Genomic DNA, 230,686 nt, shown 5'->3' on the forward strand with positions numbered 1-230,686 from the left:
CCCCGGGTACTGGTTCCGCAACCTGCGCGAGCCCGTCCGCTTCCACGCGGCCGTGCGCCGCCTGCTCGACGCCGGCCACCGCACCTTCGTCGAGGTGAGCCCGCACCCCACGCTCACCTACGGCATCGCGGACACGGCGGCGGACGCGGACACCGCCGACGTCGAGGTCATCGGCACGCTGCGCCGCGACGACGGCGGCCCGCGCCGCCTGCTGCTCGCCCTGGGCGAGGCGTACGCGGCCGGGCTCCCCGTCGACTGGCGGCCCGCCTACGAGGGCACCGGCGCGCGCCGCGTCGGCCTGCCCACGTACGCCTTCCAGCGGCAGCGCTACTGGCTGGACGCGCCCGCCCCCTCCGGCGACCCGGCCTCGACGGGCCAGAGCGCCGCCGGGCACCCCCTGCTCGGCGCGGCCGTGGACCTGCCGGACGGCGGCACCCTCTACACCGGCCGCCTCTCGGTGGCCGCCCACCCCTGGCTCGCCGACCACGCCGTCGCCGGTGCCGTCCTGCTGCCCGGCGTGGCCTTCCTGGAGATGGCCGCGCACGCCGGCGCGCTGCTCGGCTGCGCCCAGGTCGAGGAGCTGACCCTGGCCGCGCCGCTGCTCCTGCCCGACGGGGACGAGGCGGTCCGCGGCGTCCACCTCCGGCTCGCCGTGGGCCCGGCCGACACCGAGGGCAGGCGCACGCTCGCCTTCCACTCCCGGGCCGAGGACGCGGCGGCGGACGAGCCCTGGTCCCAGCACGCGGGCGGCGCCCTCGCCCCCGCCCCGGCGCAGCGGGCGGCCCCCGGCCGGACGGCCTGGCCCCCGGCGGGCGCGGCACCCCTGAACGTCGACGACCTGTACGAGGCCATGGCCTCCCGAGGTGTCGCGTACGGGCCCGCCTTCCGCGGGCTGCGCGCCGCCTGGGGACACGGGGACGACCTCTACGCGGAGGTGACCCTGCCCGACGGAACGCCCGACACGTTCGCCGTGGCCCACCCGGCGCTCCTCGACGCCGCCCTCCAGACGACCGGCCTGCGCACCACGGGGGCCACCGGCGACGCCGTACCGCTGCCGTTCTCGTGGAGCCGGGTCACCCTCGGCCCGGGCACCGGACGGACCCTGCGCGTGGCCCTGCGGCCCGACGGCGACGACGCCGTGACGGTGCGCGTCACCACCGAGGACGGCCGGACCGTCGCCGACATCGGCGCGTTGACGCTGCGCGCGGCGTCGTACGACGGGCTGCGCGTCGCCGACCGCTCGCTGTACCGCGTCGACTGGTCGCCGGTCGAGCGGCCCGCCGCGCCCGCGCCCGGGGCGCGTTGGGCGCTCTTCGGCGAGCGCGACGCGCGGCTCCTGCCGGACGACTTCGCGCAGGCGCACGCTGGCGAGGCCGACGCGGTCCTGCTGCCCTGCCCGCCCCGCGCCGGGGCCGAGGGGCCCGAGGCCGTGCACACCGCAACGGCGGGCGTCCTGGAGCGGCTGCGCGCCCGCCTTGCGGACCCCGCGGCCGCGTCGGCTCCGCTCGTGGTCCTGACCCGGGGCGCGGCCGGACCCGGGACCGAGCCCGTGGACGTGCCGGGCGCGGCCGTCTGGGGACTGCTGCGCGCGGCCCAGCTGGAACACCCCGGGCGCTTCGTCCTCCTGGACACCGACGACCCGGCCGCCACGGCCGCCGCCCTGCACGCGGCACTGGCCACTGACGAGCCCCAACTCGCGCTCCGTAAGGGCATGTTGTACGCGCCGAGACTCGCGCGGGCGGCAGTAGCCCCCGCCGCCGGGAGCCCCGCCTTCGACCCGGACGGCACCGTCCTGCTGACCGGCGGGGGCGGCGTCCTCGCGGGCATCGTCGCCCGCCACCTGGTCACCCGGCACGGCGTACGCCACCTGTTGCTGCTCGGCCGCCGGGGCGCCGAGGCACCGGGCACGGCCGAACTGGCCGGGGAACTGGGGGAGTCCGGCGCCCACGTCACCGTCACGGCCTGCGACGTGGCCGACCGCGCGGCCCTCGCCCAGGCCCTGGACGCCATCCCCGCGGAGCACCCGCTGCGGGCCGTCGTCCACACCGCGGGCGTCCTCGACGACGGGCTGCTCGACGCGCAGACGCCCCGACGGCTGAGCGCCGTGCTGCGGCCCAAGGCGGACGGGGCCCGGCACCTGCACGACCTGACCCGGGCCGCCGACCTGACGGCCTTCGTCGTCTACTCGTCCGCCGCGGGCGTCTTCGGCAGCCCCGGCCAGTCCACCTACGCCGCGGCCAACGCCGCGCTCGACGCCCTCATGACGGAGCGCCACCGCCTCGGCCTGCCCGCCACCTCGCTGGCCTGGGGCCTGTGGGAGCAGCGCAGCGGCCTGACCGCCGAGCTGTCCGACACCGACCTGCGGCGCATGCGCCGCAGCGGCGTGCGCGGCCTGTCCGCCGAGGAGGGCGCCGCCCTGTTCGACCGCGCGCTCGCCCTGGACGAGCCCGTCCTCGTCCCCGTCCACCTCGACCTCGCCGCCTACCGCGGCCAGGCCGTGCCGCCGCTGCTGCGCGCCCTCGTCAAGGCGGCTCCCACCGGGCCCCGCCCCGCGGCCGACAGCGCGCCGCTGCGGCAGCGCCTCGCCGCCGCGGCGCCGGACGAGCACGGGCGGATCCTCCTCGACCTCGTCCTGGCCCAGGCCGCCGACGTGCTCGGCCACGCGACGCCCGAGGCCCTGGGCGCCGAGGACGCGTTCCTCTCCGTCGGCTTCGACTCGCTCACCGCCGTCGAGCTGCGCAACCGGCTCGCCGCCCGCACCGGCCTGCGGCTGCGCCCCACCACGGTCCTCGACAGTGGCACCCCCGCCCGTCTCGCCGAGCGGCTCCGCGGCGACCTGGCGCAGGAAGCGGAACCGGCCGCCGCCGACGGACCCGCGCCGGGTCCGGCCACGGACCCCGTCGGCACCCTCTTCCGCCAGGCCTGCGAACTCGGCCGCGTCGACGAGGGCATCGCCCTCCTGAAGAACGCCGCCGCGCTGCGCCCCGACTTCCGCACCGGCGCCGAACTCCTCGCGGCGCCGGCCAAGCCCGAACTGCTCCGCCTGTGCCCGCGCGACGGCGCCCCGGAACTGGTCTGCTTCGGCTCCGTCGTCGCGCTCGGCGGCGCCCACCAGTACGCCCGCTTCGCCGCGCGGTTCCGCGGCCGGTACGGCGTCAGCGCCCTCGCGGCCCCCGGCTTCCTGCCCGGCGAACCGGTCCCCGCCGACCTGGCCGCGCTGCTCGACTTCCAGGCCAGGACCCTGCGCGCGGAGCTCGGCGGGCGGCCCCTCGTCCTGCTGGGCTCCTCCTCCGGCGGCACGCTCGCGCACGGCGTCGCGGCCCGTCTGGAGGAGCTGGGCGCGGGCCCGGCCGCCGTGGTCCTCCTCGACACGTATCTGTCGGACAACGCCGGGATGACGCAGTTCAACGACGTCCTGGTCGGCGGGATGTTCGCCCGCGAGGAGCGCGCCACCCCCATGGACGGCACCCGGCTCACCGCCATGGGCCGCTACTTCCGCCTCCTCGACACCTGGACACCCCCGGCCGTGCAGGCGCCCACCCTGCTCGTCCGCGCCTCGCAGCCGCTCGGCGAACCGGACCCCGACGCGGGTGACTGGCGCGCCACCTGGCCCACCGCGCGGGCCGTCGTGGACGTGCCCGGCGACCACTTCTCCCTGATGGAGGAGCACGTCACCACCACCGCGGACGCCGTCTCCGACTGGCTCGCCGAGGCCGTCGACTTCCCACCCCGCACCACGCCCTGACCACCCATCAGCGACCTAGGAGAGGCGCATGACGCAAGCGCCACCCACCGCCCCCGAGACGCACGCCCCCGACCCGCACACCGGCCACGGCCCGCACCGGATCGCCGTCCTCGGCGCCGGGGTGATGGGCGTGGGCATCACCGCCCTCGCCCTCGGGCACGGCGTCCCGGTCCTGCTCGTCGACGTCGACGCCGAGCGGCTCGACCGGGCCCAGGACGACATCGACCGCGAGCTGCGCATGGCCCAGCTCATGGGACGGCTCCCGGCGGGCGCCGCCACCGGAGCCCTGGCCCGGGCCGTCGGCACGGACGGCGTCGGCGACGCCACCGCCGTCATCGAGGCCATCACGGAGGTCACGGAACTCAAGGCCAAGGCGCTCGCCGAGGTCTCGGCACGGGTGCGCCCCGGCACCCCGCTGATCTCCAACACCTCGTCCATTCCCATCGACGAACTCGCCGGGTACGCCGAGCGCCCCCAGGACGTCATCGGCACCCACTTCATGAACCCGCCGTACCTCATCCCGACCGTGGAGGTCATCCGGGGCGCGCGGACCGGTGGCACGACCATGGCCGCCGCCGGCGCGCTGCTCACCGCGCTGGGGCGGCAGCAGGTCGTCGTGCGCGACGCCCCCGGCTTCGTCACCAGCCGCGTCCTGCACCCGATGATCAACGACGCGGCCCGGGTGGTGCAGGAGGGCACCGCGACCGCCGAGGACGTCGACGCCCTCATGGAGGGCTGCCTCGGCCATCCCACCGGGCCGCTGCGCACCGCCGACCTCATCGGCATCGACAACTTGGTGGACTCCCTGAAAGTCCTGCACCAGCGCACCGGAGACGACGGCTGCCGCCCCTGCGACCTGCTGCTCGACAAGGTCCGCCGGGGCGAACTCGGCCGCAAGAGCGGCCGTGGATTCTACGCGTATCAGGAGGAGAACTGATGAACAGCTTCGACACCGGGGCCACCGAGAAGGAGATCATGCGCTTCCTGGAGGCGCGCACCAAGCGCTCCTGGGAGGCCGACGTCGATCTGTTCGCCTCCGGCGGCCTCTCGTCGCTGTTCGCGATGGAGCTGGTCGTCCACCTGGAGAAGTCGTTCGGCGTCTCCGTGCGCGGCGCCGATCTGCGCCTGGACAACTTCCGTACGGTCGCGTCGATGACGGCGCTCGTCGGCCGGCTCCGGGCGGCGGACGGGGGAGCCGGTGAGTGACCGCCCGATGACCGCCCCCTCGGGCCCGGGCGCCCCGGCCGCTCTGCACGAGGCCAGCGCCGCCGTCACCGGCCTGATAGCCGCCGAGGCCGACGCCTGGGACCGCGCGGGCCTGCTGCCCGTCGACCTGCTGCGCGGCCTCGGCGCCGAGGGACGGCTGTGCGCCCAGGTCCCGGCGGCGTACGGCGGTTGGGGCCTGGACAGCGCGGCGGCGGGCGCGTTCACCGCGCACGTCGGCAGCCTGTGCAGTTCGGTGCGGAGCGTCATGACCTCCCAGGGCATGGCCGCCTGGACGATCGAGCGCTTCGGCACCCCCGAGCAGCAGGCGGCGTTCCTGCCCCGGCTCACCGGCGGCGAGCTCGCCGCGGCGGGCTTCAGCGAGCGCGGAGCGGGCAGCGACCTCTCCGCGATGACCACCCGGGTCCGCCGGGAGGGCGACACGGTCGTCCTCGACGGCCACAAGGTCTGGGTCACCGCCGCGCACTACGCCGACCTCCTCGTCCTGTTCGGCAAGTACACAGAGCACCCAGAGCACCCGGAGCATGCAGAGCACACTGAGCACCCGGAGAACGCAGGGCACGCGGACACGGGCCCGGGGGCGGCCGGTGGGGACGACGCCGTGGCGGTGGTCGTGCCCGCGGACACCCCCGGCGTCCGTGTCACCCGCGTCGCCGACCCGCTCGGCTGCCGCGCGGCCGGGCACGCCGACATCTCCCTGGACGGGGTGCGGGTGCCCGCGACGCATGTGCTCGGCGGCGCGGCGCTGCCCCTGCCGCTCCTGGTGACCACCGCCCTCGCGTACGGGCGCATGTCCGTGGCGTGGGGGTGCGTGGGCATCCTGCGGGGCTGTCTCACGGCGGCGGCCCGGCACGCGGCCACCCGGGAGCAGTTCGGCGCCCCGCTGGGCGAGCACCAGCTCGTGGCCCGCCATCTCGCCGAGCTGTACGCCGCCGAGCAGACGGCGACGCGGGCCTGCGAGCACGCCTCGCGGTGCTGGGACGAGGGCTCGCCCGACCAGGTCGTCGCCACCGTCCTGGCCAAGCACGTCAGCGCGGGCAACGCGGCCCGCGGCGCGGCCACCGCCGTCCAGGTCCTGGCCTCGGCCGGGGCCCAGGACGGCCACCCCGTGGCCCGCGCCCACCGCGACGCCAAGCTGATGGAAATCATCGAAGGAAGCAACGAGATGTGCCAGCTCATGCTGGCGCGGCACGTCCTCAGCAGCGCGTGAAGGGAACCGGAGTGACGACCACCAGAGCGAACACGACCGCGGTGACGACGGGGACGCGCGACGCGTCCGCCGCGCCCCCCGCTCCCGTACTGAAGTGCCTGGTCTGGGACCTCGACAACACCCTGTGGCGGGGCACCCTCCTGGAGGACGGCGAGGTGACCCTGCCCGACGCCGTCCGGGACGTGATAGTGGAGCTGGACTCCCGCGGCGTCCTGCAGTCGGTGGCGAGCAAGAACGACCACGAGGCGGCGTGGGCCCGCCTGGAGAAGCTCGGCCTCGCCGAGTACTTCGTGCTGCCGCAGATCGGCTGGGGCCCCAAGTCGCAGTCCGTGCGCCGGATAGCCGACACCCTCAACTTCGCCCTCAGCGCCATCGCCTTCATCGACGACCAGCCCACCGAGCGGGCCGAGGTCACCTACCACCTGCCCGAGGTCCGCTGCTACCCGGCCGACGCGGCCCTGGACCTGCCGGGCCTGCCGGAGTTCACCCCGACCCTGCGGACGGTGGACTCCCGGCGGCGGCGCGAGATGTACCAGGCGGGGTTCCGCCGCGAGGCCGCCCGCGCCGAGGCCACCGGGCCCGACGAGGACTTCCTGCGCTCCCTCGACCTGGACATGCGCATCAGCCGCGCCACCGGCGAGGAGCTGTCGCGGGTCGAGGAACTCACCCTGCGCACCAGCCAGATGAACGCCACCGGTGTGCACTACTCCGACGCCGATCTGCGGCGGCTGCTCACCGACCCCGATCACGAGGTCCTGGTGGTCACGCTCACCGACCGGTTCGGCCCGCACGGCGCGGTCGGCGTGCTGCTCCTGGAGCGCCGACCGCAGGCCTGGCACCTCAAGCTCCTCGCCACCTCCTGCCGGGTGGTGTCCTTCGGCGCGGGCGCCACCCTCCTCAACTGGCTGGTCGACGAGGCGGCCCGGGCGGGCACCCATCTGGTGGCCGACTTCCGGCCCACCGACCGCAACCGCATGATGGAGATCGCCTACCGCTTCGCGGGCTTCGCGGACGACGACCCCTGCTCCTGCGTGGCGACGCTCCCGCAGGCGCCGGACGAGCACCTCCAGCGCCTGCATCTGCGCCCCGAGCGGCGCCCGGCATCGACGACGATCACGGTGAACGCGGTGGACCTGAGCTAGAAGGAAGGATCCGTCCCGGAAACCCGGTCTGGAAACCCGTCCCGGAAACCCGGTCTGGAAACCCATCCCGGAGGGCCGGTCTGGATATCCGGGCTGGAACGTGACTTGGAAACGGGAAAGCCCGGTACGAGCGCCACTCGTACCGGGCCATTCCGTCGACCGTGTCCTCAGCGTTTACGGGCGAGGGTGATGCCGTCCGCCATCACGAGCAGCGACATATCCACACGCGTGTCGTCGGCGAGCGCCGCGTTCAATTCACGAATGGCCACCGTGTCGGCGTCGTCGAATTCCGGGTCGGCGACCCGGCCGAAGAACAGCGTATTGTCGATGACGATGAGACCGCCGCTCCGGGTGAGGGCGAGCGACTTCTCGTAATAGGTGCGGTAGTTGACCTTGTCGGCGTCGATGAAGACGAGGTCGAAGGCGCCGGGACCGCGCTCGGCGAGTAGCCCGTCCAGGGTGTCCACCGCGTCCCCGACCCGCAGGTCGATCCGGTCGTCGACGCCGGCCCGCTTCCAGTACGGGATGCCGACGTCCGGCCATCGGTCGCTGATGTCGCAGGTCACGACCTTGCCGTCGGCGGGGAGTGCCCGGGCCGCGCACAGGGTGCTGTATCCGGTGAAGGTGCCGATCTCCAGCACGGCCCGGGCGCCGACGAGCCCGACGAGCAGGCCCAGTAACTGGCCTTCCTCCGCCATGACTTGCAGGGCCGCACCACCGGGCAGCAGTGCCGTCTCCTCCCGCAGCTCTCTGAGGATGTCGTCGTCCCGTAGAGATACGTCACGGACGTAGGAGAGGAGTGTGTCGGTGGAATCGACCTGGTGAGCCATGGGGCGGTGCCCTTCTCTGCGCGGCGCACAAAATGGGGATTCTGCCGATTCAGCGTAACACCGAGTGCCGGTCCTTGTGGGTCAATTCAGCAGCGCCTGGGGGCATTTCGGCCGCTGCGCGAGAGGGGCGGGAGCGGGCTCACTTGCTCTGTACTTTCCCCAGCGGTTCGGGGTCTTTCTCCAGTGCCGTGACCGCATCCCGCCAAACGGTGTCCTCGGGGTGGAGGGCGCCGCGCAAGAAGGCGGTGGTGAGCCGCTGGAGGAGGGCGACCCGTGCAGGGCTCTCGTCGGTCGTCTCGGCGGCCTCGTAACCCGGAATGCCGCCGAGGGAGTGCTCCGCCCCGAACAGAGTGAGCAGGCTCTTGTCGCCCGGGCTGTACGTGTAGGCGTCGGTGAACCAGTCCGGTCCGCGCGTGGACAGGGCGGAGTCGTCGCTGTCCCCGGCGACGACGAGCGCGGGCGCGGTCATGTCGGTGAAGGACGGCCTCATGAAGGGGAGGTGCTCGACGGCGAACGGGGTCAGGCTGTCGCCGAGCCCGGTGAGCGCGAGCAGCACCCCCGCCGTGACGCGGGGGTCGGACAGGTCCTCGCCGGGTGTGCCGTCGGCGTCGAGGACGCGCGCGCCCAGCAGTGTGCTCGCTGTCTGCGCTCCCCAGGAGTGGCCCGCCACGGCGACGCGGTCGTGGTCGACGCGTCCGCTCAGGCCGGGTGCGGCGGCTTCGAGCGTGTCGAGTCCGTCCAGGGCGCGCGTGAGGTCCTCGACGCGGATGCGCCAGATCCGTGGCGTACGGGGGTCGTCGGCGGGGATGCCGAGCGTCCTGGAGTCGAGATGGGTGGGCTGGACGACCACGAAGCCGTGCGCGGCCCAGTGGTCGGCGAGCGGTGCGTAGCCGTTCATCGACCAGCCGAAGCCGTGCGAGAAGACGACGACGGGCAGGTCACCGCCCGTCGCGGGGGCTGACACGCGGACTTGGAGGTCCTCGCCGCGGCCCGGGGCGGGCAGGACGACGGGCTTCGCGGACACCACCGTGGCGGGTGTGCGCGCGATCTTCTGTACGGGTGTGGTGGGTGCGTGGGGCATGTCGGTGAGCGCTTCCGTTCGGTGTACGTGTCGGTGTACGCGGCGCTGTACGCCCGGCACGCGGGGGTGCCGGGGCGGCGCGGGAGCAGGAGCCGGAGGGCACGGGGGGCGCGCGGCGGCCCTCGGGGCCGCACCCCCCCGCTCTGGCATCATGAACAAAGCGGAACGTTGCTCCACTAACGATACGGAGCGCTGTTCCGCTTCGCAAGGTTCGGTTCGAGTTCGGTTCGGTTCGAGAGGAGTCCGCGGTGAACGACAGCGGCCGGGACGAGGGCGGCGCGGCGGGGCCCAAGCGCAAGGACGCCCGGCGCAACCAGCAGGCACTGCTGGACGCGGCGGCCGCCGTCTTCGTCGCCTCGGGGGTGGAGGCCCCGGTGCGCGACATCGCAGCCGAGGCCGGGGTCGGGATGGGCACGATCTACCGGCACTTCCCGACCAGGGCGGACCTGATCATCGCCGTCTACCGCCATCAGGTCGACGCCTGCGCCGAGGCGGGCCCGGCCCTGCTGGCGGCGGGCCCCACCCCGCACGCCGCCCTCGGGAAATGGGTCGACCTGTTCGTCGACTTCCTGGTCACCAAGCACGGCCTGGCCGCCGCGATGCGGAACGACAGCGCCGGCTTCGAGGCGCTGCACGCCTACTTCCTCGACCGCCTCCTGCCGGTGTGCGCCCAACTCCTCGACGCTGCCGCCGCCGCGGGCGAGATCCGGCCCGGCCTCGACGCCTACCCGTTGATGCGCGGCATCGGGAACCTCTGCATCGGCGCCGAGAACGACCCCCGCTACGACCCCCGCCAGTTGGTCGCACTCCTCGTCGCGGGCCTGCGCCAGGCGCACTGATCGCGCGGGTCCCGTCCTTCGCGGCAGGGCGCGGGTCGGTGTGCGTTCATCGTCAGGTCATTGCCTAACCCGGCCGGTCCGATTGCGTTCACCGGCACATCAGTTGCAACGGTTAATGGCGTTCTACCTGGGGAAATGCCGTAGAGGGGCGTTCAATTGTTTGACTCGCCTGTGAACGCAACATAGCTTTCCGTCCCGGGCCGCGAACTGGCCCGGGGGCGGGGGCCTTCACCCCGCGTCATCGCACTGCCTCGTGTCCGAGCCGGTCGGCCACGGTGCCAAGCAGACCTGTCGCGCGGCGAGTTGACGGCCCGCCGCTGCCTCGACGACCTCCGGGTCACCTCCTCGCCACGCCGGTGAACCGGCCGTCAACGAACGCCCACCAACGACCAGGGAGAGGGCTCTCGCGTGCCTGTCCAGCCCGTACTCGACTCCACCATGTTCCACCGGGAACTCGGCGAACCCGGCGCCGGTGCGCCCATGGTCTTCCTGCACGGCAACCCCACCTCCTCCCACCTGTGGCGGGACGTGCTGCCCGCCGTCGGCGGACCGGGCCGGCTCCTGGCCCCGGACCTGATCGGCATGGGGGAGTCCGGCAAGCCCGACATCGCCTACACCTTCGCCGACCAGGCCCGTTACCTGGACGCCTGGTGCGACGCGCTCGGCCTCGACCAGGTGGTCCTGGTCGGCCACGACTGGGGCGGCGCCCTCGCCTTCGACTGGGCCGCCCGCCACCCCGGGCGCGTGCGGGGCATCGCGTTCACCGAGACCATCGTCAAACCCATGACGTGGGAGGAGTTCCCCGAGGGCGGCCGCCCGCTGTTCCAGGCGATCAAGACGCCCCAGGTCGGCGAGGCCATGATCCTCGACGACAACGCCTTCATCGAGCAGGCGCTGCCCGGCACCGTCGCCACCCCGCTCGCCCCGGCGGACCTGGACGTCTACCGCCGCCCCTACCCCACGCGGGAGAGCCGCCGGCCGCTGCTCCAGTGGCCGCGCTCGATGCCGCTCGGCGGTGAACCCGCCGACGTCGTGGCCAGGATCGAGGCCTACGACAGCTGGCTGGCGACCAGTCAGGACGTCCCCAAGCTCCTCATCACCTTCGCGCCGGGGCCCGGCACCATGATGGGCCCGGCGCTCGTGGACTGGTGCGCGGAGAACGTCGCCGCCCTGGAGATCGAGCACAGCGACGCCGTCGCCGGTCACCACACCCCGGAGGACCAGCCTCAGGCGATCGCCGCCGCCGTCACCGCCTGGGCACACCACCACAAGCTTCGCTGAGCCACCCGCCGGACCGGGGCACTCCGGCCGGGCGCGGCCGGCGCGCCGGACCGGGGCCCCGCGCCCGACGAGGCTCGGCGGGACCCGAAGGACGACTCACCACCAGGAGGAACCGCATGACCGCACAACGCACCATCGTGACCGGGCTGTTCATCTCCCTCGACGGCGTCGTGGAGGCGCCGGAGACCTGGCACTTCCCGTACATGAGCGACGAGATGGACGCCGCCGTCGGCGAGATGTACGCCGGGGCCGACACCCTGCTCCTGGGCCGCAAGACCTATGAGTCGTTCGCCGCCGTCTGGCCGCAGCAGACCGGTGAGCTGGCCGACGCCATCAACGGCATCCGCAAGCTGGTCGCCTCCACCACGATGACCGGCGCCGACTGGAACAACTCGGCAGTCATCGAAGGCGACGTCGTCACCGCGGTCAAGGAGCTCAAGCAGCAGCCGGGCGGGAACATCACCCTGACCGGCAGCATAGGCCTGACCCGCACCCTGATCGCGGCCGGGCTCGTCGACGAACTGCGCCTGCTGGTCCACCCGATCGTGCTGGGGACCGGGACGCGGCTCTTCCCCGAGGGCTCCGAGAGGGTGCCGCTCCGGCTCACCCGCTCGACGGCCTTCTCCACCGGCGTCCTGGACCTGAGCTACCAGCCGGTCTGACGGCGACGGGTCCGTCCGCCGACCACGGCGGCGGGCGGACCCGTCGCCGCGGCACACCCCACCGGGCCGAGGCGGCCCGTCCGAAGGCGAGGAATCATGCGAGACGCGCAAGCCGGACCGAGCGGCGCCCGTATCCGTTGGGTGGAGATCGCCGGGGACGGACCGGCCCGGGTCTGCCTCCACGGTGCGGGCGGACAGGCGGCGGCCTACTTCACCCACGCGATGACGCTGCCGCCGCTGACCGGCCGGCGCACCCTGATGCTGGACCTGCTGGGCTTCGGCCTCAGCGACCGGCCCGCGGACTTCGGCTACGGCCTTGAGGACCACGCCGACGCCGTGGCCCGGGCCCTGGACGGCGCGGGCATCCAAGGCGCCGAGGTCGTCGCCCACAGCATGGGCGGCGCCGTCGCGATCGCGCTGGCGGCCCGGCGGCCGGACCTGGTCTCCCGCCTCGTCCTGGCCGAACCCGCCCTGGACCCGGTGCCTCCGCCCGCACCCGGCGCCTTCGGCATCACCGCCTTCACCGAGCGGGAGTTCGCCGACAGCGGGATGGCCCGGTTCCTGGAGCGGGTCGAACCGCTGTGGGCCGCGACCCTGCGCCTGGCCGACCCCGTCGCCCTGCACCGCAGCGCCTTCGGCCTGCGCGCGGGGACCACCCCCGGCGCCCGCGACCTGCTGGCCGAGCTGACGATCGCGCGCACGGTCCTGCTCGGCGCGCGCTCCCAGCCGCTCACCGGCAGAGCCGAACTGGAAGCCGCAGGGGTCCGCGTCGTCACCGTCCCGGACGCCGGGCACAACATCATGCTCGACAACCCGCGGGTCTTCGCCGAACACGTCGTCTGACGAGTCCGTACGGGGCGGGCGCGCGCCGTCCGCGCGGGCACCCCGTCCTCCGCGAGCCCGGCGGCGAGCCGGACCGCGGAGGCGACCTCGGCGGTTGTTTCCCCACCTGTTTCCTCATCTGGAAACGCTACGTTGTGTTCAAGGCTCGCCCCGCCGCATTCGTTGCATCGAGCTTCCATCTGCCCAGCTAGAGACCAACTCGCGTTGCAATGCCCGTACTTCCCATGCAACGACAGTGCCCTGATCGTTGCACTGGAACGAACGCGGACTCTACGGTGGAGGCACCACGGAGCACGAAGGAGACCGCGATGCCGGGAGGCAGACTCACCCAGCGGGAGCGCCAGCACATCGCGCTGGGACTGGCCGACGGCCTCGCCTACGCGGAGATCGCCCGCCGTCTCGACCGCCCGACCTCGACCGTCACGCGCGAGGTCATGCGCAACGGCGGCCCCACCACCTACCGCGCCGACCTGGCCCACCGCGCCACCGAGCGCCGCGCCCGGCGGCGCAGACAGACCGCGTCCCGCGGGGCGGAGGTGTCCCCGCAGCCCTACGGACGCGACGCCGAGGCGGTGCACGCGTACGAGGAGATGTTCACCACCGTCCTCATGGCGGCGGGCATGCCCACGATGACGGCCCGGGTGATGGCCTGCCTCACCCTCGCCGACACGGGCAGCCTCACCGCGTCCGAACTCGTCCGGCGCCTCCAGGTCAGCCCGGCGTCCGTGTCCAAGGCGGTCGCGTTCCTCGACAGCCAGGGCCTCGTCCGCCGGGAGCGCGACGAACGCCGCCGCGAGCGCTACGTCGTCGACGACGACGTCTGGTACCAGTCGACGATGGCCGGAGCGCGCAGCGCCGCCCAGCTCGGGACGACCGCACGCCAGGGCATCGGCGTCCTCGGCACCGGCACCCCGGCCGCCGCGCGCCTGGAGAGCATCGCCCGCTTCGCCGACTTCGTCAGCGAGGGCATCGCCCGCGCCGCGGTCCAGGCCCGGGAGTTCCTCCACCCGCAGCCCGAAGCGCCCTCGGCCGGTGCGTCACACCAGGGCCGGATCGCGCCGGGGCAGGTGGCGCGCGAGGTCCCGGGCCCGGCGGACCGCGTCGGGGGAGGCGGGCAGCAGCGGCAGCCGGACGGCCGCGCTGGGGATGCGCCCCTGGGCGTGCAGCACGCCCTTGATCACGGTCGGGTTCGGCTCGGCGAAGAGGGCGGCGGAGAACCGGGCCAGATCCGCCCCGAGCGCGCGAGCGGGCCCGGCGGCGCCGCGGCGCCACAGCGCGATCAGTTCGGCGTACTCGGCGGTGCGGAGGTTGGCCGACGCGAGGATCCCGCCGTGCGCGCCCGCCGCGACGAGCGGTGAGATGACGGCGTCGTCCCCGCCGAGCACGGCGAAGCCGGGCGGGGGAGAGCCCAGCAGCTCCACCGTCGCCGCGTCGATCGCGCCGGTCGCGTGCTTGGTCCCGACGACTCCCGGCAGCCTGCCGAGTGCGGCGATCGTGCCCGCGCTCAAGGGCTGCCCCGTGCGGTACGGGATGTCGTACACGACCAGCGGCACGCCGCCCTCCGCGGCCAGCGCGGTGAAGTGCGCCACCGTCCCCGCCTCGCCGGGCCGGACGTAGGGCGGCGCGGGGACCAGCGCAGCGGCCGCGTCGCCGGTGGCCGCGAGCGCGCGCAGCGATCCGATGGCGGCCGCGGTGTCGCCCGTGCCGACCCCGACGATCAGCGGGACGCCGTGCGCCCGGCAGGCGGCCGCGCAGACGCGCACCACCGTCTGCCGCTCCGCCTCGGACAGCGTGGCCGCCTCCGCGGTGGTGCCGAGGGCGACGAGCCCGGAGGCACCGGCCGAGAGCGCCTCGTCGGCGAGGCGGGCGAGCGCGTCGGGAGCCAGGCGCAGGTCGTCGGTGAAGGGAGTCACCAAGGGGACGTACAGGCCGTGGAAGTTCGGTTCGGGCTTCATGGCTCAACCCTGGCGCACCCGGACCCGGTAGATCCATTTCTGATTTCTCTCCCCATGCCTAAGCTGAACTTATGCTTGATGTGCGTCGTCTCTCCCTGCTGCGCGAACTGGACCGGCGGGGCACCATCGCCGCCGTGGCCGAGGCGCTGACCTTCACCGCGTCCGCCGTCTCCCAGCAACTGGGCGTCCTGGAGCGCGAGGCGGGCGTGCCCCTGCTGGAACGCAGCGGCAGGCGGGTGGTGCTCACCCCCGCGGGCCGGACCCTCGTCACCCACGCCGACGCCGTGCTCCAACGCCTTGAGGTGGCGGTCTCCGAGCTGGCCAGCGCGCGGGAGGGCGTCGGCGGGCCGCTGCGCATCGGGACCTTCCCCTCCGGCGGCCACACCCTCGTGCCCCCGGCCCTGGCCGAGCTCGCCCGACGGCATCCCGCGCTGGAGCCGATGGTGCGGGAGATCGACTCCGCGCGCGTCTCCGACGGCCTGCGGGCCGGTGAGCTCGACGTGGCCCTCGTCCACGACTACGACTTCGTGCCCGCGGCACCGGACACCACGGTCGACGCGATCCCCCTGGTCGACGAGCCGATGTACCTCGTCACCAGCGCCGCGACCCGGGCCGCCGGCCGCGGCGAGACCCTGGCGGAGCTGCTCGGGCCCTACGCCGACGCCCCGTGGATCACCGCGCGGGACGGCACCACCGGCCACGCCATGGCCGTGCGCGCCTGCCAGGCTGCCGGGTTCCAGCCGCGCATCCGCCACCAGGTCAACGACTTCCGCACGGTCCTGGCCCTGGCCGCCACCGGCCAGGGCGCCGGCCTCGTACCCGAAACGGCCACCGCGCAGGGGCCCGAGGGCCTGGTCCTGACCGAACTGCCCCTGTTCCGCCGCTCGAAGGTCGCCTTCCGCGCGGGCAGCGCCGGCCATCCGGCGATCGCCGCCTTCGTGGCCGCGGCGAAGGCGGCGGTGACGGCGGGGAGCGCTGCCGCCTGACGCACGCGGACCAACTCGCCCTCCCCGCACGGCAGGAGCGCACGGCGGCGACGGCCCGGCGCGCGTGTCCTCGCTTTCCGCACGGTCGTTGAAGTACGCATGCCTGCGAAAGATGTGATCAACGGACCGCACGCGGACCCCGCGCCCCGCCGCCCCCTCGGCGCCGTGCCCCCTCCCCGGCCGCGGAGCGCCGGCGGTGATCCGACGTCCTCGACCGCCGCGCAGGCGAGGCGCGGGACGGAGGGCGACGGCGAGGCGTGCGCCTTCAACCGCTGGTGCACCGTCGTCTACTGACCGTGCCGTGACGCGGCGTCGTACGACGGGTGAACACGGCGGACGGGCATCGTGGTGACCATCCCAAGATTCACTCGTTGGGAGGGGGGTGACAGCAACCCGCCTACAGCCGTTGGAAGGCTTTGTGATCAATGTCCTCAGCTCGGCGACGTACGGCACCCCCACCCCCCACAGGCAGGCTGGAGCGGACCGAGGCCACGCTGGTCGACCGGTACGCGCACCTGGTGCGCCTGGCCTACCTCACGCTCCCTCCCGAACTGGGCAGACACCGCAAGGTACTCGTCGCGCAGGCGCTGGTGCAGCGCGCGCTGCCGCGCCTGCCCGCGGCCGCGCTCCTGCCCCGGCAGCGCGCTGACGGCGCGGCCGCCGAAGCCGACTGGCTGTACGCCCGCGTCCTGCGCTCGGCGCTCGCGTACGACCGGCGCCCGCGCGGCTGGCCCGCGCGCGTACCGCCGCCGCGCGCACTGCGGCCCCGCCTCCCGGTGGTATGGGGGCTGCGCCTCACCCCGCACGCGGGCGGTGCCGAGGAGATCGCGCTCAGCCGGATGCTCGCCGAAGCCCCGCCCGCCGCGCGCGCCGTCCTCGCCCTGCGCTGCGGCGGCGACATGCCGGACGAGCGCGTGCGCGAACTGCTCCTGGCCGTCGGGGAGAAGGACCCGGACGCGGCCCTGGCCGCCGCCGACGACCTGCGCGCACAGGCGGGCACCGACGCGCGGACGCTACTGGGCTCCGCGGAGTTCGACGCCTGCTCCGTCCGCACCCGCCCGACCGACCTGCTGCGCCGCAGGCACCGCGTCCGACTCGGCTGCCTCGTCGCGGCGGTGACGGCGTGCGGCACCGTGCTCACCGTCTCCTCCTCCCCGTCGGGCCCGCCCGAGGACGCGCGGACGCGCCCGGTGAGGGCGCCGCGGGTCACCCCCGCCCAACTCCTGCACGCCTCCTCCGCCACCTGGGCCGACACCGCGCGCGTCGACTTCACCGCCTGGCCCGCCAGAGGCGGGCGCACCGACGACGACGCGCTCCTCGCCCGGGCCCTGGACACCTGGGCCGCGCCGTCTCCCGGCACCGCCGTGGCCGCGACGAGGGACACCGCCCCGGCGCCGCCCACGCGCGGCGCCCGCCTCCTGTACGCGGGCGACGTCGACGGCCGCGCCGTGGTCCTGCTCCACGACGGCGACCGGGTCGTGCGGTACAGCGAACCCCTCGACTCCCCGGGCCGCCCGTCGCTCGTCGTCGCGCGCACCGACGAGGCCGGAGTCACCACCGCGGCCGCCCTCGTCGTCGCGCGCCACGACGGCGCCGTGCGCTACCTCACCGCACCCTGGATCGCCGAGGCGCAGACCCGGGACCTGCTGCGCCCCGACACCCCCGGACGCCCGCTGCACACCACGAAGGACGGCGTCACCGACCCCGTGGACACCCCCGGAACAGCGGGCACGTGCTCGGGCCTGCCGGTCCTCCAACTCCGCTCGTCCGTACGGATCGTGGAGAAGCACGCCTTCCTCGTCACCGACCTCGGCGGCCTCACCCCCACCCACCTCAGCTACACCCCGTCCCCGCACTCCGGTGCCCCCGCGCGGCAGCCGCGCGAGGCCACCGGACCCGCCGCGCTCACGGCCTGGGCCCGCACGGCGTGCGAGCTGCGCGCCCTGCGCGACGACGGCGTCCGCGCGGTGAACCTGTGGGACTTCGCCGAGCAGGACCTGCCCGAGCGCGGCGGCCGCGCCGTCTGGTCCTGCACCCGCGTCTCCACGTGGGCCGGGCCCGGCGACATCCAGGTGCACCTGCGCCCGCCCGCGCGCACGGCCACCGCGCCCGCCCGCCTCGTCGCCCGCGACCGGTCCACCGCCGCCTGCAGCCGCTTCGGCCAGCACGTCGTGGCGAGCACCGCCTGGACGACGGACTCCGGGCGCCGCTACGTCCTCGCGGCGGGCAGCAGGGACATCCGCAGGCTCACCGTCACCGGGGACGCCCGCGCCACCGAGGACGGCAACACCCTCGCCGTCCGCGCCCCCGAGGGGGCGCGCGTCGCCGTGCGGGGCCGCACCGAGGAGGGCGCGAGCGTGGCGGCGGTGGGCGGGCCCCGGGCGCCCTAGGGTGACCGGTTGACGTCTGCGGCCCGGCCCGCAGCCGGACCGCGCCGGGCGCGTCGGCGTAGCCTGGCCCCGCCGACGCGTGGGCGCGGTGATTCCGTGGGGGAGGGTGGCATGAAGTCCCTTGCTTTCAGGGCCCGTTGGCTGACGTCGCTGGTGGCCGTCGGGGTGCTGACGGTCACCGGAGCGGGCGTCGCCGCCGCGGACCCGGAGCCGGTCCCGGGCGTGGAGAACCTCATCCCCTTCCCGGCGGCCCGGCACGCGCGCGCCCCGCTGGTCAGCGCGGACGGCACCCGGGCGTACGTCGGAGCGGCCGAGGCCACCGGCACCAAGCTGTACGTCGTCGACACCCAGGCCGGGGAGGTCACCGCGGAGGTGTCCACGGGCACCGGAGGGTGGGCCGGGCCCATGGTGTTCGGCGCCCGCGGCCGACTGATCTACCTGGTCACCGAAGGCACCCTCAACGTGATCGACACGGCCACCCACACCCTGCGGGCCGCCCTTCCCGTCCCCGACCAGCCACGGCCCCCCGGCTCCCGGCCCGGATCGCTGTCCCGCATGGCCATCAGCCCGGACGGGGCGACGATCTACCTGGACCAGAGCGGCCCGCACGACGGAGGGCCGAGCGTCGGCCCGTCCCGCCTCCTGGTGTTCTCCACGGCCCGGCGCGCGTTCACCGCGACCGTGCCGCTGCCCGGCGACAGCCCGCGCGACATCGTCGTACGGCCGAACGGCAAGGACGTCTACGTCAGCGGCGACGCCGGCCTGACCCACCTGGACGCCTCGGCGGGCGTGCCGAAGGTGGTGCGCACCGTCGCGGCCACCGGCTTCGTCGACGAGCTGGCGCTCACCCCCGACGGCCGCCGTCTGTACGCGCTGTCCAAGCCGGACGGACACGCCGCCGTCGTCGACCTCACGCGCGACAGCGTCCTGACCGCCATCGACTTCCGGTCGGATTTCTCCCCGGTCTCCAGCCCGGCCGTGACCCAGGACGGCAGCCGCTTCTACGTGCTCGTGGACGACCACCGCAGCGCGCCGAAGGTGCTGTCCTACGCGACGGACACCAACACCCAGGTCACCGACGAGACGGTCACCGACTTCGACGTGGAGCGCGCGTACGGCCTGACCGTGGGGCCCGACGAGGAGACGCTCTACGTCTCCGGAGCCAACTACGCCGACGACACCGGATTCGCCCTCCAGATCGTCAACTTCTGAGGCCGGGTGCCGCCGCGAGGGCTCAGTCCAGGAGCTTCGCCACGACGCGGTCGAGTGCCTCGATGTCCTCCCGGGGCAGGGCGAGGAGCGCGTCGGGCGGGGTGGTGAGCATGGCGACGGCGAGGTCGGCCTTCTCCTGGCCGTCCTCGGTGAGGTGGACCAGCTTGGAGCGGCGGTCGGTGGGGTTGGTGATGCGTTCGGCCAGGCCGCGGCGCACGAGGTCGTCGACGATGACCGTGGTGTAGGGCGGGTCCGCGCCGAGCCGCTCGGCCAGCTCCCGCAGGCTGATCGGCCCTGCGGCGAGGCGACGCAGCGCCCGCACCCGGCTGAAGCTCATGCCGAGGGCCTCGGAGACGGCCTTGCGAAGGTCGTGGCGCTCCAGCAGGAGCGTGTGCAGCCCCTGCCAGGCGCGGGCTGCCGCCCTGGCGGTCTCGTCGTCCTTCTCGGGGCCCTTGTCGGCGTGCAGGCGCTCCATCAGGCGTTCAGTTTCTCCTTGGTCTCCCCGGCAGCGAACTGCCGCGCGGTGCGCTGCGCCGTTGCCCGGCCCCAGCGGCCGGTAGTGAGGGTACCCAGGATCAGCACGGCGGCGCCGCACCCGGCGACGATCCACCACGCGGTCCGGCCCGCCTCGACGAAGGCCCCCGTGTCCGTGCGGGCCGTGCCCGCCATGAGGGCGCCGATGACGGCCACGCCGAGGGTCTGGCCGATCTGGCGGCTGGTGGACGCCACGGCCGCCGCGACACCCGCCTGCGCGCGGGGCATCCCCGACACCGCGGTATGGGTGATGGGCGCGTTGACCAGGCCGAAGCCGGTGCCGAAGAGCAGATACGCGACGACGAGCACGGACGTGGGCAGGCGCTCGGCGTAGGTGAGCGCCTGGAGCACGGCGCTCGCGCACAGCGCCGCCCCGGCGAGTTGCAGCGGACGGCGCGGCCCCCGCGTGCCCACGAGGCGGCCGGACACCGGCGCGGCCAGCACCGCCATGACCGCCATCGGCAGCATGAAGAGCCCGGCGTGCAGGGCGTCGTAGCCCCGCACGTTCTGGAGGTACAGGGAGCTGACGAACAGGAAGCCGCCCAGCGCGGCGAACGTGACGACCGCGATCGCGGTGGCTCCGGAGAACGGCGCGGAACGGAAGAAGCGCAGGTCGATGAGGGGATCGCTGCGCCGGGGCTCGAACCACAGCAGACCGAGCAGCGCGCACAGCGCCGCCACCGCGCAGCCGAGGACGAGGGGCGAGGTCCAGCCGCGCGCGGGCGACTCGATGATCGCGTACGTGAGCGAGGTGAGGAGCACGGCGATGAGGACCTGGCCGACCGGATCCATCCGCCGGGCCCGCGGGGCCCGTGACTCCGGTACGTACCGACGCGTCAGGAACAGCGCGGCCAGGCCGATCGGCACGTTGAGCCAGAAGATGGACCGCCAGCCGACGGACTCCACCAGGGCTCCGCCGACGATCGGTCCCGCGGCCATGCTGATGCCCACGACACCGCTCCACACCCCGATGGCGCGGGCGCGCTGCCGGGCGTCGGTGAAGGTGTTGGTGATGATCGACATGGCGACCGGGTTCAGCATCGAGCCACCGACCGCCTGGAGCATCCGCGCGACGACGAGCCAGCCGAGGCCGGGGGCGAGGCTGCACAGGAGCGAGGCCGCGGTGAACACGACGAGCCCCACCTGGAAGACCCGGCGGCGGCCCACCCGGTCGCCGGTCGACCCGGAGAACATCAACAGGCTTGCCAGGACCAGCGTGTAGGCGTCGACGGTCCACTGGAGCCCGGACACCGATGTGTGCAGATCGCGTTGGATGGAGGGGAGGGCGACGTTCAGGATCGTGTTGTCGAGGCTGACGATCAGCAGGCTCATGCAGCAGATGGCGAGCACGAGCCAGGGCCGCCGAGAGGGGGCGTCGGGCATGACGGAGCTCCGATTTACTTGTATGAGTGAAATCATTGTTAGCGTACAAGTAAATGGGTGGCGCCGTCGTGCTCCCTGGGCGACGGCCGTCGCCCAGCGGCGCGCCGGACCGGATACGCCGCCTCGTGCGCACCGGCCCGGACGGGCGGCGGACCCGGCCCGACAGTCACGGGGCGGACCTGTCGCGGCGCCTACTGGAGAGCTATCGCGATGACCTTCGCCGCGGTGATCCGCACGACAAGGCGGACCACGTCATCCGGCTCTGCCGGGGGGTCCTCGCCGAGGTACCGCTGCGACAGCTCGCGCGGCAGCGCCTTGTCCGGGTCCGGCAGCAACTCGGCCGTTCCCCGTATCTCCACGGACCGGTACGGGTTCGCGAGGTCGTACACCGTCAGGCTGATCCGCGGGTCCCGCGCGAGGTTGCGCGCCTTCTTCCGGCCCGCGGTCGTGGAGAAGACCACGGCGTCCTGCTGCCTCCCGACCCAGACGACGGACGTCTGGGGGCCGCCGTCGGGGTTGAGCGTCGCCACCACGGCGAAGTTCCGCCCGTCGAGCAGTTCCCTCACCGCCGCGTCGAGGGCCACCGGCGCGGGAAGCTCTTCCGTCTTCCGGGCGTTGTTCACTGGTCGTTCCTCGTCTCTCGTCGAGCATGTGGATCACCGCGAGGGGCCGAGGCCGTCTCTCGCGGGTGCGTCTCATCCTCGGAGAGCACGGCGCCCAACGGAAGAAGGCACATTTATGTCACGTAAGAACGCGTGCACCGCAGCGGAGGCCGCGGGCCGTGAGGTCTGCACCGTCCTCGACGTGCTCGGCAGGGTGAGCGGCAAGTGGAGCCTCGGGGTCCTGAGCGAGACCACGCGGGGGCCCGTCCGCTTCGCCGAACTCGAACGTTCGCTGAACGGCATCAGCCGCCGGATCCTCACCCTGACGCTGCGCGACCTCGAAGGCAACGGACTGCTGACCCGCACGGTGTATCCCACGGTGCCGCCCAAGGTCGAGTACACCGCGACCGAGGAGGCGCGTGAGCTGTACGCCCAGCTCACCGGCCTCACCGCCTGGGCCGCCCGGCACCCGTCCGCGGCCACCCGTGCCACCGCCCCGGCGGACGCCGCCCAGGAGCGGCCGGAGACGCCGTAGCTCCGCCGCGGTCAAGGGGAGCCGGGCAACGGGTGCGTCCCAGCGGGCGGTTGTCGCGAACGGGTGCGCGAAAGCAGCGGGAACCGCCGCCCCGGCCCGTCGTGCGGGGTGTGTCCGGGGTGGCGGTCCGGGTGAGACCTGGCTGGGTGTGTAACAGCGGTGCATTAGCCGGTGGTTGGGCGGAACGGTGCGCCGGTCCTGCCCGGTCCTGTTGCTCAGAACTGCCCGCTCGTACCGATGCGTGCCGGGCGGCAGGCACACTCCCCACCGATCCTGAGGAAGAAACGATGCGTGTTCACAAGCTCACCTTCGCCGCCCTGGCCGTTGCCGCGGGTCTCTCGCTCACGGCCTGCGACGACGGTGACGACTCGGGGGAGAGCGACGCGTCGTCCGGGTCCTCCGCGTCGTCCTCGTCCGGCGGTGCGGGATCGAGCGGGTCGGACCAGGGCGGCGGGAAGGACTCCGGGGGGCAGGCGTCCGCGGGAAAGGACTCCGCGGGCAAGGGCTCGCGCGGCCAGGGCGCGACGTCCGGGGCCGGATCCGGCGCGAGCGGCACGAGGGGCAAGTGCCGTACGGACGCCCTGAACATCACCGCGTCGGACAGCACCGTCGACGGGGACTCCGAAGCCTCCGTCGCGGTGACGATGGAGAACGGCGGCCGGGACTGCACGATGGCGGGGTTCGCGGGCGTCGACCTGAAGACCAGCGAGGGGAATCTGTCCGCCGAGCGCACGGGGCAGCCCGCCGACCGGATGGTCCTCAAGGCCGGGAAGTCGCTGTCCTTCGGCATCAACTACCCGGTGAACGACTCGGGCGGCTCGGGTGTCCGCGTCACCGGTCTTGTGGTGACCCCGCCCGGCGAGACGAAGTCGTTCAGCATCGAGTGGCCGGGCAAGGGCACCCTGCCCGTCACCGACGGCTCCGGTTCGCCGGTGACGGTCGGCCCGATCGGCAGCGCGGGCCAGGGCGGCTGACCCGCCCCCCTCCTCGGCTCGGCGCACGAGGGGCCCCTCGCGGGTGCGAGGGGCCCCTCGTGCGTCCGGTTCAGCGGCCGGAGAGAGCCGTCGCGGTGGCGAGGGCGAGGCCGCCCGGTGCGGGCGCCGCCACGTCCTGGTCCGCCGAGGGCCGGTGCGCGCGCCGGGTCACCAGCTCCTCCATGGGGCCGACCGCCCACCTACCGGAGACCGCGGCCGCGGCCGCCAGGGTCACCACGAGGACGACGGTGCCGAGGCCCACCATCGTGTCCACCGGCACGGTGTACGCGCCGATGACGCGCAGCACGCACTCCGTGACGAGGGCCGTGCCCCAGACCAGGGAGAACCGCGTCTCGTAGCGCCGGAAGCGGGGGTCGTCGGCCATCAGCCGGTCCCACGCCGCGGTCCTGTCCGGCCCGTTCTTGGTGACCCACGGCTTGAGCACCGTCGTCATCAGGGGGCGGCCGCAAGCGACCGACAGCAGGATGCCGACGCCGATCACGCTGCTGACCGCGCTGTCCTTCGCCAGCATCAGCCGCGGGTCGCCGCTGACCGCCGACAGGGCGAGGCCCACCGCGTTCACCGCGAGGACGAGCGCGGCGAAGGCGTTCAGACGCCGGTCCCGCACCAGGCCCCACACCGTCCGCGCCGCGGGGAACACACCGCTGACCGCCAGCGCCGTGAACGTGCCGACGCCCGCGCCCTTGAGCGCGTAGTACGCGGCCATCGGGGCGCCCGCGTCCACGATCAGCGGAGTCAGGCTCTCCCACAACGGGCTACGGCGGCTGTTCACAACGGGCTCCTTCGAAGTCGGACGGCGCGCTTTCGGCGACAGGAACAGCCTGGCCGAGCCACACGTCCGGGCGGCAGAGACCGCTGTCGTGCGTCCGGCATGACATGTGTCATGCGTACGGGGCGTCCCCGTGCCCGCAGGGCCGCCCCACGAGGGCGAGCCGTCGTCTCCGCGAGGGGCTCACTCCGGCTCCGGCAGGTCCATGAGCGCGAGTCGGGCCGGGTCGACGACGGCGGTGATCGCGGTGATGAGGCCGCCGGTGACGGTGAAGACGAGGAGGGACGCCGGGGTGCCGTCCTGGTTCCAGGAGATGACGCCGGGGCGGCCGTTGACGGTCGCCGTACGTCCCCGAGCCGCGCTGCCCGCCACCCGGGCGCGGGCGGCGACCTCGGTAGCTCCGATCGTGACGGACCGGCCGCCCGGGGTGTGCACGGTGAACTCCACCTCGGGGTGCAGGACCTGCAACAGCCGCTCGAACTGCCCCTCACGGGCCGCGGCCAGGAAGGCTCCGACCACCTCCCGCCGCCGCGGGGCGGTGCCTTCCGGCTGCCGGGCCGCGCGGACCTTCCTGCGGGCGCGGCTGGTGAGCATCTTGGTCGCGTCCGCGGACTTGCCGAGGATGGCGCCGATCTCCCCGTGGGGCACGGCGAACACGTCGTGCAGGACGAACGCGAGCCGTTCGTCCGGGCGCAGCGAGTCGAGGACCGTGAGGAGCGCGAGGCCGACGGAGTCCCCGAGCGCCACGAGTTCTTCCGGAGCGGGAGCGTCGTCGAGCGTCACGGTGTACTCGGGCAGCCGGTCGTCGAGGGGGACGTCGGGGCGGGTCCGGCCCGAGCGCAGCACGTCGAGGCTGATGCGGCCGACCACGGTGGTCAGCCAGCCGCCGAGGTTGTCGATGGTGCCGGCGTCCTGGCGCCGCAGCCGCAGCCACGCCTCCTGGACCACGTCCTCCGCGTCGGCGTGCGAGCCGAGCACGCGGTGGGCGACGGCCCGGAGGCGCTCGCGGTGGGCCTCGAAGGCATCGGCGATGGGATCCGCGGGGTGGGTGCCGGACATGGTGTTACCTCTCTCGAAGCTGCTCCGTCATAGGGGTGACGGGCACGAGCCCGGCAACGTAACCCGATGGAGGAGTGCACTCTCGCATGGAGAACCGGCTCAAGAACAAGAAGGCGAACAACCCGGACGTGTGGACCGCGATCCAGCACCTCCACAAGGCGATCGCGGCCGGGGGAGTCGACCCGAAGCTGCTCGCGCTGGTCCATGTGCGGGCCAGCCAGATCAATGGCTGCTCGGCGTGCGTCCACGCCGGAGTCACCGCGGGGAAGAGGGCCGGGGAGACCGACGAGCGGCTGCACGGCGTGGCGGCGTGGCGCGAGGCGCCGTTCTACACCGACGCCGAGCGCGCGGCACTGGCCCTCGCCGAGGGCGCGACCCGGTTGCAGGACGGTGCGGAGGGCGTCACCGACGCGATCTGGGACGAGGCCACCGTCCACTTCACGGAGGAGCAGATCGGCGCGCTCAACCTGGAGATCGCGCTGACCAACTTCTTCAACCGGATCAACCGCACCATCAAGGAACCGGCCGGTCGGACCTGGGGCTGAGCCCGGCCGCGCACAGCGGCGACGAAGGGGGCGGCGCACGGTCGACGCGCGAGATGGTCAGGTCGCTCGGCTTGCTCTGACGGGCTGTCATTGGTATGGACATGCCCAAATCCTGGGGCTAGTCTCGGACTTGGTCTAGACCGCGTCGGACGTGTGCCCTCCGGTTGTTCCGTGCTGCCGCCTTGCCCTCACCGTTCGACCAGGCAGTGCGTCCGAGGGTGCGCGTCCGCCCCCACCCGCACCCTCGGACCACGGGAGCGCAGCATGCGCAGAAAGCTCACCTCGTTACTCCTGGGCCTCGGTCTCGCAGGCACGGCCGTGCTCGCCACCAGCGGCAGTGCCCAGGGCCACGGCTACACCGACTCGCCCGTCAGCCGCCAGCAGCTGTGCGGCAACGGCACCGTCCGCAACTGCGGGCAGATCCAGTGGGAGCCGCCGAGCGTGGAAGGGCCCAAGGGCTTCCCCGCGCGCGGGCCCGCCGACGGGCACATCTGCTCGGGCGGCATCGGGCGCTTCCACGAACTGGACGACCCGCGAGGCGGGAACTGGCCGACGACCAGCCTGACCGCGGGCCAGAGCCACACCTTCGTCTGGCGGATCACCGCCCGCCACGCCACCACCGACTTCCGCTACTACATCACCAAGGACGGCTGGGACGCCACCAAGCCTCTGACCAGGGCCGACCTTGACCCGCAGCCGTTCCTCACGGTCGCCTTCGGCGGCCGTCTGCCCGGCTCCACGGTCACCCACGCCGGGACCCTGCCCCAGAAGACCGGCCGCCACCTCATCCTCGGCGTCTGGACCATCGCCGACACGGGCAACGCCTTCTACGCCTGCTCCGACGTGCGCTTCTGACGGATCCCCGCGGACCTCGCCACCGCCTCCCCGGCTCGTGGGCGAACGCCGGGACCCGGCCCCGGGTCGGTCACCGACCCGGGGCTCCTGCTGTGCTGCCGCTCGCGTTCACCCGCGTCGCACGGCGCCGGGCGCGCCCTTCGCTCGGAGCCGGGCCTCGAAGCCGTCGAGGATGGCCTCCAGTCCGAACGCGAAGCTGCCGTCGGGCGCGGCGGTGTACTGCTCGGCGGAGGCGGTGCCGAGGCGTGCGCGCAGCCGCGGGTAGGGCTCGGCGGCCTCGGCGGCCCGGGTCATGGCGTCGGCCATCAACTGCTCGGCGTCCGCGCCGTTCTTGCCGAGGCGGCGCTTCAGCGAGACCTCCGCAGCGGGCCCGAGCGCACTGCCGAGGACGAAGATGAACACCGTGGCGGCGGCCCGGTCCGCGTCGTCGGCGGCGAAGCCCGCCTTCTCGTAGACCGCGAGGCTGAGGTCGTCGAAGCGCGCCTGGCCCGGACCGTGCATGAGGTGGCTGCCGAACGCCTGGCCGAGCCAGGGGTGCCGGGTGAGCATCGCGTGCATGGCGGTGGCCTGGGCGGTGGCGGCCGTGCGCCAGTCGGTGGTGTCGGGGTCCGGCAGCTCGACCTCCTGCCAGACCGCGTCACTGGCGAGCCGGACCAGCTCGTCCTTGGTCTTGATGTGCCAGTAGACGGCCGTGGCGGCCGAACCGAGCCGCCGGGCCAGGCTGCGCATGTTCAGACCGTCGAGGCCCTCGTCGTCCAGGAGCTCGATGGCCGCACGGACGATCCGGTCTGCGGTGAGCGTGTCTCGCACCATGGCGGCCACCCTACTTGCACTTAGTTCATGCCCCCTCTTGCACTTAGTTCAAGAAGGCGTCTACGCTCCACTCGTACTTAGTTCAAGTGCCTGGAGGGGGAGCGATGTCGCAGGAGGAGCTGGCCGAGACGGTCGAGGCGCGGGCCGTGGAGTTCGGGGTTCCCGGGATGTCCGTGGGGATCCTGGTGGACGGTCGGGAGATCTTCGCGTCGCACGGCGTGACGAGCCTCGTCGACCCGACGCCGGTCGACGAGAAGACGCTGTTCCACCTGGCGTCGGTGTCCAAGACGTTCACCGCGACCGCCTTGATGCGCCTGGTCGCCGAGGGGAAGGTCGACCTGGACGCCCCGGTGCGGCGCTACGTCCCCGAACTGCGGCTCGCCGACGAGGGCGCGGCGGAGCGGATCACCGTCCTGAACCTGCTCAACCACACCGCGGGCCTGGACTGGAACCTGATCGACGACGGCCGGGGCGACCGCTCCCTGGCCGGGCTCGTGGCGAAGCTGCACGAGCTGCCGCTGATCGCGCCGCCCGGCACCCGCGCCTCGTACAGCCAGGCCGGGTACAACGTGCTCGGGCGGATCGTCGAGAAGGTCACGAACCTCCCCTTCGAGCAGGCGGTGGCCGCGCTCGTCCTGGAGCCGGTGGGCCTCCCGGACACCGTCTACGGCCTGGCCGAGGTGATGGTCCGCAAGTTCGCCGTGGGCCACAACCGGGGCGAGGACGGCGTGTTGCGGCCCGCCCGGCCGTGGGGGGCCTTCAGGGAGGGCGCGCGCGGCGACAACCCCGGCGGCGGCCTCGCCTCCTCGGCGAGCGACCTGCTGCGCTGGGCCCGGTTCCAACTCGGCGACGGCGAGGGCGTGGTGCCCGCCGATGCGCTGCACCGCATGCGTGAGCGCACGGTCGACCTGCGCTCCAGCTCGCTCGGCGACGGCTTCGGCCTCTGCTGGTTCCTGCACGACCTGGACGGCGTCCGGGCGATCGGGCACGGCGGCTCGGGCAACGGGCAGTTCGCCGAACTGCTCATCGTGCCCGAGCGGAACGTCGCGGTGGTCGCCCTGTCGAACGCCGGCCCGGACGGCTATACCTGCAACCAGTCCGTGGTGAAGTGGGCCCTTGAGCACTACCTCGGCGTCGTCGAGAAGGAGCCGGAGCCGCTCCCGTACGACGACGCACCGGCCCGGGAGGTCGCCGGGCGCTACGACATCGACGCCATGTACGTGGACGTCGCCGCCGACGGCACGCGTCTCACCCTGGCCGTCGAGATCAAGCCGGAGATCCGTGCGGCCTCGGACGAGGAGATGCCTCCCGGCTATCCGCCCGCGGCCATCGCCTTCCTCCCCGGCGGTCGCGACGAGTACCTCGTCCTGGAAGGCGGCCTCAAGGGGGAGCGCGGCTGCTTCTCCCGCGCCGCCGACGGCACGGTCACCGGCATCGACCTCGGCGGCCGCCTCTTCGTCAGGGTGTGAGACGCCCTGACTCCCGCGGCCTCCCGCAATCGAACGCCCTGGCGAGCTAGCTTGCTAGGATGCTAGCATCGCCGACGTGGGTGATGAGGACGTCAAGCAGTTCAACGTGTATCTGCCGCTCGAGCTGATCAAGCAGGTCAAGTTCCGCGCCATCGAATCGGGCATGTCGCTGTCGGCGTTGACCGCCGAGGCGCTGCGCGCCTACCTCGACGACGCCCACGCGCGGGAGCAGCGATCGGGCGGGGCGGACTGAGAGGAAGGCCTGACATGGCGACCGAAGGCATCGAAGCCGTCTTCCTGGAGACGCACAACTGGGGCAGGGCGGCGAAGTTCTTCCAAGAACTGGGCTACGAACTGGAGTTCTCGACCGACCACGACTCCGGCCAGCTGCGCAACGGCGACGGGCCGTACGTGTTCATCACCGAGGTCCCCCAGAGCCAGGAGCCGCGGACGCGGCTCGTGCTGAAGGTGCCGGACGCGGACGCGTTCCCCGCCGACTCCGCCGTCGAGGTGGTCACGCCCTTCGAGGACACCCACTACGGGACCAGGGAGATGACCGTCCGCGACCCCGACGGGCGGCTGTGGAGCCTCCAGGCCCCCGGCAAGAGCTGACCGTTGACCACGACGAGAGGGTGCACCATGTCAGTCGAGCAGACCGCCGAGCAGACCGGGGCCCCGGACAACACGGCGGTGCGCACCGCCCTGTGGCGGGCCCTGCACCTGGAGGTCGACGCACCGCCGCACGTGCTGGAGGACGAGGTCGGCCTGCGTCTCGCGGCCCCTGCCGACGGCTGGCGCGAGCGGCCGGACATGGACCCGCGGACCACCAGCGGGTTCCGCGCGGCCATCGTCGCCCGCGCCCGCTTCATCGAGGACCTCATCGCCGAGCGGGCCGCCCACGGCGTCGCCCAGTACGTCATCCTGGGCGCGGGCCTGGACACCTTCGCCCAGCGGCGGCCCGAACTGGCCGCGCGCCTGCGCGTCTTCGAGGTCGACGAGCCGCGCACCCAGGCCTGGAAGCGCCGCCGCCTGGCCGACCTCGGCCACGACGTCCCCGAGTGGCTGCACCTGGTGCCGGTCGACTTCGAGTCCGGCGAGCCCTGGCCCGAGCGGCTGGCCGCCGCGGGCTTCGACCCCGGCCGACCGGCGGTCGTGGTCTCCACCGGCGTCAGCATGTACCTCACCAAGGAGACCACCACGGCGACGCTGCGCGAGGTCGCCGGGTTCGCCCCCGGCACCACGCTCGCCATGACCTTCATGCTGCCGGCCGAGCTCGTCGACCCCGCAGACCGCCCCGGCCTGCGGGCGAGCACGGAGGGCGCCCGCGCGTCCGGCACGCCGTTCATCAGCTTCTACGCCCCGCAGGACATGCTCGAACTCGCCCGTGAGGCGGGCTTCGACGACGCCCAGCACGTCTCGGCCGACACGCTCGCCGCCCGCTACTTCGCCGACCGCGCCGACGGCCTGCGCCCGTCGACCGGGGAAGACCTCCTGCTGGCCACCGTCTGACCCCCCGGGCGGGCGCCCCGCGGCGCCCGCCCGCCGGGTCAGGGCTGCGTCAGATAGCCCGCGAGCGCGCCCCGGCTGCGCCGGAGGTCGTCGATGCGCTCGTCCATGGCCGCCAGCTCCCGGTCGAGGAGCTCCCGCAGGTCCGCGCACCAGTCGAACCCGGGCTGCTCACCCCGGGTGCAGGGCAGCACCTCACGGATCACCTCGGTGGTCAGGCCCGCGTTCAGCAGGGCCCGCACCTTGCGGACGGTGAGCACCGCGTCCTCGCCGTACTCGCGGTAGCCGTTCGGGCCGCGCTCCACCTGGAGCAGGCCCTGGGCCTCGTAGTACCGCAACAGCCGTGCACTGACGCCGGTACGCCCGGACAACTCCCCGATCAGCATCCGCTCCCGCCTCGTCCGCTCTTGACCTTGTCACCGATGTGAAGCCTTAACGTCCCCCCGTGATCCGGCATTCCACGCCCGGTACCGACACCACGGGAGCGCAGCCATGACCTCTTTCGTCACTCACATCGACGGCCGCCCGGCCACCGCCGACGAGCTGGCACCGCTCGCCTTCGCGGGCTTCGCCCACTTCACCGCCGCGCAGGTGCGCGACGGCCGGATGCGGGGACTCGACCTCCATCTCCGACGGTTGCGGCACGCCTCGCAGGTCCTGTTCGGCCGGGCGCTGCCCGACGAGCGGATGCGCGCCCTGCTGCGGGCGGCGATCGCGGAAGGGCCGGGGGACCACTCCCTGACGGCGACGGTGTACTCACGCGTGGGTGAGTTCACCGCCGCCGGGCCCGACGCCGAGCCCGCCGTGCTCGTCCGCACCGGCCCGCCCGCCACCGGCCCCGAGGGCCCGCTGTCCCTCGCCGCCGTCGCGCACGAGCGGGACCTGCCCGGCGTGAAGCACGTGGGCGAGGTGGCCAAGACGCACCTCCTGCGCCAGGCCGTCGCGGAGGGCTTCGACGACGCGGCCTTCCTCGACCGCCGGGGCCGCCTCAGCGAGGCCACGATCTGGAACCTGGCCTTCTGGGACGGCTCCACCGTGCTCTGGCCCGTCGCCGACGTCCTCACCGGCACCACGATGAGCATCGTCCGCCGCAGGCTGGAGCGCCTCGGCGTCCCGCAGCGCGAGCGGGAGATCACCTTCGCCGACCTGCCGGCGCTGGCCGGGGCCGTCGTCATGAACTCCTGGACACCGGGTGTCCCCGTCCACCGCATCGGCTCCGCACCGCTGCCCGAGGCCCCGGCCTTCCTGGACCTGCTGCACAAGGCCTACGAGGCGGAGCCGCTCGTGGCGCCCTGACGGACGCCCCGCTCAGGGGTGGGCGTGCGGGCGGCGGTGGGGCGGCTGGTCGGGGGCGGGCCGGGGCTTGAGGTCCGGGAGCTCCCGGCTGCGCGGCTCCTCGGGGCTGAGGGTGAGCGGCTCGCCGTAGTGGTGGATCGTCAGCTCCGGGCCGCTGAGGACGGTGTAGGTGACCGCCGTCGCGCGCACCTCCACGCGCAGGCACCGGCCGAGCAGCCTGAGCTTGAACGCGACCCGGCTCAGCCGCTCGGGCAGCCGGGGGGTGAACTCCAGCGTGTCACCGTGGCGCCGCATCCCGCCGAAGCCCGCGACGAGCGCCGTCCACGTCCCGGCCAGGGAGGCGATGTGCAGCCCGTCGCGCGTGTTGTTCTCCAGGTCCTCCAGGTCCATCAGCGCCGCCTCCACCAGATAGTCGTAGGCGAGGGACAGATGGCCGGTGCGGGCCGCGATGACCGCCTGGCTGCACGCGGACAAGGAGGAGTCCCGGACGGTGAGCGGCTCGTAGTAGGCGAAGTTGCGGTCCAGGTGCTCCTCGTCGAAGAAGGCGGAGCAGGTGTACATGGCGAGCACGAGGTCGGCCTGTTTGACGACCTGCTTGCGGTAGAGGTCGAAGTAGGGGAAGTGCAGCATCAGCGGGTACTGGTCGGGCCGGGTGGCCGCGAAGTCCCAGCGCTGGTAGCGGGTGAACCCCGCGTGCTGCTCGTGCACCCCGAGGTCGGCGTTGTACGGGATGTGCACGGCCTCCGCCGCGTCCCGCCAGGCCGCGCTCTCCTCGTCGTCGACGCCGAGCGCGGCGGCCGGTTCGGGATGGGCCTCGGCGAAGTCGGCCGCCGCGAGGAGATTGGTGCGCGCCATCAGGTTCGTGTACGTGTTGTCGTCGGCGATCGCGCTGTACTCGTCCGGGCCCGTCACGCCGTCGATGTGGAACGCCCCGTGCGCGTCGTGGTGGCCCAGCGACCGCCACAGCCGGGCCGTCTCCACCAGGAGTTCGACCGCGGTGTCACGGACGAACTGCCCGTCGCCGGTGGCGTGCACATAACGCACCACGGCGTCCGCGATGTCGGCGTTGACGTGGAAGGCCGCGGTCCCGGCCGGCCAGTACGCGGACCCCTCCGACCCCTCGATCGTGCGCCAGGGGTAGGCCGCTCCCCGCAGCCCCAGCTGCGCGGCCCGCTCGCGCGCGGCGGGCAGCGTGGAGTGCCGCCAGCGCAGCGCCTCGGCGACCGCGTCCGGCGCGGTGTACGTCAACAGCGGCAGGACGAACGTCTCGGTGTCCCAGAAGGCGTGGCCGTCGTAGCCGGAACCGGTCAGGCCCTTCGCCGGGATCGCGCGCTGCTCGGCCCGCGCCCCCGCCTGGAGGACGTGGAAGAGCGCGAAGCGGACGGCCTGCTGGATCTCCTCCGCGCCGTCGACCTCGACGTCCGCGTGCGCCCAGAAGGCGTCCAGATAGGCCCGCTGCTCGTCCGCGAGGCCCGTCCAGCCGGTGTCGGTGGCCGCCGCGAGCGCCGCGTCGACCTGGTCGCTCACGGCGGGCAGGGACCGCGTGCTCGACCAGCCGTAGGCCACGACCTTCTCCAGGCGCAGCCGCTGGCCCGGTTCGAGGACGGAGGTGACGGTGAGCCGGGCGACGTCGTCGCCGGACTCGCTGCCGGTCCGGGTCCTGTCGGGCCCGTCGACGGTGTGGTCGGCGGCCGCGGCGACCCGCAGCCCGCTGCGCCGGGTGCGGTGCACCAGGCGCAGGCGCCCGTCCCGCGCGAAGTGCTCCTCCGGTGCGAGCGGCGACTCCAGGACGGCCGACGCGCGGGGGTCCTTCGCGGGCCGCGGCAGCTGTTCGTTGGCCACCAGCTCCGACTGGACCACCACGCGGACCTGGCTGTCCACGGCCTGGACCTCGTAGGCGACGGCGGCCACCGAACGCTGCGCGAACGACACCAGACGGGTGGAGCGCACCCGCACGGTGCGACCGGCCGGGGAGGTCCACTCGCAGGTGCGCCGCAGTACCCCCGCGCGCAGGTCGAGGACCCGCTCGTGGGCGACCAGGCGGCCGTAGCGCAGGTCGAAGGGCTCGTCGTCCACCAGGAGACGGATGACCTTGCCGTTGGTCACGTTGATGACCGTCTGCCCGGACTCCGGATAGCCGTAGCCCGCCTCCGCGTAGGGGAGCGGGTGGGTCTCGTGGACGCCGTTGAGGTAGGAGCCGGGCAGGCCGTGCGGCTCGCCCTCGTCCAGGTTGCCGCGCCAGCCCACGTGGCCGTTGGACAGGGCGAACACCGACTCGCTCTGCGGCAGGACGTCGAGGTTCAGGACGTTCTCGCGCAGGCACCAGGGCTCGACGCCGTAGGAAGCGTGAGTGATCATGCCGCGCCCCCGAGTTCCGCGAGGTCGCTCACGACCCGGTCGGCGCCGTGGGCCCGCAGGGCGTCCGCCTGGCCGACGCGGTCCACTCCGACGACGTAGCCGAAGTGGCCGGAGCGGCCCGCGTCCATGCCGGCGAGCGCGTCCTCGAACACCGCGGCCTGCGCGGGCTCGACGCCGAGGTCGCCCGCCGCCGCGAGGAAGGTGTCGGGCCGCGGCTTGCCCGGAAGCTTCCGCTCGGCGGCGACCACGCCGTCGATGCGCACCTCGAACAGCGACTCCGCCCCGACCGAGCGCAGGACGTCGCGGCAGTTGGCGCTGGAGGAGACCACCGCCGTGCGCAGCCCCGCGGCGCGCGCGGCCTCGACGTAGCGCAGGGTGCCGTCGTAGGCCTCGACGCCGCCGGTGCGGATCTTCTCCAGGAGCAGGGCGTTCTTGTGGTTGCCCACGCCGTGGACCGTGGGCCGGTCCGGTGGGTCGTCGGGACTGCCCTCGGGCAGGTCGATGCCCCGGGAGGCGAGGAAGCAGCGCACCCCGTCGGCGCGCGGCCTGCCGTCCACGTACTCGTCGTACTCGGCGACCGGGTCGAACGGCCGGAAGCCGTCGCCCTCCCGCGCGCGCAGGAAGGCGTCGAAGGCCTCCTTCCAGGCGGCGGCGTGGACGACGGCCGTCTTGGTGATCACACCGTCGAGATCGAAGAGGCAGGCCCGGACGGTGTCCGGAAGGCCGAGCCGGGTCAGATGAGGACCTTGTTTCGTCATGAAGAGCGTGTTCCCGGTCGGAGGCTTCCGAATAGGGAGCACGCACGTGCTGTGGGCCGACCGGGTGTCTCGGGTCCCGCCGACCGGCGGGGTGTGCTCCACTTCACCCGCCGAGCGCCGGAAGAGCTGGAACAACGGGCGGCCGTTCGCCGTTCTTCACTACGTGACCGCGGAGGGGACAGTGTCCCCGGGCCTCACCCATGGCCCACAGGGACGATCGTTCGGCTGAAGCCCTGTGGAGCCCTCCGCCGAGAGGCGACCGCCCTCCGCAGTCACCACCCACGGCCCCGGCTGGTCTCCCCCGTCCAGCCGGGGCTCCCGCGCTTCGCAGGTCGGTCGGTCCGGCTCGAACGGGGTTCCCGCGTCGCGCTGTTGGAGCGCGCCCGGCGCGAGGCCGTGTGCACCGCGGCCGGGCCCGCGAGCGAAGCGGGGCGGCTCCCGGGACCGGCGGGCGCGGTCCGCGATGCGCCTGGTATGACTGGTGCATGCAGGAAGAGACCGCGCGGTCCGCGATCGACACGTTCATCTCCGCCTTCAACGCCTCGAACGACGGCTACGTGACCTCGCTGCTCGCCCAGGCACTGACCTCCGACGTGGTGTTCTGGGGGCCGCTGGGCCGCAGCGAGGGCATCGAGGCGGTCGAGCGGTTCGTGCTCGACATCCGCCGCCACCCCGCGGGCACCGGCACCATGGTGCGCTGCTCGGGGGTGGACATGCCGGACGAGTGGGCCCGCTACCAGTGGGTGTTCACCACACCGGACGGAGGCCCCCGTCTCGCGGGAACGGACGTCGTCCATCTGCGGCGCAGCCTCATCGACCAGATCATCGTCTTCGCGGGGGAGATCAAGCCGCCCTCGTCGTGAGCCGCCCTCGTCGTGAACCTGCCTCGTCGTGAGTCCGCCCCAGCGGACCGCGGCGATCTCAGCGGAACGCGGCGATGTTGCGGTCGACCCAGTCGCCGAAGGAGTTCGGCGTGCGGCCGAGGACGCGTTCCACGTCCGGGCTGATGCGCAGTTCGGCGGCGTTGGGCGCGCCGATGATGTCCAGGGTGTCGTCGGCGAGTTCCGCCGGTACGGCCCGGGTCATTGCGGCCTTGGCCTCGGCGCGGGTCAGTTCGTGGAACCGTACGGGCGAGCCGAGTGCGGTGGCGATGGCCTCCGCCTGCTGGCGCGGTGTGATCACCTCAGGGCCGGTCAGCTCGTAGATGCCACCGGTGTGGCGGTCCTCCAGCAGGCAGGCCGCCGCGACCGCGGCGATGTCGGCGGGGTCGACGACCGGAACTCCGGTGTCGCCGAAGGGCGCGGCGACCGTCCTTTGCGTACGGACGGACTCCGCCCAGGCCAGGGCGTTGGAGGCGAAGCCGCCCGGTCGCACGACGGCCCAGTCCAGGCCGGAGCCGCGCAAGGTGTCCTCCAGCGCGCGCATCGCGACCCGCGAGGGGCCATGCGGACGGGTCGCCACGCCCTGCGAGGAGAGCAGGACGACCTTGCGGACCCCGCCGGCCGCTGCCTGGTCGATGAGGTCGGCCGGCCTGGCGTCGAGGGCGTGCAGATCGCCGGACAGCAGCAGGAACAGTGCCTTCGCCCCGTCAAGGACGGGGGCGAGGGCCTGGGCCTCGGACAGGTCGGCCTGGACGTGCCGGACCCCGTCGGGTACGTCCGCCGCGCGCCGTGACACCGCTGTCACCTGCTCGCCCGCCTCGGCCAGGGCCTGCGTCAGGGGTCGTCCCACATTGCCGGTAGCGCCGGTCACCACGATCATGTCGAGCTCCTCGTTCGTTGTGCGGTAAGGCACGTGACGTTAGGAGCCGGGCTTACCTTTCGTAAGAACATACCCGGAGGTAAGCTCCGGATATGAATGAAGGCGCGCAGGTGACACAGGCCGAGGCGGCGCCTCGGTATGAGGTGTTTCACACCGACTGCCCCGCGCGTGACGTGGTCGACCACGTGACCAGCAGGTGGGGCATCTGGGTGCTGATCTCCTTGCGGAGCGGCAGCCTTCGCTTCTACGAGCTGCGCGACAGCATCCGGGGCATCAGTGAGAAGATGCTCGCCCAGACCCTGCGCGTGCTGGTCCAGGACGGCCTGGTCTGGCGGGAGGTCGAGCCGACGACCCCGCCCCAAGTCACCTACGGCCTGACCGAGTTCGGCAAGAACATCAGCGAGCCGCTGACGGACCTGTTCGACCGGATCACCCAGCAGCTGCCGCCGCGCACCACGGAGTAGCGCGGCAGCGGTCGTCCGCGAGGCCGCGGCCGGCCTGACGAGGTCCTGCCGGGGGTCCCGGCCGGTCGTCTCACGTGCAGCCCGACGGGCTGCCGGCGCAGCCCAGCGGCGTCACCGTGCTCGCGGCCTCCACCGCGCCGCGAGGGGCCGAGTCCGCGTAGGCCGACGCGCCCATGGCGCCGAGCACCAGGGCCGCCGCCAAGCCGACCGCTGATCGAACTGCCTGCCTGAGCATGGATGACCTCCAAGGCCGCGAAGGGGGAACTGGCCCTCCCAGTAGTCCAGCTGCCGATGGAGGACCGCTCAACGGCCGCTCAACATCCCTGCTCCAGAAGGGGGTTCGGGGGCTTCACGGCGTCGGCCGAGCGGTGCTCTGCCTCGGCGGCGCCTCCTGCGGCGCGAGGCCGGTCAACGTGATGTCGACGAACCGCCGCCAGTCGCCCAGGTCCGCACGGGCCACCGCTGCGAGCCCGCCCACGATCATGTAGAGGTCGCCGAACGTGGCGTCGGCGCGGAGGGTGCCGTCGTCCCGGCCCCGGTCGAGGATCTCGGTGGCGACGTCCTTGAGTTCGGCGCCGACCTGGCCGCGCGGCGACGTGGCGCCCAGGGCCGACTCGATCACGAGCGAGAGCGTACGGCCCTGCTCGTGGACCCGGCCGATGTGGAGCATGAGGCTCTCCAGGGCCGCACGCGCCGTCGGAGCCGACGGGCAGGCGGTCCGCGCGAACGCGAGGATCTCCACGAAGCGTTGCTCGGCGACCGCCTCGACGAGGGCCAGCCGGGTGGGGAAGTGCCGGTAGACGGTGCCGACGCCGACACCGGCGGCCTTGGCCACCTCGGCCATCTGCACCTCCGTGCCGCGCTCGGCGAAGAGCGCAACGGCAGCTTCCAGTACGCGGGTTCGGTTGCGTCCGGCGTCGGCGCGCGGGCGCCGGGGCGGGGTTGACATGAGGGCGGGGTCCTCTACATAGTCGAACCGAATCGGAAGCGGAATCCGATTCCGTTTGGAAGGGTATCGCATGTCCAAGGATCGCTTCATTCTGCTCGATGCCGACGCGTCCCGCCCCAGCCGCACCCCACCGCCGCCGTCACTCCTGGTCAAGGCCGAAGCGGCCGACACCGAAGGCCGGTTCACCCTGCTGGAGGGCAGGAGCGGACACCCCGTACCGTCGTACGACCGTGAGCGGTGCGATGTGTTCGTCCACGTCCTCGAAGGGGAGCTGGTCGTCGACCGGGACGGGGTCGCGCACCGGCTCACCCCCGGCATGTGCGCCCTGCTGCCGCGCGGGGTGAGTCACCGCGTGCACGACCCGTCCGCCACACCGGTGCGTGCTCTGTATCTCGTAGCGCCGGGAGCGCGGGAGGAGTTCCTGCGCGCGCCGGTGCCGGGGGAGGCCCCGACGCGCCGCGGCGGTGCGGCCGAGGGGTCCGGCGACCCGGATCGGTTCCTCGTCCTGGAGCGGGGACAGGCGCGCCCCGGGCGCGTCGCGATGCCGCCCGCGTTCTGCGTGAAGGCCCGTACGGAGGACACCGAGGGCCGCTTCTCGCTCCTGGAGGTCGTCGTCGCCCAGGACATACCCCGGCACGTCCACCACGAGGCCGACGAGGCCATCTACGTCCTCGAAGGCGAGCTGGCCGTCGAATTCGACGGCCGCGTGCACACCGCCGCCGAGGGGCAGTTCGTCCTGCTGCCGCACGGCGTCCCGCACGCCTTGCGGCCGGGCTCGACGCCGCCGCCCAGGGTGCTCCAGATCTCGGCGCCCGGCGGTTGGGAGCGCTTCGTCGAGGCGACGGTCGAGGCCAGTGCGGAGGTCGGCGTCGGCGGCAGGCTCGACGCGGCCGCGCTCAACCGCGTCGCGGCCCCGCACGGGATCACCTACGAGGAATGACCCCCTGCCGACGGTCGGCCCTCACGGGCGGGGCGCGGCGCCCCTCCCCGCCCGGTCCGTGCCCTGACGGCACGTCACGACACGGTGCAGGGCTGCCCGGTGCGCAGCGCGGTGGTCGCCGTCGAGATGATGTCGTCGAGGCGGTCCCGGGTGTCCTTGAGGCCGTCGATCTGCTGGTCGATCCGGTCGCGCTCACCCGCGAGCCAGGCGATCAGCTCCGGTGTCGCCTCGCCCGTGGCTGCGCACGGCAGGACCTCGCGGATCGACTTGCTCGGCAGCCCCGCGCCGTACAACTGCTGGATCAGCTGGACGCGGTCCACGGCGCGGGCGCCGTAGTGCCGTTGGCCGCTCGGGCTGCGCCGGGCGCTGAGCAGGCCCTGTTCCTCGTAGTACCGCAGTGAGCGCACGCTCACGCCGGTGCGGGTCGCGAGCTCGCCGATGCGCATGTGGCCCCCCTGTGGCCTCTCTCACCTTGCCCCTGACGTCAATGTCAGGTTTTAGCGTAGCCGACGAACGGGCCGGAAGCCCCCGGCCCGCGCTCCCGCGGCCTGAGAGGCACCACCATGACCAGCCTTTTCGAAGGATTCCGCCTCGGTGAACTCGCCCTGCCGAACCGCATCGTGATGGCTCCCATGACCCGGGCGAGGTCGGGCGCGGCCGGGCTGCCGACCGCGTCGACCGCCGCCTACTACGCCCGGCGCGCCACCGCGGGGCTCCTCGTCAGCGAAGGCGTCCAGCCCAGCCTGCTCGGCCAGTCGAACCCGAACACGCCCGGCCTGTACGACGAGGCCCAGGTGGCCGCCTGGCGGCCCGTCACCTCCGCCGTGCACACCAACGGCGGGCGCATCTTCGCCCAGATCATGCACGGCGGACGCGTGGGACACCCGGACGTCGCCGGGCAGCACCCCGTGGGGCCTTCGGCGGTGGCGATGCGCGGCGAGGTGTTCGTCGGATTCGGCGGACAGGACGGCCGCAAGCCCGCGCCCGTGCCGCGCGCCCTGACGCTGAAGGAGGTCGGGGGAGAGGCGGCGGCGTACGCGGACGCGGCCCGGCGCGCCGTGGCCGCGGGCTTCGACGGCGTCGAACTGCACGGCGCGAACGGCTACTTGATCCAGCAGTTCCTGTCGTCCAACGCCAACCGCCGCACCGACGCGTACGGCGGGTCCGTCGCGGGCCGCATCCGCTTCGCCGTCGAGGCCGTCGAGGCGACCGCCGACGCCATCGGTGCCGAGCGCGTCGGCATCCGCCTGTCCCCCGGAGGCCAGGTCTGGGACATCGTCGAGGACGACGTGCCGGGCCTGTACGCCGCGCTGTTCGACGCCCTCGCCCCGCTGGGGCTCGCCTACGTCCACGTCCTCGCGACCGCGCCCGACGACGTCCTCCTCGGTCTGCGCAAGAGCTGGCCGACCGCCTTCATCATCAACCCCGGCGGCCAGATCGGCCCGGACGAGAGCACCCGGGCGCAGGGTGAGGACTGGCTGGCCCGGGGTGCGGACCTGGTCAGCTACGGGCGTGCCTACCTGGGCAACCCCGACCTCGTCGAGCGCTTCCGCACCGGCGCGCCGCTGCGCACCCTCGACCGGGAACTGTGGTTCCAGGGAGGGGACTCCGGCTACCTCGACTGACGGCCGCCTGACCGCTGCGTCATGATTCCTCCGCGTTTGGCGGGCGGTCAGAAGGCCCTGCGGCCCGAAACACAAGGTCGGCACGGCCTACCGGTTCCGTTCACGGGCGGGATATTCCTGGAAGGGTCCCCGGGCGGAGCCCTCCGCCCGGGCCCTCTTCCCGCGAAGGAGCCCGTCATGGACGGATGGTACGTGGACGACCGCTGCACCAACTGCGACGTCGCGCGGCAGTTCGCGCCCGATCTGATCGGCGAGGTCGACGGGAAGTCGCGGATCCTGCGGCCGCCGCGCGACGCGGCGGAGAACCGGCGCTTGCACGCCGCCGTCTTCGCCTGCCCCACCCGGTCGATCCGCCCGGCGTCCGGGCAGCCGGACCGGGCGCTCGACCCCTTCCCGATGGCGCTCGACGACGGCGTCCTGATCTGCGGTCACAACGCGACCCGGACCGCCGGGGCCAACTCCTATCTGCTCCGGCGGCCGTCGGGCACCACCATGCTGATCGACACGCCCCGCTGGAGCCGCGACCTCGCCGAACGCTGCACGGCCTGGGGCCCCGTCACCGACGTGCTGCTCACCCACCGCGACCACGCCGCGCACGGCCGCCGCTACGCCGACCACTTCGGGGCCCGGCTGTGGATCCACGAGGGCGACCTCGACGCGGCCCCGGACGCGGACCAGGTCATCCGCGGCCTCGACCCCGTGGAGATCGGCGCGGGCGTCACCGTCCACCCGCTGCCCGGGCACACCCGGGGCAGCGTGCTCTACCTCGCCGACGACCGGTACTGCTTCAGCGGCGACAGCTTCTACTGGTCCCGCGGCACCGGGGACCTGGAGGTCGCGGAGAGCGTGACCTGGTACTCCATCGAGGAGCTTGCCGCCTCCCTGGCGCGGACCGCCGGGCGCCTGCGGTTCGAGTGGGTACTGCCGGGGCACGGGGACCGCCGCCGCCTCCCCGCCGACGAGATGTCCCGACGCCTCGGCCTCCTGACCGAACGCGTACGCCAGTTGCGCCCGCAGCCCGTCGACTTCACGGCCGTCCGCTGGTGAGCGGGCCCCTACGGTCCTCCTCAGGAGCCCTTACGGGTACTGCTCAGGAGTCCGTAGGGCTCCCCGCCCACACCGCCGGGGTTCGGCCCGCCCACGGACTGGCCTGTTCGAGCTGTCCGGCCAGGCGGAAGAGGAGACCCTCGCGCCCGTAACCGGCGGCGAACTGCATGCCGATGGGCAGCCCCGTCCCGGGATCGGCCGTCACCGGTACGGACATGGCGGGCGTGCCCGCCACGTTGAACGGCATGGTGAACGGAGAGTGCTCGTTCAGGCGGCCGATCCAGCCGAGGCCGTCGAGCTCCTGAGCGCCCTCGGCGAAGGTCCCCAGCGGCATCGGAAGCTCCGGCAGGGTCGGCGTGAGCAGCACGTCGTACGCGTCGAAGGACCGTGCCAGGCCGCGGGCGACCCGGTTGCGCACCTCGAAGGCGGTGGCGAACTGGGGGCCGCTGACCCGCTGCCCGTAGTGGTAACCGGCAAGGGTCACCGGTTCGAGGGTCGAGGAGTCGACGGGCCTGCCGAGGGCGGCGGCGAGCCCGTCGACCAGAGCCGCGAGATTCGCCGTGATCAGCCGGGCGTTGGCCAGGAGGAACTCCTCCTGGCCGACCCCGAGACCGGCCTCGGCCTCCGTCACCTCGTGCCCGAGCGACTCCAGCAGCAGGACGGTGCGGGAGAGGGCGGCGGCCACCGGCGCCGTGGTGCGGCGGCCGCCCCACGCGTGCGTGCGGACACCGATCCGCAAGGTGCCCGGGGGCCGGGTGACCTCCTGCGCGTACGGCCGGGGCGGTTCCTGCGCGAAGTAGGGGTCGCCCGGCTCCGGGCCGCGGATCAGGTCGAGCAGGGCCGCGCTGTCGCGCACCGTGCGGCTGACGCTGCCGTGCACCACCAGGCCGTTGAACATCTCGTCGATGTCCGGTCCCATGGAGACCCGGCCGCGGGTGGGCTTGAGCCCGAACAGGCCGTTGTGCGCGGCCGGTACGCGCAGCGACCCCGCGGCGTCGGTGGCGTGCGCCATCGGCACCACCCCGGCGGCGACGGCCGCGCCCGCGCCCCCGCTGGACCCGCCCGCGCTGCGCTGGGGATCCCACGGGTTGCGGGTCGCGCCGTACAACACCGGCTCCGTCACCATGCTGTAGGCGAGCTCCGGCGTCGTAGTGCGCCCGAACGTCACGAGTCCGGCACGGCGGAAGCGCCGCATCAGCGTCGAGTCGGCCCCGGACACGTGGCCCGCGGCGAGGCGGCTGCCCAGCTCCATCCGCCTCCCGGCCATGGCGACGCCGATGTCCTTGATCAGGAAGGGCACCCCGGCCAGCGGCGCGCTGCCGGGGAGGGGCCGGTCGTCGGTCGGCCACGTCTCCACGATGGCGTTGATCCGCGGCTCGACCGCCGCCGCGGCCTCGCGTGCGACCGCCTCCAGTTCGGCGGGGGTCACCTCGCCCGCGGCCACCAGCTCCGCGAGCCCGACGGCGTCGTAGTGCACGTACTCGCTGACTCTCACTGTCACTCCCAGCGGAAAGAACGGTACCGTTGAGTCCCGAATGATACCGAGCGGTATCGCCTGGAACTGGGAGGTACCGTAGCAGGAGGGGGGAACCCCTCAACCGTTCGGACGTCACGGAGAAGTCATGGCATCGACCGCCAGCAGGCCGGGCAGAGTGGCGAAACTGCCGCCGCGCGAGCGCATCCTCGACGCGGCGGAGGAGCTCTTCCAGAGCGAGGGGATCCAGCGGGTGGGCGTCCAGGCGATCGCCGAGCGGGCCGGGACCACCAAGATGGCGATCTACCGGCACTTCGACACCAAGGACGCGCTGGTCGCGGAGTGGCTGCGGATCCTCGCCGCCGACTACCAGGCGGCCTTCGACCGCGTCGAGGCCGAGCACCCGGACCGGCCGGTGGAGCAGATCCTGGGCCTGGCCCGCTTCATCGCCGACGGCCTGCCCGCCATCTCGCACCGGGGCTGCCCGTTCGTCAACTCCCTCGCCGAGCTGCCCGACCGCTCCCATCCCGCACGGCAGGTGATCGAGCAGCACAAGGCGCACCAGCTGCGCAGGCTCGTCGGCATGTGCGCGCGGGCCGGTCTTTCCGACCCCGAACAGGCCGCGGCCGAGATCACCTTCGTCCTCGAAGGCGCACAGGTCAGCACGCAGAACGGAAGCGTCGACCAGGCGGGGGACCGGCTGATGAGGATCGTCGAAGCGATCGTCGACAGCCTGGGCGTGCCGCGCGGCTAGCCCCGGCGGGACCGCTTCAGCGGGGCGGCGGCACGGCCGCCCCGTCGCCGGTGTCCAGCAGGGCGAGGAACGCGGACGCGGCGGGCGTCGGGGTGGAGCGGCTCCAGATGAGGCGCTCCACCCGCACCGGGCCGTCGGTGACCCGCACGCTCCGCAGGCCGTGGAGTGCGGCCGCGAACGCCCCGGGCAGCAGGGCGACGCCGAGGCCCTGGCGGACCATGGGGGCCATCAGCTCGACGCCGGACACCTCGAAGGCCACCTCGCGCCGCAGCCCCGCCGCCGCGAAGGCCCGGTCCGACTGGGCGCGGGCGGCGCTGCCCTCGGCGAAGTCGACGAAGGCCTCGTCGGCGAGCCGGCGCAGATCCACCTCGCGGTGCGCGGCGAGCGGATGGTCGGGGGCGACCACGGCGACGTGCCGCCCGTGGGCGAGCTCCCGGTCGTGGACGCCCCGCGGCCGGAACTCGGGCCGCACGCCGAGGAACGCCGCGTCCAACTGGCCGTCGCGCACCCGCTCGACGAGCTGCTCGCTGGAGCCGGCGCGCAGGCTGATGCGCACCTGGGGATAGCGCCGGCGGTAGTCCCGCAGCGTCGCCGGGAGGTCCACCGCCGTCACCGTGGGGATCGCCCCGACGGTCAGCTTGCCCCGCACCTCGCCGCTGGCCGCCGCCACCTCCGCGCGGGCCCGCTCGGCCGCTTCGAGGGCCTGGCGCGCGGCGGGCAGGAACGCCTCTCCGGCGGCGGTGAGCCGCACCCGGCGGCTGGTCCGCTCGAAGAGCCGGGCGCCCAGTTCCTTCTCCAGCCGGGCCACCTGGTGGCTGAGCGCGGACTGGACGACGTGGCACCGCTCGGCGGCGCGCGTGAAGCTGGCGGTCTCCGCCACCGCGAGGACGTAGCGCATCTGCTGGAGGTCCATGGATCCAGCGTGAATCACGATGGATATCAATGACAAGTATGTGTTGGACTAATGAATGTCCACCGGGTGATCATGAAGTCAGCGGCGGGGCACGGCGGTCGGTGACGGATCACCGGTCGGCCACCGCCCGGTTCCCGGCGAGATCCCGCGGGGACCGGGCGCACCGGTCCCGTCGTACAACCACCACCGGCGCCCCGGCGCCCCGATCCAGCGGAGACCACCATGCGCGTGATCGCCCTCGACCACATCGTCCTGAACGTCACCGACATCGAGCGTTCGCTGGCCTTCTACACGGGCCCGCTGGGGCTCGAACCGGTGCGCGTGGAGGAGTGGCGCGCCGGCAAGGTCTCCTTCCCCTCCGTGCGGGTGAGCCCCACGACCATCATCGACCTCTTCAAGGGGCCCGAAGGGGAGTCGCGCGGGGCCAACGTCGACCACATCTGCCTGGCGGTCGAGCCGCTCGACTGGCAGGAGGTCATCGACTCCGGCGTCTTCACCGTCGTGGACGGCCCCGGCAAGCGCTTCGGCGCCCGCGGCACCGGCCTCTCCCTGTACGTGAAGGACCCCGACGGCAACACCGTGGAGCTGCGCTACTACGAGCAGGACGCCTGAGCACCCTGCGGACCCGCCCTCCGGCGCGCCCGAACTCCTGTTTCCGTCCGGTGACATACGCGACGAGGCTGTGACGATCAGCCGTGCAACGTCTCGCGGTCCTGGCGGGTCGAACGGGGTGGAAGTGCCGATCGGCACGGAAACAGCCGGAGTTGGGGGAGACAGATGACCATGCGTACCCGAGGTGCCCTGGCCGCGATGACGGTCGGCGTGTGCGTGGCCGCCACGGCCGCGGCCGTGGCGGCACCCGCCGCGGCGGCCCCGTCCGGCGGTGGGGAGCCGCGCTTCCTCAGCGCCGGTGAACTGCCGCCGCACCCCTCGTCGGCGTGGCACGCCGGGCGGGTGACCGCGGGGCAGCCCGACGCCCTGCCCGTGTGCGCGGGCGAGGCGCTGCCGTCGACGTCGGTGCACCGCACCTTCTGGACCGACCTCGACACCAACGCCGTTCAGGTGACCGTGGTGGAGCGGAGCACCCAGCGGGCCAAGGACTTCGCCGGGCTCCTGCGCAAGAAGCTCGACGACTGCGCCGCGCGCCTGGAGCGGGAGCACCCGGACGTCAAGGCGAAGCAGAAGTACTACGGCAAGCTGGACGTCGAGGAGGGCGTCCACGTCTACGGCCTGCACACCGCCTGGAACTCGGGGGCCTCGGACGCCAACCTCTTCGCGGTGGGCCGTGACGGGCGCACGGTGACGCTCGTCCGCTGGGGCCAGCTCGGCGACCTGTCGCACGCGCCGGTCAGCGGCTTCAAGACCACCGCCAAGAAGGCCGTGAACAAGCTCTACTGACCCCGGCCCGCGCGGCCCCCCTCGGCGACCGCCGAGGGGGGCCGCCGTGCGTGGCGCCCTCAGGTGTGCAGGGTGCGGGAGGGACTGGTGCCGTACACCGAGCGGTACAGCGCGGCGAAGCGTCCCGGGTGCGGGAACCCCCAGCGGGCGGCGATGCCTCCGACGGTGGCGCCGCCCTGCGGCGAGGCGTTCAGCAGGTCGCGGTGCGCGTGCGCGAGGCGGACCCGGCGGAGATAGGCGAGCGGGGTGGTGTCCAGGTGACGGCGGAAGGCGTACTGGAGGGTGCGGATCGTCACGTGGGCGGCGGCAGCGACGTCGGCGACCGTGAGGGGCTGGTCCGCGTGGTCGTCGATGTAGGCGACGGCACGCCGCAGAGTGGTGGAGTGCGCGTCCGTGCGGTCCTGGGCGCTGGGGTCGGCGCTCGCGGTGTTGGGAAAGGCCGCCAGGACGCTCGCGGCCAGGAGTTGCTGGCCCGCCGCGACGACCAGGGGCTGCGCCGCGACGGCCGGGTCGGCCAGGACGTCGTCGCGCAGATGCACGATGGTCTTCTTGAGGTAGTCGGCCGCGGCGGCCGACGAGGGTCTGTGTCCGGTCAGCCGCACGGGCTCGCCCAGCGGCCTTCCCGCGGTCGCCGCGACCTGGTCGAGCAGGCCCGGGTCGAGCATCGTGATGTTGTAGCGCGCGCCGCAGATGCGGCCCGCGTACGGCAGGTCCGGGGGCGCGAACAGCACGACGTCCCCGGGGCCGAAGTCGTCCCGGACGCCGTGGAAGGCGTGGTCGCGGACGGTGCCCTCGTGGACGACGCACAGACAGATCCTGCCCAGCGGGGTCACGGAGTAGGACATGTCGAAGTCCAGGTCCAGCTCGTCCACGCTGATCGACGCGGTGCTGTCGCGGTGGATGCGCGCGCGGCTCGCCTCGGGCGTTCCGCTGCCGATGCGCATCCTGGCGTAGGCGCGGCAGAGGAAGTCCTCCGTCACCGCCAGGTCGTCGCTCTCGAACGTCTCCGAACTCACGGCGTCACCTCCGGGTGAGGGGAGCGGGCGGGGTCAGGTCACCATGCTCCCAGTCGGTTGCCGCCCCCGTCGCCTGTCGCCTGCCGCCCGTCGGCCGTGCTCGGGCGTGAAGGGCACGCCGTGGAGAACCGGGCTGCTCGAAGGACGTTACGTGCCGCGCGGGAGTGCCTGGGGCGGTCCCCGGCCCGGCATTGCGCTTTCTGGACAGACGCGGCCTCAAGTGTTCGCTCTGCGCGCCCTCACCGGCACCGATCGCGGGCAGACGTCACAGTGACCGTCATGGCCGTCTCACCAGGGAGTTCCGCTCACGATGCCAGAAGACGAAGAACGCGCGAGCCGAGTCGCCGCTCTCCGTGAGGAGATCGCGCAGCTCCAGCGTGCGGTCGACTCGCACGCGGTCGTCGACCAGGCCATTGGCGTCGTGATGGCCTGGAGCGGAGTACGACCCGAAACCGCCTGGGAAGTACTGCGGGACGTCTCCCAGCACACCAACACCAAGCTGCGGGAGATCGCGGAACACGTCGTGCGCTGGCCGCGCGGCGGAGGGCTCCCGGAGCAGGTGCGCGCGGCGATGGGGGCGGCGGTCAGACGCCGGGTGCCGGTGGGCGGGCGCATCCGGCTGAAGGAGAGGAACACGTGCGCCCTGCGCTGACGGCCTTGCGCTGCAACGCGGTTGCTTCGCGCCGGGACCGCTGAGTGCCCGGGGCCGGGCGGCCGAGTGGGCCCGGGCAGGCACCGCCACGCGTGGCGGTGCCTGCCCGTTCTCGCAGGGGGCCATGGGCTCGCTGGGGCCCATGGGATGGGACACGACGGTTCGGGCCGTCGGATCAGATCGGATCAGATCGCATCAGAGAGGCATGCCCGGGCCGGGGCTGGGGCCGGTGCCGGGGATCGGGCCAGGTCCGGCACCGGGGCCGGGACCAGGGACAGGGCCGGGTCCGGAGCTGGGACCGGGGTCGCCCGGCCGGATGCGGCCGCGCCAGGCGCCGCTCTCCCCGGAGCCCTCGACGTGGTCCTTGAACCGGTGCAGATCACCCTTCACCCGTCGTTCGATCATGCCCAGCGCGTCCGCGCCCTTCTCCGCGACACCGGTGGGCTCGACGTCCATGACCAGCTCCACACGGGTCCGTGTCGCGTCGAGCTGACGGAAGCGCACGGATCCCTGCTGCTGGGTGTCACCGCCGATGGTCCGCCAGGTGATCCGGTCGTCCGGCATCTGGTCGACGATCTCGGTGTCGAACTCGCGCCGTACGCCGCCGATGCTCGTGGTCCAGTGGTTGTGCACGTCGTCGATCTGCCGGACCTCGTCGACGCCTTCCATAAACTTCGGGAACTCCTCGAACTGTGTCCAGTGGTCGTATGCCGTGCTGAGCGGGACCTGTACGTCCACTGTTTCCTTGATCGTGCTCACGCTGTCCTCCTCTGTGTGTCTCCTGGTGAATCCACGGAGGTCATCAGTGAATCCACGGACGCTGTCGGTGACTTCGGCTCGACCGGTCTTCGCCGAGCGCTGAACAATTCAACGACGCCAAGGCATGGGTCGTATGTCATATGCGGTGCCCTATGCGGGCGCGGAAACGGATAGGGGTGGCCTGCGGCGTATCCCCGACGGACGGCACGCAGAGGCCGTCGCGGCGGCCCGGACACCCCGTCGCGAGGCGGCGGCCGGGCCGTGACACCGACCGTCGTCACCAGCGGTACCAGCGACTCCTGCGGCCACCCGTGCCCGCGGGGCGGACGATGAAACCGAGTATCCACGCCAGCAGCACGAGGGCGGCGAGCAGCCAGAGGAATTTCACGGCGAATCCCGCACCGAACAACACGACGGCGATAAGAAGAACAAGCAACAAAGGCACCATGGTCCGTCACCTCCAGTGCTGCGAGTTCCCTCGATCCCCGGCGTGACACAGGCCTGCCCGGGCCATTTTCGACGTGCTCGCCATGACGTACGCCATGACGTACGCGTTGATGTGTCCGCCATGACGCATGCGTTTACGGCGAGCAAGTCCGGTTAGGCGTGTGAACACACCTGTTGTCGATATTCGGGAGTGAGCACTGTGGCTGGTGACGAGAAGGCCAAGGGAAAGGTCGAGCAGGCCAAGGGCAAGCTGAAGGAAGCGGCGGGCCGAGCCGTGGGCAATGAGCGTCTGACGGCGGAGGGCCGCGCCGAGCAGGGCAAGGGTGACCTGCGGCAGGCGAAGGAGAAGGCGAAGGACGCCTTCCGCCGGTGAGGCCCCGACGCCGCCGGTGAGGCATCCGATGCCGACGGTGGGGCTCCGGCTCCGCCGCTGCGGACCGCAGGCGCGCGGCCCCGGTGGGGCACCGCGCGCACGCCTCCCGAGGCCCGGCCCGGAGGGCTCAGACGGCCAGCGACACGTCGCCCGGGCTGTCGTCCGCCGGGCCGGGGGCGGACCCGGCGGGCGGAAGTGAGTCGGGAGCGGTGGAGGGCCGGGGGAGCGGAAACTCGTCCGCCCGGGAGCCCGGCCGCGTACCGTGCACCCTCGGCGCCCCGGCCCGGGGCGGTGCCGGACGGGCCTGCTCCGCCCCGGCCCGAGGCGGTGCGGCACCCGGCCGCCCCGACCCCCCTCCGGCCGCCGCGAGCAGCGCGTCAGCGATGTCGAGCGCGTCCTCGACCCGGGTCGCCCCGGTCAGCACGCACAGCGTGTAGCTCACGTCCTCCAGGGCGCGCCGGGCCGCCTCGGTCGGCGGCGCCGCGATGCGCAGGTCGGCATAACGGGCGAGCATGACTCTCAGTGTCTTGGGATCCGGCATCAACACGGTGTCCACCCCTTCTTCCCCTATGTCCTGCGCCTGCCGTGTCGGCATCGCTTTACGTCTTTTGATCCATTTCACACGTTATGTGTCACTGGTCGGGGGAAGGCGTGCCAGAGGAGGACGACGACCCGGTCGTCCCCAGTACCCGTAGTTCCGGTATCGATGCCACGGCCCGCGCCGGAGGCGTCGGTGCCCGACCCCTGTGAGGAGCGAACCATGGCTCGTACGACCACTCCGCGCTACACCGTTCCCGGCATCAGCGTCGAGGACGGAGGCAAGCTCATCGCGGCGCTCAGCATGCGTCTGCACGCGCTGAACGATCTGCACCTCACGCTCAAGCACGTGCACTGGAACGTCGTCGGCCCGCACTTCATCGCGGTGCACGAGATGCTGGACCCGCAGGTCGACCGCGTCCGTGCCATGGCCGACGACGTGGCCGAGCGCATCTCCGCCCTCGGCGGCGTGCCGCACGGCACGCCCGGCGCCCTGGTGGCGGAGCGCACCTGGGACGACTACAGCATCGGCCGGGCAGACGCCATCGCCCATCTGGGCGCGCTCGACCTCGTGTACACCGGCGTGATCGAGGCCTATCGCGCCGCCATCGACGAGGTCGGCAAGCTCGATCCGGCCACCGAGGACATCCTGATCGAGCAGGTGCGGGACCTGGACCAGTTCCAGTGGTTCGTCCGGGCCCACCTGGAGAGCGCCCAGGGCACCCTCGCCACCGGCGGGAAGGCCACCGAACGCGAGGCCGCGGAAGCGGCCGGGAACAGCTGACCCCATCAGCACCACCACGAGAGGAACCGCCATGCGTGTCGCCTTTCTCACCGCGCCCGAAGGCGTGGAGCAGATCGAACTGACCGAGCCGTGGGGGGCCGTCGAGGCCGTCGGGGCCGAACCCGTCCTGCTGTCGACCGAGCCGGGCCGCGTCCAGGGGTTCGACCACCTGGACAGGGCCGACTCCTTCCCGGTCGACCAGGTCGTGGCCGAGGCCTCCGCCGCCGACTTCGAGGCCCTGGTCCTGCCCGGCGGCGTAGCCAACCCCGACGCCCTGCGCCTGGACGACAAGGCGGTGGCGTTCGTCAAGGACTTCTTCACCGCGGGGAAGCCGGTCGCGGCGATCTGCCACGCCCCGTGGACGCTCGTCGAGGCCGACGTGGTGCGCGGCCGCACCCTCACCTCCTGGCCCAGCCTGCGCACCGACATCCGCAACGCGGGCGGCGAGTGGGTCGACCAGGAGGTGCAGGTGTGCACCGCGGGCGGCAACGTCCTCGTCACCAGCCGCAAGCCCGACGACCTCCCGGCCTTCTGCCGCGCCCTGACCGACGCCCTGGGCAAGACCGACGGCGCGCCGCGCTGAGCACCGTCGGCGGAGCCTCAGCCGTTGGTCAGGGTGCGGTCGAGGAGGGGGAGCAGACGGTCCCAGTGACGGCGTAGTGCCCCGGGGTCGAAGGCGTCGGTGTCGGACATGGTGAAGCCGTGGACGGTGCCGGGGTAGATCTCGGAGGTGTGGTCGACCCCCGCGGCGTCCAGGGCCTGGTTGAGTTCGCCGAGGGCCTCGGGCGTCATGTCGCCTTCGGCGTGGCCGAGGTGGACCCGGGCGGTCAGCGCGGCGAATCCTTCGGTCCCGTCGGCGCCCGCGGGGCAGTGGAATCCGGCGACGGCGGCCACCTGGCCCGGATGGGCGACGGCGGTGCGCAGCGCCAGCAGACCGCCGATGCAGTAGCCGGTCACCGCGACCGGCCCGGCACCGACCTCCGGCCGGGTGGTGAGGAACTTGAGGTACGCCTCAGCGTCACGCACGGCACGTTCGGCGGTGTGCGCCTCGATCAGGGGCATCAGCTGGGCGAAGACCGCGGGCCGGGCGGCTTCTCCGATGTGCTCGGGCAGTTCGATCACCGGTGCCGGGCCGTGCCGGTAGAGGAAGTTGGGGACGAGTACGTAGTACCCGTGACCGGCCAGTTCGCAGGCCATCTCCCGCAGGACGGGCCGGATGCCGAAGCCGTCCGGGTACATCAGGACCCCTGGGTGCCGCCCACCGCCGTCGGGGAAGGCGGCGAAGGCGTCGGCCAGGCCGTCGGCGGTGGGTATGTGCAGCGTCTTGGTGGGCATGGGTTCTCCTGTCGTGGTTGACGTGTCGAGCTGAGATCAACACGACAGGAGGGGGAGCCCGGGCGGTGGCGCCGGACCCTCGTTCCCACAGCGGGCCAGCATCGGCCCGTACGGCGCTCAGAGGAGCGCCGGGTCACCGATCTGTGTGTGGCGCGGAGCCGTCCCGGTAGTCATCGCGGCCTAACATAGCCCACTGAACAGGGCCGATGCCAGGGGTGGTGCGGGCAGAAGCCGCAGCCGACGCCGCCGACTTCTCCGCCCGTCCTCGTGCAGCCGCGGCCACGACGGGACCCGGCCCCAGGACGGCGGCTGTTGCCCTGGGTGTCGCGAGAGCAGGGGCGCGGGCGCGGCGGTGGGAAGCCGATGCCGGGCCTATGCGATGCCGCCGTTGCTCATCAGCAGTTGACCGTTGATCCACTGACCCTCCCTGGAGCACAGGAAGTCCACGAGGTGCGCGGTGTCCTGCGGAGTGCCCAACCGGCCGAGCGGGGTGCTGCGGACGCACTCTTCCCGGACCTCCTCGGGCATCCACCCGGTGTCGACCGGCCCGGGGTTGATCGCGTTGGCGGTCACGCCGAGGTGGGCGAGCTCGTGGGCGGCGGCCAGGGTGATCCGGTCCATGGCTCCCTTGCTGGCCCCGTAGGGCAGGTTGCCGACGGTGTGATCACTGGTGAGGCTGACGATCCGGCCGGTTCCCCGCTCCGCGGCGAAGCGGCGTCCGAACTCGCGGATGAGCAGCCAGGTGGCACGCGCGTTGACGGCGAAGTGCCGGTCGAAACTCTCGACGGTGGTGTCCAGCAGCCCGGAGTCGACGGACTCGCAGTGGCTCATGACCAGCGCGGTGACGCTGCCCAACTGCCGCTCGACCGCGTCGAAGACGCGCGCCGGGGCGTCCGGGTCGGCGAGATCGGCCTCGACCGCGGTGGTGGACGCGCCGTGTTCGGCCAGCGACCGGCTGATCGCTTCGGTCGCGCCGGACTCCCTGCCCCAGCTCATGCGGTCGTCGTAAGGGGTCCAGTAGGTGAAGGCGATGTCCCAGCCCGATGCGGCAAGCCGACGGGCGATGCCCGCGCCGATCCCGACGGTGCGGCCCACCCCGGTGATCAGGGCGAGCGGTCGGTCCGTCGAAGAGCCTCCACCGTGGGCCGACAGGTCCTGATCGATATGCGTCGTCACGGTCCGGAATGGTTCACGAACGGAAACCCGGCGTCAATCGGTTTCCTGCGGTGCCGTGGTGGAGGACTATGCGTACGCGGCGGGAGCGCCCGGTGCCCCGCACGGGAGGGCGAGGCGCGGCGCGACGGCCTGGGCCTCGTCGTGATCACGGTCCGGGCGGTCGCCGGACCGGTGCACGAACTGGCAGCCTGGGAGCCGGGCTTGAAGCTGCCGCAGCGGCAGCCCCTACCGTCCTGAGCAGGGCCGGAGGTTCCGGCCCGGTGAAGCACGAGTGAGGGAGGCGGCGATGGCCTGGCCGATCGCGGAGGTCGCCCGGATGTCGGGTGTGACGGCCCGGACCCTGCGGCACTACGACGAGATCGGACTGCTGCCACCGGCCTGGATCGGGTCCAACGGCCACCGCTACTACGAGGAGCGCCAACTGCTGCGGCTGCAGCAGGTCCTCGTGCTGCGGGCGCTGGGCCTCGGCCTGCCCGAGATCGGCCGGATCCTGGCCGCGCAGGTCGACGAGGTGGAGGCCCTGCGGGGCCATCACCGTCGGCTGCTCGCCGAACGCGACCGTCTGAACGCCCTGGCCGGCACCGTCGCCCACACGATCACCGAACTGGAGCAGTCCAGGAAGGACGGCACAGACATGATCAGCACCATCCGTCCGGAGAACCTGTTCGAGGGCATCCGGTCCACCCAGTGCATGAAGGCCCTGCACGGTTCCCCGGAGCTGGCCGGGGCCGTCGAACGGCACAGCTCGGCGTTGAGCGAGGCCGAGCTGGAGGCCGACGAGCGCGAGCGCACGGCGCAGATGATCCGCCTTGCCGGGCTGCTGGCCGCGGGCCTGCCCGCCGACGCCGAAGCGGTGCAGGCCGAGATCGACACCCAGTACCGGACGCTGGCCCGGATCCGGGCGGCCACCGCCGAGGAGTACCGGGCGATCGGACGTACCTGCGTGGAGAACGAGCACTGGTACGCCTGGTACGAGGCGATCGCACCAGGCCTGGCCGCATACCAGCGGGACGCCATCGAGGCGTACGCCGCGACCCGGCTGCGCTGAGCCGGGAAGGGCCGCCGCGACGGGGGTGCGGCGGCCCTGCCGGGGAACCCCGGGCGGTGCGGGAGACACCCGTGGGACGATCTGGATTCGGGCCACGAGGAGAGGGGTGTCATGGCGGGCGAGGGGCAGCTGCATGTCAGTGCGGAACTGGCGGGGGTGCTGGAGCGGATCGACGCGCTCGGCGGGATGCTCGACGAACGGGCCGATGCCGCCGACGAGTTGGGGAGGCTGCCGGAGGACACGGCGCGGGCGCTGCTCGCCACCGGGATCGTACGGGCCGAGCTCCCGCTGAGCCTGGGCGGATACGAGTTCGCACCGCGGCAGCTGATCGAGGTGGCGGAACGGGCGAGCTACCACGACGCCGCGGCCGGATGGACCATGTTCGCGCTGCAGATGATGACCGGGACCACCGCGGCGTACCTCGCCCGGGACGCGGCGGCCGAGCTGTTCCCCGACGTGCCGAACGGGAAGTACGCGCTGCTCTCCGGGCACGGCACCCGACCCGGCCGGGCCGTCCCCGTGGCGGGCGGCTACCGGGTCAGTGGCCAGTGGCAGTTCGCCTCCGGGATGGCACACGCCACGCACATCCACAGCGCCATCCTGGTCGAGGGCACCGGTGAGCTGCGGGTCCTCGCGATGCCGAAGTCGCAGGTGACCCTGGACGGCAACTGGGACGTGCTCGGGCTGCGCGCGACCCACAGCGTCGACTACCACTGCGACGACGTGTTCGTACCGCACGAGTACACCTACGTCGCCACCACGGACACCCCGGTCAACGGCGGCGCCCTCTACCGCCTCGGCCTGGTCAACATGTCGGCGATCGGGCACACGGGCTGGGCCCTCGGCGTCGGCCGGCGGCTCCTGGACGAGCTGAAGCGGGTCGCCGCGGCGCGGACCGGTTCGCGGGGCGCCGCGGTCGACACCTCCCAGTTCCACGCCGAGTACGCGACGGCGGAGGCAGGGCTCAGGGCGGCCCGGGCCTGGGCGTACGACGTCTGGCGGGACGTCGAAGTGACCCTGGACCGGGGTGAGGTGGCGAGCACGGAGCAGGACACCCTGATCCGTCTGGTCCTGAACCACACGACCTCGACCGCGTATGAGGTGGGCCGCACCGTGCACCGCTGGGCCGGTTCCGCGGCGATCCGCCGCGGCCCCCTCGACCGCTTCCTGCGCGACCTCGGGACGGGCACGCAGCACATCACGTCGAGCCCGGTCGTGCTCCAGAACTGCGGCAAGTGGCTGAGCGGCGCCCGGCCGGACGCCCGGTGGAGCTTCCTCGACCTGACCTGACTTGACCGTCCGGGTCCGGCGAGCGGACCCCGTCACCTGGGCCGGGTCCCGGCAGAGGCCTGGCGGCCCGCCCCCCGCCGGGGAGGGCGGGCCGCCGTCGGATTCAGCAGGCGCAGTCCCAGCGCAGCGACCGCCAGGTGTTGGGTCCGACGATGCCGTCGGGAGTGCTGTCGCCCATCCACCGCTTCTGGTACCACTTGACGGCCTTCAGGGTGTCGTTGCCGAAGTCGCCGTCGATCGCGAGGCGGCCCGAGTAGTGCGACGCCTTGATGAGGGCCTGGATCTCCTTCACCTTGTTGCCCCGGTCGCCGAAGTCGGTGTACGCGGTGCCCTTGTAGTAGCCGCAGTAGTAGCCGACTCCCGTGGTCATGGGGCAGTTGGGGGCGGCGCTGACGCCTGCCGACGAGGCGACGGGCGCCGTGGCCGGTGCGGCGCTCGCCGCCGGTGCGACGGCGACCAGGGTCCCGCCGAGGAACGCGGCGGAGAGGAGGCCGGTCGTGATGCGCTGACGCATGGTCATCGTGGTCATGGACGCACGGTCCTTTCTGGAGGAACGGGCCGGGTCCCCCCTTGGGTCCCCCGACGGCCCGCGGTGCGATGCGCCCCTGGTGGCGTGGAGTGGACCTCGCCGCCCGGTGCACACCACTGACCCTGCCGGGGCAGGAGACGCAACGGCCAGTCGAGCAGGCCGAGTTGGGACGTCCCGGGACATCGCATGCGCTGACCTGCGGGGACGCGCCGCCCGGTGACGCAGCCGTGGGCCGGTGCGGGCGCGCGACCCCCTTCGCCGTGCCGGGGCGACGCCGCACCAACACCGTGTGGAACCAGGCGCGTTGACCGCGTGCGCAAGCACTGTTGACCGGCCGTTGACCAGTGGTCCCTAACGTCGCCTCGCCATCAGTCGAGCCGAAGCGAAACGAGGGATCTCGTGCGTCGCATCACTGCCGCCTCTGTCGTCCTGCTCACGTTGACAGCGGGTACCGCGCTCGCTTCTCCGGCCTCGGCCGGGGCCGCGGGGAGCGACCGTCCGGCGGAAAGAGCCAGTACCCGTCCGAGCGTCGCCGGGGTCGACAACCCCGGCCCCGCCTTCTGGGCCCGGCAGAAGGTGGTCGGCGACGTGGCCGACGCGATCGTCGCCGCCTCGCGGACCCTGCCGAAGCAGGGCGGCTACGGCGGTCTGGTCACCGCCCCGGAGAAGTCCCGCATCACGGTGTACTGGAAGGGCCGGGTCCCGGCGGCGGTGCGCCAGGCCGCGGACAGCGACCGGCGGGTGAAGGTGAGCGTGGAGCGAGCGCCCTATACCCAGCGCCAGCTTCGCACCGCCCGGGACCGCGTCTTCGCCCAGCGCGAGGACCTCCCCGAAAGGCTCACCTCCGTCGGCCCCAGCGCGGACGGCAAGGGGCTGCTCATCGGTGTCGCCGAGGCGGACCGCAAGACCGCCCTGTCCGGCCGGAAGACCGCCTCGCTCACCCGCAGCGTCGCGGACATCACCGGTGGCATCGCCGTCACCCGCGTACGGACCGAGCATCCGCAGGCCGCGACCGGGAAGTCCCCGAAGGGGGCGGTGCGTGCCGCGGGGAGGGTCGGGGAGCAGGCGTTCGGCGGTGCCCGGTGGGTCTACCCCGGGCCGGGCGGCACCTACAACTGTTCCACCGGGTTCGCCGTCCGGTACCCGGCGAACGCGGCCCGGCTGATGACGAGCGCCGCGCACTGCGGCGGTCAGAACGTCAAGGCGTACAGCCCGGAGTTCCCCGACAGCCGGCCGTTCGGCTGGATAGGGCAGCGAGACACGGAACGGGACGTCAACCTCCTCTACCCGGAACAGTCGTCCAACCCGGGCTTCTTCCAGTCCCGCATGTGGTGGGGCCCCTGGGCGTACGGCGGCGGCAATCAGCAGACGTGGCCGGTCAAGGGGCTGCACCAGAACCACGTGGGCCAGAAGGTGTGTTCCTCCGGGGCGGCCTCGGGGAACATCTGCGACATCACGATCGACGCCACCGAGCAGACCGTCGACACCAACTCCGGAACGGTCTACCGCACCATCAAGGTCAGCAAGCCCGCCGGTCAGCCGATCTGGGGCCCGGGCGACAGCGGAGGCCCCATCTCCCAGCCCAACGGCTCCGACGTCTACGCCAACGGCGTCGTCTCGTCCTCCGACAAGGCCGGATTCCCCGCCAGCTGCCAGGGCGACACGAACCGCAACTGCGCCTCCGTCGGCTGGTACGCCCCCCTCGACATCTACCTCGAGAAGCACGGCCTGGAACTGGTGACCGAGTAGGCCCCACCACCACGGCGAGGCCGTAGGCGAAGGCGCACGGTGAAGTGAGCGGTCAGGTCAGGATGATCGGATTGGTGAGTGCGGCGACGTGCCCGTCGGGATGGCGGACCTCGACGCGGACGAACGCCGAGTCCTCAGCCGTGGTGGCCCACTGCACCGTGTCCGCCCCTTCGCCAGGGAGAGGCACCCGATGGACCTTCCCCCGATCGGTGTGGAAGCTGACGGTGCCCACCGGCACACCTCGTACTGCCACCTGCACCTCGACCTGCCCACCATGAGTCGCGAGCTCTTCTCCCACCCCGGCGACGCGGCCATGGGCATGGGCGCCGAGAGAGACGTCCACGTCCGCCGACTCGGCGATCCAGCTGCGTCCGGCCCGGATTCCGGCCAGGATCGCATCGGTGCTCAACTCCTCGGCGAAGACGACGGTGTGAGGGATGCCGATCTGCCCTTCCACATGGGTGTCGCTGTTGCCCATCGCCGGTCGCCACGAGCCCGTCCGGATGTCGGCTGCGAGGCTTCGCCCCCACTCCGCCAGCGCGGCCTCGTTGTCAGCGTTCCAGGGCCGGTCCGAGGTCCACAGGCCGTTCCACACCTCCACCACGTCGAAGCCCCGGAAGGGAAACATGAAGTCGCCCGATGGATAGGGCGCATGCGGGTGCGCGGCCACGCACAGGCCCCCTCCTCGATGGACCTGGTCCAGTCGCTGATCGACCAGCCCGTCCCCGGCCTGGTGGTTCCAGTCGACGACCTCGCCGGGGTCGATCCCGAGCGCCAGCCAGTGCCCGGTCGCCGTGGTCACTTCCTCACCGAGCACGATCAAGAAGTCGTCGGCAGCCAGATGCCCCCATGCGCCAGGTGGCGCAGCGGAGTTGTGCTCCGTGGTCGCGATGAAGTCGAGCCTGGCGCCGCGCGCCTGGAGGGCCACCTCTTCAGGGGTGAGCTCCCCGTCCGAGTGCACGGAGTGAACATGGCAGTCCCCGCGGTACCAAGCCGGTCCGCGTCCGACCGCCCGCGTCGGCGGAAAGCTCGAACTCGACACGTGCCTCCCCCAGAAGGATTCCTTCAGGGTCAACGCGCAAGGAGAGCGGCAGGTTCCCGCGCTCGCACGTGTTGATCTGTTGCGTGAGATGCGTGGGGGTCGTGAAGAGATTGCGTGCGATTCTTGGGATTCGTTCACCAGCGCGGAAAACTCGGAGCGCTCACTCGGCGCTTTCGAACAGGTCGGGCGCCGACCCATGCGATGGGAGACCGATCAACGATGTTCACTCTGGTACGGAGCAGAGTGCGGGTGGCCGCGCTCGCGCTCTCGGCAGTCGCGGCCCTCGCCTTCGGTGCGACCACCTCGACCGGCGCGGCGGCGGCCCCCGCCCCGGCTCCGGCGAAACAGGGGCCGACCTCGGTGGCGTACGTCGAGGTGAACGACAACAGCATGCTGAACGTCGGCAAGTACACCCTCGCCAAGGGCGGCGCCAACGTCTTCGACGTCGCCGTGATCTTCGCGGCGAACATCAACTACGACACGGGCAAGAAGGCGGCGTATCTGCACTTCAACGAGAACGTGCAGCGCGTCCTCGACAACGCCGCCACGCAGATACGGCCGTTGCAGCAGAAGGGCATCAAGGTCGTCCTCTCGGTGCTCGGCAACCACCAGGGCGCCGGCTTCGCCAACTTCCCCAACCAGCAGGCGGCTTCGGCGTTCGCCAAGCAGCTGTCGGACACCGTCACCAAGTACGGGCTCGACGGCATCGACTTCGACGACGAGTACGCCGAGTACGGCAACAACGGCACCGGCCAGCCCAACGCCAGTTCGTTCGTGCACCTGGTGACGGCGCTGCGCGCGAACATGCCGAACAAGGTCATAAGCCTCTACAACATCGGCCCGGCCGCCACGCGCCTGTCCTACGGCGGCGTCAACATCTCGTCCAAGTTCGACTACGCCTGGAACCCGTACTACGGCAGCTGGCAGGTCCCCGGCATCGCCCTGCCCAAGGCGAAGCTCTCGCCCGCGGCCGTGGAGATCGGCCGGACCTCGCCGAGCACGTCCGCCGCGCTCGCCCGCCGCACGGTCAGCGAGGGTTATGGCGTCTATCTGACGTACAACCTCAACGGCACCGACCGCAGCGCCGAGGTCTCCGCGTTCACCAGGGAGCTGTACGGCAGTGACGCCGTCTACACGCCGTAAGGCGACCACACGCCGCAAGGCGACCGCGCGCCCCGGCCTGTGGTGCCCCCTCGGGGCAGTCCGCATCCCGTAGGCCGCGACCGTGCACGCCGCGCCTTCGACAACGATGTCGGAGGCGCGGCGCGCCCGGGGCCGGACGCTCCACCGCGGTCCGGCCCCGGGTGTCTCAGCGTGACGTACCGCAGAACTCCGCGTCGACGATCTTCGGCATGTGTGACGTGTCCCAGTCCCCGTTGTAGTTGTAGGCGAGCTGATGGCCGCCGTCCTCCGTGGACACGACCATGGAGAGCCAGCCGATCATGCCGCCGCCGTGGCCCCAGAGCGTGGTGCCGCAGCTCGTCCTGAGGCGGGAGATGCCGAGCCCGTACCTCGTGTACGACGATCCGGAGGTGGCGACGGTGGTCTTCATCTCCTTCAGCTGCTTCGGCGGCAGGAGCTTGCCGCGCAGCAGGGCGCGGTAGAACCGGTTCAGGTCGCCCGCGGTGGAGATGATGTCGCCGTCGGCCCAGCCCTGCGAGCCGTTCATCTCGGTGATGTCGTCGATCCGGTCGGGCGTCGCAGGGAACAGCTTGGAGTAGCCGCGGCTGCTGGGCCGGGGGAGGTGGATGCTGTTGCCGGGGTTGGAGGTGTCCTTCAGGCCCAGCGGCTCGATGATGCGGTCGCGGACCTCGTCCTCGTACGTCCTGCCGGTGGTCCTCTCGATGATCAGCCCGGCCAGGACGTAGTTGGTGTTGGAGTACGAGTGCTTGGCGCCGGGTTTGAACAGGGGCTTGTGGGAGAGCGCGATGCGCACGTGCTTCTCGGGCGGCAGCGTGTCGTAGCGATGGGTGAGGTAGCCGTCGCCCTCCATGTACGTCCTGCTGTACTCGGGATCGGCCAGATAGTCGAACAGGCCGCTGGTGTGGTTGAGCAGCTGCCGGACGCGGATCTTGCGGCCGTCGTTGCCGTTGCCGCGCACGACGCCCGGCAGGCGGCGCTCGACGGTGTCGTCGAGGCTGAGCTTCCCCTCGGACTCAAGCTGGAGCAGGACGGTCGACACGAACGCCTTGGTGATGCTGCCGGCGCGGAACTTGTCGTTCTTGCCGCGCGGCTTGCCCGACGTCAGATCGCCGACGCCCGACGCCGCCTTCCAGATGCCGCGGCCGTCGTGTGCCTGGGCCGTGACGCCGGGGATGCCCGCGCGCACGGCCGCGTCCAGCGCGCGCTGCGTGGCCTTGTGCCCGGCCGCCGGGCCCGGCCCGTCCGGTCTCGCCTCGGCGGGTGCCACGAAGGCGGTGGCCGCCAGCGCGGCCGCCACGACTCCCACCACGCCGGCCTTCGTGCTCTTCCGTAACGCCATCACGCACTCCTCGCGGTCGTCTGCGCACGTCCGTACTCCGCGACCCGGCAGGCGCCCCGGGGGCGTCGCTCCCCGAGGTGCGCGAGGGCCGCTTGTGTACCGAGACCGTGGACAGGGCCTGAGGGGTTGAGAGGAATCCGGTGAACAGTCCGGTGTACGTGCCTGCGGGCTACCGGCCGACGCGCGGGCGGACATGCAGGCCGAGCCCGCTCGTCCCCGGCGCCTCCACACCGTCCAGGAGCCGCATGTCGTGGTCGTAGTCACCGCCGACAAGGGTGCGGAAGGGGACCGGCTCGTCCGTGAACAGCCCGTCGAGGCGCCGCCCGTACGCCTCCCGCGCCGCGGCGAACTGCTCCTCGGTCATGGCGTTCGAGCCGTACACCGCGAACGGGGCGAGCGGCTGGACCCCGGTGAACCAGAACAGGCCGTGCTGGAGCGGGTGCAGGACGTCGTCGAGGCGGCCGTGGATGCCCCGGTCGGAGAACGAGGTCTCCCTGGCCCCGGCCGTCACCGACAGCAGGGCGCGCCGACCCGCGAGCGGTCCCTCGCTGTAGGGCGGCGCCACCTTGGGACCGTACGCGAACCCGGCGGTGAACACCCGGTCGATCCAGCCCTTCAGGATCGCGGGCGCCGAGAACCACCACACCGGGAACTGCAGGATCACCGCGTCCGACCACAGCAGCTTCTCCTGCTCCGCCGCGACGTCCGCGGACAGCCGGCCCGCGAGCGTGGCCCGCTCGGAGGCGTCCATGACGTGGAGGCGCTCGTCCGGGCCGTGCTCCGGGAAGTCGTCGGCGTCGACGGTCGCCTTCCACTTCATCGCGTACAGGTCGGAGTCCCGCACCTCGTGGCCTGCGGCACGCAGGTGCTCGACCGCGAAGGACGAGAGCGAGGCGTTGAGGGACCGGGCGTCCGGGTGGGCGCTGACGACGAGGATCTTCTTGGACCGCTGCGGGGTGATCGTGTTCATGCCTCTACGGTCGTACGCACCGCCGCGGGCAGCCAGCACCCTGTTCAACCAGTGGATCGCCGATCCTGGTACTGGCAGGGCCACGCATACTGGAGCGCATGAGCGGCGTGAACCACATCGAGCGCGTGAACGGCACCGGCACCGGGGGCGGCCCGGCGGAGCGCATCGGCGACCCCGGGCGGGCCCTCGGCGGCTTCCTGCGCGCCCGGCGGGGGCGCGTCGCGCCGGAGCACGTCGGGCTCACCGGCGGGCGGCGCCGCCGTGTGCAGGGCCTGCGCCGCGAGGAACTGGCCCAGCTCGCGGGCATCAGTGTGGACTACTACGTCCGCCTCGAACAGGGCCGGGCCACCCAGCCGTCCCCCGAGGTCCTCGACGCGCTCGCCCGCGCCCTCGGGCTCGACGCGGCCGAGCGCACCCACCTCGTCACCCTGGCCGACGCCCGGCGCGGCCCCGTGCCCGACGTCCGGGCCAGCCCGCTGCTGCGCGGCATGCTCGACTCCCTGGCGCACTTCCCGGCCTTCGCGACGAACCCCCGCCTGGACGTGGTCGCGTGGAACGCGCTCGGCGCCGAACTCCTCGGCGGCCTCGCCGAGCCCGGCCGCCGCGACCCCAACAACGCCCGGTTCCTCTTCTTCGACCCCGCGTCCCGGGACGTCTTCCCCGACTGGGAGCCACGGGCCGCGGAGGCCGTGGGCCAGCTGCGCGTCGCCGCCGGACGCTACCCCGACGACGCGGAACTCGCCGCCCTCATCACCGAACTGACCGACCGGAGCGCCGACTTCGCGCGCATCTGGGACAGCGGCGAGGTCGTCATGTGCGAGGCGGGCCGCAAGCGGCTGCGGCACCCGGTGGCCGGGCTGCTCACACTGGACTTCGAGCCGCTGCACGTCCAGGCCGCTCCCGAGGTCACGGGCATGGTGGTGCACGTGTTCAGCGCGGGCGACGACCGCGAGGCCGCGGCCGCTCTGGCCCGCCTCGGCGCCTATGTGTCGAGCCGGGCCAGATAGGCCTCCGCGCCGGCCGGGTCCATCAGCCAGTCGCGGTAAGTGAGCGGATCGGCATAGCCGTTGGCGAAGCGGTGGGCCGTCTCCGCGTGGTCGAAGGCGGCCCCGACGGCCCGTCGCACGTGCTCGGGCTGCGGATCGCGCAGCATCATGTCGGTGAAGGCGTGCGTGTGCCGGGCGGTCTCCCAGTACGCGGCGAACGTCTCCCGCATCCACTCCTCGTCGAACGGCCGCCCGCCCCGCTCCACGATGGCCGCGAGGTAACGGGACGCCGCCCGCGCCGCGTTGTTGGACCCCTGCCCGGTGATGGGGTCGTGCACGGCGATGACGTCCGCCATGCCGAGGACGCACAGGTCACCGTCGAGGCGCGCCACCGGATGGCGGACCACCGGGGTCACCGCGCCGTACAGGGCGGCACCCGGGTCGGTGACCTCCGCCGTGCGGAAGCGCTCGTACTCCCAGGGCGCGTACGTCCGCAGCAGGCCGAGCGCCCGCCGCAGCCCGTCGGCGGGCTCGGGCCGGTCGCTCCAGCAGTCGTAGGCCCCGCCCCACCGGCCCTCGAACAGCAGGATGTCGCAGGGCCCGCCGACCGTGAGCGCCCGCAGCATGATGACGTCACCGGTCGGGGGCACACCCGTGTTGCGTACGTGGGCGGCCGCCGGGTCGGCGTCCTCGTGGGTGCCGCCGTGCACGTAGAAGCAGGCGAGGGAGCGCTGCGGGCGGTCGAAGACGGACCGGGCGTCGTCACGGCCGAAGAGCGCCGACAGCTCGCCGCGGCCGGTGGCGAGCACGGTCAGCTCGTGCGCCGCGGCGAGCGCGGCCACCTCCGCGGGGCCGACCGCGCGGTACTCCACGCGCCCGCCGCGCTCTTCGAACAGCTCCAGCCAGGCCGCGAGCTTCACCCGCTGGTCCACCGAGCGCACCTCGTCGTCGAAGGCCGCGGTGAACCGCCGCACGGGAGCGTCCGGCTCGCCGTGCGGATCCCAGTTGCTCAGCTCGAAGCCCGGCATCACCGGCGCGGTGTCGTCCCAGAACGCGAGGCCCGCCGCTCGCTCGATCGCCAGCGTGGGCCCGAACATGAGCTGGGTCGAGGTGACCCGCCCGCCGCGCACCTCGTCGGGCCGCCGCTCGGCGACGAGCGTGACGTCGTACCCGGCCCCGAGGAGCCCGAGGCCGAGCTGGAGCCCGGCCTGCCCCGCTCCCGCGATCGCGATCCTGCGCACCTGTTCCTCCTGCCCTCGGGCCTGATCGGCCCGACACGGCTTAGTCGTACCCGTGGGAGCATCCGCGAAAGCCAGTGGTGACGCGGTGCACAGTGGGGGAGTGTCCGCGCCGACTGGGAGTGCGGAGGGCACCACCAGGGTCTCACCTGCGCGGGCAGAGGCGGTCTTCCAGGGCGCGGGGGAGCGGGTAGACGCGCTCCGCGGGGAACAGTCGCGGCGCCTTGGCGGCGTGGCCGCTCTGGATGAGGGCGGCGGCCTTGCGGACCTGCGGGGTGAGGTCGGTGAGGCTGACGATCCAGTCGTCGGTGAACGTACGGATCAGCTGGCGGCCGATGCCGACCTGGATGCTGTAGTGGTTCAGCGCCGCCCCGCGCGGCGAGCGCTCCGGGTCCCACTGCACGTGCACGGCCGCCTGCGCCACGGCCGCCGGATCCGAGGTCGTCAGGACGGCCTGGGACAGCGCCTCCTCCCAGCCCGCACGGCTCACGCGTACCGCGAGGACGCGCTCCTGACCGGACTTGCGGGCCCAGTTGCTGCGGTGCATCAGCCACAGGAACGAGGGCTTGATCCACGTCATCCGGTGGAACGAGAACGGCGCGACGAAGCGGCCCGCCCGCAGCGCCGCGTCGGCGATGGCGGGTGAGTACGCCTGATAGAGCACGATCGTGCGCGCGTCGTAGTCGGCACGAATCTGGTAAAGGGACGACATGTGCCGCACCCTGTCATCCGCTCCGGCGGCGCGGCGAGTCAATTTCCCCCGCGCGGGGGCCGGGTGAGCAGCCGCCCCGGCTACGGGACGGCGCTGGTGACCCCCTCCGCGAGGCGGGCCCCCGCCGACGCGGGCCGCGGCGGGGTGAACAGGGAGACCCGGTGCTCGACCGGGACCGGGGTGCGGGGGACGGAGCGGCGGGTGGGGTCCGGGGTCCCCACGTAGAGCCAGCCGATGATGCGTTCGTGCGGGGCCAGGTCGAGGAGCAGGCGGGGGCCTGTGGAGTCGACCGAGGGGCCGGTGCGCCACATGCTGCCGAAGCCGCGGTCGTGGAGCAGCAGCATCAGCGAGTTGACCATGGCGCTGCTCGCGGCCAGCTGCTCCCAGTCCGGTACGCGGTGGTTGCGCTGCGGGACGAGCACCAGGGTGGCCAGGAGCGGGGCGCGCAGCGGCTTGCGCGCCTCGCGCTGGACGGCCTCCGCGTCGGCGGCGCCGGACGCGAAGGCCGCGCCGAGCGCCGCCCGGCTCTCGCCGCGCACGAGGATCCACCGCCAGGGGCGGAGGTGGCCGTGATCCGGCGCGGTCGCGGCCCAGCCGAGCAGATCGACGAACTCCTCGTCGCTCGGGGCGGGGTCGATCAGCCGGTGCTGGCTGCGGCGCGTGCGTATCGCGGCTTCCAACTCCATCAGCGGTCGCTCCTCATGGTGGTCGGGCGTCCTTTCGTCGGGGGCGGGTCTCGGTCCGTACCGGCGGGGACCGGGCTTCGGTCCGTACCGGCGGGCGGTGGCTCAGGCGCAGCGCGGCGGCAGCCAGAACGACCGCACCGTCCGCACCGCCGCGAGGCGGTCCCTGGCCATGCTGATCGCTGCGGCTGCGGTGCTGATCCGCAGGTGCCGGGACCGGTTGAAGATCTCGCCGAGGCGTTCCGGGATGAGCTCGGCGCGCTGCCTGACCCGGTCCATGTCGTGGCCCGCGGGGTGCAGTTCGTCGACCACCTGGATCAGGCCGAGCGCGTTGATGACGAAGTCCGGCGCGTAGAGGATGCCGCGTGCCGCGAGCCGGTCCGCGACCATCGGCGCGGTGAGCTGGTTGTTGGCCCCGCCCGCGACGACCCGGCAGCGGAGCCGGTCCACGAGGTCGGCGTCGATGACGTTGCCGATGGCGTTCGGGCTGAGGACGTCCACGTCGAGCAGGTAGAGCTTCTCCCGGCTCACGACCTCCGCCCCGCACGCCCTGGCCACCTGCTCGGCCTTCTCCTGGTCGATGTCGGCAACCGTCAGGCGCGCGCCCCCTTCCGCGAGGAGCGTCGCGAGCCGGGCGCCCACCTTGCCGACGCCGTCGATGGCGACGTGCCGGCCCTCCAGGCCCTCGTCGCCGTCGAGGTGCCGCAGACACGCGCGGATGCCTAGGCTCACGCCGTACGCGGTCATCGCCCCCGACTCGCCGGAGCCGCCCTCCTCGGCGTCGAGGCCGCGGATCCACTGGGACTCCTTGCGCATGACGCGGAGGTCGGCGGTGGTGATGCCCATGTCGCAGGCGGCGATGAATCGGCCGGAAAGACTCTCGACGGCCTGCCCGAAGGCGCGGAGCAGCGGCTCGGACTTCTCCACGCCGGGGCCGCCGAAGATGACCGCTTTGCCGCCCCCGATGTCGAGTCCCGCGCACGCCGCTTTGTACGTCATGGCCCGGGAGAGGCGCAACGCGTCGCTGATCGCCTGGTCGTCGTCACGGTAGGGAAGAAAACGGACGCCGCCGAGCGCGGGGCCCAACAGCGTCGAATGAATGGCGATGACGCACCGGAGCCCGCCGGGGCCGGTGCTGAAAAGCACTTGCTCGTGGCCGTCGATTTCGTCGAAAACACTCATGACCCACCCCAGAATTCCGTCCGGTGACGGCCGGACCGGCGGCCCCGCCGTCAGGCGTGAACCGCCGGCCCGTCCGGCAGTGAACTATTCGGTCGGCTGAATTCCTGACGAGAGCAGGGCCGCGTCCAGGACGTCCCACAACGCGCAGAGCGATTCCAGGAAGTCCTCCACGCCCTGGGTGATCTGGTCGCTGTTCGACGCGTCCATGACGGACGAGACGGCCTGGATCACATTCGCCTCGTGCTGCTGCTCGGCACCCGCGTCGCCCCAGTGCTCCGCCATGTAGTGCATTTCCGGCTCTTCGAGGTCGGTCTTGTAATGACCGGAGTCGATGAGGGCGCGCTTCTCACCGGGGATCAGGGACTGGTTGGAGATGATCTCAAGGGCGAGGGCCGTGCCCAGGTTGCGCACGGTGGTGTCGGCGTCGGAGGAGAAGCGGCGCTTGAACACCTCGATGGCGGCCGTGGCCTGAGCCGTCAGACCGGTCTCGCGGTCGTAGCCGGGCAGCCCGGCGAGCAGCCGGTCCGACGACGTCTTGAGCCACGCCTCGACCCGCTCGGTGTCGTACACGTCGTCGAAGACGGGCGAACCGGTGCGGTTCACGATGTGGCCCGCCATCGTCGCGAGTTCGGGGCCGTGGCCCGACTCGCTGTCGACGATCTCCTCGATGAGGACGGCCTGCTCGTCCCAGCCGATGCCCCGCAGGGCGGTGGGGAAGTCGCCGCCGGGGCGGGTGGAGGCGCAGAACGACTGCACCTGGTGGAAGAGGGCGCCCGAGACCTCGGCCGTCGGGGGCCGCGCGGCCCAGTGGTCGTAGAGGGGGTGGTCGAAGACGCGGTGCGTCTTGATCCGGTCGATCAGCGTGTCGGTCGTCGTCATCGATTCCTACTCCGGTGAGGTGGGTGGGGCCCGGGGGGAAGCGCGGAGGCGCCGGGGAGGGCGGGCCGACGCCGCTCAGGCGTACTGCAGCTGGGAGGGGTCGATCTTGGGCACGGAGAAGCCGATCTTCTCGATGTGCTGGGCGATCGCGGCCTTGTAGAGCTCGCGCAGCTCGCCGTTGTCGTGCTTGCGCAGACCCCACTTGACGGCGAGGCGGCCGCGCCGGGAGTCGGGCCGCCCGAACATGTCGAGCGCCATCGGGTAGAACTTGTCCAGCGCCTTCTGCGCCCGGTCACGGGCCTGCCCGCCCGCGTCGTACGCCTCCTGCATCAGGCGCTTGCCGTAGCCGAAGTGCCGGGCCTCCTCCTTGAGGATCGCGTCGGCCTCGACGCGCAGCGGCCCGTAGGTGCTCGTGGTCATCTCCTTGATCTGGAAGTGCCCTTCCAGCTCGCAGAGGAAGCTGAACGCGGCGCGCTCCTCCCAGACGGTGACCTGGGTGGTCATGCTCTCGGCCGGGAAATAGCGCCGGTCCGCCACGGCCTGGTTCACCATGTGCGAGGTGTCGATGCCGAGCGGCGTGAGCAGCTTGGCGAAGCGGCGGAAATGGTCCACCTCTTCCATGCCGAACTTGAGGCACACATAGCGCTCGTCGGCATTGGGCGCGAGCGGGTAGAACGAATCGACGTAGGTGTCGCCTGCACTCAGCTCGCCCTCACCATTGGCGAGCATCTGATGTGTCAGTACCTCGTGGTATTCCTCGGGGAGTTCACCGACACTCTCCAGGTTTACAGTCTCCGAAAAGACGTCTCCCATACGAATCTCCTCCGGGTAGCCGAGAAATGGAGACTATCCGGCCGACTCGCGAGGTCGACAGGCCACGTTGGGGCCATATCACTGGGGCACGATGGGGGTATTCCGGTGGCTCTTTGGTGGTACTCCGGGCGTTTTCCGGGGTCCGGCCGGGCGCCCGGCGGGCCGGGGGAGTGCCCGGCCTCAGGCGCCCTCGCGCCGCGGCGGCCGGATGTAGGTGAGGGTGTGGTGGGAGACGAGCTTGCCCGCCGTGTCGGTCGTCTCGGCCGTGCCGTAGACGATCAGACGGCCAGGCCTGACGATGGTGGACTCGCAGCTCAGATCGGTGCGGGCCGGGCCGAGGAAGCTCGTCGTCATCTGCTGGGTGACGGACGGGTCGTCCTCGCCGAACAGCGACATGATCGCGATCCAGCAGGTCACGTCGGCGAGCGTCATGGCGCATCCGCCCTGTAGGACGCCGCCGGGGCGGAAGAGCTCGGGGCGCTGGGGCAGCGAGACCCTGGCGTGCCCCTTGGCGACGGCTTCCACCCTGAATCCCCACCAGGGGCCGAAGGGGCTGTTATCGAGGACAGCTTGGGCCGCGTCGACATCCATCATCGAAGGAACATAGCATCGTTCGGTATGTCGCCGCGCAGATCCAACGCAGAGCGCACCGAGGCCACCCGGGCCCAACTCATCCGTACGGCACGTCAGTTGTTCGGTGACCGCGGGTACTCCGCCACGACCATCGCGGAGATCGCGCGGAGTGCCGGGCTCACGACCGGGGCGCTGTACCACCACTGGCCGGGCAAGGAGGCGCTGCTGGTGGACGTCGTGCACGACATCCATCGGGAGCTGGCCGCCCGGATCCGGTCCGGCGAGTCGGCCGGCGCGATGGAGGACCGAGTGCCGGAGGGCGGCGGGGCGGGTCGCGCCGTCGAGAGCCGGGAGGCGGACCGCGCTACCGAGGGCCGTGGGGCGGACCGTGCCGCCGAGGGGCGTGGGGCGGGGCGCGCCGTCGAGGGCGCGCCCGTCCCGCTCCTCCTGCGATCCGGCCTGGAGTTCCTCGGCTTCTGCGCCGACCCGGCCGTCGCCCGGGTGCTCCTGCTCGACGCGCCCGCGGTCCTCGGCTACGAGCGGTGGCGCCGGATCGACGAGCAGTGGTGGCTGTCGTCGACGGTCCGCCTGGTGGAGCGGGCCCGCCTCGCGCGCGGTTGCCCCGGCGCGGCGGAGGCGGGCGCCGACGGGTCCCGCCGGCTCGCGCTCGTGCTGCTCGGCGCTCTGACGTCACTCGGACACGAGGTGGCGATGAAGGGCGCCGCGACGGTCGTCGGCGCCGGACGCACCTATGAGGTGCTGCTCAAATCGCTTTTCTGCTGACCCGCGGCGGCGCGGTCGTGGGCCGTCACGTCCAGCGGGCCGAGCCGGGACACCAGGAGTGCGGCTTCCACGCGACTGGAGGCCGATATCTTTCCCATCGCGCGATGCACGTGTTTCTTCACCGTGTTCTCCGCGATATGCAGGGCGGAACCGATCTGTTTGTTCGTCATGCCGCCCGCGAGCAGATGCAGTACGTCGCTCTCCCGTGACGTGAGCGTCGACATCGCCCCCGAGGGCACCGGCGTCGAACAGCCGTCGCTGATATCGCGGATCCGTTCGCGCGGAAAGAGATAGGCGGCGCAGCCGCGGTCGACCAGGGCGATCACGCCGGCGAATTCCTCTTGCAGGATCTCCAGGGCCATGAATCCGGCGACCTTGGCCCGTAACGCGTCCTGGACGGTGACGGCGGAGTCATGACACCAGAGCACGATGATCGAGACGTGCGCGCCGATGAGTTGGGCGAGACGGCGCAGGCCGTCCCCCGAGAGTTTGCGGAGATTGAGGAGGACGATGTCGGGGTCCAGGCAGTCGACGGCGGTCACGACGCCGGCCATGTCCTGGGCCACGCCGACCACATCGAGTCCGGGAGCTTCCCTGCTCATCGCCACGAGACCGGATCGGGTCACGATGCGGTCATCGGCGATCAGCAGTCGTATCTGAGCCATGTGCGGCTTCCTTTTCCCCCGTATGGCCGTCCGGGGCCTCTGTGGAGGCCGGGCGTCGGAGCAGCCACAAGATCGAATAAGGTCAGATGGTGCCGATCTGTCAATGCGTCGCAATTGCCGTTGCTTTGGGTGGGAAAGGCGGCAATGCGAGCCATTTCCATGAACCGTCGGCATAGCGCAGTTCTTCACGGCATCGGGGCGATCAATGCTGAACCGGTGCGGAGCGAGTGCGAAGCGCCGCAGCGGAGGTTCGCGTGCGGGTTGTCCGACGCGCACCCCTCACTGGTCTGAGTTTTCGTGCCGGTATCCGGCCATGCGGGCCGCCCCCGGCTGCGCTAGGGCCGACGGGGAAAATCAGCCATGCGCGTGAGCGCCTCCGTCACACCCAAGATGCCACCCCTCGGCCGGACGTCAGGCTCACGGCGAGCGTACAACACGGTCACCTCCATGGGGAGATAAGAAGGAGATATTCCGGATTTGGCCATTGCGGGAGGTGCCCAGCTCGAATCGGTCAATCCCGCCCCGTGTGCGGTACAAGGAAGAGAGAGCGCGTTACGGACGATCTCGCTTCGGGACGGCGGCCGTTCACCCCTTCCGCCGGGAATCCGGAGAAGCGCCGTACGCCCGTCGCGTACGCACCTACCGTGTAGTCCTCTCGTCGGCGCGGGCGCGCGTCGGCGTGCTGGGGCGGTGCGGAAGGGGCTGGGCCGTGCGCGACCAAGGGATCTCTCCGAAGCCCGCGGGGCCGCGGCGCCGCGCGCTGGCCGTGGCCGTCGCGGTCGGCCTGCTGGCGGGCACCGCCGGGGGACTGGGCGCCCATCTGCTGTGGCCCGGCGACGACGACTCCGGCGGTGGCGGCCGGGCGCAGCCGTCGGCCGCCGCCCGGGCCCCCTCCCGGGCCGAGGCCGTACGCGCCGCGATGCTGGCCCAGCGGCGGGTCGGCGTCGACGTCCTGGCCCGCGAGGGCGGCGACCCCGACTTCTTCACCGGCCAGGCCCGCCTCGAGCTGCGCGACGGCGCCCCCGCCCGGGCCGCGACCCACGTCCTGTACGACATGGGCGAAGGCCACGCCTGGTACCCGCCGGAGATCGTGCTGATCGGCAACCGCGCCGTCATCACCCCCGACAAGGAGATGACCGGCCCCGAGTACGGCCCGCAGGGCGCGTACCGCACCGTGCCCGACGCCACCGCCGCGGCGCGGGACGACATCGCGTTGCGCAACGCCCTGGAGGCCCGGTGGCTGGCCGAGCCCGCGCATCTCGCGGCGCTCCTCGACGGCGCCACCGAACTGACCACGCGGCGCGCGCGGGGCCTGCGCACCTTCACCGGCAGCACGCCCTTGCGCACCCTCGCCGCGGACCCGGCCGTCGGCCGCCTCTACCGCCCGTACGCGGCCGGCCGCCGTGACGGCGCAGTCCGCTTCACCCTCGTCGTGACGGCGCGCGACCTGCCCGAGTCCCTGAAGACCGAGGTGCCGTCGGGCTCCGGCACCGACGGCTTCCGCGTGGAGTACCGGGACTGGGCCAAGGGCGCGGAGATCACCGCACGACCGGGACCCACACCGGCGCCCCAGTGGACCGCGCTGCCCTAGCGCCCGCCCGACGGGCGGCGCCCTCAGACCCTCAGGTCCCCGTCCCACGGAATGGTGGCCGCGAGGTAGGAGCCCATCGCGTTGAGGGCCGGGAGCTGCGGCGCTCTCAGGAAGCCGAGCGCGACGGCCGCCAGCAGGCCGCACAGCAGGACCTGTCGGCCCGTGCTGCCCGTGTCGGCGACCGCGGTCGCGCCGATGTACACCGTGCTGACGAGCAGGGCCGTGGTCAGGAGGTAGGCGCGTAGCTTCCAGTCCTCGGGCGGGTGGTCGGCCGCGCACACGGCCGAGAACGCGTTGGCCGTGACCGCGACGAAGACGGGCAAGGCGGCGAGCAGGGCGACGAAGACCACTTGCAGGAGCCGGTACAGGAGCCGCTCGGTGCCCTCCGCCACCGTGACGGCGAGGTCGCGCAGGAGGCGGGCCAGGTCGAGCGCGAGGGGGACGGCCCGCTCCCCCAGGGCCTCGAAGAGCGCCGCGAGGCGGTGGCGCGGCTCCACCGTCGCGTCCCGCACCAGCTTCAGCCGTGCGTCGGGCACGTCGTCAGCCGGGCGCGTCTGCTGCGCCGCACGCGCGGCCATGCGGCGCAGTGCGCCGGGCAGTGCCGCCGACGAGGCCAGCGCGGTGAGGGCCCTCCACGCCCACGCGTACGTCAACTCCTCGATCAGCCCACGCCGTTCGGCATCGGGTCTCGTTCCGTCGAGGATCAGGGCGCAGACCGTGTCGCACCACCAGGACGACGGCTGCCGCTCCTCCCGCGGGGTGCGGGGCTGTTCGGTCCACCAGACGGCCAGATGCCGGATGAGTGCCGCGCGTCGATCGGGCGGCAGGGAAGGGTCCGTCAGCAGGGAGGAGAGCGCCCGCTGGCATTCCTTTCGAGGCGCGGGTGAGGGCGGCAGCCGCTGCGCCGCGTCGTACCGCAGCATGGCCGGAACCGTGGAGTCAGCAATGACGGGAAGCAAAATGCGGACGCGCCGTGCGTCCGCGCCCTGCACGCAGCTCAGGGCCTTCAGCCGTAGGTCGGCGCTCGTCGCCGGGGCCTCGGCCGCGGCCAGAAGCACCTGCTCCTGCTCTGCGCGGTTCGGGAGGCGACCGGCGGCCTCGATCCGCAACTCCGCCGGAAGCCCGGGCTCCGCCGCCACGCCCGCGAGCAGGGCAGCGGCCCGTGGAGTGGTGCGGGCCAGGAAGGTCAGCACCCCGAGCGCCTCGCTCCGCACATCGAGCTGCAGGTCGTCGCGTACGAGCTGCGCCATCGCCTCCGCGGCCCGCGGGGCACAGACGTCGGTCAGCACGCGGGCCAGTACGATCCGCGTCGCAGCGGGTTCACCGGTGTCCGCCATACGCGCCTGGAGAGCCGCGATGCCCTCGGGATGCCGCAGATCGGCCAGCCCATAGGCCGCGGAGCTCCACACCTGCGACGGAGTTCCGGGGCGTGTCACGTGGGCGAGCAGGGCCCTCGCGCCGCGCGGGTCGTTCCGGCGGATGAGTTCCTCGGCCGCCCGCACGGTGTCGGGGTGGGCGGGGTCCTTTGCCAAGGTGCACATGACCCGGGGACCGTGGGCATCGCCGAGATCGGCCAGGGCCGTGGCCGCGTTGAGCTGCCGGCCGGAGTCGTAGCTCGGCTGATCCGCCATGGCGGTCAGGATCCGCACGCCCCGGGCGTCTCCCATCCGGGCCAGGGCCACCGCGGCTTCATGGTCGCCGAGGCGGGCCTTGCCGTGCAGAACGGCGGTGGCGGACTGCCGCGCGGCGGCATCGACCTCCGCCCCGTCCGCGACCAGGGTGGCGATGAGTTTCGCCCCGCCCGGGCCGGTGGCCAGATGGCACAGGGCCTGCTGGAGCCCGCGCTGTCGCTTGTGCCCCCAGGCGTCGATGAGGAAGCGGGCGATCGAGTCGCCCGCAGGCTCCGCGGTCCTGGTCAGCCACATGGCCCAGCCCGGCCAGCGGGGACCGTGGCCGAACAGGCGGCGGAACTCGGCGTGGCTGCGGCCGTCGCTGTCGGCGATCCGCTTGGCGATGAGGAACTCGGCGAACGTCTGGTGGATGAAGACGAAGTCCTGCCGTCGCTGCACGAGCAGTCCGCTGTCGCGCAGGAATTCGGGGAGGGCGTAGGCGAGCAGACCGGCCCACCTCCCCCGGCCCGGGTCCGCCTCGGCCGGGCAGGGCGTGGCGTGCCACTCGGTCAACAGGTCCACGGCCGGGCGTCTCTCGCCCTCGTACCGCTCCAGGGCGAGGCGTTCGATGTCGTCGGGCAGTCCCGAACGGACGGCTTTGAGCGCGGTGACGCCCAGGGGGCCGCAGCGGGACTCGGCCTCCTCCTCGATGCGCGGGGCCATGGTCGTGCTCCGGACCCAGCGCGGGTCGTCCAGGATCGCCCCGACGAAGGCGCGGTAGACGGCGCTGCGCCCGCGGGGCAACGGCTTGCGCTGGTCCATCGCGAACAACTGGCACAGCATGGAGGCCATCAGCGGGGTCCTGGCCGGCTCCGCCATCCCCGAGGCGGACAGCCGGTCCATGAAGCGGTCCCTCACCGAGCAGGGCTCGTCCAGCTCCAAGGCCGTGAACCACCGCCCTGCGAACTCCGGCAGCTGGGCGGAGTCCAGGGGCAGCAGATCGAAGCGGCGCAGGTTCGCGGGGTCTCTCCCCTCGGACGGCAGGGGGCGGGTCGTCACGAGGAAGCGGTAGTCGTCGCCGATGGAACCGGCCCGCACCTCGCCGATCTTCCGCAGCACCGTCGCCCGGGCCTCAGGGCCGCCCGCCTCGTCGAGCCCGTCCACGAGGACCAGCCAGCGCACCGCAGGGAGCGGGGGGCCGTCGAACCAATGGGCGGGCCAGCCCGCCGCCGACGGGGCGGCGACGCCGTCCGCGGCCGCGGCGATCGCGGCGAGCGGCTGGACGTCGGCCTTGAACTCCTTGGCGTCCATCCGGACCGGAATCACTCCGGGCCGGGAGTCCTCCTCGCCCCAGCGGCCGGCCAGGTCCGTCACCGCCTGGCGCAGCAGGCTCGACTTGCCCGCGCCGGGAGCGCCCACGAGGAGCACGTCCTCGTCGAGCTCGAACAACGCCTCGGCCAGGATCCGCTCGCCGTCCTGCTGACGCGGGCGCCGGTCCTCGGACGTCCCGCTCGTGCCGCCGTGCCCCGGTGCCTCGCTCTCCCGCCCTGCGTCGGCCGACCGCTGGTCCGCCCCGTCCGCGCCCGCCTGCTCCGGCTCCTCGTCGCGCGAGGTCTCGTCGGCGTAGCGGCGGACGTACACGATCGAAAGGGACAAGGGGGCCTTGCCCTCGATCGACGGGTAGGGGTGGGCGTCGGCCGAGGCGGCGGCGGCCGTGAGGTACTCCCGCAGCCGTGGGGTCAGATACCGCCAGCCGGCGGCTTCGAGCTGGCTCTCGGTCAGCACGCGCGGCCACTCACCCCTCAGGGCCGCCCGTTCGGTGCCCGCGGGGCAGCGCGCCAGGATCTGGTCCACGGGTACCAGGTGAGCGCTCCCCGAGAGGTCGGAGGTGCTCACCATGCCGCACACGGCACCGGTCCGGACATTGATCACCGCGCTGCCGCTGCAGCCCGCGCCCACCTGCCCCGCCACGCGAGGGAGCCAGGGCGCGCCGGGTTCCTCGCTGTGCAGGTCCGTGCCCTGGTAGCGCAGGTTCGTGGACTGCCCCGGGTGGAACTTGCCGACGGGATGGCCGTACGTCCACAGGTCGTCGCCGATCTCCACGACACCTGAGGCCAGGACCGGCGGGAGGGTGGCCTCCGACGTGCGGTGCCGGTCGGTGATCCGCAACAGGACCAGGTCGAGGCCGCTCTCCCGGTCCCGGACGTAGGAGTCGCGCACGGGTTCCAGACGGAGCTCGCGTTCGAGGGCCACGACGCGTCCCCGCACGCGGTCCGGGAGCAGTTCCTCGCGCTCGGCGATGACGTGTGCACAGGTCACCACCAGGCCGGGAGCCACGACGAACCCGGTGCCGACCTCTCCGGAGGGCGGCTCGAGGCGTACGGTCGCCGCTTTCAGAAGCCCTTCCCAGCCGGTCGGGGCGGCCCGGATCACGGGGCCGGTGGCCTTTCCCATTCCAGCTCCACCACGAAGGCCGAGGACGTCCGTGCCTTGCCGACCACGGCGACGACGGAGCCCGACTCGACGGCGAACTCGCAGCCGAACTGGACCCGCACGCGGGTGGCCTCGATCTGCCGCAGCCGGGCCACCACTGCCCGGGCCGTGCTCGTCAGCCCTTCGAGGGCCTCGTCCAGACTGCGGCGGGCGCGGCCGGAAACCTCCCGCTCCTCGCCGTACCGGCCGTCGAGCTCGCTGACGGCCATGTAGACCGTCTGCCCCTCCACATCCAGCGGGATCAGCTGATCCGATGCGCCACCGAGCCGTCCATCTCGCACGTTTCCCCCCACAGCACCCATGCGACAAGTAGCCGAATCGGTACGTAGAGTATCTCCAATGTGGCTGGAAAACAGTGGAGTTGGGACTCTGTGGTGCCGAGGGGGCCGTGCTCGGTCCACCGCGCGGAGCCGCGCTGATCAGGCCGTCGGCTCGTCCTGCCGCCGGCGGACCATCTCGGTGATCCAGACGGGCGCGAACGGAGACGTGCACCCCGGGGACGTGGGGTAGTCCTTGAGCACTCCCAGGCGCTCGCCGATGGCGATCGCGCGGGCGCGGTGCTCGGGGTGCTCGATGCCGATCTGCGCCAGGCAGTGGTTCATCGCCCACTGCAGACGGTCGGGGGCGTCCTTCATCTCCGCCTCGATGACGTCGAGGAGCCCCGCGAGGTCGAGGCCCGCGGGCTTCTTCGTCACGCGTTCGGTGGTCAGCGCCCAGCCCGCGCTCGCGACCACGGGGTCGGTGTCGGTGGACCAGGCCAGCCGCAGCTCTTCGGCGTGCGGGTTCTTCTTCACCACGTAGTTCACGAGCCAGTCGTGCACCTTGGGTGTGCGCGCCGCGCGCACCATGGCGTCCAGCTCGTCGCGGGTGAAGGCCTTCGGGCGGCAGATCAGGAGCGCGAGCAGCCGCGCCGCGGTGTCGTCCGTGGCCCAGAGCCCGGCCGCGAGTTCTTGCTGGGTCTTCAGGCGCTTCGCGAGCGCGCGCAGTCTGCCGAGGTTCACCCCGTGGTCGTCGCCGTGCTTCTCGTTCACCGCGCGCGTCTTCGGGTCCTCCAGCGCGGCCAGCTCGGCCATCACTTCGGTGACCGTCGTCCCGGTCGGCGTCGTCTGGGCCACCTCGGTCTCCCGTCCCTCAGGTACGGCTTTCAGCCTAGGCCGGAAGGCGGTCGGCGGCCCGGTGGGGAGCCGCCGCACACGGCGAGGGCGGGCATCCGGGTGCGCCGCGCGCGAGTGAGCGGTGGGCTCCGGATGCGTCCCCCGGGCCCGCAACTCGTCCCCGAACGAGTGAGGTTACGAGCGACGAACGGTGCGTTCCGGTATGCCTGGCGGCGGCAATACCGCCCCCCACTTCCCGAAAGGCCAGTCATGCGCGTCCGCCTCGCCCTCGGTGCCGCCGCGAACACCCTGCTCATCGCGGGCCTCGCCGCGGCCACGCCCGCCCACGCGGGCCGGTTCGACGACCTGACCGTCAACGGCACCGGCACGCTCGCCGCCGACGGCACCATCACGCTCTCCGGCACGTACCGCTGTCTGCCCGACGGCTCCCCGGGTCCGGTGTTCGTCAGCAGCACCCTCGTCCAGGGCGACGAGTCCACCGGCATCGGCGGCACCGCCGCGGTCTGCGACGGCGAGGTCCGCGAGTGGACCAACAGCAGCAAGGGCACCGGTGCCCGCTACGAGCGGGGTGAGGCCACCGTGCGGGCCCACCTGATGAAGCTGTCCACGAAGAGCGGCCTGCCGATGCCGCAGCCGCTCTCCCACGAGGAGGCCCAGGTCGAGCTGCGCTAGCCGGGGGCGTACGGCACCCGCCACGGCGTCAGGCGTCGAGCGCCGCCAGCTCCGCGTTGGCGCGCTCGGCGACCAGGGCGAGGACGCGCCCGGCGGCGGCCAGGTCCTCGGTGGGTATGCCGCCCCAGATGCGGGCGCTGACGGGGGCGATCTCCGCCCCCGCGGCGGCGAGCAGCTCGCGCCCCGCGTCCGTGGGGAGGAGGTGCGTGCCGTCCGCGACGAGCAGTCCCTTGGCCACCAGCTCGTCGAGCGTGGCGCGGACGGCGTCCGGATCGGCCTTGAGAATGTCCCGGACCTGTGCGACGAGGGCGTCCGGGGTCCGCGGGGTGTCGGCGGTGACGGCGGCGCGCAGGGCGATCTGCTGCTGGAAGGTGACGCCGTGCCGGGTCAGGACGCGCTCCAGGACGCCGCGCGCGGCGTAGTGCGCCAGGCCGAGGGCGCGGGCGTCGGCGAGGGGCGCGGTGGTGGATGCGGTGGTGGTCATGGCGTTCTCCCCTGAGTGCTCTCGTCGTTCGGTACGGCGGTCGTGGCCGGAGTGACCGGAGTGTGCGGCGCGGCCGGTGTGGTCGGTGCGTCCGGAGCGTGTGGCGCGGCCGGAGTGAGAGGTGCGTCGAGCAGGGTGCTGAGCTCGGCGGTGAACTCCCGCGTGCGCGGGGCGTCGAGACCGCCCAGCGGTTCCAGGAGCTGTCCGAGCAACCCCTGGACCACCGCGATGGCCTCCCGGGTGACGGCCTGACCGTGCGCGGTGAGGGCGAGCTGCACGGCGCGCGGGTCGCGGGGGTCGCGGGTGCGCTCGACGAGCCCGGCCGACTCCAGGGCGCGCGCCAGCTTCGAGACGTACAGCGCCTCCAGGCCGGTGTGGTCGGCGAGCCGCCGCTGACTGGGCCGCTCACCGTCCAGCTGCATGCCGTACAGCGACGCCACCAGCGAGTACTGCGCGTGCGTGAGGCCCAGCGGGGCCACCGCACGATCGACCGCGACGCGCCACTTGTTGGCGAGCCGCCATACCAGGAAGCCGGGCGTGGGGCACGGGGAACCCTTGCTCATGACAGATAGAGTACATGGCTACTATGTCCATGGCTACTGTTTTCCGCGCGGCTCCGCCACAGCGGTGGCACCGGCCCGGGGCGACGCCGCCGAGCGGCCCAGGAGCCGGTCGGCCAAGTACCGCTGGAACTGCCACAGTGGGCGCTCCAGATGCGAGAACCGCCCGCCGGACGGGGCCGGTTCGGCGGCCAGGCCGCGCTGGACGCCGCGGACGGCCACCAGGTCCTCCTCCTGGATGAGCTCCAACTGCTGCCGCGACGCGGCCAGGTACGCCGCGTAACCCGGCCGGTCGGCGGCGTCGGCCGGGACCAGCACGGTCGCGAGCGCGTCATGGGTGGCCGGGCCCGTCGGAATCCAGCGCAGGAACGTGACGCTGTCCGGTACGAGGGCGAGGACCAGGTTCGGGAAGACGCCCGCGACGGTCATCCCGGACGACTGCCGGGCGCCGAGCCCGGGGATGAGCGTGCCGACCTGCGGCGCGCCGTCCGCGCCCGGCTCCGCGCCCGGCCCGGCGGCGAACGGCGTGAACATGCTGAAGCCGCGCCCGTCGCACTCCTCGACGACGGTGTCCTTGCCGGGCACGACCGGCTCCAGGGTGGCCGCGTGCGTGCCCATGTGGTGGTAGTTCTCCGAGCCGTTCTCGAAGGCCACCTTCCAGTTCGCCGGGACGTTCTCCCAGCGTGCCGTGTACGCGACGACCAGATCCGCGAGGCGGTACGGCGCGAGCACGGCGTCGAGCCGGGTGAGCCGCGGCCCGAGCGCCGGCGCGTCGGGGTCGGCGTTGACCATGAGCAGCCCGTTCCACACCTCCAGGCGGTGGCGGGGCAGCCGGCACGCGGCACGGTCGAAGTCGACCTTGTTCATCAGCGGCGCCCCGGCCAACTGCCCGGCGTACTCGCCGTTCAGCCGGTACGTCCACGTGTGGTACGGGCAGGTGAGCCGCTTGAGCGTGCCCTGCTCGGGGGTGGTCTCCGGGGGCAGCACGTCCATGAAGCGGTGGCGGCACACCCGCGAGAGCGCGTGCAGGCCGCCGCTCTCGTCCCGCGTGATCACCAGGGGTTCGCCGAGGACGTCCGTACGCAGATAGTCACCGGGTCGCGCGACCTGGCTGACGTGGCCGACGCACAGCCAGTCGCCGCGGAAGACGCGCTCCCGCTCCCACTCGTGGAAGCGGTCACTGGTGTAGGCGCGGGCCGGAAGGGTCTCGCCGCGCTCCAGCGGAAGCGTCGAGACGCGGGCCAGTTCGGAGAGGAGGAAATCGAGGGAATCGGAGGGGGAAGGGAGTCCGTCGCGGAGCATGAGGGGTCACCGCCTTGTCCGGGGGGCACTTTCATGCTCGGCCGACGGTCCCGGCATCGGATCGACGCCGAGGACGACCTTCGGGTACGTCCTTCGAATGACTGCACCGTCGCCTCCAGGGGCACCTGGGCGGAGACCGTGACCGCCGACGCGGTACGACGGCCGCGCCGACCAGCGGCGTTGCCCTGCCCGCCGCGACGTCCCGGCCGCCGGGCCGCCCTCGTGCCGCACCGGAGGCCGGTTGCCCCCTGTCCGAGCCGGGCGCGGGGGAGTAGACCGGAGGCATGGCGCGGTGTGCGCCCGAGGCCGGCGGTGCCGCCCGAGGCCACGGCTCCCTCGAGGCCTCCGCAGGCGCTGCCCGGGGCGTCCCGGACGGAGGCGATGCCGACGGGACGGCGGCCGTCACCGGGGGTGGTGGCGGCCGCGTGCGTCCGCAGGCGCACTCGGCCTGCGGACGCACTCCCCGACGGGTACCCAGGGGGCGTGGGATTCCCTGATGGGCTCGGTACCCGGAGGTCACCGCCCGCCGCGGGTACCCGGTACCGGAGTGGTCATGCGCCGTCGCTGCGGAGCCGTTGCCCGAGGGTCACAGGCTGCCCCCTTCGCAGACGCGCCGGGCGACCTCGCGGAGCTTGACGTTGTTCTCCTGGGAGTAGCGGCGCAGCACGTCGAAGGCCTGCTCCTCGGTGAGGTGGTGGCTGCCCATGAGGATGCCCATGGCCTCGCCGATGACGTGGCGGGTGGAGACGGCCTGCTCCATCTGGGCGTGCGTACGGGCGCTGGAGAGGGCCACCGCCGCGTGGGAGGCGAGGAGCCACCCGGCCAGCTCGCTGGCCTCGGTGAAGGCGCCGGGCTCGTGGGAGTAGAGGTTCAGCGCGCCGAGGTCCGTGTCCTCGGTGAACAGCAGGAAGCCCATCATGCTGCCCACGCCGAGCCGGTGGGCCCGCGGGGCGTAGGCGGGCCACCGCGGCTGTTCCCGGCTGAAGTCCGCGATGCGGAAGACCTGGGCGCCGAGGGAGCTGCGGGCGGCGTCGAAGCACGGCCCTTCCCGCACCCGCTCCTGGAGCCGATCGCTGTCCACGACCAGCTGGTGGGTGGGCGCGAGCGTCTCCACGTCCTTGCCGTGCAGGACGAGGATGCCCGCCGCGTCGCAGTCCTCCACCAGCTCGGTGGCCGACGCGGTGATCCGCCGCAGGGTGTCGTCGACCGACGCCTGCGCCAGGAGGTCCCGCGCCATGGCCGCCATCTGCTGTGCGAACCGGGCCCAGTCCATGCCGCCTCCGCGTCTCGGCTACGTCCCGGTTGAATCGATTACCCGGCTTTCCGCGCTGTCACAAGTGCGCGGGCCGCGGGGTGTCGACGAGCCCCGGCCCCGAGGCGCGTCACGGCCGCCAGTACAGCGCGGGGTCCGGGTGGTCGGTGAACCCGAGGTCGCGGTAGAGGGGTTCGCCGTCGGGGGAGGCGTGCAGGTCGACGCGGGCGGCACCCTGCTCGCGGAACCAGTCGAGCAGCCCCCGCATGATCGCGCGGCTGTGGCCGCGCCGCCGGTGGGCGGGGTCGGTGACCACGCCGAGGACGAACCCGATCCGGCCGTTGCGCAGGTGCGGGCCCGGCAGTCGCTGCTCGACGGTGCCGATGCCGCAGGCGGCGAGCCCGTCGTCGCCGTCCACGACCAGGATGCGTACGGTGTCCGAACCCAGCTGCTCCTTGAGGACCGCGGCGAGGTGGTGCCGCCACTCCTCGTCCCCTGCCGTGGGGTTGAAGAACTCGCCGCCGAGGGTCTCGAACAGCAGCGCCCGTAGGCGTACGAGCTCCGGGACGTCGTCCCCCACTGCTTGGCGCATACGCAACATGTAATGACCCTAGGTCGAGGTGAACACTTACGGCAAGGGGTGGTCGGTCAGTCCAGGAACGACGTCACGGTGCTCACGAAGCGCTGCGCGTCGTCGAGCCACGGGTGGTGGCCCGCGCCCGGCTGCGTCACCAGCTCGGCGCGCGGGAACAGTGCGGCGAGTTCGGCCATGGCCGGGGGCGGGGAGTTGAGGTCGACCTCCCCGGCGAGCAGCAGGACCGGCGCGGTGAAGCGGGCGAGTGCCTCGCGGGTCTCGGCCGGACGGAAGGCGCCCTCCGCGCTGAAGGCCCGTACGACCTCGCTGTTCTTCTGCTCCGCGTCGGCGGCCTGGAGGGCCTGCGCGGTCTCGTCCCACCGGCCGTGCAGGAAGGGGGCGATGGCCTCCCAGGAGCCGCCCGTCGCCCGCCCGGCCGTGATCGCCTCCAGGGCCGCGTACGCCTCGGGGAACCAGGGCTCGTCGGCGCGCAGCCGCGCGGTCCTGCGGCGCACGTCCGCGCTGATCTCGATGCCGACGGCCAGGACGCTCGGCGTGATCAGGGTGAGGGTGCCGACGCGGTCCGGGTGCTCGCTCGCGTACTGGACCGCCACGTTCGCGCCCGCGCAGTGCGCGAGCAGGTCCATGGTCTCCAGGCCGAGGTGCTCGCGCAGCGCCTCCACGTCCGCGACGAGCCGGTCGCTGCGGCAGCTGCCGAGGTCCGCCGGGACCTCGGACCTGCCGGTGCCGCGCAGGTCGAGCATGACCAGTTCCCGGTGCGCGGAGAGCCCGCCGAGGTCGCCGAGGTAGACGGAGTCCCGCATGCCACCGGGCAGGCAGACCAGCGGCGCCCCGGCACCGGACAGGTGGTACGCGATCTTGGTTCCGTCGTACGAGGAGAACGTAAGCATGGGCGTGACCTTGTCAGGGGCGGGCGGGGCGGGCAAGTGGCTTGTCGGGTCGGGCGGCAGGGGGACGTCGGCCGCCGGGGCGCGTGCCGGTGTCAGTCCGCCGTGGAGGCCGTGTGCTGGAGGACGACGAACTCGGCCGGCCGCACCCTTTTCCGCGTGGGTCGGGTGCCGGGCTCGAAGGCCGCTCTTCGACGGACCTCTGACCGTCAACGCGTTGGCCTCGCGGCTGGAGATCGCCGCCTGGCTTACCCCCCCCCCCCGGGGCAGCCGCGTGGCACGCGGCACCGGCTCCGCTGACGCCGGATCGGCGGCGGATGTTCGTCGATACGCTCCTGGAGTACGAGGCTGCCGTGACCCGTGACCCGTGACCCGTGACCCGTGAGCCGTCCCGTTTGGGCATGACGGTGACGTCAACTGGCTTGGCACTAAGGTGAAACGGTGACTTCGCCCCCGAACGACCCGTCGACAGGCATACCGGCAGAGGCATCGGCGGCCGCGCCGACAGGCCTGCCCGCGGACTCCTCCACGGGCCTGTCCGCGGACTCCTCCACGGGCCCGGCGACTTTGATCGGCGATGACGACCGCGAGGCGGCGGCGACGCGCCTCCAGGAGGCGTACGCCGGCGGATACATCGCGCACGAGGAGATGGACGACCGCCTCCAGCGGGCGCTCACCGCCAGGACGCGGGAGGACCTGGCGGCGGCGCTGGCCTCGCTTCCCGAACCGAAGGCGGAGCCCGCGTCCACGATCGCCGCCGGCAGCGGGCGGATCAAGCGGCGCGGCGCGTGGCGGGTGCCGAGGACCCTCAAGGTCGCGTCGGCGTTCGGCAAGGTGCACCTGGACCTGTCCCGGGCGGTGTTCGAGCATCCGGTGGTGGACATCGAGCTGGCGCTCGGCTCGGGCAGGGCCAAGATCACGGTGCCGCGCGACGCGATCGTCGACATCGGCGCGCTCCAGGCCGGGTGGAAGGAGCCGCGCTACACGGCCCCGCGGCGCACCGGCCCCGGCGGGCCGACGATCCGGATCAGCGGGGCCATGGGGTTCGGACGGCTGAAGGTCCGCCACGCCCGGCGCTGAGGAGCGCGCTCTGCCCCCTGCTCGGGCCGCGCGCCGCCCTTTGTGTAATGAGCACGGAAAGTCCATGCCGTCCCTCACGTCGCGCGACAGAATGCGCAATGTCGTTTCGGGAACTTTTGTTCGGGTGCAGGGGGGGCTGCATGGCAGCCCCCGTTAGGGCGGTGTTCGTGGCCGCGTCGCCGGACGGAGCCCCGAATGGTGGTGACCCTCACGGAGGTTTGCTCATGCGGAAGGCTTTCGTCCCTGGACTGGCGGCGCTCGCGCTGACGGGCTCGGCCCTGCTGGCCACGGCCCCCGAGGCGGGTGCGGCGGCCCCGGCCGCCGCCCAGGGGTGCGAGGCGGTCTCGTACCGCTCGGAGGCGGGCACCGGACCCGGTGACGACGCGCACTGGCCCATCAGGGGGCACTGGGCCGAGGTCAACTACGGCTGCACGAACATCGGCCTGATGACCTACTACGACCGGGTGGTGAGGGTCTGTACCCCGAGCAGTTGCAATGCCTGGAAGGACGCCCCGAAGGAGGTGTGGGTGACGATCGCCCACAACGCGATCCCGGGGAAGCAGTTCTATGTGCAGTTCAGGGGTGTGAACGCGAGTACCGGCCAGATCATGTACTGACGCGCCCCGTCCGGCCGCTGCCGCTGCTCGTCCGGTAGGCGCCGAACGAGCCGAACGGGCGCGTCCCTGCTCGCTGTCGGTCCCGGCTCCCTCCCCGCGGTCACCTCGCTACCGTTGCGTCGAGCATGCGGACAGGCCCTAGGGGGGGACCATGACGGACCATGCGTATGGGGCCCGGCTGCGGGACTACGCGCTCAAGGTGCTGCACGAATGGCAGCTGGCTCCGACCTGGCAGCCCGGTCTGCAACTGCGCGCCGCCTCGCTGAGCAACGCCCGGGACTACGCGGGGCGCTTCCTCCTGGAGCTGCTGCAGAACGCCCACGACGCGCACCCCAAGGACCGCGGCGACGGCCGGGTGCACGTCCTGCTCGACGAGGACGAAGGGGAGGCGGGCACGCTCTACATCGCCAACGGCGGCACCCCGTTCACCTGGTCCCGAGTCGAGGCCGTGTGCAAGTTCGCCCGCAGCGACAAGCCGATCGGGGAGGGCATCGGCAACAAGGGAGTGGGGTTCCGCAGCATCCTCCAGATCACCGAGGCCCCGGAGATCTACAGCGCCGCGTCGGCCCGGCGGGAGCCCGGCCCGCTGGACGGCTACTGCTTCCGCTTCGCGCGCCGGGACGACCTGGTGGAGCTGCTCCAGGACGAGCGGACGGCGCGCAAGGCCCATGACGAACTGCCCCCGTTCCAGGTCCCGTTCCCCGTCGCGGAGGTGCCCGGCGTCTGCGCCGAGCTGGCCGCCCTCGGGCACGTCACCGTGGTCCGCCTTCCGCTGCGCGGCGAGGCAGCCCTCGACGAGGTGCGGCTGCGCCTGCGGGAGCTTGCCGAGGCCAAGACGCCGGTCATGCTCTTCCTCGACCGGCTCGCCGGACTGACGCTGGAGTGGCGGGGCGGCGGCGCGGTGCGGCAGGTCCATGAACTGGCCCGCGCTGAGGAGCCGTTCGCCCTCCCGTCGGGGGAGCCTCTGCCGTCAAGGGAGCCACTCCGGCTCGCCGCGCCCGAAGCGATCCCGCCCCGCCCTGCCGAGGGCCACCCCACCGAGGCCCGCTCCGCCGAGGCCCGCCCCGAAGCCGCCCTCGCCCGGGTCACCCTGGAAGGCACCGGGGAGTTCCTCGTCGCCCGCGGCCAGGTCTCGCCCGAGCGCCTGCGACGCACCGTCGCGGAGGCGACCGGCCTCGGCCTCCTCGACGACGCCTGGCTGGAGTGGAGCGAACCCGCCGTCATCGAGGTCGCGGTGCCGCTCGCCGCGGGCAAGGCGCGCCGCGGCCAGACGTACACGTTCCTGCCCTTGGGGGACGGCGCGACCGCGCCCCTCGCCGCCCACGTCAACGCGCCGTTCTTCACCAAGATGGACCGGACGGGCCTCGACGCCGAACACCCCCTGAACGCGCTGCTGTTCGACGCGCTCGCCGAGACCTGCCTCGCAGCCGCCGAGCGCCTGCGCACGGCACCGGATCTGCGTCTGCGCCGCCTCGCCGTGGACCTGGTGAGCTGGGAGACCGGCAGGCGCAAGGCCGGTCTCCTCCTCACGGCGGCCCGGCACGTGCACGGCCGCGAACTGGCCGACGTACCGCTCGTCCCCGTGCTCGCCGCCGACGGCGAGCCCCCGCACACCGCCTGGGCCGCGCCCCGGCAGGCCGCCCTGTGGCCCGACCACGACCTGGCCGTCCTCACCGCGCGGCGCGCCCGCGACGCCGGTGCCGTGGTCGCTGACCCGGACGTCGGCGGCGAGCGGCTCAAGCGCCTGGCCGCCGTCTGCAAGGCCCTCGGCTGCCCCTGGGAACCCGCGCCCGAGGCGCTCGCCGAGCACGTGGAACGCATGATCGCCACGCTTCCGCTGCCCGGACCCGGCGACACCGTCGAGCCGTGGGACGACGCGTACGACGACCTGGCGGCCCTCTTCCAGGACGACGGCACCGTCCTGCGCGGGCGGCGGATCCTCCTGGCCGACGACGGGACGCTGCGCAACGCCAACGGCGAGGTGCGGCCCGCGGGGCGCGGCGGGCGCCGGGCCCGGCGCGAGGCCTTCTTCCAGCCGGTGCGCGGCGACCTCGGCGGCGAGGCGGACGCCCTCGCGGTCCCCGCCGTGCTCGGCAAGCGGCTGTTCTCCCTGCACCCCGGCCTGACCTGGACCGGCACGGCGCGGCACGTCCGCCGCCAGCCCGCCCGCTTCTTCCTCGAACACGCCGGTCTGGTACGCCCCTTCGACGTGAAGGGCCTGCTGGAACACGTGCGCAGAGCCCTCGCGGAGAGCAAGGACCGCAAGCTGCGCGACCAGGCACTGCGCTTCGTCTTCCGGCTGTGGCGCTCCCGCCGCTCGACGAGCGGGATGGCCGTCGGCGGCCTGGGCCTCTACGTGCCCTCCGCCGACGGGACGCCGATCAGGGCCGCCCAAGCGGTCTTCGGCCGGGGCTGGGACGGCACCTGCGGGGACGACCTCGTCGTCGTGGTCGAAGCGGGCCAGGAGGCCTCCCCGAGCCTCAAGCGGATCGGCAGGCGCCTGACCGCCCCGCCGGAGGCGTTCCTCAGGCGCGGCGAAACCGCCCAGGAGTGGCGGGAGTTCCTCCTCGAAGCGGGCGTGGGCGACGGCCTCTCGCCGGTGTACGCCGCCAACGCCGTGCGCCGCGAATACGGCCAGGACCTGGTCGCCGCCCGCCTGGTGCGCCTGGCCGGCGTGCCCTCGGGGGTGGCCGCGCAGTGGGAGCCGCACATCGGCAGGTCCGCCTCCACCGCCTGGTACCCGCAGACGCCCTACGAGGGCAGCCCCGCCTTCTGGCTGCCGGGGCAGGACGTCGTCGGACGGCTCGGTGAGAGCGCCCGCCTCGCGTACGCGCGACTCGTCCTGCACGGCCTCGCCGAGTGGACGGACCGGTACTTCACCAGCACGTGGTCCAGCGCGGGCAGCCGCAGGGACGACCGGGAGCGGGTGCGGACCCCGCTGGCCGCCTTCCTCAGGGAGCAGCCGTGGCTCCCGGTGCGCGGACGCGGCAGGACCGTGCGGTTCGTACGCCCCGCCGACGCCTGGTACTGCCCGCCCGGACTCGACGAGGAGCCCCTGTACGCGCCGGGTGTCGACCGGCGCGTACGCCCCCTCGTCGAGCCGCAGCAGACCGGCGCGCGGCTGCGCTCCCTGGGGCTTCCGACGTGGGACGACCCCCGCGACAGCGCCCGGCTCGTCGCCGCGCTGGGGCGGCTCGTCGCCGACGGCGAGGTCGGCGGCGAGGACCGGCCCGCCGCGCAGCGCGCCAACGAACGCGCCTGGAAGCACCTCGTCCAGCAGACGTCCGGCGCGCTGCCGGACGACGCGTGTGTCCTCGCCGAGGCGGGGGAGCGGCTGATCGCGGTGCGGCTCTCCGAACTGGGCGGCGCGGCCACCGGGGGCGAGGACGCGATCCCCGGGGGCGAGGACGCGGCCCTTGGGGGCGACGACGCGGTCCTTGGGGCCGGACAGGAGCCCGCCGCGCCCGGCAACGCGCCCTCCGGTCAGGGCGGTTCGGTTTCCGGCCCCGGCAGCCCGCACTCCGTGCTGTACGTCAGCGGAGAGCGCGAAAGCCTCACCGCGCGGCTCGTACGGGAGATGGGACGGCCGCTGCTCGTCGTGCCCGGCGTCGCCGCCGAGGCCGCCGCGCGCCTCGGCCGCCCGGACGCGGTCCGGCACGTCGACGACGCCGCGTTCTCCGTGACCGTGGACGGCGAGGTCGTGAACGCGGCCGCCCTCGGCGAGCCCCTCGTCGACGAGCTGCCCTGGCTCACCCTCGCGGCGGGCGTGCTCGCCGACCACGTGGCGGACGGGCCACGGCCGAGCGACGCCGAACTGGCCGAGCTGACCGCCGCGGTCCGCCGGATCCGCCTGCACCGCTACCGCACCTGGGAGATCGGGCTCGACGGCAGGCCCGTCACCATGCCGGACCGGCTCGGCGGGGTCCTGCCCCTGCCCGACCCCAAGCACCCGCTGCTCCTCACCCGGGACGCCGACCCGGGCTGGGCGGAGGCGGCCCGGCTCGCACCCGCCCTCGCCGATCTGCTCGGGCACCGCGACTTCGGCATCCGGCTGCGCCTCGCGGCCCTCCACCTCGCCGCCTGCCACGCCGATCCGCGCGCGCCCGCGCCGGACGAGCTCGCCGACGCCCTCGGCGTCACGCGCTCCCAGGTCGAGGAGACGGGCCGCCGCATCGACGGGGCCATCGGAGGGGTCCTGGAGCGCTGCTTCCCCTTCCTCGTCCACTTCCTCGGCGCGGCCGCGGCCGCAGAGCTGACCGTGCCGCCGCCCCGCGACACCAGGGAGTTCCAGAGCGCCCTCGACGGCTGCGGCGACGAACTGCCGCTGCCGCCGGAGGAGTTCATCCGCCTGGCCCGCACGGCCCGTGACCTCGACGAGCTGCGGCTGCTCCTGGACATCGGCTTCGCCGCGTTCAACGAGACCCTGGACACCCTGCCGCGCCCCGGCCGCATCAGCCACGCCGAGGCCCACGAAGAGGCGGTGCGGGGGCATCTGGACCTGCACCGCAGGTCCCTCGTGAACCGGCTGCGCCGGGCCGCCCTCGACGCCTTCGACGCGCGCGAGCCGCTGCCGGACTGGCCGGTGCTGCGCACCCTGGACTGGATCACGGCCCCGAAGTCGTGGGAGTACACCGTGGACACCGCCGACACCCCGCTGATCGCCTCCCACGTCGAGGCCCAGCTCGCGCTGCGTCTGGGGGCACCCGCTCCCCGCGAGGGCGCCCACCTGCCCCCGGTCGACCAGGTCCGCAGCGGCAACCGCCGCGCGGTCGCCGAAGCCGTCGCGGACCTCGCGGCCCTGGTGCAGGCGGCCCGGCGCCCTCTGCCCGAATCACTGGGCGGCACGAACCCAGCCGAGGCCGTCACCGACCTCCTCGACGCGGCCGGAGCCCTGGACTTCCGGCTCCTCGGCCCGGACGACGTCGTCGGCTGGCTCGCCGCGCTCGGCCACTGGCCGGACGGCATGCCCGCGACCGTCGACCTCGACGCCCACGGGCTCACCACGACCGCCCTGGACCGGGTGCGGCACGCGGCGGAGCACGAGCGCCGCGCACAGGAGCGCCGCCGGCGCACCCTCTCCGTCGGCGGCAGGGACATCGACCTGCGCGCGGACGACCTCACCGACCTGACCGCCGCACTCCAGCGCGCCCTGGACCGGGGTGCCATCCCCGCCCTCGGCGGCGGCCGCGTCGCCTTCACCCGGCCCCAGGAGCTGCCACCGGCCCGCCGCTCGTCCGGCGGCGGCCGACGCGGGCCCGGCGGCCGCCACGGCGGCGCGGACGCCGGGCTCTCCCCGGCCCAGCGCGACGCCATCGGATACATGGGGGAGTGGTACGCCTACCACTGGCTGTGCCGGGGCTACCCCGAGGCCGCGGACGAGACGAGCTGGGTGTCCACGAACCGCAGGCGGCTCTTCCCCGGCCCGGCGGGCGACGACGGCCTCGGCTACGACTTCGCAGTCGGCTCCGGCCCACGGCCCCTGATGTTCGAGGTGAAGGCGACCCAGGGCGAGGGCGGCCGCCTCGAGCTCGGCGAGAGCGAGGTCCGCGCGGCCCAGCGGCACGCGGCAGGCGACCGCTGGCGGCTCCTGGTGGTCACCTCGGTCCGCGAGCCGGAGCGGGTGAGCGTCCGCATGCTCCCGAACCCCTTCGGCAGGCGGGGCCGCGGCCGCTACCGCGAGGAGGGCGGCGCCCTGCGCTTCTCCTACCGGTGGTGACCGGAACCGCTCTCCACCCCGCACCCCGCCGCACCACGACAATGCCCGGATGACGCGAACCTCTCCGTTACGCACGCTGCTCGCCGTGGCCGCGCTGCTGCTCGGCGCCCTGGGCGGCGGCCTCGCGGCCCCGTCCCCCGCCCGCGCGGCCACGGCCGCCTGCCCGGCCGACGACCGGGCCCAGGGCCTGGCGAGCGCCCCGGTGCCGGACAGCCTCGTCTCCGTACCGCGGTCCGACGGGCGCGTGGCACAGTTCCAGCAGTTCTACGACACGACGGCGACGGCCCGCCTCCCCTTCGTATGGCACCGCGAACAGGAGGCGCCGGGAGGCCGGTTCGGACCCTGGGAACGCGTGAGCGCGGCCACCGTAGGGCCCAAGAGCCACTACGTCACCGCCGTCGAGAACGGCGACGGACGCCTGGAACTCCTCTTCTCCACGTACGGCGCCTTCTGCCACTCCGTGCAACGTCCGGGCGATCACACGTGGACGGCCCCGGGACCCTTCGGCCTGGCCCCCATGCCGTACCACGGGGGTGTCGTGCTCTTCACGGAACGGGACGGCACCATCGACGCCTTCGCGTCGGCGCAGTCGAGCGGCGGCTCCCTGGAGCTGCGCCGCCAGCTGAGCCCCGGCGACATGTGGGGTCCGGTGGAGTCGCTCGGCCCCCTGCCCGAACCGAACGTGGGCCTCAGCCACCCCGACCGGGTCACCCAGCTCGCCGACGACCGCCTGACCGTCTCGGTCCGCGAGTGGAACAGGGACCGCTACTGGCAGATCACGCAGACATCCCCCGGCGGCCCGTGGGGCCCCTGGCAACTCTGCGCCGAGAGCGGCTGCCTCTCTGCTGTCTAGTACGTATGTACTGATGGGTGAGTGCCGCGACCGCCAATCGGGGAGTCGCGCGCTTCGTCAGCGCTAGATGTGCGCCGACCGGCGGGCTTTGACTGGGTAAGGCAGGCGCAATGTCCGTATTGTGAACTTGTCGGCGTCGTTGTACGGTACGTATGTACTAATCAAGTGCGGGGCTCGCCTCCAGGGTCCCGTCCGCACCGAAAGGCTCCGTCATGAAGATCGCGGTTCTCGGCACCGGCGGCGGTGCCCGTGAGCACACCGCCAAGCTCGTCGAGCTCGGCCACGAGGTGTTCGCCGGCACCCGCGACCCGGAGGCCACCCTGGCCCGCACCGAGCCCGACATGATGGGCAACGCGCCCTACGGGCAGTGGCTCGCCGACCACCCCGGTGTCACCCTGCTGACCTTCGGTGACGCCGCGGAGGCCGCCGACGAGATCGTCATCAACGGCATCGACGGGCACAACGCCGTCGCCGCCCTCACGGGCATCGCGGGCAGCCTGAGCGGTAAGACGCTCATCGACTACGCCGTGCCCTACCTCTACCAGCACGCGTCGGAGCACCCCTGGCCCACGCCGTGGGGCGTCATGCCGAAGCTCGACCCCTGTGACACCGACAGCCTCGGCGAGCGGATCCAGCGCGCCCTGCCGGACGCGAAGGTCGTCAAGAGCTTCGTCACGCAGGAGCAGTCCACCGTCGTCAACCCGAAGGCGGTCGGCGACGGCGACCACACCATGTTCGTCGCCTCCGACCACGACGACGCCAAGCGGACCGTCACCGACCTGCTCGCGTCCTACGGCTGGACCGACGTCCTCGACCTCGGCCCCCTCGTCTGCTCGCGCGGCATGGAGATGTACGCCCACATGCACTCCGCCATCGGCTTCGGCCTCGGCCAGCAGTTCGGCGGCCACTTCGGCATCAAGGTCGTGCGCTGAGCGGCCCGCCGCCCCCGCGACCGCAAGGACACGCCATGACGAGCACCGACACACCCGGCACCCCGTTGGCGGGCAAGGTCATCTGCTACGCGCTGTGGGCCAAGGACGGACGGCAGCTGGCCGACTTCTACGCCGCCGCCCTCGGCACCGAGGTGAGTGACACCTTCCCCGACGAGCACGGCACCGACGTCGCCTTCGCGTTCCACGTCGGCCCGGCCATGTACCTCTTCTGCACGAGCGAGGACTTCACCGCCCCCAACTGGCCCGAGGACCCACTGCCCTTCCACATGGACCTCGCCTTCGACGACGCGCGAGCAGCGGAAGAGCGCCTCCTCGAACTCGGCGCGACCAAGCCCGCGTTCCAGCCCGGCGGCGCGGACTGGACCGTCCTGCTCGACCCGTCGGGCCAGCCTTTCTGCGTCCACGGCGCCCGCTGACCCCCTCCGCGACCGACCACGAGCCCCGGGAACCCGCATGACCGCCCTGCCTGGCGTCACCGCCGCCGAACGCCGCGCCCGCCTGGCCCGGCGGCATCTCCTCACCGCCGCCACCAGGGTCACCTCGGCCCAGGAGGTCGCGCACGCCCTGACCGGACTGCACGCCACCGACCCGGCGACGGTCTTCCTCGCGGCGGCCGCCCGGATGCGGACCCCCACCGTCGCCGCCATCGACGCCGCGCTCCACGACACGGGCCCCGGGGCCGAGCCGGAACTGGCGCGCGTACGGTGCATGCGCCGCACCCTGTTCGTGGTCCCGGCCGCGCTGGTCCCGACCGTCTGGCACGCGACCGCCAAGACCAACGACCCGCACCGCGCCGACGCCACGGCGAAGCTGCGCGACGCCCTGGGCTGGGACGAGCGCCGCCGCGCCGCCGTGGAGCGAGCCCTCCTCGACGCCCTCGCGGCACGCGGCGAGGCCACCGCCGCCGAACTGGCGGCCGACGTACCGGACTTGAGCGAACAGTTCGTGGTCAACCCCGGGAAGCCCTACGCGTCACGGCAGCGGGCCGTCTCACCGGTGCTCGGCCTGCTGGCCGCCGAGGGGCGGGTGCGGCGCGCCCGGCCCGTGGGCTCGTGGACGTCCGGGCAGTTCCGCTGGGCCCCTGCGCGGCCGCAGTCGCCGCTGCCCGCCGCCGAGGCGCGGGCCGAGCTGGCCCGGCGCTATCTGGCGGCCTTCGGGCCCGTCACCGTCGACGACCTCAAGTGGTGGACGGGCTGGACGCTCACCGCCACGCGCGCCGCGCTCGCGGCCACCGCCGCGCAGGCCGTCGAGCTCGCCGAAGGCACGGGCCACGTACTGCCCGAGGACGTCGACCCGCTCCCGGCCGCCGCACCGGAAGCCGCGCTGCTGCCCGGCCTCGACCCCACCGCGATGGGCTGGCGCCACCGCGACTGGTACCTCGACCCGGCATACGCACCCGAACTCTTCGACCGCAACGGCAACATCGGACCCACGGTCTGGTGGGGCGGCCGCGTCATCGGCGCCTGGTCCCAAGGGCCCGAAGGACACGTGCGCCACCACCTCCTCACCGACCCCGGCCGCGAGGCCCGCACGGCCGTGGCGGAAGCCGTCGGTCGCCTGACCGCCTTCCTCGACGGCACCCGCGTCACCCCCAGCTACCGCACTCCCCTCGAACGCCGCCTCGGCGCCGGGGGCCCAGTGTCCGGAAAGAGAGGCGGCCTTCGATACCCGAACGGGCAGGCCGCACAGGGCAGTTAGCCTCACCGCATGCAATGGGACGAGAAGCGCCTCCTCGCGGCCGAGGTCGACGCGATCCACGGGCTCCTGCCCGGCTCCGGCGGCCCCCCGGTGCTCCGCGACCCCACGGTGCTGGCCGTGTGGGCCTGGTCGCCGCGGGCGCGGCTGCTGGCGCTCGGGACCGGCGCGGCGCGTAAGGGCCGTGCCGGGACGGCGGCCATCGACGGCGGGCCCAGCTGGGTCTTCCCGGCACACGTCGACGTGCCGCCCGCCCCCTTGCCCGTCGTCGTGTCCACCGTCGAAGGGCGGCGCGCCGCCCAGCGGTTCGTCCGCCCCGACGCCTGGCAGCCCGACGAGTGGGGCGAACTGATCGGCGGCCGCCTGGGGGAGTGGGCCATGGCCGTCCACGGGAGGGCGCCGGTGTCGATATGCCACACCCCGGCGGCGAGCGCCACCGCCGCGGAGGCGGGCATCTGGACCCGCCCTGACTTCCGCGGCCGGGGCCTTGCCCCCGCCTGCGTCGCGGCCTGGTCGCACCGCGAGCGCCGGAACAAGGAGGTGCTCTTCTACAGCACGACCGACACCAACCTCGCCTCCCAGTCCGTCGCACGCCGCCTGGGACTGCGCCGCCTGGGCTGGATCTGGACGGCGCGGTGACGGGTGCGGCCGCCGGTCGGCCGTGTCGGCCGGACCGCGGGAAGGAGCGCCCGCGGCCCGGCGGCAGCCAGGCCCGCCGCTAGTCCTGCGACGCGCGTCGACAGGCCTCCAGGGCCAGTTGGGCGGGGACGAACTCCCGCCGCAGCTCGGCGTAGCAGGTCCGCACGCTCTCGGAGCTGCCGTCGGCAGCGGTGAGGCAGGCGTGCGCCACCACGTCGGCGTCCACCTCGGGGTGCTGCTCCAGGACCTGGTAGAAGCAGCCCTGCGGAGTGGCGTTGACAGCGGGTGCGACGGCCACGGCACCGCCGAGGGCAAGGGTGAGACCGCCGACGACGGCAGCGAGACGCTTGAGCATCAGTGTTCCTCTCGGGTGACAGCGCGAGGTGGTCACTCGGCGCTATTGATCGCTACGTGGCGTACCCGAGGGTTCCTTCCGTGACACGAGAGCCGTGAGGTGTGAAGAGGGATGGGCAGGGCGCAAGGGGCGCGCTGCGGCGCCGGGCGCGGTGGCCGTGCGATCAGGGTGCCGCGGCGGGTGACGGGGTGAGGTCGGCGGCGCCGAAGGAGACTCCGAAGCGCTCGCACCAGACGACCGCGCTGCGGAACCCGGCGGGGTCGGTGCCGTCCGGCACGGTGTAGTTCTGGTTGCCCAGATTGCCCTTGAGACGGCCCAGCTGCACGGCTCCCGCGCCGAGCCCGTCGGTGACCTCCGAGGCGGGCCGCGTGGACAGATAGACCCGTACGTCAGGGCCCTCCGACGTCTTGAGGTCCTCCAGGCGCAGCAGCTGGCGGCCGTCGGCGAGCCGCAGGGCGCGGGCGGTGCCGCTGGTGGGGTGCTCGTGTGCGACGAGGCTGCCGCGGGCCAGCTCCTTGACGGCGGCGGGGGAGCCGCCACTGCCCGCGCCCTCGCCTCCGGCCATCGCCGTGGGCAGGGCCTCGTTGACAGTGGTGTTCGTGAAGGCGCGCCACGGCTGGAAGAAGTACAGCGCGAAGGCGACCGCCAAGGTGGTGACCAGCAGCACGGGGAGGACGACACGGCGTCGCAGCGAGAGCTTCATGACGCAAGCACACCGCACCACGGGCCCGGATCCGGCCCCGGGGCGGGATCCGTAAGACTCACGTAATGCCTGATCAGGGCTTGATCGGCGGCCAGGTCGAGCCCGGCGTCCTGCTGCGGCCGGTCGCGGCGGGCTGCCCTGTCCGGCCCCGGGCGGTCGGCGCGGAACGCAGGGCCCGGGATCCGGACAGGTCCCTGACGGCGCGGCATAGTGCTTTTGTCCGAGACTGGTGGGCCCGTACCCCCTTGTGCTCCTTGTGGGTGATGGACACGCCCCCGCGCCGGGGGGACAGTAGCGACTCGCCAGCAACTCCTTACGCCCCTTCGCGTCCTCGGACCGGGTGCCCCGCGCCCCGGGGGCCCGGCGCCGGACGCGAAGGGGTCCCGCGGACGTTCCGCACCACCGCGGAGGCCCGCGGGGATTCGCAGAACTAGAGAAAGGGGAGCGGTGTGAGCGGCAGCCACGTAGGGGAGCCCGCGCCGCAAGTGGCAGGAGCGGGCCAGGACGAACCCGCGGGTCCGGGCGTGGCCCCGCCCAGCGCCCTGTCGGAGGGCGCGGACCAGGCCGCGGACGCCGCGGAGAGCGCGGTGGCCCCCGCGGTGCTCGAAGCCGCCGAGGACGAGGCGGTGTGACCTCGGCGCGCGGACACGGGGAGCGGCAGGACCACAGGAGCGGATAGGGCACAAGCAGCGGAAAGAGGGGACATGAGCACGGTTATCCGACGGGTATTCAACGGCAGGGGACGCGGCAGCTTCGTGCAGCCCATCAACTCGCCTGTCGCCTTCAAGGGGAGCACCATCGTCGCCTCCATCACCGAAGTCGACGCCAACGGCGACTCCTTCGTCGGCAGCGCGCGCATGACGGTGCACAACGTGGCGCCGAGGGACGGCCAGTACGTCATCTGGGTCAACATCGAGTGGTCGGATCCCCTGAACTACCGGCTCAACGTTCTTGTCAGCAACGACTAGCGCGGGCCGTGGCCCCGTCCCGGGGGCGGGGCCACGGCGGTCCGGGCACCTCGTCAGTCGATGACGGCCGTGGCCTCGACCTCGACCAGGTGGTCGGGCGCGTCGAGGGCCGCGACGCCCAGGAGCGTGCCCGGCGCCACCGGTGTCACCCCCAGCTTCGCGGCGGCCCTGGCGATCCCTTCCAGGAGGAGGGGCATCTTGTCCGGTGCCCAGTCGACGACGTGGACGGTCAGCTTCGCCACGTCGGCGAAGGTGGCGCCGGCCGCGGCGAGGGCGGTGCCGACATTGAGGTAGCACTGCTCGACCTGGGCCGCGAGGTCGCCCTCGCCGACCGTCACGCCCGCGGCGTCCCAGGCGACCTGCCCGGCGACGAAGACCAGCTTCGACCCCGACGCGATCGACACCTGTCGATAGGCGTCGACCTCCGGCAGTCCGGCGGGGTTGACGAGGGTGATGGCCATGATGCCTCCGAAACCAAGACGCGAGTGCTCTCCAGCGGTTACTCGGGAACCGTAGGAGAGTGGCCGCTGACGTGGAAGGATGCACTTTTCGGTGACTGGGGCACCTCAAGGTGACCCAGCAGCTCAGACGGCTGCCGGAGCCGGGAAACGGCGGGTGACCACCCGCCGTTCCACCCGCCGACCGGTCAGGTGCCGGTGAAGACGGCGTCGCGCCGCTCGGCGAAGGACCGGACCCCCTCGGCCCCGTCGGAGGACGCGACGAGCCGTGCGACGTCGGGGCGCAGCCGCTCGACGGCGCGTGCGTCGCCGTGCTCGCGCGCCCGGTGCGCGGACTCCAGGGTCGTACGGACCCCCAGGGGCGCGGACTTCGCCGCGATGAGGGCGGCGAGCTCGACGGCACGGGCGCGGGCGGCCGGACCGTCGTCGACGACCTCCTGCACCAGGCCGATGCGATGGGCCTCCGTGGCGTCGAACTCCTCGCCGGTGAGCAGCCACCGCATGGCGTTGCCCCAGCCCGCCTGCTGGGGCAGGCGGAACGTCGCCCCGCCGAAGGGGTAGATGCCCCGGCGGACCTCCAGCTGGGCGAAGCGCGCGTCCCGGGCCGCGACCCGGATGTCGGCGGCAAGGAGCAGTTCGATGCCGAGGGTCATCACCCAGCCCTGCGCGGCCGCCACCACGGGCTTGGTCCAGGGCCCGTCCAGGCGCCACGGGTCACGGCCGCCCTCGGGCGCGGGGAACTCCCCGGAGGCCAGCTCGGCGCCGACGTCGAGCATGTCGAGGCCGCCGGTGAAGTGGTCCCCGTGGGCGAAGAGCACTCCGCACCACAGGTCGTCGTCCCGCTCCAACAGGCCGTACGCGAGCGACAGTTCGGTCAGCGTGCGCCGGGTGAACGCGTTGCGCTTCGCGGGGCGGTTCAGGCCCATCAACAGCACGTGCCCGTCCCGTTCGACGGTGACCGCGGCCGTGTCCGCAGGCGTGGAACCCATCAGCCCTCCAGTTAAGTTGCATGATGAGACCTACTGGAAGGTAGCCGCCCGCGGGCGTGCTCACAAGTGGGTCTCATCATGAAACCGATAAGCTGGGCGGATGAGACGGACCTCTTTCGACAGCTGGCCCTGCTCCATCGCCCGCACCGTCGACATCCTCGGCGACGGCTGGATGCTGCTGGTGCTGCGCGAGGTCTTCTACGGGGAGTCGCGCTTCGACGGCTTCATCGGGACGCTCGGCATCGCCCGCAACACCCTCACCGACCGCCTGCGGCGCTTGGAGAGCGCGGGCCTCCTGGAGCGCCGCGCCTACCAGAGCGACCCCGTCCGCCACGCGTATCTGCCGACGGACAAGGGCCGCGACTTCTTCGGCGTGCTCGCGGCGATCAACGCCTGGGGCGACCGGTGGCAGTCGGGGGAGGACGGCGTGCCCACGGTCCTGCGCCACACGACCTGCGGCCACGACACCCGGGCCCGCGTCGTCTGCTCGTCCTGCGACGAACCCCTCCACCACGAGGACGTGACCGTCCGCATCGGCCCCGGCTTCCCGTCCCGGCTGCTCGACGACCCGGCGGTGCGGGCCCGCTTCCCCGCCGGGGACGGCACGGAGGCCGCGGGCTGACCGCGCGTCACCGGTCTCAGTGCCGCTGACCGGGCTCGTAGCCACCGGCGGGCTGCTGCACCATGACGTTCCCCCGGTTGAAGGCGTTGATGAGCGCGATGGCGCACACCAGGGCCGCGAGCTGATCCTCGTCGTAGTGCTTGGCGGCGTCGGCCCAGGCCTCGTCGGTGACCCCGCCCGCAGCGTCGGCGATGCGGGTGCCCTGCTCCGCGAGCTCCAGGGCGGCCCGCTCGGCGTCGGTGAACACGGTGGCCTCGCGCCAGACCGCGACCAGGTTCAGGCGCGTCGCGCTCTCCCCGGCGTGCGCGGCGTCCTTGGCGTGCATGTCCACGCAGAAGCCGCAGCCGTTGATCTGGCTGGCGCGCAGCTTCACCAGTTCCCGGGTGGCGGCGGGGAGCCCCGAATCCGCCAGGGCCCGGTCCGCCGCGACGAGGTGCCGGGCGAACGCGGTCGCGACGGTGTTGGTGAAGAAGTTCAGGCGAGCGGTCATCGTGTGCTCCTGTGTCGTCGTTGCGGTGACACACCCTTGGACGAGACGGCCCGGCCGTCTGTGACATCCGCACGTGTGACGGCCGTCTCACCTCCTGGCGGGTCCCGGGGAGGCGCTGCGATCCGGACGGCCGTGATGTGCGGCCCGGCGCCCCGGACCCCGGCCGCCGCCCTCCGGAAAGGGCCCGTATCCGGCTGTCACAGATGCGGCCGCCGTCCTGTCCTGTTGGTGTGCGCGCGGACGCACCGGGCCCGCAGCGGTGCCACCCGCACCCCGCGGTCGGGCACGAGCCGGAGCAGCGAACGGAGACAGTGATGAAGATCGTGGTCATCGGCGGTACGGGCCTCATCGGCTCCCAGGTGGTCGCGCGGCTGCGCGAGCGCGGACACGAGACCGTGGCGGCCTCCCCGTCCACGGGCGTCGACACCCTCACCGGTGAGGGCCTCGCCCCCGCCCTCAAGGGCGCGGACGTGGTCGTGGACGTGTCGAACTCCCCGTCCTTCGAGGCCGGGGCGGCGCTCGACTTCTTCACGCGCACGGCTCGCAACGTGGCCGAGGCGGAGCGGGCGGCGGGCGTCCGCCACCACGTCGCGCTCTCCGTCGTCGGCGTCGACCAGGTCCCCGACTACGGCTACTACCGGGCCAAGGTCGCCCAGGAGGAAGCCGTGCGCGGCGGCGGCGTCCCGTACAGCATCGTGCGCGCCACCCAGTTCTTCGAGTTCGTCGCCCCGGTGATGGACATGTCCACCCAGGGCGGCGAGGTGCGCCTGCCCTCGCTCCCGCTGCGCCCGATCGCCTCCGCCGACGTCGCGGCCGCCGTCGCCGACGCGGCACAGGGCGCGCCCTCGAACGGCGTGCGCGACATCGCGGGCCCCGAAATCCACCGGCTCGACCGGCTCGGCGAGATCACCCTCGCGGTGAGGCCCGACGGCCGCTCCGTCGTCACCGACGAGGGCGCCGGGCTGTTCGCGGGCTTCCCCGACGTGCTCACCGGCGACGACACGGCACACACCGCCACCACCCGCTACGAGGACTGGCTCCGGCAGCACTGACCGGCGCCGGCGGACGCCGCCTCCGCGCTACGGCCGGCCGGTGCGCGCCCGGACCGACCGCTCGTACGCCCGCAGCTTGTCGGGCGCCAGGACCCAGTAGAGCCCGTTGATCCCGTCGGGCCCCACCGTGACGCTCACCAGGGCGACGGCGGCACCCTCCTGGACGAGGAGCAGGCTGGGACGGCCGTTGGCCTCGACCAGGACGTAGTCGGCACCGGGGAAGAACTTCTTGGCGAAGGCGCTGATCCGCGCCACGCGCCCGGCGCCCACGACCTCAAGGCGTGCCACGCCCCGCATGCCGTTGCCGTCCGCGTAGGCGACGACGTCGGCCGACAGGACGTCCTCCAGGGCGGCGACGTCACCGTCGCGCGCGGCGGCGACGAAGGCTTCCAGGAGCCGCCGGTGCTGGGCCGCGTCGACGGGTGCGCGGCGCCCGGCGGCCAGGTGCTTGCGGGCCCGGCTGACGACCTGCCGCGCGTTGGCCCCGCTCAGCCCCAGCATGTCCGCGATCTCTTCGTACGCGTAGCCGAACGCCTCCCGCAGCACATAGGCCGCCCGCTCCACGGGGTTCAGCCGCTGCAGGACCAGCAGCACGGCCAGCTCGACGGCCTCGCCGCGCTCCGCGCCGACCTGCGGGTCCACGCTGGTGTCCACGGGCTCCGGCAGCCACGGCCCCACATACGCCTCGCGGCGCACCCGCGCCGACTGGGCCACGTTGATCGCCAGGTGCGTGGTGACCTTCGCGAGGAACGCCCCCGGCGCGACGACCGTGTCCCGGTCGGTGCCCTGCCAGCGCACCCACGCGTCCTGGACCACGTCCTCGGCCTCGCTCACGCTGCCCAGGATGCGGTAGGCGATGCCGAACAGCCGGGGCCGCAGCCGCTGGAACGCGTCCGCCGCCTCCGCCAGCGCGTCGTCGGGGAGCGCCCGGCGCTCGTCCATCGTGCCTCCGCAGGTGTCGACCGCCGTGCCCCTCGGACGGGCCCCGCCGGTACCGGGGCGGTCCGCTCACCGCGATCCTACGATGATCACGCGGGCGGGTCCGAGGGCCTGCTGTGTATCGGCCACGTATCAGGAAGCGCTTGATCGTCCATCGGATCCGGGCCCCGGCCGCCACGAGGTCGCCGTGTCCGGTGTCTGCCGTATCGTTCCTTTCGGGTCACCGGCCGGGCAGCCGCCGCGGGACCCCCGTCGCCTCCCCGCCCACGAACAGGAGCCACCCGCCCGTGTCCCCGTCCGCTCCGCCCGCCGTACGCGTACTGCTGGTGGAGGACGACGACCTGATGCGCCGCTCCTTCGCCCTCGCCCTGGAGCGCTACGGATACGCGGTGCGGGCCGCGCCCGACGGCCTCACGGGCCTCGAACTCTTCCGCGACGAGAGCTTCGACCTGCTGGTCCTGGACGTGATGCTGCCCGGCCTCGACGGGATCGGACTGTGCCGCAGGGTCCGCGAGACCAGCCTGGTGCCCGTCCTGATGATGTCCGCCCGCGGCGACGGCCTCGACGTCGTCGCCGGTCTGGAAGCGGGGGCCGACGACTACGTGGTCAAGCCCGTGGACACCTACGTCCTCGTGGCCCGCATCCGCTCCCTGCTGCGGCGGGCGACCTACGCGCCCCTCCCGGCCCCCGGGACCGCCACGGAACAAGAGCGGCCCTCCGAAAGGCGCACGCTGGTCTTCGGCGACCTGGCCATCGACACCGCGGGCATGGAAGTGACGCTCGCCGGCAGCCCGGTGGCGCTGACCCCGACCGAGCTGAAGCTGCTCCTGGAGTTCGCCGCGCGCCCCGGCGTCGTACTGGAGCGGCACACCCTGCTGCGCGACGTGTGGGAGTACGGCTGGGACGGCGACAGCCGGGTCGTGGACCTGTGCGTACAGCGGCTGCGCAGGAAGCTGGGCCGGGACCGCATCGAGACGGTCCGCGGCTTCGGCTACAAGCTGCGGCGCTGACCCCGTGCGTCCGCGTCCCCGGCCCCGGCGGGGCCGCACCTCGCTGCGCTGGAAGATCGCGGCGCTCGCCGCGGCCACCGCCTTCCTGGTGGTGGCCGTGGTGGGCGTACTCGTCCACGTGTGGACGCAAGGCGACATCCGCGACCGGGCCCGGGCGCGGGCCCTCAACACGCTCTACTCGGCCATGGACGTGTACCGCCGCACCGGCACCCTGGCGGACGGCGCCGAACTCGATCCGGCCGCCCTGCCCGCGGCGCTCCGCCACCCCGCCGACGGCGACCGGCACGCGGCCCACGACGGGAGCGTCCAGGGCAACCTGGGGCCCAGCGCCTGGGCCGCCCAGCGCACCGGCGGCCCGGGCAGCCCCGTGCTCGCCGTGCGGGTCAACCTGGGCCCGGAGCTGCACACCCTGCGCCGTCTCGATATCACCATGGCGGTCGCCTCGCTGATCGCGCTCGCCGCCGCCGCGCCGCTGGCCGTCCACGGCGCCGGGCTGCTCGCCCGGCGGCTGCGCCGGGTCTCCGAGACCGCGGGCCGCATCTCCGCCGGGGACCTCGACGCGCGCACCGGGCCCACCAAGGGCCGCGACGAGGTGGCCGAGATCGCCGCCACCGTCGACCGGATGGCCGACTCCCTCGGCGAACGGCTGCGCACCGAGCGCCGGTTCACCGCGGACGTGGCCCACGAGCTGCGCACCCCCGTCGGCGGCCTCCTGGCCGCCGTCGACCTGCTGCCGCCAGGCGAGACGGAGGACCTGCTGCGCGCCCGGGTGCGCGACCTGCGCGGCCTGGTCGAGGACCTCCTGGAGGTCTCCCGCCTCGACGCCGGGGCCGAACAGGCCGTCCGAGCCCGGGTGCCGCTCGGCGCCGTCGTCGCCGAGGCCGTGACGCGCACCGGCCACGCCACCGAGGTCGTCGGCGCCGGCGCGGCCGGTCCGCGGGGCGCGGCGGGGGACTTGACCGTGGAGACCGACCCGCGCCGCCTGGAGCGCATCGTCAGCAACCTCGTCATCAACGCCCACCGGCACGGGGCCGCTCCGGTGCGGGTCACCGTCGAGGGCCGTACGGTCGTCGTGCGCGACCACGGCCCCGGCTTCCCGGCGGACCTGCTGCGCCACGGCCCGCGCCGCTTCCACACCGGCGCGGCCGAACGCGGCGGTGGTCACGGCCTCGGCCTGACCATCGCCCTGGGGCAGGCCCGGCTGCTCGGCGCCGAACTGCTCCTGGACAACGCCCCGGACGGCGGCGCCGTGGCAACGCTTCGGCTGCCGGACTGACCGCCGCCGCGGCCCCCAGAGCAGAGCCGTCACCGCCCGCCCCTACAGAACTGCCGCACACCGGCGCGGGCGCCGATACACGGTGGCCCAGGCCCCGATACGTTCCCCGGACACCCTTCGAAGTGCACCCGCCCGCACCCGAAGAGGAGCCCCGTTGACCGCCGACGCCCTTGCCCCGCCCCCGACGCCGGGAATCGCGGCCGCCACCACCGACCTGTCGAAGGCCTACGGCAGCGGCGGCACCCGGGTCGTCGCGCTCGACCGGGTCAGCATCGCCTTCCGCGAGGGCGAGTTCACCGCGATCATGGGGCCCTCCGGCTGCGGCAAGTCCACCCTGCTGCACTGCGCCGCCGGGCTCGACACGCCCACCTCCGGCTCCGTCCGCGTCGGCACCACCGACCTGGGCACGCTCGACGACCGCGGCCTCACCAGGCTGCGGCGTGACCGGATCGGCTTCGTCTTCCAGGCGTTCAACCTGCTGCCGACGCTGACCGCCCTGGAGAACATCACGCTGCCCCTGAGCATCGCCGGACGCCGCCCCGACGGGCAGTGGCTGGACCGCGTCGTCTCCATGGTCGGCCTCTCCCAGCGCCTCGGCCACCGGCCCGCGCAGCTCTCCGGCGGCCAGCAGCAGCGCGTCGCGGTCGCCCGCGCCCTGGTCTCGCGGCCCGCGGTCGTCTTCGCCGACGAGCCCACCGGCAACCTCGACTCCCGCACGGGCGGCGAGGTCCTCGGCTTCCTGCGCGACTCGGTGCGCGAACTCGGCCAGACCGTGGTCATGGTCACCCACGACCCCGTCGCCGCCGGGTTCGCCGACCGCGTGGTGTTCCTCTCCGACGGCCGCCTGGTCGACGAGACGACCCACCCGACTCCCCAGCGGATCCTGGAACTGATGCCGCGCACCGCCGTGGGGAAGCCGCGGCCGTCGGGCGCACGCACCGGCTGAACCGGGTCGGTCCCGGACCGAACCCGCCCCACCCGCTCGCGGCCCCCGGGCCCCGCCCTCCCCGGAAGTCACCCATGTTGAGAACAGCCCTGCGCGGCGCCCTCGCGCACAAGGCCCGGCAGATCATGACCGTCCTCGCGGTCTGCCTGAGCGTCGCGTTCGTCAGCGGCGCCCTCGTCTTCGCCGACTCCACCACCGCCGCCCACCGAGCCGCCGCGTCGAAGAGCTTCGCCGACATCGCGGTCACCGTGACCCCGAAGGCCTTCCCACCCCGCGCCACCGCGGACCGTGGCGCCAGCGCGCTCGACGACGCCCTCGTCCGCAAGCTGGCGGGCGTGCCCGGTGTCGCCGCGGTGCGCCCGGCGGCCGACGGCTCGGCCACCCTGAACGCGGCGGACGGCACCCCGCTGCGGGCCGGGAAGGCGTGGGCGAACCTGGCCGCCGCCTTCGTGCCCGGTGCGGACGGCAAGGACAGCCGCCACCCCCTGACCGAGGGCCACGCCCCGCGGCACGGCGGCGAACTCGCCGTCGACCGGGGCACCGCCGCAGCCGGGCACCTGCGCCTCGGCGACACCGTCACCCTCGCCACCGACGGCCCGGTCATGACCAAGCGGCTCGTCGGCATCGTCACCACGCAGGACACCCGGGTCACCGCGGGCGGCACCCTCGCTCTGTTCGACAAGGCCACCGCCCAGAGACTGTTCGCCTCCCCGGGCCACTACACCGGCATCGACCTGTCGGCGGCGCCCGGCACCGCGGCGCCCGACCTCGCCCGGCGCGTCACCGGCGTCCTCCCCGCCGACCGCGCCGAGGCCACCACCGGCGCCGCCCAGGCCGCACAGCAGGCCGTCCTCGTCGACACCCTGACGCGGGGGTACGCGAAGCTGCCGCTGGTGTTCGCGGGGGTCTCGCTGTTCGTCGGCTCGTTCCTCGTCGTCAACACCTTCACCATGCTCGTGACGCGGCGCACCCGGGAGATCGCGCTGCTGCGGGCGATCGGTGCCTCCCGCCGCCAAGTGGCCCGCTCCGTCCTCCTGGAGGCGCTCCTGGTCGGTCTCGTCGCGTCCACGGCGGGCTTCGTCCTCGGCCTCGGCGTCGCCTCCCTCCTGCCCGACGTGCTGAGCACCGGCGGGGACCGGCTGCCGCACGGTCCGTTGGTGATCGGCCCGGCCTCCGTCGTCGCGGCGCTCGGCGTGGGCGTCGGCGTCACCGTGCTCGCCGCGTGGCTGCCCTCCCGCAGGGCGGCGCGCGTCGCCCCCGTCGAGGCGCTGCGCACGGCCGAACAGCCGCCCTGTGCCACCCGGTCCAAGGCCCGCGGCGCGGTGGGACTCGGGCTTCTCGCCCTCGGCGCGGGCTGGCTCGTGTCCCTCTCCGGGGCGAAGGACGCGTCGGAGGACAACGTGCGGAGCGCGCTGACCGGCTGCGCCCTGCTCGTCGTCGGCCTGACGGTGCTCGCACCGCTGCTCGCCGCCCCCGTGATCCGGCTGGCCGGGCGGCTCACCGACCGCTTCGGCGTCCCCGGACGGCTCGCCCGGGAGAACGCCCTGCGCGACCCCCGGCGCACCGCGGCCACCGCCGCGACGCTCATGGTCAGCACCGCGCTTGTCGCCGGGCTCGCCGTCATCGGCCACTCCACCGGGCAGGCCCTCGACCGGCAGGCCGCGGCCGGGCTCGGCGCCGACTACGTGATCGGCTCCCGCACCGCCACGACCGCCGTCGACCCGGCCGCCGTACGGCGCGTGGCCGCGTCCCCGGGGGTGCGGACCGCGTCTCCCGTGACGGACTCCACCGTCTTCGTCGGCGGCGGTGTCCGGGAGATCTCCGGCGTCGACCCGCACACCGTCCACGACGTCCTGAAGCTCACCTACGTCAGCGGCTCCGGCAAGGACCTCGGGCCGGGCCGGGTCGCCCTCTCCCGCACCCTCGCCCGGGAACGCGGAGTGAGCGCGGGCAGCCGCATCGACCTCCGCATGGGGCAGAGCCGCCGGACCGAGCGGTACACCGTCGTGGGCGTCTACCAGGACAACCCCGTCGCCCGCGACGCGCTCGGCGTCCGCACGGAGGTGGCCCGGCACGGCCTCGTCCCCGGCTCCGTCCAGCGCGTCCTCGTCCGCACCGACGGCGGCGCCGTCTCCGAGACCGTGGAGGAGCGGCTGCGCACCGCCGTGGGCAACAGCCCGCTGCTGACCGTGCACAACCGGAAGGAACTCGTCCGTGAGGCCGCGGGTCCCGTGGCCGACCTGCTGAACGTGGTGTACGGGATGCTGGCCATCGGCGTCGTCATCGGCACGCTCGGCATCGTGAACACCCTGGCCATGTCGGTCACCGAACGCACCCGTGAGATCGGCGCGCTGCGTGCCCTCGGCATGGACCGCGCGGGAATCCGGCGGATGATCCGCGTCGAGGCGGTCACCGTCGCCGCGTTCGGCACGGCGCTCGGCCTCGCGGCCGGCCTGTTCGGCGCCTGGGCGGTCGGCTCACTGGCCAACGGCGCGTTGGAGCAGTACTCCCTGCGGCTGCCCTGGGGGACGCTGGTCCTCATCTGCGTGCTGTCCCTGGCGGCGGGTGCGCTGGCGGCCGCCGTCCCGGCCCGCAGGGCGGCCGCCCTCGGCCCTCTGGAGGCCGTGGCGGAGGCATGACGTCCGCTCGGCCCGCGGGCGGGGGGGCACCCCCGCCCGCGGGCCGCTCACCCGGTGCGGCGTCAGATCCGGCTGTCCTCGACGGCCGGTACCCGCGGGGTGGCGTTCACGTCCGCCGAGCGCGGGGCGCGCTGGGAACTCTTGGCGGCCGGGGACGGCTTGGTGCCGCAGAAGGCCGGTTCGAGGGTGTTCGTCAGGCCCTGCGTCACCGCGCTGTTGTTGGACGCGTTGGCGAAGACCACGACCGTGCGGTCGCCCTCGCGGGTGGAGAAGGACTGCGTCTGGAAGCCCTGGACGATGCCGCCGTGGCCGTAGACCTTGCCGCAGGACAGGGCGATCTCGCGCAGGCCGAGGCCGTAGCTGACCTTCGCCGTCGGCGTCGGCAGCACGGTCGTCATCTCGCTCCGCGACTTGTCGGAGATCAGCTCACCGGAGTCGCCGGAGAGGAGCGCGGTGAGGAAGCGGTCCATGTCGGCGGCCGAGGAGATGACGGCGCCCGCGCTGCCCACCCAGGAGCCGTTCTGCTTCGTGGAGTCGAGCAGCGGCTTGGAGCGGTCGTCGTTCGTCAGATAGCCGGTGACGTGCGCCCCGGAGATGGTCTTCCTCGGGACCACGTAGGAGGTCTTCTTCAGGCCCAGCGGCTTGATGATCTCCTTGCGCAGCACGTTCGCGTACGTGTCGCCCGTGAGGTGCTCGATCGCCAGGCCCAGCACGACGTAGTTGGTGTTCGAGTACGAGTACTTCGTGCCCGGGGCGCTCTGCGGGCCGTGCTTGACCGAGCGCGCCACGAGGTCGGCGGGCTCGTACACGGTGTTGCGGATGCGCTTCTCGAACGCGTCGGTGGTCTCCTCGCCGGGCTGCTCCAGGAGGTCGTTGGTGTGGTCGTAGATGCCGGAGCGGTGCTGCATCACCTGGCGGACGGTCATGTTCCAGTCGGCGGGCAGGGTGTCGGCCGGGAGGTACTCGCGCACCGGCTTGTCCAGGTCGATGCGGCCCTGGTCGGCCAGGCGGAGCACGAGGGCGGCGGTGAACATCTTGGTGTTGCTGCCCACCCGGAAGCGCCACTCGCCGTTCATGGGCGTGCCGTCGAGGTTCGCCTTGCCGACGGCGACGGTCCGGTCGACGCCCGGGGTGTCGTGGTCCCGGATCACCGCGAACGCGCCGGGCGCGCCCGCCGCGACGGTGCGTTCGAGGGCGGCCTGGACCCCCGCCGCGTCCGGCACCGGCTGCTCGGCCCGGTCGGTGGCCGACGCCTGGGCCGTGCCCGCCGCCAGCATCACACCGGTCACGGCCACCGTGGCCGTCCGGACGAACCCGCTTCTCACCATGGGAATTCCCCCAGTTTGCCTGCGTCTCGAAGTGGTCGGGGCCCGCAGGAGCCCCCATGTGATCGGGATCGTATAGGGCCGGCGGAGCGGGAGGTTCCTGACGTGTCGTGAGACCGGTGTCCGTTCGTGCGGCGTTCAGCCGGGTGCGGCCCTCCGGCCGCGAGAAGGCCTCCTCACCGAGACGGTGAGGAGGCCTTCCGCGTGTCCGTCAGCCTTCCTGCAAGCGCGAGCGCAGCAGTTTCTTGCCGAGCTCGGCGCCCTTGCGGCTGTCGGCCTGTGCCTTGCGGAACAACTCCGCGACCTCGGTGTCCTTGGCGCGCTCCGCGTCCTGGACGTACGCCTCGAGCCGCAGGGCGTTGCTCAGGCACGCCTCGACGTACCAGACCAGGTTGTAGTCCTTGTCCCGCGTGCCGGTGACGTCACCGGTCTCGGTGCCGCTGGTCATGCCGGTCCTCCCTCGTGTCGTGTACTGGGGCCGTACTCGCAGCCGGGAGACCGCCGGGTACCCGGGGAGCCCTGGTGTACACGGCCGCGTGCGGGAAGTTCAGCCGGCCGGGACCGGGCGGTAACGCACGTCCACCGCGGCCGAGGGGGTGTCGCCGCCGAGCAGTTCGAGGCGTACGGGGGCGCCGCCGGGGTTGTCGAAGAGGCGGATCCCGTCGCCGAGCAGCACCGGCGCGACGTGCAGGGCGATCTCGTCGATCAGGCCGCGCTGGAGGAGCTGGCGGCCGATCGAGGCGGAGAGGACCTCCAGGTTCTTGCCCCCGGCGGCTTCGAGGCCGACGCGGACCGCTTCGGCGACGTCGCAGCACAGGAACGTGACGCCGTCGGTGGGCTTCGCGTCCTCCGGATGGTTCGTGAGGACGAACACCGGCCCTCGCCACCGGCCGCCGTAGAGGCCGCCGGGGTCGGGGAAGGCGTCCCAGCCGTCCCGGCCGCCGAGGACGGCACCCGTCGTCCCGGCGTACTCGTCGACGAGGCCGGGGCGCAACGAGGTCCCCTCCATCCAGTCCACGCTGTGGTCGGGCCCCGCCACGAACCCGTCGAGGGACATCGTGAAGTGCCACAGCACCTTCCCCGCGGCGGTCTGCCGCTCCGTGCCCGTCGGCGATGTCGTACCAGGGGTCTCGGCACTCCGCGGCGTCTGCGCGCTCGACATGATCGGTTCCTCTCTGCAACGGCCCGTGCTTCTCTGGACCCGTCTCGCCCCCGAAACTCATCGCCGGACTCGCACGGGTTTTCCGCGCGTCGCCCGGACAGGTGGTTCCCGGGCCTCCCCTAAGCGCTTTCGAGGCCGCTCCGCTCTACGCAGTGTCGGGGTCTCCCGGCGAGTCGGGAAGAGCGGAGAGGAGAACACCACCGTGCTCACAGTGTGGGGGTGGGTGTGCCTGGGGACCGGCGCGAGCGCCGCGGTCGGGATCGTGGCGCGGGCCTACGCGTACCGGGTCCGCGAGCGGGTGCGGCGTGACACGATGGCGGCCATGCTGCACGGTCTCGCCCGCGGCGGCGGCTCCGCCGAGGTGACCGAACAGGACGGCGTCTCCTGGGCCGTCACCGTCCGCGACGAGGAGCACCGGTGAATGCCCGGTCAGCCAGGGCAGTCCGTCGGCGCCGCGTTCGACGCCCTGTACAGGGACCTCCGGCCGAGGCTGCTCGGCAAGGCGGCCCTGGTGTGCGGGGGCATGCCCGCGCTGGCTCACGACGCCGTCCAGGAAGCGTTCTACCAGTGCTGGCGCCGCATGAACGACCCGGACGCGGAGCCGGTGCGCGCGTGGGACGCCTGGCTCACCACCACGGTGGTCCGTGAGGCGATCGGCTTGTCCCGCCGCCACTCGGGCAGCGTCCCTCTCGACGACGTCGACCGCCCCGCTCGCGCCCCCGAGCCGGCCGCGCTCATGGATGTGAAGGAGGGCTACCTCAAGGTGTGCCGGGCGATCGCGCGCCTGCCGCTGCGGCAGCGCGAAGCCGTGGCGCTGCGCCATCTCGCGGGCCTGCCCACGGCCGAGATCGCCCGGACGATGGGCATCGAGAAGTCGACCGTACGCGCCCTCCTGAGCCAGGCGCGGCGCACGCTCGCGCCGTTGTCGCGGGAGCTGCGGCGCACGGGCCTCCTTGACGGGGAGCGAGGTGGGGAGCAGTGACGCACCGCCACAACCTTCGCCTCGCCGGACGGCCCGCCGAGCCCACGACACCGGACGAGCTGTGGCGTGCGTACCAGGCGACGGGTGAACGGCTCCTGCGTGACCAACTGGTGCACCACTACATGCCGTTGGTGCGGTACGTGGTGGACCGCGTGAGCGTCGGCGCGCCTGTCCATGCGGAGCAGGCGGACCTCGTCTCCGCGGGGATGTGGGGGCTCTTCGACGCGGTCCGGAGGTTCACCCCCGACCAGGGGGTCAGGTTCGAGACGTACGCGGTCATCCACATCCGCGGGGCGATGGTCGACGAACTGCGGAGGCTGCGCCGGTGGTCGCCCGCGGGCGACACGTCGCTGGAGGAACTCCTTGACTCCGGCGCCGAGGAACACGACCTGCTGGGCGCCGTGGCCGAAGACTCCGGCGCGGCCGCCGAGGACCACGAGCTGCTCCGGCTGCTCGCGCACGCTGTCCACGCGCTGCCGGAGCGCGAGAAGACCGTCGTCACGCTGTTCTTCTACGAAGGTCTGACGCGGGCCGAGATCGCGGGTGTGCTCGGCCTCACGGCGCAGGGCGTCGACCGCCTCCACGCCGAGGCCCTCACCCAGCTGCGGGCAGCGCTCGCGGCTCCGGGCGAGGACCCTTGCGACGCGGGCGGCGACCTGGTGCGGGACATGCTCCACGGGACCGAGCAGGCCCTCTCTCGGACGGTGACCCAGGCGGACACCGAGGACTCGCTGGCGGCGCTGTGGCGGCGGATCAAATCCGACGGTCAGGTGTGAGCGGGGACGTACCCAAGGGGAGGGTTGAAGGAGCGGACCGGGGCGGCGGAGGCCGACGTACTCCTCGATGCATCAATTCCGCCGCCGTACGCCCCAGGCGTTCCGGCCCCCGGCATCCGCGCAGGTCGTCCGGGGCCCGGCAGACGCGTCGGCGGCTGCCGGGCGAGGGGGTCGTCGCGCAGACGGGGCGGGGATGCATCAACTCCGGCGAGGGCCCGGATCCGGTGCCACCATGCTGCGCAACGGGCGTACGCCGTCGCCCGGTCGGCCCCGCGCCCTGGGTGGCGCGGGGCCCAGGAACATCAGCACTCCGAGATCCAGAGGTAGTTCATGGACAAGTCGCGTCGACGCCTGCCGTGTGTCGTCCCCACGCCCCCGGCCCGGCCCACCGGCGAGCAGACCGTCATCGTCGTCGTGGTGCTCGTCCTCGGGGCCGCGCTCGCCCTCGCCGGACTGCCCGCTGCCGTGATCGCCGAAGCGCTGACGGCCGCGGGCCTGGTCGCCGCCCAGCTGGCCCGGCGCGCCCCGCTCGCGCCGGGCGAACGGTGACAGGGGCGGCCGTGGGACGCCCGGAGCGGCCGGTGGCCACCGCCAACGCGCGCCTGGAGGAGCTGGCCCAGTGGCTGCGGGCCCAGCGGCACGCCGCGGGCCTGACCCACCGGGAGCTGGCGGGACGCGCCGCGCACGCCTTCTGCGACACCACGTTCTCGCGGGCCACCACCGGGACCCGGATCCCCCGCCTCCCGGTGGTGGAGGCGTACGCGCGGGCCTGCGGGGCCTCGGTCACCCACGCCCGGAGGCTGTGGCGCGCGGCCCGCTACGCGGAGCACCGGCATCGGAACCCGGGCGCGCGCGTGCCGCGTCCTGACCGCGTGTACGACAAGGGCGAGCTGATCCACGCCCTGCAGCAGCTCTATTACAAGGCCGGGGCGATGCCCATGGACGAGATGGAGCACCGTGCGGGGGACCACGGCGAACTGCCGCACAGCACGGTGCGGCGCATGCTGGCGGGCACGTCCATGTTCGACCTCCAGCAGCTCTACGCGTTCCTGCACGTGTGCGACGTGACGGGCAGCGCGTGGGAACAGTGGTGCCAGGCCTGGAAGCGCGCCAAGCGCCACTGCGAGGTGCTGCACGCGGCCGACCGCGCCCTCCAGGTCCACGCCGACGGCCGCCCGGGCCCGCGCGACCGGGCCCGGCCCGCGGGGGCGCCGCGACGGTCCGCGGGGGAGCCGCGCGCGTTCCCTCCGGTGGCGCTCGCCATGCCGCTGTTCCGGTCCGCGCCGGTGCCCGCGGCGGCCCGGCCGTCGCCGCGCCCGTTCGCCAGGTCTACGTGAGCCGCCGCCCGGGAGCCTCCTCCGGGGCGCGCCCGGTGACCCGCTTCTCGAACCAGTGGTGGGCGTACGGCTCGTCGTTGAAGGCGGCGACCTCCTCGAAGCCGTAGGCGCGGTACAGGCCGATCGCCGTCGTCAGGGCCTTGTTGGTGTCCAGGCGCACCCGGTCGTGGCCGTGCCGCGCGGCACGGTCCTCCAGCTCGGCCAGGAACCGGCGGGCGAGCCCGAGGCCGCGCACCCGGGGCGCCACCCACATGCGTTTGATCTCCGCGGGCGCGTCGGCGGGCAGCTTCAGACCGGCGCAGCCCACGGGCTCGCCGTGCAGCCGCGCGACGAGGAACACGCCGTGGGGCGGCCGGAGTTCGCCCGCGTCGGGCAGCAGGCTGAGCGCCGGGTCGAAGCCCGTCTCGAAGCTCTCCCGCATCTCGGCGAAGTACGACGTCAGACAGGAGCGGGCGTCCGGGTGGCCGGGGTCGACGGCGTCGAGCGCGACCGTCGCGGCGGTGAGCAGACGCTCCACCTCGGCCATCGCGGCGACGAGCCTGCCGCGCTGCGCGGAGTTGAGCGGTTCGAGGAGGGCCCCGGCCAGGGTGTCGCTGTGGCGGTCCAGCAGGGCGCGCTCGGCGCGTCCCGCGGCGGTGAGCCGGGCGGTGCGGACCCGCCGGTCGCGCGGGTTCGGCCGCACGGTCACGAGCCCGTCGGCCGCGAGGGCGCGAAGGAGCCGGCTCATGTACCCGGAGTCGAGCCCGAGCCGTTCCCGCAGCCGTCGTACGTCCCGCCCGTCGTCGTCCTCACCGATCTCCCACAGCAGCCGGGCCTCTCCGATGGGCCGGTCGAGGCCCAGGTAGTGGTCGTGGAGCACGCCCACGCGTTCGGTGACGGTGCGGTTGAAGCGGCGTACCCGGGCGATCTGTGCGTCGTCAGCCATTCTCTGACTTTAGTCAGGGGCGTCGCGCTTCGGCGGGGGAACGGTGAGGTTCGCAGACGCGGCACGGCACGGCACGGCACGGTGGGGTGGGGTGGGGCACGGTGGGGCCGTCCGGCGGCGCGTGAGAGCCTCGGCGCCATGACGATCACGTACGCATGGCGCGGTGACTTCGACAACGCGGCCGTCAACGCGCTGCACGCGGAGGGCTTCGGCCACCCGGTCCTGGACCTCGACTGGCTCGGCCAGGTGCGCCGCCACAGCCTCGGCTGGGTCTGCGCGCGCGACGGCGACGACCTGGTGGGCTTCGTGAACGTGGCGTGGGACGGCGGCGTGCACGCCTTCGTCCTGGACACGGTCGTCGCCACGGGGCGGCGGCGCTCCGGGGTCGGCGCCGGGCTCGTCGCCGAGGCCGCGCGGCGCGCCCGGGCGGCCGGGTGCGAGTGGCTGCACGTCGACTTCGACGACGAGCTGGGGCCGTTCTACTTCGACGCCTGCGGGTTCCGGCCCACGCCCGCGGGGCTCATCGCTCTCTGAAGGGCCCGTGGGCGCCGCGAGAACGGGCCGGGCGCACGCCGTCCTTCACCCGGTCGGTGCTCCGTGCGTTCGCCGCGCAGAGACCGGCGAACGCGGGCCCGGCGCCCGGCAGTCGGGTGCCGTACCGCCTGTGGACGTCACGACGCGCCGAACCACCTGTCGGCGGCCCGCTCGAACCCTTCGACGTCCGCGGGGCCGAAGCCGCGAGCGCCCGCCCAGGCGATGACGCCGTCCGGCCGGACGAGCACGGCGTCAAGACCGAGGTCGTTCCGCGCGGCCCCGGCCGCGTACCGCAGTCGGTCCCGTCGGCCCGCCGTCGCGTCCCGCAGACGGCTGCCGGCGCTGAAATCGAGCACGACGCCCTGCCCGTCCCGCAGCAACTCGCCGAGGCGGGTGCCGTTCTCGAGACGGAACTCCGGGGCGTTGCGGCCGACCAGCGGCTGCTCGTCGCCGAGGTCGTAGCGGATCGCCGTCCCCGACACCCGCTCGAACACGCGAGTCGTGCCGTCACGGGTCGCGAGCAGGTCGCGCAGCACCTCCCGGAGCGCCCAGCCGTGGGGGTCCGGCCTCATCACCGCCGCCTGGGCGCGCGTCCAGTCGAGCACCCGGGCGCCGACCGGATGCCGTTCGCGGGTGTAGGTGTCGAGGAGGCCGTCCGGCGCGTGGCCGCGCACGGTCGCCGCGAGCTTCCAGCCCAGGTTCATGGCGTCGCCGATGCCGAGGTTGAGCCCCTGGCCACCGGTGGGGGAGTGGATGTGCGCGGAGTCCCCCGCGAGCAGGACGCGCCCGCGCCGGTACGTCGTCGCCTGCATCGCCCGGTCGGTGAACGTCGAGGCGCGCTGGACGGCGCCCAGCGTCACACCGGTGCCGGACACGCGCCGCAGCACGGCCTGGAGGTGGTCGGCGGTCGGCTGCCGGGTCCGGTCGTACGCGCCGCCGTCGCAGTCCAGCACGCCGATGTGCCCGGCGGACAAGCGGAGGTACATGCCCTGCGGCGTCAGATGGATCCCCATGGCCAGCTCGTCGGGGTCGCTGACATCGGCGAGCATGACGTAGCCGGTGAACTGCGGTTCGGTGCCCACGAACGCGAAGCCCGCGCCACCGCGCACCGCGCTGCGCCCGCCGTCGCAGCCGACGAGCCAGCGCGCTTCGTACGCCTGCTCGTCGGTGTGCGCGACCACGCTCCCGTCGTCCTGTACGACGTCCTTGACCGTGACGCCCCGCCTGATCTCCACACCGAGCTTGTCCGCCCGCTCGGCCAGCACCCCCTCGACCGCTTCGAGGTGCGTGAGCAGGCCGTCCGCCGCGGGGCCGGGGAACCGGAACGGCAGGGCGGCGAGGTCGACCTTGGCCGGATCGAGCACCATGCCGGCGAAGTGGCCCACGCCACGGGGAGGTGACGGCTCGTCAGCATCGGTGTCCTGGCCGACGGTGTCGTGGAGGCCCGACGCCGCCAGCAAGGGGTGCAGCATGCCGCGGCGGTGGAAGGCCTCGGCCGACCCGGGGGACAGGCCCCGCATCCCGAGCGGGTACGCCCGCCCCGGCGAGCCGGGCTCCGGCTCCCGTTCGAGCACGAGGACGGAGCAGCCCGCGAGGCCCAGTTCACAGGCCAGGAAGAGGCCGACCGGGCCCGCGCCCACGATCACCACCTCGTGCATGACGAAACTCCTCTGTCCGAAGCCGGTTTCCGGCGATGTACCAAGGCTCTTGAAGGCCCCTCACACGGGGCACACACGGTGCTGACGAGCGCGCGCGGGGGCGCGGCCCTGACGTGAGGGACCGCCCGCGCGTGTGTGAGGATCGGAGGATGAACGGGGGGACGCGGCTTCGTGTCACAACGGGCTCGCCAGTCCGCGCCGTCAGCGGCACACGGCTGCGTGTCACACTGCTCGGCGCCTTCCAGGTGTGCCGCGGCGACGCGGCCCGGTCGCGGGCCCTGGTCGCACGGCTCGCCCTCGCGGGCGGCGACGCGGTCGGGGCGAGCGGCCTCATCGACGCGATCTGGGCCGAGGATCCGCCGTCCGGTCCGGGCCACGCCCTCCAGGCCCTGGTGTCGCGGCTGCGCCGGACCCTCGGCTCGGCCGGTGCCGTCACGCGGCTCGCGGGCGGCTACCACCTGGCCGTGGACGCGGCCGACGTGGACGCGCTGCGCTTCGAACACCTCGCCGCTGCGGGCCGCGACCGTCTGCGCGCCGGTGACCTGCCCGGCGCGGCGGGCCTGCTCGGCGAGGCCGTGGCGCTGTGGGGCGACCGACCCGGCACCGAACCCGCGGCCGTCGCCGCGGTGGCGCCCGCCGTCGCGGTCTGCCTTGCCCACGCCTCGGTCGAGGCCGTCACCGACCTCGCCGACGCCGAGCTGGCCCTCGGCCGTGCCGACGCGGCCGCCGCCCGCCTCGCCGCGCTGCTCGCCGAACACCCCGTCCACGAGCGCGCCGCCGCGCTCCTCATGGACGCGCTCGCCGCCCAGGGGCGCCAGGCCGACGCCCTCGCCCTGTACGAGCGGGTCCGCGAGAGCCTGGCCGACGCCCTCGGCGCCGAGCCGGGCGCCGCGTTGAGCGCACGCCATCTGTCGCTGCTGCGCGCCGAGCGGCCCGCCCCCGACACCACCCGGATCAGGAGCGGCAACCTGCCCGCGCCGCTGACCAGCTTCATCGGCCGCGACGACGACCTCGCCCGGATCGACGCCCTGCTCGCCGCCGGGCGCCTGGTGACCGTGGTCGGCCCCGGCGGCGCGGGCAAGACGCGTCTGGCGGTCGAGGCCGCCCGGCGCCACCGGCACGCCCATCCCGACGGCGTGTGGCTGATCGACCTCGCCGCCGTCACCGAGCCCGCCAAGGTCGGCGCGGCCCTGCTGGCCGCGACCGGGCTGCGCGGCTCGGCGCTCTTCGCGGCCCCGGCCGGGCCGCGCGGCCACCGGGTCGACGAACTCGACGTACTGGTCGACCAGTTGGACGGCCGCGAGAGCCTGCTCGTGGTGGACAACTGCGAGCACCTGATCGACGCCGTGGCGCACCTGGTCACGGCGCTGCTGACCCGCTGCGCCGCGCTGCGGGTCCTGGCCACGAGCCGCGCACCCCTCGCGGTCGACGGCGAGGCGCTGGTCCCGCTCGGCCCGCTCGCCCTGCCCGGGCCGCACGCGGAGGCCGAGCAGGCCCGCCGGGCGCCGTCGGTGCGCCTGTTCACGGAGCGGGCGGCGGCCGTGCGGCCCGGGTTCGCCGTCCATGAGGACAACCTCGACGACGTGCTGCGCGTCGTCCGCGGCCTGGACGGCCTGCCGCTCGCCCTCGAACTGGCCGCGGCCCGGCTGCGCACGCTGTCCCTGACCGGCCTGGCCGCCGGGCTCTCCGACCGGTTCCGGCTGCTCACCACCGGCAGCAGGACCGCCCTGCCCCGGCACCGCACGCTGCGCGCGGTCATCGCGTGGAGCTGGGACCTGCTCGGGCCTGACGCCCGCGCGGTCGCGGAGCGCGTCTCGGTCCTGCCCGGCGGCGTCACCCCGGCCTCGGCGGCCGCGGTCTGCGCGGGCGTCCCGGTGCCCGCCGCCGAGGTCCCGGAGCTGCTCGCCGCCCTGGTCGACCGGTCGTTGCTGCACCTGGCGCCGGACACCGGCCGCTACCGGATGCTGGAGACCCTCCGCGAGTACGGCCAGGAGCGGCTGGCCGAGCAGGGCGTGCTGACCGGCGTGCGCGACCTCGCCGCGCGCCACTTCGCCGCGTGGACCGCCCACCAGGACCCGCTGCTCCGCGGCCCCGTGCAGCTCGACGCGCTGCACGAGTTGCACGCCGAGTACGCCCACGTGCTCGCCGCCCTGCGCCATCTCTGCGCCACCGGCGACGCCGCGGGCGCGCTCACCCTCGCTCTGGACCTGAGCTGGTACTGGCAGATGCTCGGGCGGCACGCCGACGCCGCCTACTGGCTGGCCGAGGCGGTCGCCCTGCCGGTCCGGCGGCCGAACGTGCGGCGCGATGTCGCCGAAGGGCTGCTGGTGCTCAACACCCTCGTCCCCCGGGGCGGGGAGCGGGTCGGCCACTGGCCCGAGGAGCGGCGCGAGGAACTGCGGGCGCTCGTCGGCCGCCTGCTGAGCCGCCCCGAGCTGCTGAGCCGTCCGGACCTGCCGGGCCTCTGCGGCGTCCTGACCGTGGTCGGCCTCGCCCCTCTCGTCGGGACCGAGGTGCCCGCCACGGTCCTCGCGGAACTGACCGCCGCGCCCGACGCGTGGACGGCCGGGATGGCCCGTCTGCTGCGGGCCCATCTCGCCGAGAACGACGGCCGCTTCGAGGAAGTGGGCGGCGACGTGCGGGCCGCCCTGGAGTGCTTCACCCGGGCGGGCGACCGCTGGGGCCTGGCCAGGGCGCTGCCCCTGCACGCGCTGACGCGGCAGTACGACGGTGACCTCGACGGCGCCGTGGCCGACCTGAACGAGGCCAAACGGCTGGCCGGGGCGTTCGGTTCGCTCAGCCTCACCGACGAGGTCTACGTCGACCTGCGCCTGATCGACCTGTACGTGCGGCTCGACGAGCCCGGGCGGGCGGCCGAGACCATCGCCGCGGCCCGGGAGCGCGTGCTGCGCTCGGCGCTGCCCGGGACGGCCGTGCTGCTCGACGCGTGGGAAGCCGCTCTGTCGATGGGCACCGGAGCGCTGCCCCGAGCGCGCGACCTGGTCGAGTCGATCGACGCCGCCCGCACCGAGCGGGCCCTGTTCGGCGGTGACCACAGCCAGGCGGTGCTCGGTGCCCTGCGGGGCGCGCTCTGCCTCGCGCTCGGCGACGGCCCGGGCGCCGAAGAGGCACTGGGCCGGGCGTACGCCATGGCGGTCAGCAGCCGGGACATGCCGGTCGTGGCGATCGTGGCGGTGACCGTGGCGGGCCTCGCCGTGCTGCGCGGCCGCTTCGACGAGGCCGCCGTCCTGCTCGGCGCGGCGGCCCGGCTGCGCGGCGCCCACGACCCCACCGACCCCCAGGTCGGCGCGGTGAGCGGCCGCGGCCGGGCGGAGCTCGGAGCCGAGCGCTTCGCCGAGGCGTACGAGCGCGGCTGGCGCCTGGACAGGACCGCGGCCCTGGCCCGGGTCGATCCGGCGCGGGTGTTCCGGGACGGGTGAGGGCCTCCAGGAACGGCGTGCGCCGCGGCAGCGGTCGCTCACCGGCCGCCGATCGCCCGCAGCGACGGCGCCGCGTGCCGCAGCCGTGGCACGAGGAGGACGGCGGCCAGGCCCAGGTAGACGTAGGTGAGGACGAGGCGGGCGCTCTCCGCGGGAAGCAGGAACTGGGCGGCGAAGAGGCCGAACAGCGTGGCCGCCTCCCAGAGCCGGAAGCGCAGGTCCAGCAGGATGACGACGGCGAGCACCGTCTGCGCGGCCGTCAGCGCGACCTCGTCCACCTGGCGCCCCACGAGCGGCATCCCGAAGCCGCCACCGCCGAGGAGGTACGCCACGGGCAGCAGCCCGACAAGCAGCGTCCACTGGTTCACCTTGCTGGAGAGCAGCGCCCCGAGCCCGTCGTCCGCCCGCAGCCGCCAGGCGAAGACGACCGCGACGATCAGCTCGGGCGCCTCGGTGGCGAGCGGCGCGACCCACTGCACCAGCAGGAACCGGTCGACGCCCAGGGAACCGCCCGCCGAGATCAGCGAGGTCGCGAAGGGCTCGGCGGCGGCGAAGATGACCGCGGCCGCCGCCGCGAACAGCGCCGTGGTCGTCAGCCTGCGCCGGCGCCGGGGGAGCCGGGCCAGCCGCGCCGGCACGCCCGTGAACTCCTCGTCCTCACCGGGGCCCGAGCGGGCGACGCGCCACAGGTAGAAGCCGTACCAGGGGATGATGAGCAGCGGCACGTACCAGGCGATCTGCCGGGTCAGGGGCAGCACGAAGGCGAACACCGCGGCCACGGCGAGGAAGCCGATGTCCACGCGCCGGTGCGCGCCGAGCGTGGTGCTCGCCTCGGCCGGACGGGCCCCGCTCCTGCGGGCCGCCAGATAGCCCGCGAGGGCGACGAGGGGCCAGCCCACGCCGATCAGGAGCCGGTTGGCGCCGGTCATGTTCGCCGCCGCGTACGCCGCGTTGGCGGGGTCGCTGCCGCCGGTGTACGCGAAGTACAGGTCCACGGCGTACTCCGGCAGGACGGCGATGAAGGCGAGCAGCGCCAGGGCGAGCGCGCCGGAGATGTCGGCGCGCGCGGTCTCCGCGGCCCACATCAGGAGCACGGCGGCGGCGAGCACGCCGAGGCCGAAGACCAGCATGCCCACGACGGGGCCGGGCTCGGCCCCGCCGAGCCGCAGCACGACGGCCGGGGCCGCGCCGAGCGCCGCCAGCAGGAGACGGCCGCGTACGGCGGGCGCCCGGGGCGGGGCGGAGGGAGAGAGCGAGGTCAGGGTCATCGCGGCCTCCGTGGGCGATGCCAGGGGGGAAGGCGTTCGGCCGTCCTCCCGTTGCGGGGCCGGAGGGCTTTCCGGCACCCCTCCACACTCTCTGCGCCCCACCCGGAACACGAGGTATGTTCGGGAGCAGACATGGTCAAAAACGGACAACCGCCCGCGGCGCCGATCAGCGACATCAGCTATCGCAACCCGCACTGCCCGGCCCTCGGCATCGACGTACGGACGCTCGCCGAGGAGCGCGAAAACGTGCCCGAACAGGGTGGCGCCGGGCCGCAGCGCCTGGACTTCCACCTGCTCGTCCTGGTCACGCGGGGCCACGGCACCCACATGGTCGATTTCGTCGGCCACGACTGCCGCCCCGGCACCCTGCTGTGGATCAGGCCCGGCCAGGTCCACGCCCACGCCCGTGAGCGGGGTCTGCGTGCCCGCCTCGTGCTGTTCACGCCCGACTTCCCGCCGCCCCTACGGATCGGCCCGCTCCTCGACGACCCCTTCGCCCCCGCGCACTGGCGCGCCCGGGGGACCGACCTCAGGGACCTCACGCGCCTCACGGAGCTGCTGGCCGACGCCCATGACACCTACGAGAAGGGGGCGCGCGACCTCGGCACCGATCTGCTGCGCCACACCCTGGCGGCGCTGCTCCTGCGGATCGCGCTGCTGCCGGAGCCGGAGGGCGAGCCCGCCCCGGTCGGCCCGGGCGAGCTCTTCGGCCGCTTCCGCGCGGCCGTGGAGGAGGGCTTCGCCGCCGAACGCTCCGTCGCCGCGTACGCCGCCCGCCTCGCCACCACGCCCAAGACGCTCACGCGGGCCTGCCTCGCCGCGACCGGGCGCCCCGCGAAGGCCGTCATCGACGCGCGGGTGGCCCTGGAGGCCAAGCGGCTCCTGGTCCACACCGATCTGAGCGCCGCCGCGATCGGGCGCCGCCTGGGCTTCGACGAGGCGGCGAACTTCGGGAAGTTCTTCCACCGCACGACGGGGTGGACGCCCGGGGACTTCCGGACGGCCCCGGAGGGCGGAGCGCCATCGTCCCCTCCGGGCGGAGCGCTACCAGCCCCTCCCGGCGGAGCCACCCCGGCCGCGGCCCGGCCCGGTGGCTCCGCCCGGAACGGCTAAGCGGTGGCGCCCCCGTCGCCCTCGTGCCCGTCCACGGTTACGACGATCTTGCCCACCTGGCGGCCCGCCTCCATGTAGCGGTGCGCGTCGGCGATCTCCGCCAGCGGGAAGGTGCGGTCCACGACGGGCTCGAAGGCACCCGTGCCGAGGCCGGAGGCGACGAACGCCTCGGCGCGGCGGAGCCGTTCGGGCACGGTGGTCAGCTCGTGCAGGGTGTAGGTGCGGATGTTCAGCGCGGGCATGCCGAGGTCGAAGCCGGGATACGGGGTGACCTCGCCGCTCAGCGCCCCGTACAGGAAGAGCGTGCCGCCGGGGGCGACGACCTTCGCCAGGTCCACCACTCCCGGACCGGCGATGGCGTCGAAGACGAACTCGGCGCCCCGGCCGTCCGTCAGGGCGCGCACCCGCTCGACGACGTCCTCCTCCTCGGTGACGACGACAGCCGCGGCGCCCGCCTTGAGGAGTGCCTCCTTCTTGGCGCCGGTGCGGGTGGTGGCGATGGGCACGGCACCCACCCTGCGGGCTGTCCGGATCGCGGCGAGGCCCACGCTGCTGGAGGCCGCGGTCAGGACGACGGTGTCCCCGGCGCGCATCCCCCCGATCTCCACCAGGGCCCCGTACGCCGTCAGATAGGGCATCCACACCGCCGCGCCCGCGACCGCGTCGAGGCCCTCGGGGCGGTGCAGCAGCGCGGCCGCCGGGACGAGCGCGCGCTCGGCGTAGACGGCGTAGTCGTTCATCGAGAAGGCGGGCACCACGCTGACCGCGTCGCCGGTCCGAAAGCCCGTCACCCCGGCGCCGACGGCCTCGACCACTCCCGCCGCCTCCGCGCCGAGCCGCGCGGGGAACTCCTTGGCCGACTCGATGTAGTGGCCGCCGCGGAACAGCACCTCGGCGCGGTTGAGCCCGATCGCGTCCACGCGGATCAGCACCTCACCGGCGCCGGGCGCGCCGACCTCCACGTCCTCGATCCGCAGCACATCAGCTCCGCCGTACTCGTGGAACCGCACCGTCCTGGCCATCACGCGCCGTCCTTCCCCCAGTTGGGGTGCCGCGCCGTGCGGCACCGTGGATCACCCAAGCCGAAAGTACGACGACTGTCAAACTTCGATGGTCGTCGTACTACGTGAACGTCCTCCGCGGCCCCCGCCCCCCGGCTAGCATCGTCGCCGACGGCGCCGATCGGCAGGTGGGAGCGGGGGATGCGGGGCGGTATGCGCTATCGGGCCGAGCGGATCGCGCTGGCCGTGATGGCCGGGGCGGGCATCGTGGTGGTGCTCGCCGATCTGCTGGGCTGGCTCGACAAGTTGGCGCCGGGGAGCACCCTGCCCAAGGTCACCCTGCTCATTCTGAGCACCGTCACGCTCTTCCTGCTCCTGGAGTTCGACCGGCTCAAGGTGCTCGACGACGTGCACGCGCAGCTGTCCAAGCTCGACATCGACGCCCTCGCGCAGGAGTTGAGGCAGCGGCACTACGCCGGTGTGGTGCGGGTGCACGAGCGGTTCCCCGATGACAGGTTCGCCACGCTCGTGGACGGCGCGACGCGCGAGGTGACCATCCTGCAGACGTGGATACCGAACCTCGACGAGTTCGACCGCGGTCTGCGCAAGGCCCTCGTGGAGCGCCAGGTGCGGGTGCGCGTCCTGCTCCTGCACCCCTCGTCGCCGGTGGCCGGGTTGCGCAGCGAGGCCCTGCGCACGGTGCGGGACCCCGCCCGCGACGGCGACGTCAGGGCCAACATCGAGCAGTGCCTGTCCACCCTCGCCTCCCTGGTGCACGACGCGGGCGACGAGGACCGCGCCCGCCTCGAAGTGCGCGTGTACAACTCCCTGCCGTCCGTCGCCGTCTACAAAGCCGACGAGCACTACCTGGTGAGCTCGTTCCTGCACGGACGGCTCGCGATCCGCTCCACCCAGATGGAGATCGAGGGCTGCGCCACCGTGCTGGGCAGGGAGGTGCAGCGGGAGGTGGACACGCTCTGGAGCATCGGCTGTGCCGTGGACATGAGCGACTGGCGCGGATCCGTCGGAAGGATCAACCTGTGACCCGGGAAGAGAGAGCACGGCCATGCAGCGACAGAACGGATCGGACCGACGTGCAGGACATGCCGGAGCGGCGGCCGTGACCGGCGTGCTCGGCGCGCCGGGCGCAGCGGGCGGGCTCGACCGCCTCGACGCCTTCGAGGACGCCTTGGTCGAGCGGTTCGACCGGCACCCGGTGCTCGCGAACATCGCGCTGCTGCCGGACGACGCCTTCGCCGAGGTCCTGCTGCAACGCCGCTTCGTGTCCCTCGCGTTCACCCCGTGCTACGACCTGGCCATCGACCTCCTCAGCGACGAGGCGAGCCTGCGGATCGCCCGGGTCATCCTGCGCGAGGAGTACCCCGACAGCCACGGCCACACCCGCTCGCACCGCGAGGACATGACCGAGGACCTGCGCCAACTGGGCATCCCGCAGCGGAGAATCGTCACGTCGAAGCCCTCCGCGACCACCCGGAAGGTCATCCTCGACTCCCTCGAAATGATCGCCGAGGCGGGCGCCGAGCCCGACGCCGACGTGCGGATGCTGACGCTCCTGCGCTTCTGGGGCGAGATCCTGGTGTCCGTCGAGTACGGACGCCTGTGGGAACGCATGGGGCCCCTGCTCACCCGGGACGGCGAGAACCGCTCGCGCTTCTACTACCCGCACCACTCGCACGACGCGAAGGCCAACCCGCTGGCCCGGGTCTCCCTGCTCTCCACCACCCACGCCGACCGTCTCGGCCGCCGCCTGAGCGAACTGCTCGCCCGCGAGCCCTCGTCCGACGGCTTCCAGGAGGTGGAGGAGCGCTCCCTGCGGCTCAAGACGGACTTCTACGACCAGTTCCTGCCCGCCCTCGGGGTGGCCGGGGCCTGACGCGGCACGGCCGGGGCCGCGAGCGGGAACCCCGGGTCCGGAGCCGTGCCGTACGCGAACACCGCCTCCGCGTACGGCAGCTGATCCGCCGGGCCGAGCCTGCGGATACGTCCACAGGTGCGCCGGGTTGCCGTCGAACCAGCCCAGGCAGTGCTGGTGGACGGCCCTCGCGTCCTGGCCGACCGGGCCGTTCCTGCCCCCGTTGATCAGCCATGGGGCCTGGTCGTTCAGGTACGCGTACGCGTCTGCACGTCGCGCTGGACGCTCAGGAACTCGGTGATCCTCTCCCGGCTCCACAACGGCCGGTGGTGCGGGGCGAAGGCGACCTCCGCGTGCCCGACGAAGCTGTGCGCGGCCTCGGTGAGGCGGCGCGACCAGGTGTGGGCGTCGCGCACCCGCCCGTCGGCCCGGGCGTGCGCCGCGCTGCCCGCGGAAAGGGGCGGGATCGCCGGACGGCCGCGCGCTCGCCCCGGGCCGGTGCGAGGCGGGCCGGAAAGGGAGCGCTTTCCGTTTGCCATCCTAGGGGCCCTAGGTTAAAACTAGGATCCCTAGGAAAGCGGGAGGGCGCATGGTGCGGGTCGGGCTCACGGCGGAGTCGGTGACGAGGGCGGGCGCGGAGCTCGCGGACGAGGTCGGCCTCGATCGCGTGACGATGTCGCAGGTCGCGCGGCGGCTCGGAGTGAAGGACGCGAGCCTGTACGGGCACGTCCGCGGCCTGGAGGACCTGCGCGGCCGCATCGCGCTCCTCGCGGCGGACGAGAAGACCCTCCGCATCGCGGAGGCGACAGTGGGGCGGTCCGGCAAGGACGCGCTGGTCGCGTTCGCCAACGCCTGGCGGGATTACGCCCACGCGCACCCGGGCCGCTACGCGGCGACGCAGACCCCGATCCCCATCGACCCCGAACTGGCCGCCCGGGCCGCGGGACCGCGCCGAGCCGTCGAGCTGACGTACGGCATGCTGCGCGGCTACGGCCTGGCCGAGCCCGACCTGACCGACGCCGTCCGGGTGCTGCGCAGCACCTTCCACGGCTTCGTCGCCCTGGAGGCCGCGGGCTCCTTCGCGCACGAGCGGTCGCCGCAGCGGACCTGGGAGCGCGCCCTCGACGCCCTGCACACCCTCCTGGAGCACTGGCCCCCGTCCCGAGAAGGAGACCCCCGATGACCGGACCGACCACCGGCAGCCTGCGCGTGCGCGGCGCGACCCTGCACTACGAAGTGCGCGGCCGGGGCCCGCTCCTGCTGCTCATACCCGGCGGGACGGGCGGCGCGGCCGCCTTCGACGGCGTAGCGGACGATCTGGCCGCCGACCACACCGTCGCCACCTACGACCCGCGCGGCATGTCCCGCAGCCCGCTGGACGATCCCGGCGCCGCGCAGCACGTGGCCGAGCACGCCGACGACGCGTACCGGCTCCTCGAACGCCTTTCGCCCGCCGGGCCCGCCCGGGTCTTCGGCGCCAGCTCGGGTGCGATCGCCGCCCTGCACCTGCTCGGCACCCACCCCGAGCGCGTCGCACGCCTCGTGGCCCACGAGCCGCCGCTGGTGGAGCTCCTGCCCGACGCGGCCGAGCACCGCGCCCTCGTCGCCCGCGTACAGGAGACCTTCCACGCCGAGGGGCTGATGGCGGCCATGACCGTGTTCGCCGCCGGGCTCACGAAGGGCGCCACCGCCGCGCCGGAGGCCGTGCCCCAGGCGCCGCCCGCACTGCCGCCCGGGGCTGCGGCGCGGGCCGAGCGGACGATGGCCGACCTGCCGTACTTCGTGACGCGCATCGTGCCGTCGTTCATGTCCCACACCCCGGACGTCGAGCGGCTGCGCACGCTGGCGGACCGCCTCGTGCTCGCGGCCGGCCAGGACTCCCACGGCGAACTGCCCCACCGCGCGACGGCCCGCCTGGCCGAGCGCCTGGGCACCGACCTGCTGCGCTTCCCCGGCGGGCACACGGGCCTGACCACGCACCCCCGCGCGTTCGGCGAAGCCCTGCGCAAGGCGTTCCACGGCTAGCTCGCGAAAGCCGCGAGATCCGTCGGAAAAACTTCGCGGGGGATGTCGAGAACCCGTGCGCGGCTCCGTCCCAGGAGCGGAACACGGCCACAATGGGCCGTACCTCACCTAGGAGCTCACGATGGCGAAGTACCTGCTGCTCAAGCACTACCGGGGCGCCCCGGCGTCGGTCAACGACGTGCCGATGGACCAGTGGGCGCCGGAAGAGGTCACGGCCCACGTGCGGTACATGAACGACTTCGCCGCCCGCCTGGAGAAGACCGGTGAGTTCGTCGACAGCCAGGCGCTCTCCCCGCAGGGCACCTTCGTCCGCTACGACGGCGAGGGCCGCCCGCCTGTCACCGACGGCCCGTTCGCGGAGACGAAGGACCTGATCGCCGGGTGGATGATGATCGACGTGGAAACGTACGACCGGGCGGTCGAACTGGCCGGTGAGCTGTCCGCCGCTCCGGGCGCGGGCGGCAAGCCGATCCACGAGTGGCTGGAGCTGCGCCCCGTCTACGGCGAGCACTGCCCGACCGCCGAGTGAACGAGTCGCTGCTCCGCGACCTCGTGCCCGAGGTGATCGGTGTCCTCGTCCGCCGCGGGGCCGACTTCGCGGCGGCCGAGGACGCCGTGCAGGAGGCCCTGCTCGAGGCCGTGCGGGGGTGGCCGGACGCGGAGCCGCGGGACCCCAAGGGCTGGCTGGTCACGGTGGCCTGGCGGAAGTTCCTCGACGCCGTCCGCGCCGACACCTCGCGGCGGCGGCGCGAGGAGCGCGTCGAGGCCGAGCCCGCGCCCGGCCCGGGCGAGGGGGTGGACGACACGCTCCAGTTGTACTTCCTGTGCGCGCACCCGTCCCTGACCCCGGCCTCGGCCGTCGCGCTCACACTGCGCGCGGTCGGCGGCCTCACCACCCGGCAGATCGCCCGCGCGTACCTGGTGCCCGAGGCGACCATGGCCCAGCGCATCAGCAGGGCCAAACGGACCGTCTCCGGCGTCCGTTTCGACAGGCCCGGCGACGTCGCCACCGTGCTGCGCGTGCTCTACCTGGTCTTCAACGAGGGCTACTCAGGCGACGTCGACCTCGCCGCCGAGGCGATCCGGCTCGCGCGCCAACTGGCGGCCAGGACCCACCACGAGGAGGCCGCGGGCCTGCTGGCGCTCATGCTGCTCCACCACGCCCGGCGCGCGGCGCGGACCGGCCCCGACGGCAGCCTCGTACCGCTCGCCGAGCAGGACCGCGGCCGGTGGGACACCTCGCTGATCGCCGAGGGCGTCGACATCCTCCAGGCGGCCCTCGCCCGCGACCGCCTGGGCGAGTTCCAGGCCCAGGCGGCCATCGCCGCGCTCCACGCCGACGCCCGGGCCGCCGAGGAGACCGACTGGGTGCAGATCGTCGAGTGGTACGACGAACTGGTGAGCCTCACCGACAGTCCCGTGGTCCGCCTCAACCGGGCCGTCGCGGTGGGCGAGGCCGACGGCCCGCGGGCGGGCCTCGCCGCCCTGGCGGAGCTCGACCCCGCCCTGCCCCGGCACACCGCCGTCGCGGCGTACCTGCACGAGCGCGACGGCGACCCGGTGACCGCCGCGCGGCTCTACGCCGAAGCCGCCCGCTCGGCCCCCACCCTCCCCGAACGCGACCACCTCACGCGCCAGGCGGCCCGACTCAACACGCGGCTGCGCGGCTGACACCGCACGCTCCCCCGGCGAATTTCGGTTGACGCGCCCGGCCCCGGAGCGTTCGGATGTCCTGCGCGCCCGTACACCTCCGCGCACGTGGAGGAACCCACCTCGGAAAGGCATCCATGAGCTCCGGCACCCCGCGCGTCGACGCGGCTCTCGTACGACGGCTGATCGCCGCGCAGTTCCCGCAGTGGGCGGGCCTTCCCGTCGAGGCGGTGGACTCCGCCGGTACGTCCAACGTCATGTACCGGCTCGGCGAGGACCTGGTGGTGCGGCTGCCGCGCGAGTCGGGGTCCGCCGACGAGGTCGCCAAGGAGGACGTGTGGCTGCCGAGGCTCGCGCCCTCGCTGCCCGTGCCGGTGCCCGTGCGGCTGGGGGAGGGGACACCGGCCGAGGGGTACCCCTGGCGCTGGGCCGTCTACCGCTGGATCGAGGGCGAGAACCCGGTCGTCGGCCGGATCGCCGAACCGGGCGCGCTCGCCACCGACCTGGCGGAGTTCGTCCTGGCGCTGCGGGGCGTCGACCCGGCGGGCGGGCCGCCCTCGTACCGCGGCGGGTCCCTGAAGGACCGGGACGCAGAGACCCGCGACGCCCTCGCGGACCTGCGCGGCGTCATCGACACGGCCGCGGCGGCCGCCGCGTGGGAGACGGCCCTGCGCGCCCCCGAGCGGTCCGGCCCGCCGGTGTGGATCCACGCGGACCTGCAACCGGGGAACCTGCTGCTCCACCGGGGGCGGCTGAGCGCCGTCATCGACTTCGAGTGCCTGGGCCTCGGGGATCCCGCCGTCGACCTCATCGTGGCGTGGTACGTCCTGCCCGCCGAGGTGCGCGACGCCTTCCGGGCCGCGCTGCCGCCGGACGACGCCGCCTGGGCGCGGGGCCGCGGCTGGGCCCTGTCGATCGCCCTGATGGAGCTGAGCTACTACCGGGACAGGAACCGGCGGATGGCGACGGTGGCACACCACGTCATCGCCGAGGTCCTCGCGGACGCGGCGCGCACCGACTGAGGCGGGTCACGTCCCCTGGGACAGCAGGTCGTCCAGCTCGGCCGCGAAGAACAGGGCCGGGTCGAAGCCCATGCCGGTGAAGTGCCCGGCGAGTTCGAGCGACAGGACGCCGTGCAGCCGGGACCAGAAGGACAGGGCGCGGTGCAGGACCGCGGGCGGGGCGGGGTGGTCCCCGGCCCAGGCCCGGTGGTCCTCCAGGTGCGTGCGGAACGGCGTCGGGTAACCGTCCGGGGCGAGGGCCGCGCCGGCGTCGAGCAGGGTCGCCATGATCTCGGAGGCGATGCCGGTGATGTCCTGGGGCGCGTGGTAGCCGGGCACGGGCGTGCCGTGGACGAGGAAGTACCGCTGGGGGTCCGCCAGGGCCCACGCGCGCAGGGCGTGGGCGAGTCCGGCGAGGTCGGCGCCGTCGGCGGCGGCCGCGCGGAGGGTGTCGGCGAGGCTGCGGTACGCGTCCCGGACGAGCTCCGTGATGAGCTCGTCGCGGCTGGCGAAGTAGCGGTAGAGCGCGGGGCCGCTCATGCCCATCCGCTTGGCGATCGCGTTGAGGGAGAGTGCGGAGGCCCCCGCTGTGGCGATCTGCTCCCAGGCGTGCTCCTTGACCTCCGCGCGCACCTGGGCGCGGTAGCGCTCCCTGGGGGTCTTCGCCCCTGCTTCAGGCTCTGCCTTCGCCATGGCCCGCATCCTCCACGCCCTACGGCTATATCTTCGCGATTTAGTTAGAAGCTATCACGCAACCTATTGCCCCCTCCTTCCCGGGACCACCACAGTCGCCGCACGCGCCCTGGCCCGCCCCGCCCGTCGCCATGCACCCCGAGCTACCGGTCCTGGGAGAGGGCGTACAGCTCGGCGAACAAGGAGCCGGGGGCGGCGCGCAGTTCGTCGAAGGTGCCCTGTTCGGCGATGCGGCCGTGGTCGAGGACGAGGATGCGGTCGGCGAGGCGGGTGTTGTCGAGCCGGTGGGTGACGATCACCGTGATCCGGTCGCGGCGCAGCTGACGCAGCGCGGTGAAGATCCGGTGCTCGCCGCGGGCGTCGAGCTGGCTGGTGGGCTCGTCCAGGATGAGGACGGCCGGTCTGCGGTAGAGGGCGCGGGCGCAGGCGAAGCGCTGCCACTGGCCGCCGGAGAGCTCCGAGCCGCCGAACCACTCGCGGGCCAGGAGGGTGTCGAGGCCGTGGGGCAGCTCGTCGATCGCCTCGCGCAGGCCGACCTGGTCGACGGCCTCCCACACCGGGTCGTCGTGGTGGGTGCGGGGCTGGCCCTGGGTGACGTTCTCGCGTGCGCGCAGGGGCCACTTGGCGAAGTCCTGGGTGACCACGCCGGTGTGCCGCCACACGCCGTCCGCGTCGAGGGCGCGGGTCTCGGCCGTGTCCCACAGGACGCGGCCCTTGTCGGGCAGCGTGACGGCGGTGATCAGGTTCATGAGGGTGGACTTGCCCGCCCCGTTCACCCCGACGACCGCGACGACCTCCCCGCGGGTCAGGGTCAGCGACAGGCCGTCCACGGCGGGCCGGTCCTTGGACGGGTAGGTGTAGGAGGCGTTGTCCACCCGCACCACGGCGGGGGCGTCGGGCAGTCGGGTGCCGCGCGCCTGTGCGGCGCGTCCGGCGCGGTCGAGGAAGGCGTGGAGGTCCTCCAGGTACATGCCGGTGTTGAGGACGTTCGCGGCGTAACTGACCGCGTTCCCCAGGGAGGCGAGCACGGCCCGGAGGCCGACGACCGCGGTGGCGGCGACGGCGAGACCGATGTGGCCGTGGGTCGCCAGATAGGCCAGCACGCCCCAGATGAGCGTCTGGAAGAGACCGCCGACCGCCGAAGCGGCCAGCACGGTACGCGCTGTGCGGGGTGCCGCGGCGATGGTGCGCGCGTCCATGCGCCGGGAGATCGCGGCGTACCAGTACCGGATGTAGTCCGTCATGCCGTTCGCGCGGACCTCGGTGGCGTGCTTGGGCGCGGTGGCCCACCAGCGCACCATGTGGCGGACGTTCTGGTCGGCGATGTTCAAGTAGTGCGTCCGGTAGGCGATCCGCGCGGCGAGGATCTCTCCCACCCCGGCGGGGACGACCGCGAGGACGAGGAGCGGGAGGAGCACCGGGTGGAGCACGGTGAGCGCGCCCACGGCGCCGGTGATCTGCATGAGCGCGGACATGCACCGCTGGACGTCGGTGACCACGTTGGCGGTGCGCTGGACCCCGGCCTTGGCCGCCGTCTGGGCGTCGTGGAAGCCGGGTTCCTCCATCGCCGTGAGCTCCGCCCGGCACACCGCCTCCACGAACCGGGTGTCCGCCTCCGTGGTCAGCTTCGGCGTGACGCGGCCCGCGGCGTAGGACCCCAGGACCGTGAACACCCGGGCCACGGCAGCGGCGGCGACCATCACCGCGAGGGCGGGGAGCGCGGCCTCGATGCGGGCGGCGGCGTCCGCCCCGCCCAGCAGCGGGCCCATGGCGCGGGCGGTGGCGGCCAGCGTCACCGCCTGGGAGACCCCGGCCGCCACCTGGCACGCGACCAGCAGGAGCACGGCGGTCCTGTCGACCCGCCAGGCCATCTTCAGGGTCCACCACACGGCCGCGGGAAGGCGGCGCACCACCGTGCGCACGGTGATCCCGGCCAGCCGGTTCGCCACGTCCGTGGCCTCGAACCGCAGATCGGCCGGGGGCGGGGGAGGGGGCGGTGGGGTGCTACGGGCGCTCGTGGAGTCGGACGTTGTCAACTGCGCACCTCCTGGTCGGCGGTGGGGCCGGACTGGCGATGCCGGGCCCAACGACGAACGTCAGAGGTTCGAACACACGTGTTTGAGACGGCGTGGATTCCCCTCCGTTCCGCGGCGCGGCCCGTGTGCGCGATGCACCGACCCGTGCGGCGAGCGGCCCGGCCCCGTGACGATCAGTGGCCGAAACACCGATCGAGGGCGGGAGCCGTTACCGGGGGTCCCGGGCGTCCCGAGGGGCCGGGCGAGGGTGCCATAGGGCTTTCCTATAGCGCCTGTTGACATTTCGTCTTTGCCCCTCGCTCCTTTCCGTACGTACGGTGAAACCGCTCGACGAGGCGCCCCCTACCGCGCATTCTCCGCAGGGTCGCGCTCCACGTACGTCGCTCTTTCTTCCGTCGGGCATGCCGTGTCGAAATCACAGGGAGAGGACCGGTCGACCATGACCACCATGGAGAACACAGCGGGAACGGTGACGCGGGAACTCGTGGGAAAGCGGGCCCTGGTCACGGGCGGTTCCCGCGGCATCGGAGCGGCCGTGGTGCGGCAGCTCCTGGACGCGGGCGCCCACGTCATCACGACGGCCCGGTCGACGGCGGACACCGTGCCCGAAGGGGCTGAGTTCGTGAAGGCCGACGTGCGCACGCGGGCCGGTGCCGAGGCACTCGCCGCGGCCGCGCGGGAGGCCCTCGGCGGGGTGGACATGCTGGTCCACAACGCGGGCGGGGCGGGGCCGCACCGGGGCGCCCTCGCCATCCCCGACGAGGAGTGGCAGGACGCGCTCGACCTGAACTTCCTGGCCGCGGTACGCCTGGACGCGCTGCTGGCGCCGGAGATGCGGGAGCGGCGCTCCGGGGCGATCGTGCACGTCTCCTCGGCCGCGGTCCCCACCGTGGCGCCACCGTTCCTGCACTACACGACGGCGAAGGCGGCGCTGGAGAACTACAGCAGGGGGCTGGCCCAGGAGTTGGCCCCGTTCGGCGTCCGCGTCAACACGGTGTCGCCCGGCCGGACCGCCACCCCCGGCGGCGAGCGCACCCGGGAGCAGTGGGCGCGCCTGTCGGACGGGCCGGGCCAGGACGTCACCACCCCGCCGCTGGGGCGTGACGGCGCGCCCGACGACATCGCCGACGCGGTGCTGTTCCTCCTCTCCGCCCGGGCGAGCTGGCTGACGGGGAGCAGCCTCGTCGTGGACGGCGGCGAATTCCCCAGGGGCTGACACGGCGGTAATTCCGAAGCGCCGACCTGAGTGGCCGACGTGAATGGCGAATTGTGGCCGCATTCCCGCCGCAGTCAACGCACTTGAATCGTTCCTCCCCTCACGCATTCGGAGAGGGCACACGTCTTGGAGAGGACGCACGTCATGGAATTGAAGGGAAAGGCCGCGCTGGTCACCGGCGGCACGTCCGGCATCGGCCTGGCGGCGGCCCGGTCGCTGGCCCGTGCGGGAGCGGACGTGGTCGTCACCGGCCGCGACGCCCTGCGCGGCAAGAACGCGGCGCACGCCGCGCAGGAGGACGGGGCGGTCCGGTTCGTCCCTGCCGACGTGGCCGACCTGGACGCGGTGGCGGAGCTGGCGAGCCGGAGCGGTCCAGTCGACATCCTCGTGAACAACGCGGGCGTCTTCCCCACCGCGCTCACCGTCGAGCAGAGCGTGGCGGACTACGAGCGGGTCTTCGACACCCATGTGCGCGGTGCCTACTTCCTGGTCGCCGCGCTCGTGCCGCACATGCTCGAAAGGGGCGGGGGCAGCATCGTCAACGTCACCTCGCTCGCGGCGCACAAGGCGTTCCCCGGCGCCTCGGTCTACAGCGCCTCCAAGGCCGCGCTGGACTCGCTGACCCGCACCTGGGCGGCGGAGTTCGCCGAGGGCGGCGTACGGGTCAACAGCGTCGCCCCGGGCCCGACCCGCACCGAAGGCGTCCTCGCCGCATGGGGCGAGGAGGGCAACGAGGGCGTGGCCGAGGAGCTGGGACTCCAGCGCACGGCCGGGTCGCAGGAGATCGCCGAGGCGATCTGCTTCCTCGCCTCGCCCCGGGCGAGCTACATCACCGGCACCACGCTCCACGTCGACGCCGGAGGCACCGTCTTCTGAGCGGGTGAGACGGATGGCGCGCCCCGGGGACCCCGCAACTCCGCGACCGCCGGGGCCTGTCCGCAGGTCGTGCCGGACAGGCCCCGGCGCGGGGGAGGGCTCAGCGCTTCAGCGTGAAGGTGAAGTCGCTGGACTGCCTGCCGCTCAGCCGGACCGCCGAGACGAGCTTCCCCTCCGCGACGAGCCGTTCGACCTCGGCCCGCGAAAGGCCGCAGCCCTCGGCGATCAGACGTGCCGGACGGACCGGGATCCGGGCCGCGAAGCGGACCGAGACGTCCAGTACCTCGCGGTCCAGGTGGTCCGATCCGCCGGTGTCCAGACGCCAGGCCCCGTCCCAGTCGAGGGCGACGCGGTTGCGGCGCAGCAGGGCCGGATCCTGTAGCAGTTCGGCTGCCAGGGACGGGTCGTTGTCGTGCATGCGGTCCAGGAGTCCGGGGTGGATGGAGCGCACGTTCGTCCGCTCCAGGACGGTGAGTTTCGCCGTGTCCCCGCAGGTCGCGCAGAGCACGAGGAGCCAGGCGTCGAGGAGCTTGTGGTGGGCGTTGACACGGAATTTGCCGTTCGCCCGGAAGCGGCCGGACGGGCACGCGGGGCAGTGGCGGAGGACGGTCGGCAGGCAGGTGGGCATGACCACCCAGCGATTGAGCACAGAAGTACACCGGTTTCAGTGAGAAGTCCGCAGCAAAAAGGAGCACGGCACGCAGGCGCGACGCGCGACAGATCAGCTCTCGGGGGGTCTCACACGGTGTACAACGGCACGTCCTTGCCCAGACGACTAGGTGCGCCAGCACGGTAGGGCAGGACGGCGGTTCCGCTCCACCGGATTTTCCGAGCGTCTCACCGGCGGGCGGCGTCCGGCCGGCACCGGACGGCGGGCCCGGACGGCAAGCCTGGACGGCGAGCCCGGTGGAGGGGGAAGCGGTGCGGGGCGCCCGTGCCTGGCAGGCGTGCGTCCGACGCTGCCGGCGTCCGGCACCGCGTCCCGGCTGGCTCTGCCCACTCTCCCGCGCCCCGGGGCGTCCCGGCATCCGTGACCTGCCACGATCCGTATACGTACGCGGCGCGTGAGGGCGAAGGCCCGGCCGCCCCGGCGGCTGCCGCGTACGTACGTATGCCCGCGGATCAGTCCTCCAGCGCCGCCGGTACGTCGGCGCGCGAGGTGAGGTCCAGCTTGGCGAGGATGCGCTCGACGTGGGTGTCGGCGGTGCGCTTGGAGATGACCAGGCGTTCGGCGATCTCCCGGTTGGACAGGCCCCGCGCGACGAGCGCGGCGACCTCGCGCTCGCGGGGGGTGAGGGCCTCGGCCGCGTGGCCCCGGCGGGCACCCGGCAGGGACCGCGCCGACGCGGGCACGTCCAGGTCGGCCCGCACCGCCGCGAGGACGTCCGTGCCCGTGAGGCGCGCCCCGAGCCCGTGCCAGCGCGCGAACGCCGCTTCGCCGAGGGCGCCGCGCACGGTCCGCTGCACCGCCTCCTGCTCGTCCAGGAGCGAGGGCAGCATGGCCACCGGATCCCCGGTCAGGCGCCGCGCGCTCTCCGCGTACCCCAGCAGCCAGGCGGCGCGGGCGTACCGTTCCTGCTGGGCGGAGTGCCCGGCGAGCCCCAGACAGCACAGCGCGGCGACCAGCACGTCCCCGACCTCGCTCACGGCGTCGAGGGCCCGGCGCAGCGGCGGGGCGCTCTCCTCGGGCCGCCCGGCGAGCCACAGGACGACGCCCTGCACCATCAGCGTCGAGGCGTAGAGCTGCCGGTCCCCGGTGTCCTTGAGGTGGGCGAGCCCGGTCGCGCAGAGCTCCAGGGCGCCCTCGACGTCGCCGAGGACGGCCCGGAGGAGGGCGCCCTCGTAGTGGACCACGCCGATGCCGAGCAGGTCCCCGGCCTCCACGATCCGCCGCCGCCCCCGCTCCAGCTCGGCCAGGCCCTCGTCGACCTCGCCGCACAGCGCCCGCATGGCCCCCAGATACGGCTCCGTGAACAGCACCACGCGCGGCTCGCCGCAGCGCACCGCCACCTCACGTGCTTCCTCGAAGAGGCCGGGCGCCGCCATGAGGTCGCCGCTCCACACGGCCAGCACCCCGCAGAGGAAGAGGCCCCAGGCCCGCTCCGCACGCTCCTCGGGCACCAGGCCGAGCCCCTTGTCGATCCAGTACCGCCCTTCCGAGAGCGTCCCCACCGCACGCCAGAACGGCGCCAACTGCGCTGCGAGCCACAGCCCTTGCGGGGCGCGCTCCGGGGCGGCGAACGCGTGTCCCAGGGCCGCCCGCAGATCGGCGACCGCCTCCCGTGCCCCCCGGTACAGCGCGGCCTGCGCCGGGGTCAGGAGTTCGTCCCACAGCCGTTGGCCCAGTTCCTGGTAGTGCGCGAAGTGCCGCTCCCGCACGCTCACCGCGTCGTCCGCGCGCCCCCTGCCGTCGGGGTCGTCCAGCCGTTCTCCGCCGTACGCGCGGATCGTGTCGAGGAGGCGGTAGCGGCCCGTGCTCCCGCCCAGGTGCTGCACCACCGACTTGTCGACGAGCCCGACGAGCGCCTCCAGGACGTCCCGGGCCGCCAGGCCGCCGCCCGCGCACACCCGCTCCGCCGTCGCCAGCTCGAAGGGGCCCGCGAACACCGAAAGGCGCGCCCACAGCAGCCGTTCCGCGGGCGAGCACAGCTCGTACGACCAGTCGATCGCCGTACGCAGCGTCTGGTGCCGGGCCAGCTCCGTGCGGCGCCCGCCGGTGAGCACCCCGAAGCGCTCGTCGAGGCGCGCGACGAGCTGGGCGAGCGGCACGGCCCGCAGCCGTACGGCGGCCAGTTCGAGGGCGAGGGGAATGCCGTCGAGGCGCTCCACGAGCGCCCCCACCTGGGCCCGGTTGCTGTCGTGGACGGTGAAGTCCGGCACGACGGCGGCCGCGCGCTGCGCGAACAGCTCCAGGGCGTCGTCGGCCGGGAGCGGCGCGAGCGGCAGACACCGCTCGCCGGGCACGTCCAGCGGCTGCCTGCTGGTGGCCAGGACCGCCACGCCCGCGGCCTCCCGCAGCAGGACGTCACAGAGCAGCGCGCACGCGTCCACGAGGTGCTCGCAGGTGTCGAGGACGAGCAGCAGCCGACGCGCCCGCAGATGCGCCACCACCGCGTCCAGCGGCTCCATCCCCGGCTGTTCGGGCAGGTCGAGCACGGCGGCCAGGGTCGCGGGCACGAGCTCGGGGTCGCGCAGGCCGGACAGCTCCGCGAGCCACACCCCGTCGGGGAAGTCCTCCGTGACCTCGGCGGCCACGCGCAGCGCCGTGCGGCTCTTGCCGACGCCGCCGGGGCCCACCAGGGTGACCAGCGGAGCCCGCGCGAACGCCTCCTGGACCCGGGCGAGGTCGTCGGACCGCCCGACGAAACCCGTCCGCTCCACGGGCAGTTGCCCGCCGCGTCGCTGCGTGAAGCCGAATCCCATCCGCGGTCGACCTTCCCGTCGAGGTGGCGGCAGGCCTCCCGGAACGGCCTGCCACCCGCCTCCCACGGTCCCACCCCTGTGACGTGGTCCGCAGGGCATAGCGGCGCGTCGGGGGTGATCGAGTTGAGTTCGAGGGCCTCCAGTTCGAGGGATCCCGGTTCGGGCGCCCCTCAGTGCGCGGTCCCGATGAGCGAGCGGGCCGTGGGCGCGAGCCGCAACTGCCGCGCAGGAGCGGTCTGTTCCCGCTCGACGCCCGGCAGGATCTCGTCGCGCACCAGCCGGTCGGCCCGTACGGCGGCCCGGTGGCGTCGGCAGGCGTCCTCGTCCGCGTACGACGTGAGGACGACGACGGCGTTCTCGCCGGTGCGCACCGGAAGGCGGGAGAAGGTGTGGGGCGCCGTCTCCGTGGTGAGGGCGGCCAGGGGCGCGGGCCCCGTGGCCGCCGTACGAGGTCGGCTGAACCGGCGGCGCGCTGCCGTACGCCGCTAGAGCTGGCGCAGGTGGTCCCGCAGGGAGCGGGCGACCTGGGCCATGAGGGCGTCGGCGCCGGGCTGGGCGGAGGCCGGGACCAGGGACTCGGTGAGGGCGGCGACGGCGAAGGTCTGGCCGTCGGCGTGCTCGACCACGCCGACCTCGTGGCGGAGGTTGAGGAGGGTGCCGGTCTTCGACGACCAGGTGGTCGCGTCGGAGCTGAAGTCGGGGGTGAGCCGGTGCCGGATCAGGTTGTTGCCCATGAGCTCGCGCACGCGCCCGGCCACCTCGGGGTGGATCGCCGACGGCGTCCACAGGGCCTGGAGCAGGTCGACGTAGGCGCGGGCGCTGCCGGTGTTGGCGCGGGTGGTGTCGAGCTGCGGAAGGCGGTGCCCGCGGCCGCTGGTGCCCGCGTCGATGGCCAGGGCGTGGGCGAGGTGGGCCTGCGCGGCGGCGAAGCGCTCCGTGGGGGTGTCGGACAGCTCGCGCGTGTCGTGCCGGACGGCGAAGCCGCGCAGGCCGAGGTCGTCGAGGACGGCGGCGACCCGGGCGGGCGGGGTGAGGTCGAACAGCGCGTCGGCGGCCGACCCGTCGCTCACGGACGTGCTCAGGTACAGCAGGTCGTCGATCGCGATGCGGGCGGGGTGACGGAAGCGGCTCACACCGGTCGGGCCGGGCGTGGTGATCCGGCCGGGCCGCACGTCCAGGGCCGTCGCCCCGTCGAGCTCGCCGCGCCGGATGCGCTCCGCCGTCGCGAGGGCGAGCGGGATCTTGACCAGGGAGGCGGCGGGGAGCTGCGTGTCGGGTTCGAGGCCGAGCTCGTCACCGGTGTGCAGGTCCCGTACCAGGAAGCAGCCGTGCAGGCCGCCGTCGCTCAGCTCTTGGCGCAGCCGGCGCAGGAGCGCCTCGGGGTTCACGTGGTCCTCCCTTCCGGGGTGCGGGGCCGGATCCCCTCATCGATCGTCTGGATCACTGGTGCGGTCGCCTGGACGGCGGCGCCGAGGCAGCGCGTGATGGCTTCGCCGAGGCGGGCCCGGAGATGCTGCGGATTGCCGTCCGCCGCGGCGGCGAGCGCGAACCCCCGGCTGAGCGCGAGCTCGCCGATCGGCCGCCAGACCAGGCCCAGTTCGACGGCCTGTGCGGGGGAGCAGAGCAGCAGGTCGTGCCCGCCCAGGGCCTCGGCCGCGGCGCCCGTCAGGTCCGCCGCGGCGACGAGCTGCGCGGGGCGCAGGCCCAGCGCGTCGCGCAGCCGGGTCAGCGGGTCGCGGATGTGCGGCACGTCGTCCTCGGGCTGGATCCAGACGCGGCGCGCCGGTCCTGTCGCACCACGGCCGAGCCGCAGCGTCTCCAAGTAGACGCGCCGCACGCCGGGGTCGTGGGCGGTGGCGACGCCGAGCGGCACGGACCAGGTGGCCTCGTCGGCGGGCACCGCGAGCAGCGCGGCCCGCACCTGCTGGGCGTGGAGCAGCTCCCGGCGCTGCGCCGGCGGGGCCACGCGCAGGTCGAGCGTCACCTCGTGCTCGCGCGCCTCGGCGACGAGGCGGGCCAGGGCGGCGGTGGGGCAGATCCCGGGCACCGCGAGCCGCCACGGCTTGCGCCGTGCGGCCTCCGCCTCGTCGAGCAGCACGTCCGCGGCCTGCACCAGCTGCCTCGCGGTCGGCAGCATGTCCCGGCCGAAGGGCGTGAGGACGGCCCGCCGCGAGGTCCGCTCGAACAGCGGCTCGCCGAAGCGCTCCTCTAGCGCGGCGACGCGGCGGCTGGCCACCGACTGGGACATGCGGGCCGCCGCCGCTCCCACGGTGAAACTGCCGCGCTCACTGACGCTGACGAACGCCCGGCACGCTCCTACGAGATCCACGCCCGCACCCTATGCCAGATCGGCATGGAACCGCGCACAAGCGTATTGGACCGCATGGGAACCCCCGGGCGAGGGTGGTCCCGGCACTGATCACCACACGCAACGGGGCCGTGCCGCTCCGTTCCCCGTGCCCCGCGAGCGGGGCTCCTTGGAGGTTGACCATGCAGCACTCCCGCGTCCGGCGCGCCGCCCTCGGCGCCGTCGCCACCCTCGTCCTCGTGCCGCTCGTGGCCTGCGGCCAGGGCGACTCCCCGGCTGCGGCGGCCGAGCGGCCCGGCGCGGACCGGAGCGAGAAGTCCGCGCAGCGGTCCGACAAGCCCGCGGCGCGGGCGGACGTCGCGTCGTACGCCCGCGCGTTCAAGAAGCTGGAGCGCAAGTTCGACGCACGGCTCGGCGTGTACGCCGTCGACACCGGCACCGGCCGCGAGGTGGCGTACCACGACGGACGCCGCTTCGCGTACAACTCCACCTTCAAGGCCCTGGCCGCCGGGGAGACGCTGCGCACGTACGCGCCGGACAAGATGGACCAGGTGGTGAAGTACACCAAGGACGACCTGGTCACCTACTCGCCCATCACCGAGAAGCACGTCGACACCGGCATGACCCTGCGCGCCCTGTGCGACGCGGCCGTCCGCTACAGCGACAACACCGCGGCCAACCTGCTGTTCGACAAGCTCGGCGGCCCCAAGGGCCTGGACGCCGCCCTGGAGCGGATCGGCGACGACGTGACCCGGATGGAGCGCGTCGAGCCCTTCCTGAGCCGGTGGGTGCCGGGCGAGAAGCGGGACACGAGCACGGCACGCGCCCTGGCGAAGGACCTGCGCGCCTACGTCCTCGGTGACGTCCTCGCCGAGCCCGAGCGCGCCCAGCTCGCCACCTGGCTGAAGACCAACACCACCGGGGACCACGTCATCAAGGCCGGGGTCCCCAAGAACTGGGTGGTCGGCGACAAGACGGGGACCGGCAGCTACTACGGCGCCCGCAACGACATCGCCGTCGTGTGGCGGCCCGGCGCCGCTCCTCTCGTCATGGCGATCCTGTCGCACCGCGGCGACAAGGACGCCACCCCCGACGACAAGCTGATCGCCGAAGCCGCGTCCGTGGTCGCCGACTCGATGGCGTAGCCGCCACCAGGGAGCCCTTGATGAACGACACCGAAGGCACCACCTACGGCCGCGGAGCCGCTGCCCGCGGGGCCCGCGGGCCCCGCGCGGCCGTCGCGGCGGGCGTGGCCGTCGCACTCGCCGCCGGTACGGCGTACGCGACCGACCTCGGACCCTTCGCGCCGAAGCCGCCGAAGGCCGCGCCCGAGGCCGCCGCGCAGGCGCGGGCGTTCCTGGCCGACTGGTCGGCGGGCCGCCTGGCGCGGGCGGCCCGGCTCACGTCGAGCCCCGAACAGGCGGAGCGCGTGCTGCGCAACTTCACCACCGGCCTCGACATCGGCAAGCCCGCGCTGCGGGCGGGCGAGGCCACCGCCGACGAGGACGGCACCGTGACCGTGCCCTTCACCGCCACGATGCCCGTCACCGGCCTCGGGACCTGGACCTACCGCTCCCGCCTCCCGCTGCGCGAGCGGGACGACGGCACCTGGGCCGTGGACTGGAAGCTGTCCGTCGTGCACCCGAAGCTGAGCGACACGCAGAAGTTCCGTCTGGAGCGCGAGGACACCGGCGCCGCCCGGGTCAACGACCGCAAGGGCGCGGCGCTCTCCGGCGACACCCACCCGTCCCTGGCGCCCGTCCTGGCGCAGCTGTCCGGCGCCGCCGGAGCCGGGCCCCGGGGTGCGATCCACCGCGTCGACCGCACCAGTGGCGCCGTCACCGGCACGGAGGCCACCTTCGGGGCGCGCCGCGCCCGCACCTCGGGGAAGCCGGTCGCCACCACCATCGACCCCGCCTGGCAGTCCGCCGCCGAGCGGGCCCTCGCGGCCGGGGCCAAGGGCAAGGACGCCGCCCTCGTCGCCCTGCGGATCGACAACGGCGAGATCCTGGCCGTGGCCAACTCCCCGGCCACCGGCTTCAACCGCGCCCTGTCCGGCACCTATGCTCCCGGCTCCACCTTCAAGGTCGTCACCACGGGCGCGCTGCTCCTCAAGGGCGCCGTCGCACCCGGCGACACGGTGGACTGCCCGCGCTACCTCACCGTCGGCAAGCAGTTTCACAACGTGGAGAAGTCCGAGCACCGCGGCGCCACCTTCCGCGAGGACTTCGCCGAGTCCTGCAACACCGCCTTCATCGGCCTGCGCGGCAAGCTCCCCGACGACGGCTTGGGCGACGTCGCGAAGCGGTACTTCGGCATCGGGCAGCGCTGGCGCACCGGCGTGCCGTCCTTCGACGGGGCCGTGCCCGCGCCCCGGGACGAGACGGAGAAGGCCGCGGCCATGATCGGGCAGGGCCGGGTCCTGGCCAACCCGCTGGTGATGGCGTCGGTGACGGCCACCGCCGCCTCCGGCACCTTCCGCCAGCCCACCCTCGTCCCGGGGCAGCGGGACGCGACCAGGACGAAGGCCCTGCCCCGCGAGGTGGTCGGCGCGCTGCGGTCCCTGATGCGGTCGACCGTCACCGACGGCACCGCCCGTGGCCTCGCCGGGCTGCCCGGCGCGGTCGGTGCCAAGACCGGCACCGCCGAGGTCGCCGAGGACACCCCGAACAACGGCTGGATGGTCGCCCACCGCGGCAACGTCGCGATCGCCGCTGTCGTCGAGAAGGGCCGCACGGGCGGGGCCTCCGCCGGGCCCGTCGTCAAGGAGGTGCTGGCGGCCGCCGACTCCGACCCCTCGTAGAGCGGTCGACCCGACCCTTCCTGAAGCCGTCCCCCCCCCCGGGCCCCCGCGTGGCAGTCGCCGACTCCGGCCCCGCGTGACAGCTGTCGACTCCTCCCCCTGTCATCCGTGTCAGCCGCCGTGTCAGGGCAGTGACAGGGGCGTGTCAGGACCGGCCGCGACGGTAGGGGCATGAAGAGTTCGGCAATCGCAGTCTCGGGGCTGCGCAAGACATACGGCGACAGGGTCGTGCTCGACGGCATCGACTTCGACGTCGCCGCGGGATCGGTCTTCTCCATGCTCGGCCCGAACGGGGCGGGCAAGACCACGACGGTGAACGTCCTGGCGACGCTGGCCAAGCCCGACGCCGGGACGGTCCGCGTCGCCGGGCACGACGTGGCGACCGCGACCAAGGAGGTGCGCGCGGCCATCGGCGTGACCGGACAGTTCGCCGCCGTCGACGAGCTGCTCACCGGCCGCGAGAACCTGCGGATGATGGCGGACCTGAAGCGCGTGCGCTCCGGCCGCCGGGTGGTCGGGGAGCTGCTCGACCGGTTCGACCTGGCGGAGTCGGCGGACAAGCTGGCCGCGACCTACTCCGGCGGCATGCGCAGGAAGCTGGACCTGGCGATGACCCTGGTCGGCAGCCCGCGGATCATCTTCCTCGACGAGCCGACGACGGGGCTCGACCCGCGCAGCAGGCGCACGATGTGGGGGATCGTCCGCGAGCTGGTGGCCGAGGGCACCACCCTCTTCCTCACCACCCAGTACCTGGAAGAGGCCGACCAGCTCGCCGACCGGATCGTCGTGCTCGACCAGGGCCGCCTGGTCGCCCAGGGCACCCCCGAGGAGCTCAAGCGCCAGGTCCCCGGCACCCACGTCCGCCTCCGCTTCGCCGACCGGTCCGGTCTCGACGCCGCGGCGCGGATCCTGGCCGGGGCCGCGCGGGACGAACAGGAGCTGATCCTGCGGGTGCCGAGCGACGGCGAGTCGAAGTCGCTGCGGGCCCTGCTCGACCGGCTCGACCAGCACGCGATCAACGCCCAGGAGTTCTCCGTGCACACGCCGGACCTCGACGATGTCTTCCTCGCCCTGACCGGGCGCCCGAGCACGGAGGCGACTGCCCTGTGAGTACTCTCGCGACGGCCCTGACCGATTCGACGATCATGCTGCGCCGCAATCTGAAGCACACCCTGCGGAACCCGCTCGTGCTCTTCAACGCGGTGCTGTTCCCCATCGTGATCATGCTGTTGTTCGTCAAGGTGTTCGGCGGCGCGTTCGCGGTCGGCGAGGACTACGTCGACTACGCGACGCCGGGCATGCTCGTGATGGCCGTCAGCTACGGCCTCGGCTCCACCGCGGCCGCCGTGCACGACGACATGGCGAAGGGCATCATCAACCGCTTCAAGGCCATGGACGTCTCCCGCGGCGCCGTCCTCACCGGCCAGGTCGTCGTCACCACCGTGCGCTGCCTGGTGGCCAACGCGGCCATCGTCGGCGTGGCCTTCGCCATGGGGTTCGACCCGGCCGCGAGCGCCCTCGACTGGCTCGGCGTGCTCGGCCTCGTCGTCCTGCTCACCTTCGGGGCGAGCTGGCTCACCGTCGCCCTGGGCCTGGCCGCCAAGAGCGCGGAGTCGGCGGGCCTCGCCACCGTGCCGCTGATCATGCTGCCGTTCCTGAGCAGCGCGTTCGTTCCGGCGGACACGATGGGAGCGGGCGTGCGGCAGTTCGCCGAGTACCAGCCCTTCACCCCGATCATCGAGACGCTGCGCGGGCTCCTCGCGGGCGACCCGTCGACCGGCGACGCGCTCGCGGCCGTCGCCTGGTGCCTCGGCCTCGCCCTCGTCGGGTACGCGTGGGCCCTCGCCACCTTCAAGAAGCGAGCGTGACCTCCACCAACCGGGACCAGCCGGTCCCCGCCGCCTCCTGGGCCGCCTCGGCGAACCGCGCGTCGCCGAGGCGGCTCCGCGCCGCCCGCTCGATCCGCACGACGTCCGGGTGGGAGCGGTCCGGCAGGCCCCGCACCTCCGCGCTCGCCGCGAGCAGGCGCGCCGCCTGTGCGTACGCGTCATGACGCAGCGCCAGGTCCGCGACCCCGACGAGCACCTGTGCGATCAGCGGCGCGTGCCCCGACTCGGACGCCGCCGCGCAGGCCGCGGCGCGGTGCGCCCTGGCCTCGTCGAGGTCGTCGGTCAGATAGGCGAGCAGGTCGTGCGTCACCGCGCGGATGCTCGCCTGCTCCGCCTCCCGGCCGAGCACGGCCGTCACGGCGTCCAGGTGCCGCCGGGCCTCCTCGGCACGGCCGTCCCACCGGGCGAGTTCCGCCTTCGCGAGGGCCAGCAGGGCGAGCGCGCCCGGCCAGGTGACGCCCTCCGCGCACCGCTGCGCCTCGGCGAGGGCGGCCGCGCCCGCGGCCTTGTCGCCGAGCAGCCAGTACAGCTGGGCCTGGCGCGACCGCAGCCGGATGACGTCCTCCCCGGCGCCGACCTCGGTGACGACCTCGATCGCCTCCTCGTAGTACGCGCACGCGGTGGTGAACTCGCCGCGCACGGCCATCCGTTCCGCGAGCTCGCTGAGGGCGAAGGAGATCCCGAACCGCTCGCCGAGCGCCCGGAACTCGGTGAGCGCCCGCTCCAGATACGCGTCCGCGTCCTGCCCCTTGTGGCCGAACACGACCCGGAACTTGCCCAGGTGCAGCCGGGCGAGGGCGCGCACCCACGGATCCTCGTCGTCGAGCAGCGCCTCCCACGCGGGCAGGAACGCGTCGGGCGCCCGCAACAGACGCTCCATCGGGGCGACGAGCCCGATCGCCGGGTGGCGGTGCCCACCGGGCGGGGCGCTTCGGCTGAACCGGTACGCCTGGTGGATCCACTCCGCGGCCAGGTGCTCGTCGCCGAGGCCGGAGGTCACGAACATCGAGCCCAGGGCGTACGCCGTGGCGCGGTACGCGTCGGTGACCTCGCCGGGCGTCTCCGTGGCCGCGGTGATCAGCTCCAGGCCCTCGGTCTTGTGCCCGCTGAGCCACCAGTACCAGCCCGCACCCGCCGCGAGCCGCATCGCCGCCTGCGCCTCGCCCGCCGCGAGCGCGCCGCGCATCGCGGCACCGATGTCGTCGTGCTCGGCCCGCAGCACGGCGAGCCACTCCAACTGCTCGGCGCGGCGCAGATGCGGCTCCGCGGTCTCGGCGAGTCCGGTGCAGTAGGCCAGGTGCGCGCGGCGTGCCGACTCCGTCTCACCGGCCTCCGCGAGCCGGAGTGCGGCGTACTCCTTGATGGTGCCGAGCATGCGGTAGCGCGGCGCGCCCTCGCCCCCGGCGCGCAGCAGCGACTTCTCGGTCAGCGAGGTGAGCAGCTCCAGGACCTGCTCCGGCGCGACGGGACCGCCACCGTCGGCGGCACCGGCATCGGCGGCGGTGTCGGGGTGGTCCGCGCAGACCCGTTCGGCCGCCTCCAGACTCGCCCCGCCCGCGAACACCGACAGTCTGCGCAGGACCGTCCGCTCGGCCTCGGTGAGCAGCTCCCAGCTCCAGTCGACCACCGCGCGCAGCGTCTTGTGCCGCGGAAGCGCGGTGCGGCTGCCGCTGGTCAGCAGGCGGAACCGGTCGTCGAGCCGGTGCGCGAGCTGCTCGACGGACAGGGTGCGAAGACGGGCCGCGGCCAGTTCGATCGCCAGCGGCATCCCGTCGAGGGCCCGGCACACCCGCACCATGGTCGCCAGCGTGGCGGCGTCGGCGGCGAGGTCCCGGCGCACGGCTCCGGCCCGGTCCCGCAGCAACTGGACGGCGGGCGAGGACGCGATCGCGCCCGGGTCCGCGTCCGGCTCGGGCAGGGCCAGCGGTTCGACCGGCCACAGCGCCTCCCCGGTGATGCCGAGCGGCTCCCGGCTCGTCGCGAGGATCCGCAGCCGTCGGCACTCGCCGAGCAGCCGGTGGGCGAACACCGCCGCGGACTCGATCAGATGCTCGCAGTTGTCCAGGATCAGCAGGGCGTCCCGCTCGCGGATCGCGGCGATGAGCCGGTCCGTCGGCTCCGCGTTCGCGGCCTCGCCGAGCAGGGTGTCCCGCAGGTCGAGCGCGGCGAGCGTCGCCTGGGCCACGTCGCCCTCGGGGCCGATGGCGGCGAGCTCCACCAGCCAGGCCCCGTCCGGTACGTCGCCGAGCAGCGTGCGCGCGGTCTCCGCGGCCAGCCGGGTCTTGCCCGCGCCGCCCGGCCCGATCAGCGTGGTCAGCCGGTGCTCGGCGACGAGTTCGCGGACCGCGGCGACGTCGTCGCCCTTCCCGACGAAGGTGGTCAGCTCGGCGCGCAGATTGGTCCTGCGGCCCGCTTCCGCCCGCTCCCGCTTCCGTTCGTCGCGCCCCAGCTCGCCCCGCAACAGCGCGACGTGCAGCGCGGCGAGGTCCGGCGAGGGGTCGACGCCGAGCGCGTCGGCCAGGGCCTCCCGCGCGTGCTGGTACACCTGCAGGGCCTCGCTGTCGCGACCGGCCGCGACCAGGGCGCGCATCAGCGCGGCGACGAGCCGTTCGCGCACCGGGTGCGCGGCGACCAGGTCGGTCAGCTCCGTGACCAGCTCCGCGCCGTGTCCGAGGGCGATCTCCGCGTCGACGCGCTCTTCCGTTGCGGTCAGGCGCAGTGCTTCGAGGCGGACGGCCGCGGCGGCGCACGCCTCGCTGTCCTGGAGGCCGACGTCCTGCAGGGCCGCACCGCGCCACAGGCCGAGGGCCTCGCGCAGCACCCGTACCCGCCGGGAGGCGTCCTCGGTGCGGGCCCGGCCCGCGCCGAGGAGGCGTTCGAACCGCACGGCGTCGACGGCGTCGGGCTCCACGCGCAGCCGATAGCCGTCGGGCTGCCCCTCGACCACCCCGTCCGGCAGCAGCTTGCGCAGCCGGGACACCAGGCGTTGCAGGGCGTTCGTCGCGTCGGCGGGCGGGCGCTCCCCCCAGATCCAGTCGACGAGCGACGCCTTCGGGACCACCTGCCCCGGTGTGAGCGCGAGGGCGATGAGCAGCCCGCGCAACCGCGCGCCCGGCACGTCGGCCGAGACGCCGTCGTCCGTGCGAACCTCCAATGGACCCAGCATCCCGATCTGCACCCGGTGATTTTGCCATGAGCACGGCCGGGTGGTCCCCGCAGAGGGTGCGGGCCGACGGCCGTCTAGCGCTGGTCGGGTCGGGACGCGGCGTCCCCGGGCCGGTCGGCACGGCGTTGGGCGCCGGCTTGGCGCGTGGAGGCGGCGACCTCCTGGTCCACCGCCTCCTGCTCGCGCGCGTCACGGGCGTCCGCGCGGCGCAGTCTCGCCTCGCTGCGGTCCAGCCGCGCCTTGCTGGAGGCGATCAGTTCCTGGGCCCGCGCGATGTGTTCGTAGGACCGCTGCCGCTCGCCGGGCACCGCGTGGCGCAGGGCGCGACCGTGCTGGTCCGCTCTCGCTTCGCGGGCGTCGAGGCCGCGTTCGCGCGCGTCCGCTTTCGTTTCGCGCGTGTCCGCGGCGGCTTCCCGTACGTCCGCTGCGGCCTCGCGCGCGTTGGCAATGAGGTCGCGTTCGTTCGCGACGTGGTCGCGCGCATCGGCGGCTTCCTCGCGGGTGTTCGCGGTTTCCTCGCGGGTGTTCGCGACTTCCTCGCGCACGTCGGCGTCGTGTTCACGTGCCTCCGCACTGGCGTCGCGTGCGTCGGCCGCGGACTGTCTCGCGTCAGCGGCGCGTTCCCGTTCGCTGACGGCCTCCTCGCGCTGGCGCAGGAGTAGTTCTCGCTGCTCGGACCCGCTTTCGGTTCGGCGCGGCGGATCGGCTGACGCCCCAGTGCCCACGCCGTCAGTATGGCGCGCCGGAGTCGGGGGAGGAAGCGGAAGCCGCATCCCGTACGGCCGCCGCACGGGCGGTTCAGCGCGCCAGGACCGCCCGGGCCGAGGCCAGGGCCTGCTCCGCGTACCCGCGGCCGAAGAGCACGGCGTGGACGAGCAGCGGGAAGAGCTGGTGCAGGCCGACGCGGTCCCGCCAGCCGTCGGCGAGCGGCGCCGCCCGCTGGTAGCCGTCGAGGACGCGCTCCAGGCACGGGCAGCCGAAGAGGTCCAGCATCGCGAGGTCGGTCTCGCGGTGTCCGCCGTGGGCGGCCGGGTCGATCAGCCGGACGTGTCCGTCGGCGCCCCACAGGACGTTGCCGTTCCACAGGTCCCCGTGCAGCCGGGCGGGCGGTTCGGCGGGCCCGGCCAGCTCCGGAAGGCGCGCGCAGACGCGCTCGACCACGGCGGCTTCGGCGGGCCGCACCGTGCCGTCGTCGACGGCACGGCGCAGATAGGGCAGCACCCGGTGCGCGGCGTACCAGCTCGGCCAGTCGTCGCCGGGAACGTTGCGCATGGGGGCGCGCCCGATGTACGCGTCCTCGGGCCCGCCGGGCGGCGGTGCGCCGAAAGCGGGCGCCCCGGTGGCGTGCAGGGCGGCCAGGTCCCGGCCGAACCGCGCCGCCGCGTCGGCGCTCGCCGGGCCGGTCGGTACGCGGTCGATCACCAGCCACCCTCCCTCGCGCCCGTGCACGGCGGGCACGCGGACCGTCCCGGTGGCGGCGAGCCAGCGCAGGCCCGCCGCCTCGGCCCGCAGCGCGCCGGGCGCGTCGTCGTGCTTGACCACGACCACCCGCCCGCCGTCGAGGACGACTTCGGTGAGCGCGCCCGACAGCGGCCGCTCGGCGGTCGCGGCCAGTCCGGTGAGCCGGGCCGCCACGGCACCGGGGCCGTGGCCGGAGGCGGGACGGGTGCTCATGGGGCTCCAGGGTGCTCGCGCGCGGGCCGGGGAGCGTGTGCCGCCGCACGCTGCCGCAGCACCGTGGCGGCGACCTCCACGAAGTCGGCCACCGGCCCCTCGCAGCCGCCCTCCGGCACGGCGAGGCACGTCTCGACCGGCGGGGCGTCCGTCACGGGCACGTGGACGAGGTCGGGCCGGGGGTAGGACCGCGCGACGCTCAGCGGCACGAGCGCCACTCCGTGCCCGGCGGCGATGAGCTCGAACTTCTCCTCGACCGACGACGTCCGCCGCCGCTGAGCGTCGAGGACCGGCTCGCCTTCGAGGTCCGCCGAGACCACCTCCGCGCGCCGGGCGAGGCGATGCGTGACGGGCACGCAGGCGACCCGGGGCTCGCGTCCGACGGGCACGACGCGCAGCCCCGCAGTGTCGAACGGCCTGCGCAGATAGCCGACGTGGGCCCGGCCGTCCCGCAGCGGGGCGTCGCCCTCCCACCAGCGCGACGGGACGAGGCCGACCTCCAGGTCCGCGTGGCGCGCGGTGAACGCGACGATCGCCTCGGACACGTGCAGTCCGGGCGAGAAGGCGATGACCAGGCGCTGGACGCCCCGGTCGGCGTCCCGCACCCGCCGCAGCGCCGCCTCGACGGACGCGGTGAGCCCGCGCGCCTCCTCGTGGAGCTGCCGGCCCGCGGCGGTCAGCTCCACGCTGCGCGTCGTACGGACGAAGAGCGCGCAGCCCAACTCCTTCTCGAAGGCGCGGATCTGGCGGCTGAGGACGGGCTGGGCGATGTGGAGCCGCTCGGCGGCCCGGCCGAAGTGCCGGTGGTCCGCCACGGCGACGAAGTAGCGGAGCTTGCGCAAGTCAAGATCCATGCCCTGAGCGTATCAATCGTCAACAGAAGGTATTGGACCGCGCGTTCGGGGGCGCCCGAGACTCGACGCATGATCGTCATCACCGCCCCGACGGGAAACATCGGCAACCAGGTCCTGCGCACCCTCCTCGACGGGGATCCCGCGCACGACGAGGAACTCCGCGTCGTCGTACGGGACCCCACCAGGCTCTCCGCCCCGCTGCGCGCCCGCGTCGACGTCGTGCCCGGCTCGCACCGCGACCCGGAGGTCGTCGACCGGGCCTTCGCCGGTGCGGACGCGGTGCTGTGGATCGTCCCGCCGGACCCCGGGGCGCCGACCCTGGAGTCCGCGTACAGCGGGTTCACCCGTGCCGCCGCGCGGGCGTTCACGGCCCACGGCGTGCGGCACGTGGTCGGCGTCTCGGCGCTCGGCGGCGGCACGCCCCCGGCCGGGCGCGCCGGGCTGGTCACGGCGTCGCTGGCCATGGACGACCTCATCGCGAGCACGGGCGTGGCCTACCGGGCGCTCGCCTGCCCGTCGTTCATGGAGAACCTGCTGGGCGAGGTGGGCTCCCTGCGCGACGAGGGGGTGTTCACCGACACCTGCGCCGCCGACCGCAAGGCCCCCTCGGCCAGCACGCGGGACATCGCGGCGGCTGCCGTCCGCCTGCTGCTCGACCGGTCCTGGTCGGGCACCGGCGAGGTGCCGGTCCTCGGCCCGGAGGACCTCTCGCCGAACGACATGGCCCGCGTGATGTCCGAGACCCTCGGCCGACCGGTCCGCTATGAACGCCGGTCGTACGAGGCTCTCGCCGCCGAACTCACCGGCCACGGCCTCGGCGACGCGTTCGTCCAGGGCCTGATCGAGATGAAGCGCGCCAAGGAGGAGGGCCTCGACGACGGGGTGCCCCGGACCCCGGCGACCGCGAGCCCGACGACCTTCCGCACGTGGTGCGAGCTGGTGCTGCGCCCGGCGATGGCCGGCTGAGGCCCGCCCGGCGGCCGGACCCGCGCGCCCCGCCGCGTGCGGGACCCCTCCCGAACCCCGCGCAGGACACTGCCACGGCGTACCCGGACGAGGAACGGAGCCCGACGGCGGACGCTCGCCGGAGGGGGGGGCAGGCGTCCGCCGCACGGCTCCGTCGCCCGCGTGCGCCGACCGACGACGTCGAGATGGGGCGGGCGGAGCGATGGTGGTTTCCCGGTTACGGACCGACGCGGTGACGAAGGGCAGCCTCGGCCCGGCCGTCATCGCCGAACTCAAGGCGCAGCTGTGGCCGGTCGACTGCCAGAGCTGCGGCCGGCCGCTGGGGCGGTGGACGGCGGCCGCCCTTGAAGTGGAGGCGCAGGACGCGGTCGCCGCCGCCGCGCTGCACCATCCGCGCTGCCGCCGCCCCGCCTGGCGGGACCGCCCGCTCGGCACGTCCGCCGAGCGGCCGCTCCCGTCCTGGCGGGCGGGCTGCACCCTGCTGCCCCCGGGCGGAGTGCCGACCTTCCTGGTGAACCCGTCGTACGAGCGCGCGCTGCTGCGCCGGGCGGGGGACGGCGGCTGGCGCGTGGCCACGCTGGACCCCTTCGTGTCGCTGGGCCTCGTCCTGGACTTCCCGTCGCGGAGGCCGCCCGCGGTCCCGGCCCTGTCCGCCGTGCTCGACGGGGACCGGATCTCCGTCGACGTGCGGCACGACGGCGGGGTCGCCCACGCCTGGCACGACGTCCCGGTCGGCGCCGACGTCGCCGCCGCGGCGCGGGAGTCGGGGGAGGTCCTGGTCGCCGTGACGACGCTGCTCGACGTGAGCCGGCCGTTCCCGCTCGACGCGCTCCTGACGCTGCTCGGCGGGCGCAGGGTGGCGCTCGGCCCGGCGCGGGTGTCCTGCCTCCGCTCCTCCCGGCCCGCCCGGGCGCTCACGGCCGAGGACTTCTCCCCGGACGTGCGCCGCAGTTCCTTCGCCCTCGCCTACGGTCTGATCAGCCTGTCCCGGCCGCCCCAGGAGGCCGTCGTGGCGGCCGCGCTGGCCCTGTGCGAGGGCGACGAGAGACCGGTGCGCGGGCTGCGCGGCCAGGCCAAGCTGACCGCGCTGTTCCTGGTGAGCCATCTGTACGCGCTCGGTTCACGGGACGCCGGGCCCGCGGTCCACCGGGGCGCGGGTGTCCACGTCATCGTGCCGGACGCCCACCGCGCCAAGGAGTACGTCGACTTCTTCGCCCCGCTCCTGGAGCGGACGAGGGCGATGACGGTCGCTCGCCTCGGCGCCGAGCCGCTGTCGCCGGAGGGCGGCGAGGCGTATCTGGCGGACATCGTCATCGGCACGGCCGAGGAGTTCGCCGCCGCCTGCGCCGCCTACCGCGACGCGGGCCCGGACTTCGCCCCGCAGGCGGCCCGCGGCCATCTGGCCCTGCTCGTCGAGGGAGGCGGCGTCGCCCCGGGACCCGGGGCGTTCACACGCCACTACCCCAGGCTGGCCAGTGTGTGAGCGGAGGCGTCGCGGTGGCCGTCCGTGAACTGCCCCCGGACCAAGGGCTCTTCAGTGGGGGCCGGGGAGAGCACCCACGCATCGAGCCCGCCGTGAGTGAGGTTAGCCTTACCAAAGAAGTTCCCCGAATGTGCGGGCCTTGGGTGATCATTGCGACTGCATTAGGTTAGGCTTACCTAACCGATACGGGGGGAGTCGCCCATGCCTGACCACATACCCGGCGCCCGCGCCGCGCTCGCCGACAGGACCGCCCTGGTCACCGGGGCGGGACAGGGCATCGGCGCGGCGGTCGCCGAGGCGCTGGCCGCCGAGGGCGCCCAGGTGGTGGCCACCGACCGCGACGCCGACGGCGTCAAGGAACTCGCCGCCGACTGGGCCGCCGACCCGGCCCGGTGGGGTGAGGGCGCGGGCACCATCACCGCCCAGGTCATGGACGTCACTGACGCCGCTTCCGTCGAAGCCGTGGTCGCCGACACCGAGCGCGCGCACGGACCGCTCGACATCCTCGTGAACGTGGCCGGAATCCTCCGCCCCGGACCCGCCGCCGAACTCACCGACGCCGACTGGGCGGACACCTTCGCCGTGAACACCAGCGGCGTCCTCCACACCGCACGCGCCGTCACGCCCCGCATGGCCGCGCGCGGCCGGGGCAGCGTCGTCACCGTCGGCTCCAACGCCGCCGGAGTGCCCCGCACCGGCATGGCCGCCTACGCCGCGTCCAAGGCCGCGGCCGCCATGTACACCAAATGCCTCGGCCTGGAGCTCGCCCGCAGCGGCGTGCGGTGCAACGTCGTCGCCCCCGGCTCCACCGACACCGCCATGCAACGCGCCCTGTGGACCGACGAGAGCGCCCCCCGGCGGGTCATCGACGGCGACCCCGCCACCTACCGCACCGGCATCCCGCTCGGCCGCATCGCCGAGCCCCGGGACATCGCGGACGCCGTGGTCTTCCTCGTCTCCGACCGGGCGCGCCACATCACCATGCAGGAGCTCTACGTCGACGGCGGCGCCACCCTCCGCTGACGCGCCACCGCCCGCAACGCCCCTTTGCCACACCCTTTTGCTCTTCTGCCGCACCCGCACCCGCACGCCCATCGCGTCCGTACGCCCGCACGCCCACGGACCGTGAGAGAAACGGAGACCCTCGTGTCGACGGCACCCGATGTCGCCCCGCACGCCCCGGCCCCGGCCGCCCCCACCGCGACGGCGGACCAGGCCCGCCGGGCGGTGGAGGCCGACCCGGACCACCCCGCCGTGGGCGCCGCCACCGCGCTCCTCGCCGACTACGCGCCGGGCGCCCGCTTCCTCGGCACCCCCACCCGGACCCTGCTCGGACAGGGCGTCCACAGCGAAGTGCCGCACGACGGAAGACCGTTGGCCGCGCGCGTCGCGCACACCCTGGCCGCCGCCCGGGAGGCGGGCGTCGACGCCCCGGTCGTCATCGGCGCCGTGCCCTTCGACCAGGACGCCCCGGCGGCGCTCGCCGTGCCCGCCGCCCTGCGCAGCGCGTCGCCGCTGGCCGCCGACCCGCTCGTCGCCCTGCCCGCCCAGGCCCCGGCCGCCGCCGACTGGCGCATCCGGCAGGTGCCCGCGCCCGAGCACTACGGCAAGGCCGTCGCCGCCGCCGTCGACCGCATGTGGCGGGGCGAGTTCAGCAAGGTGGTGCTCGCCCGCACCCTCGAACTCGACGCCCTCGACAGCGCGGAGCCGGTCGACGTCGCCGCGATGCTCCAGCGCCTGGCCCGCCGCGACCCCAGTGGCTACACCTTCGCCCTGCCCACCGGGCCCGAGCGCACCCTCATCGGCGCCAGCCCCGAACTCCTGGTGTCCCGGCGCGGCCGCCGGGTCGTCGCCAACCCGCTCGCCGGCTCCGTGCCGCGCAGCGACGACCTGGCGGAGGACGTGCGCCGCGCGGCGGCCCTGCTGCGGTCCGCGAAGGACCTGCACGAACACGCCGTCGTCGTCGACGCCGTCCACCAGGCGCTCGCCCCCCACTGCGCGGACCTGACGGTCCCGGCCGCGCCCACCCTGATCCGCACCGCCGCCATGTGGCACCTGTCGACGACCGTCACCGCCACCCTCGCGAGGCCGGAGACCTCCGCGCTCGAACTCGCCTGCGCCCTGCATCCCACCCCGGCCGTGTGCGGCACGCCGACCGCCACCGCCCGCGAGGTCATCCGCGAGAGCGAGCCCTTCGACCGCGGCTTCTTCACCGGCATGGTCGGCTGGGGCGACGCCTCGGGCGACGGTGAATGGGTCGTCACCATCCGCTGCGCGGAGGCCGAGCGGAACTCGCTGCGCCTGTATGCGGGCGCGGGCGTCGTCGCCGCGTCCGAGCCGGCGGCCGAGACCGCGGAGACCGCCGCGAAGTTCCGTACGTTCCTCGCCGCCGTGGGAGCCGAGCTGTGAGCACCGACACGCCCCTGACCGCCCGGTCCCTCGCGCCCACCTGGCCCGAGGAGTTCGCCGCCCGCTACCGCGCGGCGGGCTGGTGGCGCGGCGAGACCTTCGGGAGCATGCTGCGCGAGCGCGCCGCTGCCCACCCGGACCGGATCGCGATCGTCGACCCCGCCACCGACCGCCGCTGGACGTACGGCGAGCTCGACGCGCGCGCCGACCGGCTCGCCGCCGGAATGCTCGCCCGCGGCATCGCGCCCGGCGACCGCGTCGTCGTCCAGCTCCCCAACATCGCCGAGTTCTTCGAGGTCGTCTTCGCCCTCTTCCGGATCGGCGCGCTTCCGGTGTTCGCGCTGCCCGCGCACCGCGAGACGGAGATCGCCTACTTCTGCCGCTTCACCGAGGCCGCCGCCTACGTCATCGCCGCCGAGAACGAGGGCTACGACTACCGCGCGCTCGCCGCCACCGTCCGCGCCGAGGTGCCGACGCTGCGACACGTGTGGGTAGCCCAGGGCGAGCCGGGGCCGTTCACGCCCCTGGACGACGTACGCGACGACACCGGCGGCCCCCTGGACATGGCCGGGCCCGCACCGCGGGACCTGGCCTTCCTCCAGCTGTCCGGCGGCAGCACCGGCGTGCCCAAGCTGATCCCGCGCACCCACGACGACTACCTCTACTCCCTGCGCGGCTCCAACGAACTGTGCGGCGTCGACGAGCACAGCGTCTATCTGTGCGTGCTCCCCGCCGCCCACAACTTCCCGCTGTCGTCCCCCGGAACGCTCGGCGCGCTGTACGCCGGAGCCCGCGTCGTCCTCAGCCCGCGCCCCGACCCCGAGACCGCCTTCTCGCTCATCGCGGCCGAAGGCGTCACCCTCACCGGACTCGTGCCGCCGCTCGCCCTGCTGTGGACCCGGGCGGCCGCCACCACCGCCCACGACCTGAGCAGCCTCGACGTCCTCCTCGTGGGCGGCGCCAAGTTCAGCGAGGAGGCCGCCCGGCGCGTCCGCCCGGCCCTCGGCTGCACGCTCCAGCAGGTCTTCGGCATGGCCGAGGGCCTGGTCAACTACACCCGCCTGGACGACCCCGAGGAGGTGATCGTCACCACCCAGGGCCGGCCGATCTCCCCCGACGACGAGATACGCGTCGTCGACGACGAGGACAACGACCTGCCGCCCGGCTCCACCGGACACCTCCTGACCCGCGGCCCGTACACCATCCGCGGCTACTGGAACGCCCCCGAGCACAACGCCCGCTCCTTCACCGCCGACGGCTTCTACCGCACCGGGGACATCGTCCGGCTCACCGACACCGGCCACCTCGTCGTCGAGGGCCGCGCCAAGGACCAGATCAACCGCGGCGGCGAGAAGATCGCGGCCGAGGAGGTCGAGAACCACCTCCTGGCGCACCCCGCCGTCCACGACGCCAACGTCGTCGGCGAACCCGACCCCTACCTCGGCGAGCGCACCTGTGCCTATGTGATCCTGCGGCCCGGAGCGGAACCGCTGAAGCCCGTCGCCGTGAAGCGCTTCGTGCGCGAGCGGGGCCTCGCCGCGTACAAGGTCCCCGACCGCGTCGAGTTCGTGACCGCCTTCCCGCAGACCGGCGTCGGCAAGATCTCCAAGAAGGACCTCAGGGCGGCCGCCGCCGAACGGCCCGCCGCGCCCTGACGGAGCCCCTCGCACCCGACCCACCGACTCGCACCCCACCCGGACGGAACGCACCGCACCATGGCTCTGCCCCGCATCAGCCCCTATCCCATGCCCGCCGCCGCGGACCTGCCCGCCAACCGCGTCGACTGGACGGTCGACCCGGCCCGCGCCGTGCTCCTCGTGCACGACCTGCAGAACTACTTCCTGTCCGCGTACGACACCGAGGCCGCACCGGTCCCCGAACTGCTGCGCAACGTGGCCGCCTTGAAGGAGCGCGCGGCCGCCCTCGGCGTCCCCGTGGTCTACACCGCGCAGCCCGGCGGCCAGACCCCCGTCGAACGCGGCCTCCAGCAGGACTTCTGGGGGCCGGGCCTGCCCGCCGACCCGCAGGCCGCCGCCATCGCCGGGCCCGTCGCCCCGGGCCCCGGCGACCAGGTCCTCACGAAGTGGAAGTACAGCGGGTTCGTCCGTACGTCCCTGGCCGACGACCTCCGCGCCCAGGGCCGCGACCAGTTGGTGATCGTCGGCGTGTACGCCCACATCGGCGTCCTGATGACGGCGTGCGACGCCTGGATGCGCGACATCCAGGCCTTCGTGGTGGCCGACGCGGTGGCCGACTTCTCCGCCGACGACCACGCGATGGCCCTGCGCTGGGCCGCGGGCCGCTGTGCCGTGGTCACCACCACCGACGGGGTCCTGACCGCGAACCAAGGTTTCCCCAAGGGGAGTTAAAAGAATTACCACTGGTCTGCACCTTGACTGGTATAGACCAGGCCGGGTTGACTGCGCCCCAGTCCGTCTCGACCCCCCAGCGTGGCTCGCTGCCGCATCGAGGAGTGATGAGATTGAACGAGCGCAAGCCGAAGACAGGCACCGCCGCGCGGGTCCGCGAACGCGCGCGGCGGCTGCGGCCGTTGCTCGCGGCGTCGGCCGCCACCGGCGTCGCGGCCCTCCTGGCCACCCTGATCCCCACGTCGTCGGCCGCCGCCGCCCCGGCCGCGGCACCCGCCTGCGCCGGCGCGTGGGACTCCGGCGCCGTCTACACCAACGGCTCCACCGTGTCGCACGGGCAGCGCAACTGGCAGGCCAAGTGGTGGACCAAGGGCGAGACCCCCGGTACCACCGGCGAGTGGGGAGTCTGGGTGGACAAGGGGGAGTGCGGCACCGGAGGCGGGAACCCCGACCCGAGCGGCTTCGTCGTGAGCCAGGCCCAGTTCGACCGGATGTTCCCGAACAGGAAGCCCTTCTACACCTACCAGGGCCTGGTCGACGCGCTGAAGGCCTACCCGGAGTTCACCCGGACGGGCAGCGACACCGTGCGCAAGCGGGAGGCCGCGGCCTTCCTCGCCAACGTCAGCCACGAGACCGGCGGGCTCGTCCACGTCGTCGAGCAGAACCAGGCCAACTACCCGCACTACTGCGACAAGACCCAGCCCTACGGCTGCCCCGCGGGCAACGACGCCTACTACGGCCGCGGCCCCATCCAGCTCAGCTGGAACTTCAACTACAAGGCCGCGGGCGACGCGCTCGGCATCGACCTGCTGAACAACCCGTGGCTGGTCGAGCGGGATCCGGCCGTCGCCTGGCAGACCGGCCTGTGGTACTGGAACACCCAGAAGGGCCCGGGCACCGTGACGGGCCACCAGGCCATCGTCGACGGCCACGGCTTCGGCGAGTCGATCCGCAGCATCAACGGCACCCTGGAGTGCAACGGCGGCAACCCCGCCCAGGTGCAGAGCCGGATCAACCGCTACAAGGAGTTCGTCCAGATCCTCGGCACCACCCCCGGCGACAACCTGAGCTGCTGACGCCCGCCCGAGCCGCCGGGCCCCGCCACGAGGGGCGCGGCGGCTCGGACGCGCGCCGGCACCTTTCCGTCGTTCTCCGCGCGTTCGCCCGGTGAACGGGCCGCCGCGCACCCATACTGTCCGCCGTGCGGGTTGCGATGATGACAGCGGGCTCCCGGGGTGACGTCGCCCCGTTCACCGGACTCGGCGCCGGACTCGTCCGGGCCGGACACGACGTGACCTTGGTGACGCACGCCCTGTTCGAGCCCCTGGTGCGGGGCTCCGGCGTCCGCTTCCACCCGCTCCCCGTCGACCCGCGGGCGGAGCTGCACTCCGAGCGCGGCCAGGGCCTGCACCGCAGCGGCACCGGCGCGGGCAAGCTGCTGCGGGCCATGGCGATGGGCAGAGCCGTCGTGGGGCAGTTCACCGACAGCCTCATCGAGGTCGCCAAGGACAGCGACGTCCTGATCCTGAGCGGAGTGGTGGCTCCCCTCGGCTGCACCGTCGCCGAGGGCCTGAAGCTGCCGAGCGTCGGCCTCAACCTCCAGCCCATGCACGCCACCCGCGCCTTCGCGCCCCCGCTGGCCACCGTGCGCTCCTTCGGCCCGGCGGGCAACCGCCTGACCGGGCACGCGGTCACCGCCCTCATCGAGCAGATCTTCACCCGGGCCGCCCGCGAGGCGCGCCGCCGCCTGGGGCTGCCGCCGCTCGGCGTCGCGGCCGCACGCCGCGCCCGCGAACAGCGGGACTGGCCGGTCCTGTACGGCTTCAGCCCCCGGGTCGTGCCCCGGCCCGCGGACTGGCGCCCCGGCCTGGACGTCGTCGGCTACTGGTGGCCGCACGACCTCCAGGACCGACTGCCCGCGGACCTTGAGGACTTCCTGGCCGCGGGCGCCGCCCCGGTCTACGTCGGGCTCGGCAGCGCCACCGTCCCCGACCCCGAGCGCCTGTGCGGCCAGGTCGTCGGCGCCCTGCGCGCGGCGGGCCTGCGCGGCGTGATCCAGCGCGGCTGGGCGGGCCTGTCCGCCACTGGTGACGACATGCTCACCATCGACGACGTCCCGCACCGTCTGCTCTTCCCCCGCACCGCAGCCGTCGTGCACCACTGCGGCGCGGGCACCACCGCCGCGGGCCTGCGCGCGGGCGTTCCCGCCGTGCCCGTGCCCATTCAGTTCGACGAGATGTTCTGGGCCGGCCGCCTCACCGCCCTGGGCACGGCCCCGTACCCGCTGCCCCTGCGTCGGCTGACCACCGAGCGCCTCACCCATGCGCTGCTCCGGGCGACGGGCGACCCCCGCCACCGGGAGCGCGCCCAGCTGGTGGCGGGCCACCTCGCCACCGAGGACGCCGTCGCTCCCGTACAGGCCCTGTTGCGGCGCATCGAGAGCGAGGACCGCGGCGCACGCCTGCCGGAGCGCCCGTCCGCTCAGCCGACGGAGACCTGAGGGGTGCGGTCCCGCCACGGAACGGCCTGCTCCAGCTGCGCGGCCACCTGGAGCAGCAGGTCCTCGCGGCCGTGCGCGGCCACCAGCTGCACGCCGATGGGCAGGCCCTCGCGGCTCTGGCCGAGCGGCAGGCTGATCGCCGGGTTGCCCGACACGTTGAACGTGGCGGTGAACGGCCCGTACGTGAACAGGCGGTGCAGCCACGAGCGTGCCGAGTGCCCCTCGTGGTCGTAGTTGAGCGTCCCGTGCGGCGCGGGCAGCCGGCCGAGGGTGGGTGTCAGAAGCAGGTCGTGTTCCTGGAAGAAGCGGCCGACCGCCCGCGTCACCACGTTCTGCGCCTCGGTCGCGGCCATCACGTCGAGCAGCGTGAAGCCCTCGGTCTCGGTGAGCACGCGCCGCGACACCGCCTCCAGCTTCGCCGGGTCGGGCCTGCGCGGCGCGCCGCGCAGCACCGCGCCGCCGGTGGTGACCACTGTCAGCATCGCGGCCTCGACGACGGCGCCGCCGTCGACGTCGGGACCGGCCTCGGTCACCGCGTGGCCGATCCACTCCAGGACCTGGCCCGCGGTGACCGCCGCGTCGGCGACCTGGGGATCGACGGTGCCGCCCGTCCACGGCACGGTGGTCAGGGCGATCCGCAGACGCCCCGGGTCGGTGCGGATCGCCTCGGCGTACGGCCGCGTCGGCGGCGGCGCCTGGTACTTGTCGCCGACGGCGGGCGCGCAGACGGCGTCCAGGAGATGGGCGGTGTCCCGCACGGTGCGCGTGACCGCGAACTCCACCAGCTGTCCGAAGGCGATCTCACCGCTGGTCGGCCCGCACGGCGTGCGCCCCAGGCCGGGCTTGAGACCGACGAGGCCGCACGAGGCCGCGGGGACGCGAATGGACCCGCCCGCGTCGTTCGCGTGCGCCAACGGCACGGCACCCGCCGCGACCAGGGCGGCCGCCCCGCCGCTCGACCCGCCCACGCCGCGCTTCGGGTTCCAGGGATTGCGCGTCGGGCCGTAGCGCACCGACTCGGTGGCGAAGCTCAGGCCGAACTCGGGCGCGGTGCTCTGCCCGAGCGCCACCAGACCCGCGGCGCGGAACCGGGCCATCAGATCGTGGTCGACCAGGGCGTACGCGCCCTTGATGGAGCGGCTGCCGAGGGTGAACGGCACGCCCTGCGCGAAGGGCCCGCTGTCCTTGATGACGAACGGCACCCCGCCGAAGGGGCCCTCGGGCTCATGGGCGAGGGACGGGTCGAACAGCGGCTGCGTCAGCGCGTTCAGCTCGCCGTCGGCCTGTTCGAGGGCGCGCCGCGCGCAGGCCTCGACCTCGGCCGCGCTCACCTCGCGCGTCCGGATCAGCTCACGCAGGCCCACCGCGTCGAAGGACGCGTACTCGTCGAGCTCCAGCGCTCCCAGCTCCTCGTTCTGCCCGTTGCGGTCGTCTGTGTCGTGTGCGCTTGCGTACGCGGCAGGCTCAGCGGCCCGGAGTCGCGGCGCCGAAGTGGTCGGCGAGCTCACGGGCGACGGACTCGGTGTGCTCGCCCAGGAAGAAGTGCCCGCCGGTGAAGACGCGCAGCCGGAAGGGCGCCACGGTGTGCTGCGCCCAGGCCCTGGCCTCGGCGATGTCGACCAGCGGGTCGCTGTCGCCGGTCAGCGTGACGACCGGGCAGTTCAGGGGCGGCCCCGGCCGGTAGCGGTAGGTCTCGATGGCGCGGTAGTCGCCGCGCATGGCGGGCAGGACCATCCGCAGGACCGCCTCGTCGGCGAGCAGCTCCGCGTCGGTGCCGCTCAGCCGCCGCAGCTCCTCGACGAGCCCCTGGTCGTCGCGCAGGTGCACCTGCTCCTCGCGGTGGCGCGACGGCGCCCGGCGCCCGGACGCGAAGAGGCCGCGCAGGATGACACCGCTTTCCTCCAGGCGCCGGGCCACCTCGAAGGCGACCGTGGCGCCCATGCTGTGCCCGAAGAACGTCAGCGGCCGGTCCGCCCAGGGCATGAGCTCATCGGCCAGGCGGTCAGCGAGGGTTGAAATGTCCGTGATGCACGGTTCCTGGAGGCGGTCCTGCCGACCGGGGTACTGCACGGCCAGCACGTCCGCGGCCTCGCGGAGCGCGGCGGAGAGCGGGAAGTAGTACGTCGCCGAGCCGCCCGCGTGCGGGAAGCAGACGAGGCGGGCGCCCGCCTGCGGTGCCGGATGGAACCGCCGGACCCAGGCGCTGCCGGTCGATGCCACCACGGTGCCTCTTCTCCGCTTCGTGCCGGTGGTGCAGGTCAGCCGGGTGGTACCCGGTCCCGCGGGGGGTGCTCGCGCGGGAGTGGTGCGCGGGCGAGGGCTACCTTAAGCTCCCCGCGCCCCCGACGTGACACTGGAGGGGGGCCGGGTGCGCTGAGGTATATTTCGAGCCACTGCGACAACCGGCCCGTGACTCCGTCCCCGCAGCTCGTACCCCCTCCATCCTCGGTCCACCATGAATTCCGGACAGTCGGAACTCGCGAGGGCGGGTACGGCCAGGAAATTGGTGCTTGACGGTCGGCCCATTCGTGACGCAGTGTTGCGGGACAGTCGTCAGTGAGTAGGCGAGTAGGACGACTGCTCGACGATTGGGAAACGCCGGGCACGGGGGACGGGGCGTACGTACACATGGTTCAGCAGCGCAACGATGTCATTCGTCATGCTCGCCTCTCCGACATGCCCCGACTTCTCGAACTCGAGGAGCTGTGCTGGGCCGAGCCACTGCGGGTCTCCGAAGAAGTCATCCGACGGCGCCTTTTCTCCTATCCCGTCGGTCAGTTCGTCGTCGAGTCCGACGGCGCGGTGCACGCGGTCATCTACTCCCAGCGCATCGGGAGTCCGGACGACGTGTTCACGGCGACCTTCGACACCGCCGACCGCCTGCACCGGCCCGACGGCCCGGTCGCCCAGGTCCTCTCGCTGAACGTCGACCCTTCGAAGCAAAGCTTCCGGTTCGGTGACATGCTCCTGGAACACCTGCTGACCTGCGCCGAAGATGAGGCGTCCATCGGGACGGCGGTCGGGGTTACCCGCTTCCGGGACTTCGGCAGGCACTCGGAGCCGGACGTCGCCGCGTACCTCCGCGCGACGAACGCACAGGGCCGCTGCCTCGACACCGTCCTGCGCATGCACCAGCTGCACGGCGCCGAGATCCGCACGCTCGTCCCGGGTTATCGCCCGGGGGATCTGGTCAACGAGGGAAACGGCGTACTCGTCGTCTACGATCTGTCGGGCCGTCAGGAACGAGTGCGAATTCTCCAAAGCGAAGGAGAGAAGTCCGCGGCGGCGCCCATTCCGCCGCGCGGGCAACTCGCCGTGGAAATGCGGGAGTTCTTCGACGTTATACTCGGCGTTGACTACGAGGGAATCGAGCACCCGCTAGAAAGCCCTCTCTTCGAGCTGGGATTCGACTCGGCCGGGCTTCTGGATCTTCAGGAAAAGATCGAGTCCCGATACGGAATTGCGCTCGCCCCCCTCTTCTTCTTCGAGCACAACACCGGTGCCTTGATCATTTCCTATCTGGAAGATCTCGGGGAGCGAGAAACAGGCCACACACCGGACGCCTCGCCGTCCGCCGCGGCCGCACGGCCCCCGGGCGCCGACGACTCCCGTGACGTGGCCGTCATCGGGACGGCGTGCAGGCTGCCCGGCGGCATCGAGGACCGCGCCGCACTGTGGGAGCTGCTCGCCTCCGGCAGCAGCGCGATCGGCACCCTGCCCGAAGGGCGTTGGCAATGGCCCGACGGCACCGGGCCCGACACCCACCCCGGCATCGACCGGGGCGGCTTCGTCACCGACGCCGGGGCCTTCGAGGCGGCCCTGTTCCGCGTCACCCCGTACGAGGCACGGCACATGGACCCGCAGCAGCGCTGGACGCTGGAGCTGGCCTGGGCCTGCCTGGAGGACGCCGGATACGCGCCGGGCGGCGTCGCGGGCACCCGCACGGGCGTCTTCGTCGGCGCCAGCGGCTCGGACTACCAGCGCGTCATGGACACCCGCGGCCTGCCCGTGCGCGCCCACAGCGGACTTGCGACCTCCATGGCCGTCATCGCCAACCGCGTCTCGTACTTCTTCGACCTGCGCGGCCCCAGCGTCCAGCTCGACACGGCCTGCTCCAGCTCCCTTGTCGCCGTGCACACGGCCCTGCGCGCACTGCGCGCGGGGGAGTGCGACACCGCCCTGGTCGCCGGCGTCAACGTACTGGCCCACCCGGCCAACAGCGTCGCCTACCACCAGGCGGGCATGCTGTCGCCCGACGGACAGTGCAAGACCTTCGACGCGTCCGCCAACGGCTATGTGCGCTCCGAGGGCGGCGTCGCCCTGCTCCTGAAGCCGCTCGCCGCCGCGCTCGCCGACGGCGACCCCGTGCACGCCGTCATCAAGGGCAGCGCCACCAACCACGGCGGCCAGGCGGGCGGCCTGACCGTGCCCAGCGCCGCCCTCCAGGCGAGCCTCGTCGAGGCCGCCCTCGCCGACGCGGGCCTCAGTGCGCGCGACATCGGCTATGTGGAGGCGCACGGCACCGGCACCGCCCTCGGCGACCCCATCGAAGTCCAGGGACTCACCAAGGCGTTCGCCGACAGCGACGCGCCCTGCGCGCTCGGCTCGGTGAAGACGAACCTGGGCCACCTCGAAGCCGCCGCGGGCATCACCGGACTGCTCAAGACGGTCCTCGCGCTCCAGCACCGGCAGCTGCCCGCCTCGCTGCACTACGAGCGCCCCAACCCGCACATCGACCTGGACGCCTCGCCGTTCTCCGTCGTGACCCGGCTCCGCGACTGGGACCTCGACGGGCGCCCCCTCCGCCGCGCCGGGATCAGCAGCTTCGGCTCGGGCGGCAGCAACGCCCACGTCGTCGTCGAGGAGTTCCCGCGCGCCGGGGCCGCACCGGACACCTCCGCCGGCCGGGGCGGTGCCCAAGAGCCCGCGATGGTCGTCCTGTCCGCCCGCAGCGAGCCCCAACTGCTGCGCCAGGCCCGGCGTCTGCTCGACCACCTGCGGCAGGAGCGCCCGGCCGACACCGACTTGCGGGACATCGCGTACACCACGCAGGTGGGCCGCGCGGAGCTGCCCGAGCGCCTCGGCCTCGCGGTGACGAGCGTCGCCTCCCTCGGCGCGCTCCTCGAAGACTTCGTGGCGGGCGCCGACACGGCGCCCGCCGTGCTGCGCGGACGCGCCGAGCGGGACGCCGCGCCCACCGCCGCCCCCGGCGCGGCGGCCGAGGACGTCCTGGCCGCGTGGGTGCGCGGCGCCCGCGTCGACTGGGAGGCGTGCCACGCGGGCGGGGCCCGGCCGCGCCGCGTCCCGCTGCCCACGCACGCCTTCGACCGCGACCACTACTGGCTCGCCGACGGCCCCGCCGACGACCGGCCGCGCGGCGCGGCGGACCGCCCGGCCCCACCGGCGGCGCCCGCCACGGACCGGTCCGCCGACCCGGCCGCACCCGGGCACCTCCTGCTCCAGCGCGCGATCCAGGACAGCGACGCCCTCGCCTCCTTCGCATCCGCCTTCTGTGCCGAGGACTTCTTCCTGCGCGACCACCGGGTGGCGGGCGATCCCGTGCTGCCCGGCGTCGCCTCCCTGGAGATGGCGCGCGAGGCCGCGAGCCGCACACTGCCCGCCGCGGGCAGGGACTCCGGCCCGGCCGCCGCGGCCGAGGTGCTCCGCCTGGAGAACGTGGTGTGGTCGCGCCCCGTCGTCGTACGCGAAGGGACGCGGACGGTCCGCACGGTGGTGACAGCGGGCGCGCACAGTGGCGCCCCGGCCTCGGGGTCCGGCCCCGTCGCCTTCGAGATCCGCGCCGCCGACGTCGTCCACGCGCGTGGAGTCGCCTCGCGGGTACGGACGGCACCGCCCGAGCCCCTCGACCTCGACGCGCTGAAGACGCGCACCGGCGCGGCCGCGGTCGACGTCGACGACTTCTACGCCACCCTGCGCGCCACGGGACTCGACTACGGCCCCGCGCACCGCGCGGTGCGCGAACTGCGCCTCGGCGACGGCGAGATCCTCGCCGCGCTCACCGTGCCCGACGAGGTGGCGGCCACCCTCGACGCCTGCGTGCTCCACCCCAGCGTGCTCGACGGCGCGCTCCAGGCGGCCTTCGCGCCGGACGCCCACGCGGCCGGACCGAGCGGCCTCGCGCTGCCCTTCGCCCTCGACCGGATCGACGTCCACGGGCCGACGCCGCGCTCCGCGTACGCGTGGGTCCGCGCGGTGCCCACCGCCTCGCGCCAGGTGCGGCGCTGGGACCTCGACCTCTGTGACCCCCAGGGAAGGATCTTCGCGCGGCTGCGCGGCTACTCCATGCGCAAGACCACGGAGCCCGCCGCCGAGCCGGGGGCCACGCACGACGTGACGCTGTTCCGCCCGGTGTGGCGCGCGGCCGACCTCCAGGCCCGTCCCGAAGCCCCCACGCACACCGCGCGGCTCGTGCTCGCCTGCGGCTTCGACGACCGGCTCGACGAACTGCGCGCGCTCGCCCCGGAAGTGACGTTTCTGGAGCCGCCCGAGCAGGCCGCAGGTCGCCCGGTGGCGGACTCCGTGGCCGAGCACGCCGTCGAACTCCTGCGTGCGATACGGGGCCTGCTCATCGGCAGGCCGACCGGCTCCGTGCTCCTCCAGGTCCTGACCCACGCCGACGGTGAGCAGGCGCTCCACCAGGCCCTGTCCGGACTCCTGCGCACGGCCCGCCTGGAGCACCCCGCCCTCCTCGGCCAGGTCCTCGCGGTGCCCGCCGACACGACGGCGGCAGACCTCGCCGAGACCCTGGAGGCGGAGAGCCGCCACCCCGGCGACCAGCGGATCCACCACGGCGACGGCACCCGCGAAGTGCTCGCCTGGGAACCTCTGGACGAGACGGCCACGACCGGCGCGCCGCCCGTGCCCTGGCGGCCCGGCGGCGTGTACCTCATCACCGGCGGCGCGGGCGGCCTCGGCCGGATCTTCGCCAGGGACATCGCCCGCCGCGCCCCCGGAGCCGTCCTGTGCCTGACCGGCAGGTCGCCGCTGGGCCCCGCGGTCGAGGCGGAGCTCGCGGCGCTGCGCACCGAGGGCGCCCGCCCCGAGTACCACGTCCTCGACGTCACCGACGGCCGCGCCACCGAGCGCCTCGTCCGCAAGCTGACGCGGCGCCACAAGGCGCTGCACGGCGTCCTGCACGCCGCCGGAGTCCTGCACGACGCCTTCCTCCAGCGCAAGACCGACGCGGAGTTCCGCCGCGTGCTCGCCCCCAAGCTCGCCGGGTGCCGCGCCGTCGACGAGGCCACCAAGGGCCTCGACCTGGACTTCTTCGCGCTGTTCTCGTCCGTCATGGGCACGACCGGCAACGTGGGCCAGGGCGACTACGCCGTCGCCAACGCCTTCCTCGACGCGTTCGCACACCACCGCGGCGCCCGCGTCGCCAGGGGCGAGCGCAAGGGCCGCACCCTGTCCGTCGCCTGGCCGCTGTGGCACGGCGGAGGCATGGGCGCGGACGAGGACACGCGCCGGGCCCTGCGGCTGCGCGGCGGCTTCCTGCCGATGGCCACGGACGCCGGGGTAGACGCCTTCCACCGCGCCCTGGACAGCGCCGAGTCCCACATCGTCGTCTGGGCCGGAGACCGCGCGGCGGGCGAGCGGGTCCTCCTGGACGCGGCGCCCGCCCCCGAAGCCGCACCGGCCGCCCCCGACGCCGGGCGGCCCGCACCCGCAGCCGCACCCGCCTCCACGCCCGCCTTTGCGTCCGACGAACGGGCCCTGCGCGCCCGCACGGTGGAGTTCCTCAAGGCGGAGCTCTGCCGCTTCACCCAGCTGCCGCCGGACGAGCTCGACGACGCCGAGCCCCTGGGCTCGTACGGCATGGACTCGATCCTGGCGACCGAGCTGACGGCGGGCCTGGAGAAGACGTTCGGCTCGCTGCCCAAGACGCTGCTCTTCGAGTACCACACGCTCGCCGAGCTCGGCGGCTACTTCCTCGGCGCGCACCGGACCGCCCTGGAGGCGATGTTCGCGGACGCCCCCGAAGCGGACGCTCCCGAGGCGGACGCCCCCGAAGCGGACGCTCCCGAGGCGGACGCTCCCGAGCAGGCGGAGCGGCGGCCCGCTGCCGCGGCGCGCGTGCCGGTCGCCCAGGCGGCCCCCGGGCCCGAGGTGCGCCACGCCGCCCCCGCCGTGGAGGACACCGCCCTGGACATCGCCGTCATCGGCCTGTCGGGCCGCTATCCCGAAGCGCGGGACGTACGCGAGTTCTGGGACAACCTGCGCGCCGGACGGGACTGCGTCGTCGAGGTCCCCGAGGACCGCTGGGACTGGCGGGAGTACTACGAGCAGGACCGCACCGTGCCCGGCCGCCACTACAGCAAGTGGGGCGGCTTCATCAGCGAGGTGGACCGCTTCGACCCGCTGTTCTTCAACATCGCGCCCCACGAGGCCGACTACCTGGACCCGCAGGAGCGGCTGTTCCTCGAACACGCCTGGACGGCGATGGAGGACGCGGGCTACACCCGCGAGCGCCTCGGCCGCGCCACCGGCGACGGCGCCGCCGGGCGGGTCGGCGTGTACGCGGGCGTCATGTGGGGGCAGTACCAGCTGCTGTTCCCGGACGGCGGCGCGGGCCGCGGCAACCCCCACGCCCTCGGCAGCAGCTACGCCAGCGTCGCGAACCGCGTCTCCTTCGTCCTGAACGTGCACGGCCCCAGCATGACCGTGGACACCATGTGCTCAAGCTCGCTCACCGCCGTGGAGCTGGCCTGCCGCGATCTGCGCCGGGGCCGCACCGGGCTCGCGTTCGCGGGCGGCGTCAACGTGACCGTGCACCCGAACAAGTACCTGGGCCTGAGCACCGGCCAGTTCATCTCCAGCCAGGGCCACTGCGAGAGCTTCGGCGTCGGCGGCGACGGCTACATACCCGGCGAGGGCGTCGGCGTCGTCCTGCTCAAGCCCCTGCGCGACGCCGAGCGCGACGGCGACCACGTCTACGGCGTCATCAAGGGCAGCGGCCTGTCCCACGGCGGGCGCACCAACGGCTACACCGTGCCCAACCCGCGCGCCCAACAGGCCGCGATCCAGGACGCGTTGAGCGAATCCGGTGTCGACCCGAGGGCCATCAGCTACGTCGAGGCGCACGGCACCGGCACCAAGCTCGGCGACCCCATCGAGATCACCGGCCTGAGCCAGGCCTTCACCGCCGCGACCCCGGAGGGCGCGGGCGCCGCGGCCCCCTGCTACCTCGGCTCGGCGAAGTCCAACATCGGCCACTGCGAGAGCGCCGCGGGCATCGCCGGGCTCACCAAGGTCCTGCTCCAGCTCCAGCACGGCCAGATCGCCCCGTCGCTGCACTCCGCCACGCTCAACCCCCACATCGACTTCTCCCGTACGCCGTTCGTCGTCAATCAGGAGCTGCGCGACTGGGAGCGCCCCGTCGTCGACGGGCGCCCGCAGCCGCGGATCGCCGGTGTCTCCTCCTTCGGCGCCGGGGGCGCGAACGCGCATCTGATCGTGGCCGAGCACACCGACCGCCGCCCCGCTCCCGCCGTCCACGGCCCGCAGCTCTTCCCGCTCTCGGCCAAGGACGACGAGCGGCTGCGCGCCTACGCCGAGCGGCTGCTGCGCTTCGCGAAGGACACGGCGGAGCTCGCCGACGTGACCCCCGCCGACCTCGCGTACACCCTCCAGACCGGGCGCGAGGCCATGGACGAGCGCCTCGGCGTGGTCGCCGACTCCTTCGCCGCGCTCGCCGAGAAGCTGGAGCGCCACCTGGCCGGTGACACCACCGTCGAGGGAGTCTGCCGCGGCAACGCCAAGCGCGACCGGAAGGCCCTGGCCATCGTCCCCGCCGAGGAACTCGCCGACACCCTCGCCTCCTTGGCGCGGCGCGGCAAGACGGCCGAACTCCTGGAGCTGTGGGCGCGCGGCGCCGCGCCCGACTGGCAGGCCCTGCACACCGCCGCGGCCGTCGCGCCGCGGAGGATCAGCGCGCCCACTTATCCGTTCGCCCGCGACCGGCACTGGGTACCGGAGGCCGCGCCCGTCTCTCCCGCACCCGCCTCTCCCGCGGCTGCCGGAGAGACGCCCGCCGCGTCCGCCGCCCCCGTGTCCGCCGCCTCCACCGCTTCGGCGTCCACTACGGAGCTCTTCCTCACCAAGCAGTGGCGCCCGGCCCCGTCCGCACCCGGTTCGTCCGGGCCGTCCGGCGCCCTCGTCCTGCACGGCCCCGCCACCCGGCGGCTCGCCGAGCGGCTCGCCGAACTGCTCGACGGCGCCGTGCTGGTGGACATCGCGGACCCCGGCGCGGACGGCCTCGTCGACCGGCGTGCCGCCGCGTGCGCCGCCCTCATCGACCTGACCGGGACCGGCGACGACACCGCCCCGGCCGGGGGCATCGACCGCATCGCGGAGGACAGCCTCTCCGGGCGTGCGCTCGCGCTGCTGCGCCGCGTGCTCGACGCGAAGGCCTCGCGGGACATCCGGCTGCTGTTCGTGACCCAGGGTCTGGAGAGCGCCGACGCGGCCGAGCGCGGCGCGCCCCGCCGCGTGTCGCTGGCGGGGGCCGCCCGTGCCGCGCTCTACCGGCTGCTCCAGAGCGAGTACCGCGGCCTCACGTCCCGCCACGTGGACCTCGACCCCGCCGTGCGCGACGCCGCCGCCCTCGCGGCCGTCGTCCACCGGGAGCTCCTCGACGAGGGGCGCGCGCCGGAGGTCTGCCACCGCGACGGCGCCCGGCTCGCGCCCGTGCTCGCCGCGGCCCCGGCGCCCGCCGGATCCCGGCGCACCCCGCCCGCCTTCGCCCCCGACGAGGTCCTGCTCGTGACCGGTGGCACCCGGGGCATCGGGCTGCTGTGCGCGCGGCACTTCGTCGCCCGCCACGGCGTACGACGGCTCGTCCTGACGGGCCGTGAGCCCCTGCCGCCGCGCCACCTGTGGACGGACCCGGAGGCCTGCCCGCCCGCCGTACGGGCGAAGACCGACGCCGTTGCCGCCCTGGAGGCGCAGGGTGTCGAGGTGCGGGTGCTCGCGCTGCCGCTGGACGACGCGGACGCGGTCGCGGCGGCCGTCGCCACCGTCGAGTCGACGCTCGGGCCGATCGCGGGCGTGCTGCACGCGGCGGGGCTCGTGGACACGAGTAACCCGGCGTTCGTCCGCAAGCCCGTGGCCGACGTCGCCCGCGTCGTCTCCCCCAAGATCGACGGCACCGTGCACCTGCTCGCGGCCCTCGACCCGCGCACCCTGCGCTTCGCCGTCCTGTTCTCCTCGGTCTCGGCGGCCCTGCCGAGCCTCGGCGCCGGGCAGAGCGACTACGCCATGGGCAACGCCTTCATGGACTACTTCGCCCATGCGCGCGCCCACCAACTGCCCGTCACCAGCGTGCAGTGGCCGAGCTGGCGGGAGACCGGCTTCGGCGAGGTCACCAACAAGGCGTACACCGACACGGGCCTGCTCAGCATCACCAATGCGGAGGGCCTCGCCTTCCTCGACGAGATCCTCACCGCCCCGCGCGGCCCCGTGGTCATGCCGGTCCGCGTCGACGCCGCCCGCTTCGACGCGACCGCCCTCCTGGACGCGCGCCCCGCCGCCCCGGCCGCCCCCGCGCCCCGGGCCCGTACCGTCGAGGTCCGGCAGGACTCCGCCGCGGACGAATCCCTCGGGGCGCGGCTCACCGCCTTCCTCAGTGACACCTTCAGCGGTGAACTCGGGCTCAAGGCGGGCCAGTTGGACGCGGACACCTCGTACGCCGACTACGGCGCCGACTCGATCCTGCTCGCGCAGGTCCTCCAGCGGATCCGGCAGCGCCTCGACGTGCCGCTCGACCCGTCGGTCCTCCTGGAGTACCCGACCCTGAGCGAACTCGTGACCTGGCTGCTCGACACCCATCCGACGGAGGTCGCCGCGCGGTTCGGCGCGGAGCCGGTGCGGCTCGTGCCGACGCCGGCCGCGGCCGTGCCCGTCCCTGCCGAGGCGCGCGCCACGGATGAGGACGCGGACCGTGCCGGTGACCGCAGGGTCGCCGTGGTCGGCATGGCCTGCCGACTGCCCGGCGCCCCCGGTCTCGACACTTACTGGGAGCTGCTGTCCGAGGGCCGCCGGGCCGTGCGCGAGGTGCCCGCCGAGCGCTGGGGGCGGCCGACCGGCTTCCGCGCCGGGCTCATCGACGACGTGTACGGCTTCGACGCCGGGCACTTCATGCTGCACGACGAGGACGTCCGCGCCATGGACCCGCAGGCGCTCGTCCTCCTGGAGGAGAGCCTCAAGGCCGTGCACCACGCCGGTTACCGCGCGGCCGACCTGGAAGGCTCGCGCACCGGCGTGTACGTGGGCGCCCGCAGCGGACAGCGCCCTGACGGCACGCTGGTGGACGGCGCCCGCAACCCCATCATGACGGTGGGCCAGAACTACCTGGCGGCCAACGTCTCCCAGTTCTTCGACTGGCACGGCCCCGCCATGGTGATGGACACCGCCTGCTCGTCCGCGCTGACGGCGATGAAGGTCGCCACCGACGCGCTGGCCGCGGGCTCCGTCGACCTGGCCCTGGTCGCGGGCGTCAGCCTGCTCGCCGACCCCGAGGCGCACGAGCTGTTCCGGCGCCGCGGACTGCTGCGCGAGGACGGCGCGTTCCACATCTTCGACCGCCGCGCGGGCGGTGTCGTCCTCGGCGAGGGCGCGGGCGTCGTCCTGCTCAAGCCGCTGGCCGCCGCCGAGCGCGACGGCGACACCATCTACGCCGTCGTCGAGGGCCTCGCCGTCAACAACGACGGCCGCACCGCGGGACCTGCCACGCCCAACCTCACCGCCCAGAAGCAGGTGATGCGCGAAGCCCTGCGCCAGGCGGGCTGTTCCCCGCACCAGGTGGGCCACCTGGACGTCAACGGCTCCGGTTCCGAACTCACGGACCTCCTGGAGCTGAAGGCCGTCCAGGAGGTGTACGGCGGGGACCGCGCCGCGCCGCTGCGCGTCGGGTCGATGAAGCCCAACATCGGGCACCCGCTGTGCGCCGAGGGAATCGCCGCGTTCATCAAGGTGGCGCTGATGGTGCACCACCAGCGGACGGTGCCGTTCCTGTCGGGCGAGCAGCCCATGGAGCACTTCACGATCGACCCCGCCCAGCTCAGCCTGCCCCGGCACGCCGAGCCGGTGGACCTGGCGTACGCGGCGGTCAGCAGCTTCGCCGACGGCGGCACGAACGGGCACGTCATCCTGGGCCGCCCCATGCCGCCGCGCCCCGGCGAGGAGCGACGGCGCCCCGTGGCGCTCCCGGAGCTCGACCGCCGGGACGTCCGCACCGGCGCTCCCGTCGCCGAGGCGCGGGTGTGGACGCGGCGCGTCGACGCCCGCGACGCCGTCGTCGACGGACACCGCGTCTACGGACGGCGGCTGCTGCCCGGTCTCGCCTGGATCGACCTCCTGTACGGGTGCTGCGCGGAGCTGACGCCCGACACGTCGCCCGCCCGGCTCGTCCTGCGCGACCTGTCGATCTACCGGCCGCTCGGCGTGGCCGAGGGTGCCGCCGTGGACCTGCGCGTCGAGGCCCGGGCCACGGCCGCCGACGCCTGGCGGATCACCGTCACCGACGCCGTACGGAGCGAGGGCGGGGCCCCGGCCCCGTACGTGACGGCCGATGTCCACCTGACGGACCACCCCACCGCCTTCGACGCGGATGCCCCCGCCGACGTCCTCGACGCGCTGCACGCCCCCGGGGACGTACGCGACCTCAGCGAGATCTACCGCAGCTTCCGGTCCCAGGAACTCGTCCACTCGGGCGCGATGAAGGCCGTCGGCACCGTGCGCACCACGCCCGACGACATCTGGGTGAGCGTGGCGGTCGACGAGGACTTCCTGTCTCACGACTGGATAGAACGGTCGTTCCAGCCCGTCCTCATTGACGGGAGCGCGGTGGCGGCCAGCGCCGTCGCCCTGGGCGGCGAGCCGCGGCTCTTCCTGCCCCTGCACTACGCCACGTTCCGGGCCGCGGCGCCGCTGGGCCGCGCCTGCCACACCCGCGTACGGCGGGACACGATCTCGCGCGGGGACGAACTCCTCACCTTCGGGATGGAGTTCTTCGACGACCACGGGCGCAAGCTGGCCGAGCTGACGGGCCTGACCACGAAGGCCGTGCGCGAGGCGGGGCACATCGACCCCGCGCGGGGCGCGGCTCCGCGCCCGACGGCCGTGGCGGCAGCCGTGCCCGCGCCCCGGGCCACCGCCGTGGCCGCGCCGGCGGCCGACGCCATGCGGACCCTCGTGCGGTCGGTCGTCGCCGATCGGCTCGGCGTGCCCGCGGAGCGGGTCGACGCGGGCGCGAGCTACTACGCGTTGGGCCTGGACTCCGCGTCGCTGCTGCGGGTCGCGGCGGAGCTCGGGGAGCGGCTCGGCACGCGACTCGCGCCGACGCTGCTGTTCGAGCACGCCACGGTGGCGGCGCTGGCCGGGTATCTGGCGCGCCACCACCAGCCGGCCGAGCCCGTGGAGGGCGCAGAGGCCGCGGAGGCAGCTGGGGCTGTTGAGTCGGTGGAGCCTTCCGCCGCTCCCGAGGCTCCCGCCGCTCCGGCTCCGGGCCCGGCCCCCGCCGTGCCCGACCGCAGCGGGACGCGGGACATCGCGATCGTCGGCATCGGCGGCCGGTACCCGAAGGCGCGCGGCCTCGCCGAGTTCTGGGAGAACCTCAAGTCCGGGCGCGACTGCGTCGGCGAGGTGCCCGAGGCCCGCTGGCCGCGCGACACCTTCGACGGCGAGCGCACTCCCTCGGGGCGGCCGGTGTCCCACCTGGGCGGCTTCCTGGACGACCCCGACTGCTTCGACGCGGAGTTTTTCCAGATACCCGACGCCGAGGCGGCCCGGCTCGACCCGCAGGAGCGGCTGTTCCTCGAAGTGTGCTGGGAGGCCGTCGAGGACGCCGGATACACACCCGCGGGCCTCTCCGGGGCAGAGGACGGCGGACGGCGGGGGACCGTCGGCGTCTTCGCCGGGGTCATGCACAAGGACTACGTCCTGGTGCAGCACGACGCGGCGGACGGCGACCCGGCGGGCCCGCCCCTGGCGCTGAACGCCGCGGCCGTCGCCAACCGCGTCTCGCACGTCTGCGACTTCCGCGGCCCGTCCCTCGCCGTCGACTCCGTGTGCGCCTCGTCGCTCAACGCCGTGCACCTGGCGGTGGAGAGCCTGCGGCGCGGCGAGTGCGACGCCGCCCTCGCGGGCGGGGTGAACCTCTCGCTGCACCCCGCCAAGTACGGCACGTACGGCGGCCTCGACCTGCTGGCGGGCGACGCGCCCGCCCGCTCCTTCGGCGCGGGCGGCGACGGCTACGTGGCGGCGGAGGGCGTCGGCGCGGTGCTCCTGAAGCCGCTGGAGCGCGCGCTGGCCGACGGCGACGCCGTGTACGCCGTCATCAAGGGCACCGCGGTCAACCACTCAGGCCGGACGCCCGGCATGCGGGTGCCGTCCGTCGCCGCGCAGGCGGAGCTCATCGAGACCTGCCTGGAGCGCGCCGGGGTCGACGCCGGGACGATCGGCTACCTCGAAGCCCACGGCACGGGCACCGAGATCGGCGACCTCATCGAGGTCCAGGGGTTGCGGCGGGCGTTCGAGAAGCACACCGACGCCAAGGGCTTCTGTGCGCTGGGCTCCGTCAAGTCCGCCATCGGCCACGCCGAGGCGGCCGCCGGGATCAGCGGGCTGACCAAGGCGGTCCTGCAGCTGCACCACCGGACCCTGACGCCGCTGGTCGGCGCCGCCGCGCCCAACCCGTACCTCGATCTCGCCGACTCGCCCTTCCGGCTCCAGACGGAGCTGGAGGAGTGGACGGTGGACGCGGGCGGCCCGGGCACGCCGCGCCGCGCCGGAGTGAGCGCGTTCGGCGCCACGGGCACCAACGCCCATGTCGTCGTCGAGGAGGCGCCGCCGGTGCCCGACCAGGCCCTGAGCGGCGTGGCGGCGGGCCCCGTGCTCGTCCCGCTGTCGGCGACCGACGGCGACCGGCTGCGCGCCTACGCGGAGAAGCTGCTGCGCTTCCTGGACACCAAGGAGGGCGCCGCGCTCGCGCCCGCGGACCTGGCCCACACCCTGCAGACCGGGCGCGTGGCGCTGGCCGAGCGGGCGGTGATCCTCGCGCACGACCTGGACGAGGTCCGCGAGGGCCTGGAGGCCGTGGCGGGCGGCACGGGGACCGACGGCACCGGGGTCCAGGTGTGGCGCGGCCGCGTGGCGGAGGCGACCGCCGAGTCCCGGCTCCTCGACGAGGACGACGTCCGCGCGGAACTCGTCGGCCGGTGGGCGGCGCAGGGCAAGTGGGGCAAGGTCGCGGAGCTGTGGCTCGGCGGCCACGCCGTCGCCTGGCCCGGCCCGGCGGCACCTCGGCGCGTGCACCTGCCCACGTACCCGTTCGCCAAGCGGCGCCACTGGGTCACGACGGCGGTCTCCGCCAAGACGGCGGTCTCCGCCAAGACGGCGGTCTCCGCCAAGACGGCGGTCTCCGCCAAGACGGCGGTCTCCGCCAAGACGGCGGTCTCCGCCAAGACGGCGGTCTCCGCCAAGACGGCGGTCCCCGCGACGACGGCCCTCTCGGCCACGACGGCGGTCCCCGCCACGACGACCGTGCCCGCCGCGACGACCACCCCCACCGTGGCGGCACCCGCCACCGCGGCCCCTGTGACGGACGCCGTCCGCTGGTGCTTCGTTCCGGACGGCGCGGAGCCGCCCGTCTCCGTCCACCGGGCCGAGCCTCCGGTGGAGGAGAAGGCCCGCGGCTATCTGCGTCAGCTCGTCGCCGCCCGCCTGGGACGGCCCGCGCAGGACATCGGCCCGCACGCGGGTCTGATCGAGCTCGGCCTGACGTCGCTCGGCGCCGTCGGCCTCAGCAAGGACCTGGCGGCGACGGTCGCGCCCGGCTTCGTGCCCAGCGCCCTGTTCGAGTACGGCACCGTCGCCGAACTCGCCGGGCATCTGGCGGACCGGTGGCCCGCGGGCCTGAAGCGCCTGGTCGCCACGCGAACCGAGGCCCCCGGCATTCCGGAGCCGCAGGAGACCCCGGAGACCCCGGACCCGGACCGGCCGTCCGCCGGGCCGGAGGAACGGCCCACCGCGCCCGACGTCCTGGACGTCCTCGAGTGCCTGCGCGCCGGCGCCCTGCACCTCGACGACGCCATCGCGCTCCTCGACGAAGAGAGTTACGAGAAGTGAAGCACGAGCTCAGCGCCCTCATCGCGGACTACAAGGCGGGCCGCGTCGGCGCCCGTGAGGTCGGCGACCTCCTGCGCGACCTGCGCGACCAGGCGGCGGAGCCGCGCGCCGAGGCCGGGTCCGCGGCCGGGTTCGGGGAAGCCCCGCGCCCCGCCGGGGAGTTCGCCTACCCGCTCTCCGAGGGCCAGCGCGGACTGTGGGCGCTCCAGCGGGCGTACCCGGACATGACGGCGTACAACGTGCCGCTGTGCTTCCGCGTCAGCGGCCTGGACGTGGCGGCGTTCCAGGACGCCTGCCGGGCGCTGCTCGTGCGCCACCCCGCGCTCAGCACGGTGATCCGCCAGGACGCGGGGGAGCCGACGCAGTCCGTCGACCCGGCCCGCGCGCTCGACTTCGCGCGGATCGACCTGACGGGCACCGCCGACGAGAGCGAGGCGCTCGCCGTCGTCGAGGGCGCCAGCAAGCGGGTGTTCTCGCTGGCCGGGACGGCAGAAACGATCACGCAGGGCGGCGGGGGACTGTTCCGCGTCCGGGTCTTCGACCGCCCCGGGGACGAGTCGCTGATCCTGATCGTCGTCCACCACATCGTCTTCGACGGCACGTCGGCGACGCTCCTGATGAGCACGCTGTTCGAGGAGTACGAGGCACGGGTGGGCGGCGCCCCGGCGGGGAGCCGCACTCCGCGCGGCGAAGCGGGCGCGGGCTTCCACGACTTCGTCCGCGAGGAGCGGCGCACCCTGGCCGGGCGCGGCGCCGAGCGCCTTCCGTACTGGCGCAGCCGCCTCACCGCGCCCCTGCCTGTGCTCGACCTGCCCGCCGAGCGGCCCCACACGGCCCTCGCCGACCGCTTCGCCGGGAAGACCCTCGTGACCGAGGTGCCCGCGGAACTGGCCGCGCGCGTGGCCGAGTTCGCGACCGCGCGCCGGACCTTCGTGTCCACGGCCATGCTCACCGCCTACGCGGCGACCCTGGCGACGTACTCCGACGCCGCCGAACTCGTCGTCGGGATGCCGGTGAACGAGCGCGAGGGCGACGCCCTCGCCCGCACCGTGGGCCTGATGATCAACATGGTGCCGGTGCGCGTCGCGCTCCCCGCCGACGAGCCCTTCGACCGGCTCGTCACCCGCGCCCAGCGCGACGTCTCCGACGACCTGCTGCACGGGTACCCCTTCCCGGCCCTCGTGCGGGAGCTCGCGCAGGACACCCCGGCGGGGCGCTCCCCGGTGTTCCAGACGGCGTTCGTCTTCCAGGACGTCCTCGACGGCATCGCCGACGCCGACCGGCCCTACCGGCTCGTCGAGGAGCTGCACCAGGAGGGGGAGTACGAACTCTCCGTGGAGGTGTGGCGCAGCGGCGCGGGCTACGCGCTGTACTGGAAGTACCAGCCGGAGCTCTACCGGCCCGCCTTCGTCCAGGAGCTGGCGGCCCGCTTCCTCGACGTCCTGGCGGCGGTGTGCGACGACCCGCACACCACCGTGGCCGCGCTGCGGCGGCGGAGCGGCGAGCCGTGCGTACAGGACCTCGTCGAGGAGACGGCGCGCCGCACCCCGGACGCGGTCGCCGTGGCGGGCCAGGAGGAGGTCCTGACGTACGAGGCGCTCAGCGCCCGCAGCGACGCGCTGGCCTCCTGCCTGGCGGCGCGGGGCGTGCGCCGCGGCGACCTGGTGGCCGTGCTGCTCGACCGCTCGCCCGAGCTCGTCGTGACCCTGCTCGGCATCCTCAAGGCGGGCGCCGCCTACGTCCCGCTCGACCCGGAGCTGCCCGCCGCCCGGCTCACCGACATCGTCACGGACAGCGGCACCCCGCTGATCGTGACCCAGGCCCGGCATGCGGCCCGCGCCCGCGGCCTCGCGGAGGGCGGCGCCGCGCCCGCCCTGTTCGTGCTCGACGAGGAGCGGGCCGCGCTCACGGCCGCCCTCGGCTCCGGACCGGTCGCCGCCGCGGTGACCCCCGACGACCTGGCGTACGTCATCTACACCTCGGGCAGCACCGGCCGCCCCAAGGGCGTGATGATCCCGCACCGCGGCTTCACCAACCTGCTCGGTTCGCTGCGCCGTGAGCCCGGCATGGACGCGGCGGACACGCTCTTCGCCGTGACCACCGTCAGCTTCGACATGGCGCAGGTCGAACTGCTCCTGCCGCTGGTGTGCGGGGCCCGCGTGTACGTCTGCGACAGCCCGACGATCAAGGACGTGGAGCGGCTCAAGGAGCGCGTAGCCCGGGTGCGGCCCACGGTCATGCAGGCGACCCCGGCGACGTGGAGCATGCTGTTCCACTCGGGCTGGCGCAACCCCGAGGGCGTGCGCGTCTTCTGCGGCGGCGAGGCGCTGCCCCGGACCCTCAAGGAGTTCTTCCGCGACACCGGCACCGAGGCCTGGAACCTGTACGGGCCGACGGAGACGACCGTGTACTCCACCGGCGGCCCGGTCCGCCACGACCGGCCGACCACCATCGGCAGGCCGGTCGCCCACACGCAGGTCCACATCCTCGACGAGGACCTGCGCCCGGTGCCCCACGGCGGGACCGGTGAGCTGTGCATCGCGGGCAAGGGCCTCGCGAAGGGGTACGTCAACCGCCCCGAGCTCACCGCGGAGAAGTTCGTCGACCACGACCTGGTGCCCGGCGGCAAGCTCTACCGCACCGGGGACCTGGCCCGCTGGACCGAGGACGGCGAGATCGACTACCTGGGCCGCAAGGACTTCCAGGTGAAGATCCGCGGCTACCGCATCGAACTGGGCGACATCGAGTACCACTTGGGCCGCCACCAGGACGTCGCCGAGTGCGTCGTCGTCGCGCGCGGCGAGGACGGCGCCAAGCAGCTCGTCGCCTACTACGTGCCGCGCGGCGCGGGCGCCCGCGCCGACGCCTTCAAGGAGCACCTGCGCGCGCTGCTGCCCGCGTACATGGTCCCGGACTTCTACGTCCCGCTCGACGCCGTCCCGCTGACGGGCAGCGGCAAGGTCGACCGCACGGCCCTGATGCGGCGCGAGGTGTCTGCCGCACCCACACCCGCGCCCGCGCCCGCCGTGCCCGCGCCCGCACCCGCCGTGCCCGCACCCGCTCGGGCGGCCGCGCAGCCGTCCCGTGACGTCGAGCGGGACGTCCTCGCCTGCTGGCGGGACGTGCTGAAGCTCCAGGACCTCACCCCGGACGCCTCCTTCTTCGAGTCCGGCGGCAACTCCCTGTCGGCCGTGGTGCTCGCGGACCTGATCAGCCGCCGCCTCGGCGTCGCGTTCACGGCCGCCGACCTGTTCAAGTACGCCACCGCGGCCGCCGTCGCCGCGTACGTACGGCAGCGGACGCCGGACGCGGCAGACCGCGCGGACGAGGCGGTCGTGACGGAGCCCGCCGCGTCGGCCCCCGCGCCGGTGCGCGCGGCGCTGCCCGACGACGCCGTCGCCGTCGTCGGCATCTCGTGCCGCTTCCCCGACGCCCGCGACCACTGGGAGTTCTGGGAGAACCTCAAGCGCGGCCACGCGTCCGCCGGACGGTGGAGCGAGGCCGAGCTGCGCGCGGCGGGCGTGCCCGAACGGGTCATGGACGACCCGGACTTCGTGCCGCTGCGCTCGGGGCTCGACGGCAAGGACGAGTTCGACGGCGCGTTCTTCCGGCTCTCGCCCCAGCACGTCGAGCTGATGGACCCGCAGTTCCGCCAGGTCCTGCTGCACGCCTGGAAGGCCGTCGAGGACGCGGGCCGCGACCACCGGCAGATCCCGAACACCGGGGTGTACGTCTCCACGGGCAACCACCACTACGGCGCCCCCGAGGACACCGGCGAGACGCCCGCCGCGGTCATCGAGGACCCCCGGCAGTACCTGTCGTGGGTGATGAGCCAGAGCGGCACCGTCGCCTCCATGGTCTCCTACCAGCTCGGCTTCGGCGGGCCGAGCATGTCCGTGCACTCCAACTGCTCCTCGTCGCTGAGCGCGCTCGCCCTCGCGGCCCGCGCCGTGCAGACGGGCGAGACGGACTTCGCCCTGGTGGCGGCGGCCTCGGCGAACAGCGTCGACGGCCTCGGCTACGTCCACAAGGCGGGCCTCAACCTCTCCGGCGACGGCCGCGTCAAGGCCTTCGACGCGGACGCCGACGGCATGGCGGGCGGCGAGGGCGTCGTGGCCCTGCTGATCCGCCGCGCCGCCGACGCCGTCGCCGACGGCGACCACGTCTACGGCCTGCTGCGCGGCATCGCCACCAACAACGACGGCGGCGACGCCACCGGCTTCTACAGCCCCAGCGTCAACGGCCAGTCCCGGCTGATCCGCCAGGTCCTCGACCGCACCGGCGTCGACCCGCGCACCATCGGCTACGTCGAGGCCCACGGCACCGGCACGAAGCTCGGCGACCCCGTGGAGGTGGCCGCGCTCACCGAGGCCTACCGCGCCGCCACGGCCGACACCGGCTACTGCGGCATCGGCTCGGTGAAGACGAACCTCGGCCACCTCGACACCGCGGCCGGACTCGCCGGAGCCGTCAAGGTGCTCCTCAGCCTCTACCACGGGCAGCTCCCGCCCACCCTCCACTACCGCGAGCCCAACCCCCAACTGCGCCTGGACACCTCGCCGTTCCACGTCGTCGACCGGCTGCGCGAGTGGTCCCGCGCCGAGGGGCCGCGCCGCGCCGCGCAGAGCTCCATCGGCCTGGGCGGGACCAACGCCCACGCCGTCTTCGAGGAGTACGTCCCCGCCGTCGTGCCGGACCGCCCCGACGGCGCGGGCACGCCGCAGCTCGTGCCGCTGTCCGCCCGTACGCGCGAGGACCTCGTGCGCGCGGCCGCCGAGCTGCGCCGGCACCTGACCGGGCCCCGCGCGGCCGCGCTGCGCCTCGACGACGTCGCGCACACCCTGCGCACGGGCCGGGTCGCCATGGCCTGCCGCGTGGCGTTCGTGGTCCGCGACCTGGCGCAACTGGCCGCCGAGCTGAAGGCGTTCGTCCAGGACCCGGACGGCGACGACACCGCGCGCCGCTTCGCGGGACCCGCCGCGGGAGGCGCCGCGAGCGACCGCGACGCCACCCGCAAGCGCACCGCGCAGCTCGCCCGCAGGCTCGCCGAGGGCAAGCTGAAGAAGGCGGCGAAGGCCTGGGTGCGCGGCGCCGAGGCCGACTGGAGCCCGCTCGCCGGGCAGGCCCGCCGCGTGAGCCTGCCCGGGTACGCCTTCGCGCCGACGGTCCACCCGTACCCGGCCCGCGCCCCGCGCGCCGCCGTCGTGCCCCGCCCCGGCGCGGCCCCCGGCACCGCGCCCGCGCACCCGCTGCTGCACGAGAACGTGTCGCGGCTCGACGGACAGCGCCACCGCTCGTCCTTCTCCGGCGACGAGTACGTCCTGCGCGACCACGTGGTCGACGGCAGGAAGCTGCTGCCCGCCGTCGCCGGCCTGGAGATGGCCTGCGCGGCCGTGCGCCTGGCCCTGCCGGAGACGGCCGGGCGGCGTACCGTCCTGAAGAACGTGACGTGGGCGCGCCCCGTCGTGGTGGGCGACGGCGGCAGGCAGGTGGAGTTCACGCTCACCCGCGACGACACGGCCCCCTCCGGAGCGCTGGGCTTCGCCCTCCTGACGGACGGCGACCAGCCGTGCGTCCAGGGCCGCGCCACCACCGAGGAGGCCGCGCCGCCGCCCCGCGTCGACCTCGCGGAGCTGCGCGACCGACTGCGCCTGCGGCCCCTCCCCGGCGAGGACGTCTACGCGCACATCGCCCGCGCGGGCGTCGCCTACGGCCCCGGCTTCCGCCTCGTGCACGCCCTGCACCGGGGCGAGCGCGACGGGCGCCGCGAGGTCCTCGCGGAGCTGCGCCTGCCCGCGCACCTGCGCGCCACGGCGGGCGCGTACGCACTCCACCCGAGCTTCCTGGACGCCGCCGTGCACGCCTCGCTCGGCCTGGACCCGGCCCTCGACGCCGCCGCGGCCGTGACGGTCGCGGACGGGACGACCCGGGTGCCCTTCGCCCTCGACCGGCTCGACGCGCACGCGTCGTTCGGCGAGACGATGTACGCCTGGGTGCGTCCGGCGGCCAACCGTGCCACGGCGGCCAACCGTTCCACGGCGTCGGACCGTTCCACGGGGGCGGACCGTGATCGCGACGTGCTCGACATCGACCTCGTCGACCCGACCGGCCGGGTCTGCGCCACGCTGCGGGGCCTGGCCTACCGCGCCCTGGCCGCGCCCGACCGCCGGGGCCCTGACCGCCGGGGCCCTGACCGCCGGGACTCCGACCGCCCGGAGGCGTCCCCCGCCTCCCGGCTGCGCACGCTCCTGCCGGTGTGGGAGCCCCGCCACCCCGCCGACCCCGACGCCGACGCGCCCGCGCGGCCGAGCCCGCGCGGCGCGGTGCTCGTCCTCGACGCCGACCGCAGGCTGCGTGCCGAACTCGCGGCGCTCCACCCCGGCCACCAGCGCGTCGACCTGCCCGACGGCGCGTCGCCCGAGGCCATCGCCGAGCTGATCCGCACGGCCTGCGCCGCCACCGAAGGACGCGTCGCCCGGGTCGTCTGGGTCGCACCGGCCGAGACGCCCGACGGCACGGTCCGGGGCCAGGAGCGCGGCGCGGTCGAGGTCTTCCGGATCGTCAAGGCGCTGCTCGCCCTCGGCCACGGCACGCGCGACCTGGCCTGGTCCCTCTACACGTTCGGCACCCAGTCCGTCCGGGACCGGGACGCGGTCGCGGCGACGCACGCGAGCGTCCACGGCCTGGCGGGCAGCCTCGCCCAGGAGCACGCGCGCTGGACGATCGACCTCGTCGACCTGCCGCACCCGGACTCCGGCGACCGCGTCGGCGACCACCTGGGGGAGGAGCGGCACCTCACCGGGGTGCGGCCCGGCACCACGGTGGCCCTGCGCGGCGGCCGCTGGTTCTCCCAGGAACTGCTGCCCAGCACCGCCCTCGAACCGGCCGCGGGCCCCTACCGGCACGGCGGCGTCTACGTCGTCATCGGCGGCGCGGGCGGCATCGGCGAGCTGTGGAGCCGCTCCATGGTGGAGCGCTACCGGGCCACGATCGTGTGGATCGGGCGGCGCCCCCTGACCGACGAGGTCGAGCGGCGCCTCGCCGGCCTCGCCGAGCGGGCCCGCGCCGCGGGCGCGGCGGCGCCCTCCTACGTCCGGGCCGACGCGCGCGACCACGCGAGCCTGCTGGCCGCGCACGCGCGGATCAAGCGGGACCACCCGCGCGTCGACGGCGTCGTGCACTCGGCGATCGTCCTCGCCGACAAGACCCTCGCGCACATGGACGAGGACCGCTTCCGCGCCGCCCTCGCCGCGAAGGCCGACGTCGGCGTCCGCGTCGCCGACGTGTTCGGGGCCGAGCCGCTGGACTTCCTGCTGTTCTTCTCCTCGGTCGAGAGCTTCGTACGGGCTCCCGGGCAGGCCAACTACGCCGCCGGGTGCACCTTCAAGGACGCCCTCGCGCACGCCCTGCGCCGCCGCGGCATCGCGGCCAAGACGGTCAACTGGGGGTACTGGGGCGTGGCCGGTGTCGTCAGCGACGCCTTCTACCGCGAGCGGATGGCCGCCGCCGGAGTGGACTCGCTCGACCCCGACGAGGCGTTCACCGCCCTGGAGTCCTTCCTCGCGGGCGAGCACAGCCAGGTCACGCTGATGCGCACCTTCGGCGACGAGGCGCTGCGCGGCCTCGCCCTGGACGAGCACCAGGGCGACCACCGCCCCGCGCTGCCCTCCGTGCGCGACGCCGTCGTGTCCGCGCACCGCGCGCCGCACGGCGAGGTGGAGCGCCTGCGCGGCCTCCTGCCGCACCCGCGCATGCGCGAACTCACCCTGAACCTGCTGTACGTGACGCTCCGTGACCTCGGCGCCGCCCACCCGGACGGCACGGGCCACCGCGTCCTGCCCCGGTACGCGCGCTGGCTGGCGGAGAGCCACCGGCTGTTCGCCGAGGCCGGACCCGCCCTCGCCGCCCGGGACCTGGACGCCGCCGCCCTGTGGCGCCAGTGGCGGGCCGAGCGCGACGGCTGGCAGCCGAACGCCAACCAGCGCGCGCAGGTCGACCTCGTCGAGTCCTGCCTCCAGGCCCTGGCGGACGTCCTGACCGGTGTGCGCCAGGGCACCGAGATCCTCTTCCCCGGCTCCTCGCTGTCCCGCGTCGAGGGCGTCTACCGGGGCGACCCGGTCGTCGACTACTTCAACGACCAGCTCAGCGTGGTCCTCGCCGACGCGGTGCGCGCCTGGGGCGCGGCCGAACCGGAACGGCGGCTGCGCGTCCTGGAGGTCGGCGCCGGGACCGGCGCGACCAGCGTCAAGGTCCTTGAGGCCCTGGAACCCTTCGGCGACCGGATCGCCGAGTACCGCTACACCGACCTGTCCAAGGCGTTCCTGTTCCGCGCCGAGGAGCGCCTCAAGCCCCGCTACCCGCACCTGACCACCGGCATCTTCAACGCCGAGCACGCGCCCGGGCCGCAGGGCGTGGACCTCGGCGGCTTCGACATCGTCGTGGCCACCAACGTCCTGCACGCCACCGCCGACATCTCCCGCACCCTGCGCAACGTCAAGGCGACCCTGCGGGCGGGCGGTCTGCTCTTCCTCAACGAGATGAGCCGCAACACCCTCCTCGCCCACGTCACGTTCGGCCTCCTGGACGGCTGGTGGCTGTACCGGGACGCCGCCCTGCGCATCCCCGGCAGCCCGGTGCTCTCCGCCGAGAGCTGGCGCGAGGTCCTGGAGGACGAGGGGTTCCGCACCGGCGTCCAGCCGGACACCGAGGCCCACGTGCTGGGGCAGATGCTGCTCGTCGCCGAGAGCGACGGCCGGTTCCGCACGGCCGACGGCCCCCAGGACCGGGCCGTGCCCCGCGCCACCGCCCCCGCTGCGGCTGTGGCGGCGCCTCCCGCGGAGGCGTCTTCCCTGGACGACGAGGCCGAGCTGCGCGCCCGTACCGCCGACTACTTCGAGCGGCTGCTGCGCGACGCCCTGCACCTGGCCGCGGGGGAGCTCGACCCGGCGAAGGACCTGCACGACTACGGCCTCGACTCCATCCTCGTGTCCGGCATGAACAGCGCGGTGGCCCGGGACTTCGAGGACGTCAGCAGCACCCTGTTCTTCGAACTGCGCACGCTGGACGAGCTCGTGGAGCACTTCGTGGAGCGGCGGCGCCCGGAGCTGAGGGCGCTCTTCGGCCTCGACGCGGCAGCCGCCCGGGACGCACGGGCCGAGACACCCCAGGTGCCTCAAGCACCACAGGAACCTCAGGTGCCGCAAGCGCCCCAGGTATCCGCGGCCTCCCTCGCCGACCGGGCCGTCGCGTACGTCACCGGCCTCGTCGCCGAGACGCTCAAGCTCGACCCCGAGCGGCTCGACGCGGACGCCGACCTCTTCGACCTCGGCCTGGACTCCATCCTCGTGGTCCAGCTGAACAACACCCTCGGCCGCGCCTTCGAGGACCTCAGCAGCACGCTCTTCTTCGACCACTCCACGGTCCGGGACGTGGCCGCGTACTTCACGGCCACGCACACCGCGCGCCTGGCCGAGGTCCTGGGCGCGGACTCCCGCCCGGCCTCCCCGGCGACCGCGCGGGTCCTGCCCGTGCGCCAGGACGAGGAGACCCGGCCCGCGCCCGAGGCCCCCCGTGACACCGCGCCGCGCCCCGGCGGCGACATCGCCATCGTGGGCCTCGCCGGGCGCTACCCCGGCGCCGACAGCCCCGCGCGCCTGTGGGAGAACCTGGCCAGGGGCGAGAGCGCGACCGCGCCCTACCCGGCCGACCGCTGGTGGTGCGACTGGCAGGGCCGGGAGCGCCCCTGGGGCGGCTTCCTCGGCGACGTGGCCTCCTTCGACGCCGCGTACTTCGGCATCGACGAGCGCGAGGCCGCGGCCATGGACCCGCAGGAGCGCCTGTTCATCGAGACGGCGCACGGCGCCGTGCAGGACGCGGGCTACACGCCCGCCGCGCTCGCCGGGCACGGCAGCGTGGGCGTGTTCGTGGGCGTCATGAACGCCACGTACAACGGCCGTACGGCCTACTCCTCCATCGCCAACCGCACCTCGTACCTCTTCGACTTCCAGGGCCCGAGCGTGGCCGTCGACACGGCCTGCTCCGGGTCGCTCACGGCCCTGCACCTGGCCGTGCAGAGCCTGCTCTCCGGCGACAGCGCCTGCGCGGTGGCGGGCGGCGTCAACCTGCTCCTCGGCACGGACCACTTCGACGTGCTCCAGGAGCACGGCCTGCTGTCCTCCGGCGAGCGGTGCCGCCCCTTCTCCGACCACGCGGACGGGTTCCTGGCCGCGGAGGGCGTCGGCGCCGTGGTGCTGCGGCCGCTGGCCGACGCGGTCGCCGCGGGCGACCACGTCTACGGCGTGATCAAGGGCAGTGCCGTCAACTCCGGCGGCCGCACGAGCCGTTACAGCATGCCGAGCCTGGACGCGCAGCGCGACGTCGTCACCCGCGCCCTGACCAGGGCCGGGGTCACGCCGGACACGGTCAGCTATGTGGAGGCGCACGGCACGGCGACCCCGCTCGGGGACTCCCTGGAGATCTCCGCGCTCAGCCGCGCCTTCGCCGGTGACCGCCCGGGCCAGTACTGCGCTGTCGGCTCGCTCAAGTCCAACCTGGGCCACTGCGAGAGCGCCTCGGGCGTCGCCGCCCTCACCAAGGTCCTGATGCAGCTGCGCCACCGCGCGCTCGCGCCCTCCATCAACGCCGAGGACCTCAACACCGGCATCGTCTTCAAGCAGTCGCCGTTCCACGTCCAGCGCGAGCTCGCCCCCTGGAACCCGGTCGACGCCGCAGGGCGCCCCCTGCCGCGGCGCGCGGGCATCTCCTGCTTCGGCGCGGGCGGCTCGAACGCACACCTGATCATCGAGGAATACGAGGACATGGCCGACAGGGCCGACATGGCTGACGACGCGCGCCCCACCGAGGCGCAGGCCGACGGGACCTGCCTGGTCCCCCTGTCGGCGCACACGCCCGAGCGGCTGCGCACGGCGGCCGGACGGCTGGCCGCGCACCTGCGCGAGGCGGAGCGCGAGGGGCGCGGGACACCGCTGCGCGACATCGCGCACACCCTCCAGACCGGCCGTGACGAGCTGCCGGTGCGCCTGGCGCTCGTCGTCCGCTCCACCGCCGAACTGGCCGCCGCGCTCGAGGAGTTCAGTGCCGACGGCGTCGCGGGCCCCGACCGGTACGCCGACCTCACCGACGCCGCCGCGAGCGCCTCGGCGGCGGGCGGCCCGGCCGGTGACCCGCACGCGGCGGCACGGAGCTGGCTGACCGGAGCGCGCGTCACCTGGAGCGAGCTGTACACCGGGCGCCCGCCGCGCCGCGTCAGCCTGCCGACGTACCCCTTCGCACGGCGCGACCACTGGTACGCGCCCGCGCAGAGCGACCACGCGCGCGTGGAGCCGATCCCGGCCGAGGCGCCCGGGGCCGCGCGGCCGGAACCCCGCCCCGAGTCCGCCGCCTCCGACGTCCGCGCCTGGCTGCGCGCCGCACTCGCCGAGGAGCTGGACACCGCGCCCCACGAGGTGGCCACCGACCAGGAGTTCACCGCGCTCGGCCTGGCGTCGATGGGCCTGGTGCGCCTCTCCCGGCGCGTGCGGAGCGAGCTCCACGCGGACTTCGCCTCGGCCGCGCTCTTCGAGCACCGGACCGTCGACGCCCTGGCCGCCCACCTCGACGGCGTACGCCCGCCGACGGCTCCGCGGCTCCCGGTGGACGAGCCCGCCGCGTTCGTGCCGCACCCGCTCTCCGAAGGGCAGCGGGGCCTGTGGAGCCTCCAGAAGTCCGCGCCCGGGGCGAGCGTGTACAACGTGCCGCTCTGCTTCCAGGTGACGGACCTCGACCTCCCGGCCCTGCGCGCCGCCTTCGACCGCGTCCGCACCCGCCACCCGCTGCTCGCCGCCGTCGTACGGCAGGACGGCGACCGGCTCGTGTTCGCCCGGCCCGCGGCCGCGCCCTCCGCGGTCGCCGAGCACGAGCTGACCGCGACGGACCCCGACGAGGTGCGCGCACGGCTGCGCGTGCACGCCAGGGAACCCTTCGACCTGGAGAACGGCCCGCTGTGCCGGCTGAGCGTCTTCCGCGACGCCCGGGGCACCGACGCCTGGGTCCTGCTGAACGCGCACCACCTCGTGCTCGACGGCGCCTCCGCCGTCGTGCTCGTGAAGGACCTCCTCGCGGCCTACCGCGGGGCCGCGCTCCCGGCCGACGAGCCCGCCCCGTACGCCGAGTTCGCCGCCGCCGAGGCCGCCCTCCTGGCCGGGGACGAGGGCGCGGCCCGGCTCGCCTACTGGCGCGAGCAGCTGGCGGCCCTGCCGCCCGCCACGGCCCTCCCCACGGACCGGCCGCGCTCCGCTCCCGACCGGGGGCGGCACGGCGCGACCGAGACCGTGCGGCTCCCGGCGGACCTCGGCGACCGCCTCGCGCGGTTCGCCCGCGAGAGCGGCGTCTACCCGTCCGCGGTGTTCCTGGCCGCGCACCAGGTCCTGCTGCGCCAGTACACCCAGCAGGACGACGTCGTCGTCGGGATGCCGGTCAGCACCCGGCCGGGCCGCCGCTTCGACGGCACCGTCGGCCACTTCGTCACCATGGTGCCGGTCAGGAGCCGGATGTCCGGCGGCGCCACGTTCGCCGAGCTGTGCGCGGACGTCCAGGGGACGCTGCTCGACGCCCTCGCGCACGCCTACCCGTTCGGCCCGCTGGTCCGCGAACTCGGCCAGGGCGCGGCCGACGGCTCCGCGCCCGTCTTCCGCCACGCCTTCATGTACCAGGACTGGCACGAGGACGTCACCGCCGGGACCCCCGGCGTCCGTCACGTCGAGGGCATCCACCAAGAAGGCGAGTACGAACTCGTCCTCGAGGTCATCGCGCCCCACGCCGCCGACGGCGCCCACACCGTCAAGGCGAAGTACGACCCGGCCCTGTTCGACGCCAGGACGGTGGACCGGCTGCTGCGCCAGTACGTCCACCTCCTGGAGTCGGTCCCGGCCACGGACCCGCGACAGCGGCTCGACGACTGCTCGGCGGCCTCGCCGCAGGAGCTGCACACGCTCGCCGTGGAGTGGAACGACACCGCCGTCACCCAGCCGGAGCGGTGCGTCCACGAGCTGTTCGCCGACCGGGCGGCCCGCACGCCCGACGCGGTCGCGCTCGTCGCGGGCACCGAGTCCGTGACGTACGCGCGCCTGGACGAGCGCACCCGGCAGCTCGCCGCACGCCTCCGCCGGCTCGGCGTGGGCCCCGGCCGCCTCGTCGCCGTCCACCTGGAGCGCTCCGTCGACCTCGTCGTCGCCCTGCTCGCCACGCTGCGCGCCGGGGGCGCCTACATCCCCCTCGACCCGGACTACCCGCAGGACCGGATCGCCCACATCCTCGACGACGCCGCGCCCGCCGTCCTCCTCAGCCACAGCGCCCTGCGCGGGCGCCTCGCCGACCCGGGCCGGGCCGGTCAGCGGCTGCTGCTGCTCGACGACCCGGCCTCCGACCCCGTGGCCGACGCGCCGGACACCAGCTCCGGCGACGCCGCGCCCGGCGGCGAGGACCCCGCGTACGTCATCTACACCTCCGGCAGCACCGGCCTGCCGAAGGGCGTCGTGGTGCCCCACCGGGCGCTCACCAACTTCCTGTGCGCGATGGCGAAGCGGCCGGGCCTCGGCGCGGCCGACCGGGTCCTCGCGGTGACGACGCACAGCTTCGACATCGCCGCCCTGGAGCTCTATCTGCCGCTGGTCACCGGCGCCGAGTGCCACCTGAGCGACCCGGAAACCGCGCGCTCGGGGGACCGGCTCGCCGCGCTGATCGCGCGCGTGCGGCCGACCGTCGTACAGGCGACCCCCGCGACGTGGACGATGCTGCTGCACGCGGGCTGGACCAACGCCGAGGGCCTGCGCGTGCTGTGCGGCGGCGAGGCGATGTCCGAGACGCTCAAGGAGCGCCTCACCGCGCTGGGCGGCGAGGTGTGGAACCTGTTCGGGCCCACCGAGACCACCGTGTGGTCCACCGTCGCCCGCGTCGAGCCGGACCGCCGCGTCACCATCGGGCACCCCATCGACAACACCCGGATCCACATCCTCGACCGGCGCGGCGCCACGGCGCCGGTCGGCGTGCCCGGCGAGCTGTGCATCGCGGGTGACGGGCTCGCGCTCGGCTACCTGAACAAGCCCCGGCTCACCGCCGAGCGGTTCCCCGCCGACCCCTTCACCCCGGGCGGCAGGCTGTACCGCACCGGCGACCTGGCACGGCGTCTCGCCGACGGCTCCATCGAATGCCTGGGCCGGATCGACTCCCAGGTCAAGGTGCGCGGCTTCCGCGTCGAGCCGGGCGAGATCGAGCACGCCCTGGCCCGGCACCCCGCCGTGCGCGAGTGCGCCGTCGTCACCAGGGCCGAGCCCGCGACCGGCGCCACCCAGCTCGTCGCGTACTGGACCGGCGGAGCCGCCACCGCGCGCGAGCTGACCGAAGAGCTGCGCCGGACCCTGCCCGCGTACATGGTGCCCGCCTTCGTCCTGCCGGTCGACGCGCTGCCGCAGACCCCCAACGGCAAGGTGGACCGGCTCGCCCTGGCGCGCCGGCCGATCACGCTGCCGGACGGGCCCGCCGCGGAGCGGGACGCGGCCCGGCCGAGCGCCGCGGGCACCCCCGGTGCCGTCGCCGCCGCCGGTGCGGTCGCCGCCGTCCAGGTCAGTGACGTACTCGCCGTGTGGCGTGACGTGCTCGGCGTCGCCGGGCTGCGCCCCACGGACGCCTTCCTGGACGCGGGCGGCAACTCCGTCCTCGCGGTGGTGCTCGCCGACCGCGTCGCCGAGCGCTTCGGCGTGCCCTTCACGTCGGCGGACGTCTTCGGCTGCGTGCACGCCGCGGGCACGGCCGCCCACCTGCGCGCGGACCTCGACACCGCGCACCGGCCGGACACCGCGGCCCGCGCCGCGCACACGCCCTCCACCGCACCGGCTGCCCCGGCCGCCCCGGACCTGCCCGCCGGTCTCGACGGCGCCGTCGCCGTCATCGGCGTGTCCGTCGGGCTTCCCGGCGCCGACGACCACCGCGCGTTCTGGCGCAACCTCGTCGCGGGCACGGAGAGCGTCGAGCTGTGCCCGCCGGACGAGCTGCGCCGCCTCGGCGTCGACGAACGTCTGGTCCAGGACCCGGCGCACGTGCCCGTCCGCGCGAGCATGCGCGGCAAGGGCCTGTTCGACCACGCCTTCTTCCAGGTCTCCGCGCGCGACGCCGAGCTGATGGACCCGCAGGCGCGCCAGCTGCTCCAGCACGCCTGGAAGGCCGTCGAGGACGCCGCGTACCTGCCGGAGGACATCGCCGACGCGGCGGTGTACATGTCCACCGCCAACTCCCTCTACCAGGCGCCCGTCACGGGCCCCGGCGCCCGCCGCGACTCCGAGGCCCTCGTCGGCTTCCTCCAGGCCCAGCCCGGCAGCGTGCCGACGACCGTGTCGCACCGCCTCGGCCTGCGCGGACCCAGCCTGTTCGTGCACAGCAACTGCTCGTCGTCGCTCGCCGGTCTCGCCCTGGCCTGCCAGGGCATCCAGTCGGGCCAGACCACGCACGCCCTGGTCGGCGGCTGCGCGATGTACGGCGAGGAGACCGTCGGCTACCTCTACGAGGAGGGCATGACGCTGTCGCCCGACGGGCACTGCAAGCCCTTCGCGGCGGACGCCCGCGGCATGGTCGGCGGCGAGGGCGCCGTCGTCGTCCTCCTGAAGGACGCCCGCGCGGCCGTGCGCGACGGCGACCACATCCACGCGCTCGTGCGCGGCGTCGGCATGAACAACGACGGCGCCCGCAAGGCCGGTTACTACGCGCCGAGCCTCACCGGGCAGAGCGAGCTGATCGCCTCCGTCCTCGACCGCGCCGGGGTGCGCGCCGACTCCGTCCGCTATCTGGAGGCCCACGGCACCGGCACCGTCATCGGCGACCCCGTCGAGGTGAACGCCGTGTCCGAGGCGTTCCGGCGCCACACCGGTGCCACCGGCTTCTGCGGCATCGGCTCGGTGAAGGCGAACCTGGGCCACCTCGACGCGGCGGCGGGCCTCGCCGGCCTCGTCAAGTCCGCCCTCGTCCTGAGCCACCGCACGGTGCCGCCGACCATCAACCACACGGCGCCCAACCCGCAGATCGACTTCGCGAACTCCCCGTTCTACGTGGTGGACCGGCTCACCCCGCTGCCGCCCTCGGACGTGCCGCTGCGCGCCGCCGTCAGCTCCTTCGGCATCGGCGGCACGAACGTCCACGCCGTCCTCGAAGAGGCCCCGCCGCGCGAGGGCCACGGCACGCCCCTGCCCGGACCCCACCTCGTCCCCCTGTCGGCACGGACCCCCGACGCCCTGCGGCGCTACGCCCGCGACCTGGCGCGGCACCTCACCGACGAGCGGGAGACGCCGGACCTCGCCGACGTCGCCTTCACCTTCCAGGTCGGGCGCACCGCCATGGCCTGCCGGGCGGCGTTCGCGGCGGACACTGTGGCCGAACTCGTCACGGCCCTGGAGGACTTCGCCGAGCGCGTGGCGGCACCCGCGCAGACGCCCGCCGTCCTCGACGTCCTGGACGACGAGGACCGCCGCGCCCTGGTGGGCCAGTGGCTCGCCGAGCGCAAGCTCGACAAGGTGGCCCGCCTGTGGGAGGCGGGCGAGCCCGTCGACTGGCGGCAGCTCCACGCGGACGGGCCGCGCCCGCGCCGCCTGAGCCTGCCCGCCTACCCGTTCGACGGGCAGCACTTCTGGCTGCGCGCGGAGCGGCGGGACCCGGCACAGGAGCGCGCGGCCGACGCCGTCGCCCCCCACCTGTTCGAGGAGCGCTGGGTGGCACGCGAGGCCACGGCGGTCGCGGACACCGGAGCCCGGCGCGTGGTCGTCGCCTTCCTGTCCGACCCCGCGGCCCAGGACGCCTACCGGGCCGCGACGCTCCGGCACGCGCCCGGCACCCGCCTCGTCTTCCTCGCCGAGGCGGGCACCGCGCGGCCCGCGCGGCCCGGGGCGGCCGACCCGTCGGTGCACCGCGTCGACCCCGCCGACGAGCACGCCCTGACGCGGGCGCTCACCGCCGTCGCCGAGGCCCACGGCCCCCTCGACGCCCTCCACTACCTGTGGCCCACCGAGCGCGCGGACGGCCGTGTGCCGCTGCGCGAACTGGCCGACGTCGGCGCGCTCGTGCGGGCCGTGGCCGCCACCGGCCGCCCCGTCCCGGACGTCCTCGTCGCGGGCCACTTCGACGACGCCGTGGGCCAGGCTGCCCTCGACGCCCTGATCGGCTACGAGCGCTCCCTGTCCGGGCCGCTGCCCGGCACCGCGCTGCGCGTCGTGCTGCACGAGGGCGCCGCGCCCGCGAGCCGCTGGGCGGAACTGCTCCTGACCGAGCAGGTCCAGGAGCGGCGGTCCGCCGCCCTGTACCGGGGCGGACAGCGCCACGTCTGCGAGGTGCGGAGCCTGCCCGGCACCCCCGCCCCCGCCCCGGCCGCCCTGCGCGAGGGCGGCACCTATCTGATCACCGGTGCCTTCGGGGGCCTCGGCCGCCGTGTCGCCGAGCACCTGGCCCGCGCCTACCGCGCGAACCTCGTCCTGCTCGGCCGCTCGCCGCTCAGCCCCGCCGACGAGACCTGGGCCGCGGGGCTCGGCGAGCACGGCGGCACGGTCGTCTGCCGCCGCGCCGACGTCACCGACGAGGACGCCCTCGTCGAGGCGCTCAGCACTCTGCCGCCCGCGCTGCGCGCCATCGACGGCGTCGTGCACGCCGCGGGCACGGCACAGCGGCTCGCCGTGACGGACGCGACCCGCGAGGCCGCGCTGCGCGTCCTCGCCGCCAAGGTGGACGGCACGCTCGCCCTCGAACGGGCCCTGGCCCGCACCCGGGCCGGGCGCGCCGCGGAGTTCGTCTGCCTCTTCTCGTCCAGCTCCGCGACCCTCGGCGACTTCGGCAGCTGCGACTACGCGGTCGCCAACCGCTTCCAGTCGGCGTACGCGCGCGCCCTCGCCGAGCGCGGCGAGCGGCGGCTGCTCGCCGTCGCCTGGCCGCTGTGGGAGGACGGCGGGATGGGCGCGGCCGCCCAGCGCGCGGCCGACCACGACCACGTCAGCGCCTACTTGGCCGCCAGCGGTCAGCGGCCGCTGACCGCCGACACCGCGCTCGCCGTCCTCGAACGGCTGCTCGCGGAGCGGTCGGGGCCGGCCGCGCCCCTGGTCCTGCACGCGCCCGCCGAGCGGGCCAGGGCCCTGGCCGAGCGGGCGGTCGCCCCCGCGCCGCGCCGCGCGGAACCGACGGCCCCCGCACAGGGCCCGGCCCCCGCACGGGAATTGGCCGCCGCAGGGGAGTCGGCCTCCGTGGGGGAGTCGGCCGTGGCGCACGACCGGCGTCGCGCGGCCCTGGCCGACGCGGTCCGCGAGGTCGTCGCGCACGTTCTGAAGTCCCCCGTGGACCAGCTCGACGACGACAGCGGCTTCCACGACCTGGGCCTGGACTCCATCCGCCTCACCCAGCTCGCCCACCGGCTCGCCGAGCGCCTCGGCACCCCGCTGCAGCCGACGGTCCTGTACGACCACCCGTCCGTACGGCGCCTGACCGACCACCTGGTGCACGACACGGGGGTCCGGCTCCCCGAGCCGGTCGAGCCGGTCGAGCGGGTCGAGTCGGCGGGTCCGGTGGAGCCTGCCGGGCAGGCAGGGCAGGCAGGGCAGGCAGGGCAGGCGGGGCAGGTCGAGCAGGCCGGGTCGGCCGAGCCCGTTGCAGCCCCGGTGGCTTCCGCGGCCCGGCGGCCCGCCGCCGACGCCCTCGCCGTCATCGGCATGAGCGGCATCTTCCCCGGCTGCCGCGACGTGGACGCCTTCTGGGCCGCGCTCGCCGACGGCAAGGACCTCGTCCGCGAGCTCCCGCCCGTCCGCTTCGGCGCGGCGCCGGTGGCGGCGCGGGACGCGGGCGCGCCGGAGCCCTACCGGTGGATGGGCAGCATCGACTGGGCGGACGAGTTCGACGCCGCGTTCTTCGAGATCGCCCCGAAGGAGGCGCGCGCGCTCGACCCGCGCCAGCGCCACCTCCTCCAGGAGTGCTGGAAGGCGCTGGAGGACGCCGCCCTCGGCGCCCAGGAGCTGGAGGGCCTGACGGTCGGCGTGTTCGTCGGCGTGGAGCAGGGCGACTACCAGCTCCTCGACGGCGCGGGCGGCAACCTCACCTCGCACCACGACGGCGTCCTCGCCGCGCGCCTGTCGTACTTCCTCGACCTGAAGGGGCCCGTCCTCGCGGTCAACACCTCCTGCTCCTCGGGCCTGGTGGCCCTCCACCAGGCCCGGACGAGCCTGCTCCAGGGGGAGTGCGACATCGCCGTCGTCGCGGCGGCGAACTTCGTCCTGACCCCGCAGGCGCTCGCCGCCATGAGCGACGCGGGCATGCTGTCGACCTCCGGCAAGTGCGCCACGTTCGACCAGGACGCCGACGGCATGGTCCCCGGCGAGGCGGTCACGGCCCTGGTCCTTCGCCCGCTGGCGGAGGCGGAGGCCGCGGGCGACCCCGTGCACAGCGTCATCGCGGCCAGCGGCCTCAACTACGACGGCCGGACCAACGGCATCACCGCCCCCTCGGGCGACGCCCAGCGCGCCCTCCTTGAGTCCGTCTACGAGCGGGGCGGCATCGACCCGGCGGACATCGGCTACGTCGTGACCCACGGCACCGCCACGAAGCTCGGCGACCCGGTCGAGGTGGGCGCGCTGCGCGCGGCCTTCGCCCGGCACACGGACGAGCGCGGGTTCTGCGCCCTCACCTCGACCAAGCCCAACGTCGGCCACACCTTCGCGGCCTCCGGCCTGGTCGGCCTGATCTGTCTGTCGGAGGCGCTGCGCCACCGCGCCATCCCGCCCAGCCTGCACTGCGAGCGCGACAACGAGTACATCGACTGGAGCGCGAGCCCCTTCTACGTCAACAAGGCCACGAAGGAGTGGCCCGCCCCGCGGCAGGGCCTGCGGACGGGCGCGGTCAGCGCGTTCGGCATGAGCGGCACCAACGCCCATGTGGTCCTACGGGAGTACACCGCCCGGCCCGTCACGGCCGGTCCGGCCCAGCCCGCCTACCTCCTGCCGGTCTCCGCCAAGACGGAGGCGGCCCTGGAGGAGATCGTCGACAACCTGCTCGACCGGATCGCGAGCGGCGCCCTGACAGACGCCGACCTGCCCCGGCTCAGCGCCACGCTCCTGACCGGACGCCACCACTTCCGCCACCGGTACGCGCTGGTCGTGGGCTCCCTCGACGAGGCCGCCGCGCTCTGGCGCGCCCGGCGCCGCGCGCGGACCGCTCCGGCCGGTGCCTGCTTCGAGGGGGTCGTGCCGCGCGGCTTCACCGCGTCGGCACAGGACGCCGACCGGCTCCGGGCCGCGGCCGCCACCGCCCTGGACACCGGGCTCGACCCGGCCGCGCGGCGCGCCGCCCTCGCCGAGGTCGCGCGCGGCTACGTCGCGGGGCACACCGTCCCGACCGCCGTCGCCCGGCCCGACGGACACCGCGTGCCGCGCCTGCGGCTGCCCGCCTACCCGTTCGCGCGGAACCGCTACTGGGTGCGCGCCGAGCAGCCCGCCCGGGCCGCCGCCGACGTGCCCGCGGCGGAGGCGGAGCACACCCCCGCACGGTCCGCGGCGGAGCCCCGCAAGCCCGTCGTCCTGCGGGACTTGGCGGACATACCGCACCGAATCGACGCTGACGCCTCTCCCGCCGTTACGAAGCCTCGGGTGTCCCTGGCACCGCTACCGCCCGCGTCTCCCGCGTCTCCTGCGTCTCCTCAGGCCGCAACGGCGCCCGAGGCCGCGGCGGCGCGCCCCGTCACCCGTGACCACGACGTCCTCGATGACCTCAAGGCGGCGGCCGCCCTCGACTTCGGCGGGATGGTCGCGACCCTGAACCGCACCGGCGTGATGGTCGAGCGGCTGATCCCGTACTCCGAGGAGTTCGCCGTGTACGCGGGGGACAGCGGCGGGGAGGCCCTCGACCTGGGCTGCGCGTACGGCGTGGCGAGCATCGCCGCCCTGGAGCGCGGGGCCCGCGTCGTGGCGCTCGACATGGAGCAGAAGCACCTGGACATCCTCGGCCAGCGCGTCAACGACGAGGCCCGGGAGCGCCTGTCCCTGCGCCAGGGCATGCTGCCCGACGTCGACTTCGAGGCCGGGCGGTTCACCGCCGTGCACGCCAGCCGCGTGATGCACTTCCTGGCCCCGGACGACTTCCGGCTCACGCTGCGCAAGATGTACGACTGGCTGGCGCCGGGCGGCAAGGTCTTCCTCAGCTCGGACTCGCCGTACTTCGGCTACTGGGCGTCCAAGGCCGCCGACTACGAGGCGCGCAAGGCCGCAGGTGACCCGTGGCCCGGCTACATCGACGACGTCGCCGCGCACTTCGAGGCGGCCCACGTCGTCGGCGGTCCGCCGCTCATCAACGCGATCGACCCCGACGTGTTCCGCAGGGAGTGCGAGGCCGCCGGGTTCGTCGTGGAGCGGGCCGGGTTCTTCGGCGCCGTCGGCGTGGACCGGGAGTCCTACGGCGCGCCCGCCCCCGACATGGAGCACGTGGGCGTCATCGCCCGCAAACCGGATGAGTCGACCGCTGCGCCCGCCGCCACGGCCACGTCGGCCGACGGCAACCGCATCCACTACCGGGTGCGCGGCGACGGGCCGACGGCCCTGGTCCTCATCCACGGCCTCGGCTGCGACGCCTCGTACTGGGACCGGCAGCTGGAGCACTTCGCCGACCGGTACACCGTGATCGCCCCGGACCTCGCAGGACACGGCGGCTCGGGCAGGTCGCGGCAGCGGTGGACCGTCGAGGCGTTCGCCGAGGACGTCGTGGCCGTCGTCGAACAGGAGGGCCTCGACGACGTGGTCCTCGTCGGACACTCCCTCGGCGGGCCCGTGATGCTGGCCGCCGAGCGGCTCCTGGGCGGCCGGGTCCGCGGTCTGGTCGGCGTCGACACGCTGCACAACTTCGAGCCCAAGGCGCTCTCCGCCGAACAGCTCGACCGGTTCGTGCGCACCTTCAGCGAACAGCCGGTGGAGGCGCGGGAGCTGTTCCTCGACGGCGCCCGCGACGACCTCGTCGCGCTGGTGGCGCGCACCCGCGAGGAGACCGGGGCGGCCGTGGTCTCCGCCGCGTTCCGCGAGATGCTCACCTACCTCCAGGACGTGCCCAAGCACTTCGACGTGCCGCTCGTACTGATCAACTCGACGTCCTGGATGCCGACGAACCTGACCGCCGCGCGCCGCTACGGCGTCGAGGTCGAACTGGTCGACGGCGTCGGGCACTTCGTGATGCTGGAAGCGCCGCTCACCTTCAACGCGACGCTGCGGCGCCATCTGGAGCAGATCGCTCCGGGCGTCTCCGCAGGTCAGGACGGCAGTGAGTCCGGAGCCTCGGGGGAAGGGGCCGATTCCTGATGCCCGCGCCACGTATTAAGATCCACGCGAAAAGCGACCTGCATCGGTACCTGCGCGACACGCTGGCCGTCGTCCTTGGAACCGAAGTGGCTCCGAGCCGTGACGACGCGTCCCTCGTCGAGCTGGGTCTCGATTCGTTCGGCTGCGCCCAGTGGCTGCACGAGGTCAACCGAACCCTCGGACTGTCCGTCACCGTGGCCCAGGTCTGCGGTCACCCCACGTTCCGTACGTTGTCCGCCCTGTTCGAGGGCGCCATGGGAGAACAGATGAGTGCCACACCCCCTGGGTCCTCGGCCGCCCGCGGCACGTCCGCGCCGGGGCGCCCGGACATCGCCGCGCACCTGCGCGAGAGCCTCGCGGCGGAGCTCGAACTCGTCGCGGCGGACATCGACGACGAGGCGCCCTTCGTGGAGCTGGGCCTCGACTCGATCACGGGTGTCACCTGGACCCGGAAGCTGAACACGCACTTCCAGCTGTCGCTCTCCGCGACCCAGGTCTACAGCCACCCCACGGTCGACGACCTCGCGGGGCACCTCGCCGAGCTGCTCGGCGCGGGCGACGCGGGCCCGGCCCCCGTCGAGGAGCCCGCGCCGGTGGCCGTGGAGGCGGCGGACCCCGCGCCCGCCGCCGGAGCCGCGCCCGCGGAGGCCGCCGCGCCCGCCGCTGAGGCCGCGCCCGCCGCCGAGGCCGCGCTCGCCGCGTGGCTGCGGGCCAGCCTCGCCAAAGAGCTGGAGCTCACCGCGTCCGAACTGGACGACGACGCGCCCTTCGTGGAGCTGGGCCTCGACTCGATCTCCGGCGTCACCTGGACCCGGACCCTCAACACGCGGCTGCGGCTCTCGCTGTCCGCGACCACGGTGTACGGACATCCGACGATCAGCGACCTGGCGGGATACCTGACGCGGGAGCACGGCGTCTCGGCCCCCGACGCGGGGGCTGACGCCCGGCCCGAACCCGCCCTGACAGCGGAGCCCGAGCCGGAGCCCGTGCCCGCCGCCGTGGAGCCGGAGCCCGCGCCCACAGCCGCCGTCGAGCCCGAGCCCGCCGTGGCGCCCGAGCGCCCCGCCACGCCCGCGCCCGCACCGGATCCCGCGCCGCGGCCCACCGCCGACGCGGCCCCGGAAGCCGACGCCGAGCCCGCCACCGCCGCCGGGCCCCGGCGGGTCCCCGGCCTCGTGGACATCGCCGTCATCGGCATGTCCGGCGCGTTCCCCAAGGCTGAGGACCTCGACGCGTTCTGGCGGAACATCCTCGACGGCCGCGACTGCATATCCGAGGTCCCGTCCTCGCGCTGGCCCGTGGAGAGGTTCTACGACGAGCGGCCCGGCGTGCCCGGGAAGTCCTCCAGCAAGTGGATGGGCGTCCTGGAGCACGCGGACCGGTTCGACCCGCTCTTCTTCTCCATCTCGCCCGGCGAGGCCGCGGCCATGGACCCCCAGCAGCGCCTCCTGCTCCAGGAGAGCTGGCGCTGCGTCGAGGAGGCGGGCTACGACCCCGACGACCTCTCCGGCACCCAGTGCGGCGTCTTCGTCGGCTGCTCCGTGAACGGCTACGGCGCCACGGCCGACGCGGCGGACCTGAGCGCGCACCAGAACCTCGGCACCAACAGCGCCATCCTCGCCAGCCGCATCTCCTACGCCCTGAACCTCAAGGGCCCCTGCCTCTCCATCGACACCTCCTGCTCGTCGTCGCTGGTGGCCATCGCCCAGGCCTGCGACAGCCTCTGCCTCGGCGACAGCGACACCGCGCTCGCGGGCGGCGTCTGGGTCATCCCCGGCCCCGGCGTCCACGTGGCCATGAGCCAGCTGCGGGCCCTGTCGCCCGACGGCCGCTGCTACGCCTTCGACGAGCGCGCCAACGGCTTCGTACCGGCCGAGGGCGTCGGCGTCGTCCTCCTGAAGCGGCTCGCCGACGCACAGGCGGACGGCGACCGGATCCACGCCGTCATCAAGGGCTGGGGCGTGAACCAGGACGGCAGGTCCAACGGCATCACCGCCCCCAACGCCGAGGCCCAGGCCCGCCTCCAGAAGCACGTGTACGACAAGTTCGGCATCGACCCCGGCGACATCGAGCTCGTCGAGGCGCACGGCACCGGCACCGCCCTGGGCGACCCCGTCGAGATCGACGGCCTCGTCGACAGCTTCACCGCGCGCACCGACCGCCGCGGCCACTGCGCCATCGGCTCGGTGAAGAGCAACATCGGCCACACCGCGTGCGCCGCGGGCGTCGCCGGAGTCCTCAAGGCCACCCTCGCCCTGGAGCACGCGACGCTGCCGCCGACCGCCCAGTACGAGCGCCTCAACGAGCACATCGACCTGGACGGCACGCCCTTCTACGTCAACACCCGGGCGCGCGCGTGGCGGCCCGCCGACCGGCCGCGCCTGGCCGCCGTCAGCTCCTTCGGCTACAGCGGCACGAACGCCCACGTCGTCCTGGCCGAGGCCCCCGAGGCGGCCCCGGCGGCCGCACCCCACGACGGCTCCCGCCTGATCGCGCTGTCCGCCCGCACGGCCGGGCAGCTGAAGGACCGGGCACACCAGCTCGCCGCCCACCTCGAAGCGCACCCCGGCCTGAGCCTGCGCGACGTCAGCCACACCCTGGGCCGGGGCCGCAAGCACTTCCGCCACCGCCTCGCGCTCGTCGCCGACACCACGGCGGAGGCCGCCGCGCGGCTGCGCACCTGGCTGGAGACCGGCAGCGCCCCGTCCGCCCGCACCGGTGACCACAAGCCGCAGCGCCCGGCCCGGCCGGACGCGCGGGCGGCCCGGGAACTGACCGACCCCGACCGGCTCCTGACGCTCGCCGAGGAGTACGCCCGGGGCGCGGCCGTCGCGTTCGAGCTCCTGTACGCGCCCGACCGGCGCCCGGCCCGCCTCTCCCTGCCCACGTACCCGTTCGCGCAGGACTCCTACTGGCTGGCCGACGAAGCCCCCGCGGCAGCCGTCGACGCCCCGCCGTCCGAGGCCCCGCGAAGCCAGGACGCCCCCGGTGACCTGCTGGTCCTTGAGCCCTGCTGGACGCCGCTGCCCGCGCCTTCCACCACCGCCGAACCGGCCGAGCGGGTCGTCTGGCTCGTCGGCCCCGGAGCCGACGCGGCCGCCTCGGCGCTGCGCGCCCGGCTGCCCCGCAGCGTCGTCCTGCACACCTCCGAGGTGGCCGCGGACCGTCCGCTGGACGTGGCGTACGCCCGTCTGGCGCGGGATGTCCTGGGCGAGCTGCGCACCCTGATCGCGGCCGGGGACCTGCCGGACGGCGGCCTCACCCAGATCGTCGTCCTGGGGCACGGCGCCCCGGCCGCCCAGGTGTTGACCGGAGTGTCCGGGCTGCTGCGCACGGCCGCCCTGGAGCACCCGTGGCTGCGCACCCAGCTCCTGGAACACCTCGACCCCTTCGAGGCCGCCGACGAGCGGTCCGCGGCGGCGCTCGCCGAAGCTGTGGAGGCGGGCGCCCGCGCCCACACCGAGCAGCACGTCCGGCAGCAGGGCGGTCTGCGGTACGCCAGGCGGCTCACCGAGGTCGAGGCGCGGCCCGCGCACGGGGCCGCCGCGTCGCCGTGGCGCGACGGCGGCGTGTACCTGATCACCGGCGGCACCGGCGGGCTCGGCCTGCACGTCGCAGGGGAGCTGTCCCGCGCCCTGCGCACCGGCACGGTCGTCCTCGTCGGACGCTCCGCGGCCGACGCCGCGCGGCCGCGCCTCGCCGCCCTCGCGACGCCGGGCGTCACCGTCGAGTACCGGCAGACGGACGTCACCGACCGGCGGGCCGTCGACGCGCTCGTCGCGGACGTCGTCTCCCGCCACGGCGCGCTGCACGGCGTCGTGCACTGCGCCGGAGTGCTCCGCGACGGCTACCTCGCCACCAAGAAGGACGGGGACCTGGCCGCCGTCCTCGCCCCCAAGACCACCGGCCTGGTCAACCTCGACGAGGCCACCGCCGGGCAGCCCCTCGACCACCTGGTCGTCTTCTCCTCCACGGCGGCCGCCCTCGGCAGCGCGGGGCAGGGCGACTACGCCGCGGCCAACGCGTTCCTCGACGCCTACGTCGCCCACCGCGCCGACCTCGCCGCGCGCGGCCTCAGGTCCGGCCGCTCCGTGTCCGTCGGCTGGCCGCTGTGGGCCGACGGCGGCATGCGGCTCGACGACGCCGCCCTCGAAGGGCTGCGCGGGATCGGCGTGACGCCCCTGCCCACCGAGGCGGGCCTGCGGGCCCTGACCGAGGCGGTCGCGGGCGGCTCCCGCCACACCCTCCTGCTCTGCGGCGACCGCGCCCGGCTGCTCGACCGCCTGTCCGCGCAGATCACCACGGAGCGGCCGACGCCCGCCCCGGCCACGCGGGCGCCCGCCACCGCGGCGCGCCCCTCCCGCGACGCGTGGGAGCGCACGCTGGTCGCCGCCGTCTCCGAGCAGCTGAAGGTCCCCGCCGAAGAGATCGACGGGGACGGGGAGTTCGGTGAGTACGGCTTCGACTCCATCAGCCTGACCGAGCTCGCGCGGCGGCTCAACGACGACCACGGGCTGGGCCTCGCGCCCACCGTCTTCTTCGAGCACACCACCGTGGGCGCGCTCGCGGCCCACATCGCCGGGCACGCGCCCACGACGCCCGTCGACCACCGCGCCCCGGCCGTGGAGCCCGCCCCGGTCACGGCACCCGGCCCGGTCACGGCACCCGCCCCGGCCACGGCCCCCGGCCTGGACGCGATCCGGCAGGCCGTGCGCGCCGAGGTGTCCGAGCAGCTGAAGGTCCCCGCCGAGGAGATCGAGGGCGACGGGGAGTTCGGTGAGTACGGCTTCGACTCCATCAGCCTGACCGAGCTCGCGAACCGCCTCGGCGACCGCTTCGGCACGCACCTGGCGCCCACGGTGTTCTTCGAGCACCGGACCGTGGACAGCGTGGCGGCACACCTGGCGGCCACGGCACCCGCGCCGACGGTTCCGGCCGCGGAGGTCCCGGCCGCGGAGGCTTCGTACGAGAGCGAGTCGTACGAGAACGCGTCGTACGAGGAACAGCCGCAAGAGCCACGCCCCTCCGAGCAGCCCGCGGCCCACGAGCCCGCCGCCGGCAGACCCGGCGCCGCCGAGCCCATCGCCGTCATCGGCATGAGCGGCAGCTTCCCGCAGGCGCCCGACCTGTCGGCGTTCTGGGACAACCTGCACGCGGGCAAGGACTGCATCACGGAGATACCCGAGGACCGCTGGGACTGGCGCGCCCTGGAGCAGGAACAGGACGTCCCGCGCGGCAAGAAGACCGTGCGCTGGGGCGGGTTCCTCGACGGCGTCGACCGGTTCGACCCGCTGTTCTTCGGCATCTCGCCCCGCGAGGCGCGCAGCATGGACCCGCAGCAGCGGCTGCTGCTCACCCACGCCTGGCAGGCGCTGGAGGACGCCGGGTACGCGCCATCCGGCCTGGCGGGAAGCGACACCGCCGTCCTGATCGGCACCGCGCCGAGCGGCTACGGCAGCCTCGTCACGGGGGAGCGGGCGGGCGAGGACGGCTACGCCGCGACCGGCGTCTCCGGGTCCGTGGGCCCCAACCGCGTCAGTTACCTGCTCGACCTGCACGGCCCCAGCGAGCCCGTGGAGACGGCGTGTTCGAGCTCGCTCGTCGCGCTGCACCGCGGTGTCGAGCTGCTGCGCTCGGGCCGCAGCGGCCTCGCGCTCGTCGGCGGCGTCAACACCATCGTCAGCCCCGACCTGCACATCGGCTACAGCCGCGCGGGCATGCTCTGCGAGGACGGCCGCTGCAAGACCTTCTCCGCGCGGGCCGACGGGTACGTGCGCGGCGAGGGCGTCGGCGTCCTGGTCCTGAAGCCGCTGCGCCACGCCCGGCGCGACGGCGACCGGATCCTCGGCGTCATCCGCGGCAGCGCCGTCAACCACGGGGGCCGCGCCCACTCCCTCACCGCGCCCAACCCGCGCGCCCAGGCGGACCTCCTCAAGAGCGCCTACCGCGACGCGGGCGTCGACCCGCGCACCGTCACCTACGTCGAGGCGCACGGCACCGGCACCGAACTCGGCGACCCCGTCGAGCTGAACGGCCTCAAGACCGCCTTCGGGGAGCTGTACGCACAGACGGCGGGAGCGCCGGGCCACCTGGACGCACCGGCCCGCTGCGGCCTCGGCTCGGTCAAGAGCAACATCGGGCACCTGGAGCTGGCCGCGGGCGTCGCCGGAGTCATCAAGGTGCTGCTCCAGATGCGCCACGCCACCCTGGTCGAGAGCCTGCACTGCGCGGACCTCAACCCGTACCTGGACTTCACGGACAGCCCGTTCGAGGTCGTCCGCGAGCGGCGGCCGTGGCAGCGGGCACACGACGCCGAGGGCCGGGCGCTGCCGCGCCGGGCGGGTGTCAGCTCCTTCGGCTTCGGCGGCGTCAACGCGCACGTCGTCATCGAGGAGTACGCCGACGAGCACGACGAAGGCCACGACGCGGCCGGTCACGGACACGAGCGGCACCACCGCACCGAGGAGCACGGGGGACACGCGGCCATGGCATCGCACGCCGACGCGCACACGGGCACCGCGCCCCCGGTCGGCGCACCCGCCCCGGCCGCGGCGCTGATCCCGCTGTCCGCGCGCACCGAGGAACAGCTCGTCGCCCGGGCCCGCGCGCTGCGGGACCACCTCAGGGCCGGGCACGTCGCCGCCGGGCGCCTCGCCGACCTCGCGTTCACCCTCCAGGTGGGCCGCGACGCGATGGAGGAGCGGCTCGCGACCCAGGTCACCTCGCTCGCCGAACTGGAGCGCAGGCTCACGTCGTTCGTGGCGGACCCGGGCGCCCACGAGGGCTGGCACCGCGGCTCGGTCTCCCGCAGGACGGGCACCGCGCCGGACACCGCGCGCCCCCGCGCTCTCCAGGCGGGGGAGTACGACCGGGCCCTCGCCCAGTGGGCGGCGGGCCACCCCCTCGACTGGCGGAGCCTGTACGCCCCGGAGACCCGACCCGTGCGGATCGGCCTGCCCACGTACCCCTTCGCCGAGGAGAGCTACTGGGCGGGACGCGGCACCGCGCCCTCGGCCGCGCGCCCGGACGGCGCGCCCGGCGCGCACCCGATGCTGCACCACGCCCCGGACGGCACCCCGACGGCGTACCGCACCGTCTTCGACGGCTCCGAACCCTTCCTGAAGGACCATCAGGTACGCGGCCTGCGGATCCTGCCGGGCGCCGCGCACCTGGAGATGGCCCGCGCGGCCGTCGCCCGCACCACGGCGGCGCCGGGCCGCGTCCGGCTCAGCGACGTGGTGTGGCTGCGGCCCGCTGCCTGCGCCACGGACGACGGCCTCGACGTGCGCCTGGACCTGAAGCCGACGGGCCCGGACGCCTACGCGTACACGCTCCACACCGTCGGCCCCGACGGCGAGCGGACGCTGTCGAGCCAGGGCCGCGCACGGCTGGCCGAGGCGCCCGCCGAGCGTCCGGCGCTCCCGCTCGCGGACCTGCGCGCCGCCTGCGCCCGGACCTCCTTCACCGCCGCCGACCTCTACGCCCTGTACGACCGCGTGGGCATGGAGTACGGCCCGGCACAGCGCTCCCTGACGACGCTGGCCGTCGGCACCGACACCGCGGGCCGCCCCCAGGCGCTCGCCGAACTGCGCCTGCCCCGGGCGGCGGAGACCACCACCGCCTACGCGCTGCACCCGAGCATCCTCGACGGCGCCCTCCAGGCCACGATCGGCCTCGGGCTCGGCGGCGAGGGCCACGGCGCGGCCCCCGCGCGGCCCGCGCTGCCCTTCGCCCTCCAGGAAGTGGACGTCCTGGCCGCCACCCCGGCGACGGCGTACGCCTGGATCCGGTACCAGGACGGCAGCCGTCCCGCCGACACGTCCGCGAAGCTGGACCTCACCCTCCTCGACAGCGAGGGCCGGGTCTGCGCCGAACTGACCGGCCTGCTCGCGCGGGTGCTGCCCGCAGAGGCGGCCCCGGCCGCCACGGAGCACCCCGCCGAGGCGGCCCCGGCCGCCACGGAGCACCCCGCCGAGGCGGCCCCGGCGGTCACGGAGCACCCCGCCGCGGCGGACGGCGCCGACACCACCCTCGCCGGGCGCGCGCTGCCGTATCTGCGCGACCAGCTCGCCACGGCCCTCGAAGTCGACGCCGAACGCCTCGACGTCGACACGCCGTTGGAGTTCTACGGCATGGACTCCATGATGGCGATGGAGCTCACCCACCACCTGGAGGGCACCTTCGGGGAGCTGTCCAAGACGCTGTTCTTCGAGGTCCGCACGGTCCGCGCGCTCAGCGAGCACTTCGCCGAGGAGTACCCGCGGCGGCTGCGCGCCGCACTCGGCGCGACGGCCCCCGAGGCCGAGACCGAGACCGAGGCGCAGGCTCCGGCACCCACCGCGCCCGCGTCGCCGCGCGCGGAGCACGTCACCGACATCGCTATCGTCGGCGTGAGCGGCCGCTACCCGCTGGCCGAGGACCTCGACGCGTTCTGGCGGAACCTGCGCTCCGGCCGGGACTGCGTCACCGAGGTCCCGGCGGACCGCTGGGACCCCCGCGACCACGCGGGCACGTCCCGATGGGGCGGCTTCCTCGACGGCGTCGACCGCTTCGACCCGCTGTTCTTCCGCATCTCGCCGCGCGAGGCGGAGTTCCTCGACCCCCAGGAGCGGCTCTTCCTGGAGACCGTCCACCACACCCTGGAGGACGCCGGATACACCGGCGAGACCCTGTCCCGGCAGTCCACCGTCCCGTCCGACGGCACCGGCACCGGCGCGGGCCTCCTCGCCGCGGGCAAGGTCGGCGTGTTCGTCGGCGTGATGTACGAGGAGTACCAGCTCCACGGCGCCCAGGCGCAGGCGCGCGGCCACCGCGTGGCGCTCTCCGGCAGCCCCTCGTCCATCGCCAACCGCATCTCGTACTTCTACGACTTCCACGGCCCGAGCATGGCCGTGGACACCATGTGCTCGTCCTCGCTGACCGCGATCCACCTCGCCTGCGAGGCGATCAGGAGCGGCCAGTGCGCGGCGGCCGTCGCGGGCGGCGTCAACGTCAGCGTCCACCCGAACAAGTACGTGATGCTGAGCCAGGGCAAGTTCACCTCCAGCGACGGCCGCTGCCGCAGCTTCGGCGAGGGCGGCGACGGCTACGTGCCCGGCGAGGGCGTCGGCGCCGTCCTGCTCAAGCCCCTGGAGAAGGCCGTCGCCGACGGCGACACGATCCACGCGGTCATCAAGGGCACGGCCCTCAACCACGGCGGCAGGACCCACGGCTTCTCGGTGCCCAACCCGGCGGCCCAGGGCGACGTCATCACCCGCGCGCTCGCCCGGGCCGGCGTCGCACCGCACGAGCTCAGCTATCTGGAGGCGCACGGGACCGGCACCTCCCTCGGCGACCCCATCGAACTGGCCGGCCTCGTCAAGGCGTTCGGGCGCACCGCCGGGGCGGCCGAGCCGACCTGCGCGATCGGCTCGGTGAAGTCCAACATCGGCCACTGCGAGAGCGCGGCGGGCATCGCGGGCGTCACCAAGGTGCTGCTCCAGATGCGCCACGGCGAGCTGGTGCCCAGCCTGCACGCGAGCACGCTCAACCCCCATCTGGACTTCGCCGGGACGCCGTTCACCGTGCAGCGCACCCTTCAGCCGTGGCGCGGGCCGCGCGTCGCGGGCGTCTCCAGCTTCGGCGCGGGCGGCGCCAACGCGCACGTGGTCCTGGCCGCGTACGAACCGCAGGCCGACCCCGCTCCCGCCGCCGCGCCGCGCCCCGTCGTCGTACCGCTGTCGGCCGCGACCGAGGGCCAGCTCGTGGACGTCGCACGGCGGTTGCGGGCCCGGGCGGACGAGCTCGCCGAGGGCGACCTCACCGCGCTCGCCCGGACGCTGCAGACCGGCCGGGTCGCCCTGGAGGAGCGCCTCGCGTTCACCGCGGACTCCCTGGAGTCCGTGCGGCACACCCTCGACGCGTTCCTGGCCGACCCCGCCGCCGTGGGCGCCTGGGCGCGCGGCCGCGTCCGGCCCGACCAGCCGCCCGTCAAGGCCGACGGCACGGCGACGGAACCCCAGGAGCACGCGGCCCGGTGGGTCCGCGGCGAAGCCGTCGACTGGGACCGGCTGTACGCGGCGGACGGCACTCCCCGCCCGCGCCGCATCAGCCTGCCCGGCTACCCCTTCGCCCGCGAGCGCCACTGGCTCGACCTTACGGGCGCGACGGGCGGCGAGCCCGCCACGCCCGACCACGTGCTCCTCACGCACCCCGTGTGGGAGGCGGAGGAGGCGGGCGACGCCACGGCCGCACGGGTGGCCGAGCGCCACGTGATCCTCGTCGGCGCCTTCGCGCCGGGCGAGGAGTCCGCGATGGCCACGGCCCTGACGGCCACGGCGCACCTGGAGACCGTGGCCCTGGCGGACGACGCCCCCTTGGACGCCGCGTATCTGACGGCGGCACGGCGGGTGTTCGCCCGGGTCCGCGCCCTGCTGACGGACGGCGTGCGCGGCGGAGCCCTGCTCCAGGTCGTGCTCGTCGGCGACCCGAGCCAGGAGGCGGCGGGCCGGGCGGTGTTCACCGGCCTCAGCGGACTGCTGCGGACCGCGGCCCTGGAGAACCCGAGGCTGCGCACCCAGCTCGTGGACTGCCTCGACGGTGCCGCGCCCGCCCTCGTCGCCGAGCGGCTGCACGCGGAGACGGCCCCCGGGACGGCCCCCGAGGTCCGCTACCGCGCGGGCCGCCGCGAGGTCAGGCGGCTCGCGGAACTCCCGGCGGCGCCGGACACGGCCACCGCCCCGTGGCGCGCGGGCGGCGTGTACCTCATCACGGGAGGCACCGGAGCCCTCGGCCTCGTCACGGCCCGCGACATCGCATCGGCCGCCGCGGGCGCCACCGTCGTCCTGACCGGGCGCTCGGCGCTCGGCGACGCCCAGCGGCAGGCGCTCGACGAGCTGCGGGCCGCGGGCCTGACCGTGGACCACCAGCGGACCGACGTCACCGATCGCGCCGACGTCGAACGCCTCGTGGCGCACATCGCGCGGACCCACGGGCCGCTGACCGGTGTCGTGCACGCCGCGGGCGTGCTGCGCGACGCCTTCGTCGCGCACAAGACGCCGGAGGAGTTCGAGCGCGTCCTCGCGCCGAAGGTCGCGGGCCTCGTCCACCTCGACGAGCTGACCCGGGACCAGCCCCTCGAACTGTTCCTGTGCTACTCGTCGACGTCCGGCGCCCTGGGCAACGCGGGCCAGGCCGACTACGCGGCGGGCAACGCCTTCATGGACGCCTACGCCGCCCACCGCGGCCGCCTCGCGGCCACGGGGGCGCGCCACGGCCTGACCCTGTCCCTGAACTGGCCCCTGTGGGCCGAGGGCGGCATGGGCGTGGACGCCGCCACCGAGGAGCGGCTGCGGCGGATGGACCTCCTCCCGCTGGACACCGGCAGCGGCCTGCGGGCCCTGCACACCGGGGTGGCCGCCCGCCGCACCGGCCTCGCCGACGGCCAGCTCCTCGTGGTCGCCGGGCGGCGCGACGCGGTCCTGCCGCGCCTGACCGCGCGACCCGGGCGGGCACCGCAGGCCGAGTCGCACGACGGGCCGCGGGCCGAGCCGCACGCCGTGACCGAGCCGTACGCCGATGCCGAGCCGCAGGCCGTGGCCTCCGGGCCGCGGCCCGGCACGGCGGGCGACGACCGCGCCCTGGTCGACCGCACCCGCCGCCATCTGCGCGCGCACCTGGCGGCGGGCCTCAAGCTCGGCGCCGACCGGCTCGACGCGGAGGTGCCCCTGGAGCGGTACGGCATGGACTCCGTCGTGGCGATGAACCTGATCGCCCAGCTGGAGACGGACTTCGGCACGCTGCCCAAGACCCTGTTCTTCGAGGTGCAGACGGTCCGCGAGCTGGCCGAGTACTTCGTGGCCGAGCACGGGAACGCGCTGCGCGCGCTGTTCGGCGAGCCGACCACCGCCGCCGCACCGGCACCCGCACCCGCATCGGCGCCCGCACCGGCATCCATGACCGTGCTCGAGCCCGCGATCGAACCCGCTCCCGCACCGGTACCGGCACCGCCCGCCCTCGCGCCCGAGCCCGCGCGGCGCGCACCGGCCCACCCCGCCCGGGACCCGCGCGACGAGGGCGTCGCCATCATCGGCCTCGCCGGTCGTTACCCGGGCGCCGCCGATCCCGACGCCCTGTGGGGCCTGCTGCGCACCGGGGCCGACTGCGTCACCGAGGTCCCCGCCGACCGCTGGGACCACGACGCGGTGTTCGACCCGGACCGTGACGCGCCCGGAAAGAGCTACGGCAAGTGGGGCGGCTTCCTCGACGGCGTCGACGAGTTCGACCCGCTGCACTTCGGCATCTCGCCGCGCGAGGCCGAGACCATGGACCCGCAGCAGCGGCTGTTCCTGGAGACGGTGTGGCAGCTCCTGGAGCAGAGCGGTGTCACCCAGGAGGCCGTCGAGCGCACGTACGGCCGCCGGGTCGGCGTGTACGTCGGCGCGATGTACCAGATGTACCGGGCCGACACCGCCGACGTGGTGCGCTCCGCCCTGACGTCGGCGGCGTCGTACAACCTCATCGCCAACCGCGTCTCGCACTTCTTCGGCCTGGAGGGTCCGAGCCTCGCCGTGGACGGCATGTGCGCGTCCTCCGCGGCGGCCATCCACCTGGCCTGCGCCGATCTGCTGCGCGGCGACAGCGAGCTGGCGATCGCCGGAGGCGTGAACCTGACGGTCCACCCCGACAAGTACCGGGCGCTGTCCCGGGCGGGCCTGCTCGGCAGCCACCCCGGCAGCCGCAGCTTCCGGGACGGGGACGGCTATCTGCCCGCCGAGGCGGTGGGCGCCGTGCTGCTCAAGCCGCTGGCCGCCGCCCGCAGGGACGGCGACACCGTCCTCGCGGTGATCAAGGGCAGCGCCTCGCTGCACGGCGGCCGCGCGGGCCAGTTCATGGCCCCCAGCCGCAGGACCCAGGTCAACGTGGCCCGCAGGGCCCTGGAGAAGGCGGGCTGCGACCCCGCGTCGATCGGCTATGTGGAGGCCGCGGCCAACGGGTCCGCGCTCGGCGACGCCGTCGAGGCGGGCGCGCTGCGCGAGGTGTTCGCCGGCGTCACCGAGCCCGTCGCGCTCGGTTCGGTGAAGTCCAACCTGGGCCACCCCGAAGCGGCCTCCGGCATCGCCCAGCTCACCAAGGTCGTCCTCCAGCTGCGCCACCGGGAGCTGGCCCCCCGCACGTCGGTCGGCACGCCCAACACCGAACTCCGCCTGGACGAGGGCCCCTTGCGGCTGTGCGAGACGCTGACGCCGTGGGAGCCGCGCACCGGTTCGCCCCGGCGCGCGCTGCTCAACTCCGTCGGAGCGGGCGGCAGCCACGTCAGCCTCGTCGTGGAGGAGGCACCGGAGGCCGAGCATCCGCGGGCGGCGCGGCCGCAGCCGAGGCAGCCGCAGCTGATCGTGCTGTCCGCCGGTGACCCCGAGCGGCTGCGCACCGCGGCCCGCCTGCTGCACGACTTCGTCGCGCGGGCCGACGTCCCGGAGGCGGACGACGCCGCCTGGCTCGCGGACGTCGCCCACACGCTGCGGACGGGCAGGGAAGCCCTGGCCGAGCGCCTGGCGTTCGTCACGGAGTCCCGCGCGGGCCTGCTGCGCGCGCTCGCGGAGTTCCTCGCCGACCGGCCGGAGCACGCCCAGCTGTACCGGGGCGACGCGGAGGCCGGGGCCGCCACCCTGGGCGACCTGCTCTCGGGCGGGCACGGCGAGGCGTTCGTCCGGGCGCTCCTCACCGACGGAGAACTCGACCGGCTCGCCGAGCTGTGGGTGCGGGGCGGCCGGATCCCCTGGCGCGGCCTGTCCGCGGGGCAGGGGCGCCAGCTGGTGGCGCTGCCGACGACGGAGTTCCGGCGCAAGCGGTACTGGGTGGGCCACACGGGCACCCCGACGACGGCTCCCACGCCCGATGCGGCTTCCACACCTGACGCGGCCCTGGCGCCCGCCGGGGTCCCCACACCCGCCGAGGCCCCGGCGCCCGCCGGGGCTCCCCACCCCGACGACGGCGCGCGCGACGGCGACATCCTGCGCTACCTCGCGGACTACTTCAGCGACGCCCTCGGCTTCGCCCCCGGCGAACTCCCACTGGACAAGGATTTGCACAGCCTGGGCGCCGACTCGGTCCTGTGGGTGCGCCTGCGGCGCGCGGTGGAGGCCGACCTCGGCCTCACCCTCACCACACGGGAGATCGTCGAACTCACCACCCTGGAGCGCATCGCGGACCGGCTCGCCGCGAAGCGCGGGACCGGGACCCCGCAGCCACCCGAAGCACCGGACGTACGCGAAGCACGGGCCAAGGCCCTGGAGGAGTTCCGCCAGGGCCACGTCGGACTCGAAGAACTCAAGTCACTCATGAAGGAAGCACCGGGCGCGTGAACGAGGATCAGATTCTGGCGGGCTTCAAGGCGGGCCTCTACACCGCTGACGACGTGCTCGCGTTCTACGAACGACTCCAGGACTCCGCGCAGGCGGGCGTCACGGACCGGCGTGCCCTGTCCGAGGGCCAGAAGGGGCTGTGGCTGCTGCACAAGCTGCGGCCCGCGTCGGACGTGTACAACGTCCCCGTCTGCTTCCGCACGTCGGCGCCGTTCGACGTCGACGTGTTCGCGGAGGCCTTCCGGCAGGTGACGTCCCGGCACGCGCTGCTGCACAGCGTGGTCGTCGAGGACGAGGGCACGCCGTACCTGGTGCGGCGCCCGGACGGCGAGGAGGCGCCCTTCCGGCACCGGACCGTGCCGCACGGGCTGCCCGACGACGTCCTGCTCGCCTTGGCGCGCGAACAGGCCAAGGCGCCCTTCGACCTCTACCAGGAAGGACCGGCCCGGGCCGTCGTGTACACGGCGGGCACGGCCGACGCGCCGCGGACGCTCGTGCTGCTCGTCCTGCACCACCTGGTGTTCGACGGCGCGTCCACCCCGGTACTGCTGCGCGACCTGCTCCACACCTACGACACCCTGCTCCAGGGCGGCGCCCCCGAGCCCGCGTCCGCGCGGCACGACGCCTACGACGCGTTCGTGCGCTGGGAGGCGGACTTCCTCGCGGGCCCCGAAGGCGCCCGCCACCGCGCGTTCTGGCAGGACACCCTGGCGGGCGACCTGCCCGTGCTGCGCCTCGGCATCGAGCGCGCCCCCGTCCCCGGCACCGCCGTGGTCGGCGAGACCGTCTCCCTGCCGCTGCCCGCGGCCCTCGCCGCGCGGGTGCGCGACCTGTGCGCTGCCCGCGGCGTCAAGCCCGCGGTGCTCTTCCTCGCCGTGTACGAACTGCTCCTGCACCGCTACAGCGGCGAGCGCGACCTCGTCGTCGGCGTGCCGTCCCTGGGCAGGCCGGACGCCACCTACGACGAGGCGGTCGGCTACTTCGTGAACATGCTGCCCGTGCGCCACGGCGTGCGCGGCGACGTGCCGTTCACCGACTTCGTGCGCGACCTGACGCTCGTCATGGCCGACGGCCTCGACCACGCCGCGTACCCGTTCCCGCGCATGGTGCAGGACCTGAACCTGCGCACGGACCCCGACACCTCCCCGGTCTTCCAGGTCTCCTACGTCTTCCAGAACCAGCGCATGATGCGGCTGACGGACAGTGACGTGCACGGCCTCGACCTGGCCCGCTCGCTGCGGTTCGTGGAGGAGATATCCCAGGAGGGGGAGTTCAAGCTCCACCTGGAGGTCGTCGAGCACGCCGCCGACGCCTACACGCTGCACCTCAAGTACGACGCCGCGCGCTTCGACGCGGCGGACGTCGAGGCGTTCCTCGGGCACTACGAGACCCTGCTGCGCGCCCTGGTCGACGCCCCCGAACAGCTGCTGTCCGAGGCCTCGCACCTGTCGGACGACGAGCTGCGCCGGTTCGACGCGTGGAACGACACCGCCCGCCCCTTCTCCGCCGAGAGCAGCCTGCCCGACCTCCTGGCCGACGCCGTCGCCCGCCACGGCGAGCGCACCGCCCTCGTCCACGGCGAGCGCTCCCTGACGTATGCCGAACTCGCCGCGCGCACCGACGCCCTGGCCGCCGAGCTGCGCCGCCGCGGCGTCACCGCGGACACGGTCGTCGGCATCTCCATGGAACGCTCCCTGGAGATGGTGATCGCCCTGTGGGCGGTCATGAAGGCGGGCGGCGCCTATCTCCCCCTGGAGCCGGACTACCCGGCCGAACGCATCCAGTACATGATCGAGGACTCGGGCGCCGCCCTCGTCCTCACCCAGTCGGGCACCGACACGGCCGCCCTCACCGGGGCGCGCACGGTCCTCCCCCTGGACGCCGAAGGACGGCCGGTCCCCGACCGCGGCCGGGACACCCGGGCGCCGGGCGCCCCGGACGCGCCCGCCAGGATCGCCCCCGGCGACCTCGCGTACGTCATCTACACCTCCGGTTCCACCGGCCGCCCCAAGGGCGTCATGGTCGAGCACCGGGCGGCCGTCAACCGCGTCGAGTGGATGCAGAACGAGTACGCGCTGACCCCCGACGACGTCGTGCTCCAGAAGACGCCGTTCAGCTTCGACGTCTCCGTATGGGAGTTCGTCTGGCCGCTGATCACCGGCGCGCGCCTGGTCGTCGCCGCACCGGGCGGCCACAAGGACCCCGCGTACCTGGTGTCGCTCATCCGGGCCGCCGAGGTCACCACCGCGCACTTCGTGCCGCCCATGCTGCGTCTCATGCTCGACCACGAGGGCTGGGCCCGCTGCACGTCGCTGCGCCAGGTCTTCTGCAGCGGCGAGGCCCTGCCGCCGGAGCTGCCCGCGCGCCACTACGCACGGCACCGCGCGCTCCTGCACAACCTGTACGGGCCCACCGAGGCCGCCATCGACGTCACCCACTGGACCTGCCCGCCCGACGGCGCGGACCGCACGGTGCCGATCGGCCGCCCGATCCAGAACATCCAGCTGTACGTCCTGGACGACCTGGGCCGGCGGCAGGCCGTCGGCTGCGCGGGCGAGCTGCACATCGCGGGCGTGGGCCTGGCCCGCGGCTATCTGAACAACCCCGGCCTGACGCGTGAGCGCTTCGTGCCGAACCCCTTCGCCCAGGACCCGGACGCCCGCATGTACCGCACGGGCGACCTCGTCCGCTGGCTGCCGGACGGCACCCTGGAGTACCTCGGCCGCATCGACAACCAGGTCAAGCTGCGCGGCTTCCGCATCGAGCTCGACGAGATCGAGGACCGCCTCTCCGGCCACCCCGCGGTGCGGGCCTGCGCCGTCGTCGCCCGCGAGGACAGCCCCGGCAACCCGCGGCTCGTCGGCTACGTGGTCCTCGACGAGGCGCACCCGCAGGCGCACACCGGGGAGTTCCACGACGCCCTGGCGCAGCACCTCGGCCAGGCGCTGCCCGAGTACATGGTCCCGGGCGCCCTGGTCCGCCTCGACGCCCTGCCGCTGACCGCCAACGGCAAGCTCGACCGGAAGGCCCTCCCGGCCCCCGACGCCGACGCGTACGCCGTGGCCGGTGACCGCGTCGCGCCCCGCACCCCCACCGAGCGGACCCTGCTCGAGGTCTGCGCGGGCCTGCTCGGCTTCGAGCAGGAGCGCATCGGCGTCCACGACAACTTCTTCGCCCTCGGCGGGCACTCCCTGCTCATCCCGAAGCTGACCGCGCGCCTGCACGACGCGGGGCTCGACTGCGAGCTGCACAGCGTGTTCGCCGCCGCCACGCTCGCCGACCTGGCCGCGGCCATCGACGCGGCGCACGCCCCGGAGGACCCCGACGCGCGGGACGCGGCCCCGGCCGGGACGGCCTTCACCGCCCCGCCGAACGGGATCCCCGCGGACTGCGACCGGCTCACCCCCGACATGCTCCCCCTGGTCTCCCTGACCGAGGACGAGGTGGCGGCGATCGTGGCGGCGGTGCCCGGCGGCGCCCCCAACGTCCAGGACGTGTACCCGCTGGCGGCCCTCCAGGAAGGCATGCTCTTCCACCACCTCAAGGAGAGCGGCCGCGACCCGTACGTGCTCTCCGGCGTGTTCTCCTTCGAGAGCAGGTCCCACCTCGACGGCTTCGTGAGCGCCCTGCGCGCGGCCGTCGCCCGGCACGACGCGCTGCGCACGGCGATCCTCACCCAGGGCCTGTCCCGGCCCGTCCAGGTCGTGGTGCGCCGCGCCGGCCTCGACCTGGAGGAGTTCGAGGTGCCCGCGGGCCGCGACGCCGAGGAGGAGATCCGCGCCCTCCTGGCCCGGCCGCAGGCGATGCGCCTCGACCGCGCCCCGCTGATCCGGCTGCGCGCCGCCCGGCAGCCCGCCACGGACACCTGGTACGCCGCGCTCAACCTGCACCACGTCATCGACGACGCGACCTCGCTGGGCCTGCTCTTCCGGGAGGTCGTCGCCCATATGACGGGCCGCGCGGGGGAGCTCGCCCCGCCCGCGCCGTACCGCGACTTCATCGCCCAGGTGCAGCACCGCGCGCGCGAGTACGACCCGGCGGACCACTTCCGGGACCGGCTCGGCGACGTCACCGAACCCACCGTGATGTTCGGGCTCCAGGACGTCCACGGCGACGGCCGCAGCGTCCTCGACCTGCGCCGCCCCCTGGACACCCGCCTCGGGGAGCGGATCCGGGCCTGCGCCAAGGAGCTGCGTGTCAGCCCGGCCACGCTGTTCCACGCGGGCTGGTCCCTGGTCGTGGCGGCGTGCGCGGGCCGCGACGACGTGGTCTTCGGCACCGTCATGTCCGGCCGCCTCCAGGGCCCGCGCGGCATCGAGCGCATGCTCGGCAACTTCATCAACACCCTGCCCGTGCGCGTCGACCTGACGGGCACGAGCGTGCGCGACCTGGTGAGCGCCACGGACCGGACCCTGCGCGACCTGGTGCGCCACGAGCAGACCCCGCTGGCCGTCGCCCACGGCCACAGCGCCGTGCCGCCGGAGACGCCGCTGTTCAACGCGATCCTGAACTACCGGCACCTGGAGTCCGACGACCGCATCGACGACTCCGAGCTGGAGCGCGCGGGCGTCAAGTCCCTCGCGGGCGTCATCGAGCGCAGCAACTACCCCATCGCCCTGTCCGTCGACGACCTCGGGCACTCCTTCTCGCTCGACGCGCAGATCGACCGGGCCCAGGACGCCGAACTCGTCATCGGCTACCTGGAAACCGCCATGGAGGGCCTCGTCGACGCCCTCACCACCGAGGGCGCCGAGCAGCGCCCCGCCCTGGAACTGCCCGTCCTGAGCGACGCCCTGCGCCACCGGGTCCTCACCGAGTGGAACGAGGCGCCCGCGGTCGAGCCGGTGACGCGGCCGCTGCACGAGGGTTTCGAGCGGATCGCGGCGCGGACTCCGGACGCGGTGGCGGTGGAGTTCGAGGACTGCCGTCTCTCTTACGGGGAGTTGAATGCGCGGGCGAATCGTCTCGCGCGTCATCTGCGGGGTCTGGGTGTGGGTCCGGACGTGCTGGTGGCGCTGTGCCTGCCGCGCAGCGAACACCTCGTCGTGGCTGTGCTCGCCGTCCTCAAGGCGGGCGGCGCGTACGTCCCCGTGGACCCGGCCTCCCCGGCGGACCGCCTCGCACACATCCTCGACGACAGCGCACCCCGCGTCCTGGTCATGGACGGGGTGCTGCCCGAGGGCCTGGCCGTCCCGTCGGTCCCGGTCGTGGACGTCCGCGCGGACGCCGACCAGTGGGCCGGGTTGTCGGCCGACGACGTCACGGGCACCGGCGTCGGCCCTTCGCACGCGGCCTATGTGATCTATACGTCGGGTTCGACGGGTGTGCCGAAGGGTGTGGTGGTCGAGCACCGCAATGTGGTGCGTCTGTTCACGTCGACGGACGACTGGTTCCGTTTCGGCGAGCAGGATGTGTGGGCGTTGTTCCACTCGTTCGCGTTCGATTTCTCCGTGTGGGAGATCTGGGGTGCGCTGTTGCACGGCGGCCGTCTGGTGGTGGTGCCGCAGGCGGTGACGCGCAGTCCGGAGGACTTCTACCGGCTGCTGTGCGAGCGGGGTGTGACGGTCCTCAACCAGACCCCCAGTGCCTTCCGGCAGTTGATCGCCGCACAGGGCGACGACGCCCGGCCGCACGCCCTGCGAGCCGTGGTCTTCGGCGGCGAGGCCCTGGAGGTCGCCTCGCTCAAGCCCTGGCTGCGCCGCCCCGTCAACAAGAGCGCCCAGCTCGTGAACATGTACGGCATCACCGAGACCACCGTGCACGTCACCTACCACCCCCTCACCGAGGCCGACCTGGACCGGCCCGTCAGCCCCATCGGACGCCGCATCCCCGACCTGCGCACCTACGTCCTGGACCCGCACGGCCGCCCCGCGCCCGTCGGCGCCGTCGGCGAGCTGTACGTCGGGGGCGAGGGCGTGGCCCGGGGCTATCTGAACCGGCCCGAGCTGACGGCCGAGCGGTTCCTGGAGGACCCGTTCCGTGGGGAGCCGGGTGCGCGGATGTACCGCTCGGGCGACCTGGCGCGCTGGCTGCCCGACGGTTCGCTGGAATACCTGGGGCGCAACGACGACCAGGTGAAGATCCGCGGTTTCCGCATCGAGCTGGGCGAGATCGAGGCCCGCCTCGCCGAACACCCCGCCGTCCAGGACGCCCGCGTCCTGGTGCGCGGCTACGACGACCAGGACCAGCGCCTCGTCGCCTACGTCGTCCCGTCGGCCGACCACGCGCCGGCCGTCCGCGAACTCCTGCGCCTGGACCGCACCGAGCCGGAAGCGCTCGCGCGGACCTACGAACTGCCCAACGGCATGACGGTGTTCCAGCAGAACAGGAGCGAGACCGACTTCGTCTACGACGAGATCTTCACGCACCTCGAATACCTGCGGAACGGCATCACCATCGAGGACGGCGACACCATCCTCGACGTGGGCGCCAACATCGGCCTGTTCACGCTGTTCGCGGGCAGCCGCTGCCCCGGCGCCCGGATCCACGCCTTCGAGCCGATCCCGCCCGTCTTCGACTCGCTGCGCCGCAACGTCGCGCTCCACGGCCTCAACGCCAAGGTGCACGACTGCGGCCTCGCGGCCGAGGCGAAGGAGGAGACCTTCACCTTCTACCGCCACAACACCGTCATCTCCTCCAGCGTCACCACCGCCGAGCAGGCCCACGACCTGGTGCGCTCCTACCTGCGCAACCAGGAGGAACTGACCGACGAGGGCGCGGCCGCCGCCGGGGACGACCTCGTCGACGCGGTCGTCGACGCCCGCCTCGACAGCGAGCAGTTCACCTGCCGCCTGCGCACCCTCTCGGACGTCATCGCGGAGGAGTCCCTCGACCGGATCGACCTGCTGAAGGTCGACGTGGAGAACGCCGAGTACGAGGTGCTCAAGGGCATCCACTGGCGGGACTGGCCCAAGATCCGACAGCTCGTCGTCGAACTCCACGACGTCGACGGACAGCTGGAGAAGGTCGTCACCCTCCTCAAGGCGCTCGGCTACGACGTCGTCTGCGAGCAGGACAACCGCCTGCTGCGGGGCACCACCCTGTACAACGTCTACGCCCGCCGCGCCGACGACCAGGGCACCCGGCGGACGGTCGAGTCCGCCACCACGACCCCGCGCTGGTCGGGCCGGGCCGCCCTGGTCGCCGACGTACGGGACAAGCTGGGCGCGGCACTGCCCGAGTACATGGTCCCGGCCGCGCACGTGCTCCTCGAAGAGCTGCCCCTGACCCAGAACGGCAAGCTCGACCTGCGCGCCCTGCCCGCCCCCGAGGACCGGCAGCGGCCCGCCGGGCGCCGCGTCGCGCCCCGCACCGAGGCCGAGCGGACCGTCGCGGGCGTCTGGGCCGAGCTGCTGCGCACCGACGCCGACGCCCTGGACGTCGACAGCGACTTCTTCGCCCTCGGCGGTAACTCGCTGCTCGTCACCCGCCTCGTCAACCGCCTCGCCCAGGCGACGGGCGCCGAACTCACCGTCCAGGCCGTCTTCGAGGGCCCGACGCTCGCCGTGATGGCCGCCGAGCTGGAGCGGCGCGCGCCCGGGGCACCCCACGGCGAGGCACTCGACGTCGCCGCGATCCTGGAGAGCATCGACTTGATCGAGAACATGAGCGAAGAAGAGCTGGACGCGTTGGAAGGCCGGATCAAGTGACCACGACGACGCCGATGAGCACCCCGAACAACGGCACCTCCCTCGACCTGATCCGGAAGATCAAGTCGCTGCCCGCCAACAAGCAGCGCGCCCTCATCGCGATGCTGAAGAAGCAGGGCGTCGACCTGTCCGCCCTGGAGGCGATCGGCCCCCGCCCGCACACCGGGAACGAGCCGGTCCCGCTGTCCTTCGCCCAGCAGCGCCTGTGGTTCCTCGCGCAGCTGGACGGCACCAGCGCGTACTACAACATCCCGATGGCGATGCGGCTGAGCGGCCCGCTCGACCGCCCCGCCCTGCTGCGCGCCCTGTCGACGATCGTCCAGCGCCACGAGGCGCTGCGCACCCGCTTCGTCGAGCGCGACGGCGTGCCGTACCAGGAGATAGGCGACGGCAGCGACTTCACGGTCGGCGAGGAGGAGCTGACCGACCCCGCGGAGCTGCCGTCGATCTGCGAGCGGGAGGCCGTGGCCCCCTTCGACCTCGCCCGCGACTCGCTGATCCGCGTCCGCCTCCTGCGCGAGTCCGAGCAGGAACACGTCCTGCTCGTGACCATGCACCACAGCGTCTCCGACGGCTGGTCGCTCGGCGTGTTCTTCCGCGAGATGGTCACGCTGTACGAGGCGTTCCAGGCAGGCGACGCCTCGCCGCTGGCGCCGCTGCCCATCCAGTACGCGGACTACGCCCACTGGCAGCGCCAGTGGCTCGTCGACGAGGTGCAGGACCGCCAGCTCGGCTACTGGACGCGCAGGCTCGACGGCGTCGACCCGCGCCTGCCCCTGCCCGCCGACCGCACCCGCCCGGCGATCAAGACCTACGAGGGCGCGCACGAGCGCTTCCACCTGCCCGAGGAGCTCCTGCGGCAGCTGAAGGCCCTCGCCGAGCAGCACGACGTCACGCTCTACATGACGCTGCTCTCCGTCTACGCCCTCCTGCTGCACCGCTACAGCGAGCAGACCGACATCGCGATCGGCACCCCCGTCGCGAACCGCCAGCGCATCGAGTCCGAAGGCCTCATCGGCTACTTCGCCAACACCCTGGTGATGCGCGCCGACCTGTCGGGCGACCCGGCCTTCACCGACCTGCTCGGCCGGGTGAAGGACGTGGCGCTCGGGGCCTTCAGCCACCAGGACGTGCCCTTCGAAGCGGTCGTCGACGCCTTGCAGCTGGAGCGCAGCCTCAGCCACTCGCCCCTGTTCCAGGTCGCGTTCGTGCTCCAGGAGGCGCACACCGACCGCGAGGTGCGCCTGGGGGACCTCGACGTCTCCCTCATCGAGTTCGACTTCGACATCACGAAGTTCGACGCGACGCTCGACCTGCGCGAGACCCCCGACGGTGTCATCGGCGCCTTCGAGTACAACACCGGCCTCTTCGACCGCGAGACGGTCCAGCGCTTCGTCCGGCACTACACCGCGCTGCTGCACGCCGTCGTCGCCGCACCGGGGGAGCGGCTCTCCCGGCTCAGCACCCTCGACGCCGCCGAGCGCCGCCAAGTGCTCACCGAGTGGAACGAGGCGCCCGCGGTCGAGCCGGTGACGCGGCCGCTGCACGAGGGCTTCGAGCGGATCGCGGCCCGGACTCCGGACGCGGTGGCGGTGGAGTTCGAGGACAGCCGTCTCTCTTACGGGGAGTTGAACGCGCGGGCGAATCGTCTCGCGCGTCATCTGCGGGGTCTGGGTGTGGGTCCGGACGTGCTGGTGGCGCTGTGCCTGCCGCGCAGCGAACACCTCGTGGTCGCCGTGCTCGCCGTCCTGAAGGCGGGCGGCGCCTATGTGCCGCTGGACCCGGCGTCCCCCGCCGACCGCCTCGCGCACGTGCTCGACGACAGCGCACCCCAGGTGTTCGTGACCGACGGGGTGCTGCCCGAGGGCCTGGCTGTCCCGTCGGTCCCGGTCGTGGATGTCCGCGCGGACGCCGATCAGTGGGCGGCCCTGTCGGCCGATGACGTCACGGGCAGCGGCGTCGGTCCCTCGCACGCGGCCTATGTGATCTATACGTCGGGTTCGACGGGTGTGCCGAAGGGTGTGGTGGTCGAGCACCGCAATGTGGTGCGTCTGTTCACGTCGACGGACGACTGGTTCCGTTTCGGCGAGCGTGATGTGTGGGCGTTGTTCCACTCGTTCGCGTTCGATTTCTCCGTGTGGGAGATCTGGGGTGCGCTGTTGCACGGCGGCCGTCTGGTGGTGGTGCCGCAGGCGGTGACGCGCAGTCCGGAGGACTTCTACCGGCTGCTGTGCGAGCGGGGTGTGACGGTCCTCAACCAGACCCCCAGTGCCTTCCGGCAGTTGATCGCCGCACAGGGCGACGACGCCCGGCCGCACGCCCTGCGAGCCGTGGTCTTCGGCGGCGAGGCCCTGGAGGTCGCCTCGCTCAAGCCCTGGCTGCGCCGCCCCGTCAACCAGGGCACCCAGCTGGTGAACATGTACGGCATCACCGAGACCACCGTGCACGTGACGTACCGGCTGATCACCGAGGCCGACGCGGACCGCACCGTGAGCCCCATCGGCGAGCGCATCCCCGACCTGCGCACCTACGTCCTCGACGGACACGGCCAGCCCGTACCGGTCGGTGTCGTGGGGGAGTTGTACGTCGGCGGCGAGGGCGTGGCCCGGGGCTATTTGAACCGGCCCGAGCTGACGGCGCAGCGGTTCCTGGAGGACCCCTTCCGTGCGGAGCCGGGGGCGCGGATGTACCGCTCGGGCGACCTGGCGCGCTGGCTGCCCGACGGCTCGCTGGAATACCTGGGGCGCAACGACGACCAGGTGAAGATCCGCGGCTTCCGCATCGAGCTGGGCGAGATCGAGGCCCGCCTCGCCGAACACCCCGCCGTCCAGGACGCCCGCGTCATCGCCCGCGAGGACACCCCCGGCGACCGGCAGCTCGTCGCCTACACCGTCCTGCGCCCCGGCACGCCCGGCGCGGACACGCCCGAGCAGGAGGCCGACCACCGCGCCGACCTCGCCCGCCACCTGCGCAGGACCCTGCCCGACTACATGGTCCCCAGCGCCTTCGTGGCCCTGGAGCGGCTGCCCATCACCGGCAACGGCAAGCTCGACCGCAAGGCCCTGCCCGCACCCGGCATCGAGGCCTTCGCGCAGCGCGCGTACACCCCGCCGAGCACGGCCACCGAGCGGACGCTCGCCGCCGCCTGGGCCGAACTCCTCGGCTTCGACGAGGACCGCATCAGCGCGCACGACAACTTCTTCGCGCTCGGCGGCCACTCCCTGCTCATCACCGTCCTCATCGCCCGCCTCAAGGAGCGCGGCCTCGACGTCGCCGTGCGCAGCGTCTTCAGCAGCCCCACGCTCGCCGACCTCGCCGCCGACATCGACCGCGCGGGACCGGCCGCCACCGGCTACACCGTGCCCGCCCCCGCGATCCCCGCGGGCTGCGAGCGGCTCACGCCCGACATGCTGCCGCTGGCCGGGCTCGACCAGGCCGCCGTCGACGCCGTCGTGTCCCGCGTGCCCGGCGGCGCCCCCAACGTGCAGGACGTCTACCCGCTCGTGCCCTCGCAGGAGGGCATCCTCTTCCATCACCTGATGGACCCGGCCAACGACCCGTACGTCATCCCCATCCTGCTCACCGCCCCCGACCGGCAGACGTGCGACGCCTTCGTGGCGGCCCTCCAGGCCGTGGTGGACCGGCACGACGTGATGCGCACGGCCGTCGTCACCGAAGGCCTCAGGGAGCCCGTCCAGGTGGTGCTGCGCGAGGTCCGCCTCGACGTCGAGCGGCGCACGCTCGACGCCGCCGACTCCGCCGCCGCCGAGGAACAGGCCCGCGCCTGGCTCGCGGACCCGGGGAGCATGGCCCTGGACCGGGCGCCGCTGCTGCGGCTCGCCGTCGCCGCCGACCCGCACTCCGCCCGGCACTTCCTGCTGCTGCGCGTCCACCACCTCATCGAGGACGCGACCTCGCTGCGCCTCATCCTCGAAGAGCTCGCCGCGCACATGGCGGGCCGCGCCGACGAACTGCCCCCGGCCCCGGCCTACCGCGACTTCGTCGGCCACACCCTCCACCAGCTCGCCGCCCACGACGCCGAGGCGTACTTCCGCCGCGAGCTGGGCGACGTCACCGAGCCCACCACGCCCTTCCAGCTCGTCGACGTGCACGGCGACGGCAGCCGCGTGCGCGACCTGCGCCGCTCCCTGCCGCCCGCCCTCACGAGCAGACTGCGCGAGCAGGCCCAGCGGCTGCGGATCAGCCCCGCCGCGCTCTTCCACGCCGCCTGGGCCCTGGTCACGGCGGCCACCGGCGGACGCGACGACGTGGTGTTCGGCACCGTCCTGTCCGGCCGCCTCCAGGGCGTGCCCGGCGTCGAGCGGATGCTCGGCAACTTCATCAACACCCTGCCCCTGCGCGTCCGCCTCGCCGACCGCAGCGTCAAGGACCTGGTGTCCGCCGTGGACGCCTCCCTCAAGGACCTCATCGCCTACGAACAGAGCGCGCTGACCCTGGCCCAGCGCTCCAGCGGCCTGGACGGCGACGCCACCCTGTTCAGCTCGATGATCAACTACCGGTACTTCGAGCCGCGCCGGGGCGACCTCGGCCCGGCCACCCTGGACGACCTCGGCATCCGCTGGCTGGGCTCCCTGGACCGCACCAACTACCCGGTGGGCGTGTCCGTCGACGACACCGGGACCGAACTGTCCCTCAACGCCCAGGTCGACGCCACGCTCTCGCCGGACGCCGTCCTCGGCTACGTCGAGGCAGCGGTGACCGGCCTCGTCGACGCCCTGGCCACCGACGACGGCACCGGCACGCGCGCCCTCGACATCGACGTGCTCCCGGCCGCGGAACGCCACCGCCTGCTGACCGAGTGGAACGACACCGACAAGCCCTACCCGGACGACCACTGCCTCTTCGAGCTCTTCGAGGAGCACGTACGGCAGCGCCCGGACGCCATCGCCGTCGAACACGGCGAGCAGCGCCTCACCTACGCCGAGACCAACGCCCGCGCCAACCGCGTCGCCCACTGGCTGCGCGCACAGGGAGTCGGCCCCGACACCCTGGTCGGCCTGTGCGCCCGCCGCTCCCCGGAGCTCGTGACCGGCCTGCTCGGCATCCTCAAGGCGGGCGGCGCGTACGTCCCCATCGACCCGGACTACCCCCGCGAGCGCATCCGCACCCTGGTGGCCAACTCCGGCGTCGACATCGTGCTCAGCCAGTCCCACCTCCCCTCCGGTGCGCTCGACGGCGCCGACGGGGGCGAGCGCCCCCAGGTCGTCCACCTGGACACCGGCGAACGCGCCGGGGACGGCACCCAGCTGCTCGCCGACCGCCCCGAGCACGACCTGACGCGCGCCGAACTCGGCCTCACGCCCGAGCACCTGGCCTACGCCATCTTCACCTCGGGCTCCACGGGCGTCCCCAAGGGCGTCCTCGTGGAACAGCGCGGCGTCGTCCGTCTCGTACGCAACCCGGACTACTTCCCGACGGACCCCGACACCGTCGTGCTCCACCACTCCTCGATCTCCTTCGACGTCGGCTCCCAGGAGGTCCTCGGCCCGCTGCTGTGCGGCGGACGGCTCGTCCTGCACGACGGCGACTCCAAGGACGTGGGCGCGCTCCTGGACCGCGCCGAGCGCTCCGGCGTCACGATGATGGCCCTGTCCGCGGCCTTCCTGCCCGCGTTCGCCGAAGCCGCACAGGGGCGGCGGCTGCCGCTGACCTACCTCGGCGTCGGCGGCGAGGCCTTCTCCGCCAAGGACGTACGCCGCCTCTACGCGGCCCACCCCGGCCTGACCGTCGTCAACGCCTACGGCCCGACCGAGAACAGCATCGCCTCCACCTGCCACGTGATCCCCCGGGACATCGCTGACGACGCGGTCATCCCCATCGGCAGGCCCATCGCCCAGTCCACCGCCCACGTGCTCGACGCGCACCTGCGGCCCGTGCCGCTCGGCGTCGTCGGCGAGCTGTGCGTGGGCGGCGCGGGCGTCGGCCGCGGCTACCTCGGCAACCCCGAGCTGACGAAGGAGCGGTTCGTCGACGACCCCTTCGCCACGCGTCCCGGGGCCCGCCTCTACCGCACCGGCGACCTGGTGCGCCGACTGCCCGACGGCGCCCTGGAGTTCGTCGGCCGCGTCGACGACCAGGTCAAGGTGCGCGGCTTCCGCGTCGAACTCGGCGAGATCGAGAACGCGCTCCACGCCCACCCCGCCGTGCGCGGCGCCGTCGTCACCACCCTGGCCGACGGCGAGACGAAGAAGCTCGTCGCCTATGTACGGCCCACCACCACCTGGCTGGACGCCACCGCGCGCGAACAGAACGCCGACCGCCTCGAACAGTGGCAGGACCTCTTCGAGGACCAGTACGGCACCGACGCGCAGGAGCAGGCGCACACCACCGACAACCCCGGCGCCCCGGACGGCTCCGGGGACGACCTCAACCTGGTCGGCTGGAACAGCAGCTACACCGGCGACGCCATCCCCGAGCACGAGATGCGCGAGTGGATCGACGGCACCGTCCGCCGCATCGAGGAGCTGCGGCCCCGCAGGCTCCTGGAGGTCGGCTGCGGAACGGGCCTGCTGCTCTTCCGCTACGCCGGAGCCTGCGAGGCCGTGCACGCCGTCGACATCTCCGCGTCGGCCCTGGCCGGAGTGCGCCGCGGCGCCGACCGCCGCGGCTGGTCGCACGTCACCCTCGCGCAGGGCGACGCCCGGTCCGTGCCGGTGCCCGAAGGCCTCACCGCCACGGAGAAGTTCGACACCGTCGTCATCAACTCCGTGGCCCAGTACTTCCCCAACCGCCTCTACCTGGAGGAGGTCATCGAGCGGCTGCTGCCGCTCGTCGCCGACGGCGGCCGGATCCTCCTCGGCGACATCAGGAACCTCGACCTGTTCTCCGCGCACGTCACGGCCGTGGAGCGCAGCCGCCTGGCCGCACGCACCTCCGTCACCGCCCTGGCCCGCCAGGTGCAGCGCCGCCGCCAGCAGGAGACCGAACTCCTCGTCAGCCCGAGCTACTTCGCCGGACTGCCCGAGCGCTTCGCGGACGTCGGCTCCGTCGACATCGCCGTCAAGCGCGGCACCGGCGGCAACGAAATGCTCAGCTACCGCTACGACGTGGTCCTCACCAAGGGCACGGGCACCACCGCCGAGGGCGACCTGCCGTGGCTGACCGCCACCACGCCCGACGAGCTGCGCGCCCTGCTCGCCGACGGCGGCCGCACCCGGTTCGGCGTCACGGGCCTGGACAACCCGCGTGTCGCCGACGACGTCCGCGCCGCCGAGAGCCTGCGCGGCACCACCGCGCAGCAGCACGTCGAGCCCCTGGGCGCGCACCGCCTCTCGGACGCCGCCGCCCAGCGGGTGCGCGACCTGGAGGACGTCCTCGCGTACGCCGAGGAGCTCGGCTACCGGGCCGCCCTGACCTGGTCCCAGGACCGCCTCGACGGCCTCGACCTGATCCTCGCCAAGGACGAGCGGCCGACCGCCCTGGCCAGGTCCGCCTACAGCGCGACCCACCTGGCGAACGTGCCGCAGATCGCCACCACCGGCCAGGCCCTCACCCGGGAGCTGAAGGACCACCTGACGGGCCGCATCCCCGAATACATGGTCCCCAGCGTCTTCGTCGCCCTCGAAGAGCTGCCGCTCACCCCCAACGGCAAGGTCGACAAGCGGGCCCTGCCCGCGCCCGACGAGGCCGACGTGCACAAGGAGGCCTACGTCGCGCCGCGCACCGCCACCGAGCGCACGCTGTGCCGCCTCGTCCAGGACGTCCTCGACCTCGACCGCGTCGGGCTCCAGGACGGCTTCTTCGACCTGGGCGGGCACTCCCTGCTCGCCACCCGGCTCACCATCCGCGTCAAGCAGGAGACCGGCAAGGAGCTGCCGCTCCAGTCGATCCTCGCCGGTGCCACCCTCGGCGAGCTGGCCGCCGCACTCGACGCCTCGGCGGGCCCCGCGGCCGACGGGGCCGTTCCGCTGGTGCCCGTCACCGGCCCCGGCGACGAGAGCCCGCTCTCCTTCCAGCAGAGCGAACTGTGGTTCCTCAACCCGCGCGCACACCTCGGCTCGTCGTACGACAACGTACAGATGGCCTACCGGATCATCGGCCCCCTCGACCGGCAGGCCTACGCGCGCGCCTTCGAAGGGCTCGTGGCCCGCCACGCCGTGCTGCGCACCAGCTACCCGAGGCGCGGCGACACCCACGTACAGCGGGTGAACGACACCACCGGGTTCGCCGTCGCCTTCGAGGACGTCACGGGCGACGGCGCGGTCGCCGAGTACCTGCGCGCCGAGCGGCTGCGGCCGTTCGACCCCGAGGACCGGCACATGCTGCGCGTGCACATCCTGACCCTCGCGCCGCACGAGCACGTCGCCGTCGTGACGCGCCCCTGGGGCATCTTCGACGGCTGGTCGACCGGCGTGTTCATCGCCGAGCTCAACGCCCTGTACCAGGCGCTGAGCCGCGGCGAAGAGCCCTCGCTGCCCGAACTCCCCGTGCAGTACGCGGACTTCGCGCACTGGCAGCACCGGGTCGTCGACGCCGACGCCCGCGCCCGGCAGGAGGCCTACTGGCGCTCCCGGCTCGCGGGCCTGCCGGCCCGCACCGCGCTGCGCACCGACTACCGGCGGCCCGCGGCGAAGTCGTACCAGGGGGCGTCGGTCGAGGTGAACGTCCCCGCCGCGGTGCTCGACCAGCTCAAGCGGGTCAGCAAGGAGCGCGGCGGCACGCTCTACCTGACGCTCCTCTCGGCCTTCGCGACGCTGCTCGGCGCGCAGACGGAGGACCGGGACCTGGCCATCGGCTCGCCGGTGACCAACCGTCCGCGGCCGGAGCTGGAGCGCCTCGTCGGCTACTTCATCAACGTCCTGGTCATGCGCCTGGACGTACGGCCCGAGCAGGCCTTCGACGACCTCCTCGCCCAGGCCCGGCGCGTCACCGCCGCCGCCCACGAGCACAAGGACGTCCCGTTCGCCGACCTCGTGAGGGCCCTGGTGCCCGAGCCCGACCCGGCGCACTCGCCGCTGTTCCAGGCCATGTTCAACCTGG

General features: G+C 73.9%; 162 protein-coding genes and 4 pseudogenes (2 of these 166 only partly in view). 93 read left to right on the forward strand and 73 right to left on the reverse strand.

Translation table 11 applies throughout. The features are described from left to right. From AC5WAM_RS38225 to AC5WAM_RS38245, 5 genes are all read left to right on the forward strand, one after another. Positions 1-3,745, forward strand: the 3' portion of a protein-coding gene (locus AC5WAM_RS38225) for a type I polyketide synthase (protein ID WP_495523741.1). Its footprint begins 2,384 nt before the window's first position; the window shows 3,745 of its 6,129 coding nt (coding positions 2,385-6,129); its start codon lies beyond the left edge, outside the window; it ends in the stop codon at positions 3,743-3,745. A 28-nt stretch (positions 3,746-3,773) separates the two neighbouring features. After that, positions 3,774-4,682 (forward strand): 3-hydroxyacyl-CoA dehydrogenase family protein, encoded by a 909-nt coding sequence (locus AC5WAM_RS38230; protein ID WP_366792477.1) that lies wholly within the window; start codon positions 3,774-3,776, stop codon positions 4,680-4,682. Then, positions 4,682-4,951 carry an acyl carrier protein gene (locus tag AC5WAM_RS38235; protein WP_495520427.1) on the forward strand — a complete coding sequence of 90 codons (270 nt, stop codon included), beginning with the start codon at positions 4,682-4,684 and terminating at the stop codon, positions 4,949-4,951. The genes AC5WAM_RS38230 and AC5WAM_RS38235 overlap by 1 nt, the downstream gene beginning before the upstream one ends. A 7-nt stretch (positions 4,952-4,958) precedes the next feature. Further along, positions 4,959-6,179: an acyl-CoA dehydrogenase family protein gene (locus AC5WAM_RS38240; protein ID WP_495520428.1), complete on the forward strand. Its 1,221-nt coding sequence runs from the start codon at positions 4,959-4,961 to the stop codon at positions 6,177-6,179. Positions 6,180-6,268: 89 nt separating this feature from the next. Further along, the gene (locus tag AC5WAM_RS38245; RefSeq protein WP_495523742.1) at positions 6,269-7,321 is read left to right on the forward strand and encodes an HAD-IIIC family phosphatase; all 1,053 of its coding nucleotides are present in this window, start codon (positions 6,269-6,271) and stop codon (positions 7,319-7,321) included. Between the two features lie 167 nt (positions 7,322-7,488). Here AC5WAM_RS38245 and AC5WAM_RS38250 read toward each other — a convergent pair whose 3' ends face one another. Together AC5WAM_RS38250 and AC5WAM_RS38255 are read right to left on the reverse strand one after the other, a co-directional pair. After that, the gene (locus AC5WAM_RS38250; RefSeq protein ID WP_366792478.1) at positions 7,489-8,151 is read right to left on the reverse strand and encodes a class I SAM-dependent methyltransferase; all 663 of its coding nucleotides are present in this window, start codon (positions 8,149-8,151) and stop codon (positions 7,489-7,491) included. A 139-nt stretch (positions 8,152-8,290) separates the two neighbouring features. Beyond that, a complete protein-coding gene (locus tag AC5WAM_RS38255) occupies positions 8,291-9,232 on the reverse strand; it encodes an alpha/beta hydrolase family protein (RefSeq protein WP_495520429.1) in 942 nt (313 codons plus the stop codon). Between the two features lie 248 nt (positions 9,233-9,480). Between AC5WAM_RS38255 and AC5WAM_RS38260 the strand changes: the two genes are divergently transcribed. The 5 genes and pseudogenes from AC5WAM_RS38260 to AC5WAM_RS38280 all read left to right on the forward strand — a co-directional run. Continuing rightward, positions 9,481-10,071 carry a TetR/AcrR family transcriptional regulator gene (locus tag AC5WAM_RS38260; protein ID WP_495520430.1) on the forward strand — a complete coding sequence of 197 codons (591 nt, stop codon included), beginning with the start codon at positions 9,481-9,483 and terminating at the stop codon, positions 10,069-10,071. A 408-nt stretch (positions 10,072-10,479) separates the two neighbouring features. Further along, complete coding sequence (locus AC5WAM_RS38265) at positions 10,480-11,352, forward strand: haloalkane dehalogenase (RefSeq protein ID WP_495520431.1); 873 nt, start codon at positions 10,480-10,482, stop codon at positions 11,350-11,352. Positions 11,353-11,468: 116 nt separating this feature from the next. Then, the gene (locus tag AC5WAM_RS38270) at positions 11,469-12,014 is read left to right on the forward strand and encodes a dihydrofolate reductase family protein (protein ID WP_366792482.1); all 546 of its coding nucleotides are present in this window, start codon (positions 11,469-11,471) and stop codon (positions 12,012-12,014) included. A gap of 96 nt (positions 12,015-12,110) precedes the next feature. Continuing rightward, positions 12,111-12,857, forward strand: a complete 747-nt coding sequence (locus tag AC5WAM_RS38275) for an alpha/beta fold hydrolase (protein WP_495520432.1) — start codon at positions 12,111-12,113, stop codon at positions 12,855-12,857. A 308-nt stretch (positions 12,858-13,165) separates the two neighbouring features. Then, positions 13,166-13,891 (forward strand): annotated as a pseudogene (locus AC5WAM_RS38280) (helix-turn-helix domain-containing protein); the annotation flags it as partial. 3 nt (positions 13,892-13,894) lie between these two features. Here the strand turns inward: AC5WAM_RS38280 and AC5WAM_RS38285 are convergent. Further along, entirely contained in the window at positions 13,895-14,812 is a 918-nt protein-coding gene (locus AC5WAM_RS38285) for a dihydrodipicolinate synthase family protein (RefSeq protein ID WP_495520433.1), read from the reverse strand. Positions 14,813-14,883: 71 nt separating this feature from the next. On the opposite strand from AC5WAM_RS38285, the gene AC5WAM_RS38290 reads away from it, so the two are divergent. From AC5WAM_RS38290 to AC5WAM_RS38305, 4 genes are all read left to right on the forward strand, one after another. Continuing rightward, positions 14,884-15,798, forward strand: a complete 915-nt coding sequence (locus AC5WAM_RS38290) for a LysR family transcriptional regulator (protein WP_495520434.1) — start codon at positions 14,884-14,886, stop codon at positions 15,796-15,798. 99 nt (positions 15,799-15,897) lie between these two features. After that, positions 15,898-16,092, forward strand: coding sequence for a hypothetical protein (locus tag AC5WAM_RS38295; protein WP_495520435.1), 195 nt, complete (start codon positions 15,898-15,900; stop codon positions 16,090-16,092). A 131-nt stretch (positions 16,093-16,223) separates the two neighbouring features. Then, positions 16,224-18,188, forward strand: coding sequence for a hypothetical protein (locus AC5WAM_RS38300; protein WP_495520436.1), 1,965 nt, complete (start codon positions 16,224-16,226; stop codon positions 18,186-18,188). A gap of 111 nt (positions 18,189-18,299) precedes the next feature. Continuing rightward, a complete protein-coding gene (locus AC5WAM_RS38305; RefSeq protein WP_495520437.1) occupies positions 18,300-19,400 on the forward strand; it encodes a YncE family protein in 1,101 nt (366 codons plus the stop codon). 22 nt (positions 19,401-19,422) lie between these two features. Here the strand turns inward: AC5WAM_RS38305 and AC5WAM_RS38310 are convergent, their stop codons facing one another. From AC5WAM_RS38310 to AC5WAM_RS38320, 3 genes are all read right to left on the reverse strand, one after another. After that, positions 19,423-19,875: a MarR family winged helix-turn-helix transcriptional regulator gene (locus AC5WAM_RS38310; RefSeq protein WP_366792489.1), complete on the reverse strand. Its 453-nt coding sequence runs from the start codon at positions 19,873-19,875 to the stop codon at positions 19,423-19,425. After that, positions 19,875-21,317, reverse strand: coding sequence for an MFS transporter (locus AC5WAM_RS38315; protein WP_495520438.1), 1,443 nt, complete (start codon positions 21,315-21,317; stop codon positions 19,875-19,877). Before AC5WAM_RS38315 ends, AC5WAM_RS38310 begins: the two co-directional genes overlap by 1 nt. Positions 21,318-21,508: 191 nt before the next feature. Then, positions 21,509-21,940, reverse strand: coding sequence for a PPOX class F420-dependent oxidoreductase (locus AC5WAM_RS38320; RefSeq protein WP_366792491.1), 432 nt, complete (start codon positions 21,938-21,940; stop codon positions 21,509-21,511). 115 nt (positions 21,941-22,055) lie between these two features. Here AC5WAM_RS38320 and AC5WAM_RS38325 point away from each other — a divergent pair, with 115 nt between their 5' ends. Both AC5WAM_RS38325 and AC5WAM_RS38330 read left to right on the forward strand, forming a co-directional pair. Then, positions 22,056-22,454 (forward strand): winged helix-turn-helix transcriptional regulator, encoded by a 399-nt coding sequence (locus tag AC5WAM_RS38325; RefSeq protein ID WP_366792492.1) that lies wholly within the window; start codon positions 22,056-22,058, stop codon positions 22,452-22,454. Between the two features lie 287 nt (positions 22,455-22,741). After that, positions 22,742-23,428: a DUF4232 domain-containing protein gene (locus AC5WAM_RS38330; RefSeq protein ID WP_495520439.1), complete on the forward strand. Its 687-nt coding sequence runs from the start codon at positions 22,742-22,744 to the stop codon at positions 23,426-23,428. Between the two features lie 70 nt (positions 23,429-23,498). On the opposite strand, the gene AC5WAM_RS38335 is transcribed toward AC5WAM_RS38330, so the two are convergent. Together AC5WAM_RS38335 and AC5WAM_RS38340 are read right to left on the reverse strand one after the other, a co-directional pair. Further along, the gene (locus tag AC5WAM_RS38335) at positions 23,499-24,221 is read right to left on the reverse strand and encodes a VC0807 family protein (protein ID WP_495520440.1); all 723 of its coding nucleotides are present in this window, start codon (positions 24,219-24,221) and stop codon (positions 23,499-23,501) included. 180 nt (positions 24,222-24,401) lie between these two features. Then, positions 24,402-25,277, reverse strand: a complete 876-nt coding sequence (locus AC5WAM_RS38340) for a sigma-70 family RNA polymerase sigma factor (protein WP_495520441.1) — start codon at positions 25,275-25,277, stop codon at positions 24,402-24,404. Between the two features lie 86 nt (positions 25,278-25,363). Between AC5WAM_RS38340 and AC5WAM_RS38345 the strand changes: the two genes are divergently transcribed. Continuing rightward, positions 25,364-25,822, forward strand: a complete 459-nt coding sequence (locus AC5WAM_RS38345) for a carboxymuconolactone decarboxylase family protein (RefSeq protein WP_495520442.1) — start codon at positions 25,364-25,366, stop codon at positions 25,820-25,822. A 264-nt stretch (positions 25,823-26,086) separates the two neighbouring features. Next, complete coding sequence (locus tag AC5WAM_RS38350; RefSeq protein WP_366792497.1) at positions 26,087-26,677, forward strand: lytic polysaccharide monooxygenase auxiliary activity family 9 protein; 591 nt, start codon at positions 26,087-26,089, stop codon at positions 26,675-26,677. A 108-nt stretch (positions 26,678-26,785) separates the two neighbouring features. Here AC5WAM_RS38350 and AC5WAM_RS38355 read toward each other — a convergent pair whose 3' ends face one another. After that, the gene (locus AC5WAM_RS38355) at positions 26,786-27,490 is read right to left on the reverse strand and encodes a TetR/AcrR family transcriptional regulator C-terminal domain-containing protein (protein ID WP_366792498.1); all 705 of its coding nucleotides are present in this window, start codon (positions 27,488-27,490) and stop codon (positions 26,786-26,788) included. A 104-nt stretch (positions 27,491-27,594) separates the two neighbouring features. Here AC5WAM_RS38355 and AC5WAM_RS38360 point away from each other — a divergent pair, with 104 nt between their 5' ends. The 4 genes from AC5WAM_RS38360 (at position 27,595) to AC5WAM_RS38375 (ending at position 30,468) form a co-directional block, all read left to right on the forward strand. Then, the gene (locus tag AC5WAM_RS38360; protein WP_495520443.1) at positions 27,595-28,959 is read left to right on the forward strand and encodes a serine hydrolase domain-containing protein; all 1,365 of its coding nucleotides are present in this window, start codon (positions 27,595-27,597) and stop codon (positions 28,957-28,959) included. A 76-nt stretch (positions 28,960-29,035) separates the two neighbouring features. After that, positions 29,036-29,212 carry a CopG family transcriptional regulator gene (locus AC5WAM_RS38365; protein ID WP_366792500.1) on the forward strand — a complete coding sequence of 59 codons (177 nt, stop codon included), beginning with the start codon at positions 29,036-29,038 and terminating at the stop codon, positions 29,210-29,212. A 14-nt stretch (positions 29,213-29,226) separates the two neighbouring features. Further along, positions 29,227-29,571, forward strand: a complete 345-nt coding sequence (locus AC5WAM_RS38370) for a VOC family protein (RefSeq protein ID WP_495520444.1) — start codon at positions 29,227-29,229, stop codon at positions 29,569-29,571. A gap of 27 nt (positions 29,572-29,598) precedes the next feature. Continuing rightward, positions 29,599-30,468 (forward strand): class I SAM-dependent methyltransferase, encoded by an 870-nt coding sequence (locus AC5WAM_RS38375; RefSeq protein ID WP_495520445.1) that lies wholly within the window; start codon positions 29,599-29,601, stop codon positions 30,466-30,468. Between the two features lie 38 nt (positions 30,469-30,506). Here AC5WAM_RS38375 and AC5WAM_RS38380 read toward each other — a convergent pair whose 3' ends face one another. After that, positions 30,507-30,851 carry a MerR family transcriptional regulator gene (locus AC5WAM_RS38380; protein WP_495520446.1) on the reverse strand — a complete coding sequence of 115 codons (345 nt, stop codon included), beginning with the start codon at positions 30,849-30,851 and terminating at the stop codon, positions 30,507-30,509. A gap of 106 nt (positions 30,852-30,957) precedes the next feature. Between AC5WAM_RS38380 and AC5WAM_RS38385 the strand changes: the two genes are divergently transcribed. Further along, entirely contained in the window at positions 30,958-31,761 is an 804-nt protein-coding gene (locus AC5WAM_RS38385) for an aminotransferase class IV family protein (RefSeq protein WP_495520447.1), read from the forward strand. A 12-nt stretch (positions 31,762-31,773) separates the two neighbouring features. Here AC5WAM_RS38385 and AC5WAM_RS38390 read toward each other — a convergent pair whose 3' ends face one another. Both AC5WAM_RS38390 and AC5WAM_RS38395 read right to left on the reverse strand, forming a co-directional pair. Continuing rightward, a complete protein-coding gene (locus AC5WAM_RS38390) occupies positions 31,774-34,119 on the reverse strand; it encodes a glycoside hydrolase family 65 protein (protein ID WP_495520448.1) in 2,346 nt (781 codons plus the stop codon). Further along, complete coding sequence (locus tag AC5WAM_RS38395) at positions 34,116-34,856, reverse strand: HAD family hydrolase (RefSeq protein WP_495523743.1); 741 nt, start codon at positions 34,854-34,856, stop codon at positions 34,116-34,118. The genes AC5WAM_RS38390 and AC5WAM_RS38395 overlap by 4 nt, the downstream gene beginning before the upstream one ends. A gap of 506 nt (positions 34,857-35,362) precedes the next feature. On the opposite strand from AC5WAM_RS38395, the gene AC5WAM_RS38400 reads away from it, so the two are divergent. Then, positions 35,363-35,740, forward strand: coding sequence for a nuclear transport factor 2 family protein (locus AC5WAM_RS38400; protein WP_495520449.1), 378 nt, complete (start codon positions 35,363-35,365; stop codon positions 35,738-35,740). A 58-nt stretch (positions 35,741-35,798) separates the two neighbouring features. Here the strand turns inward: AC5WAM_RS38400 and AC5WAM_RS38405 are convergent, their stop codons facing one another. Beyond that, complete coding sequence (locus AC5WAM_RS38405; RefSeq protein WP_495520450.1) at positions 35,799-36,638, reverse strand: SDR family oxidoreductase; 840 nt, start codon at positions 36,636-36,638, stop codon at positions 35,799-35,801. 92 nt (positions 36,639-36,730) lie between these two features. On the opposite strand from AC5WAM_RS38405, the gene AC5WAM_RS38410 reads away from it, so the two are divergent. Continuing rightward, on the forward strand, positions 36,731-37,102 hold the full coding sequence (locus AC5WAM_RS38410; RefSeq protein WP_495520451.1) for a winged helix-turn-helix transcriptional regulator: 372 nt from the start codon (positions 36,731-36,733) through the stop codon (positions 37,100-37,102). A 70-nt stretch (positions 37,103-37,172) separates the two neighbouring features. On the opposite strand, the gene AC5WAM_RS38415 is transcribed toward AC5WAM_RS38410, so the two are convergent. Together AC5WAM_RS38415 and AC5WAM_RS38420 are read right to left on the reverse strand one after the other, a co-directional pair. Beyond that, complete coding sequence (locus AC5WAM_RS38415) at positions 37,173-37,337, reverse strand: hypothetical protein (RefSeq protein ID WP_495520452.1); 165 nt, start codon at positions 37,335-37,337, stop codon at positions 37,173-37,175. 114 nt (positions 37,338-37,451) lie between these two features. After that, entirely contained in the window at positions 37,452-38,051 is a 600-nt protein-coding gene (locus AC5WAM_RS38420; RefSeq protein ID WP_366792509.1) for a TetR/AcrR family transcriptional regulator, read from the reverse strand. A 70-nt stretch (positions 38,052-38,121) separates the two neighbouring features. Here AC5WAM_RS38420 and AC5WAM_RS38425 point away from each other — a divergent pair, with 70 nt between their 5' ends. Beyond that, complete coding sequence (locus AC5WAM_RS38425) at positions 38,122-38,991, forward strand: cupin domain-containing protein (protein ID WP_495520453.1); 870 nt, start codon at positions 38,122-38,124, stop codon at positions 38,989-38,991. Between the two features lie 74 nt (positions 38,992-39,065). Here AC5WAM_RS38425 and AC5WAM_RS38430 read toward each other — a convergent pair whose 3' ends face one another. Then, the gene (locus AC5WAM_RS38430; protein ID WP_366792511.1) at positions 39,066-39,437 is read right to left on the reverse strand and encodes a MerR family transcriptional regulator; all 372 of its coding nucleotides are present in this window, start codon (positions 39,435-39,437) and stop codon (positions 39,066-39,068) included. 117 nt (positions 39,438-39,554) lie between these two features. Here AC5WAM_RS38430 and AC5WAM_RS38435 point away from each other — a divergent pair, with 117 nt between their 5' ends. Beyond that, positions 39,555-40,616, forward strand: a complete 1,062-nt coding sequence (locus AC5WAM_RS38435) for an alkene reductase (RefSeq protein ID WP_495520454.1) — start codon at positions 39,555-39,557, stop codon at positions 40,614-40,616. A gap of 177 nt (positions 40,617-40,793) precedes the next feature. After that, a complete protein-coding gene (locus AC5WAM_RS38440) occupies positions 40,794-41,663 on the forward strand; it encodes a 4Fe-4S domain-containing protein (RefSeq protein ID WP_366792513.1) in 870 nt (289 codons plus the stop codon). A gap of 43 nt (positions 41,664-41,706) precedes the next feature. Here AC5WAM_RS38440 and AC5WAM_RS38445 read toward each other — a convergent pair whose 3' ends face one another. Further along, positions 41,707-43,158, reverse strand: coding sequence for an amidase (locus AC5WAM_RS38445; protein WP_495520455.1), 1,452 nt, complete (start codon positions 43,156-43,158; stop codon positions 41,707-41,709). A 127-nt stretch (positions 43,159-43,285) separates the two neighbouring features. On the opposite strand from AC5WAM_RS38445, the gene AC5WAM_RS38450 reads away from it, so the two are divergent. After that, positions 43,286-43,891: a TetR/AcrR family transcriptional regulator gene (locus tag AC5WAM_RS38450; protein ID WP_366792515.1), complete on the forward strand. Its 606-nt coding sequence runs from the start codon at positions 43,286-43,288 to the stop codon at positions 43,889-43,891. 16 nt (positions 43,892-43,907) lie between these two features. On the opposite strand, the gene AC5WAM_RS38455 is transcribed toward AC5WAM_RS38450, so the two are convergent. Continuing rightward, positions 43,908-44,804: a LysR family transcriptional regulator gene (locus AC5WAM_RS38455; RefSeq protein ID WP_495520456.1), complete on the reverse strand. Its 897-nt coding sequence runs from the start codon at positions 44,802-44,804 to the stop codon at positions 43,908-43,910. A gap of 222 nt (positions 44,805-45,026) precedes the next feature. Between AC5WAM_RS38455 and AC5WAM_RS38460 the strand changes: the two genes are divergently transcribed. Both AC5WAM_RS38460 and AC5WAM_RS38465 read left to right on the forward strand, forming a co-directional pair. Next, the gene (locus tag AC5WAM_RS38460; RefSeq protein WP_138957921.1) at positions 45,027-45,416 is read left to right on the forward strand and encodes a VOC family protein; all 390 of its coding nucleotides are present in this window, start codon (positions 45,027-45,029) and stop codon (positions 45,414-45,416) included. A gap of 165 nt (positions 45,417-45,581) precedes the next feature. Beyond that, a complete protein-coding gene (locus tag AC5WAM_RS38465; RefSeq protein ID WP_366792517.1) occupies positions 45,582-46,202 on the forward strand; it encodes a hypothetical protein in 621 nt (206 codons plus the stop codon). A gap of 59 nt (positions 46,203-46,261) precedes the next feature. On the opposite strand, the gene AC5WAM_RS38470 is transcribed toward AC5WAM_RS38465, so the two are convergent. Further along, positions 46,262-47,218, reverse strand: coding sequence for a helix-turn-helix domain-containing protein (locus AC5WAM_RS38470; protein ID WP_495520457.1), 957 nt, complete (start codon positions 47,216-47,218; stop codon positions 46,262-46,264). Positions 47,219-47,528: 310 nt separating this feature from the next. Between AC5WAM_RS38470 and AC5WAM_RS38475 the strand changes: the two genes are divergently transcribed. After that, positions 47,529-47,870 carry an ANTAR domain-containing protein gene (locus tag AC5WAM_RS38475; protein WP_366792519.1) on the forward strand — a complete coding sequence of 114 codons (342 nt, stop codon included), beginning with the start codon at positions 47,529-47,531 and terminating at the stop codon, positions 47,868-47,870. Between the two features lie 300 nt (positions 47,871-48,170). Here AC5WAM_RS38475 and AC5WAM_RS38480 read toward each other — a convergent pair. Both AC5WAM_RS38480 and AC5WAM_RS38485 read right to left on the reverse strand, forming a co-directional pair. After that, a pseudogene (locus tag AC5WAM_RS38480) lies at positions 48,171-48,629 on the reverse strand (SRPBCC family protein); the annotation flags it as partial. A 277-nt stretch (positions 48,630-48,906) separates the two neighbouring features. Continuing rightward, entirely contained in the window at positions 48,907-49,077 is a 171-nt protein-coding gene (locus AC5WAM_RS38485) for a hydrophobic protein (RefSeq protein WP_366792520.1), read from the reverse strand. Between the two features lie 198 nt (positions 49,078-49,275). Between AC5WAM_RS38485 and AC5WAM_RS38490 the strand changes: the two genes are divergently transcribed. Next, positions 49,276-49,449: a CsbD family protein gene (locus AC5WAM_RS38490; RefSeq protein WP_138957916.1), complete on the forward strand. Its 174-nt coding sequence runs from the start codon at positions 49,276-49,278 to the stop codon at positions 49,447-49,449. Positions 49,450-49,576: 127 nt separating this feature from the next. Here AC5WAM_RS38490 and AC5WAM_RS38495 read toward each other — a convergent pair whose 3' ends face one another. Next, a complete protein-coding gene (locus AC5WAM_RS38495) occupies positions 49,577-49,963 on the reverse strand; it encodes a DUF5133 domain-containing protein (RefSeq protein ID WP_495520458.1) in 387 nt (128 codons plus the stop codon). A 246-nt stretch (positions 49,964-50,209) separates the two neighbouring features. Here AC5WAM_RS38495 and AC5WAM_RS38500 point away from each other — a divergent pair, with 246 nt between their 5' ends. Both AC5WAM_RS38500 and AC5WAM_RS38505 read left to right on the forward strand, forming a co-directional pair. After that, a complete protein-coding gene (locus AC5WAM_RS38500; RefSeq protein WP_366792522.1) occupies positions 50,210-50,770 on the forward strand; it encodes a Dps family protein in 561 nt (186 codons plus the stop codon). A gap of 31 nt (positions 50,771-50,801) precedes the next feature. Continuing rightward, a complete protein-coding gene (locus AC5WAM_RS38505) occupies positions 50,802-51,353 on the forward strand; it encodes a type 1 glutamine amidotransferase domain-containing protein (protein WP_366792523.1) in 552 nt (183 codons plus the stop codon). Between the two features lie 17 nt (positions 51,354-51,370). Here the strand turns inward: AC5WAM_RS38505 and AC5WAM_RS38510 are convergent, their stop codons facing one another. Both AC5WAM_RS38510 and AC5WAM_RS38515 read right to left on the reverse strand, forming a co-directional pair. After that, positions 51,371-52,105 (reverse strand): dienelactone hydrolase family protein, encoded by a 735-nt coding sequence (locus AC5WAM_RS38510; RefSeq protein WP_366792524.1) that lies wholly within the window; start codon positions 52,103-52,105, stop codon positions 51,371-51,373. A 372-nt stretch (positions 52,106-52,477) separates the two neighbouring features. After that, positions 52,478-53,281 carry an SDR family oxidoreductase gene (locus AC5WAM_RS38515; RefSeq protein WP_495520459.1) on the reverse strand — a complete coding sequence of 268 codons (804 nt, stop codon included), beginning with the start codon at positions 53,279-53,281 and terminating at the stop codon, positions 52,478-52,480. 286 nt (positions 53,282-53,567) lie between these two features. Here AC5WAM_RS38515 and AC5WAM_RS38520 point away from each other — a divergent pair, with 286 nt between their 5' ends. Next, positions 53,568-54,329 (forward strand): MerR family transcriptional regulator, encoded by a 762-nt coding sequence (locus tag AC5WAM_RS38520; protein WP_366792526.1) that lies wholly within the window; start codon positions 53,568-53,570, stop codon positions 54,327-54,329. A 111-nt stretch (positions 54,330-54,440) separates the two neighbouring features. Then, entirely contained in the window at positions 54,441-55,619 is a 1,179-nt protein-coding gene (locus tag AC5WAM_RS38525; RefSeq protein WP_495520460.1) for an acyl-CoA dehydrogenase family protein, read from the forward strand. Between the two features lie 103 nt (positions 55,620-55,722). Here AC5WAM_RS38525 and AC5WAM_RS38530 read toward each other — a convergent pair whose 3' ends face one another. Next, a complete protein-coding gene (locus AC5WAM_RS38530; RefSeq protein WP_495520461.1) occupies positions 55,723-56,148 on the reverse strand; it encodes a peptidoglycan-binding domain-containing protein in 426 nt (141 codons plus the stop codon). 399 nt (positions 56,149-56,547) lie between these two features. On the opposite strand from AC5WAM_RS38530, the gene AC5WAM_RS38535 reads away from it, so the two are divergent. Continuing rightward, a complete protein-coding gene (locus AC5WAM_RS38535; protein ID WP_495520462.1) occupies positions 56,548-57,897 on the forward strand; it encodes a chymotrypsin family serine protease in 1,350 nt (449 codons plus the stop codon). A gap of 52 nt (positions 57,898-57,949) precedes the next feature. Here AC5WAM_RS38535 and AC5WAM_RS38540 read toward each other — a convergent pair whose 3' ends face one another. Continuing rightward, positions 57,950-58,939 carry a CehA/McbA family metallohydrolase gene (locus AC5WAM_RS38540; protein ID WP_495523744.1) on the reverse strand — a complete coding sequence of 330 codons (990 nt, stop codon included), beginning with the start codon at positions 58,937-58,939 and terminating at the stop codon, positions 57,950-57,952. Between the two features lie 219 nt (positions 58,940-59,158). Between AC5WAM_RS38540 and AC5WAM_RS38545 the strand changes: the two genes are divergently transcribed. Then, complete coding sequence (locus AC5WAM_RS38545) at positions 59,159-60,082, forward strand: endo-beta-N-acetylglucosaminidase H (protein WP_495520463.1); 924 nt, start codon at positions 59,159-59,161, stop codon at positions 60,080-60,082. A gap of 166 nt (positions 60,083-60,248) precedes the next feature. Here AC5WAM_RS38545 and AC5WAM_RS38550 read toward each other — a convergent pair whose 3' ends face one another. Together AC5WAM_RS38550 and AC5WAM_RS38555 are read right to left on the reverse strand one after the other, a co-directional pair. Then, positions 60,249-61,421: a serine hydrolase domain-containing protein gene (locus AC5WAM_RS38550; RefSeq protein ID WP_495520464.1), complete on the reverse strand. Its 1,173-nt coding sequence runs from the start codon at positions 61,419-61,421 to the stop codon at positions 60,249-60,251. Positions 61,422-61,590: 169 nt separating this feature from the next. Next, the gene (locus AC5WAM_RS38555; protein WP_495520465.1) at positions 61,591-62,391 is read right to left on the reverse strand and encodes an NAD(P)H-dependent oxidoreductase; all 801 of its coding nucleotides are present in this window, start codon (positions 62,389-62,391) and stop codon (positions 61,591-61,593) included. A 98-nt stretch (positions 62,392-62,489) separates the two neighbouring features. On the opposite strand from AC5WAM_RS38555, the gene AC5WAM_RS38560 reads away from it, so the two are divergent. Continuing rightward, a complete protein-coding gene (locus AC5WAM_RS38560; RefSeq protein WP_495520466.1) occupies positions 62,490-63,398 on the forward strand; it encodes a helix-turn-helix transcriptional regulator in 909 nt (302 codons plus the stop codon). Here AC5WAM_RS38560 and AC5WAM_RS38565 read toward each other — a convergent pair. The 7 genes from AC5WAM_RS38565 to AC5WAM_RS38595 all read right to left on the reverse strand — a co-directional run bounded on the left by AC5WAM_RS38565 (position 63,374) and on the right by AC5WAM_RS38595 (position 69,478). Continuing rightward, a complete protein-coding gene (locus tag AC5WAM_RS38565) occupies positions 63,374-64,618 on the reverse strand; it encodes a styrene monooxygenase/indole monooxygenase family protein (RefSeq protein ID WP_495520467.1) in 1,245 nt (414 codons plus the stop codon). The genes AC5WAM_RS38560 and AC5WAM_RS38565 overlap by 25 nt on opposite strands. Positions 64,619-64,760: 142 nt before the next feature. Then, positions 64,761-65,327, reverse strand: a complete 567-nt coding sequence (locus AC5WAM_RS38570; RefSeq protein WP_366792536.1) for a DUF4291 domain-containing protein — start codon at positions 65,325-65,327, stop codon at positions 64,761-64,763. 80 nt (positions 65,328-65,407) lie between these two features. After that, positions 65,408-66,013: a nitroreductase family protein gene (locus AC5WAM_RS38575; protein ID WP_495520468.1), complete on the reverse strand. Its 606-nt coding sequence runs from the start codon at positions 66,011-66,013 to the stop codon at positions 65,408-65,410. A gap of 102 nt (positions 66,014-66,115) precedes the next feature. Then, positions 66,116-67,192, reverse strand: a complete 1,077-nt coding sequence (locus AC5WAM_RS38580; RefSeq protein ID WP_366792538.1) for a Leu/Phe/Val dehydrogenase — start codon at positions 67,190-67,192, stop codon at positions 66,116-66,118. Positions 67,193-67,276: 84 nt separating this feature from the next. After that, positions 67,277-68,071 carry a hypothetical protein gene (locus AC5WAM_RS38585; protein WP_495520469.1) on the reverse strand — a complete coding sequence of 265 codons (795 nt, stop codon included), beginning with the start codon at positions 68,069-68,071 and terminating at the stop codon, positions 67,277-67,279. 75 nt (positions 68,072-68,146) lie between these two features. Then, positions 68,147-68,884, reverse strand: coding sequence for a Phenylacetic acid catabolic protein (locus AC5WAM_RS38590; RefSeq protein WP_366792540.1), 738 nt, complete (start codon positions 68,882-68,884; stop codon positions 68,147-68,149). Positions 68,885-69,064: 180 nt separating this feature from the next. After that, positions 69,065-69,478: a PaaI family thioesterase gene (locus tag AC5WAM_RS38595; RefSeq protein WP_366792541.1), complete on the reverse strand. Its 414-nt coding sequence runs from the start codon at positions 69,476-69,478 to the stop codon at positions 69,065-69,067. Between the two features lie 24 nt (positions 69,479-69,502). Here AC5WAM_RS38595 and AC5WAM_RS38600 point away from each other — a divergent pair, with 24 nt between their 5' ends. Then, a complete protein-coding gene (locus tag AC5WAM_RS38600) occupies positions 69,503-70,240 on the forward strand; it encodes a TetR/AcrR family transcriptional regulator (RefSeq protein WP_495520470.1) in 738 nt (245 codons plus the stop codon). On the opposite strand, the gene AC5WAM_RS38605 is transcribed toward AC5WAM_RS38600, so the two are convergent. After that, positions 70,207-70,905, reverse strand: a complete 699-nt coding sequence (locus AC5WAM_RS38605) for a LuxR C-terminal-related transcriptional regulator (protein WP_366792543.1) — start codon at positions 70,903-70,905, stop codon at positions 70,207-70,209. The two genes, AC5WAM_RS38600 and AC5WAM_RS38605, sit on opposite strands and share 34 nt — an antisense overlap. Positions 70,906-71,614: 709 nt before the next feature. On the opposite strand from AC5WAM_RS38605, the gene AC5WAM_RS38610 reads away from it, so the two are divergent. Next, positions 71,615-72,496 carry a hypothetical protein gene (locus tag AC5WAM_RS38610; protein WP_495520471.1) on the forward strand — a complete coding sequence of 294 codons (882 nt, stop codon included), beginning with the start codon at positions 71,615-71,617 and terminating at the stop codon, positions 72,494-72,496. Between the two features lie 23 nt (positions 72,497-72,519). On the opposite strand, the gene AC5WAM_RS38615 is transcribed toward AC5WAM_RS38610, so the two are convergent. From AC5WAM_RS38615 to AC5WAM_RS38625, 3 genes are all read right to left on the reverse strand, one after another. Then, positions 72,520-76,560 (reverse strand): trypsin-like peptidase domain-containing protein, encoded by a 4,041-nt coding sequence (locus AC5WAM_RS38615; protein WP_495520472.1) that lies wholly within the window; start codon positions 76,558-76,560, stop codon positions 72,520-72,522. Then, positions 76,536-76,880, reverse strand: a complete 345-nt coding sequence (locus AC5WAM_RS38620) for a CU044_2847 family protein (RefSeq protein ID WP_495520473.1) — start codon at positions 76,878-76,880, stop codon at positions 76,536-76,538. Before AC5WAM_RS38620 ends, AC5WAM_RS38615 begins: the two co-directional genes overlap by 25 nt. Before the next feature lie 138 nt (positions 76,881-77,018). Next, positions 77,019-77,672, reverse strand: coding sequence for a DNA alkylation repair protein (locus tag AC5WAM_RS38625; RefSeq protein ID WP_495523745.1), 654 nt, complete (start codon positions 77,670-77,672; stop codon positions 77,019-77,021). A gap of 291 nt (positions 77,673-77,963) precedes the next feature. Between AC5WAM_RS38625 and AC5WAM_RS38630 the strand changes: the two genes are divergently transcribed. Next, on the forward strand, positions 77,964-78,386 hold the full coding sequence (locus AC5WAM_RS38630) for a DUF6299 family protein (protein ID WP_366792547.1): 423 nt from the start codon (positions 77,964-77,966) through the stop codon (positions 78,384-78,386). A 28-nt stretch (positions 78,387-78,414) separates the two neighbouring features. On the opposite strand, the gene AC5WAM_RS38635 is transcribed toward AC5WAM_RS38630, so the two are convergent. From AC5WAM_RS38635 to AC5WAM_RS38660, 6 genes and pseudogenes are all read right to left on the reverse strand, one after another. Beyond that, positions 78,415-78,870 (reverse strand): winged helix DNA-binding protein, encoded by a 456-nt coding sequence (locus AC5WAM_RS38635; protein WP_495520474.1) that lies wholly within the window; start codon positions 78,868-78,870, stop codon positions 78,415-78,417. A gap of 98 nt (positions 78,871-78,968) precedes the next feature. Next, a pseudogene (locus AC5WAM_RS38640) lies at positions 78,969-79,433 on the reverse strand (MarR family winged helix-turn-helix transcriptional regulator); the annotation flags it as partial. 33 nt (positions 79,434-79,466) lie between these two features. Next, the gene (locus tag AC5WAM_RS38645) at positions 79,467-80,732 is read right to left on the reverse strand and encodes an aromatic ring-hydroxylating oxygenase subunit alpha (RefSeq protein WP_495520475.1); all 1,266 of its coding nucleotides are present in this window, start codon (positions 80,730-80,732) and stop codon (positions 79,467-79,469) included. A 586-nt stretch (positions 80,733-81,318) separates the two neighbouring features. Next, positions 81,319-82,005, reverse strand: coding sequence for a GAF and ANTAR domain-containing protein (locus tag AC5WAM_RS38650; protein WP_495520476.1), 687 nt, complete (start codon positions 82,003-82,005; stop codon positions 81,319-81,321). Positions 82,006-82,114: 109 nt separating this feature from the next. Further along, entirely contained in the window at positions 82,115-82,576 is a 462-nt protein-coding gene (locus AC5WAM_RS38655; protein WP_495520477.1) for a GNAT family N-acetyltransferase, read from the reverse strand. Positions 82,577-82,632: 56 nt separating this feature from the next. After that, positions 82,633-83,469, reverse strand: coding sequence for an alpha/beta fold hydrolase (locus tag AC5WAM_RS38660; RefSeq protein WP_495520478.1), 837 nt, complete (start codon positions 83,467-83,469; stop codon positions 82,633-82,635). 531 nt (positions 83,470-84,000) lie between these two features. Between AC5WAM_RS38660 and AC5WAM_RS38665 the strand changes: the two genes are divergently transcribed. The 8 genes from AC5WAM_RS38665 (at position 84,001) to AC5WAM_RS38700 (ending at position 95,019) form a co-directional block, all read left to right on the forward strand. Beyond that, on the forward strand, positions 84,001-84,546 hold the full coding sequence (locus tag AC5WAM_RS38665; RefSeq protein WP_495523746.1) for a DUF1707 SHOCT-like domain-containing protein: 546 nt from the start codon (positions 84,001-84,003) through the stop codon (positions 84,544-84,546). Between the two features lie 224 nt (positions 84,547-84,770). Next, positions 84,771-85,163 carry a hypothetical protein gene (locus tag AC5WAM_RS38670; RefSeq protein ID WP_495520479.1) on the forward strand — a complete coding sequence of 131 codons (393 nt, stop codon included), beginning with the start codon at positions 84,771-84,773 and terminating at the stop codon, positions 85,161-85,163. A gap of 151 nt (positions 85,164-85,314) precedes the next feature. Then, positions 85,315-90,879: a sacsin N-terminal ATP-binding-like domain-containing protein gene (locus AC5WAM_RS38675; RefSeq protein WP_495520480.1), complete on the forward strand. Its 5,565-nt coding sequence runs from the start codon at positions 85,315-85,317 to the stop codon at positions 90,877-90,879. Between the two features lie 49 nt (positions 90,880-90,928). Continuing rightward, positions 90,929-91,732, forward strand: a complete 804-nt coding sequence (locus tag AC5WAM_RS38680; protein WP_495520481.1) for a PLL family lectin — start codon at positions 90,929-90,931, stop codon at positions 91,730-91,732. Positions 91,733-91,944: 212 nt separating this feature from the next. Further along, on the forward strand, positions 91,945-92,664 hold the full coding sequence (locus tag AC5WAM_RS38685) for an NADPH-dependent F420 reductase (RefSeq protein ID WP_495520482.1): 720 nt from the start codon (positions 91,945-91,947) through the stop codon (positions 92,662-92,664). 35 nt (positions 92,665-92,699) lie between these two features. Beyond that, positions 92,700-93,101 carry a VOC family protein gene (locus AC5WAM_RS38690; RefSeq protein WP_495520483.1) on the forward strand — a complete coding sequence of 134 codons (402 nt, stop codon included), beginning with the start codon at positions 92,700-92,702 and terminating at the stop codon, positions 93,099-93,101. 37 nt (positions 93,102-93,138) lie between these two features. Continuing rightward, the gene (locus tag AC5WAM_RS38695) at positions 93,139-94,383 is read left to right on the forward strand and encodes a winged helix DNA-binding domain-containing protein (RefSeq protein WP_495520484.1); all 1,245 of its coding nucleotides are present in this window, start codon (positions 93,139-93,141) and stop codon (positions 94,381-94,383) included. A 9-nt stretch (positions 94,384-94,392) separates the two neighbouring features. After that, positions 94,393-95,019 (forward strand): GNAT family N-acetyltransferase, encoded by a 627-nt coding sequence (locus AC5WAM_RS38700; protein WP_495520485.1) that lies wholly within the window; start codon positions 94,393-94,395, stop codon positions 95,017-95,019. Between the two features lie 79 nt (positions 95,020-95,098). Here AC5WAM_RS38700 and AC5WAM_RS38705 read toward each other — a convergent pair whose 3' ends face one another. Both AC5WAM_RS38705 and AC5WAM_RS38710 read right to left on the reverse strand, forming a co-directional pair. After that, positions 95,099-95,374, reverse strand: a complete 276-nt coding sequence (locus AC5WAM_RS38705; protein WP_495520486.1) for a hypothetical protein — start codon at positions 95,372-95,374, stop codon at positions 95,099-95,101. Between the two features lie 163 nt (positions 95,375-95,537). After that, positions 95,538-96,077, reverse strand: a complete 540-nt coding sequence (locus tag AC5WAM_RS38710; RefSeq protein WP_366795919.1) for a DM13 domain-containing protein — start codon at positions 96,075-96,077, stop codon at positions 95,538-95,540. A 449-nt stretch (positions 96,078-96,526) separates the two neighbouring features. Between AC5WAM_RS38710 and AC5WAM_RS38715 the strand changes: the two genes are divergently transcribed. After that, positions 96,527-96,709 carry a hypothetical protein gene (locus AC5WAM_RS38715; RefSeq protein WP_172383335.1) on the forward strand — a complete coding sequence of 61 codons (183 nt, stop codon included), beginning with the start codon at positions 96,527-96,529 and terminating at the stop codon, positions 96,707-96,709. A gap of 72 nt (positions 96,710-96,781) precedes the next feature. Next, positions 96,782-97,045: a hypothetical protein gene (locus AC5WAM_RS38720; protein ID WP_138957880.1), complete on the forward strand. Its 264-nt coding sequence runs from the start codon at positions 96,782-96,784 to the stop codon at positions 97,043-97,045. Between the two features lie 53 nt (positions 97,046-97,098). On the opposite strand, the gene AC5WAM_RS38725 is transcribed toward AC5WAM_RS38720, so the two are convergent. Next, entirely contained in the window at positions 97,099-97,506 is a 408-nt protein-coding gene (locus AC5WAM_RS38725) for a RidA family protein (protein ID WP_366795920.1), read from the reverse strand. A 185-nt stretch (positions 97,507-97,691) separates the two neighbouring features. After that, a complete protein-coding gene (locus AC5WAM_RS38730; RefSeq protein WP_495520487.1) occupies positions 97,692-98,492 on the reverse strand; it encodes a crotonase/enoyl-CoA hydratase family protein in 801 nt (266 codons plus the stop codon). A gap of 100 nt (positions 98,493-98,592) precedes the next feature. Between AC5WAM_RS38730 and AC5WAM_RS38735 the strand changes: the two genes are divergently transcribed. Continuing rightward, positions 98,593-99,114, forward strand: a complete 522-nt coding sequence (locus AC5WAM_RS38735) for a winged helix-turn-helix transcriptional regulator (protein WP_495520488.1) — start codon at positions 98,593-98,595, stop codon at positions 99,112-99,114. Between the two features lie 16 nt (positions 99,115-99,130). Here the strand turns inward: AC5WAM_RS38735 and AC5WAM_RS38740 are convergent, their stop codons facing one another. Next, the gene (locus AC5WAM_RS38740) at positions 99,131-99,604 is read right to left on the reverse strand and encodes a carboxymuconolactone decarboxylase family protein (RefSeq protein WP_495520489.1); all 474 of its coding nucleotides are present in this window, start codon (positions 99,602-99,604) and stop codon (positions 99,131-99,133) included. Between the two features lie 314 nt (positions 99,605-99,918). Here AC5WAM_RS38740 and AC5WAM_RS38745 point away from each other — a divergent pair, with 314 nt between their 5' ends. Continuing rightward, positions 99,919-100,656 (forward strand): SDR family oxidoreductase, encoded by a 738-nt coding sequence (locus AC5WAM_RS38745; protein ID WP_495520490.1) that lies wholly within the window; start codon positions 99,919-99,921, stop codon positions 100,654-100,656. A 27-nt stretch (positions 100,657-100,683) separates the two neighbouring features. Here AC5WAM_RS38745 and sigJ read toward each other — a convergent pair whose 3' ends face one another. After that, a complete protein-coding gene (gene sigJ, locus AC5WAM_RS38750; protein ID WP_495520491.1) occupies positions 100,684-101,598 on the reverse strand; it encodes an RNA polymerase sigma factor SigJ in 915 nt (304 codons plus the stop codon). Between the two features lie 284 nt (positions 101,599-101,882). On the opposite strand from sigJ, the gene cseB reads away from it, so the two are divergent. The 4 genes from cseB (at position 101,883) to AC5WAM_RS38770 (ending at position 107,466) form a co-directional block, all read left to right on the forward strand. After that, positions 101,883-102,605, forward strand: a complete 723-nt coding sequence (gene cseB / locus AC5WAM_RS38755; RefSeq protein ID WP_495520492.1) for a two-component system response regulator CseB — start codon at positions 101,883-101,885, stop codon at positions 102,603-102,605. A 4-nt stretch (positions 102,606-102,609) separates the two neighbouring features. After that, positions 102,610-103,881 carry a HAMP domain-containing sensor histidine kinase gene (locus AC5WAM_RS38760; protein WP_495520493.1) on the forward strand — a complete coding sequence of 424 codons (1,272 nt, stop codon included), beginning with the start codon at positions 102,610-102,612 and terminating at the stop codon, positions 103,879-103,881. 154 nt (positions 103,882-104,035) lie between these two features. Beyond that, a complete protein-coding gene (locus AC5WAM_RS38765) occupies positions 104,036-104,827 on the forward strand; it encodes an ABC transporter ATP-binding protein (RefSeq protein ID WP_495520494.1) in 792 nt (263 codons plus the stop codon). Between the two features lie 74 nt (positions 104,828-104,901). After that, positions 104,902-107,466, forward strand: a complete 2,565-nt coding sequence (locus tag AC5WAM_RS38770) for an ABC transporter permease (protein WP_495520495.1) — start codon at positions 104,902-104,904, stop codon at positions 107,464-107,466. 62 nt (positions 107,467-107,528) lie between these two features. Here the strand turns inward: AC5WAM_RS38770 and AC5WAM_RS38775 are convergent, their stop codons facing one another. From AC5WAM_RS38775 to AC5WAM_RS38785, 3 genes are all read right to left on the reverse strand, one after another. Then, positions 107,529-108,794, reverse strand: a complete 1,266-nt coding sequence (locus AC5WAM_RS38775) for a serine hydrolase domain-containing protein (RefSeq protein ID WP_366795018.1) — start codon at positions 108,792-108,794, stop codon at positions 107,529-107,531. Positions 108,795-109,002: 208 nt separating this feature from the next. Beyond that, entirely contained in the window at positions 109,003-109,239 is a 237-nt protein-coding gene (locus AC5WAM_RS38780; protein ID WP_366795019.1) for a hypothetical protein, read from the reverse strand. A gap of 99 nt (positions 109,240-109,338) precedes the next feature. Continuing rightward, complete coding sequence (locus AC5WAM_RS38785) at positions 109,339-109,953, reverse strand: dihydrofolate reductase family protein (RefSeq protein ID WP_366795020.1); 615 nt, start codon at positions 109,951-109,953, stop codon at positions 109,339-109,341. A gap of 202 nt (positions 109,954-110,155) precedes the next feature. On the opposite strand from AC5WAM_RS38785, the gene AC5WAM_RS38790 reads away from it, so the two are divergent. The 5 genes from AC5WAM_RS38790 to AC5WAM_RS38810 all read left to right on the forward strand — a co-directional run bounded on the left by AC5WAM_RS38790 (position 110,156) and on the right by AC5WAM_RS38810 (position 113,048). Continuing rightward, positions 110,156-110,374: a hypothetical protein gene (locus tag AC5WAM_RS38790; RefSeq protein WP_495520496.1), complete on the forward strand. Its 219-nt coding sequence runs from the start codon at positions 110,156-110,158 to the stop codon at positions 110,372-110,374. Then, the gene (locus AC5WAM_RS38795) at positions 110,375-110,935 is read left to right on the forward strand and encodes an RNA polymerase sigma factor (RefSeq protein WP_495520497.1); all 561 of its coding nucleotides are present in this window, start codon (positions 110,375-110,377) and stop codon (positions 110,933-110,935) included. Continuing rightward, on the forward strand, positions 110,932-111,711 hold the full coding sequence (locus AC5WAM_RS38800; RefSeq protein ID WP_495520498.1) for a sigma-70 family RNA polymerase sigma factor: 780 nt from the start codon (positions 110,932-110,934) through the stop codon (positions 111,709-111,711). Before AC5WAM_RS38795 ends, AC5WAM_RS38800 begins: the two co-directional genes overlap by 4 nt. Positions 111,712-112,041: 330 nt before the next feature. Then, positions 112,042-112,260, forward strand: coding sequence for a hypothetical protein (locus AC5WAM_RS38805; protein ID WP_495520499.1), 219 nt, complete (start codon positions 112,042-112,044; stop codon positions 112,258-112,260). Positions 112,261-112,271: 11 nt separating this feature from the next. Further along, positions 112,272-113,048: a helix-turn-helix domain-containing protein gene (locus AC5WAM_RS38810; protein WP_495520500.1), complete on the forward strand. Its 777-nt coding sequence runs from the start codon at positions 112,272-112,274 to the stop codon at positions 113,046-113,048. Here the strand turns inward: AC5WAM_RS38810 and AC5WAM_RS38815 are convergent. Further along, the gene (locus tag AC5WAM_RS38815; protein WP_495520501.1) at positions 113,041-113,973 is read right to left on the reverse strand and encodes a bifunctional helix-turn-helix transcriptional regulator/GNAT family N-acetyltransferase; all 933 of its coding nucleotides are present in this window, start codon (positions 113,971-113,973) and stop codon (positions 113,041-113,043) included. The genes AC5WAM_RS38810 and AC5WAM_RS38815 overlap by 8 nt on opposite strands. Before the next feature lie 138 nt (positions 113,974-114,111). Between AC5WAM_RS38815 and AC5WAM_RS38820 the strand changes: the two genes are divergently transcribed. Next, positions 114,112-114,507, forward strand: a complete 396-nt coding sequence (locus AC5WAM_RS38820; RefSeq protein ID WP_366795027.1) for a GNAT family N-acetyltransferase — start codon at positions 114,112-114,114, stop codon at positions 114,505-114,507. 137 nt (positions 114,508-114,644) lie between these two features. On the opposite strand, the gene AC5WAM_RS38825 is transcribed toward AC5WAM_RS38820, so the two are convergent. Beyond that, positions 114,645-116,165, reverse strand: a complete 1,521-nt coding sequence (locus tag AC5WAM_RS38825; RefSeq protein ID WP_495520502.1) for an FAD-dependent monooxygenase — start codon at positions 116,163-116,165, stop codon at positions 114,645-114,647. A gap of 149 nt (positions 116,166-116,314) precedes the next feature. Between AC5WAM_RS38825 and AC5WAM_RS38830 the strand changes: the two genes are divergently transcribed. After that, complete coding sequence (locus AC5WAM_RS38830; RefSeq protein ID WP_495520503.1) at positions 116,315-119,605, forward strand: ATP-binding protein; 3,291 nt, start codon at positions 116,315-116,317, stop codon at positions 119,603-119,605. Positions 119,606-119,643: 38 nt separating this feature from the next. Here the strand turns inward: AC5WAM_RS38830 and AC5WAM_RS38835 are convergent, their stop codons facing one another. Beyond that, on the reverse strand, positions 119,644-120,873 hold the full coding sequence (locus AC5WAM_RS38835) for a calcium:cation antiporter family protein (RefSeq protein WP_495520504.1): 1,230 nt from the start codon (positions 120,871-120,873) through the stop codon (positions 119,644-119,646). Positions 120,874-121,005: 132 nt separating this feature from the next. On the opposite strand from AC5WAM_RS38835, the gene AC5WAM_RS38840 reads away from it, so the two are divergent. Continuing rightward, positions 121,006-121,986 carry a helix-turn-helix domain-containing protein gene (locus AC5WAM_RS38840; RefSeq protein WP_366795031.1) on the forward strand — a complete coding sequence of 327 codons (981 nt, stop codon included), beginning with the start codon at positions 121,006-121,008 and terminating at the stop codon, positions 121,984-121,986. On the opposite strand, the gene AC5WAM_RS38845 is transcribed toward AC5WAM_RS38840, so the two are convergent. After that, the gene (locus AC5WAM_RS38845) at positions 121,983-123,008 is read right to left on the reverse strand and encodes a zinc-dependent alcohol dehydrogenase family protein (protein ID WP_495520505.1); all 1,026 of its coding nucleotides are present in this window, start codon (positions 123,006-123,008) and stop codon (positions 121,983-121,985) included. The two genes, AC5WAM_RS38840 and AC5WAM_RS38845, sit on opposite strands and share 4 nt — an antisense overlap. 192 nt (positions 123,009-123,200) lie before the next feature. Here AC5WAM_RS38845 and AC5WAM_RS38850 point away from each other — a divergent pair, with 192 nt between their 5' ends. Together AC5WAM_RS38850 and AC5WAM_RS38855 are read left to right on the forward strand one after the other, a co-directional pair. Continuing rightward, on the forward strand, positions 123,201-124,031 hold the full coding sequence (locus tag AC5WAM_RS38850; RefSeq protein ID WP_366795032.1) for a hypothetical protein: 831 nt from the start codon (positions 123,201-123,203) through the stop codon (positions 124,029-124,031). Positions 124,032-124,107: 76 nt separating this feature from the next. After that, on the forward strand, positions 124,108-124,881 hold the full coding sequence (locus AC5WAM_RS38855; RefSeq protein WP_495520506.1) for a hypothetical protein: 774 nt from the start codon (positions 124,108-124,110) through the stop codon (positions 124,879-124,881). A gap of 90 nt (positions 124,882-124,971) precedes the next feature. On the opposite strand, the pseudogene AC5WAM_RS38860 reads toward AC5WAM_RS38855, so the two are convergent. Further along, positions 124,972-125,178: pseudogene (locus AC5WAM_RS38860) on the reverse strand (alkyl sulfatase dimerization domain-containing protein); the annotation flags it as partial. Then, positions 125,109-125,399, reverse strand: a complete 291-nt coding sequence (locus tag AC5WAM_RS38865) for a hypothetical protein (RefSeq protein WP_495520507.1) — start codon at positions 125,397-125,399, stop codon at positions 125,109-125,111. The gene AC5WAM_RS38865 and the pseudogene AC5WAM_RS38860, both read right to left, overlap by 70 nt. Before the next feature lie 50 nt (positions 125,400-125,449). Between AC5WAM_RS38865 and AC5WAM_RS38870 the strand changes: the two genes are divergently transcribed. The 5 genes from AC5WAM_RS38870 to AC5WAM_RS38890 all read left to right on the forward strand — a co-directional run bounded on the left by AC5WAM_RS38870 (position 125,450) and on the right by AC5WAM_RS38890 (position 129,557). Then, entirely contained in the window at positions 125,450-126,043 is a 594-nt protein-coding gene (locus AC5WAM_RS38870; protein WP_495520508.1) for a TetR/AcrR family transcriptional regulator, read from the forward strand. Continuing rightward, a complete protein-coding gene (locus tag AC5WAM_RS38875) occupies positions 126,040-126,885 on the forward strand; it encodes an alpha/beta fold hydrolase (protein ID WP_495520509.1) in 846 nt (281 codons plus the stop codon). The genes AC5WAM_RS38870 and AC5WAM_RS38875 overlap by 4 nt, the downstream gene beginning before the upstream one ends. Before the next feature lie 121 nt (positions 126,886-127,006). Next, positions 127,007-127,414 carry a YciI family protein gene (locus AC5WAM_RS38880; protein WP_366795038.1) on the forward strand — a complete coding sequence of 136 codons (408 nt, stop codon included), beginning with the start codon at positions 127,007-127,009 and terminating at the stop codon, positions 127,412-127,414. Next, complete coding sequence (locus tag AC5WAM_RS38885) at positions 127,411-128,556, forward strand: RNA polymerase sigma factor (RefSeq protein ID WP_495520510.1); 1,146 nt, start codon at positions 127,411-127,413, stop codon at positions 128,554-128,556. The genes AC5WAM_RS38880 and AC5WAM_RS38885 overlap by 4 nt, the downstream gene beginning before the upstream one ends. 116 nt (positions 128,557-128,672) lie before the next feature. Continuing rightward, positions 128,673-129,557 carry an aminoglycoside phosphotransferase family protein gene (locus tag AC5WAM_RS38890; RefSeq protein ID WP_495520511.1) on the forward strand — a complete coding sequence of 295 codons (885 nt, stop codon included), beginning with the start codon at positions 128,673-128,675 and terminating at the stop codon, positions 129,555-129,557. A 6-nt stretch (positions 129,558-129,563) separates the two neighbouring features. Here the strand turns inward: AC5WAM_RS38890 and AC5WAM_RS38895 are convergent, their stop codons facing one another. Both AC5WAM_RS38895 and AC5WAM_RS38900 read right to left on the reverse strand, forming a co-directional pair. After that, complete coding sequence (locus AC5WAM_RS38895; protein WP_495520512.1) at positions 129,564-130,229, reverse strand: TetR/AcrR family transcriptional regulator; 666 nt, start codon at positions 130,227-130,229, stop codon at positions 129,564-129,566. Positions 130,230-130,372: 143 nt separating this feature from the next. Further along, positions 130,373-132,265 carry an ATP-binding cassette domain-containing protein gene (locus AC5WAM_RS38900; RefSeq protein ID WP_495520513.1) on the reverse strand — a complete coding sequence of 631 codons (1,893 nt, stop codon included), beginning with the start codon at positions 132,263-132,265 and terminating at the stop codon, positions 130,373-130,375. 439 nt (positions 132,266-132,704) lie between these two features. On the opposite strand from AC5WAM_RS38900, the gene AC5WAM_RS38905 reads away from it, so the two are divergent. Then, positions 132,705-133,481: an oxidoreductase gene (locus AC5WAM_RS38905; protein ID WP_495520514.1), complete on the forward strand. Its 777-nt coding sequence runs from the start codon at positions 132,705-132,707 to the stop codon at positions 133,479-133,481. A gap of 144 nt (positions 133,482-133,625) precedes the next feature. Then, positions 133,626-134,357 (forward strand): SDR family NAD(P)-dependent oxidoreductase, encoded by a 732-nt coding sequence (locus AC5WAM_RS38910; RefSeq protein WP_495520515.1) that lies wholly within the window; start codon positions 133,626-133,628, stop codon positions 134,355-134,357. A gap of 100 nt (positions 134,358-134,457) precedes the next feature. Here AC5WAM_RS38910 and AC5WAM_RS38915 read toward each other — a convergent pair whose 3' ends face one another. The 5 genes from AC5WAM_RS38915 to AC5WAM_RS38935 all read right to left on the reverse strand — a co-directional run bounded on the left by AC5WAM_RS38915 (position 134,458) and on the right by AC5WAM_RS38935 (position 140,109). Further along, entirely contained in the window at positions 134,458-134,985 is a 528-nt protein-coding gene (locus AC5WAM_RS38915) for a DUF1062 domain-containing protein (RefSeq protein ID WP_495523747.1), read from the reverse strand. A gap of 494 nt (positions 134,986-135,479) precedes the next feature. Then, the gene (locus tag AC5WAM_RS38920; RefSeq protein WP_495520516.1) at positions 135,480-137,780 is read right to left on the reverse strand and encodes a LuxR C-terminal-related transcriptional regulator; all 2,301 of its coding nucleotides are present in this window, start codon (positions 137,778-137,780) and stop codon (positions 135,480-135,482) included. Between the two features lie 170 nt (positions 137,781-137,950). After that, positions 137,951-138,151 carry a hypothetical protein gene (locus tag AC5WAM_RS38925; protein ID WP_495520517.1) on the reverse strand — a complete coding sequence of 67 codons (201 nt, stop codon included), beginning with the start codon at positions 138,149-138,151 and terminating at the stop codon, positions 137,951-137,953. A gap of 114 nt (positions 138,152-138,265) precedes the next feature. Then, entirely contained in the window at positions 138,266-139,168 is a 903-nt protein-coding gene (locus AC5WAM_RS38930) for a serine hydrolase (protein WP_366795048.1), read from the reverse strand. Beyond that, the gene (locus AC5WAM_RS38935; RefSeq protein WP_495520518.1) at positions 139,165-140,109 is read right to left on the reverse strand and encodes a LysR family transcriptional regulator; all 945 of its coding nucleotides are present in this window, start codon (positions 140,107-140,109) and stop codon (positions 139,165-139,167) included. The genes AC5WAM_RS38930 and AC5WAM_RS38935 overlap by 4 nt, the downstream gene beginning before the upstream one ends. A gap of 161 nt (positions 140,110-140,270) precedes the next feature. Between AC5WAM_RS38935 and bla the strand changes: the two genes are divergently transcribed. The 4 genes from bla to AC5WAM_RS38955 all read left to right on the forward strand — a co-directional run bounded on the left by bla (position 140,271) and on the right by AC5WAM_RS38955 (position 144,759). Further along, positions 140,271-141,233 carry a class A beta-lactamase gene (gene bla, locus AC5WAM_RS38940; protein ID WP_495520519.1) on the forward strand — a complete coding sequence of 321 codons (963 nt, stop codon included), beginning with the start codon at positions 140,271-140,273 and terminating at the stop codon, positions 141,231-141,233. A 20-nt stretch (positions 141,234-141,253) separates the two neighbouring features. Beyond that, a complete protein-coding gene (locus AC5WAM_RS38945; protein ID WP_495520520.1) occupies positions 141,254-142,891 on the forward strand; it encodes a penicillin-binding transpeptidase domain-containing protein in 1,638 nt (545 codons plus the stop codon). Between the two features lie 171 nt (positions 142,892-143,062). Further along, complete coding sequence (locus AC5WAM_RS38950) at positions 143,063-144,001, forward strand: ATP-binding cassette domain-containing protein (RefSeq protein WP_495520521.1); 939 nt, start codon at positions 143,063-143,065, stop codon at positions 143,999-144,001. Continuing rightward, a complete protein-coding gene (locus AC5WAM_RS38955) occupies positions 143,998-144,759 on the forward strand; it encodes an ABC transporter permease (RefSeq protein ID WP_495520522.1) in 762 nt (253 codons plus the stop codon). Before AC5WAM_RS38950 ends, AC5WAM_RS38955 begins: the two co-directional genes overlap by 4 nt. Here the strand turns inward: AC5WAM_RS38955 and AC5WAM_RS38960 are convergent. The 4 genes from AC5WAM_RS38960 to AC5WAM_RS38975 form a co-directional block, all read right to left on the reverse strand. Next, complete coding sequence (locus tag AC5WAM_RS38960; protein ID WP_495520523.1) at positions 144,743-147,958, reverse strand: AfsR/SARP family transcriptional regulator; 3,216 nt, start codon at positions 147,956-147,958, stop codon at positions 144,743-144,745. The genes AC5WAM_RS38955 and AC5WAM_RS38960 overlap by 17 nt on opposite strands. A gap of 62 nt (positions 147,959-148,020) precedes the next feature. After that, the gene (locus AC5WAM_RS38965; RefSeq protein ID WP_495520524.1) at positions 148,021-148,671 is read right to left on the reverse strand and encodes a hypothetical protein; all 651 of its coding nucleotides are present in this window, start codon (positions 148,669-148,671) and stop codon (positions 148,021-148,023) included. A 73-nt stretch (positions 148,672-148,744) separates the two neighbouring features. Next, positions 148,745-149,620 (reverse strand): fructosamine kinase family protein, encoded by an 876-nt coding sequence (locus tag AC5WAM_RS38970; RefSeq protein WP_495520525.1) that lies wholly within the window; start codon positions 149,618-149,620, stop codon positions 148,745-148,747. Continuing rightward, positions 149,617-150,474 carry a LysR family transcriptional regulator gene (locus tag AC5WAM_RS38975; RefSeq protein ID WP_495520526.1) on the reverse strand — a complete coding sequence of 286 codons (858 nt, stop codon included), beginning with the start codon at positions 150,472-150,474 and terminating at the stop codon, positions 149,617-149,619. The genes AC5WAM_RS38970 and AC5WAM_RS38975 overlap by 4 nt, the downstream gene beginning before the upstream one ends. A 69-nt stretch (positions 150,475-150,543) precedes the next feature. Here AC5WAM_RS38975 and AC5WAM_RS38980 point away from each other — a divergent pair, with 69 nt between their 5' ends. From AC5WAM_RS38980 to AC5WAM_RS39015, 8 genes are all read left to right on the forward strand, one after another. After that, entirely contained in the window at positions 150,544-151,440 is an 897-nt protein-coding gene (locus AC5WAM_RS38980) for an NAD(P)H-binding protein (protein ID WP_495520527.1), read from the forward strand. Between the two features lie 232 nt (positions 151,441-151,672). Beyond that, positions 151,673-152,923, forward strand: a complete 1,251-nt coding sequence (locus tag AC5WAM_RS38985; protein WP_495520528.1) for a hypothetical protein — start codon at positions 151,673-151,675, stop codon at positions 152,921-152,923. A gap of 201 nt (positions 152,924-153,124) precedes the next feature. Next, the gene (locus AC5WAM_RS38990; protein WP_366795060.1) at positions 153,125-153,946 is read left to right on the forward strand and encodes a 2,3-dihydro-2,3-dihydroxybenzoate dehydrogenase; all 822 of its coding nucleotides are present in this window, start codon (positions 153,125-153,127) and stop codon (positions 153,944-153,946) included. Positions 153,947-154,069: 123 nt separating this feature from the next. After that, positions 154,070-155,332 (forward strand): isochorismate synthase DhbC, encoded by a 1,263-nt coding sequence (dhbC, locus tag AC5WAM_RS38995; RefSeq protein WP_495520529.1) that lies wholly within the window; start codon positions 154,070-154,072, stop codon positions 155,330-155,332. After that, a complete protein-coding gene (locus AC5WAM_RS39000) occupies positions 155,329-156,987 on the forward strand; it encodes a (2,3-dihydroxybenzoyl)adenylate synthase (protein ID WP_495520530.1) in 1,659 nt (552 codons plus the stop codon). Before dhbC ends, AC5WAM_RS39000 begins: the two co-directional genes overlap by 4 nt. A gap of 60 nt (positions 156,988-157,047) precedes the next feature. After that, positions 157,048-157,701: an isochorismatase family protein gene (locus AC5WAM_RS39005; RefSeq protein WP_495520531.1), complete on the forward strand. Its 654-nt coding sequence runs from the start codon at positions 157,048-157,050 to the stop codon at positions 157,699-157,701. Between the two features lie 107 nt (positions 157,702-157,808). Continuing rightward, complete coding sequence (locus AC5WAM_RS39010; protein ID WP_366795063.1) at positions 157,809-158,777, forward strand: glycoside hydrolase family 19 protein; 969 nt, start codon at positions 157,809-157,811, stop codon at positions 158,775-158,777. A gap of 140 nt (positions 158,778-158,917) precedes the next feature. Further along, positions 158,918-160,201 carry a glycosyltransferase gene (locus tag AC5WAM_RS39015; RefSeq protein ID WP_495523748.1) on the forward strand — a complete coding sequence of 428 codons (1,284 nt, stop codon included), beginning with the start codon at positions 158,918-158,920 and terminating at the stop codon, positions 160,199-160,201. On the opposite strand, the gene AC5WAM_RS39020 is transcribed toward AC5WAM_RS39015, so the two are convergent. Both AC5WAM_RS39020 and AC5WAM_RS39025 read right to left on the reverse strand, forming a co-directional pair. Further along, a complete protein-coding gene (locus AC5WAM_RS39020; RefSeq protein ID WP_495520532.1) occupies positions 160,183-161,709 on the reverse strand; it encodes an amidase in 1,527 nt (508 codons plus the stop codon). The genes AC5WAM_RS39015 and AC5WAM_RS39020 overlap by 19 nt on opposite strands. Further along, positions 161,666-162,421 carry a thioesterase II family protein gene (locus tag AC5WAM_RS39025; RefSeq protein ID WP_495523749.1) on the reverse strand — a complete coding sequence of 252 codons (756 nt, stop codon included), beginning with the start codon at positions 162,419-162,421 and terminating at the stop codon, positions 161,666-161,668. Before AC5WAM_RS39025 ends, AC5WAM_RS39020 begins: the two co-directional genes overlap by 44 nt. Before the next feature lie 456 nt (positions 162,422-162,877). On the opposite strand from AC5WAM_RS39025, the gene AC5WAM_RS39030 reads away from it, so the two are divergent. The 5 genes from AC5WAM_RS39030 to AC5WAM_RS39050 form a co-directional block, all read left to right on the forward strand. Further along, positions 162,878-177,346 carry an SDR family NAD(P)-dependent oxidoreductase gene (locus tag AC5WAM_RS39030; protein ID WP_495520533.1) on the forward strand — a complete coding sequence of 4,823 codons (14,469 nt, stop codon included), beginning with the start codon at positions 162,878-162,880 and terminating at the stop codon, positions 177,344-177,346. Beyond that, the gene (locus AC5WAM_RS39035) at positions 177,343-199,695 is read left to right on the forward strand and encodes an amino acid adenylation domain-containing protein (protein ID WP_495520534.1); all 22,353 of its coding nucleotides are present in this window, start codon (positions 177,343-177,345) and stop codon (positions 199,693-199,695) included. Before AC5WAM_RS39030 ends, AC5WAM_RS39035 begins: the two co-directional genes overlap by 4 nt. An 86-nt stretch (positions 199,696-199,781) precedes the next feature. Next, the gene (locus AC5WAM_RS39040) at positions 199,782-214,037 is read left to right on the forward strand and encodes an SDR family NAD(P)-dependent oxidoreductase (protein ID WP_495520535.1); all 14,256 of its coding nucleotides are present in this window, start codon (positions 199,782-199,784) and stop codon (positions 214,035-214,037) included. Beyond that, a complete protein-coding gene (locus tag AC5WAM_RS39045) occupies positions 214,034-221,686 on the forward strand; it encodes an amino acid adenylation domain-containing protein (RefSeq protein ID WP_495520536.1) in 7,653 nt (2,550 codons plus the stop codon). The genes AC5WAM_RS39040 and AC5WAM_RS39045 overlap by 4 nt, the downstream gene beginning before the upstream one ends. Positions 221,687-221,700: 14 nt before the next feature. Beyond that, on the forward strand, positions 221,701-230,686 hold the 5' portion of the coding sequence (locus tag AC5WAM_RS39050) for an amino acid adenylation domain-containing protein (protein ID WP_495520537.1). The gene runs 287 nt beyond the window's last position; only the first 8,986 of its 9,273 coding nucleotides appear in the window; it begins with the start codon at positions 221,701-221,703; its stop codon lies off the right edge, out of view.

The organism is Streptomyces sp. JLYT201 (assembly GCF_059448825.1).

Excerpts from the sequence above, each read along its gene's own strand:
- AC5WAM_RS38625 (WP_495523745.1), bottom strand. The coding sequence starts at position 77,672 with ATGGCCGAGCTGGCCGCGCTGGAGGACCCGAAGACGCGCGCGGTGAAC.
- AC5WAM_RS38475 (WP_366792519.1), top strand. The coding sequence starts at position 47,529 with ATGCCAGAAGACGAAGAACGCGCGAGCCGAGTCGCCGCTCTCCGTGAG.
- AC5WAM_RS38580 (WP_366792538.1), bottom strand. The coding sequence starts at position 67,192 with ATGAGTGTTTTCGACGAAATCGACGGCCACGAGCAAGTGCTTTTCAGC.
- AC5WAM_RS38945 (WP_495520520.1), top strand. The coding sequence starts at position 141,254 with ATGAACGACACCGAAGGCACCACCTACGGCCGCGGAGCCGCTGCCCGC.
- AC5WAM_RS38840 (WP_366795031.1), top strand. The coding sequence starts at position 121,006 with ATGGTCAAAAACGGACAACCGCCCGCGGCGCCGATCAGCGACATCAGC.
- AC5WAM_RS38495 (WP_495520458.1), bottom strand. The coding sequence starts at position 49,963 with ATGCTCGCCCGTTATGCCGACCTGCGCATCGCGGCGCCGCCGACCGAG.
- AC5WAM_RS38370 (WP_495520444.1), top strand. The coding sequence starts at position 29,227 with ATGGCGACCGAAGGCATCGAAGCCGTCTTCCTGGAGACGCACAACTGG.
- AC5WAM_RS38815 (WP_495520501.1), bottom strand. The coding sequence starts at position 113,973 with ATGGCTGACGACGCACAGATCGCCCGGGTACGCCGCTTCAACCGCACC.
- AC5WAM_RS38555 (WP_495520465.1), bottom strand. The coding sequence starts at position 62,391 with ATGAACACGATCACCCCGCAGCGGTCCAAGAAGATCCTCGTCGTCAGC.
- AC5WAM_RS39005 (WP_495520531.1), top strand. The coding sequence starts at position 157,048 with ATGGCTCTGCCCCGCATCAGCCCCTATCCCATGCCCGCCGCCGCGGAC.
- AC5WAM_RS38605 (WP_366792543.1), bottom strand. The coding sequence starts at position 70,905 with ATGGCTCAGATACGACTGCTGATCGCCGATGACCGCATCGTGACCCGA.
- AC5WAM_RS38500 (WP_366792522.1), top strand. The coding sequence starts at position 50,210 with ATGGCTCGTACGACCACTCCGCGCTACACCGTTCCCGGCATCAGCGTC.
- AC5WAM_RS38290 (WP_495520434.1), top strand. The coding sequence starts at position 14,884 with ATGCTTGATGTGCGTCGTCTCTCCCTGCTGCGCGAACTGGACCGGCGG.
- AC5WAM_RS38585 (WP_495520469.1), bottom strand. The coding sequence starts at position 68,071 with ATGACGACGACCGACACGCTGATCGACCGGATCAAGACGCACCGCGTC.
- AC5WAM_RS38795 (WP_495520497.1), top strand. The coding sequence starts at position 110,375 with ATGCCCGGTCAGCCAGGGCAGTCCGTCGGCGCCGCGTTCGACGCCCTG.
- AC5WAM_RS38615 (WP_495520472.1), bottom strand. The coding sequence starts at position 76,560 with ATGGGAAAGGCCACCGGCCCCGTGATCCGGGCCGCCCCGACCGGCTGG.
- AC5WAM_RS38250 (WP_366792478.1), bottom strand. The coding sequence starts at position 8,151 with ATGGCTCACCAGGTCGATTCCACCGACACACTCCTCTCCTACGTCCGT.
- AC5WAM_RS39010 (WP_366795063.1), top strand. The coding sequence starts at position 157,809 with ATGAGATTGAACGAGCGCAAGCCGAAGACAGGCACCGCCGCGCGGGTC.
- AC5WAM_RS38700 (WP_495520485.1), top strand. The coding sequence starts at position 94,393 with ATGCAATGGGACGAGAAGCGCCTCCTCGCGGCCGAGGTCGACGCGATC.
- AC5WAM_RS38630 (WP_366792547.1), top strand. The coding sequence starts at position 77,964 with ATGCGCGTCCGCCTCGCCCTCGGTGCCGCCGCGAACACCCTGCTCATC.
- AC5WAM_RS38805 (WP_495520499.1), top strand. The coding sequence starts at position 112,042 with ATGGACAAGTCGCGTCGACGCCTGCCGTGTGTCGTCCCCACGCCCCCG.
- AC5WAM_RS38820 (WP_366795027.1), top strand. The coding sequence starts at position 114,112 with ATGACGATCACGTACGCATGGCGCGGTGACTTCGACAACGCGGCCGTC.
- AC5WAM_RS38360 (WP_495520443.1), top strand. The coding sequence starts at position 27,595 with ATGTCGCAGGAGGAGCTGGCCGAGACGGTCGAGGCGCGGGCCGTGGAG.
- AC5WAM_RS38255 (WP_495520429.1), bottom strand. The coding sequence starts at position 9,232 with ATGCCCCACGCACCCACCACACCCGTACAGAAGATCGCGCGCACACCC.
- AC5WAM_RS38570 (WP_366792536.1), bottom strand. The coding sequence starts at position 65,327 with ATGTCGTCCCTTTACCAGATTCGTGCCGACTACGACGCGCGCACGATC.
- AC5WAM_RS38710 (WP_366795919.1), bottom strand. The coding sequence starts at position 96,077 with ATGAAGCTCTCGCTGCGACGCCGTGTCGTCCTCCCCGTGCTGCTGGTC.
- AC5WAM_RS38460 (WP_138957921.1), top strand. The coding sequence starts at position 45,027 with ATGCGCGTGATCGCCCTCGACCACATCGTCCTGAACGTCACCGACATC.
- AC5WAM_RS38890 (WP_495520511.1), top strand. The coding sequence starts at position 128,673 with ATGAGCTCCGGCACCCCGCGCGTCGACGCGGCTCTCGTACGACGGCTG.
- AC5WAM_RS38485 (WP_366792520.1), bottom strand. The coding sequence starts at position 49,077 with ATGGTGCCTTTGTTGCTTGTTCTTCTTATCGCCGTCGTGTTGTTCGGT.
- AC5WAM_RS38465 (WP_366792517.1), top strand. The coding sequence starts at position 45,582 with ATGACCATGCGTACCCGAGGTGCCCTGGCCGCGATGACGGTCGGCGTG.
- AC5WAM_RS38325 (WP_366792492.1), top strand. The coding sequence starts at position 22,056 with ATGTCACGTAAGAACGCGTGCACCGCAGCGGAGGCCGCGGGCCGTGAG.
- AC5WAM_RS38315 (WP_495520438.1), bottom strand. The coding sequence starts at position 21,317 with ATGCCCGACGCCCCCTCTCGGCGGCCCTGGCTCGTGCTCGCCATCTGC.
- AC5WAM_RS38520 (WP_366792526.1), top strand. The coding sequence starts at position 53,568 with ATGGCCTGGCCGATCGCGGAGGTCGCCCGGATGTCGGGTGTGACGGCC.
- AC5WAM_RS38345 (WP_495520442.1), top strand. The coding sequence starts at position 25,364 with ATGGAGAACCGGCTCAAGAACAAGAAGGCGAACAACCCGGACGTGTGG.
- AC5WAM_RS38410 (WP_495520451.1), top strand. The coding sequence starts at position 36,731 with ATGAATGAAGGCGCGCAGGTGACACAGGCCGAGGCGGCGCCTCGGTAT.
- AC5WAM_RS38905 (WP_495520514.1), top strand. The coding sequence starts at position 132,705 with ATGACCACCATGGAGAACACAGCGGGAACGGTGACGCGGGAACTCGTG.
- AC5WAM_RS38690 (WP_495520483.1), top strand. The coding sequence starts at position 92,700 with ATGACGAGCACCGACACACCCGGCACCCCGTTGGCGGGCAAGGTCATC.
- AC5WAM_RS38990 (WP_366795060.1), top strand. The coding sequence starts at position 153,125 with ATGCCTGACCACATACCCGGCGCCCGCGCCGCGCTCGCCGACAGGACC.
- AC5WAM_RS38850 (WP_366795032.1), top strand. The coding sequence starts at position 123,201 with ATGCGCTATCGGGCCGAGCGGATCGCGCTGGCCGTGATGGCCGGGGCG.
- AC5WAM_RS38275 (WP_495520432.1), top strand. The coding sequence starts at position 12,111 with ATGCGAGACGCGCAAGCCGGACCGAGCGGCGCCCGTATCCGTTGGGTG.
- sigJ (WP_495520491.1), bottom strand. The coding sequence starts at position 101,598 with ATGGACGAGCGCCGGGCGCTCCCCGACGACGCGCTGGCGGAGGCGGCG.
- AC5WAM_RS38550 (WP_495520464.1), bottom strand. The coding sequence starts at position 61,421 with ATGGCGTTACGGAAGAGCACGAAGGCCGGCGTGGTGGGAGTCGTGGCG.
- AC5WAM_RS38730 (WP_495520487.1), bottom strand. The coding sequence starts at position 98,492 with ATGGGTTCCACGCCTGCGGACACGGCCGCGGTCACCGTCGAACGGGAC.
- AC5WAM_RS38400 (WP_495520449.1), top strand. The coding sequence starts at position 35,363 with ATGCAGGAAGAGACCGCGCGGTCCGCGATCGACACGTTCATCTCCGCC.
- AC5WAM_RS38655 (WP_495520477.1), bottom strand. The coding sequence starts at position 82,576 with ATGCGCCAAGCAGTGGGGGACGACGTCCCGGAGCTCGTACGCCTACGG.
- AC5WAM_RS38435 (WP_495520454.1), top strand. The coding sequence starts at position 39,555 with ATGACCAGCCTTTTCGAAGGATTCCGCCTCGGTGAACTCGCCCTGCCG.
- AC5WAM_RS38970 (WP_495520525.1), bottom strand. The coding sequence starts at position 149,620 with ATGAGCACCCGTCCCGCCTCCGGCCACGGCCCCGGTGCCGTGGCGGCC.
- AC5WAM_RS38865 (WP_495520507.1), bottom strand. The coding sequence starts at position 125,399 with ATGGCAAACGGAAAGCGCTCCCTTTCCGGCCCGCCTCGCACCGGCCCG.
- AC5WAM_RS38745 (WP_495520490.1), top strand. The coding sequence starts at position 99,919 with ATGAAGATCGTGGTCATCGGCGGTACGGGCCTCATCGGCTCCCAGGTG.
- AC5WAM_RS38390 (WP_495520448.1), bottom strand. The coding sequence starts at position 34,119 with ATGATCACTCACGCTTCCTACGGCGTCGAGCCCTGGTGCCTGCGCGAG.
- AC5WAM_RS38660 (WP_495520478.1), bottom strand. The coding sequence starts at position 83,469 with ATGCTTACGTTCTCCTCGTACGACGGAACCAAGATCGCGTACCACCTG.
- bla (WP_495520519.1), top strand. The coding sequence starts at position 140,271 with ATGCAGCACTCCCGCGTCCGGCGCGCCGCCCTCGGCGCCGTCGCCACC.
- AC5WAM_RS39015 (WP_495523748.1), top strand. The coding sequence starts at position 158,918 with ATGACAGCGGGCTCCCGGGGTGACGTCGCCCCGTTCACCGGACTCGGC.
- AC5WAM_RS38440 (WP_366792513.1), top strand. The coding sequence starts at position 40,794 with ATGGACGGATGGTACGTGGACGACCGCTGCACCAACTGCGACGTCGCG.
- AC5WAM_RS38680 (WP_495520481.1), top strand. The coding sequence starts at position 90,929 with ATGACGCGAACCTCTCCGTTACGCACGCTGCTCGCCGTGGCCGCGCTG.
- AC5WAM_RS38740 (WP_495520489.1), bottom strand. The coding sequence starts at position 99,604 with ATGACCGCTCGCCTGAACTTCTTCACCAACACCGTCGCGACCGCGTTC.
- AC5WAM_RS38920 (WP_495520516.1), bottom strand. The coding sequence starts at position 137,780 with ATGGGATTCGGCTTCACGCAGCGACGCGGCGGGCAACTGCCCGTGGAG.
- AC5WAM_RS38975 (WP_495520526.1), bottom strand. The coding sequence starts at position 150,474 with ATGGATCTTGACTTGCGCAAGCTCCGCTACTTCGTCGCCGTGGCGGAC.
- AC5WAM_RS38505 (WP_366792523.1), top strand. The coding sequence starts at position 50,802 with ATGCGTGTCGCCTTTCTCACCGCGCCCGAAGGCGTGGAGCAGATCGAA.
- AC5WAM_RS38835 (WP_495520504.1), bottom strand. The coding sequence starts at position 120,873 with ATGACCCTGACCTCGCTCTCTCCCTCCGCCCCGCCCCGGGCGCCCGCC.
- AC5WAM_RS38530 (WP_495520461.1), bottom strand. The coding sequence starts at position 56,148 with ATGACCACGATGACCATGCGTCAGCGCATCACGACCGGCCTCCTCTCC.
- AC5WAM_RS38330 (WP_495520439.1), top strand. The coding sequence starts at position 22,742 with ATGCGTGTTCACAAGCTCACCTTCGCCGCCCTGGCCGTTGCCGCGGGT.
- AC5WAM_RS38415 (WP_495520452.1), bottom strand. The coding sequence starts at position 37,337 with ATGCTCAGGCAGGCAGTTCGATCAGCGGTCGGCTTGGCGGCGGCCCTG.
- AC5WAM_RS38695 (WP_495520484.1), top strand. The coding sequence starts at position 93,139 with ATGACCGCCCTGCCTGGCGTCACCGCCGCCGAACGCCGCGCCCGCCTG.
- AC5WAM_RS38425 (WP_495520453.1), top strand. The coding sequence starts at position 38,122 with ATGTCCAAGGATCGCTTCATTCTGCTCGATGCCGACGCGTCCCGCCCC.
- AC5WAM_RS38375 (WP_495520445.1), top strand. The coding sequence starts at position 29,599 with ATGTCAGTCGAGCAGACCGCCGAGCAGACCGGGGCCCCGGACAACACG.
- AC5WAM_RS38230 (WP_366792477.1), top strand. The coding sequence starts at position 3,774 with ATGACGCAAGCGCCACCCACCGCCCCCGAGACGCACGCCCCCGACCCG.
- AC5WAM_RS38405 (WP_495520450.1), bottom strand. The coding sequence starts at position 36,638 with ATGATCGTGGTGACCGGCGCTACCGGCAATGTGGGACGACCCCTGACG.
- AC5WAM_RS38350 (WP_366792497.1), top strand. The coding sequence starts at position 26,087 with ATGCGCAGAAAGCTCACCTCGTTACTCCTGGGCCTCGGTCTCGCAGGC.
- AC5WAM_RS38310 (WP_366792489.1), bottom strand. The coding sequence starts at position 19,875 with ATGGAGCGCCTGCACGCCGACAAGGGCCCCGAGAAGGACGACGAGACC.
- AC5WAM_RS38880 (WP_366795038.1), top strand. The coding sequence starts at position 127,007 with ATGGCGAAGTACCTGCTGCTCAAGCACTACCGGGGCGCCCCGGCGTCG.
- AC5WAM_RS38560 (WP_495520466.1), top strand. The coding sequence starts at position 62,490 with ATGAGCGGCGTGAACCACATCGAGCGCGTGAACGGCACCGGCACCGGG.
- AC5WAM_RS38455 (WP_495520456.1), bottom strand. The coding sequence starts at position 44,804 with ATGGACCTCCAGCAGATGCGCTACGTCCTCGCGGTGGCGGAGACCGCC.
- AC5WAM_RS38780 (WP_366795019.1), bottom strand. The coding sequence starts at position 109,239 with ATGACCAGCGGCACCGAGACCGGTGACGTCACCGGCACGCGGGACAAG.
- AC5WAM_RS38385 (WP_495520447.1), top strand. The coding sequence starts at position 30,958 with ATGACCTCTTTCGTCACTCACATCGACGGCCGCCCGGCCACCGCCGAC.
- AC5WAM_RS38575 (WP_495520468.1), bottom strand. The coding sequence starts at position 66,013 with ATGGAGTTGGAAGCCGCGATACGCACGCGCCGCAGCCAGCACCGGCTG.
- AC5WAM_RS38870 (WP_495520508.1), top strand. The coding sequence starts at position 125,450 with ATGGTGCGGGTCGGGCTCACGGCGGAGTCGGTGACGAGGGCGGGCGCG.
- AC5WAM_RS38895 (WP_495520512.1), bottom strand. The coding sequence starts at position 130,229 with ATGGCGAAGGCAGAGCCTGAAGCAGGGGCGAAGACCCCCAGGGAGCGC.
- AC5WAM_RS38590 (WP_366792540.1), bottom strand. The coding sequence starts at position 68,884 with ATGGGAGACGTCTTTTCGGAGACTGTAAACCTGGAGAGTGTCGGTGAA.
- AC5WAM_RS38670 (WP_495520479.1), top strand. The coding sequence starts at position 84,771 with ATGCGGAAGGCTTTCGTCCCTGGACTGGCGGCGCTCGCGCTGACGGGC.
- AC5WAM_RS38285 (WP_495520433.1), bottom strand. The coding sequence starts at position 14,812 with ATGAAGCCCGAACCGAACTTCCACGGCCTGTACGTCCCCTTGGTGACT.
- AC5WAM_RS38650 (WP_495520476.1), bottom strand. The coding sequence starts at position 82,005 with ATGGACTGGGCCCGGTTCGCACAGCAGATGGCGGCCATGGCGCGGGAC.
- AC5WAM_RS38980 (WP_495520527.1), top strand. The coding sequence starts at position 150,544 with ATGATCGTCATCACCGCCCCGACGGGAAACATCGGCAACCAGGTCCTG.
- AC5WAM_RS38875 (WP_495520509.1), top strand. The coding sequence starts at position 126,040 with ATGACCGGACCGACCACCGGCAGCCTGCGCGTGCGCGGCGCGACCCTG.
- AC5WAM_RS39030 (WP_495520533.1), top strand. The coding sequence starts at position 162,878 with ATGCCCCGACTTCTCGAACTCGAGGAGCTGTGCTGGGCCGAGCCACTG.
- AC5WAM_RS38340 (WP_495520441.1), bottom strand. The coding sequence starts at position 25,277 with ATGTCCGGCACCCACCCCGCGGATCCCATCGCCGATGCCTTCGAGGCC.
- AC5WAM_RS38270 (WP_366792482.1), top strand. The coding sequence starts at position 11,469 with ATGACCGCACAACGCACCATCGTGACCGGGCTGTTCATCTCCCTCGAC.
- AC5WAM_RS38950 (WP_495520521.1), top strand. The coding sequence starts at position 143,063 with ATGAAGAGTTCGGCAATCGCAGTCTCGGGGCTGCGCAAGACATACGGC.
- AC5WAM_RS38240 (WP_495520428.1), top strand. The coding sequence starts at position 4,959 with ATGACCGCCCCCTCGGGCCCGGGCGCCCCGGCCGCTCTGCACGAGGCC.
- AC5WAM_RS38525 (WP_495520460.1), top strand. The coding sequence starts at position 54,441 with ATGGCGGGCGAGGGGCAGCTGCATGTCAGTGCGGAACTGGCGGGGGTG.
- AC5WAM_RS38675 (WP_495520480.1), top strand. The coding sequence starts at position 85,315 with ATGACGGACCATGCGTATGGGGCCCGGCTGCGGGACTACGCGCTCAAG.
- AC5WAM_RS38545 (WP_495520463.1), top strand. The coding sequence starts at position 59,159 with ATGTTCACTCTGGTACGGAGCAGAGTGCGGGTGGCCGCGCTCGCGCTC.
- AC5WAM_RS38725 (WP_366795920.1), bottom strand. The coding sequence starts at position 97,506 with ATGGCCATCACCCTCGTCAACCCCGCCGGACTGCCGGAGGTCGACGCC.
- AC5WAM_RS38845 (WP_495520505.1), bottom strand. The coding sequence starts at position 123,008 with ATGGCCAGGACGGTGCGGTTCCACGAGTACGGCGGAGCTGATGTGCTG.
- AC5WAM_RS38775 (WP_366795018.1), bottom strand. The coding sequence starts at position 108,794 with ATGGTGAGAAGCGGGTTCGTCCGGACGGCCACGGTGGCCGTGACCGGT.
- AC5WAM_RS38305 (WP_495520437.1), top strand. The coding sequence starts at position 18,300 with ATGAAGTCCCTTGCTTTCAGGGCCCGTTGGCTGACGTCGCTGGTGGCC.
- AC5WAM_RS38735 (WP_495520488.1), top strand. The coding sequence starts at position 98,593 with ATGAGACGGACCTCTTTCGACAGCTGGCCCTGCTCCATCGCCCGCACC.
- AC5WAM_RS38300 (WP_495520436.1), top strand. The coding sequence starts at position 16,224 with ATGTCCTCAGCTCGGCGACGTACGGCACCCCCACCCCCCACAGGCAGG.
- AC5WAM_RS38910 (WP_495520515.1), top strand. The coding sequence starts at position 133,626 with ATGGAATTGAAGGGAAAGGCCGCGCTGGTCACCGGCGGCACGTCCGGC.
- AC5WAM_RS38830 (WP_495520503.1), top strand. The coding sequence starts at position 116,315 with ATGAACGGGGGGACGCGGCTTCGTGTCACAACGGGCTCGCCAGTCCGC.
- AC5WAM_RS38510 (WP_366792524.1), bottom strand. The coding sequence starts at position 52,105 with ATGCCCACCAAGACGCTGCACATACCCACCGCCGACGGCCTGGCCGAC.
- AC5WAM_RS38295 (WP_495520435.1), top strand. The coding sequence starts at position 15,898 with ATGCCTGCGAAAGATGTGATCAACGGACCGCACGCGGACCCCGCGCCC.
- AC5WAM_RS38685 (WP_495520482.1), top strand. The coding sequence starts at position 91,945 with ATGAAGATCGCGGTTCTCGGCACCGGCGGCGGTGCCCGTGAGCACACC.
- AC5WAM_RS38770 (WP_495520495.1), top strand. The coding sequence starts at position 104,902 with ATGTTGAGAACAGCCCTGCGCGGCGCCCTCGCGCACAAGGCCCGGCAG.
- AC5WAM_RS38235 (WP_495520427.1), top strand. The coding sequence starts at position 4,682 with ATGAACAGCTTCGACACCGGGGCCACCGAGAAGGAGATCATGCGCTTC.
- AC5WAM_RS38420 (WP_366792509.1), bottom strand. The coding sequence starts at position 38,051 with ATGTCAACCCCGCCCCGGCGCCCGCGCGCCGACGCCGGACGCAACCGA.
- AC5WAM_RS38705 (WP_495520486.1), bottom strand. The coding sequence starts at position 95,374 with ATGCTCAAGCGTCTCGCTGCCGTCGTCGGCGGTCTCACCCTTGCCCTC.
- AC5WAM_RS38635 (WP_495520474.1), bottom strand. The coding sequence starts at position 78,870 with ATGACCACCACCGCATCCACCACCGCGCCCCTCGCCGACGCCCGCGCC.
- AC5WAM_RS38430 (WP_366792511.1), bottom strand. The coding sequence starts at position 39,437 with ATGCGCATCGGCGAGCTCGCGACCCGCACCGGCGTGAGCGTGCGCTCA.
- AC5WAM_RS38450 (WP_366792515.1), top strand. The coding sequence starts at position 43,286 with ATGGCATCGACCGCCAGCAGGCCGGGCAGAGTGGCGAAACTGCCGCCG.
- AC5WAM_RS38595 (WP_366792541.1), bottom strand. The coding sequence starts at position 69,478 with ATGATGGATGTCGACGCGGCCCAAGCTGTCCTCGATAACAGCCCCTTC.
- AC5WAM_RS38720 (WP_138957880.1), top strand. The coding sequence starts at position 96,782 with ATGAGCACGGTTATCCGACGGGTATTCAACGGCAGGGGACGCGGCAGC.
- AC5WAM_RS38785 (WP_366795020.1), bottom strand. The coding sequence starts at position 109,953 with ATGTCGAGCGCGCAGACGCCGCGGAGTGCCGAGACCCCTGGTACGACA.
- AC5WAM_RS38645 (WP_495520475.1), bottom strand. The coding sequence starts at position 80,732 with ATGCTCCGCGACGGACTCCCTTCCCCCTCCGATTCCCTCGATTTCCTC.
- AC5WAM_RS38355 (WP_366792498.1), bottom strand. The coding sequence starts at position 27,490 with ATGGTGCGAGACACGCTCACCGCAGACCGGATCGTCCGTGCGGCCATC.
- AC5WAM_RS38380 (WP_495520446.1), bottom strand. The coding sequence starts at position 30,851 with ATGCTGATCGGGGAGTTGTCCGGGCGTACCGGCGTCAGTGCACGGCTG.
- AC5WAM_RS38915 (WP_495523747.1), bottom strand. The coding sequence starts at position 134,985 with ATGCCCACCTGCCTGCCGACCGTCCTCCGCCACTGCCCCGCGTGCCCG.
- AC5WAM_RS38600 (WP_495520470.1), top strand. The coding sequence starts at position 69,503 with ATGTCGCCGCGCAGATCCAACGCAGAGCGCACCGAGGCCACCCGGGCC.
- AC5WAM_RS38825 (WP_495520502.1), bottom strand. The coding sequence starts at position 116,165 with ATGCACGAGGTGGTGATCGTGGGCGCGGGCCCGGTCGGCCTCTTCCTG.